We start from the raw sequence: 230,686 nt of genomic DNA, 5'->3' as shown, positions 1-230,686 counted from the left end.
CCAAACGACCGGCTGCCTGATGACGCATGGCGGAGAGAATATGCGCGGCTTCGTGGTATTCGGCAAGATTGCGTGCGACTGTATTTTCCAAGGCTTCCAAATCGGCAGCCGCTTGCAGGTTTTGCAGGCGCTCGTCAATTTCTGCCAACTTTTGCGGCAACTCTTCCGGCTCAATGCGGTATTTGCGCGCCATGCTCATCAATTCGCCCATGCGGCTTTCTTGTGCGGCCAATTCATTAGGATCGATATCGCTGCGACCTGCCACATCGCGCATATTGGCACTGATTTCACCTAATTCTGCTTCAATACTTGCCAACATATTCAGGCTCTCGGCAAAGCGCGGCTCAATATTTTGCAGATTGCCCAGCAGTTTTTGGCATTGGTAGATTTGACGTTGGATGCCGTTGTCCCCGTCTATGCTGTCGCCCACCTGCTCGGCGGTTTGCAGCAACTCGGCCGAATGCGCCAGGCTGTCGTGGCTTTGGCTTAAGGTTTCCCATTCATTGGGTTTGAGCTCCAATTGGTTTAATTCATTAAACTGCCATTCCAAACGCTCGCGTTCGATGGCCATGGTTTCTGCCTGCTCTTGCGCCTCTTGCAGTGCCTTTTTCGCATTAACCCAATTTTGATAAAGCTGCTTGACTGTTTCTGCCTGCTCTTTGCTGCCGGCAAACGCATCTAACAACTCGCGTTGTGCAGACTCTTGATTTAGCGAATGATGGGCATTTTGGCCGTGAATATCGATTAACTGCTCACCGATGGCTTTCAGCTGCGCCAATGTTGCAGCCTGATTATTGATATAACTGCGGCTTTTACCCTTGGCATCGATAATACGGCGGATACTGAGCTCTTCGGCATCTTCTTCCAAAAGGCCTTGTTCCTGCAGCTGCGCTTTCAGCTCAGGCAAACCGCTGATGTCGAACAAAGCCGACAACTGCGCTTCTTTGGCGCCACTGCGCACTTGGCTGTAATCGGCTTTATCGCCCAACAACAGGCCAATCGCATCCAGAGTAATCGATTTGCCTGCGCCGGTTTCACCCGTTAAAACGGTAAAGCCGTTTTGAAAATCAAGATTCAGGTTTTCAACAATGACAAAATCACGCAAAGAAAGTGCCAACAGCATTGTAGTATTCCTTAGTAAATCACCCGCACCTATGCGGAATAGCTTTAGATAAGCTGATTATAACTAAGATTTTTTATAGTTTAAATCAGATTTTTCTTATAATTTATCTAAGATATTTATTTTAAACAAATTATTTTTTAAACAGGCAATAAAAAGGCCGTCTGAATATTGCTACATGTTCAGACGGCCTAAATTTATTTTACTCTGCCAGTTCTACTTGTTCATGCCCCATTAATTCCTGCCCCACTCCGGCAAGCAGGTTCAGATAACGCTCATACTGCTTGAGCATATCGGCAATCAATTCTTTTTGCGTCATATATTGCACATCGTATCCATCGCGCCCATCCGAGAAATACGTCAACGGTATGAACGTTGCCGCATATTTGAGATGAGGCAGGCTGTCTTCGCGAATCAACTGATCGGTAATTTCCCGCTTTACGGATTTAATCCCATAGACAAAATCCCTTACCGTCCCTTTATGTACCACCAGTTCCACCGATGGCTCATCCTGTTGCAACAGGCAACGGATTTCTACGTCCATATTGTATTTTTGGGTCAATTCGTTTTTCAATTCCTGCATTGCCGGAAGCGCCATATTTTTCATAAATTTGATGATATCGGCTTCCTGCGTCTGATTCATCATTTGGCCAAGGCGTTCCCTCCAATGATCGCCCGACCAGAAAATACTGCTCGGATTGACGGCGGTTGCAAAATATTTGGCATCGTTGTTCAGGGCTTTCCACAAAGAAACCATCATAAAAATCATCAACACTGCAAACGGCAGAGACGCAATCAGGGTCATGGTTTGCAAGATAGGCAAACCGCCGGCACCCAGCAACACAATAGCCACAGCCGAAATCAACACGCCCCACATAACCGATTGCCACTTAGGCGAAGCCAGCCCTTTATCGCGCGAAGCAATATTGTTCAGCACATAAATGCCCGAGTCGGCAGAAGTGATAAAAAACAGCGAAATCACCAGCAATGCCACCAAGCTGCTGACAACCGGCCACGGCAAATAATTCAAAAAGGCAAACAACAATTTTTCAGGCTCGTTGGTCAAGGCAGACAAGGCGCCGTTTGCCACATGCGTGTCCAGCCACAAGGCTGAATTGCCAAATACGGTAAACCACAAAATACTCATCAGGCTAGGCACTGCCAATACGCCAAAAATAAATTCGCGGATGGTTCTGCCTCGCGAAATTCGGGCAATGAACAAACCAACAAAAGGTGACCACGAACACCACCAAGCCCAATACAACACCGTCCAGCCGGTAAACCATTTTGTATGCTCAGGCTCGTAGGTATATGACTTAAAGCTGAACGAAACGAAGTTGCTCAAATAAGTGCCCAAATTGTCGCTGAATGCGAAAATCAAATACGTCGTCGGCATACTCAACAAGACAAACAGCATCAAAGCCAGTGCCAATACCAAGTTGGTTTCACTCAAAATTTTGACGCCTTTGCCCACGCCCGAAGTTGCGGAAAATATGGCAATCGCCATCACAACAACAATAATGCCGACCTGCAAGACATAGCTGTTGTCCTGCACCCAGCCCATCTTCAACAAACCGGAACCCATTTGTGCCGCGCCAAATCCCAAGGTTGTGATAATACCGAACAAAGTTGCAATCAAAGCCATCACATCGATGGCATCACCCATTTTGCCGTTGATTTTGTCTTTTAAAATCGGATAAAAGCAGGAGCGCAACGCCAACGGCAATTTATAGCGGAAACCGAAATACGCCAAGGCAAGCGCAATGATTCCGTAGATTGCCCAGGCATGAATCCCCCAGTGGAACACCGTATGCAGAATCGCCTCTTGCGCATTGCCTTTGGCAATCGGGGAAGAGAAATGTGATAACGGCTCAGCCACACCGAAAAACATCAAGCCCACGCCCATGCCGGCCGCAAACAGCATGGCCAGCCATGATAAAAACGAAAACTCAGGTTCATCCTCGTTTGTACCCAGCCTGATACTGCCGAAGCTGCTGATGGGAAGCGCCAATAAGAAAATAAGGAATACAGAGAAAGTCAGAATGTAAAACCAACTGACATTTTGAAAAATAAACTGCTTCATGGCATTTAACAAAGCCTCAGTATTTTGAGGCCAAACCAAAGCAGCTGACAAAAGCAAAAGGACGAAGAAAAGCGTAATACCGACCACGCTTGGGTTGAAAGAAGATTTGTTTTGAATGAATTGTTTGAATTTCATATCGGTTCCGTAGTTGATACAGCGCATATTTGAAGAACAAACGGGCTGCCGATTGATAAAGAAAGAAACGTTTCCGTATACCTTCTCAAACTATTCTAGAACGAGAGATATTTATTCTAATAATTTTTAAATTATATCACAAAATCAATAAGTTACCAAAATTAATAAAATTTATATTTAAAATCATGATGTTACATAACAATAAAGGCCGTCTGAAACACGATTGTTTCAGACGGCCTTTACATTCAAATCAGTTAATCAGTCTGCTTCCTGATTCAACTGCTTCTTCAGCCTCCTCATCGCCTGTCGGTGGCGTTTCCATCAAATCAGGCAACACCAGCTCGCCCAATTCAGTCAGCGGCGGCAATTCTTCCAAACTTTCCAAACGCAAATCGCTTAAGAATGTTGCCGTTGTCGCCCACAAAGCCGGACGGCCGATAGAATCACGGTGGCCAATGACTTCAATCCAGCCTCTATCCTGCAAGGTTTGCATTACATTTTGCGACACCGCCACGCCGCGTATGCCTTCGATATCACCACGCGTTACCGGTTGCTGATAGGCAATAATCGCCAGCGTTTCCATCACGGCGCGGGAATAACGCGGCGCGCGCTGCTCTTGCAGGCTGCCCAGTCGTTCAAATGCGGCTTGGGCGATTTGGAAGCGCCAACCCTCATGAGTATGCACCAGTTGCAAAGCCCTGCCCTGCCAACGGGTCTTCAGTTGCGCCAATACGTCAATCAGCTTGTCTTGCGACAACGGCGGCACGCACAATTCGCGCATGGCTTTTTCGTTTAAGGGTTCGACTTGCGTCAACAGCGCCGCTTCAATCAGCGCATCGGGAGAAAGTTTTTCAGTCATAATAAAATTAATGTTCAGACGGCATAAACAGCCAAAGGCCGTCTGAAAGATAATATGGTCAATGATTTGTTACGCGCTCAAATGCGCTTTCAGTTTTTCTTCGTCCAAAAACCAATGGCAGATTTCGGTATCGCCATCCAGTAAAACAGGCACCAGCTCATTGTACTTTTCTTCTAAAACCGGATCGGCATCAACATCAACAATATCCAGCTCAAATCCAAACTGCTCCTGATAAGGCTTTAATTGTTCACGCATTTTGTGGCACAGGCTGCAATATTCCCGAAACATCAAGGTCAGTTTCATGGCGGTTACTCTCGGAGGGACAAAAGCGGCCATTGTATAGCAAAATGCTTCCAAACCATACAGGCATGACAAAGGCCGTCTGAACAGGCGTGAAACAACACCTTCAGACGGCCTTTGTGTGTATTCTGAAATTAAGACTGAACGTTGATACCGGCAGTCACAGTATTTTGGGCACTGCTTGCAGTCAAAAACGATGCAGCCAATTCGCCGCAGCAACCGCAACAAGTCGCCACGCCTAATTGAGCCTGCAAATCGCTCATGGTGGTTGCACCGGCGGCGATGGTCTCTTTGATGTCGTGGTCGGTAATGGCATTGCAGATGCATACGAACATGATGTGCTCCAATTATTTTGTTACTCTCTGTAATTGAGAGTAGGATTTATTCTTGAACGTAAATATAAATAAAAACGGTTTGCATTGCAATATTGGTACAGCCCTTTTGCTTTGAAATTTTTCTATGGAAATTTATATTTTGATTGATATTTTATAATTTTAAATTTTGATAACTGTTCAGACGGCCTCAATAAAAAAGCGACACCTTCGAGATGCCGCCTTTATTTATGAACGGGAATGGTGTTCATCGACCATGTTTTTCAAACGGATATTGGCAACATGGGTATAAATCTGCGTGGTATTAATATCGGAATGTCCCAACATCATCTGGACTGAGCGCAAATCGACGCCGTGATTGACCAAATGCGTGGCAAAAGCATGACGCAAGCCGTGTGGGCTGAGCGAAGCAATACCGGCCGCTTCGGCATATTCTTTGACTATCATCCATGCAAGCTGACGGCTGATGCCGCTGCGTTTCTGACTGACAAACACTTCGTCGCAGATTTTGTTTTTTAGCAACAACTGGCGCGATTCGTTGCAATAGCGTTCCACCCAATATGCCGCTTCCTGTCCCAGCGGAACCAAACGCAATTTGTCGCCCTTGCCTATGGTGCGGATACTGCCGCGATGTAAATCGATATCGCTGAGCGTCAATTTGACGGCTTCGGTCACGCGCAAGCCTGTTGCATACATGACTTCAAGCAAGGCTTTGTCGCGCAGTCCGTGCGGCGTTTCCACATCCGGTGCAGCCAGCAGCGCGTCGATTTGGGCTTCGGTAATCAGCGTGGGCAGTTTGCGTTCCGATTTCGGCGCTTTGAGAAAACGGGTGGGATTGTCTGCTCTTTGGCCTGTTTCTTCCAACCAGCCGTACATACGCTTGCAAGCCGACAATGCCCGCGCTTGGGACGTGTTTTTTTCCCCCTCTGCATACACGGCATCAGACAGGGCAAATTCATCGGCACTCAACCAATCCTGCCCGCCCTCGGCCAAACGCGCGGCGACTTTGACCAAATCACGGCGGTAACTTTGCAGCGTATTGTGACTGAGCCTGTCTTGCAGCCAAAGGGATTCAAGCAGTTTGTCTATTAAATCGTCCATATTCATCAAACTGTATTGAAAGGCCGTCTGAACGGCATGACTTTACATCCGTTCAGACGGCCTTAGGTTTTCAAAGCCCTATTAAGAGGCTTGAGAAATTGTATCCAACACTTCCTGCGCGTGTCCGGCCACTTTGACTTTGCGCCATTCATGGGCGATTTCGCCGTTTTCGTCCAACACAAATGTGCTGCGCTCGATGCCGAGGGATTCTTTGCCGTAAAGCTTTTTCAGCTTGATCACGTCAAACAGTTTGCAGACGGTTTCTTCTTCGTCGCTCAACAATTCAAACTGGAAGCCTTGTTTGGCGCAGAAGTTCTGATGCGATTTGACACCGTCGCGCGAAATACCGACAACGGTATAGCCCAATGCTTTGAATTGTTCCAATCGGGCATTGAAATCCAAGCCTTCGGTGGTACAGCCGGGCGTGCTGTCTTTAGGATAAAAATAGACAACCAACGGCAAATGTTCGGCGGAGTTAAAATCGCTGCCGGAAGAAGATGGGAGTGTGAATTGATATTTTGACATATTATTCCTTTCAGACGGCCTAAACCTAGCCTGCGTTTATTTTTCGCTTAAATTCAAATAACTGCGCGTACCTTGAAAATCCTCCAATGCGCGTAACAAAAGCTGGAAGTGGTCGTCATTGCCGGCCAAATCCAACTCATCGGCATTGACGGTCAGCAAAGGCGCGCTTTGATACAAATGGAAGAAATGGCTGTATTCGTCATGCACCCGTCCCAAATAGCCTTCGGGAAACAAGCTGATGATGCCTTCGTGACGTTTTTGTAGGCGTTTGCGGTTGTTTTCGACGGCGGTTTGCAGATAAATCACCACATCGGGCTCTGCGTATTGCGGCAGAATGCGTTGCTTCATATCGGCAAAAAGCTGCTGCTCGTCATCATTCAAAACGATAGGCGTAAAAATACGGTCTTTTTCCGGCAGAAAATCAGCCACAACCATTCCGCCTTGCGCGCATTGATCTTCAATAATATTCACGCTTTCAGCGCGGCGCGTCAGGAAGAAAAGCTCGGCAGCCAAGCCATTATTGGAAACATTGCTGTAAAACTTCATGAGAAACGGATTGTGATCCGGATTCTCCGACAACAGCAACGCGCTGAAATGCTCTGCCAAGCGGCGGCTCAAAGCGGTCTTGCCACTACCGATGGCGCCTTCGACAACAATATAACGAGGATTCATAGTAACTCTTTGTAATGTGTTTCCCAACAATATTTTATAGCAAAAAAGGCGTGTCCAACACGCCCTTTCTTGTTTTAGTCCGTTTTTCAGACGGCCCTTATTCTTTTAACAGGCGAATACCCTGCCCGCCCAAAGCCTGAGCCAAATCAGCCGCACGTCCATGCTCGCCCAACTCGAAATCCGGAAGGATTTCGGCCAACGGCAACATCACGAAACTACGCTCATGCGCGCGCGGATGCGGCAAGGTCAGATGAGGGTCATCGCTGCGGATACCGTCAAAATCGATAATGTCCAAATCCAAAGTGCGCGGCGCATTACGGAAGGTACGTTCGCGCCCAAATTCGGCCTCGATGCGGTTTAACTCTGCCAACAGCGCCACGCCGTCCAATGAAGTTTTCACGGTACAAACGGAGTTCACAAAATCGGGCTGATCGTCATAGCCGACCGGCGCAGTCAGATACAGGGAAGAAGTCTTTTCAAGCCGGATATGCGGATGCGCGGCCAATTCGGCCAAAGCGGCGCGAACCTGTTCGGCAGGATTGGCAAGATTGCTGCCCAAAGCGATAACGGCAAAATGCGGATACATTTCAGACGGCCTCTTTTAAAACGGCAGCGTTTTGGTTTTGGCAAGGAAAACAATCGTGGCAACACACGACATGGCCAAAACGTAGACGATATAGAACTTCGGCGAACGCGGAAGAGAACGCATCATAATCATGCCCAACACAATATAAACCAGCAACAGCAAGATTTTCATGCCGAGCCACGGCGCATTGAACGGCGAAAAATGGGTAATCTTCATCAGCCACAAGCCGGTAAACAGCAACATGGTGTCGTTCAAATGCGGCATGGCTTTCCAAATGCCTGCCAACGGCTTCTCAGGATGACGCCAGAGTAGGAAAAAACGGATGTTGAACAACAGGATGGTAATGGCAACGAAAATCTGATGGCTGTATTTTACAAACAGATATTGCATGGCAGTTTCTTATGTTAAAGGTTGAAAAACAAAGCAGCTATTTTACCGCAAACATCTATTTTTGACGCAACTTTTCAATCGCCAGCAGATAGGGAGGCGCATTGCGGCGGTTGACAAAGCCATAGCGTAACACGGCGAATGCTTCCTGCGGCAAAGTTTCCGCCCATTGCACAATCGCTTCAGCCTCTATTCGGCCGGCTTCATGCCCCGGATACAATACAGCCACGGCAAGCCCGCCCTCTTTCAGCAAACCCAAAGTATCCGTCAGCGCACGGATGCTGCTTTCCGCTTCAGTCGTGCAGCTTTTATCGCCACCCGGCAGCCAACCGAAATTAAATACTGCAGCATCTAAAGGCTCGTCGATATAAGACAAAAGGTTTTCATGGCCGTCATGTATCAGGGCAACCCGGCCATCTACACCGTTTTCTTTCAGACGGCCTTGAGTCTGCGCCAGTGCTTTGGGTTGCACATCAAACGCCCACACCCTACCCGTCTCACCAACCAACTGTGCCAACAGCAAAGTATCATGCCCGTTTCCGGCCGTCGCATCCAAAGCGCGGCCGCCTGCTTTTAAGGCTTGTCGTAACAAGGAGTGGGCAAAGGGAAGAATGTTTTCAAGCAGCATGATAAAGGTCGTCTGAAAATAAAAATACCCTACCGCAAAAGCGGTAAGGTATTGAAAAACAGGAATGCGTTACATCATTTATTCGGCAGGTTGTTGCACAGTCTCAACTTGAACCGGAGCAGCTGCGGCAGCGGCTTGAGGTTGCTTGTTTTCGTGTTGCAGGCTGACTGCGCGTGCAGGAACGATTGTTGAGATAGCGTGTTTGTAAACCATTTGAGTGACGGAAGTATTACGCAGCAGAACAACGTACTGGTCGAATGATTCCACTTGGCCTTGCAGCTTGATGCCGTTTACCAAGTAGATTGAAACCGGAACGTGCTCTTTACGCAACGCATTCAAAAAAGGATCTTGTAACATTTGTCCTTTAGCTGTCATATTCTTGAGCTCCATTATTATGATTGTAAAGACGCCAAAATCGGCGTTTGATGGGATTGTAGCCCGAATAGGATAAATTACCAACTATTTTTTTCTATCACACCGTTTAGGAATCCAGCAATAAGGGAACTTTCCAGTTAAACCGACTGTTTCATTTCCATATTCACAACAATCCCAAATCCAAATTTGATGTTTTTTAAATTCGGCAAACCCTATCGAAAATATGCCATAAGATTCCAATAAACTGTTTTTCATTATAAAAAGGCCGTCTGAAATTGTTCAGACGGCCTTTATGTTTATTTGCTGAATTGTTTTTTCACGCTGACTTTGGTTTTCTTCTTGAAGCGGTTTTTCTCTTCCTTGCGGCCTTCGCGTTTCTCAATACGGTTGCTCAAGCTGACACGGCGCAACGGTTTTTTCTTCGGTTTGTCTTCCGCATTTTCATACGGGTTTTCCGAAACATTGTATTGAATTCTGAGCGGCGTACCTTGCAGATTGAAGGCTTTACGGAACGTTTGGGTCAAATAGCGCGTGTAGCTGTCAGAAATGGCGTGTAGCGAATTGCCGTGTACCACAATCACCGGCGGATTCATGCCGCCTTGGTGGGCATAACGCATTTTCGGACGCACCAAGCCAGCACGCGGCGGCTGTTGACGCTCGATCGCGCTTTGCAAGACACGCGTGATTTTCGGCGTCGGCATCTTAATCATTGCCGCATTATAGGCAGCCTGAATGCTTTCAAACAAACCGTCTATACCGCGCTCTTTCAACGCAGAAATAAAGTGGAACTTAGCAAAATCAAGGAAATACAGTTTGCGGTTGATATCGCGTTTCACTTGCTCGCGGCGCTCTTCGCTGATACCGTCCCATTTATTGACCGCCACCACCAAAGCACGGCCTGCTTCCAAAGCAAAACCTGCAATCGTCGCATCTTGGTCTGCGATATCTTGTTGCGCGTCCAATACCAAAACAGCAACATTTGCCGCTTCAACTGCCTGCATGGCTTTGATAACGGAGAACTTTTCCACCGCTTCATCCACTTTGCCGCGACGGCGCACACCTGCGGTATCGATGATGGTAAACGGTTTGCCTTCACGTTCAAAATCAATATGGATACTGTCGCGCGTCGTGCCTGCCATATCGAAAGCAATCACACGCTCTTCGCCGAGAATGGCGTTTACCAAGGTTGATTTACCGACATTTGGACGACCGATTACAGCAAAAACAGGATGTTTGGCTTCTTCCTCTTCCTTTTCAGGCTCAGGGAAGGTTTCCAAAATATCTTCAATCAGATAATACACGCCATCGCCGTGCGCACCTGAAATAACATAAGGGTCGCCCAAGGCAAGTTCGTAGAACTCGGCGGCAAGCACGGCTCTATTGCCGCCTTCGCCCTTATTCACGGCCAAATAAACGGGACGCGGACTTTGGCGCAAACGGTCGGCAATGATTTTGTCTTGTGGCGTCAAACCGGTGCGGCCGTCCACCAAAAACACAACTGCATCGGCTTCATCGACAGCCTGCAAGGTTTGTTTTGCCATTTCGTGCAAAATGCCGCTGTCCACAACCGGCTCAAAACCGCCGGTATCGATGACCAAATAAGGTTTGCTGCCGACTTTGCCATGACCGTAATGGCGGTCACGCGTCAGGCCGGGCAAGTCATGCACGAGCGCGTCTTTGGTGCGCGTCAAACGGTTGAATAAAGTAGATTTGCCGACGTTAGGGCGGCCGACAAGCGCAATGGTTGGTTTCATGATTGAGTCTTTCTGTGTCAAGTGCCGCCTAAAAACGGGAGCGGAACACAAGCAGGTGTTTTAAAAACACGGTTGATAAGGATAAGTGTAGGCCGTCTGAAAAGTCATTGCAACTTCAGACGGCCTTGATTTCAAACAAACTTATTTCAAGCTGTCGATTTTCATTTGCAGCAATTCGCGGCCTACTGCGGTTTGCGGCATTTTGCTCAAAGCAGCTTCGTAACTTTGTACGGCTTCTTTGGTTTTATTTTGGGCAACGTAAACATCGCCTTTGGTTTCCAGCATCAAGGGCTCGAAATCAGCCTCAACCTGAGTATTCAGGGCATTGATGGCGGCATCGTATTTTTTCTGCTGCAACAGGACAACGCCCAAACGCTGTGCTGCCAAAGCTTGAACCAGCGGTGCGTTTTGGTTTTTCAGCACCCAATTCAAATGACCTTCCGCCACATCATAACGGCCGGCATCAAACTCGGTCGCCGCCACCATCAAAGTGGCTTGGGCTGTCGAAATAGAATCAGGATAGTTTTTTTGCAATTCGGCCAAATCGGCGTTGATGGCTTTTGGGTCGGTTTTTTGCTGCGCTTTTTCCACCATTTGCGCCAATACGGCGGCAGCTTCCTGATCTTTTGAAGCTTTTTGACCTTGGTAAATGGTGTAACCCAAATACCCCAAAGCCGCCACGATCAGCAAGGCAAAGATCCAACGGCCGATGCTTTTCCAAAAATATTTAAAGTTGTCTAACTCTTGTTGTTCTTCCAAATGGGCTGCCATTTATGCGTTCTTCCATTGTTGTAAAGTGTCTGTCAAATCAGCGGCAGCAACGGTTTGTTGTTCGTGTTCGCCCTGCATATCTTTCAGGGTAACCGTACCGTTTGCCAGCTCATCCTGAGCCACAATCAGGGCAAAGCGTACGCCACTGTTGTCTGCTTTTTTCATTTGCGCTTTCAGGCTCTGATAGCCGGAATGCTGCATCACATTGAAACCTTGAGCGCGCAAGGCTTGCGCGTATTTCATCACCTGCAAGTCCGCACCTTCGCCTTGGTGCATTGCATAGACATCAGGCGCAGCGTTCACTTCCAGCGAGCCGTATTCGCTCACCAAAAGCAGCAGGCGCTCAATACCCATCGCAAAGCCGATAGACGGCGCAGGTTTGCCGCCAAGTTCTTCAATCAAACCATCGTAACGACCGCCACCGCACACAGTCGCCTGCGCACCGAGTTTGTCGGTCGTCCACTCAAAAACCGTCTGATTGTAGTAATCCAAACCACGGACCAAGCGCGGATTTTCAATATATTGAATACCCAAACCGTCCAACATCGCCTTGAAGCGTGCATAGTGGTTTTGCGAAGCCTCGCCCAAGTAATCCACCAAACGCGGCGCCGCGTTGCAGATTTCCTGCAAATCAGGGTTTTTCGTATCCAAAACGCGCAAAGGATTGGTTTTCAGACGGCGTTTGCTGTCTTCGTCCAGTTGCGCCTCATAGCGGGTCAGATATTCAACCAATGCCGCACGGTGTGCCGCACGTTCCTCACGGTTGCCCAAGCTGTTGATTTCCAAAGTCAGGTATTCGCGAATACCCAATTTTTCCCATAAGTCGGCAGACATCGCGATGATTTCCGCATCGATATCCGGCCCTTCAAAACCCAAAGCCTCGATACCGACCTGATGGAACTGACGATAACGGCCTTTTTGCGGACGCTCGCGGCGGAACATCGGCCCCATATACCACAGCTTTTGCGGGCTGTTGTACAGAAGGTTGTGTTCGACCACCGCACGCAGACAAGAAGCCGTACCTTCAGGGCGCAGGCTCAAACTCAAAGAATCGTTTGAATCGGAGAAGGTGTACATTTCCTTGCCAACCACATCGGTTTCCTCGCCGATGGAGCGGACAAACAAACCGGTTTGCTCGACAATCGGGGTACGGATTTGCTGATAGCCGTAAGCGCGTGTCCAACGGCCAACCGTATCTTCAAACGCCTGCCAAAACGCAGCCGTCAGTTTGAAATCTTTTTGTTCGACAGGTAAAAGGTCGTTCATACCTTTTACAGATTGAATTTTTTGTACCATTTCAATATGGGATAAGCGAAAATCAAATAGTTGGGCATTATAGCTGATTTTTAAGGGTTTGTGAGGTTGGGAACAAATCAAAAGGCCGTCTGAAACAGTTTTCAGACGGCCTTTGATCGATTAACGTACTTATCCAACCTACTAACCGCGGCCCATCCGCATCACAGGCGCATCAACCTGCTGCATCTGCTCCTCCGCCAAGCGCGCCATTTCCTGCTCGCGTTCCTGCGTAGCATAAACTTTGTCTACGTTTTGCCGCAAACCGCGTCCGACATTAGAATCCAGCATGCTATCCAAAGCGGCATACATTTTGTTATCGTCATCTGACAGCAAGGCTGCAAAACCGTATTCACGAAATTCGTTGGCAGAAGCGTTTTTAGCCAAGGGTTTGCTGATGTCAGCATTCGTAGCGAAATCGTACTGCGTATCTCGTTTGTTTTCGGAAAAAATCACTTTGTGATACCACTCCTGTTTTGGCATAGGATGCGTCCGCTTTCCAGGAGGTGTGTTTAACGGGCTGTTGGTTATTTGATTCGGAATGCTGTCAAATGCTTTTATATTATTTAAAACTTTAACACTTCCTTCATCATTGATTAGTCCAAAGATTTTTTTGTCGTAGATTTTAGCATGGCGTAAAGCGCCATAAGTAAAATCGACACAACTGTTATTAAACGCATCATACCAATCTTTATTAAATCCATACCGTTCCGGATTTTTTCCAAATGCCTTTAGTGCATCGTACTGTTCTTTCGTAATTTCCATCGTGCGCTTATAGTGAGGATTTTGATAAATATTAAATTCATCTTTTTCAACTATACCTGGAGCAGAAACATAGGGGAATCTAGTAGGTGCAAACCCCCAACCTTCAGACTCTCTCCCGTCGCTAATTGAATAATAGACATGGCCTGAAATAGAAGGAGCACCTTTTGTCTTAGGAGTGCCAGGAGCGGCTATATAAAGTGTTACGGTGTATTTTTGCATAACTAATCCTGATTGACTAAAAATGGAAAAACTGCTGGAACAATTAATTTTTCATTCGTTTTTTACGTTGATTTTCGTTTTTTACGTTGGTTTATGTACCATAGCACAAGAGCCCATAATATCAGTATGCCTACATATATCGGCCAAAAAATTACCAAAATCATCCATGTATAATCAGAGCCGTGTATTTCTTTAAGTCCTAATGGTGCATCTGCTTGAATTTCCACCACTTCACCAGCTAATACAGGACTTACCGAAACTACCTTAGCCTGCCAGTGGTTATTGCCTGATTTTTCGGCCAATTCAGCGCATGACCAAACTGGAGACAAATTCCTCCATTTCATATTTGTACTTGATGATGATTCATTCATAGCCTCCATACGGCAGGTTTTACCATTATTTAAAACAATATCAATTATTACCGGTTCGCCTTGACAGATACGTTTTTCGGTTTTAACGAAATAATCACAATCTCCCAAATCCCTACTGCGTTTTTCCCATTTTTCAGTTCCATAACTGGAATCATCAACTCGAAATCCTAATTTCAAGGGAATTTCATCAGTATCAAAAGGCCGCCAAACCTGCCATTGCACTTCCTGCCCGGGAGTCAGTTTTAATTGTGTACCCGATAAAGAAGAAGACAGCACACTCAAACACATAAATACGGCAAACAGCAATGCCACCAAACACCAAATCTTCCAGCCTAAAGTCATTTTGAATTTCACATTTATTTCCTTTATTATCAAATCAAATTAACTACATGGACTTATATGATAATATTTTTCAGACGACCCTTTGTCAATGAACAAGCAAGCATTTTGTAAACTTACACAAAAACTTTGATTTTGAGAAATTTTAGGATATTTCCCTCCGTTAAACCGTTTTTCCTGTACTTTTCCGTCAGTCGAAAACAACCACCAAATTTCCTGTCCATCCTGTGTCAGCATGGAAAACTCTTTTTCGGGAATATGTGGCAGATGGTTTGAAGAAATAAAATCCTCATAAGGTTGGTATGAACTTTGGATACATATGTAGTGTGCATTAGGTGCAATAGTAAGAAAACGGCAGGGGAGTGTTTTCAGCTTTTTTCCAATCCTCATCACTGATTACGGAAGAAGGGGTGCAACTGGAAAGCACAAATAATGAGAAAAAAGATAACAACTTTTTAGTTGACAGATTTTTAAAATAATTCATAACTGTTCTTGACAATATAGACATTGTTTTTTCGATTCAGCAGCCTGATAGTTGACACTGTTGGAGACCATCGCCCAATCGATATAGGCATCGAGCCAATCGTCTAAAATGGGTTCTGCTCCCTATGGGCAACGATCATGTTATTGATTCGGACATCTTGGTACACCGTTCCTTGATAACCTGTTACAGGGTTGTTGCGGACGGCTAGAACTTTATATTCATTGTTTCCAATAGTGATGGTTTTATTTCCTTTGGTTACTGTACGGGTGTTGTAGGCATCTGCGGCAAGATCGGCCTGCTGTTGTCTAGTAATATTACTCATGATTGAATTTCCTCAAGGGTTACAGTTATAGTAAACATTTCTTTATGTTCTTCGGCACTATACAATTCAGGAGAGGTAATACCAAAATTGACAAAATCCGGAGAAATGGAACCATCTTCCCGTGTAAAATAAGGATATGACCATTTCCAATAATATTTGGTTAATGTTTTTTTCTCTATCAAATCATTGAAAATATTTCCAAAACTAAATCTAGTCTCTGATGGCTCTCCTGTTGCTTTAAAACCCAAGCCGAATCCCTCTATCTGCCAATGGCAGACACCTTCATTAGAGTAATTTTCATCCTGCATTGCATCAGTATAGACAATGGCTTCGTATTCAAACTCCCCTAGCTGGCGAACTTCAATTTCCAAATCTTTTTCCGGATTGGCAGCCACTCCTTCAATGCGATTAATAATATACGAGCAATTCCTTGCTCCATAACCTACACTCATACTCCCCATCAACTTCAACGGTCCGGGTGCATCGTTAATTTTGATTTTAAGGCGGTATGCCTGCTTGGGATTGGGGTTCAATTGAAATCTTGCTTCGGTCTGCTCTTGGATACTCATGCTTTTCTCCGAACCGCCACAGGCATTCAGGCTTAAGGCTGAAAATACGGCGGCGGTTATTAATACGGTCATCGGCTTCATCGGGTTTCCCTTCTTGGGACGGTAAAAGGCCGTCTAAAAAACAGATTTCAGACGGCCTTAATTATAGCGGAAGTGATGTATAGGCAGACTTACTGACATACAAACGGCAACTTTCCACGCTGTACAAGCGCTTATGCTCAATAAACCATATAAACATCAGACATAAATGACAACCTGCGCATCTTCTTCATCCGGAACACCATCTGAAAAAATCCTAAAAACCGAGTACAATCCGCCGCATGAAAAAACGTACCAATCCCCTCCCCTTTTAGACGGTGTTAAACCCAGCTACTTGGTTTTGCCGCATGAAAAGCAGTTTTACGGCTTGCCGCTGCTGCATTTTTTATGCGCTCATTTTCCCTTTGTCGGCGAAGAAAACTGGCGGCGGCGGCTGAACAGCGGTTTTGTGGTGGGCGCGGATGGCGTGCCGTTTGATGAGAATACTTTGTTCGAGCCCGGCAAGACGATGTTTTATTACCGTGAAACCAGCCGTGAGAGCGAGCCGCGTATTCCGTTTGAAGAAAAGATTTTGCATATTGACGAGCATTTGATTGTGGTGGACAAACCGCATTTTCTGCCCGTCATCCCCAGCGGCAGGTTTTTGCGGGAAACCTTGCTCACGCGCCTGCGTTTGCGGCCTGAATTGCAGCATTTGAATGTTGAAGACATTACGCCGATTCATCGCTTGGACAAAGATACGGCAGGCGTTATGTTACTCTCGCTCAACCCTGCCACGCGTCGTGATTATCAGACCATGTTCCAAGAAAAAACCGTCCAAAAAACCTATGAAGCGGTAGCGCCGACGCGGACGGATTTGGACTATCCGCTGCATATTTCATCACGAATGGAACGCGGCGAAAAATTCTTTCTCACGCGTGAAACGGAAGGCGAACCCAACGCCCACACGACCATCGAGCTTATCGAAAACCGCGGCGCATTCAGCCTCTACCGCCTCACGCCGCACACCGGAAAGAAACACCAGCTCCGCGTGCATATGATGAGTTTGAATATGCCGCTGATGAACGATGCGCTTTACCCTACCCCATTGGCGGCCGGTGATGAAGACTACGACAAACCTTTAAAACTTCTGGCCAAAAAAATAGAGTTTACCGATCCTGTCAGCGGAAAAATACGCGTATTTGAAAGCGGTTTTGCGCTTTAAGTTATCCAATCCAATAAAAAAGGCCGTCTGAAATTGTTCAGACGGCCTTTTTGTCACAGAATCATTTGATTAGTGATGAATGCAGCTGCACTCTTTGTTCATATCAATCACCATACGGCCGGTAATTTTACCTTCGCGCATTTCTTGGAAGATGGCAGGTGCTTCATCCAAAGCACGCAATTCGACTTTAGGCACAACCAAGCCTTCTGCACCAAATTGGAATGCTTCTTCCAAATCTTTGCGGGTACCGACCAGAGAGCCGACCACTTCGATGCCGTCCAATACCAAACGTGGGATAGACAAGTCCATAGACTCAGGCGGCAAACCAACCGCAACGACACGGCCGCCTGCGCGGACGCAATTAACGCCTGAGTTGAAGGCAGCAGCGGATACGGCTGTTACAACGGCTGCGTGTGCGCCGCCGGTTTTCTCTTGGATGACTTGAGCTGCATCTTCTTTGGCGGCATTGATTACCAAATCCGCACCGGTTTCTTTGGCAAAAGCCAGTTTGTCGTCGTTGACGTCAATGGCAACAACGTGCGCGCCAAATACTTTTTTCGCATATTGAACCGCCAAATTGCCCAAACCACCTGCGCCGTAAATCGCAATCCATTGGCCCGGACGAACGCCGGAAACTTTAATCGCTTTATAAGTGGTCACGCCGGCACAAGTAATGCTCGAAGCTTGCGCAGGATCCAAGCCTTCAGGGACTTTGACCGCGTAATCGGCACTCACGATACAGTGGGTCGCCATACCGCCGTCGGCAGTATAGCCTGCGTTCAATACAGAGCGGCACAAGGTTTCGCGGCCGGTATTGCAGTATTCGCAAGACCCGCAACTTTGGAACAGCCATGCAATGCTGACACGGTCGCCAACTTTCAGATTTTTCACACCGTCGGCAACTTCTTTAACCAAACCGATGCCTTCGTGTCCCAACACGCGACCCGGTTTGTCGCCGTAATCGCCTGCCGCAACGTGCAAGTCGGTGTGGCACACGCCGCAATACTCGACTTCCACCAACGCCTCGCCGTATTCCAACGGACGCAGTTCGCGTTCAACAACTTCTACATCGCCTGCTACATCTTTATTTACTACCACAGCATGCATTTTCATGAGAGAGTCTCCTAGGGTGTTGAAAAACTGTTTAGCTATAAATGAGAATACTCCCCATACCCTACGCCGTCAACCCATAATCTTTTTTAAAACAATGGATTATAATGTTATACCATAACAAAATCTATTTAAGCCCTATAAATATTTAAATATATTAACAAATGAACTTTTATTTCAATCAAACCCTTTATTTTTCAGACGGCCTGCTACATGAAACAACATTGCAAATGTAAATTTTGAGAACATTCTCATTTTTAGTACTTGAACCTAAAAAGAAAAAAGCATAAGCTGTTTTCATGGTGTTGAAACACCTATTCCCATTCATTAAGGAGACAGCATTATGGCAAAAGATTTAAATGTGTTTGATAAAGAATACGGCCTTTTGATCAACGGCGAATGGACAAAAGGTAGCGAAGGCAAACTTTTATCCTCTTACAACCCTGCCAATGGCGATGAGTTGGCCAAATTCACAGACGCAACCGATGCCGATGTCGATGCTGCCGTGGCCGCTGCGCAAGAAGCGTTTAAAACATGGCGTAAAACCACGACTGCCGAACGCGCGGCCATTTTGAACAAAATCGCCGACGTAATTGATGAAAACGCCGAATTGTTTGCCCTGCAAGAAACCTTGGACAACGGCAAACCCATCCGCGAAACCCGCGCCGCTGACATCCCGCTGGCTTCCGACCATTTCCGCTATTTCGCCAGCGTGATCCGCGGCGAAGAAGGCACTGCAACCCAGCTTGACGCCGAAGACTTGTCCATCGTTTTGCGCGAACCGATCGGCGTTGTCGGCCAAATCATTCCTTGGAACTTCCCATTCTTGATGGCCGCATGGAAAATCGCTCCGGCATTGGCCGCAGGTTGCACCATCGTCATCCACCCTTCTTCCAGCACTTCATTGAGCCTGTTGTCCCTCGCTCAAAAAATCAACCACTTGCTGCCTAAAGGCGTGTTGAACGTGATTACTGGCCGCGGTTCCAAATCCGGCGAATACATGTTGCACCACAAAGGCTTCAACAAACTGGCCTTTACCGGTTCAACCGAAGTCGGCCGCCGCGTCGGCATCGCTGCCGCCGAATTGCTGATTCCATCCACTTTGGAATTGGGCGGCAAATCTGCCAACATCTTCTTCGACGATATGCCTTTCGACAAAGCCCTCGAAGGCGCGCAAAAAGGTATTTTGTTCAACCAAGGCCAAGTGTGCTGCGCCGGTTCGCGTATCTTCGTTCAGGAAGGCATTTACGACAAATTCGTCAATGCTTTGGCGGAAGAATTCAAAAAAATCAAAGTCGGCCTACCTTGGGAAGACGACACCCAAATGGGTTCGCAAGTCAATGCCGGTCAACTCGAGACCATTTTGAAATACGTCAAAATCGGCGAACAGGAAGGCTGCCGCATCATTACCGGCGGTAAAAAAATCGAAGGCGCATTGGGCAAAGGCGAATTTGTCGAGCCTACTTTGATTGAAGCCAGCAGCAACGAAGCCCGTGTTGCCCAAGAAGAAATCTTCGGCCCGGTTGCCACCGTGATTAAATTCAAAACCGAAGAAGAAGTCATCAAAATGGCCAACGACAGCGAATACGGCTTGGGCGGCGCAGTGTGGAGTACCGACATCAACCGCTGCCTGCGTGTTTCCAATGCATTGGAAACCGGCCGCGTTTGGGTAAACTGCTACAACCGCCTGCCTGCCGGCGCGCCGTTTGGCGGCTACAAAACTTCAGGTATCGGCCGCGAAACCCACAAAATGATGCTCGCCGCCTACACCCAAGTGAAAAACATCTACATCAGCACCCGTGAAGAACGCGAAGGCTTCTATTGATTCTGTGATTCACAGTAATCTGATTTAGAACATAAAAGGCCGTCTGAAACCTGTTTCAGACGGCCTTATCAATTACACAATAACTTTTTTAGAAGATAAATTATGTCGAAACATAAAACACGTTACATTCTGCCGCTGCTGGCCGTGATGGCATCCGCCGCCTGTGTCGGTGCGGCGGGGTCGTCTGATAAAACTAACGAAAAAGCTGCAAAGCAACAGAACAGGGCTATTTGTCCAGAGCCTGTCAATCTGATGAGTGATGATTGCTTGAGTATTACTTTAGGGGAATTCGAGGACAAGCTGAAGAAGAAGTATGAAGAATTATTTCGACGTGCAGTAACCAAAGACCGAAAATTGCACGGATTGTCCAAACAGTATTTTGCAAGCGTCCGCTCGAAATGGGAGGCTTACAAAGAAGAACTTTGCGACGACCCGACGGTAACGACCGATTTGAAAACACCTGCGGACAGGATTTATTCTCTTTGCGCCATCGAACAGACGCAGCTTCATTTGAAAGCATTGGAACGTTTTTAATTTTTTTAGGAGACTGATATGTCGAAACACAAAATCCGTTACATTCTGCCGTTGCTGGCAATAATGACATCCGCCGCCTGTGTCGGTGCAACAGGGTCATCTGATAAAGCTGCAAATGCCGTTAAACCGAAACAGGAAAAGAATCTTTGTCCCGAACCTGTTGACCAAATGGATGAAGATTGTTTAGAAATTACTCTGCTGAAACTTGAAAACAAACTGGACATGAAGTACAAAGATTTATTTCGACGTGCCGCTGCCAAAGACCGAAAACTTCATGGCATGACAAAACAGTATTTTACAAGCATCCGCTCAAAATGGAAGGCTTATCAGGACGAACTATGTTACGACCCGACGGTAACGACCGATTTGAAAACACCGGCGGATCGGATTCACACTCTTTGCGCTATCGAACAGACGCAGCTTCATTTGAAGGCATTGGAACGTTTTTGATTTTTTAGGAGACTAATATGTCGAAACACAAAATCCGTTACATTCTGCCGTTGCTGGCAATAATGATATCTACCGCCTGTATCGGTGCGGCAGGGTCGTCTGATAAAGCTGCAGATGCCGTTAAACCAAAACAGGAAAAGAATCTTTGTCCCGAACCTGTTGACCAAATGGATGAAGATTGTTTGAGGCTTACCCTATTAGATTTTGAAATTGCATTAAATAAGAAGTACGAAGATTTATTTCGACGTGCCGCTGCCAAAGACCGAAAACTTCATGGCATGACAAAACAGTATTTTGCAAGCATCCGCTCAAAATGGGAGGCTTATCAGGACGAACTATGTTACGACCCGACGGTAACGACCGATTTGAAAACACCGGCGGATCGGATTCACACTCTTTGCGCTATCGAACAGACGCAGCTTCATTTGAAAGCATTGGAACGTTTTTAATTTTTTTAGGAGACTGATATGTCGAAACACAAAATCCGTTACATTCTGCCGTTGCTGGCAATAATGACATCCGCCGCCTGTGTCGGTGCGGCGGGGCCGTCTGAAAAGGCTATTCCAAAGGTAACAAGGCAAAAACAGGACAGTAAGGACATTTGTCCTCAGAGCATGATGAAAGACATAGACGGACAAGGCTATGAATGTGTAGATATTTTCAGTATGAGGTTGGAAAAGCAACTGAATAAGAAATACGAAAATCTGCTGCACCGTATCGATTCAAAAGACCCCAAATTGAATGGAGTATCCAAAGAATATTTTTTGACTATCCGTAAGAATTGGGAAAGTTATACGGAAATGCTGTGTTCAGACCCATCCGTTACGACGAAAGTTCGTCCTCTTGCAGGACGCTACATCCGTATTTGCAGGTTCGAGCAGAACTTAAACCATTTCAAAGCGTTGGAACGCTTTGAAAATTCTTTATAAAACTGATAGATAGTTAGGAGGCTGATATGAGTCGTTTTACAGGCGGAGACCATCTGAAACCGGAAGACGGTTTGAAATACTATATACATCAAGCCATGATGGTAAACGAATTGTCGGGTGGACGCGGCGCGTACAAAATATCAAATGCGGAGAAGGCTGCCAGCGGTCCGAGTTTCGGTCCTATCCAGTACGACATAGGCGGCAATAATGAAGGGAGGAATTTGTTGGAACGGATTGCGCGAGAGGCAACAGACTCAAAAGGCAATCGTTTTATTTCCGATAATGAAATAAAGCAGATGCAAATCCATCTATACAAGCCGTTCAATAAAATGTCTGCCGAAGACAAACAGGTGTATCAAAATCTGAAACCGAAATTGAATCAGGCTTTGGCTTCCGAAACCGGTATCTCATTAATTAATCGGGATTATGATAAGGCACTTGATGACAAAGTTAACAAGGTAAATAACGTTATCTCTAAAATTACAAATCCTGACAATAAAAAATTCCTGCAATCCAATATGCAGGCACAAGTCTTTATTGCCGATATACGCAACCAATATGGCGATAAAGTAAACGATGCTTTGAAGGAGTTCCTCAGCCAGAGTAAAGAAGATAACGGAGTAAGGCTGCCGGGAGGACGACAGGTCAAAGTCGAAGGCAAACTGGATATGGAAGATTTAAAAAACTTCCGTATGAATACGGCTTACGGCGTCAAACATCCCTCCGATGCCCGTCGCAGAGATAACAATATTGAGGAAATTACCGCCCCTACTCGTACAAAATCGTTATCCCAAACAGATAAATTCCATACCTTGGTTCAAGGCTTACTCAACGATAAGGACGGCTCTTTCGCCAAACAGGTTTTGGCGGAGAACCGCGAAGTTGTTGATGCTTTCAATGCCAAAGTGCAGGAAAGAATGGAACAGGAACGGCAACAAACGGCAGCGAGGGAAATTTCTGTGCAGCAGAATCCTGCGGAAAGGGAATTGGGAGGACGGTCTTTCGGCTGACCGTTCCACATGAGGCCGTCTGAAACCTGTTTCAGACGGCCTTGTTTTATTCTGTTTTGCAATAAATGCTTCATATCTTTCTCAAAAAAAGCCCCATTACTTTCTCTCCGGCCACAGCCAGCAAGGCTCCGGCCACAACCACCATAGCACCCACATAGCTGACGATATTCATATCCGAAGCGGCAAAATAATCGGGGGCGAGATGATGGCCAATGGTAGAAAATATCATGGTGAACACAGGAATCAGCGTGGTGACGATACTGACTTTTGAAGCGTCCCAATGATTGAGCGCTTCGCCGAATGAACCATAGCCGATCAGCGTGTTCAGGCAACAATAGATAAAGCAGCTCCATAAAAACGGATTGCCGATATGGGCGATTTGCAATGGTTCGGCAAATGGCAGGAAAACAAAGCTGCTGCAAAAATAAATCATGAGCAGGATTTGTTGTGAATTGAAATGTTTGGACAAAAGTTTTTGCGCAACGCCGTAGCACACCCAAATCATGCTGCCCGAAGCCGCCATCATCACGCCGACCGCGTAGCTGCCCAAGCTGAAAAGTTCGCCGAATTTGTCGTTGAAAAACATGGCCAAACCCGTCAGCAAAAGCATCAAGCCGATTTTTTGCCAGTGCGTAAAGGCTTCTTTAAACACGCCTACGCCGACCAAAATCATAGTAAAGGGCGAGAGCTGCCACAACACCTGCGTGGTTGTCGGCGAAATATAGTGCAAACCCAGGGCAACAAGCACGAAGTTGGCGGAAATGCCGATAATGCCCAGCACCAATAAAAATAAGGTTTGCTTAGAAAATTCAGATGGCCTCGGCAGCTTGCCGGTCAGCCCCAACAGCACAAACAACACCAGCGAAGCCACTAAAAAGCGTATCCACACCAGCGTGGGCGCATCGACGGCTTTTAAGGCCTGTTGCGCGATAACCGGCAGCGAGCCCCAAGTCATGGTGGCAAGCAGCGCCAATGAAAAGCCGAGCCAAGGTTTTTGTTTCTTCATTTTTCAGACGGCCTTTGCTTACGCGGCTTCCCAGTAGTCGATATAAAGCTGCAATTCGAGATTGTTCCGCCATTCGTTGGCAACGGGGCGGTACACCGTGCGGATGTATTCGGGAATGTCTTCGCTGCAACGCCAAAACATGGCTTCAAATTCGTAGCCGTCTTTTTGCAGCCAGACTTTTTTATGTTTACCTTCCGCGCCCAAAGGCTGCTGGCGGATGACGTGAAATTCGTCGGTAAAACTCGGCGGCGCGAAGCCCTGCCCCAAACGTGTCGGGCAAGGTTCTGCGCCTGTTCCAGCGTAATATCGCGGGCAGGCAGGCTGCCGTCGGTGATGAAGGTTTGCGACAAATCGTCTTCGCACACCATCTCGCGCACGGCTTCTTCAAAGGCCGTCTGAAACGCGGGAATATTGTGTTCAAGTATGCTCAAACCCGCCGCCATCGCGTGTCCGCCGAATTTCAAAATCAAATCGGGATGGCGTTTGGACACCAAGTCCAAAGCATCGCGTAGGTGTAAATTGGGAATGGAGCGTCCCGAACCACGCACTTCGCCGTTGTCGGCAGGCGCAAACACGATGGTCGGACGATAAAAACGGTCTTTGAGGCGGCTGGCAACAATGCCGACCACGCCTTGATGGAAGTCGTCGCGATACGCCACCAAAGTTGTCTGCCCTGGAGGCAGGGTTTCCGGAAAATCATTCAGTGCGTCTTGCAGCATAGACTGCTCGATTTCACGGCGCTCGATATTGAGGTTGTTTAACTGAGCCGCCAGTTCCTGCGCCTCGGCATCATCTCGTGCCAACAGACAGGCAATGCCGACCGACATATCGTCCAGCCGTCCAGCCGCATTGATGCGCGGTCCCAACGCAAAGCCCATATCAAACGGCTGAGCCTTGCGCCAATCGCGCCGCGCCACTTCAAATAAGGCGCGGATACCGGGGCGCATTTTGCCCAAACGCATCCGTTTCAAACCTTGCGACACGAGGATACGGTTGTTGTGGTCTAGAGTGACGACATCGGCGACGGTACCGAGTGCGACCAAATCCAAAAGGTCGCCCAGATTCGGCTCTTTCATGCCGTCTGAAAAATAATTGCGGCGGCGCAGTTCGGCACGCAACGCCATCAATACATAAAAAATCACACCCACGCCCGCCAAGCTTTTGCTTTGGAAACCGCAGCCTTTTTGGTTCGGATTGACGATGATGCAGTCGGGTACGGTCTCGGCAGGCAGATGGTGGTCGGTCACAATCACATCCAAACCCAACTCCTGCGCACGTGCCACGCCTGCAATGCTGGCAATACCGTTATCCACCGTCACCAATAAATCCACACCTTGCTCGGCAGCGATTTCAGCCAGCTCGGGCGTTAAGCCGTAGCCGTGTTCAAAGCGGTTGGGCACAAGGAAATCCACTTTCGCCCCCATCGCCGCCAAACCGCTCATACCGACGGAACACGCTGTCGCACCGTCGGCATCGTAGTCGGCGACAATCAGGATTTTTTCCTGACGCTCAATCGCATCCGCCAGACGGCCGGCGGCGGCTTCGCAGTTTGTCAGCGTTTGATACGGCAAAAGCGCAGCAAGCTTGTCGTCCAACTCGGCCGGACTTTGCACATCACGCGCAGCACACAGCCGTGCAATCAAAGGATCGGTACCGGCAGTGAGCAAGTCGTTAAAAACAGTCGGATTAATGGAACGTGTTTGGATTTTGACGGACATGGTGTGTGGGTTTAAATAGAGAGAAAATTAATATTTTTGAAGCGTTTATTTTAAGGAGGAGGCCGTCTGAAACCTGCAATCCGTTTTCAGACGGCCTTGGATATTATTTGCGTGAAGCATCGATAATTTCACCGATCACGACATATGAGCCTGCTATCACTACGCCGACTGCGTCCAAAGCCAACGTAAATGGCGTTTTCAGGATATTCCCCGTCAACTTCCGCACGTCGGTACTTTTTTTGGTTTCCACATAATAAATTCTGACCGGGACGGCAGTGTCAAAACGGCGGTCTTCGGCAACATTTTTGGGCGTTGCATAATAATGACCTTCGGTAGAAATACACCGTGTGTAGACAGTTTTACCGTCAAGTTTGACCGGCTTGAACGCCAGCTGTTTTAACTTGGCAATCTCGGCAGCTTTTTGAGTATCGTAACGCAGGCAGAAATTCGAGCGGAAAGTTTGCGCTTCAGGGGATTTCAATTCGACCGGCAAAGCCTCATACACCTGTTTTGGATTTTGCCGAACCATTTGAAATCGTTTGCTCAGCTTAGCATCCAAAACCGCCTTCAACTTGGCCGAATCTTTAGGATTAACGACAAACCAATATTTTCCACCCATCATGACCAAGCTGCCTGTTTCCAGTTGCGTATTGTCTTTGGCAACCACGCCAAATGCGTGAATATTGTCTTTGGCAACGGTTTTTTCGGTTGTGATTTGCTGGAACGGGCTATTTCTTTCCCAAAGATCGTTAGTACATCCATTGAGGGTCAATACACCAATCAGCAAGGCAGTTACAGAGTGGCGAAATTTCATGGTCATCCTCCTTCGGTATTACGATACAGGCCGTCTGAAAACCGCAATCCGTTTTCAGACGGCCTTAAGGTTTATTCTTCCCAATCCTGCCCTTCTTCTGAAGCGTCGGATTGACCGGCCTCCATCATTGCTTTAATTTCTTGGAACAGCGCGCGGAAGTTTTTCGGCGGTTTGTTTTGTTCCTGCTCTTTTTTGGTGTTGCGGATCAAGGTGCGCAATTTGCCGGCGTCAGTTTGCGGAAAATCAGCCATAAATTGGGTAATCGCGCCATCGTCTGCCAACAGTCGGGTACGCGCCTGCTCGACACGTTGCAAAAAGGCATTGTGCGCCGTATTGTCGCCGCGCAGTTTGGCCAAATAGGCTTCGATGGGCGCAGGGTCGGTATCGCGCATCAGGCGGCCGATAAATTGTGCTTGGCGTTTGAGCGCGCTGTTGGACGTAATTTTTTTATAGGTGGCAATCGCCTCGAACAAGTCTTCGTCCAAGCCGATTTTTTTCAGCGTATCGCTGGAAAGCTTGGTCAATTCCATACCCAAAGCCTGCAAATCGTTCATCTGCTTTTTCATTTGGGTTTTGCTGACCCACTCGTCTTCTTGTTCAAACATTGTGTTTCCCTGATTTTCTGAATCTGCCTATTTTATCAGTTTTCAGACGGCCTTTCCGTGCGATTTTTGCAGAGGTCGTCTGAAACGGTTAAAATGCCGCAAAACCCTGTCAGGAAACCTTTTTATGCTGTTTAACCACACACCGGACGAGCTGTTGCGCTTGTGCGGACACACGCTGGATTTGGCCAAACAATCCGGCGCCACCTCGGCCGAAGCCGATTTCAGCGAATCGCTCGGCCAAAGCGTCAGCGTGCGCTTGGGCGAAATCGAACAAATCGAGTTCCAACAAGACAAATCTTTAGACATTACGGTCTATGTCGGCCAACGCAAAGGCCGAGCCAGCACTGCCGACTTCTCCGAACGCGCCCTGCAAGATACGGTCAAAGCCGCCATCGATATTGCACGCTATACCGCCGAAGACGATTGCGCCGGACTTGCCGACGCTGCCTTGATGGCAACCCATATCGGCGACCTCGACCGCTACCACGAATGGGATTTGAGTACCGAGTCCGCCATCGATTTGGCCAAGCAATGCGAACAGGCCGCGCTGTCAACGGACAAACGCATTGAAAATTCCGAAGGCGCATCGGTTCATACCGGCCATTACCAATACGTCTACGGCAACACCCACGGCTTTGCCGCACACCAGCAAAGCACGCACCACAGCATTTCTTGCAGCGTGGTCGCCAGCGACGAACACGGCATGCAGCGCGACTATTGGTATGATTCTTCCTGCCGTCACGAAGACATGGACGCGCCCGAACTCATCGGCGAAACCGCAGCCGAACGGACTTTACGCCGTCTGAACAGCCGCAGCGTTCCAACCGGCAGCTATCCCGTACTGTTCGACACCACTGTCGCCGTCGGCTTAATCAGCCACCTTATCGGCGCACTCAGCGGCGGCGCGCTTTACCGTCAAAGCAGCTTCCTGATTGACAGTATCGGCAAACAGGTGCTGCCCGAGTTTCTCAGCCTGCGCGAAGAACCGCATATCCTACGCTCGTTCCGCAGCACTTATTTCGATGCCGAAGGCGTGGCCACGCAGCCGCGTTTTGTGGTGAAAGACGGCATAGTCGAAGGCTATTTCCTCAGCAGTTACAGCGCGAAAAAACTTGGTATGCAGACAACAGGCAACGCCGGCGGCGCGCACAATCTGTATCTGAACCACACCCACGCCACGCAGGCAGACCTGTTGAAAGAAATGGGGACAGGTTTGCTGGTTACCGAATTGATGGGACAAGGCGTCAACGGCATTACCGGCGACTACTCGCGCGGTGCGGCCGGTTTTTGGGTGGAAAACGGCGTCATTGCCTATCCGGTTCAGGAAATCACCATTGCCGGACGTTTGCAAGATATGTACCGCGACATCACCGGCGTGGCAGACGACGCATTACGCCGTTCGTCCAACCAAATCGGCTCCATCTTGGTTTCTAAAATGACGGTTGCCGGCAACTGATTGAACTAAATATACAAAAGGCCGTCTGAAAGATATCTTTTCTTTTCAGACGGCCTCGCCGTTATCTACTTCCATAAAAAACACATCATGCATATTGTCGTTATCCCCTCTTGGTATCCTTCTTCCGAAACCGACGTGGACGGAATCTTTTTCCGCCTCCAAGCCCAAGCCCTGCAACGCGAAGGCATGAAAATCGGCATGGTCGTGCCCATGTTCCGCTACTTAAGAAGCCAGCCGAAAACCATCTTCTCGCGCTTCTACGGCCTGCGCCGCCATCAGCAAGGCGGACTCAACACTTACGCCTATGACAGCATGTATTTCTTCCCGCGCTGCCCGGTTGTCGATATCGACCGCATCCGCTGGGTCAACGCAGGCATGAAAGCTTTTGAAGCCTATATCGCCGACAACGGCAAACCCGACGTAATTCATGCCCATTGCGTCAACTACGCCGCCATTTTGGCCTGCGCCATCTTCAAAAAATACGGCATTCCCTATGTGATTACCGAACACAGCAGCGCCATTTCACGCGGCCTTGTCCGCAAAAACCAATGGCCGTCCATGCACGAAGCCGTGCGCCACAGCGCGGCCCGGTTCGCCGTCAGCCGTGATTTCTGCCGCATTCTCGAAAAAACCTACGCCGGTACAGACTGGCAATACCTGCCCAATATGCTGGGTGGCAATTTTGAACAGGATTTCGAGCTCCCCGAAAAAAACAATCAAGACTTTACCTTCTGCAGCGTCTCCCACCTGCGCCACCTCAAAGGCCACGACCTGCTCCTGCCTGCTTTTGCAGAAGCACTCAAAACCTATCCGCAGCTCAAACTCAAAATCGGCGGCGGCGGCGCAGAAGAAGGCCGTCTGAAACAACTGGCAAGCGACTTGGGCATCAATCACGCCGTTACCTTTACCGGCGCATTAACCACCGACCAAACCTTAGATCTCATGCGCCACAGCAACGCATTCGTCCTCGCCAGCCGTACCGAGACCTTCGGCGTCGTCTATATCGAAGCACTGTCACAAGGTTTGCCCGTTATCGCCACACGTTGCGGCGGCCCCGAATCCATCGTCACATCCGACAACGGCCTGCTGGTGCCAATCGAAAACATACCGGAACTGACCAAAGCATTGCTCACCCTCTACGAAAACCATGCACAATACGATTCCGTCCGTTTGCGCCAAGATTGCCTGCAACAATTTGGCAGCCGTGCCATTGCGCAACACCTGATCGACACCTTCCAAAAAGTGCTTAATAAGTAGGCATAAACCATACAGGCCGTCTGAAATCCTTCAGACGGCCTGCCTGCTTCCAACAAGACAAATCTAGTGTAAAATTAAGACAATAACTAAACTTTTTGATTTAAAATCAGTCCAAAGAAAAACTGTTACCTATAATAATATCCCCACATACATTATGCGCTATTACGGAACGATTACTCGCTGGAACAACAAGCGCGGCTTCGGCGCCGCTACCATAGAAGACACAGGCCAAGAAATCTTTCTTGCCCTTGCCGCCTTCACCACCCTTACCCGCCTTCCGGCCGAAGGGCAACACATCTCCTTCAACATCACAGAAGGCCGACGCGGCCGCAAAGAAGCCGAAAACGTCTGCTTCGCCCTCGATTGCGCCGACTGCTTCGATGTCCTCGTCCCTCCCCCCGAAAAACCCCTTGCCGGCAAACAAGCCATCATCGGCCTGATTGCCGTTATCTTCGTCTGCAGCATTTTCGCCGTCTTGTGGTACGGCCTCCACTTTTCCGACAACACACCCAAAGAGCCAGCCGTTAAAAAACAAGAAACCATGGTTCACGAAGTAGCCGCCAAAATCGAAGCCGAACGCAAAGCATGGCGCGATGCCGTCAACCGCAGCAACCAACGCTCGGTACAGCCTCAACGCGCCAAAGATAATACTTCAAAACAATAACGCTTTATCCAATACAAAAAGGCCGTCTGAAAAAATGGGAAGATGAAATTATAGATTTCTTCCTCATTCTTTCAGACGGCCTTTGTTCTTATCTCAATTCGGCTCAGCCATTTCCAATGCCTGCTTGATGTCTACGGCAACAACCCGCGATACGCCTTTTTCCTGCATGGTTACGCCGACGAGCTGCTCTGCCATTTCCATGGTCAGGCGGTTGTGGGAGATGTAGAGGAACTGGGTTTGCGCCGACATTTCTTTGACCAGGTTGCAGAAACGCGAGGTGTTGGCATCGTCCAGCGGGGCGTCGACTTCGTCCAGGAGGCAGAAGGGGGCAGGGTTGAGGCTGAACAGGGCGAACACGAGGCTCATGGCAGTGAGGGCTTTTTCGCCGCCGGAGAGGAGGTGGATGGTGCTGTTTTTCTTGCCGGGCGGGCGCGCCATGATGGACACGCCGGCGGTCAGGAGGTCGTCGCCTATCATTTTGAGGGTGGCTTCGCCGCCGCCGAACAGGGTCGGGAAGAAGGTTTGGACTTTGCCGTTGACGGCGTCGAAGGTTTCTTTGAAACGCGCTTTGGTTTTGTCGTCGATTTGGGCGATGGCTTCTTCCAAAAGGGTGATGGCGGCCTGCACGTCTTCGCTCTGGCTGCGGTAGTAGCCGTCGCGTTCGCGCGCTTCTTCGAGTTCTTGCAGGGCGGCGAGGTTGACGGCGCCGAGGGCTTCGATTTGTTGGGTGAGGCTGCCGATGCTGCTGTTCAATACTTTCGGCGATTCTTGCGCCAACGCTTCGAGCGCGTCCAAATCAGCAGCGCGTTCGGTCAGGTTTTGATGGTAGCGTTTGGCGTTAATCAGGGCTTCCTGCTGCTGCAACAGGGCGGTTTGGGTAGCGGCCTGAAGCTGTGGCAACTGGGTTTGCAGGGTTTGCACTTTAGCGTATTGCTCCCTACCCTTCTCTTGTATCTGAGCCAGTTTCTCTTGTACAACAATATATTCTTCGTCCAAGGTTTGTACGGCTTCGGTCAACTCGTCGAGCTTGATGTGCTGCTCGTCGTTTTGGAACTCGGTTTCATAGGCGAGGGCAAGCTCTTGCTGGCGTTCCTGCCAGTCGAAGGTTTGCTGTTCAAGCTGGGCAATTTGCTGTTGGTAGTTTTGTTTTTGCTGGTTTAGCTTGTGGACAGCGACTTCGGCCAGTCCGTATTGGCGGTTGGCTTCCAATAGGGCAAGCTGCGCCTGTTTCAGACGACCTTGCTGCTCTTGGCGACTGTGTGCGGTGGTTTGCTGCTGGTGTTCGAGTTCGGCGGCGGCTTCCTGCAAAGTAGCGATGTCGTCTGAAAGCCCGTCGGACGTGTGTTGCAACACGGTCTGTTCTTCCGCCAACTGCGCCAGTTCGCGCTCGATGTGTTCGCGGCGGATTTGCCCTTGGTTGGTACGCGCCAGAAGTTCGGCGGCGCGTTGCTGCGCTTGGCTGTATTGGCGCGTGTGTTGCTGTTGCTGCTGCATCAGGTTTTTGTGCTGCGTTTCGGACGAGCGCACGGCAACCTCTGCCTGTTTAAACGCGACTTCGGCGGCGGAAAGTTCGGGGGCGAGGTTTTCCAGTTCGGACGCGATGCCGTCGAGGCGCGCTTTTTGGGTAATCAGGCTTTCCTGCGCGGGTTTGGCATAGAGCAGGACGCTGACTTTATCGACCTGATGGCCTTCGGGCGTGAGCCAGATTTGGTGTGCGCCCAAATCGCTTTGATGCGCGAGGGCGTAATTCAAATCGGGCGCGCACAATACGCCGTCAAGCCAGTGGTGCAATGCCGTCTGAAACGGCGGCTGCGCTTGGATTTGGTTCAGCAATGCCTGTACGGGCAGGGATTTTTTGATGCCGCCGGAGAGGTCGTCTGAAAGCCATGCCGCCTGCCCTTGCGGCAAAGGCGTGGGCGGAACGAAGCCTTGCGGCACGCTGCGGGCGTGCAGGCGTTCGGCAAGGATGACGGACAGGGCGTGCTGCCACTCGGCGGGCGCGGTGATGTGTTGCCACAGTTGCGGCGCGGCGGCGTGGTCGGTTGCCTGCCAGAAGTCGGCGGCTTCCTGCTGTTGCGACAGGATTTGCGACAACGCCTGCTGCTGCGCCTGTAAAGTGATGTATTGCTGCTTCAGGCTTTGGAAGCGGTTTGAGGCCGTCTGAAACGCCTCGCGGGCGGCGTGTAAGACTTCTTCGGCGGCAATGATTTGTTCTTCGTAATGCTCTTGCTGGCTTTGCAACAAGGCGGCGGCTTCCTGCGCGGCGGCGGTTTCGGCTTCGTCGGGCAGGTTCAAGGCTTGGTTTTCCTGCTTCAGACGGCCTTTACGCTCTTCATGCTTGGCAATCGTTTGTTCGGCATGGGCAAGCTGTTGCTGCTTCAACGCCAGTTCGCGGCGGATGCGGTTTGCCTCGTCCTGCTGGGTTTGGAAGGCGGCGTTGAGCGTGGCTTGGGCTTCTTCCAATTCGGGCAGACGCTCTTCGTGTTCGGCAACCTGCATCGCCCATTCCGCCAACTCAGTTTGCTTTTCTTCGGCCTGCAACTCGTTTTCTTCAAGCTGCACGCGGATTTGCTGCTGCTCCTGATGGATGCGTTGCAACTGCGCCTGCGCCGCCTGCTTGTCGCGTTCGATGCGTTGGTGCAGGTTTTGCTGATGGCGGATTTGTTCTTCCAAACGGGCAATCTGCTCGCGCAACACGCCGCGTTTGTTGCTCAATTCATGCACCGCCTGCTGCTGCGACTGTTCGGCAGTCTGCAAGGCGTGTACTTCGTCATTTAACGCCTGAACCTGCGCGGCGGTTTCGTCCTGCTGCGCCTGCAAAGACTGATGCTGCGCTGTCGCCTTGTCGGCGACAGCAAGCGATTGCTGCCATTGGGCGTAATCAAGCAAATCCTGTTGTTGGTTCAACTGCGCGGTCAGGGATTTGTAGCGTTCGGCGGTTTCCGCCTGTTTCTCCAGCTTTTCCACCTGACGCGCCAACTCGTTCTGCAAATCGCCCAAACGCTGCAAATGCTCGCGCGTGTCTTTCAGACGGCCTTCCGTCTCCTTGCGGCGTTCCTTATATTTGGACACGCCCGCAGCCTCCTCGATATAGGCGCGCAACTCCTCCGGCCGCGCTTCGATGATGCGCGAAATCATCCCCTGCTCGATAACGGCATAACCGCGCGCGCCCACGCCCGTACCCAAAAACAAATCGGTAATGTCGCGGCGGCGTACGGTCTGATTGTTGATAAAATAAGTCGATTCACCCTGCCGCGTCAGCTGCCGCTTGATGCTCACCTCGGCATACTGCCCCCACGCCCCTTGCAAACTGTGGTCGCTGTTGTCAAACACCAGTTCCACCGAAGCCCTCGGCGCAGGACGGCGCGTCGCCGCACCGTTAAAAATCACGTCCTGCATACTCTCGCCGCGAAGCTGCTTCGCCGAAGCCTCGCCCAACACCCAGCGCACCGCGTCAATTACATTCGACTTGCCGCAGCCGTTCGGCCCGATAACCGCAACAAGCTGCCCCGGCACATGAATCGTGGTCGGGTCGGTAAAAGATTTGAAGCCGGAGAGTTTGATGTGGGTCAGGCGCATGACAATGTTTCGAATCGGAAAAGAAGGCGTATTTTAACGGAAATACGCTTATCCGTTGAGAGAAAAGCATCCATAAAGTCCGACTGCTTTTTTATCTTCCAAAGGCCGTCTGAAAAGTTTGTTAAAAAGAAACAGCCCAGCTATCGAACTCACTAAAATATTTAAAATAAATTCATATAAAACAATTAACTAAAAAACATCTACCCAACCACCTGCCCTTTGATTAATTTTTGTACAGAAATGCAAACAAACTGTTTATTTTTTTATGATTTATGGTTATTATCGGAAATTAAAGGTTTAAAAATCAGATAAACGATCTCTCCAACCTTTTCATCAAGCGAATAACCATACAGGGAATACCATGTCAAACATTCAAACCAAACTTAAAACCATCGTTTTCACGGCCGTCAGCACAGCCATTTTGTCCGCATGCGGTGGTGGCGGAGGCGGCGGTTCATCTGCTTTAAGCACCGGCGCGACTCCTACCAATAATACCGGCAATTCTGCTGGCAAAAATGGCAATTCTGCCAATAACAACAGCAATGCCAACACTCAGAAAGCGCCGTCTACTACGCTTACCAACCGTGCCGACAAGCTTGCCGAACTGACCGATGAAGCTCCAATCGATCCGGCCAACGTTAGCCAGCCTTTGCACACACATTTCATATCCTCCAAAGGTGCGCAGCAATCCAATCCTAACGTACAAATCCGCAAAGATGCCACAGGCAAAATGTTCCAAACAGACAATCAAGACCGTAACCAAAATGGCCTGATCAGTTCTATTGACTTTAACAGCAATGATGAAGTCAAAATGGACGGCGTTGTATTGTTTAACAAAACCAGCAATGGCAGCGCAACCCAACCTACATGGACAAGTTATGCTTCTGTTATTGCCAAAGTATATTCAAAAGGAAATACTGAAACAGATATCAGCGAACAAACAGGCAAAGAGAAAAATACCGAATTTGCATACGGTAAATCAACTTTGGATGAACGTATTGTTGAACTTTATAAGAAATTAGAAGCTGAAAAAGAAAATCTAAAAAAAGAACAAAACACAGAGTCTGGTCAAGTTGACCATGACAAAATAAAGGAAATTAAAGCTAAAATTGAAGAATTAGACTCTTTATACCAAAAAAATCTGCAACATCGCACTGGTCTGGCAACCTTTAATAAAATTGACAGTGATAAGTTAGCCTACTTCCGCACCGATACAAACGGCTTAGTTTTTGACAAACAATTCGACGGTGTCTATGTCATCAATTTTGATGACGGTACCAAAATTGTTTTGCATGATCCTTCTGCGGCCGGCTGGACATATCAAACCTTCGCGCATTACACCGACCCTAAAGGACATGTATACCAAGGCTACCAAAGCCTAGGCGATGAAACTGTCTTCACTACCCTGCCTGCAAAAGGTACAGCCACCTACAAAGGTATTTCCACTGCCTATGTGGTTACCGACAAGAACAATCGTCAGTTGACTTCCAATGTCATGGCTATCGTTGATTTCGGCCTCAAAGGTGTCCGTTTTGAAACGTCAAACTCACACTTCCATACTTTGGAAAATGGTAAGCGCGTATCTAAAGCAGATAAAAACTACGATTTCAAAGGTACGGCAAGCTGGAAAGACGGCAACCTCTTCTCCGGTAAAGTCAGCACGGCCGATGACAAGTTAAGCGGTAATCTGAACGGCAAATTCTACGGCCCAAATGCTGCAGAAATTGGTGGCACTTACGGCTTGAAAAACAAAGATGCAACCGAACACTTAATCGGTGGCTATGGCGCGAAACGTCAATAACCCTGCCTAAACAAAAGGCCGTCTGAAGTTTCAGACGGCCTTTTGTTTTTTAACTTGGATTACACCGATACGGCTGCTTTGATGTGCGGATGCGGATCGTAGCCTTCCAGCTCAAAGTCTTCAAATTTGAAGGCAAACAAGTCTTTGACTTCAGGGTTGATTTTCATGGTTGGCAGGTTTCGGAAATCGCGGCTTAATTGCAGCTGGGCCTGCTCGATATGGTTGCTGTACAAATGCGCATCGCCAAACGTATGGATAAACTCACCGGCTTCCAGGCCGCACACTTGCGCCATCATCATGGTCAACAATGCGTAGCTGGCTATGTTGAACGGTACGCCAAGGAAAATATCGGCGCTGCGTTGGTAAAGCTGGCAGGACAGTTTGCCGTTGGCAACGTAAAACTGAAACAGTGCGTGGCAAGGCGGCAAGGCCATTTCGTCGACCAAAGCCGGATTCCATGCCGATACAATCAGACGGCGTGAGTCGGGATTTTTCTTGATTTGTTCCACCACATTGGCAATTTGGTCGATATGGCGGCCGTCGGGTGCAGGCCAGCTGCGCCATTGGTAGCCGTAAACCGGGCCCAAATCGCCGTTTTCATCCGCCCATTCGTCCCAAATGGAAACGTTGTTGTCTTTCAGGTATTTGATATTGGTATCGCCTTTGAGAAACCAAAGCAGTTCATGAATAATCGAGCGCAGATGCAGTTTTTTGGTGGTCAACAGCGGAAAGCCTTCGCTCAAATCAAAACGCATTTGGTAACCGAACACAGACCGCGTTCCGGTGCCGGTACGGTCGGATTTGTCGATACCATTGTCGAGAACATGGCGCATAAGGTCGTGATAGGCTTTCATGTGTTTCCTTAGTGTATGTGTTGTGGGAATTTCGTGTGTATTGTACCGAATTTTCAGACGGCCTGCCTCTCTGTCTTCAATGGGGCAACCTTCCCTATATTTGCGTAGTACACTCATTAACAATGTTGACAATTTAGCGCTAATTTACACAAATTTTGAGCTGAATTAAATTTTTACAAAAAATTTTTCAACATTTTCTAGTTTAATTACTTAGCACTTTATTTTTATTAAAACATATTTTATAAAATATTTTTAGATATTTTTAATTATATTTAAAATATAATTCTATTTTTACAAGTTGGTAAAAAAATAATGTCAACAATCTAGGCAAAATTTTTCTTGGCAAGTAAAATTTTTACGGCTATATTTCAAAACATAAATATTGAAATATCTCACTCAATAGGAGTAGAAAAATGACCGACCTGAACACTCTATTTACCAATCTCAAACAACGCAACCCCAACCAAGAACCCTTCCATCAAGCTGTTGAAGAAGTGTTCATGAGTTTGGATCCGTTTTTGGCGAAAAACCCGAAATACACCCAACAAAGCCTGCTTGAGCGTATTGTTGAACCGGAGCGTGTGATTATGTTCCGCGTCACTTGGATGGACGACAAAGGCCAAGTCCAAGTCAACCGTGGCTACCGCATCCAAATGAATTCCGCCATTGGTCCTTACAAAGGCGGCTTGCGTTTCCACCCTACCGTCGATTTAGGCGTGTTGAAATTCCTCGCTTTTGAACAAGTCTTCAAAAACGCGCTGACCACCCTGCCTATGGGCGGCGGCAAAGGCGGTTCCGACTTTGATCCTAAAGGCAAATCCGATGCCGAAGTAATGCGCTTCTGCCAAGCCTTTATGACCGAACTCTACCGCCACATCGGCTCCGATACCGACGTCCCTGCCGGCGACATCGGCGTAGGCGGCCGCGAAATCGGCTATCTGTTCGGCCAATACAAAAAAATCCGCAACGAATTTGCTTCCGTCCTGACCGGCAAAGGCCTCGAATGGGGCGGCAGTCTGATTCGCCCCGAAGCTACCGGCTACGGCTGCGTGTATTTTGCCCAAGCCATGTTGGAAACCCGCAACGACAGCATCGAAGGCAAACGCGTGTTGATTTCCGGCTCCGGCAACGTGGCGCAATATGCTGCCGAAAAAGCCATCCAACTGGGTGCAAAAGTATTGACCGTTTCCGACTCCAACGGCTTTGTCCTCTTCCCTGACAGCGGTATGACCGAAGCGCAACTGGCCGCTTTGATCGAGCTGAAAGAAGTACGCCGCGAACGCGTGGCCACTTATGCCAAAGAACAAGGCCTGCAATACTTTGAAAACCAAAAACCGTGGAACATCGCGGCTGAAGTCGCTCTGCCTTGCGCCACCCAAAACGAATTGGATGCAGACGCTGCCAAAATCCTGCTGGCCAACGGTTGCTATGTGGTTGCCGAAGGTGCCAACATGCCATCAACTTTGGGCGCAGTCGAACAATTTATCAAAGCCGGCATCCTCTACGCTCCGGGCAAAGCCTCCAACGCCGGCGGCGTAGCGACTTCAGGTTTGGAAATGAGTCAAAACGCCATCCGCCTGTCTTGGACACGCGAAGAAGTGGACAGCCGCCTGTTTGACATTATGCACAACATCCACGAATCCTGCCTGAAATACGGCAAAGTCGGCGACAAAGTGAACTACGTCAATGGTGCGAACATTGCCGGTTTCGTCAAAGTAGCCGACGCCATGTTGGCGCAAGGTTTCTAAACCCCTATCCAGCCAAATCAAAGGCCGTCTGAAATATTTCAGACGGCCTTTTTCTTTTAAAGCAAACCTTATACGCCCAAATAACCTTCCCTGCTGGAAAGCCATCTTGCCAAATGCGCTTCGACGATTTCAGGGTTTTGTTCAATCAGCATCGGGGCAATTTCGCGCGCTTGTTCTAAAAGGTGCAGGTCTTCTTCGAGGTTGGCGAAGCGCAGCATGGGGACACCGCTTTGCCGCGCGCCAAGAAATTCGCCGGGGCCGCGGATGTTGAGGTCTTGGCGGGCGATTTCAAAGCCGTCGGTGTGTTCGTAGATGACTTTCAACCGCGCTTTGGCGAGTTCGCTCAAGGGTTCGGCAAACAGGAGGACGCACATACTTTCTGCCGCGCCGCGCCCTACCCGTCCGCGTAATTGGTGCAGCTGCGCCAAGCCCATGCGCTCGGCATGTTCGATGACCATCAGGGCGGCGTTGGGCACATCTACACCGACTTCGATAACGGTGGTGGCGACCAATACATTCAGACGACCTGCAGCAAATTCCGCCATGACTTTGGCTTTTTCGGCAGCTTTCATGCGCCCGTGCACCAAGCCGATGCTGAGTTCGGGCAATGCCGCCTGAAGCTGCTCGAGGGTTTCGGTGGCGGTTTGCAGTTGCAGGGTTTCGCTTTCTTCAATCAGCGGGCAGACCCAGTATGCCTGCTGCCCTTTGCGACAAATATTAAGGACGAAGCCTTCGACTTCGGCGCGGCGGACGTTGTTGACGAGGCGGGTTTTAATCGGCGTACGTCCGGGCGGCAACTCGTCAATAACAGACACGTCCAAGTCGGCGAAGAAACTCATGGCGAGCGTGCGCGGGATGGGCGTGGCGGACATCATCAGCTGGTGGACGTCGCGCCCTTTGTTTTTGAGGGCGAGGCGTTGGGTGACACCGAAGCGGTGTTGCTCGTCCACAATCACCAAGCCCAGATTTTGGAACTCGACGTCGTCTGAAAACAGGGCGTGTGTGCCGACGGCGATTTTGACAGTGCCGTCGGCAAGTTTGGCTTTGGCTTCGTCTTTGGCTTTTTTGCGCTGGCTGCCGGAAAGCCAGACGACTTCGAGTCCTAAAGGTTCAAGCCATTGTTTGAACTTGATGAAATGTTGTTCGGCAAGGATTTCAGTCGGCGCCATTACAGCTACCTGCGCGCCGGATTCGATAGCCGTCAAAGCAGACAAGGCGGCCACAATGGTTTTGCCGCTGCCGACATCGCCTTGCAGCAGGCGGTGCATGGGATGGGTTTGCACCATATCGTGGCAGATTTCGGAAACAACTCTTTCTTGCGCATCAGTCAGGGCAAACGGCAAAGCGTGGCGCAGGGCTTGAGTCAATGTGCCGTCGCCACCCAATGCCGTGGCCGAGCCGCTGACGCGCTTCTGCCGTGCCAAGCGCATAGAAAGCTGTTGCGCCAAAAGTTCGTCAAATTTGAGCCGTTGCCATGCAGGCAGCGTGCCGTCTGAAAGTTGATGAATGGTGAAGCTTGGCGGCGGCGAATGCAAAAGGCGCAGGCTTTCGGCAAGGTGCGGCAATTTCAGACGGCCTAATAAAGCATCAGGCAAGGTGTCGTGCAACGGCGTAACGTCCAAGGCCGTCTGAATAATACGGCGCAAAGTGGGTTGATTTAAACCGTTTACGGTCGGATAAATCGGCGTAAGGCTTTCTGCCAAACCGCTGCTCTCGGCATCGCGGATTTTAGGATGAATCATCTCGTCGCCGTGAAACCCGTGCTTGATTTCGCCCACGGCGCGGATGCGCTTGCCGACCGCCATCTGTTTCTGGTTGCTGGCATAAAAGTGGATAAAGCGCAGAAAAAGGACGCTGCCGGAACCGTCGGCGATTTGGACAATCAGCTGCTTGCGCGGTTTAAATGTCACTTCCTGATGGATGACTTCGCCCTCGACCTGACACGGCACGCCGATCGGTGCATCCTTAATCGGCATGATGTGCGTCTCGTCCTCGTAACGCAACGGCAGGTGCAACACCAAATCCCATGCAGTATGGAGGTTAAGTTTATCGAGCTTCTTGGCGGAAACATCGGTGATTTTGAGCTGTTTTTGGGTTTCGGGCGTCATCTTAAAAGGCAGCTGATTGAAAGTTTGCTGTATTTTATCCGAAAACAAAAAGGCCGTCTGAACGCAATGTTTCAGACGGCCTTAATTTAGGTATAACGCGATTAAGCGTTAGCTTCCTGTTGTTGTTGGTAGATTGCTTCGAAGTTGATCGGAGCAAGCAGTACAGGTGGGAAGCCAGCGCGGGTTACGCTGTTGGAAATGGCTTCGCGTGCGTAAGGGAACAGGATGTTCGGACAAGCAACGCCCAACAGCAGTTGTACGTCTTCTTCAGGAATGTTTTCCAGACGGAAGATGCCGCTTTGGGTAACTTCGTTCAAGAACATGGTGCGCTCTTCGTTCAGTTTGGCAGTTACGGTCACGGTAACGTCAACGCTGTAGAAACCGTCTTCCAGTTTGGTGTTGCCGGTAGAAACGCGCATATCCACTTCAGGCTCGCCTTGTTCCAAGAAGATTTGTGGTGCGTGAGGCACTTCCAAAGACAAGTCTTTTACATACAGACGCTCAACGCTGAATACGGGTTGCAATTCTTCGCTCATTTTATTTTCCTAAGTTAAGGGTTAAGGATTCAGTAATTCGTCCAACTTGCCTTCCTGCTGCAAGCGGTACAAATCGGTAAAGCCACCGACATGGGTGTCGCCGATAAAAATCTGCGGCACGCTGCGCTGGCCGGAAAGCTGCTGCATTTCGGCAAAAACTTCCGGGTTGCCATCGATGCGGATTTCGTTGATTTCTTTCACACCCACCGCCTGCAACAGCCTTTTCGCCATGGTGCAGTACGGGCAATATGGACCGGTATAAACAGTAACGGTTTGCATGATTTCTTCCAAAATACCAATGTTCATGACTATATGGGCATAGGTGTTATTTTACAAGTATTCCCGCCGTACGGTTGTAAAAAACATTCAGACGGCCTCTTGGCCATAAACATTTGTGCAGATGCGGAAAAACCATAATTAAAGTATGATAAGCGCTTTCGCAGAATGACTTTTGCCATTTGTTTTTTGGAGAAGAACACATCGCAAAATTTTTTCTATTCAAAATCAGGTATCCCCATGCTTTCAGGAATTCCCATCCCTAAGGACGCCGTGCGTCCGTCCGAAACCGTCCTCGTCAACATTACGCCGCAAGAAACGCGTGTGGCCGTTTTGGAAGAGAACAATATCTGCGAGCTGCACATCGAGCGCAACAGCGGCCACAGCTTGGTTGGCAATATTTATTTGGGCGTTGTCAAACGCGTTCTCCCCGGTATGCAAAGCGCGTTTATCGATATCGGTTTGGAACGCGCCGCATTTTTGCACATCGTCGATGTCCTCGAACAACGCCGCAATCCGGACGAAACCCAACGCATCGAACACATGCTCTTTGAAGGTCAGTCCGTTTTGGTTCAGGTCATCAAAGACCCCATCAACACCAAAGGCGCGCGCCTGTCCACCCAAATCTCACTGGCCGGCCGTTTCCTCGTCCATCTTCCGCAAGAAGACCACATCGGCATTTCACAACGCATTGAAGACGATGCCGAACGCAGCAATTTAAGGGAGCGCCTCAACAACCTTCTGCCCGAAAACGCCTGCCACGGCTACATTATCCGCACCAACGCCGAAAACGCTTCCGATGCCCAACTGCAATCAGACATCAACTATCTGACCAAAGTGTGGGAACACATTCAAAAACAGGCAAAAATTCAGCCGCCCGAAACCCTGCTCTATCAAGATTTGCCTTTGAGCCTGCGCGTATTGCGCGATATGTTCAGCCTCGATACGCACAAAATCCTGGTCGACTCGACAGAAAACCACCGCCGCATGACCCAGTTTGCCGAACAATACGTTCAAGGCGCATTGGGCAGAATCGAGCTGTTCAAAGGCGAACGCCCCCTATTTGAAACCCACAACATCGAACAGGAAATCGCCCGCGCTCTGCAACCGCGCGTCAACCTCAACTTCGGCAGCTACCTCATCATCGAGTCCACCGAAGCCATGACCACCATCGATGTCAATACCGGCGGCTTTGTCGGCGCGCGCAATTTTGATGAAACCATCTTCCGCACCAACCTCGAAGCCTGCCACACCATCGCCCGAGAGCTTCGCCTGCGCAATCTCGGCGGCATCATCATCATCGACTTCATCGACATGGCGCAAGAGATCCACCGCGAAGCCGTCCTGCAAGAACTTGCCAAAGCCCTCAGTTTCGACCGTACCCGCGTTACCCTCAACGGCTTTACCAGTCTAGGCCTTGTTGAACTGACTCGCAAACGCTCGCGTGAAAACTTAAGCCAAATTCTCTGCGAACCCTGCCCTTCCTGCCAAGGCAGGGGCCGTCTGAAAACGCCGCAAACCGTGTGCTACGAAATCCAACGCGAAATCGTCCGCGAAGCGCGCCGCTACGATGTCCAAGCCTTCCGCATTTTGGCCGCTCCGAATGTCATCGACTTGTTCCTAGACGAAGAATCGCAATCACTGGCGATGTTGATAGACTTTATCGGCAAGCCAATTTCGCTGGCAGTCGAAACCGCCTACACGCAGGAACAATACGATATTGTGTTGCTGTAAAGATAAAAGGCCGTCTGAAAACTTTTCAGACGGCCTTCTTGTTTGAGCAAATAAAGATTACGGTTTCACTACTTTACCGTTGATTTTGACGGAAGTCAGTTTCAAGTTGTAGGTTTTGCCGTCATCGGTATAGCTGATTTGCGCAGGGATATTGTCGATATCGGAAGCAAAAGAGTAAGTAACGGTATCGTCGCCACGGCGGACGCGATATTTGCTCACAGGCGTTGTACCGCCGTTCAGTTTATAGCTTTCGCTACCGATTTTGTTCATGCTGCCGACGGTGTACAGTTTTTTACCGTTGGTAATTTTCAAACCCGACGGCAGGCGTACGTCATTGGCGGCCAGTTGCCATGCCAAAGTAAACAAGTCCATGGCCGGGCCGGATTTTTCGGTTTTCAAATCACCTGCTTTGCCGTAAGTGATGTTGCCGCCGGAGAATTTGGCCTCGGCATACAATTTACCGCCGCGTACATCTTTGTAGTAAGACGGATGCAGGGTCGTGCCGTTGATGCTGCCGCCGGATTCAAAGCGGATATTGTAAAGCGGTACTTTGATGGTAGAGACGATTTTGTATTGGTTGCCGCTGCGTGTAAAGGTCATGGTCGCAGGAATACCGTAGCTGCCTGAGTATTGTAAAACGGCAGATTGCGGCAATTCAGCGGCTTGCGCGCCGACGGAGGCTGTGAGCAGGGAAAGTGTCAGCAAGGTTGTTTTAATCGGATTCATGATGTTTTCCTTGTGTGTATGGTGTTTCAATCAAGCCAGCAGGCTTTGACCGGCGGCATTGTGTTGTGCATTCAAAACGCGGTTGCCTTCGATTTTCAGACGGCCTTCAACAAAATCGGCAACGGCTTGCGGAAACAGCTGGTGTTCAACCGTCAGCACGCGTGCGGCAACATCGTCAGCGGTATCGCCGTCCAAAATAGGAACAATGCCTTGCGAAATAATCGGGCCGCAATCCAGCTCGGGCGTCACGAAATGGATGGTGCAGCCTGCCACTCGGCAACCTGCTTCCAATGCGCGTTCGTGGGTGTGCAGACCGGTGAAAGAAGGCAGAATGGACGGATGGATATTGATCAGGCGGTTTTCATAATGTGCGCAGAACTCCGGAGTCAAAATACGCATAAAGCCCGCCAATACAACCAAATCTGGCTGATAGGCATCGATTTTCTCCATCATGGCCTGATCAAATGCCAGACGCGAGTCGAAGTTTTTATGGTTCAAACTGTCAGTGACAATACCGCGTTCTGCCGCCCATGCCAATCCGGCTGCGGTCTCGCTGTTGCTCAATACGGCTGCAATGTTGGCATCGGGAATATTGGCATTCACAATCGCCTGCATATTGCTGCCGCGTCCGGAAATAAGGATGACGATATTTTTCATCATAATTCCTTGTTTGTTTGGAACAAAGGCCGTCTGAAACGGAATTTTTCAGACGGCCTTTTATCCGTTGTTTAAGGGCGTAAGCCTTGATTCGGATTATTGAACTTTTTGTACGTCAACTTGTACAGGTTGTTGCGCAGCAGCATCAGGCGCGCCGACTTTAACCAGTTTCACGTCGAATACCAAAGTAGCGTTCGGGCCGATTTTATCGCCGGCGCCAACTTCGCGGTAAGCCAATTTAGCAGGGATGTAGAATGTTGCTTCGCCACCTTCTTTCAAGAGCTGGATACCTTCAGTCCAACCTGGAATTACTTGGCTTACAGGGAAGCTTACTGGGCCGCCGTTGGCTTTGCTGCTGTCAAACACGGTACCATCAATCAGACGGCCTTCGTATTCAACGGTAACCACGTCGTCTTTAGTCGGTTTTTTGCCTTCGCCTTCTTTGGTGATTTTGTATTGCAGACCGGAAGCGCTGGTTTTCACGCCTTCTTTAGTCGCGTTTTCTTTCAAGAACGCTTCGCCTTTTTCCAAGTTTACTTTGGCATCTTCAGCACGTTTGGCAGTAGCTTTTTCTTGTTGCTCTTGCAGGAATTTCATCATCACTTCCTGAGCTTGAGCTTCAGTCATTTTAACTTCTTTACCTTCAAACATGGCTTCCATGGCTTCAGTGAAGACTTTCAAATCGATTTCCGTACCTTGGTCTTTCATTTGTTTCAATGAACGGCCGATGTCCACACCCATTGCGTAGCTGGCTTGTTGGGCAGTAGAACCGATGGCAGAAGCATCTGCAGTCGCATTTGAAGCTGCGGAAGCAGCAGGAGCGTCTTTAGCGGCAGTATCTTTTTGGTTGCAAGCAGTCAGTGCCAACAAAGCAGACAAAGCCAATGCGCTGAATTTGAAAGTTTTGTTCATGATTATGTCTTTTCCGGAAAGGTCAAAAAAGGGGATTATAGCTGAGTTTGAATGAAATGGAATCAAGGTGGATTAAAATTTGTAAAGGCGCTTATCAAAAACATTAAGGCCGTCTGAAAACAGGTTTCAGACGGCCTACTCTTAGCTATCGGTCAAACGATTAATACCAGCCGCGCAGTTTCATTGCTTTTTCAACACGACGGATACTCATCATGTAAGAAGCGGTACGCAGGTCGACATCGTATTCTTGAGCCAAGTTCCAAATATCGCGGAACGCACGGCGCAAGACAACGGTTTCTTTCTCTTGAACTTCGTCAAACTCCCAGTAGTAGCCTTGCAGGTTTTGTACCCATTCGAAATAGGATACCACCACGCCGCCGCAGTTTGCCAAAATATCAGGAACAACCAATACGCCGTTTTGACGCAGGATAACGTCTGCTTCTGGAGTAGTCGGGCCGTTTGCGCCTTCAACCACGATTTTCGCGCGGACTTTACCGGCGTTTTCAGAAGTCAGTTGGTTTTCCAGCGCGCAAGGGGCGAGTACGTCCACATCCAAAGCCAAAAGTTCGGCATTGCTGATTTCTTTGCCGTAGCCGGCTTCGTTGGTGATGAAACCTTTGGTTTGGAATTCTTTGATGATTGCTTCCATATCCAAGCCGTTTTCGTTGTAGATGGCAACGTCAACTGTAGATACGGCAACGATTTTCGCACCGGCTTTGTGTGCATAGTAACCGGTGTGGTAGCCCACATTACCGAAACCTTGAATGGCGTAAGTGGCACCCTTCACGTCTTTGCCCAGTTTTTCCAAAGCTTGGACAGCGGCGAAGTTTACGCCGTAACCGGTGGCTTCGGTACGCGCCAAGGAACCGCCAAACTCAACCGGTTTGCCGGTGAACACGCCCGGTGCAGAATGTTTCACCACGTTTTCATAGGCATCAACCATCCAAGACATGATTTTGCCGTTGGTATTCACATCAGGTGCAGGAATATCGATTTTCTCGCCGATTAGCGGAGAAATAGCTTCGGAATAAGCGCGGGCGATGCGTTCCAATTCCGCTTCGGAATAGTTACGCGGATCCAAAGTAATACCGCCTTTACCGCCGCCGTAAGGAATACCGGCCACGCAGCATTTGATGGTCATCCAGATAGACAGGGCTTTAACCTCGTCCATATTCACATTAGGATGGAAACGCACGCCGCCTTTGTAAGGGCCGACGGCATTATTGTGTTGTGAACGGTAGCCGGTGAAGTTTTCTACTGTACCGTTGTCGAGTTTGACAGGGAAGTTGACTTCCAAAACACGTTGCGGCTTTTTCAAGATTTCAAATACTGCTGGATCGGCATTCAGACGGTCGCAGGCAGTTTTCACTTGTTTTTGCGCAATTTCAAACGGATTCAGCGTTTCTTTTACAGCAGATGCGGACATGTATTTTTCCTTTTCATACATATGATTAGACGAGAGCCATACACGTTACTATATACAAAAACGGACAAAAATGTAATAGCGTGTAGTCGATAAAAAGCGAATCTATTCATTTATATATGAATTTAGTTTGAGGTCGTCTGAAAATATCGGCACACCAACCAAAAAATTTTCAGACGGCCTAGTATAAATGCTCATCAAACCATTCAAAAAAACACACAAACCCTTTGTTTTTTAATACCTACCAAACCACCCTTTTTGTTGACAAAATCCCTTTCACATTCCCAATAGGCTGACAGTCTTACACCATCAAAAATTGTTAACAATTTAAACAAACATCTTTTTAAAGAATCGGCAAAACATCGGCAAATCAGGCAAACAATGTTAAAATAACCGCTTAAATAATATGACAGAAAGTTACTCAATGACCACTGCTGCTTTAGAACACGTCCAAGCCGTTGCCTTTGATTTGGACGGTACCTTATGTGATTCCGTTCCCGATTTGGCCGCAGCAGCCCAAGCCATGTGTGCGCACTTGGGTTTACCTGTTTTACCTACCCAAACGGTTGAAAGTTATGTCGGTGACGGCATCAGCAAGTTGGTTCATCGCGTCATTACCAATGATCGTGAAAAAGAAACCGCTCCCGAAATCTGGGAAAAAGGCTTTGTGTTCTTTATGAAATATTATCGCGAGCATTTGAGCGACTTTACCCGCCCCTACCCTGAAACCGAAGCCGGCCTCGGCCTGCTCAAGTCCTTGGGTATTCCTCTAGTTGTCATTACCAACAAAAATGAAATTCTGGCTGCTGAGTTGCTGAAACAGCTTAATCTCGATGGCTACTTCAGCTTGGTTCTCGGCGGCGACAGCCTGACCGAGAAAAAACCCAGCCCATTGCCGCTTCAACATGCGGCCGAAGTTTTGGGCATCGACGTTGCCAATATGCTGATGGTGGGCGACTCTAAAAATGACATTCTTGCTGCCAAAGCAGCCGGTTGTTTCAGCGTCGGCGTAACATTCGGCTACGGCGACATGACCTTGCTCTCCCAAGACAAAGCGACCAAACCTGATTTGTTGATTCGCGCCCTGCCTGAAATCTACGAAAATCTGCAACCGCAAAAAAACAAAGACGAAGAATAATTCGGCTTTATTTTCAGACGGCCTTTTCGGTGTTTTTACCCAATCAGGCCGTCTGAAATGTAATTCAATGTAGTTAAAATCCCTCTCCTTCCATATCCCCATGAAACTTCCCAAAACCTTACGCGCCCGCGCCTTGGATATTCTTTCCCGTCAGGAAGTCAGCCGTGTCGGCTTGAAACGCAAACTGGCTCCCCACGCTGAAAGCGAAGAAGAATTGGAAAAGGTTTTGGACGAATTCGCCGAACGGAATTGGCAATCCGACCAGCGTTATGCAGAAGCCTATATTCACAGCAAGAGCAACCGTTACGGCACGCTCCGCCTCAAGCAAGCCTTGGCGCAACAAGGTATCGATGCAGACGACTGTCGGGAATTCTTACCCGACAGGGAGGACGAGCTGCAAACCGCCATTTCCGTCTTGCGTAAAAAATTCAAGCAAGAAGCTCAAGATTTGAAAGAAAAACAAAAACAAGCGCGTTTCCTTGCCTATCGCGGCTTTGGCGCCGACACCATTCAGACGGCCTTAAAAACCGCGTGGAATGAAGACGAAGACTTCTATCAATAATCATTCCCACTTGAATCTTTGCTTCTATCGGCGTACCCTTACGCTTTTATTCAATAATTCAATCAGAGCTTCATCATGTCCGACAAACCGCACGATACACCTAATCCCCTACTCGAAGACGAACGCAAAAATTCTGTTTACCGCTTGGGTCAGGCAGTAGCCGGATTTATGTTACTGGTTTGGGCCGGCGTTTTGGCCTTAGTTTTCTTTTTGGTTTTCCGTTTTTGGTTGAGTTAAACCCAATCCAATTACAAAAAAGCCAACAGCTTTTATTTGTAAACATCAAAAAGGCCGTCTGAAAATGCTTTCAGACGGCCTTTGCTTATAACAAGATTATCCTCGAATCACTTTGCGGATATTCGGATTGGCATGCATTTCATGAATAATCTGATTAACCTGATCCAAGTCTTTAACTTTAATTGTGAATTTAAATTCTACAAAACCTTCTGTTCCTGCTTGCGCTTTGGTCGGCGTATCGACAGATTCGATGTCCGCACCGGAATTGGAAATCGCTTGCGCCATTGAGGCAAGCAAACCATGCGCATCTTCGGATTTGACATTGAGGATGGTGCGGTACGTTTGATTGCGCAAACTGTCCCAGCCCGCATCGAGTTGCTCTTCCGGATCGGCTTTGACCAAAGTTTGGCAGGTATCACGGTGGATAATCATACCCTTGTCTTTGACCAATAAGGCGCGGATCGCATCGCCGGGAATCGGATGGCAACATTCGGCAAAATGAATCCGGCCGGTTTCCTGATCGTTGACTTTGATCGGACTGAGCTTGACCGTGCTGCCAAAATGTTGGCCTGCCAACTCGGCAATGTGCATGGCAACGTGTACCGGCAAAGTATGCCCCATACCGACATTGTAAAGAACCTCTTCAAACGAGGTTTGTTTGGTATTCAGATCGGCAAGGTATTTTTCTTTGAGGTCGTCTGAAAGCAGGATGTCTTTAGGCAACAGACTGGATAAAGCTTTTTGCAGCAGGTTTTCACCTAAAACAACGGCATCGTGACGATTCAGATTTTTAATGTATTGGCGGATGGCGCTGCGCGCACGGCTGGAAACGGCAAAGTTCAGCCATGCTACATTAGGCTTGGCATGCTCGGAAGTAATGATTTCTACCGTATCGCCGGTTTTCAGCTTGGTGCGCAGCGGCATCATGACGTTATTGATACGCGCGGCAACGGTTTTATGACCGATATTGGTGTGTACGGCATAGGCAAAGTCAATCGGCGTCGCACCTTTCGGCAAGGTAAGGATATCGCCTTTCGGGGTAACGATATAGACTTCGTTAGGGAACAAATCGACTTTGACATGCTCCAGAAACTCGATGGCATTTGAGCTACTGGCTTGCAGGTCAAGAATATTTTTCATCCATCGGTTCATATGGAGGACGGCTTGGTCCGGAGTGTTTTCACCAGATTTGTAAATCCAATGGCCGGCAATACCGCCCTCAGCCACAGCGTCCATTTCACGCGTACGGATTTGCACTTCGATCGGCAAACCATAAGGGCCGACCAAGGTTGTGTGCAGGCTTTGGTAGCCGTTGCTTTTCGGAATGGCGATATAGTCTTTGAAACGGCCGGGCTTGGGGTGGTATAAATTATGCAATGCGCCCAACGCGGCGTAACAGGCAGGAATGTTGTTTACGATGACCCGAAAGCCATAGATATCCATCACTTCTGCAAAACGCAGCTTTTTAGCCAGCATTTTTTGATGGATGCTGTATAAGTTTTTCTCGCGGCCTTTGATTTTGGCTTCAATATTGACACCAACCAAACGCTGACTGAATGCACGCAACACTTTACCGACAACATCGCGGCGATTTTTGCGGCTGTTGTCCATGGCTTTTTTCAGGGTTTCGTAGCGTCTTGGGTGGAGGTTTTGGAACGATAAGTCTTGAAGCTCTTGATACGCATTGTTCAGGCCAATGCGATTGGCGATTTGAGCATAGATTTCGAGGGTTTCTTTGGCGATGCGGCGGCGTTTTTCCGGACGCATAGAGCCAAGGGTGCGCATATTGTGCAATCGGTCGGCAAGTTTGACGACGATGACGCGCACGTCTTTAGTCATGGCGAGGATAAGCTTGCGGAAACTTTCCGCCTGATGCTCGGCATGATCTTCAAATTTGAGTTTTTCCAGCTTGGAGAGACCGTCTACCATTTCAGCAATGGTATCGCCGAATTCTGCCGCCATTTCGACTTTGGTTACACCCGTATCTTCCAATACATCGTGCATAACGCCTGCGCAGAGACCTTGAACATCCATGTGCCAAATCGCAAGCTGCGTGGCAACGGCAAGGGGATGGGTGATGTAGGGTTCGCCGCTTTTACGGGTTTGTCCGTCATGGGCGTGGAAAGCGTAGGCAACGGCTCTTTCAAGCTCGGCCTGCTCGTTGGTATTGAGATAGGATGCGGTGCGAAACAGAAGCTCGCGCGCTTCTGCTGTCAACGGATCATAGAGGGCGGTAGGCAGTGGGGCTGGCATTTTCAGACGGCCTTTTATGGCTATTTTTAAGCCGTCAGACTGTATCGGTTGTGATATCGCACCGATACAGTCCGCGCGGCGGTTTTATCGGTTTGCCGGTTGGTTTATTTGTTGCGGGTCAGCAGCTCGGTTCCGATTTGTCCGGCTGCGATTTCGCGCAGGGCGGTAACGGTTGGTTTGTTGTTGCGGATGTCGTCAACCAAAGGCGTATTGCCGTTTTCTAATTGGCGTGCGCGACGGGCGGCAACGAGGGTAAGGTCGAAGTGGTTAGGGATTTTACCTGTACAGTCTTCAGTAGTAATACGGGCCATGTTTGCTTGCTTTCTTTCTATGTTTCAAATAAACGGTTATTTTCGCTGTTTTTTAGGAATTTTCCAACAGGTTTGAGATAAATCCCTGTTGAGAGGATTTTTTCAGACGGCCTGCTTTAATAATGTGGAACAAATCGGCTTCGGCACGATCCAAATCGTCATTCACGACAACGTAATCGAACAAAACGGATTGCTCAATCTCATGACGGGCTTTTGAAAGGCGCGTTTGAATAACTTCTTCACTGTCTGTACCACGGCCGATCAAACGTTGCGCTAAAACTTCAAAGGAAGGCGGCAGGATAAAAATGCTGCTGGCTTCAGGCAACGATTTACGCACTTGCGCCGCACCTTGCACATCGATTTCCAAAATTACATCATAGCCCTCTTCGCTCAACGAATTTACGCCGGCGATGCTGGTGCCGTAATAATTGCCGAACACATTGGCGTGTTCCAAAAAGGCTCTTTGCTCAATCAGTGATTCAAATTCTTCTTTGGGAACAAAGTGGTAATGCACACCATGTGTCTCACCCTCACGCGGCTGGCGTGTGGTATGAGAAATGGAAACACGGATGTCGTCATGATTTTTCAACAGGCGCGACACCAAGGTCGTTTTACCTGTGCCGGAAGCGGCAGAAATGATGTAAATATTGCCTTTTTTATGATTTTGCATGGTGGTTCAGCCGATGGTATGTACCTGTAAATTATAACACAACACAATGTTTCTCGGAATTTCAGACGGCATGTTGCAAAATTTGGCTATTGTATCGATTAATTTGGCAAGTCCGCATATGACCGCTACAATATCGTGTTAAAAACTTTTTGATTTCGGAATGTCGAAATGTTGATTCATCCTGAAGTAATGGGCGTAGAAGCTTTGGCGGACAAAATCCGTAAAATTGAAAATTGGCCGCAAAAAGGGATTTTGTTTCATGACATTACTCCCGTTTTGCAAAGCGCAGAATATTTCCGCCTGCTGGTCGATTTACTGGTTTACCGCTATATGGGGCAGAAAGTTGATGTCGTGGCGGGCTTGGATGCGCGCGGCTTCATCATTGGTGCGGCTTTGGCCTATCAGCTGAATGTCGGCTTTATCCCCATCCGCAAAAAAGGCAAACTGCCGTTTGATACGGTTTCTCAAAGTTACGCTTTGGAATATGGTGAAGCAACGGTAGAAATCCATACCGACGCCATCAAGCCGGGCGCACGCGTTTTGTTGGTAGATGATTTGGTGGCAACCGGCGGCACAATGCTGGCAGGTGTCGAGTTGATCCGAAAACTGGGCGGCGAAGTAATCGAAGCGGCTGCCATTTTGGAATTTACCGACTTGGACGGTGGCAAAAAAATCCGTGAAAGCGGCGCGCCGTTATTTACCCTATGCCAAAACAAAGGCTGTATGTAATAAAAAAACCGCAAGCTAATCAGCCTGCGGTTTTTTATTGTCAAAATTATTCGAGAACGTATCCGTCCGTATCCCAGAAAGTTTTTTTCACCAACTGGTCGTCTTTATAAACCAGCTCGGATTTCTTCGCACCATCATCATACCAATCCAAAATAATGCCGCTGCGTTTACCGTTGCGAATACTCAATTCAGACACGATGCGGCCATTTTCATCCCAACTGATAATCTCCGTCGGTTTATCATTGCTCATCATCATTTCGGTTTTCGGGCTGCCGTCTGAATACCATTGTTTCCAATGACCATTGGCTTTATCGTGCTTAAATTGGATTTCGCTTTCTTTCACACCATTTCGATAATAGCGGGAACCCACGCCTTCACTCAGTCCATTTTGATAAGGCATCACCGCAGATTTTTTACCGTTTGGATACCAGTTGACCCATTCACCATGCGGTTTACCGTTGCGATAGCTGCCGACCATCTTTTTCTGACCGTTGAAATGCCACAGGGTCAGCGTACCGTTATCCAACGCCGGCACAAAAACCTTAATCTGACCGGCAGGTACTTCATAAGGATCAGAATATTTCTTCATCGATGGATAGTAAAAATCCTGCACCTGCGCCTTGCCTGCCTCAATCTTGTATTGGCGAACATAAGCAACCGAAGGCATGGTCGCCGTCAGTTTACCGTTTTGATTGAAATAAACGGTATGTTGCTGGGCAAAGGCGACAACGGGCATACTGAACAAAGCAGCAGCCAACAGGCCTGATTTTAAATAATTATTCATAATATGGAGTTTGGCAGTATATGTTCTACAAAAAATCAGTAATAAAAATTCACTGACGTTAGAAACTATGATGAATATTATAAGCCATAGTTTCAAAGCCTGCTTGGATTTCATATTCAGCATACCATAGACATTTGTATTTTCTTTAAATATTAAAGATTATACAAAACAAATGCCGTCTGAAACTTTTTCAGACGGCATTTGTTTTATTTATATCAAAATAAACTATTCTTCACCCAGTAATTGCTCGCGGGTCAACAGGAATACAAACCCATCACCACCGCTGGTTTCCAACCAAGTAAACGGTAATTCGGGATAAGCCGCTTCCAATACTTCACGGTTGTGACCGATTTCAACCAACAATACACCTCTCGGATTCAAATATTTCGCCGCTTGCAGAATGATTTGACGTGTAGCGTCCAAACCATCTTCGCCACTGCCCAAAGCCAATTCCGGCTCATGCAGGTATTCATCAGGCAACGCCTCCACAGATTTCGCGTCAACATAAGGCGGATTGGAAACAATTAAGTCGTAGGTATCATCCAAACCTTCAAACAAATCGGTATGCACCAAGCTGATGCGATCTTCCAAGCCATAATCTTCAATATTGATCGCGGCCACTTCCAGCGCATCCAAGCTCAAATCGACAGCATCGATTTGTGCGTCGGGATAGTGGTGCGCCATTTGAATGGCCAAACAGCCGCTACCGGTACACAAATCCAAAGCTCGATGCACCAACTCATCGTGCTCAATCCAAGGACGGATACCGTCGCCAAGCAATTCGTAAATAAAAGAACGAGGCACAATAACGCGCTCATCGACATAAAAATCAAACTCACCCTGCCATGCCTGATGCGTCAGATACGCGGCAGGAATATGCTCAACTGCGCGGCGTTCGATAATGGACAACACTTCCTCCTTCTCACTTTGCAACAATTTGGCATCCAAATAAGGCTCCAACGTATCCAAAGGCAGGTTCAAAGTGTGCAAAATCAGATAGGCTGCCTCGTCATGGGCATTATCACTTCCGTGTCCGAAAAACAGTCCGGCATCATTAAAACGGCTGACGGCGAAACGCAATAAATCGCGAACAGTAGTCAGCTCTTGAGCAGCTTGGTTGAACATAATGTTTTGTCTTGTCAATTTAAGAATATTGAAATTATAACAGAAAGGCCGTCTGAAAACTTTTCAGACGGCCTTCGATTTAATTCAGCTTAAGATTATTTATCGCGGCTGAATACGATTTTGGTAGCTTGGATGGCAACGCAGACAGCACCACCGATGAAGATCAAGTCAGCAGCGGTACGAACCCAACGCAGGGTATCCAGGATTTCCATTTGCAGGAATTCTTCGCTACGTGCATACCACAGACCGTGAGTGATAGAAGCGTAAGCTTGAATCACGCCGACCGGCAACAGGCTGATGGCAATCATACCCACCAGACCGCCGTTCAGCAGCCAGAAGCCCCAAGTCATCAGTTTGTCGTCAAATTGAACATTAGGTTTCAGGTAGCGTGCAACCAGCAATACGAAGCCCAGAGCCAAGAAACCATACACACCGAACAGAGCCGCGTGAGCGTGAACTGCAGTAGTGTTCAGACCTTGGATGTAGAACAGGGAAATCGGCGGGTTAATCAGGAAGCCGAATACGCCGGCACCGATCATGTTCCAGAAGGCAACTGCTACGAAGCACATCAAAGGCCAACGCAGACGTTTCGCCCAGTCGGAATGGTGTTGGTAAGACCAGTGTTCGTAAGCTTCACGACCCAGCAGAACCAAAGGCACAACTTCCAAAGCGGAGAAACATGCACCGATTGCCATAGAAGCAGAGGTAGAGCCGGAGAAGTACAAGTGGTGCAATGTACCTGGAATACCACCCAACATGAAGATTGCAGCAGCTGCCAGAGTAGAAGCAGTAGCAGTACTACGGCGGACAAAGCCCATGTTGTAGAAGATGAATGCGAAGGCGGCAGTAGCGAACACTTCGAAGAAGCCTTCTACCCACAGGTGAACCACCCACCAACGCCAGTATTCCATCACAGCGATTGGAGATTTCTCACCGTAGAACAGGCCAGGAGCGTAGAACACACCCACACCGACCATAGAAGCTACGAAGATAGCCAACAGGTTTTTGTCTGTACCTTTTTCTTTAAAGGCAGAGATAGTACAACGCAACATCAGGAACAGCCACAGCAGCAAGCCGACCATCAGCAGAAGTTGCCAGAAGCGACCCAAATCCAAGTATTCGTAACCTTGGTGACCGAACCAGAAGTTCAGCTCAGGTGGGATGATGTGAGTCAAAGCAAAGAAGTTACCTGCGTAAGAACCGCCGACTACGATGAACAGGGCAATGTACAGGAAGTTCACACCGGCACGTTGGAATTTAGGATCTTTACCGCCGTTCACAATCGGAGCCAAGAACAGACCTGCTGTCAGGAAGCCGGTTGCAATCCAGAAAATAGCGGATTGGATGTGCCAAGTACGGGTCAGCGCATATGGGAACCAGTCGGCCATTTCAAAGCCCAATGCAGTATCGATACCGTAGAAGCCTTGACCTTCGACAGTATAGTGAGCGGTCAAACCACCCAACAGTACTTGTACGACAAACAGCGCAACAGTCAGGAATACATATTTGCCCAACGCTTTTTGAGAAGGAGTCAGTTGTACTTTAGAGATAGGATCTTCAGTAGGTACTTCAACCTCTTCATGTTTGGTCAAGAAAGAGTAACCCCACATCAGCAAGCCGATACCCATCAGCAACAATACCACGCTGGTGAAAGACCACATGTAGTTTTCAGTAGTCGGTACGTTGTTGATCAAAGGCTCGTGCGGCCAGTTGTTGGTGTAAGTGAAGTTCTCGTCAGGACGGTTGGTCGAAGCAGACCAAGAAGTCCAGAAGAAGAAGTTGAACAGTTTTTCACGCGCTTCTTGGCTTGGCAATGTATTGTTTTTCATTGCAAAGTGTTCACGAGTGGTTTGGAACTTAGGATCGTCGCTGTACACACCGTGGTAGTAAGGCAGGATGCTTTCAATCGCTTTCACGCGGGTATCGCTGACAACGACAGAGCCATCTTCCTTAATACGGCTTTGGTTGCGGTATTCGTCAGCCAAACGGGTTTTCAGAACAGCTTGTTCTTCAGGAGAAACTTCGTCAAATTTTTTGCCGTAAGTTTCTTGCGCAGTCAGATCCAACCATGCAACCAGCTCGCGGTGCAGCCAGTCGGCAGTCCAGTCCGGAGCTTGGTATGCACCGTGACCCAATACAGAGCCGACTTCCATACCGCCGATAGTTTGCCATGCAGATTGACCTGCCAAAATATCGTCTTTGGTCATCAAGACTTTGCCGGATGCAGAAACGACTTGTTCAGGGTATGGCGGAGCCTTTTTATAGACTTCGCTACCCATATAACCAAGAATGGTAAAGCATACTGCCAGCACGGCAAACAGCAAGTACCAAAGCTTCTTGTACTGTCCCATTTTAAGTACTCCTTAATTTTGGTAAAAAGTGGTTGGGTGGTATTAAATTCATCAAATATGAATGTTAAAGATTGTATCACGATTTAATAAGTAAAGAAATATTTTGTCAATAATATTCCTTTAAAACCATTAACTTATATGATATTGATTCCCATTTGCCTATACAAATCCTCCTTTATCGTATTTTGTGTTAAGTTTTCGCTAACATTTTCACACAAAAATAAACTTTTCGATGTATTTTTTTATACTTCTAAAGGAGTATTTAGGGATTAAAAGATTCATATTCCCTGAACAATTTGATTTACATCAAAATATGACCAAACAAGCGCCTACATAATCATACAAAATTTCAAACCATCCTATCAGGATCTTACTTTTCTTACTATAAGGAAACTTTAAACATGAAACGCCAAACCTTAGCCGCACTTATCGCTTCTGTATTTGCACTGGCCGCATGCGGCGAGCAAGCTGCTAAACCTGCTGAAACTCCAGCTGCTACCGCTTCTGCTGAAGCTCCTGCTGCTTCCGACTCACAAGCTGCTGCCGAGACTCCTTCTTCAGAACTGCCTGTAATCGATGCTATCATGACTCACGCTCCGGAAGTTCCACCTCCAACTGATCGCGATCATCCGGCTAAAGTACGCGTTAAAATGGAAACCGTTGAAAAAACCATGACCATGGAAGACGGTGTTGAGTACCACTACTGGACATTCAACGGCGACGTTCCAGGTCAAATGATCCGTGTACGTGAAGGCGATACTGTTGAAGTTGAATTCTCTAACAATCCTTCTTCTACCGTTCCTCATAACGTTGACTTCCACGCTGCAACCGGTCAAGGCGGTGGTGCAGAAGCTACCTTTACTGCTCCTGGCCACACTTCTACCTTCAGCTTTAAAGCACTGCAAGCTGGTTTGTACATCTACCACTGTGCCGTTGCTCCTGTAGGTATGCACATCGCCAACGGTATGTACGGTTTGATCTTGGTTGAACCTAAAGAAGGTCTGCCTAAAGTGGACAAAGAGTTCTACATCGTACAAGGTGACTTCTATACCAAAGGTAAAAAAGGTGCTCAAGGCCTGCAACCTTTCGATATGGATAAAGCGATCGCCGAACAACCTGAATACGTTGTATTCAACGGTCACGTAGGCTCTATCGCCGGCGACAACGCTCTGAAAGCTAAAGCTGGTGAAACCGTTCGTATGTACGTTGGTAACGGTGGTCCTAACTTGGTATCTTCTTTCCACGTTATCGGCGAAATCTTCGACAAAGTATATGTTGAAGGTGGTAAACTGATTAACGAAAACGTACAAAGCACAGTTATTCCTGCCGGTGGTGCCGTTATCGTTGAATTTAAAGCCGACATCCCGGGCAGCTACACTTTGGTTGACCACTCTATCTTCCGTGCATTCAACAAAGGTGCTTTGGGTCAATTGAAAGTTGAGGGTGATGAAAACCCTGAAATCATGACCAAAAAACTGAGCGACACCGTTTACCAACCTGCCGGTGCTGCCGCTTCTGCTCCAGCAGCTGCGTCTGCTGCTTCTGAAGCCGCTAAATAATCTCTCGGTTTAATACGCCAAGCCACTGCTGCCCTACTCTTTAGAGCCGCAGTGGCTTCCATCACGATTAATCTTCCTGTTCAATCAGACAGATTGATTTTTCAGACGGCCTTGTTATGATTAGGCTATCTAAAAAATAAATTTCCTGTTTCAATCGATAATAAGGGCGTACCATGAAACTCATTCGACTCCTCCTCTTAGGCAGTGCCTTAATCTGCGGCAATACATTTGCCGCCGAAATGGTAAAAATCGAAGGAGGCAGCTACCGTCCTCTCTATCTCAAAAAAGACACTTCCCTTATTAAAGTTAAACCCTTCCAGCTTGACAAATATCCGGTAACCAATGCCGAATTTGCCGAATTTGTAAAAACACATCCACAATGGCAAAAAGACAAAATCAGTTCCAAACACGCTGAAAAAGCTTACCTGAAACATTGGGTGAAAAACGGCAGCAACAGTTTTGCGCCTAAAGCCAGCGAACTCAAACATCCGGTAACCAATGTCTCATGGTTCGCTGCGAATGCCTACTGCGTTTCCAAAGGCAAACGCCTGCCGACTATTGACGAATGGGAATTTGCAGGCTTGGCTTCTGCCACTCAAAAAGACGGCTCTTCCGAGCCTGGCTACAACCGCACTATCTTGGATTGGTATGCAGACGGCGGCCGCAACGGTCTGCACGACATCGGTAAAAACAAACCCAACTACTGGGGCGTATACGATATGCACGGCCTGATTTGGGAATGGACTGAAGACTTCAACAGCAGCCAACTCTCTGCCGGCTCGTCCAACACACAAATGTTCTGTAGCGGCGCATCCGTGGGTTCAAGCGACCCGTCCAACTATGCGGCATTCTTACGCTACGGCATCCGCACCAGCCTGCAGTCCAAATATGTTTTAAATAACTTGGGCTTCCGTTGCGCGAGCAAATAAAGTTTAGTTTTTATCACCAAAGCAGCTTTGGCGGTACTGAAAGGTATCGCCGCTTTTTTTGGCCGTCTGAAAAGATGTGGCATACCAAGACAAATTGTGGCATAATCCGCCCGTCTTTATAAAAAGGCACTTAGGAGTTTGCTTAGGTCGTTCGGCTTGGCAAACTTGTCCGAACCTGAAAAGGTTCTTTTATTTTCGGAGTTATCCATCATGGCATTGACCGTAGAACAAAAAGCACAAATTGTTAAAGATTTCCAACGCAAAGAAGGCGATACCGGCTCTTCTGAAGTACAAGTCGCTCTGTTGACTTTCCGTATCAACGACCTGACTCCTCACTTCAAAGCCAACCCTAAAGACCACCACAGCCGTCGCGGCCTGTTGAAAATGGTTAGCCAACGTCGTCGCCTGTTGTCTTACCTGCGTCGTACTCAGCCTGATACTTACCGTACACTGATTACCCGCCTGGGTCTGCGTAAATAATTTATGCTTAAATCAACACCGCCTTCGGGCGGTGTTTTTTATTGACATACCGATGCCGTCTGAAACACAGGCCCACGCTCTGTGTTATACTTCCACACGCTTAAGCAGCAAGGCTTAAACTTCCAATCACTCCTTAAAGCTCCCATCAAAGCGAGAATCTGAATTGTCTGTTCATTCCATGTTGCACTCAGGAAAATTTTGGCTGAAAACCCTGGTTTTCAGCATTGCCGTGCTTTTATGCCTCGCGGCGGTATTGAGTGCCTTAATATTCCGCATATTCAATACAGAAAACATCGACGCATTCATACAAAAAAACTTTTCTACCCATGGCTGCCAAGTCAAATACAATGCCAATATCAGCAGAAAATGGCTGCCGCGCCCTACGCTTATTTTAAAAGACCTAAGCCTTTCATCTTCCGAACCAGACACGCCGACGCTGAACATTGCCGAATCCAAAATGGGTTTTGGCTGGAGCAGCCTATGGTCAGACGCCCCCATTCTTGAAAAATGGATTCTTTCCAATCCGTCGCTGACGCTGGTCCCCAAAAACCACCTGCCTGCCTGCCTGCAACAAAACCATGCATCAAAAGAAAGCTTCCAGCTTAACCGCATCATCATCAATAGCGGCAGCATCCGCTATCACAATAAAGAGCAAGATATTGCCTTAAACGATCTGCAATTTTCCCTGCGAAGAGCCGATTCAGACGGCCGTCCATTCGATATCAGCGGTACACTGCAAAACATAGGCAACCCCATCAGTTGGCAAGGCGCTGGCCATCTTGTACAAGATGATGCCGGCTGGAGCGTTCCCGCCCTCAAATTAAACCTACAAACCGTATTGCTCAAAAACAAGCTGGATGCCCAAATCGCAGGAAGCCTTAATTGGCAAAACCAAACCGCCCTTTTCCGCGACTTCAATCTGCAAGCCGAAAGCGACTATCAAAACTTGCATATCAACGCACGTTCGCCCCTCTTGCAATTCAAAAACGGTTATTTGCACCTCAACACACTCAACGGCGCATTAACTGCCGGCAGTGAAAACAACCAATGGGACGGTTCATTCAAACTGGACAAAGCCAACCTCTATCCAACCGTTTTGACCGCCGCCAATTTTGAACTCAAAGGCAGCCATAAAAACGACCGTCTCCAAACCAACTTTACCTTTTCCAGCCCATTGGTTTGGCAAAAAGGCAAAGGCATCGATGCGCCAAAACTGCACCTCAGCACCCTGCAAGACACCATCAACCGCCTTCCCCGCCCCCGATTTATCAGCACCCTTGAAGGACAGGCCAATTTCAGCCTCAATACATGGGAAGGCCGTCTGAAAGGCGCATTTGACAGACAAGCCCTTGCCTTGGTCTTTAAATACCAACGCGATGCCCAACCTCGTCCGCACCTTGACGCCGGTATCGCCTTACAAAAACTCAATCTGACCCCTTATTTGGAAGATCTGAAAACCCAGCCATCACTGAATCTTCCTTCCCTGCTGGCCAAATCCTGGTTGCCCGACATTGAGGCCAACCTCCGAATCGGCAGCATTCAAACTGCCGGACTGCAATTAGAAAACATCGAATCCCTGCTCACCGCCGATAAAGAACATATCGCCCTGCACCGTTTCAAAGCCGGACTTTATGGTGGCAAAACCGAGGGCGGCCTGAGTATTGCGGCGACCCAACCTGCTTCCTACCACCTTCAGCAAAACGCAAAAGGCATACAGATTCAGCCACTGCTGCAAGACCTGTTCGGTTTCCACAGCTTCAGCGGCAGCGGCGACGCCGTTATCGACATTAAAACCACCGGTAACGACCGCGCCCAAATGATACAAGCCCTAAACGGCAGCCTGCTCCTTGATATTACCAACGGCGCATGGCACGGCATCGATATGGACAGCATTCTGAAAAACGGCATCTCTTCGGAAAAAATCGACAACAGCAACCTCAAAACCCCTTTCCATCATTTCACCCTCAATAGCGAAATCGAAAAAGGCATCAGCCATCATATCAACACCGAACTGTTTTCCGACAGCCTGCACGTTGTCAGCAGCGGCTATACCGATTTGAATACCCAAAAGCTATCGGAAAACCTGCTTATCAGCAACGTGCTGCAACCTAAAAACAAACCGATTCCCCTAAAAATCGGCGGAACCGTACAAAACCCTTCCATTACCCTCGACTACAGCCGCTTGACCAATGGCATGAACACGCCTGCAGAAAAACAAAAAGCCCTGCAAGAAACCATACAAGAACAATGGAAGTGGCTCAAACCACGATAAGTTTTCAAGTCAAAGGCCGTCTGAAACCCAAAAAGTTTCAGACGGCCTTTTAATAGATACATTGTCAGATAAAGATGTTTACTGAGGAATGACCATATACACAATCAGTGCAACAATGATGGCAAACCATATCACCAACATTATCAAGCCTGTTTTGGGAGAGTTTTCCTTTTCTCTAATCGAGCCTCAATATTTCTACCGTACCCTCAAACATAGACCCAATTATTTCCATCAATATTTGAAGTAGAAATTCCAATAAATCCGACATCTACAAACCCAAATTCTCCCAAATCTCATCGATTTTGGCCGTAACGGCAGGGTCTTTTTTGATCACACGTCCCCATTCACGGTCGGTTTCTCCCGGCCATTTGTTGGTTGCGTCCAGCCCCATTTTGCCGCCGAGTCCGCTGACGGGGCTGGCGAAGTCGAGGTAGTCGATGGGTGTATTTTCCACTAACACGGTGTCGCGTACGGGGTCCATGCGCGTGGTGACTGCCCAGATGACTTCTTTCCAGTCGCGCACGTTCACATCGTCATCGACCACGATGATGAATTTGGTGTACATAAACTGGCGCAGGAACGACCAGCAACCCATCATCACGCGCTTGGCATGTCCGGCGTACTGTTTTTCATGCTGACCACCGCCATGCGGTAGGAGCAGCCTTCGGGCGGCAGGTAGAAATCGGTGATTTCGGGGAACTGCTTTTGCAAAAGCGGTACGAACACTTCGTTCAACGCCACGCCCAAAACGGCAGGCTCATCGGGTGGTTTGCCTGTGTAGGTGGAATGGTAAATCGGGTTTTCACGCATGGTGATGCGCTCGACCGTAAACACAGGGAAATGATCCTGCTCGTTGTAATAGCCGGTATGGTCGCCGTATGGGCCTTCCAACGCGGTTTCGTTTGGATGAATCACACCTTCCAACACGATTTCTGCGCGAGCAGGCACTTGCAAATCATTGCCGATACATTTCACCAGCTCCGTCCGCGAACCGCGCAGCAATCCGGCAAATTGGTATTCGCTCAAAGTATCGGGAACAGGCGTTACCGCGCCCAAAATGGTGGCGGGGTCGCAGCCGAGCACGACGGCGACGGGATACGGCGTATCGGGATTAAGTTTGCGGAACTCCTGATAATCCAACGCGCCACCGCGATGCGACAGCCAGCGCATAATCAGCTTATTTTTGCCAATTAATTGTTGGCGGTAAATGCCGAGATTTTGGCGTTTTTTGTGCGGACCACGCGTTACAGTCAAGCCCCATGTTACCAGCGGCGCAACGTCTTCCGGCCAGCAATGCTGAATCGGAAGTTTATACAAATCTACGTCTTCGCCTTCCCACACAATTTCCTGACATGGCGCGTTTTTCACCACGTTCGGCGCCATGCTCCAAATATCTTTCAGCAACGGCAGTTTGGACAATGCGTCTTTGATACCTTTGGGCGGTTCGGGTTCTTTCAGATACGCCAGCGTCTGCCCGATTTCGCGCAACTTGGACACACTGTCCGCACCCATGCCCAACGCCACGCGTTCGGGCGTGCCAAACAGATTCGCCAAGACAGGATAATCATAACGCGTACCGTCAGGCTTAATCGGGTTTTCAAACAACAACGCAGGCCCCTCAGCACGCAGCACGCGGTCGGCGATTTCGGTTATTTCCAAATGCGGCGACACCGGATGCTGGATGCGCTTGAGTTTGCCATCAGCTTCCAATCCGGCGATAAATTCTCGCAAATCTCTGTATTTCATGATTTCATTTTCCTGAACAGGCCGTCTGAAAACAGACTGCCATTTCGGGTTTGAAAGATAAACCAGCGGCTATTGTACCTGCCAAATCTGTTCAAATCCCAACTTTCCACGTCCGAATTTCGAGATTTTTTGCAAACTACCGTCAAATTTAAACAATATCTGCTTGTGATTGCTTTCAGACGGCCTTATCTTTGGTAAAATTCCAACTTAATCCAGTCATCAATCAATATCTATCGTGGGACAGCGGCCATGTTTGCATTTTTAGAATCTTTTTTCGTTGAATACGGCTATGCGGCCGTGTTTTTCGTTTTGGTTATTTGCGGCTTCGGCGTGCCGATTCCTGAAGATTTGACACTGGTTACAGGCGGCGTGATTTCCGGATTGGGTTATACCAATTCGCATTGGATGGTTGTCGTCGGTATGCTCGGCGTATTGGCGGGTGATGGATTTATGTTTGTTGCCGGACGCGTGTGGGGGCAGAAAATCCTTAAATTCAAACCCATTGCGCGCGTGATGACGCCCAAACGCTACGCCCAAGTACAGGAAAAATTCGACAAATACGGCAACTGGGTTTTATTCGTCGCCCGATTCCTGCCCGGCCTGCGTACCGCTGTTTTCGTGACCGCAGGCATCAGTCGCAAGGTTTCCTACCTGCGCTTTATCCTGATGGACGGCTTGGCCGCGCTGATTTCCGTTCCTGTTTGGATTTATCTGGGCGAATACGGCGCACGCAATACCGACTGGCTGATGGAAAAAATGCACAGCCTGCAATCCGGTATCTTTGCGGTACTGGGCATCGGCGCAGTCATTGTCGGCTGGATTTGGTGGAAAAAACACCGCCGCTATACCTTCTTCCGTGAAAAATTACACGAAAAACGCGCCGCAAAAGCCAAAAAACAAGCCAATCAATAAACCATTCCAGGCCGTCTGAAACACTTCTCCACTTTCAGACGGCCTCTATCATTCATCAGAAACACCATGAAACAAAAAATCTTCGTCCTCTACACCGGCGGCACCATCGGCATGACCCAAAGCAGCGCCGGCCTGCGTCCTGACACCGCTCTCGTCGATAAAGCCCTTACCCCCTTTTCAGACGGCCTTGATTTCGAATGGCACGTTTGCCAGCCGCTCATCGATTCTTCCGCAGTAACGCTGCAAAACCAACGCGACTGGTTGGAGCTTATTATCGCCAAGCTGCCTGACTATGAAGGCATTTTGGTGCTGCACGGCACGGATACCATGGCATACACTGCCAACCTCTTCGCCCTTTCGCTGCAAGGCTTGGACAAACCCGTTATCCTGACCGGCTCGCAATGGCCTTACGATGCCGCCAACAGCGATGCGCCGCGCAACCTTGCCACCGCCGTTTCCGCTTTCTCGCTCAAACTCAAACAAGTGGTGATTGCCTTTGACGGCAAGCTCTTCCCATCCGTCGGCAGCAGCAAGGTCAGCACCGAGACCGCCGCAGGTTTTGACAACCTGCATTTTGGCACGCTCGCCGAATGGGAGGAAAACAAAGGTTGGCACAATATCCGTACCGCCCCGACCGAACATTCAGACGGTCTCAAACCGCATCTTCCAAATCCTGAAGCAAAAGTTTCCGTCCGCACGCTGATTCCCGGTTATGCCGCGCAAGAACTTTCAGACGTCCTGCCCCATCTTTCCACTCAAGCCCTAATCCTACAAAGCTACGGCCACGGCAATGCGCCGAGCAACGATGCGTTTGTCCGAGCCGTCCAAGCCTTTACGCAACAAGGTAAGTTGCTGCTCAACATCAGCCAAGTGCCGCAAGGTTGTGCCGCCGCCGTCTATGCCCAAGGCGATGCTTTGCGTCAGGCAGGTATCATCAACGGCGGCAAATGCAATCTCGAAACCGCCACTGCGCTGATGACCCTCGCCGTATCTCATGACTGGAATGCAGATAAGGTGCAACAAGAATTACGACAATTAAATCTGCTGTAAACCGCCATTAAACATGACTTTCACCGACACCCACTGCCATCTTGCCGACCCCAAACTTGCCGATACGCTGCCTGCAGTGCTTGCCGAAGCGCAAGCCGCCGGCGTAGCTCGTTTTATCGTACCGGCTACATCCCCCAAGGATTGGCATTCCGTTGCGCAGTTGGAAAGGCCGTCTGAAAACATCCATATCGCTTTGGGTATTCATCCGTGGTTTTCAGACGGCCTCAACGAAGCGGCATTCCAAGAGTTAGAGTCCGAACTGATCCAACATCCACAAGCATGGATTGGCGAAATCGGCTTGGATTTTTATGGCAAAGAGCAAACCCAAGCCCAACGCGGCACGCAGACCGACGTCTTTATCCGCCAACTCATCCTCGCCCAAAACCTCAATCGCCGCGTCATTATCCATAATCTGAAAGCTACCGCCGCCATTGCTGCCGCCGTTAAAACCGCCGGTTTCACACGAGGCGGTATCGTTCATGCCTTCTCCGGCAGCGTAGAAGAAGCACGGATTTTGGTGAAACTCGGCTTCAAAATCGGCATAGGCTCGCTGTTGCTCAATCCGAATGCAAAAAAAGTCCGTGCCGCCTTACAAGCTTTAAACGACACGGATTTCGTTCTCGAAACCGACAGCCCTTTTATGCTCGGCCATGAAACCAATACACCAGCCAATATCCGCCGTATCGCCGAAATTGCCGCCGAACTGCGCGGCATACCGCTGGCACAACTGGCTGAAATCACCGAGCAAAACGTGGATTCCCTGCTCCATACTTCCCCTTAATATGCCGACCTCAAGGCATCAAAAAGCCTTGCCCTGCCATTTCGTTTCCAAACCGACACACTCTGCCTCCCCTACCCCATATTCATGAATAAAAAGCGATACAAGGCCGTCTGAAAAAATGTTTTTGGCACAAAATATCGTTCATTACACCATTTCAGCTTTTTAAAACCGTATTTTCCCGTTGATTGATAAAAAGTATTACGCATATTATTGGGCAAACTTTTTATTTACGTTAAAATATGCTTCTTTTTGATAATAAGGCCGTCTGAAACAGGCGGAAAATACTTATGGCAGAACAACATACACACTCCTCTACCTGGCAGAGCAAAATTAATGCCCTCGGCCCTGGCATCATGATGGCTTCGGCAGCAGTCGGCGGCTCGCACCTGATTGCCTCCACGCAGGCAGGTGCGCTTTACGGCTGGCAGCTTGCGCTGATTATTATTTTGACCAACCTGTTCAAATACCCGTTTTTCCGCTTCAGCGCACATTACACATTGGATACGGGCAAAAGCCTGATTGAAGGCTATGCCGAAAAAAGCCGCGTTTATTTGTGGGTATTTTTGATTTTGTGTATTGCATCGGCAACGATTAATGCCGGCGCGGTCGCCATCGTTACCGCCGCCATCGTCAAAATGGCAATCCCATCACTGACTCTCGATACCGGTATAGTGTCCACCCTGATCATGGCTTCCTGCCTGCTGATTTTGGCAAGCGGCCGCTATAAAGCGTTGGACAACGTTTCCAAAATCATCATCGTCAGCCTGACCATTGCCACCGTCGCCGCGGCAGCCGTGGCCATGTCTCGCGGTATGCAGATGAAACCTGACTTTATCGAGCCCACCCCATGGACGCTGGCCGGCTTGGGTTTCTTAATCGCACTGATGGGCTGGATGCCTGCGCCGATTGAAATTTCCGCCATCAACTCTTTGTGGGTAACGGAAAAACAACGCATCAACCCTTCCAACTACCGCGACGGTATTTTCGACTTCAACGTCGGCTACATCACCAGCGCAGTGTTGGCCGTCGTCTTCTTGGCCTTGGGTGCATATGTCCAATATGGCAACGGCGAAGCCGTACAAATGGCCGGTGGCAAATATGTCGGCCAACTAATTAATATGTACGCCGTTACTATCGGCGACTGGTCGCGTCCGCTGGTGGCATTTATCGCCTTTGCCTGTATGTACGGCACCACCATTACCGTAGTGGACGGCTACGCCCGCGCGATTGCCGAACCGGTACGCCTGCTGCGCGGCAAAGACAAAACCGGCAATGTCGAATTGTTTGCCTGGAACGTCTGGGTAGCAGGCTCAGGCTTGGTTGTGATTTTCTGGTTCAACAGCGCGATGGCCGAGCTGCTCAAATTCGCCATGATCACCGCCTTCGTTTCAGCCCCTGTGTTCGCTTGGCTGAACTACCGCCTCGTCAAAGGCGACAAACGCCACAAACTGACCATGGGCATGAACTTCCTCGCTATCCTCGGCTTGATTTACCTGACCGGGTTTACCGTTTTGTTCCTACTGAACCAAACAGGCATCTTGGCTGCGCCTAAATAAGCCCACACTAAAAAAGGCCGTCTGAAACTCAAAAATAGGTTTCAGACGGCCTTTCCAATCAATCATATCTTTTTGAATTTTCATTCAAACCCATTATAATGACTCCTTATTTCGCCGTTGCAGACCACTCGACGGCATCCGTATTTTGGAAAATTTATGAAGCCGTCTATCTTAGAAAAACTACAACAACTCAGCGACCGACTGGAAGAAGTCACGCACCTACTCGGTCAGCCTGAAGCCACGTCCGACATGGACAATTACCGCAAACTCACACGCGAACACGCCGAACTGACCCCCGTCGTCGAAGTGTTCAAAAACTATCAGCTGGCTCAAAGCGACTTGGCAGATGCCGAAGAAATGCTGTCCGACCCTGAAATGAAAGACTTTGCCGCCGAAGAAATCGAAGCGGCAAAAGCCAAAATCGACGAACTCGATACCGAACTGCAAAAACTACTGCTGCCCAAAGATGCCGACGACGATAAAAATATCTTTATCGAGGTACGCGCCGGAACGGGCGGCGACGAAGCCGCGCTGTTTGCAGGCGATTTGCTGCGTATGTACAGCCGCTACGCCGAGCGCAACCGTTGGCAGGTCGAAATCGTTTCTGCCAATGAAAGCGAATTGGGCGGCTATAAAGAAGTCATCGCTCGCATTATCGGCTTGGGCGCATACAGCCGTCTGAAATTTGAATCGGGCGGCCATCGTGTGCAACGCGTCCCCGCCACCGAAAGCCAAGGCCGAATCCATACCTCCGCCTGCACCGTCGCCGTCATGCCTGAAGCGGACGAACTCGAAGACATCGAGTTGAACCCCGCCGACCTGCGCATCGACACCTTCCGCGCATCCGGCGCGGGCGGTCAGCACATCAACAAAACCGACTCCGCCGTCCGCATCACCCACCTGCCCACAGGCATGGTGGTTGAATGCCAAGATGGCCGCAGCCAACACGCCAACAAGGCGCAGGCAATGAAAGTCCTCGCAGCCCGCCTGAACGACGCGCAAAAACGTGAAGCCCAAGCCAAAGAAGCCGCCGAACGCAAATCCCTAATTGGCAGCGGCGACCGCAGCGAGCGCATCCGCACCTACAACTACCCACAAGGCCGCGTGACCGACCATCGCATCAACCTTACCCTGCACAAACTGGATTTTGTGATGGACGGCGATTTAGAAGAAATCACCAATGCCCTGATTGCCGAGCATCAAGCCGAGCTTTTGGCAGCAATGGGGGATTGATGAATTTGGTCCATTGCGTTTATACTTTTCAGACGGCCTGATGACATATGTCAATATGACCGTGAATACATTAAAGAAACTTCAATCCTGAAGTATTAAAATGCAGCACCAGCTGCGCCACAGCAACACCCTTCTACAATTAACGAAAGAGAGGACACAAAATGGCAAAAATCCTGATCGCACCGGTATCTACCGGCCTGAGCGCCGATGCAGCGGCAAAAGCATTTGCAGCGACATTGAATGCGCAAGTTTTCCAAGCCGTTGACTCCACTACAGAAGCCCTGTTGGCTCAAGGCAAGAGCGACGACTGGTTTGACGCGCTTGTCGGTAAAGTTGCAGCATTGAATGCAGATAACCTTGTTATCGAAGGCATCACTCCTGATGCAGACAAATTGTTCTTGGCAGGCAAAAACGTCGAATTGGCGCTGTCTTTAGACGCTGGCGTTGTATTGGCGCTGAAATCCGACAACACCGATGCAGCCGCCGTCGCCCAACAATTAAACCTTGCTAAACAGCTCTACACCAACTCTCCAGGCTTATTGGAAGGTTTCATCATTGACGGCGCAGCCGCAGCTTTAGGCGCACAAGTTGCCGAGCAAACCGGCCTGACTTTCTTCGGCTCCAGCGACAAACTGCAAGACGTATCCGCTTTGGCCAAACGCGAAGCCAAACGCCTGTCTCCAGCCCAATTCCGTTACAACCTGATCGATTTTGCCCGCAAAGCCGATATGCGCATCGTTCTGCCTGAAGGCGCAGAACCGCGCACCGTCGCCGCTGCCGCTATCTGTCACGAAAAAGGCATCGCCCGTTGCGTACTGTTGGCTACCCGCGAAGAAGTTGAGGCCGTAGCTAAAGAACGCGGCATCAACCTGCCTGATTCTTTGGAAATCATCGATCCTGCTTCTTTGGTTGAGCAATACGTCGAGCCGATGTGCGAATTGCGCAAATCCAAAGGCCTGACTCCTGAAGACGCACGCAAACAGCTGCAAGACACTGTCGTACTGGGTACCATGATGATGGCTCAAAACGACGTAGACGGTTTGGTTTCCGGTGCAGTCCACACCACTGCCAACACCATCCGCCCTGCCCTGCAACTGATTAAAACCGCTCCGGGTGCAAGCCTTGTATCCAGCGTATTCTTCATGTTGCTGCCTAACCAAGTTTTGGCGTTCGGCGACTGCGCGGTTAACCCGAATCCAACGCCTGAACAACTGGCCGACATCGCTATCCAATCTGCCGACAGCGCCAAAGCCTTCGGTATCGATCCAAAAGTGGCCATGATTTCCTACTCTACCATCAACTCAGGCAGCGGCCCTGATGTCGATGCAGTGATCGAAGCTACCAAACTGGCTAATGAAAAACGCCCTGATTTGGCCATCGAAGGTCCGTTGCAATACGATGCGGCTACCGTTCCATCTATCGGCCAATCCAAAGCTCCGGGCAGCGCTGTTGCCGGTCAAGCAACCGTTTTGGTTTTCCCAGACCTCAACACCGGCAACTGTACTTACAAAGCCGTACAACGCAGCGCCAACGTCCTGAGCGTAGGTCCGTTGTTGCAAGGTTTGCGTAAACCGGTTAACGATTTGTCCCGCGGCGCATTGATTGAAGACATCGTCTTCACCATCGCCCTGACTGCCGTTCAAGCCAAACAAATGCAAGGCTGATTGACAAGCTGATGCGTTAAAATCAAAGGCCGTCTGAAACCGATGTTTCAGACGGCCTTTCGTATCTTTGCGCCAACTATATTATAATTCGCCATTATTTTCCGAAAGATTGCCCCAATGACTGCCTACCAGCAACAACTAGCCGACAAAAAGCAATATCTTCAGCAACTTTTCCAAGGACTGGATTTCCCCGAAATCGAAGTCTTTGAATCTCCGGAACAGCATTACAGAATGCGCGCCGAGTTCCGTATCTGGCATGAGGGCGGCGAAATGTTTTACGCCATGTTTGAGCGCGGGCAAAAGGCAAGCGGGGCAAGCCTGATCCGTTGCGACCAATTTCCTGCCGCGTCCGAATCCATCAATGCCTTGATGCCGAAATTGATTGAAGCCGCATCCAATCATCCCGAGCTGAAAAACCGCTGGTACGCCGTCGAATTTTTGTCCACTTTAAGCGGCGAAATGCTGGTTACCATGATTTACCACAAAAAGCTGAATGAAGCATGGCAACAAGTCGCGCAAGAGATGGCGCACACTTTGGGCATCCACATCATCGGCCGCAGCCGCGGACAAAAAATCGTATTGAGCAAAGATTTTGTAACCGAAGCGTTGGAAGTCAACGGCAAGACCTTCCGCTATCGTCAAATCGAGGGTAGCTTTACCCAACCCAATGCCCAAGTTTGCCAAAAAATGCTGACGTGGGCGTGTAATGCAGCACAAAACTTAGGCAAAGACATGCTTGAGCTGTACTGCGGCAACGGCAATTTCACCCTGCCGCTTTCGCAACATTTCAATCAAGTGTTGGCGACCGAAGTCTCCAAAACTTCCGTCAACGCCGCCCAATGGAATATTGAAGCCAACCAAATTACCAATCTCAAAATCGCCCGCCTGTCTGCGGAAGAATTTACCGAGGCCTACACGCAAAACCGTGAGTTCCGCCGCCTGCAAGAACAAGGCATCGACTTGAAAAACTATGATTTTTCAACCATTTTCGTTGATCCTCCACGCGCCGGTGTTGATGATGAGACGCTCAAATTGGTTGCCCGATTCGACAACGTCCTCTATATTTCCTGCAATCCTGAGACCCTGCGTGCCAACCTCGATACGCTCTGCCAAACCCATACCATTGAACGCGCCGCCCTGTTCGACCAATTCCCATTTACCCACCATATCGAAAGCGGCGTTTGGTTGAAGAAAAAATAAAACCATACAAAAAGGCCGTCTGAATGTTCAGACGGCCTTTAATTAACGGCATATTAAACGATTTTCAAATCAATCCGCTTCCAAAACCACTTTCATGGCTTGGTTTTCAGCAGCATGCTTGAATACATCGTAAGCTTTTTCCAATTCGCTGAATTTGAAATGGTGGGTCATCATTTTAGTGTAATCCACTGAGCTGCTGGAAATGGCTTTCATCAGCATTTCGGTGGTATTGGCGTTAACCAGGCCGGTAGTAATGGCAAGGTTTTTAATCCACAGTTTTTCCAGTTTGAAATCAACGGATTGACCATGTACGCCGACCACAGCAATATGACCGCCGGGTTTCACGATGTCTTGGCACATATTCCAAGTTGCAGGGATACCGACCGCTTCGATGGCGCAATCTACGCCATCTTCGCCAACGATATCGGCAACTTGCTTGCTCACATCGCCGGAAGCAGGGTTAATAGTATGGGTCGCACCCAATTCTTTCGCTAGTTTCAAGCGGTTTTCGTCCATATCGCAAACGATGATGGCGGCAGGACTATACAGTTGCGCGGTCAGCAACGCAGACATACCGACAGGGCCGGCACCTGCAATGAACACGGTATCGCCAGGTTTCACATCGCCATATTGCACGCCGATTTCGTGGGCGGTCGGCAAAGCATCGCTCAACAGCAGGGCAACTTCTTCGTTGACGTTGTCAGGCAGCGGAACCAAGCTGTTGTCGGCATAAGGCGTACGGACGTATTCGGCCTGAGTACCGTCAATCATGTAGCCCAAGATCCAACCGCCGTTGCGGCAGTGTGAATAAAGTTGGATTTTACAGTTGTCGCAAGTACAGCATTTGCTGACACATGAAATAATGACTTTATCACCGACTTTGATGTTTTTTACAGCATTGCCGACTTCTTCTACAATACCGATGCCCTCATGACCGAGAATACGACCGTCGGCAACTTCAGGGTTTTTACCCTTCCAAATACCCAGGTCAGTACCGCAAATCGTGGTTTTAACGATTTTGACGACTGCATCGGTCGGATCGATAATTTGAGGGCGGGGTTTTTCTTCGAAACGGATGTCGTTTGCGCCATGATAAACCATTGCTTTCATGTGAATCTCCTTGAGCAGTTAATAAACTTTAACAATACAGCGTAAATCCACGTTAACTGTATTTATATACCCCTCCACCAGATAAGTCAATTCTGATTATTATTTCATATGTTATATTGTAACATATTGTTTTAAAAATAAATAATTAAAAAGCAAATGTTAATGAACACACCCACATCCTTCGCTCGACGACTCATCGATTGGCAGCGCCAACACGGCCGCCACAACCTGCCTTGGCAGGTCAAAGACCCGTATTCCGTCTGGCTTTCAGAAATCATGCTCCAACAAACGCAAGTAGCTACCGTATTGGACTACTATCCGCGTTTCTTAGCCACATTCCCAACCGTGCAATCGCTTGCCGCCGCGCCGCAAGACGAGGTTTTATCCTTGTGGGCAGGCTTGGGCTATTACAGCCGAGCACGCAACCTGCACAAAGCAGCGCAACAAGTCGTCGGACAATTCGGCGGTATCTTTCCATCCGATCGCAAAGACTTGGAAACGCTCTGCGGCGTAGGCAGAAGTACCGCCGCCGCCATTTCCGCCTTTGCTTTCAACCGACGCGAAACCATCTTGGACGGCAACGTCAAACGCGTTCTCTGCCGTGTCTTTGCCCAAGATGGCAATCCGCAAGACAAAAAATTTGAAAACTCGCTTTGGACGCTTGCCGAAAGCCTGATGCCGTCTGAAAACACTGATATGCCTGCCTATACACAAGGACTGATGGATTTGGGCGCAACCGTCTGTAAACGGACAAAACCTTTGTGCCATCAATGCCCGATGGCAGACATCTGCGAAGCAAAAAAACAAAATCGCATTGACGAGCTGCCCCGTAAAAAAGCTGCTCCCGAAGTGCAAACCCTACCGCTTTATTGGCTGATTATTCATAACGCTGACGGCGCATTATTGCTTGAGAAACGCCCTGCCAAAGGCATTTGGGGCGGTCTGTATTGCGTACCCTGTTTTGAAAAATTAGACGATTTGTATGCTTACGCCAAACGCTTCGGCATTGTTTCAGACGGCCTTGAAGAACAAACCACGTTTACCCACCGCCTGACCCACCGCTTATTGATGATTACCCCTTTTCAGACGCAACAAAGGCCGTCTGAACATCTTTCAGACGGCCTTTGGGTATCATCGGAACATTTGACAGATTATGGTTTGCCCAAACCTTTAATCAAATATTTGGCTAAAGGCTAAACCGCCCTATTCCACAATCTCTTTAAATACAACTTCTTTTCCGCCGCGAATCAGCACGGCAAACCCGTCGCCAATTTGCCAACGCGAGCTTGGATTGGTGTACTCGACACCCTGACTGCGCAAGCGGACTTGCACCAGTTTCTCAACCGTATTGCCTTCACGCAGCTCAACCATCATCGGACTGTGGCTGTTGATATAAATTGCAGTAATCGTCCGACCTTGTGCGGATTGATAACGGACAGAATACGTCTGCGCCTGTGCAATGACCGGTAACGGTGCATCAGGGCGCACGGCCTTATACGAGCCGCACGCAGCGCACAAACTCACGCACAAAGCGCAGATGATTTTGTTCAACATAGGCATAGATTAGTAATGGTGATGCGGAATCTCGCCATCAAGACGGTAATAAGTGCCGCAATACGGGCATTCAATCTCACTGTTGGACTGAATCGGCAAGAACACACGCGGATGGCCGTTCCATGTTTCATGATTAGGGCCGGAGCAATGTAGCGGCAAATCCTGCGGCTTGATGACTACAACGTTTTTTTCAGACTGTGTACTCATGGTTTGGTTCCTCACTATGTTTTCTTATCTTCCGATATTGTAAAGCAAAATGGCCGCTAGGTTCAGACTGAAAACATTATATAATCACTTTTTTCAGACGGCCTTTGATGATTATGACCACCCTGCTCCGCCTTCAAGATTTCGATACTTCCGATTCCGCTTCATTTCTTTATACACTCAGCGCAGCCTATTTGGACCACACCGAACAGGCAGGCGACGAGGAAATGTCCGGCCTCAACGACGAACAGCATACATTGACCGCCCTTTGCTATCTCGACAGCCAAGTTCAAGAAGGCGGCTTTGTACAGCTTATCGCTTCAGGATACGGAGAATACATCTTCGGCAATCCGGTTGCCGACAGCCTGCGCCGCTGGCGCATCAAGCCGATACCGAAAATCTTAGACAAAGCCAAAGCCCTGTACGAAAAACACGGCGAAGCCATTGAAAAAATGGCAGACGAGCAAAGGGATTTCGACGAAATCCGCAAAGCTTTTCCCGATTTTGAAGAGCTTGACGGCGATTATTATGACGTTGCCGACGAAGACTTGGAAACTGCGGCAGCGTATGTTCAGGCAAATTGGGATAAATTTGCCAAACTGTCAGACTGAAACCATAAAACTTTGCCGGTTTGAATCATCTGTTCAAACCGGCAAAATTATAAGTACATCAAATTAACGTTTGTTTTTCTGATAAATCGGCATCACTTCAGGCAACATCTTGCGGATTGCATTGATACGCGCTTGATTGGTCGGATGGGTCGACAAAATAGACAATGAGCTGCCGCCCTGTACTTTGTTCATTTTTTCCCACACGCTTACCGCAGCCTCAGGGTTGTAGCCTGCTTCAGCCATCAAACGTACACCGCCGGCGTCCGCTTCGCTTTCCTGATGACGTGAGAACGGTTTGGTCGCCAACAAATCTGCACCCAAGCCGACCAAATCGCCATCCACACCGGTTGAGCTGGCCAAAATCGAACCGCCCAAGCCGGTCAATACTTGTCCGCCCAAAGCTTTTTTGCTGTGTTCCAACAGAGCATGGGTCATTTCATGGCCGACAACGGCGGCAATTTCATCATCAGTCAGCTTCAATTTCTCTACTATGCCGGTGTACACGGCCATTTTACCGCCTGGCATTGCCCATGCGTTCATTTCATCACTGCGGATAACGTTCATCTGCCAGTTGAAAGGCACGCCGGTTTTGTTGGCGCGCTCAGCATGAGGACGCAGACGTGCAAACACGCGTTGAACGCGTTGAGCAGTTGGAGATGAAACATCCAAAGCTTTTTGACCACGCGCGTTTTGAATGACTTGTGAGTAACTTTTGGCAGCATCTTCATTCAAAGTCGCAGTATCGTAGCCAACCATATCCGCTACAGAAGTACAGCCGGTCAACGCCAAAATCACACCCATGCCGGCCCAATATTTTTTATTCCATTTTTTCAACATGTTTTCTCTCTGTGTTTTAAAATTAATGTAACGACATTGTACCCAAATTTAATACCCTTTACACAAAAGGCCGTCTGAACGGTTTCAGACGGCCTTTAAGCGTAATATTTAAGAACGGCGCTGCAGCATCCAAGACTCAATCTTACGCGCATCGTTCACGCGGGTTGTGGAAGACGGAGAGTTGAGCAATACAATGGTAATCGGCTGATTCTGTACATTGGCCTTAACCACCATAGAACGTCCTGCTTCACGAATATAGCCGGTTTTCTGCAATTCGATATTCCAGCTGCCCTCACGCACCAAGGCATTGGAGTTTTTGTAGTTTTGACGACCATTTGCCGTCCAAACCGAGCCGTAATTTGAAGTCGAATTTTTGCGAATCAGCGGATACTTACTGGCTGCCGCAACCATGCGGTTCAAATCGCGTGCAGTGGAAACGTTTTGGAAATTCAAACCGGTAGGCTCATAGAAACGACTGCTGGTCATACCCAGGCTTTGCGCTTTGGCATTCATAGCCGCAACAAATGCGCTCATACCGCCCGGATACGTACGGCCCAATGCATGAGTAGCACGGTTTTCACTGCTCATCAGGCTCAGGTGCAACAGTTCGCCGCGTGTCAGCGTTGTGCCGATGCTCAAACGGCTGCCCGTACCTTTCAAACGGTCGATTTCAGCCTCGGTAATCGTAATCGGCTCGTTCATATCCAGATGTGCATCCAACACCACCATCGCGCTCATCAATTTGGAAATAGAGGCAATCGGCATGACACGATCAGGGTTTTTCTGATACAGCACTTCACCGGTTTTATTATTGAAAATCAGAGCAGATTGCGAAGACAGCAGAGGACCTGCCAAAGCGGCTTGAGCTTCGACTTGGTCGGCATGACTCAATGCAAAAGCTTCCAGCGGGTCATTTTGCACTGGGAAATTTTGCTCCAAAAATTGTCCCAATACATCCATATCATCGGCAACGGCAGGCGCAGAAGCAAAGGCCAATGCCACACCTGTCCATACCATTCCTAAAGTTTTATAGATTTTCATATCTGCCAATTCAAAAAAATACATTTAATTCAACATTCTGTTAAATTTTTCAACAATTGTAAAGCGAGTTGAGAAAACTTTGCGTTTGTTTGCGAGATATTCAAATCCAACGTCCGTATCTGTTTCTTAGACGATACGGCGCAATGCCTGCTCTGATTTGAAAAAACACAAGATAGTCATTATACTTAGGCTCCTTTGTCAGAGGCATTCCCTCAATCCGGCAATACGCCCGAAATATCTGTTCCCCCTTTACAACACAGCCTCCATACAACCATACGAAGAAATTATTATGTCTGAAGAAAAACGCACCTGTTCATTCTGCGGGAAGTCCGAAAACGACGTTAAAAACCTGATCGAAGGCGAACACGCCTTCATCTGCAACGAATGTGTAGAAACTTGCGGCATAATGCTGCAAGACAACGAGTTCGGCGAAATTGAAAACGAGCTTGTCAAAGCGAAAGAAGAAAACGCCGAGAAAAAACTGCCTACCCCGGCCGAAATCGTTGCCAACCTCAACGACCACGTTATCGGTCAGGAACACGCAAAAAAAGCGTTGGCAGTATCGGTTTACAACCACTACAAACGCCTGCGCCACCCGAAAGCGGAGGGCAAAGTCGAGTTGTCCAAATCCAATATCCTGCTCATCGGCCCTACCGGCTCAGGTAAAACCCTGTTGGCGCAATCTTTGGCGCGCAAACTGGATGTACCTTTTGTCATGGCGGATGCCACAACTTTGACCGAAGCCGGTTATGTCGGTGAAGACGTCGAACAAATCATCACCAAACTTTTGGGCAAATGTGATTTTGACGTTGAAAAAGCCCAGCGCGGCATCGTTTATATCGATGAAATCGATAAAATTTCACGCAAAAGCGACAATCCGTCCATCACACGCGACGTATCCGGCGAAGGCGTGCAACAAGCCTTACTGAAACTGATTGAAGGCACGGTAGCCAGCGTTCCCCCTCAAGGCGGACGCAAACATCCAAACCAAGAATTCATCAACGTTGATACCACCAACATCCTCTTTATCTGCGGCGGCGCATTTGCCGGCTTGGAAAAAGTCATCCGACAACGTACTGAAAGAGGCGGTATCGGCTTTGGTGCAGCGGTACACAGCAAAGATGAAAACGCCGATATTTCAGCCCTGTTTGAAACAGTCGAGCCTGAAGACTTGATTAAATTCGGTCTGATTCCCGAGCTTATCGGCCGTCTACCCGTGATTGCCACATTGGCAGAATTGGACGAAGATGCTTTGGTCAACATTTTGACCGAACCGAAAAACGCCTTGGTCAAACAATATCAAACCTTGTTTGCAATGGAAGATGTCGGCCTTGAGTTTGAAGAAGATGCTTTGCGCAGCATCGCCAAACTGGCGATGGAACGTAAAACCGGTGCGCGTGGCCTGCGCTCTATCGTCGAACGTTGCCTCTTGGACACCATGTACACCCTACCAGATTTGAAAGACGTAGCAAAAGTCGTCATCAATAAAGAGGTCGTGGAAAAAGGCGAACAGCCAAAACTTTTCCGCGAAGACGGCAGCGAATATAAGCAATAAGGCCATTCCCTAAAAAAGACGTGTACCCGTTATACGTCTTTTTTATTTTTTAATAAAACCAAAAGCATATCTTTTAATAATGGTCTTATACATAAAAAAACAAAAGCCATCTGAAACATATTCAGACGGCCTTTATTTTCAAGTTGCTCTAAGTCTACCTTCATCCGGAGTATTGATGAGAGTGACTTCCTTGAATTTTATGACACTTATTTTTTTGCTTTCTTAGCAGCTTTTTTAGCAGGAGCAGCTTTGGCGGCAGGCTCAGAAGCCGCAGCTTCAGGAGCAGCAGTTTCAGGAGCAGCTACAGGCTCAGATGCAGCAGGTTCGGAGGCAGCGGATTCAGCGGTACGTTGATAGCCTTTGTCTTTCATGCAGGCATCAAATATAGCGCGATCAGCATTTTCACCAGATGCTTGTTGACATTGAGTCATTGCTTCTTCAACAGTGATGCGTGGCGCTGCCGCTTCTTCAGGTTTGGAAGAAGAACAAGCTGCCAACATCAGGCTACCGGTTGCAAGAGCGATTAATAAAGTTTTCATAATTGTATATTCCTAAATTTTGATTTTATGGTTTACCGTTAAACGGGAGATACAGGCTACAAAACAAGCTCTGTACCCCAATATTGAGTACATGAGTACAATTTAGTTTCATTTCAGCCTGTAAGTTTTTGATAAATTAATTCTATTGACGTTAAGACAAATGCTTAATTCCCAATAAACTCAAAATCTTGCAGGCCAGTAATTTTTTCTGTTTTTTTCACTGTAAAAATATCAAAACTTGGTCAATCCTAGCCGCAACCATCATTTGGGGAGTCCCTCTTTTTATGGCATAATGGACTACTTGACGGATTATTCCGCTCCCCATTTTTTTCAAACCGCAGAATCAACATCATACTGCGGTTTGTCCATTTCAGAATCAGATTTTTCAGACGGCCTATCATTCAAAAGGCCGTCTGAACAGAAAGCCACCATCATGAATCCTTTCTCTTCACTCGGTTTAGGCAGCGAATTAGTCTCTGCCCTGACCGATCAGGGTTATGAAAACCCGACGCCTATCCAAGCAGCAGCAATTCCCAAAGCCTTGGCAGGACACGACCTTTTGGCCGCGGCACAAACCGGTACAGGTAAAACCGCCGCCTTTATGCTGCCCAGCCTCGAACGCCTGAAACGCTACGCCACATCCAGCACCTCCCCTGCCATGCACCCTGTCCGCATGTTGGTATTAACCCCGACCCGCGAACTGGCCGATCAAATCGATCAAAACGTGCAGGCATACATTAAAAATCTTCCTTTGCGCCACACCGTCCTCTTCGGAGGCGTCAATATGGACAAACAAACTGCCGACTTGCGCGCTGGTTGTGAAATCGTTGTTGCCACGGTTGGCCGACTGCTCGACCACATCAAGCAAAAAAACATCAATTTAAACAAAGTTGAAATCGTCGTACTCGACGAAGCCGACCGTATGCTTGATATGGGTTTCATCGACGATATCCGCAAAATCATGCAGATGCTGCCCAAACAGCGACAAACCCTGCTTTTCTCCGCCACTTTCTCACCGCCTATCCGAAAGCTCGCGCAAGATTTTATGCACACGCCTGAAATGGTTGAAGTAGCTGCGCAAAACACCACCAACGCCAATGTCGAGCAACACATCATTGCCGTTGATGCACTCAAAAAACGCAACCTGCTCGAACGTCTGATTGTTGATTTGCATATGAATCAAGTCATTGTATTCTGCAAAACCAAACAAAGCGTCGATCAAGTTACCCGCGACCTCGTCCGTCGCAATATTGCCGCGCAATCCATCCACGGCGACAAATCCCAACAAAGCCGACTAGAAACCCTCAACGCCTTTAAAGAAGGTACATTACGCGTTTTGGTTGCCACTGACGTTGCCGCACGCGGCCTGGATATTGCCGAGTTGCCTTTCGTCATCAACTACGAGCTGCCAACCCAACCTGAAGACTACGTCCACCGCATCGGACGTACCGGCCGGGCCGGTGCCGACGGCGTTGCCATTTCCTTGATGGATAAAACCGAACAGAAAATGTTTGAAGCCATTAAAGAGCTGACCGGCAGCGATTTGAATGTGGAACGCATCGAAGGTTTTGAGCCGCATTGGTGGGGTAACGACAATCAAGATGAAGCCGAAGCGCAACCAGTTCAGCACAACGACAGCCGCTCTCGCCGCGATGATAGAAACAAACGCAGCGAATACGCGAATAAATCAGACAAAAACTCGAAAAAAGCAGAAGAGAAAAACGATCCGGGTATTGTCTGCGGTAAAATTGCCGGCAGAACACGCCGCAGCCGTCACGAGCGTCAACCTTGTGCCCTACTCCAACCTAGCTTTGGCGTAAAGTAAACAACGCTGATTAATCGGTTTTCTGATTATTTATCCTAAACAAAGGCCGTCTGAAACTTATCTTTCAGACGGCCTTTTATTAAACTAAAAATAAAAAGGACATGATGAACACATCCTTTATTTTTCCGTTTCAGACGGCCTTTGTTACTTAAGGCCGTCTGAAAATCGGTTTACCTTGCTATATATTAAACATTCACTTTCTCGGCTACTTCGTTGTAGCTGTCGATTTCGTTGAAGTTCATGTAGCGGTAGATTTGGTCGCCCTGCTCGTTGATGATACCGATATTGGCTTGGTATTCTTCAACAGTCGGGATTTTACCCAGTTTGGAGCAGATTGCCGCCAACTCAGCCGAGCCGAGGTAAACAAAGGTGTTTTTACCCAAGCGGTTCGGGAAGTTACGGGTAGAAGTGGACATTACAGTCGCGCCTTCGTGTACTTGTGCTTGGTTACCCATACACAATGAGCAACCCGGCATTTCCATACGCGCGCCTGCACGGCCGAGTACACCGTAGTGACCTTCGTCAGACAACTCTTTCGCATCCATTTTGGTCGGCGGTGCCATCCACAGACGTACTGGGATGTCGCTCTTGCCTTCCAAGAGTTTGGAGGCGGCACGGAAGTGACCGATATTGGTCATACAAGAACCGATGAACACTTCGTCGATTTTGGTGCCGGAGCGTTCAGACATGAAGCACACGTCGTCAGGGTCGTTCGGGCAAGCAATAATTGGCTCTTTAATGTCGTCCATGTTGATTTCAATCACGGCGGCGTATTCGGCATCTTTATCCGCTTCGAGCAATTCAGGATTTGCCAACCATGCTTCCATGGCTTTGATACGGCGTTCCAAAGTGCGTGAATCTTGATAGCCGTCGGCAATCATGTTTTTCATCAACACAATATTGGATTTCATGTACTCGATAATCGGCTCTTTGTTGAGCTTCACAGTACAGCCTGCGGCGGAGCGTTCGGCAGATGCGTCAGTCAATTCAAAGGCTTGTTCCACTTTCAAATCAGGCAGGCCTTCGATTTCGAGGATGCGGCCGGAGAAGATGTTTTTCTTACCGGCTTTGGCAACAGTAAGCAGGCCTTGTTTAATCGCGTACAGCGGAATGGCGTTCACCAAATCACGCAGGGTTACGCCCGGTTGCAGTTTGCCGCTGAAGCGTACCAATACAGACTCAGGCATATCGAGCGGCATTACACCAGTAGCTGCTGCGAAAGCAACCAAGCCGGAGCCGGCAGGGAAAGAAATACCGATAGGGAAACGGGTGTGGCTGTCGCCACCGGTACCAACTGTATCAGGCAACAACAGACGGTTGAGCCATGAGTGAATCACGCCGTCGCCCGGACGCAGGGATACGCCGCCACGGGTGGAAATAAAGGCTGGCAATTCTTTATGGGTTCTCACATCGACAGGTTTTGGATAAGCCGCGGTGTGACAGAAAGACTGCATCACCATATCTGCTGAGAAGCCCAAGCAAGCCAAGTCTTTCAATTCGTCGCGAGTCATCGGACCGGTAGTATCTTGCGAGCCGACAGTAGTCATGCGTGGTTCGCAGTAAGTACCCGGACGCACGCCTTTACCTTCCGGCAAACCGCAGGCACGACCAACCATTTTTTGAGCTAATGTGAAACCGGCTTTGCTTTCGGCAGGCGCTTGAGGCAGACGGAACTCGGTAGAAGCAGGCAATTTCAGTGCTTCGCGCGCTTTGGCAGTCAGGCCACGACCGATAATTAGGTTGATACGGCCACCGGCTTGTACTTCATCCAGCAATACTTGTGATTTCAATTCAAAATCGGCAACAGTTTCGCCGTTTTTCACGATCTTGCCTTCATAAGGCAGGATATCGACGACATCACCCATTTTCAGCGCGGAAACATCGACTTCAATCGGCAGTGCGCCGGAGTCTTCTTGAGTATTGAAGAAAATAGGAGCAATTTTGCCACCCAGGCATACGCCGCCGAAACGTTTGTTCGGTACGAACGGAATATCTTCGCCGGTATGCCAAATTACGGAGTTGGTAGCAGATTTACGTGAAGAACCGGTACCGACCACGTCACCAACGTAAGCAACTGGATGGCCTTTGGCTTTGAGTTCTTCCAGCAATTTAATCGGACCAACTTCGCCAGGTTTGTCAGGATTGATGCCGTCGCGCGGGTTTTTCAACATCGCCAGCGCATGCAGAGGAATATCAGGACGGCTCCATGCATCAGGTGCAGGAGAGAGGTCGTCTGTATTGGTTTCGCCGTCGACTTTGAAGACGGTAACAGTGATTTTTTCTGGAACTTTGGCACGAGAGGTGAACCATTCGGCATCTGCCCAAGATTGCAATACTTCTTGCGCGTATTTGTTGCCTTTTTCGGCTTTTTCTTGAACATCGTGGAAAGAGTCAAACATCAACAGAGTGTGTTTCAGACCATTTGCAGCGATAGGCGCAAGTTTGTCGTTGTCCAAGAGTTCGATGAGTGCATGAATGTTGTAACCGCCAAGCATGGTACCCAACAGCTCGGTAGCATACTCAGGGGAAATCAGCGGACTGGATGCGCTGCCTTCGGCAACGGCAGCCAAAAATGAGGCTTTAACTTTGGCGGCATCGTCCACACCGGGCGGTACGCGGTGAGCCAACAGCTCAACCAAGAATTCATCTTCACCGGCAGGTGGATTTTTCAGCAGCTCAACCAAATCAGCAGTCTGCTGAGCAGTCAGAGGAAGGGGGGAATACCAAGGGCGGCGCGCTCGGCGGCGGCTTTACGATAGGCTTCTAACATCTCTTTGTTCCTTTTTCTGTTTTTTCTTCTGGGCAATTGCAAATGATTTGCAATTAAAGATTGTAAACAATCCTTTTAAGCATCATAGACCAGTTTTCAAAAAATGGGAACAGTTATGTTACTGAATGTAATAAATTTAAACTATTTTATTTAATGTGTTAATAGTCTAATTATCTAAAGCTACCCTATTCTAGGCGTTTTAGCCAAACAGACGGGAAACTTCCGCTGATTTTTTACGGTACGGCAATATGATTTCAACGCGGAACAGGCCGTCTGATTGGATGTTTCTGATTTTCGCGTCGGTGTCATACATCAAAGTCAAGCGCTCTTTCAGATTGCGCAAGGCCATAGAATTGCCTTTATGCGGCTTGGTATTTTCATTAGGTTCCGTTCCGCACGGATTTTCGATACTGATGAAAATAGATGATTTTTCCAATTTTGTTAATACCGTAATTATCCCTGGACGGTGGATAGATTCGACACCATGGAATACGGCATTTTCCAAAAGCGGTTGCAGCAGCAGATGCGGCGTTTCCGCATCATCGGGCGCATGGTGTTGCCACATAACCTGTACACGCATATGTCCCATGCGGATTTGTTCGATGGCAATATACTCCTGCGCCCACTCGATTTCCTGCCCCAAGGTGCTGTTTTGACTACCGTCGCGCAGTTGTGCGCGGAACAAATTGGCCAGATTTTCCAGCAAAGTTTCCGCATCATACGGACGCAGACGGATTAAGCTGATGGCGGCATTCAGGCTGTTAAACAAGAAATGCGGACGGATACGCGCTGTCAACGCGCTCAATCTGGCTTCGGAAATGGAAGGTGCAAGGCTGTTTCGGCGTGCCGCTTCGATGTACATGAAACTGAAACAAAAAAAGGTCAGCAAGAAGAAGTGTTGGATCAACGGCCAAATCTCCGTCTTCAAAATCACTAAATCGACAAACAAGAAAATCAGCAGGTTGGAGACGTAGGAAACCACGACGCTATACTGTGAGCGAAGCAGGGACGGCGCAAATGCCTGTAAGAAATAGACCTTGAGTAAAATTAAGAGGATGACGGGGCAAGCCCATGAAAAATGTTGGAAAATCTGTTCCGGATAAGGCACACCCGATACCGTCATCAACGGAAAGATAAACAAACTGATTAACAAAACAATGAGCAGGCGCACCAGAGTTGCGGAATTGCGCAAATCCGGCACTGCGAAATTCTGGTTTATTTGACGTATAATAGACATGATTTCAACCGTTTTCTTTCATAATGTATAGACGGGTCTGCTATATTGAAGACGTAGACCCTGTTTTTTTATTTATATTTTAAGGATGCTGATATGAGCAAGGACAAAACCTGGTCAGGCCGTTTTAACGAACCTGTTTCCGAGCTGGTCAAAAAATATACCGGCTCGATTGATTTTGACAAACGACTGGCAGAATGGGACATCCAAGGCTCGCTGGCACACGCGCAAATGCTGACACAGTCGGGCGTTTTGAGCGAAGACGACCTCTCCGCCATCCGTCAGGGCATGGCCGAGATTATAGCAGAAATCAAAGAAGGAACGATTTCCTGGTCGCTGGATTTGGAAGATGTCCACATGAACATCGAACGCCGCCTCACCGACAAAATCGGCGATGCCGGCAAACGCCTGCACACCGGCCGCAGCCGCAACGACCAAGTTGCTACCGACATCCGCCTGTGGCTCCGCGATCAAATTACCGTTATTCAAAGCCTGATTCAAAACCTTCAGACGGCCTTGGTTGATTTGGCGGAACAAAACGCCGAAACCGTTATGCCAGGCTTTACCCACCTGCAAGTTGCCCAACCGGTCAGCTTCGGGCATCACATGCTCGCCTATGTTGAAATGCTCGGCCGCGATTTCGAGCGCATGGCCGACTGCCGCAAACGCGTCAACCGTATGCCGCTCGGCGCTGCAGCCCTTGCCGGTACCACCTACCCGATTCAACGCGAAATTACCGCCGAACTGTTGGGCTTTGAGCAAATCTGCCAAAACTCGCTCGATGCCGTATCTGACCGCGATTTTGCCATTGAGTTCACGGCTGCCGCTTCTCTGATTATGGTTCACCTGAGCCGTCTTTCCGAAGAATTGATTTTGTGGATGAGCCCGCGTTTCGGCTTTATCGATATTGCCGACCGTTTCTGCACCGGCTCTTCCATCATGCCGCAAAAGAAAAACCCCGACGTACCCGAACTTGTGCGCGGCAAATCCGGTCGCGTGATTGGCCACCTGATCGGCCTGGTTACCCTGATGAAATCGCAACCTTTGGCATACAACAAAGACAATCAGGAAGACAAAGAGCCTTTGTTTGACACTGCCGATACACTTATCGACACCCTGCGCATTTACGCAGACATGATGCGCGGCGTGACCGTCAAACCTGACAATATGCGCGCCGCCGTAATGCAGGGTTTTGCAACGGCTACCGACTTGGCGGATTACTTGGTGAAAAAAGGCATGCCTTTCCGCGACAGCCACGAAGTTGTTGCCCAAGCCGTGCGCCATGCTGATGAAGCTGGCGTCGATTTGAGCGAATTGCCGCTTGAAGTCCTGCAAGGCTTCAGCGGTTTGATCGCCGACGATGTTTACAGCGTGCTGACACCCGAAGGCAGCTTAAACGCGCGCAACCACTTGGGCGGTACTGCGCCTGAACAAGTCCGTTTCCAAGTCAAACGCTGGCGTGAATTGTTGGCTTAAACCCATCTAAACACACAATAAAAGGCCGTCTGAAAACTGGAAACAGGATTTCAGACGGCTTTTTTATGGTTTTTAAAATATTACAAAGATTTTTAAAAGGTAATTAAGGATTGAATTTATTTTGAGATTTTTTTCAAAACAAAAGTAGCAAGCGCCGCTAGTCCGGCTAATCCTCCTCCTATTATGGCTATTGCAATATTATTTTCTGTTTGCTCTCTACTTTTTCGTTTTTTTCTTTCATCAATATTTTCTTTTTTGCTATCTTCTTTGTTATAGAAAAATACAAATTCACTCTCAATATCATCTAAGTAGTTTATTTGGATAGAAGAACTTAATGGGCCATTTTTAAATTCGCTATTGAGATTTTCTTTCCATGTCCATAAGACAACTTTCCATTTGTTAAATAAAGCTTCTTCAATTAAAGGTTTCATATCCAGATCTCCACTCATCAGATGCATTACTCCTGCTTCTGTTCTGTATTTGAGTATGGCTTTGACACCAAGAGCAACAATTTTTCCATCTACTCCCTTTTCACCATTTGAAGTTCGCTCGTAAGTATGTACTTCAAATCCTTTATTTTTCATGTAATTCCAAAAAGAATCTTGTTGTGTTGCATTTTCCTTTTGTTGCTGAGTTGAACCGACGATGATTTTTTTAATTTTTTTGCTACAAATCAGTTTATTTGCAAAGTTAGGATAATTAAATCGTGCTTCATAATCATATCGGTTTTTTAAACCAATGAATATATTTGAGTTATCAATAAGTAGTAAGTCCATCGATGCTTTGTTCCAATAATTGGTTAAAAATTGGTTCTCAATTTAATATAAGAAAACTCATACAGAACGAGTTTGAACTGATACATATTCTGTATCTTAGGTGTTCGGCTGTATGAGTTTTATTTGTATATATTTTAAGACCTGATAAACATTGAAGAAGGTATTTTTCTCTTCTAGGCCATCTTTTATGTCTATTTAGTTAACAATGGAATATTCTCAGTGGAGTCTACTTCACTTGAGGGTTGGGTTTCATTGTTCTTATTCTTATTCAATGCCTTATAGGCCAAAAATCCTAAAAGGGAAATAGTTGATATCACAGCTAATGCTTTAATATTGCCAGCTGAACGAGTAGCTGCTTTGGCTGCTAAATGTTCTGTGTATTTTTTAGTGCCGTATGCTGTAGCAGCAGTGATGGTTACAGGGACTGCAGCGACCACTCCAATACCAGCGCCCATCCCTCCTCCAACTATTCCACCTATTGTTGCTAATGTCCCAGTTATTTCTGCTGCACTCATTGTAGAAGCGACAGCCCCGATTCCCCCCACAGTTCCTACTCCACTCAGAATTCCTGTTTTATACTCTATACTCATGATATAACACTCCAATATGCTGTTAAAACTTAATAAACTAAATTTTTATTCTAAATTAATAAAATAAAAAAATCAACTATTTTGAATAGTACCACTTTTAAGTTCTCTATTAATTTTACTCAAAATTTCCAATAGTTTTTTTGGAGGTCTTACAAATAAAACTAGAGACCTTTACCCTATTCGAAAAAAGACAACCGCAGCATAAAAACATGCCGTCTAAAAACATTTTCAGACGGCATGTTTCATTATTAAAGCTTAACGCGGATGAACCATATCGGCAGGAACAACCAATTCGTCAAACTCTTCGCCTGTCAGCAAGCCCAATTCGATGGCGGTTTCGCGCAACGATTTGTCGTTTTTATAGGCGGTTTTGGCGACTTTGGCGGCGTTTTCATAGCCGATTTTACGGTTTAACGCAGTAACCAACATCAGGGAATGGTGCAGGAAATAGTCGATTTTTTCCGGCACGGGTTCGATGCCGACGGCGCAGTTTTCGTTGAAGCTGTTGCACGCGTCGCCCAAGAGGCGGATAGATTGCAAGAGGTTGTAGGCGATAACGGGCATATAGACGTTCAGCTCGAAATTGCCCGACGCGCCCGCCATGCCGATGGTAACGTCGTTGCCGAACACTTGGCAGCACACCATCGTCATCGCTTCGCATTGGGTCGGGTTGACTTTGCCCGGCATGATGGACGAACCCGGCTCGTTTTCGGGGATTTTGATTTCGCCCAAACCGCAGCGCGGGCCACTTGCCAGCCAGCGGATGTCGTTGGCGATTTTGTTCAGGCTTGCCGCCAGCGTTTTCAATGCACCCGAAGCAGCAACGGCGGCATCTCGCCCGCCCAAAGCTTCAAACTTGTTCGGCGCGCTGACAAACGGCAGGCCGGACAATTCGGCGAGTTTGGCGGCGGCTTTTTCGGCGTATTCGGGATGACTGTTCAAACCCGTGCCGACCGCCGTGCCGCCCAAAGCGAGTTCATACAAATCTTTAAGCGCATCGTTCAGACGGCCTAAACCGTGATCGAGCTGGGAAACGTAGCCGGAAAACTCTTGTCCCAAAGTCAGCGGCGTCGCGTCCTGTAAGTGGGTGCGGCCGATTTTGACGATGGGGGAGAAAGCTTGGGCTTTTTTGTCCAATGTATCGCGCAAGGCTTTTACTGCCGGAATAAGGTGGCGGTTGATTTCAATCGCGGCGGCGACGTGGATGGCGGTCGGGAACGCGTCGTTGGTCGATTGCGCGTGGTTCACATGGTCGTTGGGATGGACGGGCTGATATGCCGCCAAACCCGTACCGGCGATTTCGTTGGCGCGGTTTGCCAGCACTTCGTTCATGTTCATATTGGACTGCGTGCCGGAACCGGTCTGCCACACTACCAATGGGAACTGCCCATCAAGCTTGCCGTTCAACACATCATCCGCCGCCTGCGTAATCAAATCCGCCTGTTCAGGCTTAATCCTGCCAAGGGAAACATTGGTGGCGGCTGCGGCTTTTTTCACCAGAGCCAAAGCGTAAATCAACGGCTGCGGCAGGGTTTCGCCGCCGATTTTGAAATTGTTGCGGCTGCGCTGGGTCTGCGCGCCCCAATAGGCTTCGGATGGGACTTCGACATTGCCCATGGTGTCGTGTTCGGTACGGGTACTCATGCGTTTCTCCTATATTTAAATATAAATAATAATGATTCGTAAAATTATTATAACCAGCAATAGGCCGTCTGAAAAGAGAGATATTTTTTCAGACGGCCTATGCTGCTCTATAAACGGAAAACACAAACGCAAAATAAAACCCAGATACAAACCTCGCTAACACTCTTCTCTTCTAAAAGTTTTTAGCCCGTATCGGCTTGTGTTCAAGGCTAAAGCTTTCCTTACCGACAATAAAGTTTTGTCGGCTTCAGACACTTTATCATTTCTTTACTTTGCCTCTCTCTAAGAGCATAATAAATAAAAATGATTATCAGGATATAAGCCATGAAACAAAACCATTTGATTTGCTTGTTAATGAGCAGCTTTGCCGCTGCAAACGGCTTTGCCGAAACCTTGGCAGACCCGGATGAAATCCAGCCTGTCAAAACCTTCTCCCCGCCCAAACCGATTGCACCGACCGCCGCGCAAGGCTATTTCCCCGAAAACCAGTTCGACCGCACCGACCGCAGCGATCATTACTTTGTTACCGAAAACATAGACCAAGCCTTCCGTCCGCTGAAGGCAAACAGTGGCTTTTACGGCAAAAGCTTTTACAATTCTATTACCGCGCAAGCGCGCGGGGCAAAGGTGTACGGCGTGGCCAACCTCAATCACACCAAGGCCAACGGCTATAAAGACGGCGACGGTAATCAGACCGATTGGAAATACAGCCGTTTTAATCAAGCTTTGGTACTCGGTTTCGTGCCGTCTGAAAATCAGGAATACCGCCTCACCTACCTACACGACGACATCAATAACGACCGCCAGCCGCAGTTCGTCAACGACGCATTGGATACCGAACGCCACATCGCCAAACTCAACGCTCGTTGGGGCAATGCCGATTTGAGCAATACGGTCAGCGCGGAAGCAGGCGTCATCAAACTCAAACGCCATGCCGACAATTACTCCCTGCGCCAAAACAACACACCGCAGCAAGTGTTCGTAGAGCTTGACCGCAAAGTGTACGACTTCTCGCTCAAACACGATGCGGACTTCGGCAAATTCCACAACACGGCCGCCGTCAGCTACCGCAATGACAGCCAAAACGGCGAGCGTAACGCCCACACTCCCATGCGCGATTTCCTCAACGGCTACCGTTTCGCCGATGTGCACATCGACCGCTGGCGCATTGCCGATACCCTGTCTTACAAGTTTGACGACCAACACAAACTGAGCTTGGGCTTAAGCTACGAAATCAACGAAGCGGACGTTCGCAAAAATACAGCGCAACCCGCCCACCCGATGAACCGTAATCTCGCCTTCGCCTCATCACAACAAATCTGGAAAACCCATTACGGCTACGACTTCGACGGCAAAGTGCGCCGCCATGCCTTTTCAGGCGAACTCAAATACGATTTCACGCCGTCTGAAACGCAAAAATACAGCGTCTTCCTTGCTCACTTAGAACGAATCGGCGACAACACCGAACGCTTCAACTCGCTTGCCGCCATCGTGCAAAACCGCATGAACGGCGCGTTGATGAACCAAAATCCAGCCGCCGCCATCGCAGGCAACCCCCTGCTGAAAACCGAAAAACACAACCGCATCAAGCTCACCGCCGACAGCCGCAACGACTACTACAACGGCTACATGAACTCGTTGGCAGGCGCAGGCTGGAACGTGGGCGGCACACTTGTGGCGGACAAAGTCAAAGACCTGATTATTTTTGACCGCGCACACGGACAAAGCGGCACGGCTTCCAAAGGCGGCGGCATCATCACACGCAACGTGGACGCACGATTGTTTACCGCGCAGGCCTACGCGCGTTACAACTTCAATCCGCATTGGGCGGCAGGCATCAAAGCCACCTACAACTACGGACACAACGAAACCGACGGCAGACCGCTCTATCAAATCCGTCCGTTTGAAGCCGCCGTCCAAGCCGACTACAAAAACTACTTTGCCCACGGCAGCTACAACATCGGCGCGGCAGCACGCTTTGTCGCCAAACAAACGCGCGGCGATTTTGACGCGGCAAGCGGTCTGGGCATAGACAAACGTGAAGCTGCCAAAGGCTTTACCGTTGCCGACGTGTACGCCGGCGTAAACATCAAAGACAAATACGGCTTGCGCCTGGGTGTGAACAACGTGTTCAACAAAAAATACGCCGAACACATCAGCGGCGACCACGTCCTCGCCTTGTCGCCCAGTGTAGTGTATGCACCGGGCAGGACATATTGGTTGAGTTTGCATGCGGCTTTTTAAAACCAGGCCGTCTGAAAGAATGCCTACACTGGCTTATTAAGAATTAGGAGATAAAAAATGGATATGAAAAGACGTGATTTCTTAAAAATGACCGCCGCGCTGGCAGCAGCAGGCGTTTCGCCTTCGCTGTTGGCTGCCGGTAAAGAACAATTTACCGTGTACGGCGCACCGGCAATGCCCAGCGTTACCATTGCCGTAGCGGCGTTGCAAGGCAAGCTGGCGAAGCAGGCGGATGTGTCGCTGAAAATCTGGCGCTCGCCCGACCAACTGCGCGCGGGCGTAGCGAGCGGACAATTTAAAGTGATGATGAGTCCGAGCAATGTCGGCGTAAACCTGCGCAACCAAGGTCAGAAAGTCGGCATGGTCAATATTTTGACCAACGGCATCACGCAGCTGATGTGCAAAGACAGCACGATTGCCTCGCCGCAGGATTTGGTCGGCAAAAAAATCCTCGTGCCGTTTAAAAACGACATGCCCGACATCGTGCTGCAAGCCTTGTTGAAAAAACTGAAAATCGACACACACAAAGTCGGCATCACCTACACCGCCACGCCACCCGAAGCAGTCGGACTGTTTTTAAGCAAAGACTACCACGCCGCCATCCTGCCCGAACCGATGGCAACCGCCAGCATGCTCAAAGGCAAAACCATGGGCGTAAACGTCGTGCGCGGTTTTGACTTGGTAAAAGCATGGGGACAGGCGTTTGATACCAAACCGCTGATTCCGATGGCAGGCATCATCGCCAACGAAGAATATTTCCACACACACAAGGCGCAGTTCGACATCTTCCATCAGGATTTGAAAAACGCGCTCAACTGGATACTTGCCAACCGCCAAAGCGCGGCGAAAATCGGCAAAAACTACCTCCCCGCCCCGAACCCGCCCTAGTCATGGGCTTGGACGGCGCACGGCTGACGGTAACCAAAGGCAGCGAAGTGAAGAACGAGATTTTGAAGTTTTACGAAATCCTGATGCAGTTCAACCCGAAACTCTTAGGAGGCAAGCTGCCGGATAACGGGTTCTTCTTGGCTTAAAAGGAGAAGAGGTCGTCTGAAAATAGTGGAATAGCCATAAATATCTGATTTGTCATTTTCAGATGGCTTGTCAGATAATAATTAGAACAGTACACAAAAAGCCGTCATTCCCGCATAGGCGGGAATCCAGTCCTTGATATTGCAGGAATGTTTTAAAATTGTAGCAACGTCAAAACTCTGGATTCCCGCCTACGCGGGAATGACGATAGGTGGTAACAGCGGATTGGGTTGCCAAAACTAGAAACCGTTGAATTACCTGAAATGTCAGGACATAACCCAACTTACGTTTACTACAATTTTTGTAAATAAACCCCAAATTTTCTGATTATAATTTAGGCTATAAAACTTCGACTTTTACAGCAGATGATAAGGAATAGTTGATGAAATATTTTACCGCAAAAAAAGCATATGCAACCTTATGCTTGTTACCCTTCCTTGCAGCCTGTAATCCGCAGTTGCAGGCTAATGCCCAAGAGAAACTGCCGAAAGAGCGGTTTACGGCGGATGATGCAGTAGGCAGTTTGGCCGGGATACCGTTGCGTATGTCTAGCTATATTTTCTTATCGTTTCCTGAATATGAAGATACTCCACATGGTCTTTCAAAAGAATGGGAAACTTATAATCCTCCCACCCGTACATTGAAATCTCCTCTTCGTGTATTTTCGATCGGATGGAATATAAAAACGAACGAACTTTACGATTTACGTAATCAGACGATGTACGACTACTCCGACAGTGCAGCGAAGCCGGAAAACCCTTGGATAGATTTCGCATTTAGGGCAGGTAAAATACCTTCGTCAGATTTTTTGGATGAGATGCTGAAAATAAAGTTGCAGTATAAACCCAATCTTCCCGAGCATAGCTTTAAGTCAACAGGAGAAGAACTGTATGGATTGGAGGTGTACAAACAGCTTGAACCTGACACCAATACGAAAACGACTGATACGCTTTTTATCGGCAGGGATAAGGACGGGAACGTAACAACTTATATTTCCTGCTTCGATAATAATAAAAATGAGGCGATTAATCCGCCCTGTAGTCATGATTTTCTATCAGGCAGTAATCCGTATATCAAGTTTACTGCCTCATACAGCAGGTTCTATTTGAAAGACTGGAGAAAAATCGAACATAAATCTAAAGAAATATTGGAGGAATTTAAGGATAATGCCAAGCACTCAGAACGTAAACTTTAACTTTTACAGCAGATAATAAGGAATAGTTGATGAAATATTTTACCGTAAAAAAATTATATGCCGCCTTCTGCCTGTTGCCGTTTTTAATCGCTTGCAATCCGCCGCAAAAAAACGATGCACAGGCTGTATTTGATCAAAAAGAGAGTCGTTATCCCTATCCGCATCATGATACGGTCGGCAATTTCGGCGGTATCCCCATCCGTTTTTCTTCATATATTACTCCCGGCCCTGTTGTCAGTTACGAAGACACGCCGAGTGGTTTGTCGAAGGAATGGGAAACCTATAATCCTCCACCTCGAACCTTAGAATCCCCTCTAACCGGATTTTTAGTTATATGGAACCTGAAAACGGACGAGATTTTCGATTTGCGAAATCAGACGGGATTTGATTATTATGATGCCATGGATTATCCGGAAAACCCTTGGGTGGAGTTCAGCTATCATGCGGATAAAACGCCTTGGTCATTGGACTTTTTGACCAAGAAACTGGAGAGGGATTTAAGGTATAAACCTACTCTTCCAGAATATAGTTTTAAGTCTACGGGTGAAAAACTATACGGATTGGAGGTATATAAACAACTTGAACCCGACACCAATACAAAAACAACTGATACGCTTTTTATAGGCAGGGATAAGAATGGGAACGTAACAACTTATATTTCCTGTTTCGATAACAACAAAAATGAGTCAATTAATCCTCCATGCAGCCACAATTTTCTGTCAGGCAATAATCCGTATATCACATTTGATGCCTCATACAGCAGGTTTTATTTGAAAGACTGGAGGAAAATCGAAAGTCAGTCCAAAAAAATATTGGAAGAATTTAAGGATAATGCCAAGCATCCAGAACGTAAACTTTAACTTTTACAATAGAAAAGAAAGGAATTGAAAATGCCTGCAACCATTAGATTAAACGATATTGAGCGCTATCAGAATATGATTAAAACGCAAGGCGTACAAGGTGCTATCCGTGTTTACGAAGAACTTTTGTCCAAGGGTTACGACTATGCGGGTTGGGCAAAAGGCGTTGCCAAAGGCGATACTGTAACGGGCGAAGCCGCCATTCTGTTTATGGAGGAAACCTCGGGACGGAAATTCAGTGAAAGTAAGCTGAATGAAATCCGTGTCGATATGGCTAAGGGGTATCTTGATGCATTAACAGTTCAAATGAGCAAAACGGGTCAAACCGATACCGATGTTAAATTTGAAAAAATCCGCGATTTCCATGAGAAAGCGTTCATTAAGCACAAATTGAGCTTGAAGAACTGGACACTTGAAGAGCCTATGCGCCTGCTGGGTAAATACGGACACGGTAAAGCGACGCAGGAAAGAATATGGCGGGATCTTGCCAAGACTCAGGGAGACGGACCGGATGCGGTGGCGGCAAGCGTCACGCTATACCTGACCGTTGCTGATTTTGCCAACGGTGCGATTGATGTCGATAAAAACGGCAAGTACTCCCCCAGACCGCAGGCAGTTACGCCTTATTCCCTGCCGATTTACGGATATGAGCACAGCGTCCGTCGCGTTGACGCAGACGACCAAAAGCAAGCATTGGACTGGCTGAAACATGCGGCACAATGGCGTTCGCTCTCTAAAATAGTTGCCAATGATGCCCAAGATATTACAGATCAAAAAATCGGTTTGGCAATGGGAAGCCCTACATTTCAAGGAATTCAGACAGAAGCAGACAATATCGCAATGTCTGCTTCGGCAAGCCGAGCCCAAACAGCGGAGGATAGGCTTAAGCACCTGATTGACGGACTTAAGAATGATACAGACAGTTCGTTTGCCTTACAGATGAGGGAAGAGAACAAAGACGTAATTGAAGCATTTAAAAAGGAGCTAGATGAAAGACTTGAAGTAGTCCGACAATCAGAGAAATCTTCTGAATTTCAACAGGAATTGGTGCAACAGGCACAGCAAGAACGCTCTCGCGGAATCAGTTTGTCTTAGAAATATCGGATAGGTCGTCTGAGAAATAGGCAAATATTTTTCAGACGACCCATCATCTCCAAACCATCCCCATCAACCAACACCCAAACCATGATTAAAACCGACAAAATCCGTAAACCGCAGCCTGCGGTGTTTTACATCATCGACTACCTTTGGAGCGGCTTTGCCGGTTTGAGCGTGGCAATGGTGGTGGTGGCGTTGTGGGCGTGGGGCAGCGCCGTGTTCGGTGAGTTTATGCTGCCTGCGCCGGTGGAGGTGTTTCAAAAGTCATTTGATTTATTGAAACATTTTCAGGACAACGAAATCGGGATTTCGCTGTGGCGGTCGGTGGTGGGGATTTCGGTTGCTTTGGTAGCGGGATTGGCGGCAGGGCTGGTGGCGGGCAGTTTTAAGACGGCGATGGCGTTGCTCAAGCCTGTGATTACGATTTTGTTGGCGATGCCGCCGATTATTTGGGTGGTGATGGCTCTGTTTTGGTTTGGTTTCGACAATCCGAGCGTGTTGTTTACCATCATTGTGTTGGTTGCGCCGCTGACATTTGCGAGTGCGGCGGTCGGGATGGCGAGCGTGAACAAGCAGCATGAGGAATTGTTTGACGCTTATAAATTAGGCCGTCTGAAAAAAATCCGTTATCTGTATATCCCGCATCTGACGGGTTATGTGATTTCCAGCATCGGCGTGGCGGTGGCGATGGGGGTGAAGGTGGTGATTATGGCGGAACTCTTGGGCGCGAGCGAAGGCGTGGGCGCGCGGATTGCGGACGCAAGGGCGATGCTGGAGACTTCGACGGTGATGGCTTATGTGGTGCTGGTTATCGTGTTTGTGTCGCTGTTTGAATACCTGATTACCAAACCTTTGGAAATTTTGTTTATGCCGTGGAGAAGATGATGCTCTGTCTTGAAAACGTGCGTTTTGAAATTCTCCGCGACCCCATCGTGCGCGATTTCAGTTTGAACTTGCAACATGGTGAAGTGAAAGCCTTGTTCGGGCCGAGCGGCTGCGGCAAGACGACGGTTTTGCGGCTGATTGCGGGCTTGGAAACGCCAAAATCGGGCACGATACGCAATACTTTCCGCAAAACGGGTTTTCTGTTTCAGGAAAACCGCCTGCCGGGAAACTTGACCGCGATGCAGAATATCGCTATTTTTATGGACAAACCCGATGAAGGCGAAATCATCGCGCTGGCGGCGAAAGTCGGACTGACTGCGGGCGATTTGAACAAATATCCGACCGAATTGTCCGGCGGCATGGCGAAACGGGTAGCATTTTTGCGCCTGCTGCTGTGCGGCTGCGACCTTGCCTTGCTGGACGAGCCGTTCGTCGGTTTGGACCGCGATTTGCGCGATATTTTGGTCGCCATGCTGGTGGAAAAAATCGAGCGGCAGGGCATGGCGTGTATGCTGGTAACGCACGACCGCTTCGAAGCCGCGCGCCTGAGCCATGAAATCATGCTGCTTTCCACTAAGGGCATGAACGTACAAAACGTGATGACCCTGCCCACGCCGCTGTCCGAACGCGATTCGGCTTTTGAGGAGGCCGTGGTGGCAAGGGAGTTTCAGGGGATTCATTATTATGAGTGATGAGGGGATTTGATTATCTGACGAACCTTGCGGTTCGTTGCCCTCTCCCTAACCCTCTCCCACGGAGAAAGGGGATCAGGTTTCTCAAAATCAGAGAGCCGTAGAATTGGGAATCAGATGTCAGGTAAACCTGAAAATGTTCAGGCTCGACAGCCCAATTCCCTCTCCCCGTGGGAGATGGCTAGGGAGAGGGTAAGCAAGCCGCAGGCTTGCCTCTTTAGCGAAAGATACGAATCTGTTATCCGAACGCGATTCGGTTTTTGAAAAAGCCGTGGTGCCAAGGGGGCAGGGGATTCATTATGAGGTGCTTTATGTTTTCGACTGTGATTACTGCTGCTGTTTTATATATTGCTACAGCAGTAGATTTGTTGGTAATACTATTAATATTTTTTGCTAGAGCAAATACTAGAAAAGAATATCGAGATATTTATATCGGACAATATTTAGGTTCTGTAATTTTAATATTAGTTAGTTTATTTCTAGCTTTTGTTTTGCATTATGTTCCGGAAAAATGGGTGTTGGGTTTATTAGGTTTAATACCGATTTACTTAGGTATTAAAGTTGCTATTTACGACGATTGTGAGGGCGAAAAAAGAGCTAAAAAAGAATTGGATGAAAAAGGGTTGTCAAAATTAGTCGGTATTGTTGCTTTGGTTACAGTTGCTAGTTGTGGTGCAGATAATATTGGACTTTTTGTTCCTTACTTTGTGACTTTAGATCTTATCGACTTATTAGTTACTCTTCTTGTATTTTTAATATTGATTTTTGTTTTAGTATATACAGCACAAAGATTGGCTAATATTTCAGGTGTTGGTGAAATTGTAGAGAAGTTTAGTCGTTGGATAATGGCTGCTATTTATATTGGTTTAGGGTTATTTATTATTATTGAAAATAATACAATTCAAACAATAATATCAATGATATGAATGATACGGGCATTTGAGTATCTGACGAACCTTGCGGTTCGTTGCCCTCTCCCTAACCCTCTCCCACGGGGAGAGGGAATCAGGTTGCTGAAAATTAGAGGGCGCAGGATTGGGAATTAGATGGCAGGTAAACCTGAAAATGTTCGGGTTTGGCAGCTTAATCCCCTCTCCCCGTGGGAGAGAGCTAGGGAGAGGGCAAGCAAGCCGCAGGCTTGCCTCTTTGGCAAAAGATACGACCCTGTCCACCCAATAAATCCATATCCGAAAGCATCTTCATGCAGAATCAAGCCAAGCCATGAATAAATTTTTCACCCACCCCATGCGGCCGTTTTTCGTCGGCGCGGCGGTGCTTGCCATACTCGGCGCGTTGGTGTTTTTCATCAGCCCTAGTGCCGTCATTTTGCACCGCCAAATCTTCTTAGAACTCATGCTGCCTACGGCATATGGCGGCTTCCTGACTGCCGCCATGCTTGAATGGACGGGCTATCAAGGCCGTCTGAAACCTGTCGCTACTTTGATGGCGGCATTATTGCTCGCCGCATCCGCCCTACTGCCCTTTTCGCCGCAAACTGCCTCGTTTTTCGTTGCCGCCTATTGGCTGGTGTTGCTGCTGTTCTGCGCCTGGCTGATTTGGCTCGACCGCAATACCGACAATTTCGCCCTGCTAATGTTGCTTACCGCGTTTACCGTTTTTCAGACGGCCTATGCCGTTAGCGGCGATTTGAACCTGTTGCGCGCGCAAGTGCATTTGAACATGGCGGCGGTCATGTTCGTATCCGTGCGCGTCAGCGTCCTTCTAGGCGCGGAAGCCCTCAAAGAATGCCGTCTGAAAGACCCCGTATTCATCCCCAACGTCGTCTATAAAAATATCGCCATTACCTTCCTGCTCCTGCACGCCGCCGCCGAACTTTGGCTGCCCGCGCAAACCGCCGGTTTTACCGCGCTCGCCGTCGGCTTCATCCTGCTCGCCAAGCTGCGTGAGCTTCACCATCACGAACTCCTGCGCAAACACTACGTCCGCACTTATTACCTGCTCCAGCTCTTTGCCGCCACAGGCTATCTGTGGACAGGCGCGGCGAAACTGCAAAATCTGCCCGCCTCCGCTCCCCTGCACCTGATTACCCTCGGCGGCATGATGGGCGGCGTGATGATGGTATGGCTGACTGCCGGACTGTGGCACAGCGGCTTTACCAAACTCGATTATCCCAAACTCTGCCACATTGCCGTCCCCCTACTCTTTATGGCTGCCGTCTCGCGCGCTTTCTTGATGAACGTGAACCCGATATTTTTCATTACCGTTCCTGCGCTTCTGACCATCGCCGTGTTTGTACTGTATCTTTTCACGTTTGTACCGATATTTCGGGAAAATTCGTTTACGGATGATCCGGAATAAAACAAAAGGCCGTCTGAAACTTTCAGACGGCCTTGGCTTTAAATAAACGCTTTATTTGTTGGCATTCAAATAAAGATTAATCAGACGTGTAGTGGAGCTGTCGTGTTTTTGCACTTCGGTCTCGCCGGTCAATTCGGCAAGAATGGTTTTGGCCAACTGTTTGCCGAGCTCTACGCCCCATTGGTCAAAGCTGTTGATGCCCCAAATAATGCCTTGAACGAAGGTTTTGTGTTCGTACATGGCAATCAGGCTACCCATATTGCGCGGGTTGATTTTGTCCATGAGGATGAGGTTGGTCGGACGGTTGCCGGAGAAGGTTTTGTGCGGAACCAGCTCTTCGATACGTGCTTCTTCCATGCCTTGGGCTTGAAGCTCGGCGCGTACTTCGTCAGGCGTTTTGCCGCGCATAAAGGCTTCGGCTTGGGCAAAGACGTTCGCCAACAGGATTTCGTGGTGGCCGCGCAGGTTGCTGCGTTTTTCAAGGGAGGCAATCAGGTCAATCGGCGTGATGTGCGTACCTTGGTGCAGCAGTTGGAAGAATGCGTGCTGGCCGTTGATACCGGTTTCGCCCCAAATAATCGGGGAAGTTTCGTAACCGACCGGTTTACCGTCAAGGGTAACTTGTTTGCCGTTACTCTCCATGTCGAGCTGCTGGATGAATTTGGGCAGGCGGTGGAGATGTTGGTCGTAAGGCGCGATAACGTGGCTGCCGCCGCCGTAGTAGTTGATGTACCAGATGCCGATGAGAGCGAGGATGACGGGCATGTTGCGCTCCAGCGGCGTATTGATGAAGTGTTGGTCCATCAGGTGTGCGCCGTTGAGCATTTCGATGAAGTTTTCTTCGCCGAGGTACAACATAATCGGCAGGCCGATGGCCGACCACAGGCTGTATCGTCCGCCGACCCAGTCCCAAAATTCAAACATATTGGCGGTATCGATACCGAATTCGGCAACGGCTTTTTGGTTGGTCGATACGGCAACGAAGTGTTTGGCCACGGCGCTTTCATCGCCTGCATGATCCAAGAACCATTTACGCGCGGTCAGGGCGTTGGTCAGGGTTTCTTGGGTGGTAAAGGTTTTGGAAGCAATGATGAACAGCGTGGTTTCGGGGTGGACTTTAGACAATACGTCGCTCAGTTGGGAGCCGTCCACGTTGGAGACGAAGTGCATGTTCAAACGCGGATGGCCGAATTGTTTGAGCGCGGTACACATCATCAGCGGACCGAGGTCGGAGCCGCCGATACCGATGTTGACGACGTCGGTGATGACTTGGTTGGTATAGCCCAACCAGCTGCCGCTGCGGACTTCGTGTGCAAATTCGCCCATGCGTTGCAGGACATGGTTGACTTTAGGCATCACATCTTCGCCGTCTACGACGATGGGGGCGTTGGTGCGGTTACGCAGGGCGACATGGAGAACGGCGCGGTTTTCTGTCGTATTGATTTTTTCACCGTGGAACATTTGCTGCATCCGTTCCGGTACGCCTGCTTCACGCGCCAGCTCGAACAACAGTGCCATGGTTTCGTCGTTGATGCGGTTTTTGGAATAATCCAAAGTCAGGCCGCCGACTTGCAGCCAGTAACGCTCGGCACGTTCGGAATCTTGCTCGAACATTTCGCGCATATGTTGTTCTTTGGTTTCGTCAAAATGTATCCATAATTTTGACCAAGCTGGTAAATCGTGAAGGTGTTTCATCGGATGCTCTCCTGGATAGTGGACAGTTTTGTTGAGAAAACGGCCGTGAGGTCGTCTGAAACGGGAACGGGGTGGTTTCCGTTTTTTGAGGTTTCAGACGGCCTTGATGTGGGTTGGGGCCGTCTGAATATATCAGTGAAGAATCAATCTTTATCGTATTCGATGTGTTTGTTATGTATGCTTTTTTTACTTTTTTGCAGTTGTGTGCTGGCAGTGTCGCCCAAGCGCAAGGCCAAGCCGATTGCAAGAATGTCGATAACGGCCAACTGAAGAAGACGGGACACCATAGGCGTATAAAGCTCTGCATTTTCCTGAGTGGCAATGCTCAATACGCAGTCGGCCATTTGAGCCAACGGCGAATCATTGCGGGTCAACGCAATAACGGCTGCGCCGTTTTCTTTGGCGATACTGGCCGCGTCCAACAATTCGATAGATGAGCCGGTATTGGAAATCGCCACCAACACATCCTGCTCGGTCAATACGGAAGCCGCCATCAACTGGGTATGCGTATCGACATAGGCGACGGTGGACATACCGAAACGGAAGAATTTGTGCTGCGCATCTTGGGCAACGATGCCTGAGTTGCCGACACCATAAAACTCAACGCGTCGCGCGTGCATCAAAATGGCAATCGCGTTTTCCAGCTCGGATTCTTTCAAGAAGCGGCGCTCGCCCAAGAGGGAGGCTGCGGCATTGCCCAATACTTTTTCAACCACGCTGCTCATGTTGTCATCGGCGTTCAATTCTTCATGAACGTAAGGCATACCTTCATGACCGATGCTGGCAGACAAAGCGAGTTTGAACTCAGGCAAGCCTTTGTAACCCAAACTGCGGCAGAAACGGATTACAGTCGGCTGACTGACGGATGCACGCTCGGCGATTTCCGCCACAGCGGCATGAACGAACCATTTCGGCTCGGCCAGCGCAGATTCGGCAACTTTGCGTTCTGCGCCGGAGAGATTGGACAATGATTCGCTGATTTTGCTTAACATATGCTCTACCCTTTGATTCTTTGACGTTCAGGACAAGGCACATTTTCGTACCTTGCCCTGCACCGCCGTTTGTGTGTTTAAACGTTATTTAAATGATTGTCTAATGCCACCGCCGCGCCGACGATGCCCGGAAATTCGCTCAATACGACATACACGGGAATGGCGGCAAGATAAGCTTCAAAGCGGCCTTTGTTTTCAAAGCGGCTGCGGAATGGAGACGTTTTAAAGTAATCCAACACGCGCGGGATAATCCCGCCGCACAAATATACGCCACCGCGCGCGCCCAAAGTCAAAGCCAAATTGGAAGCGACCGTACCCAACATGGCGCAGAAAATATCTAAAGTCTGACGGCAAATCGGCGATGTTCCGCTCAATGCCTTATCGGTGATTTCAGAAGGCTTCAGACGGTATTGTTTGATGTTGTCGCGTTTGGCCAATGCTTCGTAAATCAGGCTCAAACCTGCGCCGCTCAAAAAACGCTCGGCAGAAACATGACCGTATTTGTTTTTAGCGTATTGCCAAATCAACACTTCCATATCGTCAAACGGAGGGAAGCTGGTATGGCCGCCCTCGCCTGCCAACGCCACCCAGCCGGCAGCGCTGTGCACCAAACCGCTGACACCCAAACCGGTACCCGGGCCGATAACGGCTTTAGGTGCAAACTCGATTGGTTTTTGACCGCCGATTTGTATCAAGTCTTTCTTATCGGTTTGTGTTACCGCCAAAGCTTGGGCGGTAAAGTCGTTCAACAGAATCAACGTTTCCAAACCCAAAGCCTGGCGGGTGGTTTCGATGGAGAATGCCCAGTGGTGGTTGGTCATCTGCACCCAGTCGCCCAAAATCGGATTGGCAATCGCAAAGGCGGCATGCAAAACTTTCGGGCTGCCTGCACGTTCCAAATAAGTTTTGGCGGCATCGACGATGGTGTCGTAATCCTTGCAAGGCAAGACTTCAGCTTTTTCAATAACCTGTGGTGCAGTTTCAAGTGCAAAACGGGCATTCGTACCGCCGATATCGGCGACCAAACGAGGATAAGCTTCAGTGTGCATAGTAGACATGGCAGTTAATTCCTTGGTGATTGAGAATCAGACTGGTCGGATATTCGGTATCGGCCTTTGCAGCAGCCTTATCGAATACCGCTTTTTTCTCTGCGCCTTGAATGGCCAAAAATACATTCGGCGTTTTGGCAATCGCACCCAAAGTCATGCTCACACGCTCATGTGGCGCGGTAACCGGCGTAGTATGAATCAATGTCGGGTCATCATCTTCATTGATTGCGGCCTGTAATTGAGGCGCTTGAGGGAACAACGACGCCGTATGCCCGTCTCCGCCCATGCCCAACACCAGCACGTCAGGTTGCTTGTAATGTTTCAATGCGTAAGCAACGACAACTTCAGGTTGTAATTCAGTTTCAGACTTTCCGTCTTCAACAACGGGAATCCATGTGGCAACGGCCGCGTTATTTTTGAGCAGATATTCGCGTACCAAGCCTGTATTGCTGTCGGCATGCGTGGTCGGAACGATACGCTCGTCCACCAAAGTGATGCCGACATTTTGCCAATTTAAATCTTTTTGCGACAAAGCTTCGAAAAACGCAATCGGCGAACGACCGCCGGAAACGGCCAAAACCGCATGGCCTTTCTCATTCAACGCGGCTTGCAATGCAGCGGCAACGGCATCGGCGAGAGCTTGCGCGGCAGTTGCAGCGTTTTCTTGTTCGTGCCAAACAAACATGTTTCGTCCTTTCATGGTTTCAGACGGCCTTTTGTTGGAAAACAAGGCCGTCTGAAAGAAAAATTATTGCTCTTCGTGCCACTTGTTGCCGTCACGGGCCAACAGCGCGCGTGCAGCTTCAGGACCCCAAGAATGGGCTTCGTAAGCATGTGGAGGCGTTGTATTGTTCGCCCAGTTTTCCAGGATAGGCATCACATATTCCCAAGCGGCTTCGAGTTCGTCACGACGGTTGAACAAAGCAAGTTTGCCGTTAATCACGTCCAGCAGCAGGCGCTCATAAGCCTCGGCGCGGCTGCCCTCTACGGCTGTACCCAAGTCCACGCCAATCGGCGTAACTTCAACTTTGTTGCCTGCACCCGGGGTTTTCACTTGAGTGTAAAGGCGGACGGATTCGGTCGGTTGTAGTTCAATAACCAAACGATTCGGCGCAGGTTGGCTGTTGTCAAAAATATGGTTTTGCAGCGGACGGAAGTTCAACACGATTTCCGCCACTTTGCCTGCCATGCGTTTGCCGGTACGCAGATAGAAAGGTACGCCTTTCCAACGCTCGTTTTCGATTTCGGCTTTGATGGCGACATAGGTTTCAGTAAAGCTGTCTTGCGGAACGTTGACTTCTTCCAGATAGCCGTTCATGCCGTTTGCTGCAACATATTGGCCGCGAATAACATTTTCGTTAACGGATTCGATGGTCAGCGGTTTCAGAGATTTGATGACTTTCACTTTCTCGTCGCGCACGGCATCGGCATCCAAGCTCGCCGGAGCTTCCATCGCAGTCATACAAAGCATTTGCATCAAGTGGTTTTGCACCATATCGCGTAATGCGCCAGTAATGTCGTAAAACTCGCCGCGCTCTTCCACGCCCAACTGTTCGGCGATGGTCAGCTGTACGCTTTCAATATATTTGTTGTTCCACAAAGGCTCGAACATCACATTGGCAAAACGCAAGGCCAGCAAGTTTTGCAGGCTTTCTTTACCTAAATAATGGTCGATACGGTAGATTTGTTCTTCTTTGAAATAACGGGCCACATCTGTATTGATTTGCTGGGAAGAGGCCAAGTCCGTACCCAACGGTTTTTCCAAAACCACGCGCACGTTATCGGCATTCAAACCAATTTCGGCAAGGTTTTCACAGGCTTGTGCAAAGAATTTCGGCGCAGTTGAGAGATAGATCACGACATTTTCAGTATTCTTGCGCGCTTTTACCAAGTCGCCCAAGGCAATGAAATCGCCTTTCTCTGTAACATCGACTTTTAAATACTCGATACGTTGGATAAACGACGCCCACGCTTCATCTGAGAAGTTTTGTTTGACATGGATTTTAGAATTCGTTTCCACTTTGGCCAAAAAGCCGGCGGTATCCAATTCGCTGCGGCTTACGCCCAAAATACGACCTTCGGGATGAAGCAAACCGGCTACATGCGCCTGATACAGGCAAGGCAAAAGTTTACGCATTGCCAAATCGCCGGTCGCGCCAAACAACACCAAATCAAAATTTGTCTGTGTACTCATCGTTTCATCTCTCGTTGAGGAAGCTTGCTTCAAAACTTTTGGACTGTCGTCATCCATAAAAATCAATTAAAATCAAAAGCCTTTAAGCAATAAGCAATAAAAAACCAATCGCCTGCACCAAAATTTCAAACAAGCGGGCTAATGAGTAGTAATACTACACATGGCTACAGATTTTGTCCATTCTCATTTTTACAAATTGTTTGATTTAACATAAAAGTTTGATGAGTTTTGCAGCCCAACATTTTACGAATTGACCATACCTCGATTTAAATCAAATTTCTTCCACTTAGCGAATTATTTTGTAACAAAATTACAGAATTTGTACTATAATACGCAGACGCTTCGAAGAGAAATCTTCAACATTTCAGACGGCACTCATTATTTATTCCCACAGCTCCAGGTCGTCTGAAAAAACACCCAATACAAAAATCAGAAACGCGCAAACAAAATCCCTATCACATCGTTTTGCCAGGAGACAGCACATGAACCCCACTCCTATTCACCCTAAACTCGCCGAGATTACCGAGTGCATCATCGAGCGCAGCCGCCCGACGCGTGAAAAATATCTGGCGAAAATCCGCAGTGCCAAACAGATGGGACGCTTAGAGCGCAACCAACTCGGCTGCAGCAATTTGGCGCACGGCTACGCCTCCATGCCTAAAAGCATCAAAATCGAAATGCTTCAGGATACCGTTCCCAACTTAGGCATCATCACTGCCTACAACGACATGGTTTCCGCACACCAGCCGTTTAAAGACTTCCCCGACCAAATTAAAGACGAAGCGCAGAAAAACGGCGCGACTGCACAAGTCGCCGGCGGTACGCCTGCCATGTGCGACGGCATCACGCAAGGCTATGCCGGCATGGAATTGTCGCTGTTCTCCCGCGACGTGATTGCCATGAGCACCGCTATCGGTCTGTCTCATCAAATGTTTGACGGCAGCCTGTTTATGGGCGTGTGCGACAAAATTGTTCCCGGCCTGATGATCGGTGCGTTGTCTTTCGGCCATATTCCAGGCATCTTCGTTCCGGCAGGCCCGATGTCCAGCGGTATCGGCAATAAAGAAAAAGCCCGTACCCGCCAACTTTTCGCCGAAGGCAAAGTTGGCCGTGATGCCTTGCTTGAAAGCGAAATGGGTTCTTACCACAGCCCGGGTACTTGTACCTTCTACGGTACAGCCAACTCCAACCAAATGATGATGGAAATGATGGGCGTGCACCTGCCCGCCGCCGCCTTTGTCCACCCTTATACCGACCTGCGCGAAGCCCTGACCCGCTACGCTGCCGGACACCTCGCACGCGGCATTAAAAACGGCACCATTAAACCATTGGGCGAAATGTTGACCGAAAAATCCTTTATCAACGCCCTGATCGGCCTGATGGCGACCGGCGGTTCGACCAACCACACCATGCACCTCGTCGCCATGGCGCGTGCCGCAGGCGTAATTTTGAACTGGGACGACTTCGACAAAATTTCCTCCATCATCCCATTGCTGATTCGTGTGTATCCAAACGGCAAAGCCGACGTGAACCACTTTACCGCAGCCGGCGGCCTGCCTTTCGTCATCCGCGAATTGTTGGACGCAGGCCTGTTGCACGACGATGTCGATACCGTTGTCGGACACGGTATGCGCCACTACACCAAAGAGCCTTTCCTCATCGACGGCAAACTCGAATGGCGCGAAGCCCCTGAAACCAGCGGCAACGACGACATCCTGCGCAAAGCCGACAACCCGTTCTCCCCAGACGGCGGTCTGCGCCTAATGAAAGGCAACATCGGTCGCGGAGTGATTAAAGTATCTGCCGTGCGCGAAGGCTGTCGCATCATCGAAGCGCCTGCCATCGTGTTCAACGACCAACGCGAAGTGTTGGCGGCATTTGAACGCGGCGAGCTGGAACGCGATTTTGTCTGCGTCGTCCGCTACCAAGGCCCGCGCGCCAACGGTATGCCCGAGTTGCACAAACTGACCCCGCCTTTGGGCATCCTGCAAGACCGCGGCTTTAAAGTGGCGCTGCTGACCGACGGCCGTATGTCTGGTGCGTCCGGCAAAGTTCCGGCCTCCATCCACATGACGCCTGAAGCCCTGATGGGCGGCAACATCGCCAAAATCCGTACCGGCGACCTGATCCGCTTCGACTCCGTTACCGGCGAACTCAACGTCCTGATTAACGAAGCCGAATGGAACGCCCGCGAAGTTGAACGTATCGATTTGAGCGCGAACCAACAAGGTTGCGGCCGCGAACTTTTCGCCAACTTCCGCAGCATGACCAGCAGCGCAGAAACCGGTGCCATGAGCTTCGGCGGCGAATTTGCCTAAACCCTTTTCAGACGGCCTTTTAAAACAAACAGGCCGTCTGAAACCATGTTAACGACCCTATCACGATACAGTCCCCAACGGAGACCTAAAATGTCTAAACTGACCCCACGCGAAATCCTGACCGCCGGCGCAGTTGTGCCGGTAATGGCGATTGACGACTTGAGCACTGCCGTCGATTTATCCCATGCCCTTGTCGAAGGCGGCATTCCCACCCTCGAAATCACCCTGCGCACCCCTGTCGGCCTCGACGCCATCCGCCTGATTGCTAAAGAAGTACCCAACGCCATCGTCGGTGCGGGTACGGTAACCAATCCCGAACAGCTCAAAGCCGTCGAAAACGCAGGCGCAGTTTTCGCTATCAGCCCGGGTTTGCATGAATCCCTCGCCAAAGCCAGCCACAACAGCGGCATCCCCCTGATTCCCGGCGTTGCTACTCCGGGCGAAGTCCAACTGGCTTTGGAACACGGCATCGACACCCTCAAGCTCTTCCCTGCCGAAGTCGTTGGCGGCAAAGCCATGCTCAAAGCCCTGTACGGCCCTTATGCCGATGTTCGCTTCTGCCCGACCGGCGGCATCAGCCTGGCAACTGCCCCCGAGTACTTGGCACTGCCTAATGTCTTGTGCGTCGGCGGCTCATGGCTGACTCCGAAAGAAGCCATCAAAAACAAAGACTGGGATACCATCACCCGTCTGGCTCGCGAAGCTGCCGCTTTGAAACCAAAAGCCTAATCAGGTTATAAGGTTAAAGAAAGGCCGTCTGAATATGATTTCAGACGGCCTTTCTTTACTGCAGGCATACCGAATCAAGCATTATTCGGCTTAATATTTATCCTAACCGGCAGCATTAACACACAAAGATTCAATCTTACCCGCGTGCGGGAAGCGAATGGTGTAACGTCCTTTTTGATTGATTTCGGCAAAACTGAAGCGGTTTTCAGGTGCATCACCATCAGCCCCTACTTCCAAAGCAATCCGTTTGCCTTTCGGGTCTTTCACAACGACACCAGGACTGACAGGCGAGAATGAAAGCACTAAACCGGCATCTGCCGAACTATTAAAACCAAACACTTGGCCACGTTTAACCTGTAAAGGTTGGTCAATGCAGCCTGTTTCATTCAGAGGCAGCATTTTTTCAGCTGAGGCAAATGCCGCGCTCCCTAACCCTAAGGCAACAATCAGAGAAAAGCTCAAATATTTCATATAGTTTCCTTTTAGAATTGAAATTTGAATACAAACAGATATTTAGCCCAGTATCTGCTCCATTCAATTATCCCTGCCCCAACACTTTCCGTGCCGCTTCCACACCCCAATACAAAGCCTCTTCAAATACCGAATAGCTGCTTAAATCACTGTGTGCAAATAATAATCCAGAATTTCGGTTTCTGATTTTTAATAAAGCCTCATCGCTTAAATAGCCGGGTTTCGGCACGCTCATGCCATGCCCGCGAACGGTAATGTCAACATGGGAAACGTGCCGCCAAAAGCCTTCGCCGTAAGCGGTAAGCAGATCTTGGGCGGCAAGCTGGAGCAGTTCTTCATCGCTTGATTCAAGCAGCTGGCGGCGGACAGCTTGTGGCGTATCGTAGTTGAGCGCGGCATAGGCGGTAAAAATCGTGCGTTCGGGACGGGCAACCCGGATAAGCTGGTTGGTCGCAACAACATAGCCCAGCCTTTGGCTGCCATAAACCACATTGTCCCACGCAAGTTCGCTGTTGTTTTTTTCTTTCGGGAAACTGTGCAGTTCAAAATTAGAAACCAGCCATGGCGCGTATTCGGGAATGTCCAGACCAAATTGTTCGGGAGATTCAATAATGCGGGCGGCAACCATCAGCGGCATGGCGGAGATAACGTGTTGCGCGGTGACGGCAACGGTTTCCCCTTTTGCATTATCACGCAGCCACACTTCAATCCGGCCGTCTGAAAGCGGTTTGATTTTAACGGCGGAAACATTAACCGAAGCAGGTTTCTCCAAACGGATATGGTTTTTAGACGGCCATTGCCAGCCTTCCTGCAAACCGACATGACGGCGCAGGTTTTCAGAAAGATGCGCCAAACCTTCGGGCCAAGTGAGGACGGTTTCTGCATTATTGCGGGCGGCAAAATAATGCAATCCGGCAAAGGCAGACACTTGCCCAATACCTTGCCCGTAATCGTCGCGGCAACAATAATCGAGATACCATAAAAGCTCGGGCGAGGTGTAGCCCTCTTGCTCAAGCCATTGTTTGAACGTCAGATTATCGAGTTTGCGCCATGTCTCATCTGCCGATGACAGCGCAATCGGAATGGCAAAAATTTTCTTACCGTCATTGCCGTAAGCCTGTTTCAGACGGCCTATCAAATCAAAAAACCGTTTGGAATCCGCATCTTCTTTCGGCAATAAATGTTCCACCCATTTATCCTGATACAAGAGGCGAGATTCGGGCGCATAGACCAAATCGGTTTCCCTGAAGCTGCCGTCCGACTGCAAAATACCGAAATCCGCCAACATCTCGCGCACATACACGCTTTCTTTCGACGGCAAAGCCAAATAATGCGCACCGCTCGGCGCTTTCAGGCCGTCTGAAGACGTATAGGCGGCATTGTTGCCATTGCGTTCAAACCCTTCTGCCAATAATACATCGCAGTGATGATGCTTCGCCAAATACCACAACGCTCCCAAACCCGCCGCACCGCCGCCGAGTATCAACGTATTGCATTCATAACGGTGGCTCGGCGGGCTGAGCAATTCCCCGTCGCGCAACAAATGCCCCAACGGCAAGCCAACACGGTTAATAGAAACCGGCGGTTTGCGGTTGAGGTATTTATAAGTCTGCCAAGAAAAAGCAGAGGCAGCACTAAGCGCGGCGGTATAGCTGAGAAATTGACGGCGGGTTAGCATGTTTTATAAAAGGGTCGTCTGAAAAAATAAAAGTAAAACGGTACAACGAGGTTAAGCAGGTCTCACGTTATTTATGCCCTGCCGAATAACCATGATAGGAGCCGCCGGAACCGGAATGCGATGAATCACTGTCTTCCGCTTGGACATAGTTGAACAAAACGGTAAGGAAAATGATGAAAGCAAAGAAAATTATCGTCCCTACCCGTTCTTCTTCGTAATCACGATCGTTTTTATATCTGTCGGAAACCCATATCCATACCAACGCACACAGACTGACCACTATGCCGACAGGGCTACGTAGGTGCGGTGACAGCCAGGCCGGAAGGTTGACGATGATAAGAATCAGCATGGCAATGATACGGGCTACATTATCTCGACTCCCGACATTTCTATTGTCGCCCTTCAGCCAATAAGAGAGCATCTCCTTAGTATCAAAAGACAGGCCGAATGCCTTTCTCATTTGACGGTAAGACACAGGACTGCTTTTACTCCAGACTATTTCATCCTTGCTTTGCTCAGAACACAGAATGACATTCCGGCCATAACTTTTCTTGCCGCTATATTCCTTGTAATGAAGCAAATCGCCTTGTTTGACTTTCCAATAAAAAGCACCAGCAGCTGCCTCGACCTGCCCACGGTAATGATCAATCAACATTTCACCGGCAGGATTGCCACTTGAATCAAAGTCCGGCCATGTGTGTAAGGTTTCTGACAACCGCCAGCGTTTTCCAGACTCAATCAGCCAGGCAAACCCTTGCTGCGTGTTATAAAGCAGATATTCCGTCCAGTATTCAGACTGATTTTGGTTATAAGACGGTATTTCGGCAAATCTTACAGCTCCGATAATCAGATATTCTGTATCGTTCAGACGGCCTTTCGTACCAATGGAAAGCGTAAACAGGTTTTCTTGTTCTTTCCTTTGGGCATTTGCCTCCATCAACGCAACAGTATCTTTTGTCGTGTTCAAACTACTGCCGCAAGACTGACACAAAAGGAAAGAAGTAACACCACTTGGCCAATGGACAGGAGTGCCGCAATGTGGGCAGTTTTCAGAAAGAATCTCTCCTTTCAGACGGCCTGCACTTTCACGGATTTCATCATCACTGCGCTTATTTTCCAGCTTCAAACTGTCCAAACTGACTATGCGTCCGAAGTAGGAGTTCATTGGAAAAGTCGAATAATCCAAGGTCAAAAACAAATTGCCCCGTCGCCAGTCGCAAACCTCGCCTGTCGCTTGATTCCCAGATAGGTTGAACGGCAACTCGCCTTGCGCATCGGTATTACGGTAATGTATGGTGCGAACGTCTGACGCAATAAAGGTTTGGCCATTAAAGATCAACGAACTGGAACCTGCTTTCACCGACTTAAAATTTTTCGGCCCCCGTCTCCTCTTCTGAGTAAGCAAACATGTCATCGCATATAAATCGCCAACCTCGGAAAGCCAGCCGGTCTGCCCGTCATCAAACAAGACATACCATTCATTCCATACGCCGACATCGTAATGCACCTGCAATCGGCCAATCAGCGTAAATTTTCGATCATCAAAAACGCCTCGCGTTCCAATCTGCAACGGACTGAAATCTTCCAGCAACACTGAATCACGCCCTGAATTGGCAACAAAATATCCACTCCTCCCCTTACCGCTTCTAGCAACCAGCATACTGCGGCAATGGCCACACACCAATGTCACGGCAGTAGCGGAATACGCCTCCACAGGCGCACCACAGCTTGGGCAATCGGTTTTAAAAAAAGGCGTTTTTTCCATATAGCGTCAATATTTCAGTTTAATCAGCACAAGGTTTAAGGCCGTCTGAAAACGGATTAAATATGCGTTCAGACGGCCTGACAGATTTTATTATTCAACCAAGAGCTGTATATCGTCCAGTATACCTTCGCCACGTTGCACAACCGTCCAAACAGCCCTTTCAGCCCCCAACTCCCTGCACAAGATTTCCTTCACTTTTTCCAATTTCATATCACCGCAAATAAATGCGTCAATGGCGGCGAAGCGGTGTTCCGGCCAAGTGTGGATACTGATATGGGACTCGGTGAGCAGTAAAACACCGGTTACGCCGCCTGCTCCGCCGAAGGTGTGGAAGTGTTCGGTCAATATGGTGGCTTCTGCAGCCTGTGCGGCAGCTGCCAAAGCGGTTTTCAGACGGCCTTCATCTTTTAAGATGGCTTCATCGCAGCCGTATAAGTCCAATAGACCATGATTACCGGGGGCATGGGTCATTTATGACCTCCGGAATAACCACTGCCGCCATAATAGCCGCCGGAGTGCATACGCGAGCTATCGGAGTCGGAAGAGCCGTAGCTGATGATCATGGAGATGACGATGATGATGGTGCTGAAAATGATGTAAGTGATTCTCGACATGTTAATCCTCGTCCTCGTCTTTTTTACCCATGGTCCACAACAACCAGCATCCTATAAAGATAACGGTAAGTGCGGCAGAGCTGTCACCGGTCAGAAGCGCAGGGAGGTTAACGACAACCAAGATGGCGGTCATTATGATTCTTAATGATTTATCAATACCGTCTGCCGCCATGTTTGCAGTGTAATGCGGAGCGCGGCTGGTCAAATTAAACGCATCTGCAATTTCCCGATAAGCAATGGGGGTACTTCTACTCCATGCCATTTCGTGACTGTTTAGTTCTGCGCCAAGCTTACGGCTTTGTCCGTCTCGGTAATCACTGTAATAGTTCAAATCACCGCTTCGGACACGCCAATAGAAGGCGCCGGCAGCGACTTCTACCCTGCCTCCATAGTCATAAAGTTTGCCATAGCCTTGCGGTTGGCGGTTGCGGTCGAGGCGCGGCCAATCGTTCAAGGTTTCGGAAATATTCCAACCTTCATCAGCTTCAACCAGCCATAAGAAACCCTGAGTTGGGTTGTAAAGCAGATATTCCGACCATTGGCCTTCGGGTGTGAGCACGCGGTTGGCGCCGTTGAACAGGTTGTCGAATGTTTCCTGCGCATCTGTTTCTAAATATCGGATTGCGCCGATAACATGAAACTCTTTATTTTTCAGACGGCCTGTCGAGCCGATAGGCAGAGTAAACAGCGTATTCTGCGACAAACGCAGATTATTGGCGGTAATAAGCTCCGCTTTATCTTTGCCGACTGCCAATTCGCTGCCGCAACTTTGACAGTTCAGATGGGAAGTCAGACCGTTTACCCAATGAATGGATGAGCCGCAGTTAGGACAGTTTTCTGAAGTAATACTGCCTTTCAGACGGCCTGCGCTTTCTTTAATTTCATCTTCATGGCGCGTGTTTTCCAGCTTCAAATCATCTAGGTTTACCATCCGTCCGAAGAAGGCTTCGGGTGTTTTATTGTTGTAATCGAGCGTAATGAAAAGGTTTTCGCAACGCCAGTCGGAAACCCGATTTTCTGTATCCTCTTTCAAAACAAACGGCAATTCACCCTGCGCGGCGACGCGTTTCAAGCTGATTTTGCGGACATCGGAGGCAATATAGTGCTTATCTTGAAAAGTCAGCTCGCTAAATCCGGCTCGCGTGTCTTCAAATTTCGGCGGATTATCGATTTCGACCGGCATGGTCATCACATACAAATCGCCCGCCTCAGAAAGCCAACCTACCCTGCCGTCGTCAAACAGCGCATACCATTCATTCCACGCACCATCGTCGTATTGCACCTGAAGCCGTCCGACCAAGGTAAAGCGTTGCGCGACAAATGTGCCGCTGGTTCCGATTTGCAGCGGACTAAAATCTTCCAGCAATGCGGAATCGCGGCCGGAGTCGACAACGCCGTTATCTTGCCGCACCAGCATGCTGTTGCAATAACCGCACACCAGCGTCACGGCAGAAGCAGAATGCGCTTCGACAGGTGCGCCGCAGCTTGGGCAGTCGGTTTTGAAGAAAGGAGTTTGAGACATGGATTTGCTTTTTCAGAATGGGTTGGAATGTTTCAGACGGTCTTAACGTTTATATCAACTGGTTTTATCAATGATTTCAGATTAGAAACACACCAAATCGCCGAACGGACTCAATCAAATGATTCGAAAGGCCGTCTGAAACCTTTTCACAGAAGCAGCTCAACGCTTCTTTGAATGATATTTTTCAGACGGCCTTCAATTGATTAACCAATCAACTGTTTCAACACTTCAGCCTTAGCTTTATCAAAATCTTCTTGCGAAATCAAACCGCCATCCAGCAAAGACTTGAGTTTCACCAATTTTGCCTGCGGATCTTCGGCAGCCGGCTGAACATTTTGCTGAGCCTGTTGCGCATTCGGCTGCATCATGCCAGACATGGCACCCGCCATTGCCTGACCAATACCGGCACCTACGCCCAAACCTGCACCGATTCCGGCAAGTCCGCCTTCATTTTGTGCCGCAAGCGGAATGGATTCGGCGGTTTGATATTGGGTGTAACGTCCCAAATCGCCGATAACGCCCATCGAAATTTTCTTATCCAACGCAGCCTGAATAGACGCGGGCAAGGTAATGCTTTCAACAGTGAAGTTTTCCAGCGCCAAACCCAGCTTGGCAAATTCCGCGCCAAGCAATTCGCCGATTTTTTGCGACAGCAAAACTTGGTTCGCCGCCATATCCAAGAATGGGATACCGGAGCTGCCAAACGCGGCCGCTAACTGGGTGACTGCAATATTGCGCAGTTGGTTTTCCAAGTCTACACCGCTGTATTGCGCCGCCACACCGCTGACTTCTTTGAAGAATTTTGCCGGATCGCTGATGCGGTAAGAATACATACCGAACGAACGCAGTTGCACCGCGCCAAACTCGGCATCGCGCACGGTAACAGGTTGGGATGTACCCCATTTCCGTGCGAGCTGTTGTTTGGTATTGAAAAAGTAAACATCCGATTTAAATGGAGATTCAAAGAGTTTGTCCCAGTTTTTCAAGTTGGTCAACACAGGCAACGTTTGCGTATTGAGCGTGTAACGCCCCGGCCCGAACACGTCGGCAGTTACGCCTTCATCGACAAACATCGCCATCTGCGCCTCGCGCACAGTCAGACTCGCGCCGTTTTGAATTTCCTCATCGGCAATCGGAAAACGCCACATCAGCAGGCTGTCATCAGGATTCGGCCATTGAATGACATCGATAAACTGTTTCTTGATAAAGTTGAACATCGCAGTTCCTTATTTGAAGAAGAAGGGATGACTTATGGGCAGTCAGGTCAATTTACCTGGCCGGTTATATCGCTTATTTTATATAAATAGAATGTCATATAATATGAACATTCAAAATGTCTTTATGTATGAAAATAGAGTAAGCAGCCGTATGTGCTTTTACTGTTAAACCAACTAGCCTACCTAGAAACATTAACATACCAACAGGCTTCAAAATTAGACTTTATATTGCCTTAGTTTTACACTATTTCCAGACTTTTTATCTGCACTGTCTCATAAAAAAGACAAATACTTGCGGTAAATCATTAAATAACACACCAAACAGTCAACATATTACCCCAACGGCATTGTTAATATTCATTAAATACTATAAAATCCACCATGCTATATCACTAAATTATCACACTGATTTTCACAAAGTAAAAGGAATTTACATGAAAAATTCTGCTCATTTCTGTCTTGCTGTATTGGCACTGTCTGCTGCAGTAGGCGCACAGGCTGCCCGCCCTGTTGAATTTACCGTTGGCAGCGAATATTACAACGAAACCTATCGCGAATATGAACAAGATGGTAGCCGAATAATGCAACAAAAAGGCAACCTGTGGTCTATTAATGCGGGGGTTAAATACCGTTTCAACGATCGCCATGCAGCGAAATTGGAAGGCCGTTATTCCCGCGGTAAATCAGATTACACAGGAAGTTTCCAAAATGGATTTGGTGAATCCACAGGTTATGGTTCTGCCACACTCAAAGATGCCCCACGCCGTGCATACGATATCCGTGCCTTATATGAATATACACATCCGATTAACGATCGCTTTAGCCTGACTGCCGGTGCAGGCTTGGGACACCGTGTTCTGAGAGATTTGAGCCGACGCGTCGATCCTGATGATTATGACCGCAAAAACCGAACCACATATGCGCAAATCAATGCCGGTGTAAATGTTGCCCTTCCTGCAAACTTTGAGATTGCTCCTCGTATTGCTTACAATCGTGCCGTGAAAGGCCGCCAGTATTCTTACGAACCAAATCGAGAAGAAACCAGAATGAAACAAGGTGGTGGACAAGGTATCGAGGTGGAAGTACCTGTATCTAAAAAATTCGCTAACGGTTCTAAAATCACCCTGACCCCGTTCTATCGTGGCTGGAAAGTTAAAGATTCAAACTTCACCGTTACAGAAGACTATGGCTTCATTCAATTGGGCGCGATCGAACCTAAAAACCGCACTCGTGAAACAGGCATAAGATTGCAATACTCGTTCTAATTTAGCGAACTTACGCAGTTAAAACATTTCAGACGGCCTTGTATATAACAGGCCGTCTGAATTTTTTGATACTTACCAAATCTCACCATTACGCTAATAACGTCAGACATAAGACCTTATCAGTCAAAAAAATCTACCGATAATTTTTCCAGGTAAGAATTAGGATAAGCACATCTTTTGCTATCCAACCGACCATCAAAATCAAGTTAAGCAAGCAGCGTTCAAAATGCCAATCGAGATAGACACTGCGCCAAACAACGCACCGACGGCGACATTATTACCAATGAGTTCTGCGGTAGCGCCTTTAATCATCATTGTTGCAGCGAAATAGACAAAAATCTGAATCACTGCTGCGGCAAATCCCCATAGGATAAAATCGATGAAGCTGACACTGTGGGCAATACTTGAGGCAAGCGTCAGACAGAAACCGACTAACGCGCCACCAAACGATAAGGCGCAGGCAAGGTTGCCGTTTTTAATCAGGCGCAATTCTTCGACGGGGGTAATCCGCAAATATACGGCACCGAAAACTACAGTCATTGCGATACCTGCCAACATATATTGCAGGTAAAGCAGATATTGGGACAGAGAAAGACTCACGATAAGATTCCTTGGTTTGCAATAAAGTGATTATGCCATATTTTTGAAGATAAACCCTTCGGAAAATATGGTATTTTTAGAAGCGCTTCAGGCCGTCTGAAACGGTCTGATTTTTAATTTATGTTTTATTGTGATAATTGTTGACGATTTTTGTATATTTATGTAACTATTGCGCACCGCTATTTATTAGAGCAAAGAGAAGAATATGAGCATACTCGCAGCCATCCGCCCTAAAGAGCCTTTGCGCTATCTGCGCTGGTTTGACATGTTGATTGTGACCGCCATCCTGTTCGGTCAATTTGCCTACCGTTCTACCCAACTTTATATCGCCAGCCTGATGCCGCAAGTAGAAACAGCCTCTGCTACCGAAGAAGTGCGCGATACTGCGGTAACCGGCGTGGCTTATTCTGAAAACATGAGCCTGCAGTTGACGCTGCTTGCTATTGCTCTGATTTACCTCGTTATCCGCCGTTTCGACTTTAAACAGTTGCCGATTCGCTTTAATTTAGGCGTATTGTTTTGGACGCCTGTGATTTTTATCCTGATGGGTCTGACCGCCGATGCGGTAACTTCGTTAAGCGGCGGCTACAATTACTTCACCACTGAAATCTTTCAATACATCAAACCATTATCCATCTTCGACAAATTCGCCGCCCTTGCGCCGATGGCCATCCTCTACGGCCTTTTAAACGGCTTTTACGAAGAATTCTGTTTCCTCGGCCTTTTAACCTGCGTGGAAGACAAATACAAATGGCAGGCATTGGCCTATTCGACCTTGGTGCGCGTCTCCTTCCATACTTATCAAGGTATGCTTTGGGCGACCGTTATCGGCGTTGTTTTCGGCTTGATGTACTACTTCTTCTACAAATACAAAGTCAAAAACCTGCTGCCGTTTTTCCTGATTCACGCCTTGGCAGATATCTTCGGCTCCGGCTTCATCTATTTGATTTGCGCTTAATGGCAATAGTTGACTGAATAAACAAGGCCGTCTGAAACATCATTTTTCAGACGGCCTTTTATCATCTATCGGTTTACTTAATCAAAGTAATTGCCACATCCGCATCTTCGGTTGCAACTGCCTCAATCACTGCATCGCCGCCAAACCTCAACACCGATCCTGCGCCGACAGTATGTTTTTCAGTCTGATTTAACGTCACGTCAAAGCTTCCTTTTCCAACAGCAAAAATCAGCGTTTTAAAACCCGGATGATCGTGCGGCTTAATTTGCTCCCCTTTCTTCATGTCTTTCTTAACAACCATGTAATTTTCGCCGCTGAAAATTTTACCGTTTTCGGAAGAAACCTCTCCCAAAGGCGCGGCAGAAACGGCAATGGAAAACAAAGCAGACAGCAATACAGCAGGAATATTAGATACTTTCATGACAAGCCTTTCTTAAAACAGGGCTTCCATTCTATAAAAACCCACTTTATTATTCAATAACAATTCTCATTTCCTAATAAAAAGGCCGTCTGAAACCCAACGATATTTTTCAGACGGCCTGATTGACCTGTATAATATTTTCTTATTAATAAAATCGCTTTACATACCCATCAAATGGAAACCATCAGAAAAGATCCGCTCGGCTCAGCATGGGTGGTTATTGCCGCGCTCGGCTTTACCGTCATGAACCTCTCCGTCAAAGCCGCCTCTACACATTTCGGCTTTTCCAGCGGCGAGCTGGTCTTTTGGCGCATGCTGGTCTCCACCCTGTTCTTAGGCATCATGGCCAAAGCGCAAGGCAACACATTTTCCACGCCGCATTGGAAAACCCATCTCAACCGCAGCGTCATCGGCACGCTTGCCATGATGTGCACGCTTTATTCCGTCATACATCTGCCGCTGGCAACAGGCGTCACGCTCAACTACACCTCCTCCATCTGGCTTGCCATCTTTTCATTTTTCATTTTAAAAGAACGAATTACGCTTTATACCCAAGCCATTCTGGTTATGGGCTTTATCGGCGTTATCCTGTTGCTCAATCCATCTTTTCAAGGCGGACAGGAATTTGCCGCGCTGGTCAGTTTGGCAGGTGGCGCCATGTCGGGCTGGGCATATTTACAGGTGCGCGAACTCTCGCTTTTAGGCGAACCGGGCTGGCGCGTGGTGTTTTACCTCTCGCTTACCGGCCTGATTATGTCCGCCATTTGGAGCTGCTTTACCGGCTGGCATCCGCTGACCGCGTCTTCCCTGCCCTATCTGGCCGGCATCGGCATCTCCGCCATGATTGCCCAACTGGCCATGACCCGCGCCTATAAGGTTGGCAAGAAATTTACCGTTGCCTCGCTTTCTTACCTGACCGTCGTTTTCTCCGCCCTGTCCGGCGTACTGCTTTTCGGAGATAAAATCACTTGGCAGGAAGCCGCCGGCATGGTTATCATTGTTGCAGGCGGCGTGTTCAGCAGTTTTACTCCGGCCTCAATCAAAAAATTTCTGATGAAGCAATAATTTAACAAGGAGAACACCATGATTTCCATCCGCGAACAATCTTACGGCTTGAACGTAGCGCTGTACAATGAGTTCACTTTGGACGATTTCCGCCAATTGGAAGAAGCCTTGTTGGCCGCAAAGCAAAAAGTTCATCTGCCCGACATCCTGTTGGACTTGTCCATGCTGAAAGACTTCACCATCGATATGGCGGTCGAGCAAATCAAATTCCTCAACCAACATGAAACCGACTTCGGCCGCGTTGCCGTTATTACCGACGACATCTGGATCAAACTCGGCGCGCGCCTTTCCAGCCTCCTGACCAACCAACACCCAAAATACTTCAGCGATGCCACCGAAGCACAGGCTTGGTTGTTGGCAAGCAATTTGAAATAAAGACAAGGCCGTCTGAACGCATTACCTGAGCAAATTCAAAACCGCTTAGGCTCAAAATCAACGGCATCACAATATTTTTCAAAGCATAAAAAAGGCCGTCTGAAACCTTGCGACCCGCAAAGTTTTAGACGGCCTTTCATCGTTTTTATTCAAAAACTTACATGACATTCAATACATCAATGCCTAACAACTCCAAGCCTTGTTTCAGCGTGTCGCCGGTGAGCTTCGCCAGTTGCAGGCGGCTGTTGCGGGTTGCACCTTCTGATTTCAGGATTGGGCAGGCTTCGTAGAAGCGGCTGAACAAAGTGGCGATTTGATAGAGGTAGGCGGCGAGGTAGTGCGGATATGCCGTGTCCGCCACGCTTTGCAGCACGTCTTCGAATTTCAGCAGCTCGGCAGCCAGTTGTTTTTCCAGCGGTTCGGTCAAAACGGTTGATGCAGTTGCGTCCCATTCGCCTGCTTTACGGAACACGCTTTGCACGCGGGTATAGGCGTATTGCAGGTAGGGGGCGGTGTTGCCTTCAAATGAGAGCATGGCGTCCCAGTCAAACACATAATCGCTGGTGCGATTTTTGCTCAAATCAGCGTATTTGACCGCGCCGATGCCGACGGTTTTGCCGATTTTCGCCGCTTCGTCCGCGCCCAATTCAGGATTTTTCTCTTTTACCAAAGCAGTGGCGCGTTCAACAGCTTCGGTCAGCAAGTCAACCAGTTTTACAGTATCGCCGCTGCGTGTTTTGAACGGTTTGCCATCTTTGCCCATCATGGTGCCGAAGCCGATAAACTCGGCTTTTACATCTTCCGGCAGATAGCCTGCTTTGCGTGAAGTGGTAAAGAGTTGCTCAAAGTGCAGGGCTTGGCGGTGGTCGACGACGTACAGCAGGCGGTCGGCATGAAGCGTACCGACACGGTAGCGCAAACACGCCAAATCAGTGGAGGCATAAAGGAAGCCGCCGCCTTGTTTTTGCACGATAAACGCGGCAGGTTCGCCCTCTTTGTTTTTGAACTCGTCCAAGAACACGACTTTCGCGCCGTCGTCTTCGACTGCCAAACCTTTTTCGACCAAATCATCGACTACAGGTTGCAAATCGTCGTTGTATCTAGATTCGCCTGCCACGTCTTCAGGACGCAGTTTCAAGCCCAGCGTGTCATAAACGGCTTGGGCGTGCGAGAGCGAAATATCGACAAACTGTTTCCACAATGCCAATACGGTTTCATCGCCACCTTGCAGCTTCACAACGTATTCGCGTGCGGTGTCGGCGAAGGCAGGATCTTCGTCAAAGCGCACTTTGGCGGCGCGGTAAAATTGCTCCAAATCCGCCAGCTCAAACGCGGCATTGTCTTTTTGCTGCTCGACCAAATAAGCGACCAACATACCGAACTGCGTACCCCAGTCGCCGACGTGGTTTTGACGGATAACGGTGTTGCCCATAAATTCCAACACGCGTGAAATGCTGTCGCCGATGATGCTGGAACGCAGGTGGCCGACGTGCATTTCTTTGGCAAGATTAGGCGAAGAATAGTCGATAACGACGGTTTGCGGTTTATCGGTTTTCGCTACGCCGAAACGCGCGTCGTTCAAGGCCGTCTGAATGTTTTGGGCGAGGAAATCAGGACGCAGGCGCAGGTTGATAAAGCCGGGACCGGCTACTTCCGCGCTTTCAATCACAGTATTGTCGGCCAGCGCTTCGGCCACTTTTTGAGCCAACTCGCGCGGATTTTGTTTGGCTTTTTTCGCCGCACCCATCACGCCGTTGATTTGGAAATCGCCGAAATCGGGATTTTTCGCCGCCTGCAATACGACGGGGCTGTCGGACAAACCGGCAGCGGCAAAGGCTGCTTGGGCTTCACGTTCGACGGTTTGGTATAAATTCATGTTGTCGGTCTCTATCAATTCAAATCAGGCGGTATTTTAAAAGAATTTCGGGCTTTAAAACAGGGCAAGCTGCAATACTTTTCCAGCGGCTTGTTATATGATTGCATTCTGATTCAACGATTTTGCTGTAAAGGCCGTCTGAAAGGAAAAGCCATGAACCCCAAAAATACGCTTTGTCTGATTGTCGATATTCAAGAACGCCTGCTGCCCGCCCTTTCCGGCGCGGACGAAATGGTGGAACGCTGCCGCCTGCTGATTCAAGGTTTGACGGCTTTGGACGTACCCTTTGCCGTAACCGAACAATATCCGAAAGGTTTGGGCAACACCGTATCCGCTGTATCGTTGCTTTTGCCCGAAGGTATGCCCGTTGTCGAGAAAACCCGATTTTCGGCGTTTTTACCTGAAATTCAGGAAATTTTACGCAAAAACGACATCAAAAACGTTATTTTGGTGGGTGCGGAAGCGCATATCTGTATGCTTCAGACGGCCTTGGATTTGAAAGCGCAAGGTTACGCCGTATCCCTGCCTTTTGAATGCACCGCCTCGCGCACAACAGCCAACCGCGACAATGGTTTGGCGCAACTGAGCCGTCAGGGCATTATCATTTCCAATGTCGAAAGTATTTTGTTCCAACTGCTCGGCGATGCCAAACATCCGGCCTTTAAGACTATTTCCAAACTGATTCAATAACAGGCCGTCTGAAATGCAATACACCATCCGCCCTGCCCTGCGCCAAGACTTGTCTGCCATCGTCGATATTTACAACAGCACCGTGGCCACGCGCCAATCCACGGCCGATTTGTCGCCGACCACTGTTGCCGAACGCGAAATGTGGTTTGCCGCACACACGGACAAACGCCCGATCTACGCCCTTTACGATGCCGACGGCACCGTATTGGCCTGGGGCAGTTTCAGCGACTACCATCCGCGCTACGCCTACCACATCAGCGCGGAAGTCAGTGTTTATGTCCGCCACGATATGCGCGGCGCAGGCGTGGGCAAAATCCTGTTGCGGCATATGCTTGAACGCGCGCCGTCCTTAGGCATCCGCAACGTCATCGCGCCTGTGTTCGGCCACAACTATCCGAGCCTGAACCTGTTTCACCGTTTCGGATTTGAAGAATGGGGGCGGCTGCCGCAAGTCTGCGATTTGGAAACCATGTTGGCAGACGTGGTGATTTTGGGTAAAAGAATTGTGGATTGATGACGACAAAGGCCGTCTGAAAACTGAATTCAGACGGCCTTTTTACGGTAAAACCTTTATTCCGGTTTCTTCGCCAGCATGGTAACAAATTTAAACTGAATCGGATTGCCGAATTCGTCTTTTGCGTGCATCGAGCCCAGCTCTTCCTTGTATTCCACCAATTCCCAATCTTTATAGTATTCGCGCAGTTCACCCTCTCCAAACTTGAACGGGAACGGCATCGGACAAGGGAAATCTTCCGTATCCATCGCAGAAACGATCAGGTTGTAGCCTCCGGGGTTGGTGTGTTCCTTCATGTTGGCAATCACGTCAGGAACGTAACGCGGCATCAAGAACATAAACACCACGGTTGCCACCATATAATCGAAGTTTTCCTGAATATTGGCGGCGTTGAGGTCGTATTCAAACGCGCGGACATTCAATTCTTCAATACGCGCCAGCTCTTCCACGTTTTGAACCGCATGGGGATTATTATCGACAGCGGTAACGTCAAAACCTTTCAAACCCAGATACAGCGCATTGCGGCCCTGACCGCAGCCCATATCCAAAACCTTACCGACGGGTACGATGCCTTCGGCGGCGCGGACGGCCGAATGTGTCGCGCTCATGCCGTATTTCTTATTGAAATAGTCCGCCGCCTCGCAGTAAAACGACAGTTGAATTTCCGTGTCTTGCGTTTGCGGCGCGATAAAGTGCCATGCTTGCGGATGGATAATCCAATCATCGCTTTCAGGCGTCAGCTCGTGCGTGGCCGTAATATTGCCTGCTTCGTCCACTTCATTGAAGTTCAGACGGCCTTGGAGGACATTGAGGCAGCCCCAAGTACCGGCGGCGGTATTGTGTTTGGACAACAAGGCTTCGGGAATCTCGTCCGCCGTCCACACCGGCATCTGTTTATAACAAAACAATTCTTGCTGTTCGCTCATCATGTTTCCTTTCTATTTTGACGGTTTCAACACAGCTTCTGCCAAGGCTTTCTGAATGGCAATCACGCTCTTGTCGCTTTTAAACTGCAAGGTTTCGGTCGGCGCTTCGCCGGAAGAAACCCAAATCTTCAGCTCGGCATCCAAATCGAAATGACCCGAGGTTTCCACCGAAAAGCGCGACACGGAACGATACGGAATCGAACGGTAAGACACTTTCTTACCGGTCAACCCCTGCTTGTCCACCAACACCAGCCGATATTCGGTAAACACAATCAAATCGCGCACCAGGCTGAATGCCATTTTTACCTGTTCGCCATCAATCAGGATATTCGCCAAATCGCGTTCCACCGCATCGGCGTCTTTTTGCGAAGCATTGCCCAAAAGGCCGCTGAACAATCCCATATCTGCCTGCTTTCTATACGAGTGATAAGTCAGGGTATTTTACACGCGCAAACCGTATTTGCCGATATTTCAGACGGCCTTATGTTATGATACCGCCTTATTCGACAAAGACATGCCCATGGATAAACCCGTTTACCTCTACACAGACGGCGCATGCAAAGGCAACCCCGGCGCAGGCGGCTGGGGTGTATTTATGCGCTACGGCACACACGAAAAAGAATTGTTCGGCGGCGAAGCCGAAACCACCAACAACCGCATGGAGCTGACCGCCGTCATCGAAGGACTGAAATCCTTAAAACGCCGCTGCCAAGTCGTCATCTGCACCGACTCGCAATACGTCAAAAACGGCATGGAAAGCTGGATACACGGTTGGAAAAAAAACGGCTGGAAAACCGCCGCCAAAAAACCGGTCAAAAACGACGATTTATGGAAAGAGCTGGATAGTTTGGTTCAACAGCACGATGTCCGCTGGACTTGGGTAAAAGGCCATGCCGGACACCCTGAAAACGAAAAAGCCGACGAGCTCGCCAATCAAGGGGCGGCAAAATTTGCATAACACTTCACCCATGACTGTACTCAAATATCTCAAACCATTCTTTTGGATTGCTATCATTGCATTGATTTGTGTGACGCCAATAGCACTTATGTTCGCCTATTCGCCCTTTCATAATGTCAATGATTATTTTAACTTTGGATTGTGCGATCACATTGAGAGTGCCGAAGAATGTGACGACTTAATCACGCCCGCCTATTTATTTTGGTGGTTTATACCTAAACCGTGGTTTTTTACATTCATCACACTGACTGCTATTTACCTCATTCTAAAAATCCTGATTGAAATCATCCGATTCCTATTCAGACTGAGAAAGAAAAACCCATGACCTGCCCTATCTGCACTGCCGACAACGAAGACATTTTGCTGCAAACGCCAAACCTACGCGTTATCGCCGTCCACAACGAAGCCGGCGCACCGGCATTCTGCCGCGTTATTTGGAATGACCATGTTTCCGAGATGACCAACCTTTCCCCTGCCGAACGCAACGAAATCATGGAAATGGTGTATCAGGTTGAAGCCGCCATGCGCCAAGTCTTCCGCCCGGCCAAAATCAATCTGGCCAGCCTCGGCAATGTTGTGCCCCACCTGCATTGGCACGTTATCGCCCGCTTTGAAAACGACGCCAACTTCCCCGCGCCGATTTGGGCCGCTCCCGTCCGCGAACACGGTATGACCTTGCCCGAAAACTGGCCGCAACAAATCAAAAACTTAATCGCTTAAACTTTCAGACGGCCTGTAAGGTCCGACACGCCAAGTTCAGGCCGTCTGAACATATAACGAAAGGAAAACCTCAATGAACTCTACCACGCGCCGCCATTTTCTGCGTACCTGCTCTGCCGCGGCAGGTGCAGGGTTGTTGCAAGCCTGCGGCACAGGCACGACCACCACGCCGCAAACCAAAACCACTTCTACCACCGCGAAAGCCAAAACCGTGCAACCTAAGCAACCCCATCCGCCACGTTCCGGCGACAACCTCCTGCGCGTTGTTGCGCCGTCGGGCTTCGCCGAAGACCCCAACCGCGTAACCACCGGCCTGACCCGCCTCTACAACGCAGGCTTTACCGTAACCAACCAACAGGCAGGCAGCCGCCGTTACCAACGCTTCGCCGGCTCCGATGCCCAACGTGCCGCCGACTTCCAAGACGTTGCCAGCGGCCGCGTCGAAACGCCCAAAGTCCTCATGGGCCTGCGCGGCGGCTATGGCGCGGCACGTATCCTGCCGCAAATCGACTTCGCCTCACTCGGCGCCAGAATGCGCGAACGCGGCACATTGTTCTTCGGCTTCAGCGACGTGTGCGCCGTCCAACTCGCCCTGTTGGCCAAAGGCAATATGATGAGCTTTGCCGGCCCGATGGTGTACAGCGAATTCGGCAAAGCAGACCCCAGCGTCTTTACCATGGATTCCTTCATCCGCGGCACGACCAACAACGTCAACATCGTTGATGTTCCGACCATCCAACGCGCCGATGTTAACGTCGAAGGCACATTGTGGGGCGGCAACCTCAGCGTTCTCGCATCCCTCGCCGGCACACCTTACATGCCCGATATTCAAGGCGGCATCCTCTTTATCGAAGACGTCAGCGAGCAGCCTTACCGCATCGAGCGTATGCTCAATACGCTTTATCTGTCAGGTGTTTTGCAAAAACAACGCACCATCATCTTCGGCGATTTCCGCATGGGCACCATCCGTGACGCGTACGATTCCAGCTACGACTTCTCCGCCGTCGTCAACCACATTTCGCGCACCGCCAAGATTCCTGTGTTGACCGGTTTCCCATTCGGCCACATCACCAACAAAACCACTTTCCCGTTGGGTGCGCATGCCAAAGTCCGCAGTACCGGCAACGGCGGTTATTCCGTCACCTTCAGCGGCTACCCGACGCTGAACCCGTCCGCGCTGACGCTCAACAACCTGCTGCCGCCTCCCGTGCCGACTTACGACAGCACCATCTACCGCGACAGCATTACTGAAGAAGTGACCGAATAAGGCTTGTTCAAATCAAAAGGCCGTCTGAAACCCAGTTTCAGACGGCCTTTTTATATCTTCATCTTAACCGTAACGTCGTTGGAAATCTTTCATAAATTCGGCCAACGCGTTCACACCTTCAAGCGGCATCGCATTGTAAATGCTGGCGCGCATACCACCGACGGTTTTATAGCCCTTGAGCAGGCACAAGCCCTGCAACTCGGCCTCCAACACAAAGTGGCGGTCCAAATCCTCGCTTGCGGTTTTGAAGACCACGTTCATTTTGGAACGCGCATCAGGATAAATATCGTTGATGTAAAAACCGCCGCTGCCGTCTATCGCCTCATACAAGGTTTGCGCCTTCATTCGATTGACCGCTTCAATTTTTTTCACACCACCCTGCGTTTGCAACCAGCGGAACACCAAGCCCGACATATAAATCGCATAGGTGGAAGGCGTGTTGTACATACCGTCGCGGTTGATGTGCGAACGGTAGTTGAACACATCGGGAATATCGTTCGGACAACGCTCCAGCAAATCCTCGCGGATAATGACCACGGTCGCACCGGCAGGGCCGATATTTTTTTGCGCGCCGGCATAAATCAGGCCGTAATCGGATACATCAAACTCACGCGACAAAATCTCGCTGGACATATCGCACACCAGCGGCGGCAGGCCGTCTGAAAGTTTGGGGACGTTTTGATACTGCAAGCCGTTTACGGTTTCATTAATCGCAAAATGAACAAACGCGGAATTCGGGTTGACATCCCAATCCTCAACCGCAGGCAGGTTTTTATAGGCATATTGCTCGCCACCATGCGCGGCCAAACGGATTTCGGCATTGCTCAAACGGCTCATCTGTTCATAGGCAATACGGCTCCAGTTGCCCGTTACCACCGCGTCGGCAGTCGCAAAACCGTACGCCAAATTCATGGCCACCATATTGAATTGCGTGGTCGCACCGCCCTGTAAAAACAGGATTTTATAGTTGGACGGAATATTCAAAAGCTGGCGCAAGTCTTGTTCGGCATGATGCAGAATGCTCAAAAACATATCCGAACGGTGGCTCATCGCCATCACGGGGAAGCCCGTACCGTTGTAGTCGAGCATTTCCTGTTGCGCGGTACGCAATACCGCTTCCGGCAATACGGCAGGACCTGCGGAAAAATTGTAAATCGGGTGTGCGGACATGGCGGCCTTCTTTCTTATTCGGTGGGTATGAAGAAATTGTAGAACCGCCTTGCACATTGTGCAAGCACGAAAAATCAGAAAATCCAAGGCCGTCTGAAAACAAAGCAATACCAATTCTTTGTTTTCCAAAATAATTTCAAAAACGCCATATCAAAACTTGTCAACAATTTCCTTTTCAGACGGCCTCACTCTTCCACCTTCCATTTAAGCAATCACTTCAAAAAATCCACGCCAAATCAACACTTTTCTTTTATCTTGAAAACAGTTATAATAGGCCAATTTTTCAAATCACACGAAAAATGGCCGCGCGGCCATTTTTTTGTTTATGTACTTCTGGAGAAGCATGGATATTCAAAGCATTCTTGATAAAACCCTGCCCGGCTTGGGCTACGAGCTGGTCGATTTCGAACTGACCGCACAAGGCGATTTGCGCGTTTTCATCGATAAAGAAGGCGGTATCACCGTCGAAGACTGCGCCACTGTCAGCAACCATCTGAGCCGCGTGTTTATGGTTGAAGACATCGACTACAAACGTTTGGAAATCTCCAGCCCGGGCCTTGACCGCCCGCTGAAAAAAGCCGCCGACTTCGTGCGCTTTGCCGGCCAGAACGCCAAAATCAAAACACGCCTGCCGATTGATGGTCAGAAAAACTTCATCGGCCGCATCGAATCTTGCGAAAACGACATCGTTACCGTCTCTTTCGACGGCAAAACTGCCCAAATCGAATTGAGCAACATCGACAAAGCCCGTTTGCGCCCCGAATTTAAATTTTGAAAACCGATTACTTGGAGATTCTAGAAAATGAGTCGCGAAATGTTACAGCTGGCCGAAGCGCTGGCAAGTGAAAAAAACGTTGAAACGGAAGTCGTATTCAAAGCCCTTGAATTCGCCCTCTCTACTGCTGCCAAGAAAAAAGCCGACCGCGAGCACATGGACGTGCGCGTCGAAATTGACCGCGATACCGGCGAATACCAAACCTTCCGCCGCTGGCTGATTGTTGCCGATGAAGACTACACCTACCCCGACGTAGAAAAAACCATCGAGGAAATCCAAGAAGAAATTCCCGGCACTACCATCCAAATCGGCGAATACTACGAAGAGCAGCTGCCAAACGAAGGCTTCGGCCGCCAAGCCGCACAAACTGCCAAACAAATCATCCTGCAACGCATCCGTGATGCGGAGCGCGAGCAAAACCTGAACGAGTTCCTCGCTTCTAAAGAAGACATCGTTTCCGGTACGGTAAAACGCGTCGAGCGCCACGGCATCATCGTTGAAGTCGTTGCAGGCAAACTCGACGCACTGATTCCGCGCGAAGAAATGATTCCGCGCGAAAACTTCCGCAGCGGCGACCGCATCCGCGCCCTCTTCCTGCGTGTGGACGAAATCGGCAATACCGGCCGCAAACAAGTCATTTTGAGCCGTACCAGCGGCGACTTCTTGGCCAAACTCTACGCCAACGAAGTGCCTGAAATTGCAGACGGCCTGTTGGAAATCCGCGAAGTAGCACGCGACCCCGGCCAACGCGCCAAAGTTGCCGTTAAAGCCAACGACCAACGCATCGACCCGCAAGGTACTTGTATCGGCGTGCGCGGTTCCCGTGTTAACGCCGTAAGCAACGAATTGTCCGGCGAACGCATCGACATCGTATTATGGTCTCCTGAGCCTGCGCAATTCGTGATGAATGCGTTGTCTCCTGCCGAAGTGAGCCGCATCGTGATTGACGAAGACAAACACGCCGTTGACGTAATCGTTGATGAAAACCAACTGGCGCTGGCCATCGGCCGCGGCGGTCAAAACGTCCGTCTGGCTTCCATCCTGACCGGCTGGCAGCTGAACATCATGACCGTTGAAGAAGCCGACGAGCGCAATGCCGCCGAAGACGCGGTTATCCGCAACCTCTTCACTACCCACTTGAACATCGACGACGAAACCGCCGATATCTTGGTGGAAGAAGGCTTTGCCACTTTGGAAGAAGTTGCTTACGTTCCAGCGGCAGAATTGCTCGCCATTGACGGCTTTGACGAAGAAATCGTTGAAACCCTGCGCAACCGCGCACGCGACGCTATCCTGACCATTACCATCGCCGCAGAAGAAAAATTGGGTGAAGTATCTGAAGACATGCGCAATTTGGACGGCGTAGATTCCGATATGTTGCGCAAACTGGCCGAAGCCGGCGTAACCCAACGCGATGATCTGGCCGAATTGTCTGTTGACGAATTGATCGAAATTACCGGTGTTGACGAAGAAGAAGCCAAAAAAGTGATTTTGGCTGCACGCGAACACTGGTTTACTGAAGAAAATAACTAAGGGGGTACTGAATGAGTAATACAACCGTAGCGCAATTTGCCGCCGAACTAAACCGCCCCGTCGATGATTTGCTTAAACAATTGAAAGAAGCCGGGGTCAACAAAAACAGCGGTAATGACAGCATAACCACTGACGACAAACAACTGTTGACTGCTTACCTGCAAAAGAAAAACGGCAGCAACAGCGGCACCATCAGCATCCGCCGCAAAAAAACCGAAGTCAGCACCGTTGACGGCGTAAAAGTGGAAACACGCCGCCGCAGCCGTGCCGTTACCATTCCTTCTTCCGAAGAATTGGCAGCGGAAGCCAAAGCCAAAGTAGCAGCGGAAAACCAAAAAGCCGAAGCAGAAAAAGCAGCCGCCCAAGCTGCCGAAGAAAAAGCCAAAGCCGAAGCAGAAGCTGCCGCAAAAGCCGAAGCCCGTGCCAAAGCAGAGGCCGAAGCAGCCAGACTGAAAGCAGCCAAAACCGCACCAAAAGCAGAAGGCAAACCTGCCGAAGCCAAAAAAGAAGAAGCCAAACCGGTTGAAGCCGTAGAAGCCAAGGCCGAAGCAAAAGTTGAAGCGAAAGCAGACAACAAGCCGTCTGAAAAATCCGTTGAAGCTGAAAAACCAGCCGAAACCAAAAAACCTGTCAAAGCCAAACAAGACAAAGGCGGCAAAGGCAAAGAAGCGAAAAAGGCAGCCAAACCTGCCGCTCCTGCCGTACCGCAACCTGTCGTCAGCGAGGAAGAACAGGCTCAACGCGATGAAGAAGCCCGTCGTGCTGCCGCCCTGCGTGCGCATCAAGAAGCCTTGTTGAAAGAAAAACAAGAGCGTCAAGCACGCCGTGAAGCCATAAAACAACAGGCCGAGCAAGACTCAAAACCTACTAAAGAAGCCAAATCAGGCGAACGCAGTAAACCCGCCGAGAAAGCCAAAGCAGCATCCGGCGAAGGTAAATCCGAACACAACGCGCGCAGTAAAAAAGAAGACCGTCGTGATCGTGATGAAGAAAATCAAGGCCGTAACGCCAGAGGCAAAGGCGGCAAAGGCGGCCGTGACCGCAACAATGCGCGCAATGGTGACGACGAGCGCGTACGCGGCGGCAAAAAAGGCAAAAAACTCAAACTTGAGCCAAACCAACACGCCTTCCAAGCGCCGACTGAGCCCGTCGTACACGAAGTTTTGGTTCCCGAAACCATTACCGTTGCCGACTTGGCGCACAAAATGGCCGTTAAAGGCGTCGAAGTGGTTAAAGCCCTGATGAAAATGGGCATGATGGTAACCATCAACCAATCCATCGACCAAGACACTGCCCTGATTGTGGTGGAAGAACTCGGCCACATCGGTAAACCTGCCGCAGCCGACGACCCTGAAGCATTCTTGGATGAAGGCGTTGAAGCAGTAGAAGCCGAAGCATTGCCACGTCCGCCGGTTGTGACCGTAATGGGTCACGTTGACCACGGTAAAACTTCCCTGCTGGACTACATCCGCCGCGCCAAAGTGGTACAAGGCGAAGCGGGCGGCATTACCCAACACATCGGTGCATACCACGTTGAAACCCCTCGCGGCGTGATTACCTTCTTGGATACTCCGGGTCACGAAGCGTTTACCGCCATGCGTGCGCGCGGTGCGAAAGCAACCGATATCGTGATTCTTGTTGTAGCAGCCGACGACGGCGTAATGCCTCAAACCATCGAGGCGATTGCCCACGCTAAAGCCGCGGGCGTACCGATGGTGGTTGCCGTCAACAAAATCGATAAAGAAGCTGCCAACCCTGAGCGTATCCGCCAAGAGCTGACTGCGCACGAAGTCGTGCCTGATGAATGGGGCGGCGATGTACAGTTCATCGACGTTTCCGCTAAAAAAGGCCTGAACATCGATGCATTGCTCGAAGCGGTATTGCTCGAAGCCGAAGTTTTGGAACTGACTGCACCAGTCGATGCACCTGCCAAAGGCATCATCGTTGAGGCACGTTTGGACAAAGGCCGCGGCGCGGTTGCCACCCTTTTGGTACAAAGCGGTACACTGAAAAAAGGCGATATGCTGCTTGCCGGTACTGCATTCGGTAAAATCCGTGCGATGGTTGACGAAAACGGCAAAGCCATCAATGAAGCCGGCCCTTCTATCCCTGTCGAAATCCTCGGCTTGTCCGACGTACCGAACGCAGGCGAAGATGCAATGGTATTGGCCGACGAGAAAAAAGCACGCGAAATCGCTCTCTTCCGTCAAGGCAAATACCGCGATGTACGCTTGGCCAAACAACAGGCCGCAAAACTGGAAAACATGTTCAACAACATGGGCGAAAACCAAGCCCAATCCTTGTCTGTCATCATCAAAGCAGACGTACAAGGTTCTTACGAAGCTTTGGCGGGCAGCCTGAAAAAACTGTCCACTGACGAAGTGAAAGTAAACGTGTTACACAGCGGCGTTGGCGGCATTACCGAATCTGATGTTAACTTAGCCATCGCTTCCGGCGCATTCATCATCGGCTTTAACGTCCGTGCAGATGCTTCCGCCCGCAAACTGGCTGAGAATGAAAACGTGGAAATCCGTTACTACAACATCATTTACGATGCCATCGACGACGTGAAAGCCGCCATGAGCGGTATGCTCTCTCCGGAAGAGAAAGAGCAAGTAACCGGTACGGTCGAAATCCGTCAGGTTATCTCCGTTTCCAAAGTCGGCAACATTGCAGGCTGTATGGTTACCGACGGTGTGGTCAAACGCGATTCCCACGTCCGCCTCATCCGCAACAACGTAGTTATCCATACCGGCGAGCTGTCTTCTTTGAAACGCTACAAAGACGACGTCAAAGAAGTCCGCATGGGCTTTGAATGTGGTCTGATGCTCAAAGGCTACAACGAGATTATGGAAGGCGACCAACTCGAATGTTTCGACATCGTCGAAGTTGCCCGTACTCTGTAATCAGACAGGCCGTCTGAAAAATCAGAAGCAGGTTTTGCAATGCGAAACCTGCTTCTTTTTTCAGACGGCCTTTTTACAACCATTCATAGTTTGAAACTATTAAAATTGATGTGTGGTATATAAGAAACAAAACAGCCGCACAAGGCAAAGCCATTTAGCAAAAGAATAGACGGCAAACTAAGCCTGATAAGGCTCTCTATATATTGTCATATCTTAACGTTTTTGTTGTTTTTATCAAATTTCGGCACTAGTATATACAGCCTAAACACAATACAAATTAAGCAATACCGGCCATATGCCGGATACGTTTACTTCCTTGTTACTCTCATCAATATCTAAAGAAAATATCATGACAATAGAAAAAGCAATGCGCGCCCCCAATGCGCAATTTGAATTACGACATTTAGAGCAATTGCAGCCATCCCCCCTTGCACAAGCAACAACAGGCACATCGGGAGATGACGTTTATTATGTAACCCGTAGCGACGATAAAATCATTGAAAACCCAAATGGCGGAGATGATACGGTTTACAGCAACGTCAGCTATACCCTTCCAAACCACGTTGAGAACCTTGTTTTGACCGGTACAGCCAACATCTTCGGCGCAGGCAACAACAGTAACAATATCCTCATCGGCAATGAAGGCCGCAACCGCCTCAACAGCGGGCGCGGTGACGACGTCGTTTACGGTGGCGGTGGCAACGATTTTATTAATGGCGGCGAAGGCAACGACCATCTTTTCGGTGAAACAGGCAATGACACCCTCAACGGCGAAGCAGGCAATGATGTGCTTGAAGGTGGCGAAGGCGACGACACCTACCTTTTCTCTGCCAAAAGCGAGCAAGACATCATCATCGACAATCAAGGCCACAACAGCATCCGCTTCCATACCGACCTGAGCCTTAACGATTTAACCGTCGAAGTCCGAAACAACGAAACCGGCAGTCAAGACTGGCTGATTGCCGTGAAAAACAGCAACGCCGTGTTAACCATCAAAAACCAATACACTCAAAACGGTACAACACCGGCAATTTCCCAATTCATCATTGGCACACAAAAACTGGATGTAAACAGCTTTGCCAAATATTTCAATATTTCCCTGACTGAGCATACCGAAAGCGGCAAGACCATCAATGGCAGCGACGGCCATGACCATCTGATCGGCACATCCGGCGATGATATTATCGACGGCAAAGCCGGTGCCGACATTATGGAAGGTGGGGACGGCAATGATACTTACTACGTTGATGATGTAAAAGACGTGGTGATCGAACAGGCTGGCGGCGGCGAAGACACCGTATTCAGCAGCATTTCTCATACTGCCGCTACCCACGTCGAAAATGTTACCTTGACCGGCTCGGCCAATATTTTTGCCGCCGGCAACAACAGCAATAACATTCTGACCGGTAACGAAGGCCGCAACCGCCTCAATAGCGGACGCGGTGATGATACCGTTTACGGCATGGGTGGCAACGACAACCTCAACGGCGGCGACGGCAACGATTATCTGGATGGCGGCGACGGTAACGATGTCATCAACGGTGATGCAGGCGACGACATTTTAGTGGGTGGCAAGGGTAAAGACATTCTGAAAGGCGGCGCAGGAAACGATACCTATATCTACGGCGACAACGATACCATTATCGACAACCAAGGCATCAATACCCTCAAGTTTTCAGACGGCCTGAACAATACCAAGCTCAACCTGAAGGCCATTCATAACGATGACGGCAGCCAAAGCTGGGAAATTACTTCGGAGCAAGGTTCAGCCCTGATTCAAAACCAAATCGGCGCTGATGGCAGTATTTCCATCGACCGTTTCCAGTTCAACGACCAAACCTACACTGCCGCACAGTTCCAACAAGCCTTCCAAGCGCTGAAGGCTGAAACCATTAAATTTGTCGGCACAAACGGCGATGACATCTTGCATGGCAATGCAGGCAACAATGAAATTGACGGCGGCAACGACGGCCATGATACCCTTTATGGCCACGACGGCGATGACATCTTGCGCGAACACAGCGAAACCTATTACGGCAACGAACCTGCTTCCGACGATAAACTCTATGGCGGCAACGGCAACGACAAACTCTATGCCCATGTAGGCGCCGATTTGCTCAACGGCGGCGCAGGCAATGATTATCTGGAAGGCGGCGAACACAACGATACCTATGTTTTCGGGAAAGGTTACGGTCACGACACCATTTTCGACTACAACTTCGGTTTTGATAGCGAAGCAAGCCTGCACAGACTAAACGCCAACGTTGTGAAATTTACCGGCGGCATTACCCTTAACGACCTTGAAATTACCGTTGAAAAAGGTTACGACAAAACCAGTATTGCCGACATGCCCGACAGCAACCAATTTGTATCCAATCCCCTGCTGGATGGCGATACTTGGCATATCCGCATTAAAGGCACGGATGATGTTTTAACCATCAAAAACCAAAGCGGCATTTATGGTGCGATTTCCGAATTTCAGTTTGACGGCAATACCTCATACAGCACAGGCGAGCTAATCAACCACTTCAAACTGTCTATCCCGCACATGATCGGCAACACAAACATCGTCCAATACACCGGCCAACCCGTTGAAGAACTCAACCGTGATGTGTACAACAACTTCAACCACACCATCCATGCCGATAGCGATAACAGCGATTTAGATTTGTCGCGTTACACTTCTGTTGTCGAATACAGGGGCAACCGCAGCGATGAAACCATTACGTTAGGACGTGGTATCAACATCGTTGATACGGCCGGCGGCAACGATACCATTACCGACCCGGGTGCCGACAACACCGTTATCATGTTTGGCAGAAACAGCGGCAACGACACCTTTAATCCGTATGGTGGCAGCAATACCCAAGTCCTTTTCAAAGAAGGGCTTACACTGAAAGATTTACAGCTGAAAACCGGCGATGATTGGGTCTTAACCATCAAAGATACAGGCGACACCCTGACCATCCATGATATTGCCAACAATAATGTTGACAGCTTTGTATTCGGAAACGGTAAGAGCTACACCGCCGACGAAATCAGCAAAGCACTGATTACTGAAAATACACAAAACAACGGTATCCTGTAAAACTCAAAGGCCGTCTGAAACCTTAATTCAGACGGCCTCAGTCCTTTGCTGATTTATTTATCGTTCTGCTATATAATTATTCTCATTCGAATTCACAAGAAAGAATAAAAATGGATGCCTTAAATCTCCTCACCACGCGTCGTTCTTCCAAAAAACTGACTGCTCCGGCACCCAATGCTGAGCAACTGGAACAAATGCTGCAAGCGGCAACACAAGTACCTGATCACGGTAATATGCGCCCTTACCGCTTTACTGTAATTCAAAGCGAAGCCGGCTTACAACGTTTCCGCGAGCTGTTGAGCAAGACCGTTACCGATCTCAACTTCGGCGACGATGCCATGAAAAAGGCTGAACGCGTCGGCAACATGGCACCTATGATTATCGGCGTTACATTTACGCCAAACCGTGAAGTGGCAAAACCCAAACCTGAATGGGAGCAAATGCTGACTGCCGGCTGCGCCGCCTATGCTTTACAACTGGCTGCTTCAGCCCAAGGCTTCGACAATGTTTGGATTACGGGCATGTGGGTCAACAGCCCATTGTTGCGCGAAGCATTTGAGTGTGCCGACAAAGACAAAATCATCGGCCTGATGATGATTGGTTCGCCAACCGAAGAAGGAGGCGGCCCGAAAAATACCAACTTGGAATGTTTTACAACTTATTGGTAAAGCTTGAAAACACTCAGGCCGTCTGAAAACCTGATTTAATGGTTTTCAGACGGCCTTTTTATATCTATTATCGAAGCATCAAGCCGGATACATAAACGCTTCAATTTCTTCCAAAGAAATATTCGCCGTCGCGCCATGGCGTGAAGCTACCAATGCACCCAACGCACAAGCAAAAGCAATAGCTTCTTGAGGAGGCGCATTGTTCAGCAGTTTGTAGGTCAAGCCGCCAAGAAAGCTGTCGCCCGAGCCGACAGTATCCACCACTTTGACGCGGAAACCGCAATGACGGTATAACTCGCCGTCCTTATACAAAACCGCGCCATGGCTGCCCAAAGTCACGCAAAGAATTTTGACGCCGGTCAGCTCAACGAGGTAGCCGATATTTTGCTCGATACTGTGATAAGGAGAGCCATAAGCCGCAGCCAATTCATACAACTCATCATCATTGAGTTTGACCATATCGGACTGTTTCATGGTCTCCAGCAAGCGGTCAATATCGTAATGGGGCTTGCGCAGATTAACGTCAAAAATTTTGAATTTGGCTTCTTTCAGCAAAACTGCCAAGCTTTTACGCGAAACTTCATCACGGGTTGCCAAGCTGCCAAAAACGAAAGCATCTGATTCTGCCACACGTTTGATTGCCGCATCATCAACCGCAATCCTGTCCCACGCGCAAGGATAGACAATCTCATAAGACGCACTGCCATACTTGTCCAAGTGTACTTTCACCAAGCTGGTCGCACATTCATGGCAAACCTGCAAATAATCAGTATTGACGTTTTTACTTTGAATCTGGCATAGCAATTCTTCACCATCGGCATCATCGCCACGACGGCTGATGATGGCAGTATCGATACCCAAAGACTGCAAACGAACGGTAACATTCAGGGGTGCTCCACCCAATACCTTTCCGTTTGGAAAATCGTCCCACAGCACTTCGCCGAAACTGGTTACTTTCATTCTTGGCCTTCCTTTTTTGAGGTTGATTGGCAGGGTCTGCACACCCGACAGATTTTTTGCAAATCATGTAATTGTAGTAAAATTCCAGTATCGGGGGCAAAAGTATTATGTTTTAAAACATTGGGACTGACAAGCAATTAAGGGGACATCAGACAATAAACTTGATTCATCACAAAATTATATTGTTCCTATTTTTTTCTTTTTCTTTCACATTTATCCCCTCCTATTTCATTAAAACAAAATATTCTGAAATTTAAATACAAAAGGCCGTCTGAAAACTGATTCAATCAATTTTCAGACGGCCTTTATCGAATTATTGCAGTGTTTAGACTACAACTTCTTCTTTTTTCTTCACTTCTTTGGCAATGTTCTCACGACTCAAGCCAAACATCAGCAAGAGCGGGCTGGCAACCAATACGGAAGAGTAAATACCGAATACGATACCGATGGTCAGCGCCATAGAGAAACCGTGCAAGGCTGCACCGCCGAACACAAGCATAGAAACAACCATTGCCTCGGTCGAACCGTGGGTAATGATGGTACGGCTCATGGTTGCAGTAATCGCGTTGTCGATGACTTCCGGCACAGTATGGCCGCGCATATGCGGCTTACGGAAGTTTTCACGAATACGGTCAAATACAACCACAGATTCGTTCACGGAATAACCCAAAACTGCCAAAATACCTGCCAAAACAGTCAGAGAAAATTCCCATTGGAAGAAGGCGAAACAGCCGAGAATAATCACGATATCGTGCATATTCGCAATAATCGCAGATACTGCAAAACGCCACTCAAAACGCATGGACAAGTAAATAATAATACCTGCCACCACGAAGCCCAATGCCATCAAACCATTGGTAACCAATTCTTCACCAACCTGAGGGCCGATAAATTCAACTTGGCGCAAGGTAACGTCAGGATTGTCTTTTTTCAGCAAATCCATCACTTGGTTGGACAGCTGGGCTGACGTTACGCCTTCTTTATTCGGCAGGCGAATCATGATGTGCTTGTTCGTACCCAATGCCTGAACCTGTACATCACCCATTTTCAGCGTATCGAGGCGTTCGCGCGTTTGATTCACATCCACACCCTGCTGATATTGGACTTCCATTACCGTACCGCCGGTAAATTCGACGGAGAAATTCAGGCCTTTGGTTACCAAAAAGAACACGGCGACGATAAACGTAACCAACGAAATAAAGGTCGTCAGTTTGCCGTAGCTCATAAACGGAATATCGCGTTTGATTTTAAAGAGTTCCATGTTTTACTCCTTGCCTTCTGCCATTTCAGCTTTCGGCTTCCATACCGCACCAATGGAAATATTCCGCAATTTGCGACGGCGGCCGTACCACAGGTTGACCAAAGCACGGAACACGACCACAGACGAATACATCGAGGTCAGAATACCGATACAGTGTACAACGGCAAAACCGCGTACAGGACCGGAACCGAATACCAACAAAGCAATACCGGCAATCAGAGAGGTCAAGTTAGAGTCGACAATGGTTGCCCAAGCATGTTGGAAACCCAGATTGATTGCCTGCTGAGGTGGCATACCTCCGCGCAATTCTTCCCGGATACGTTCGTTAATCAATACGTTGGAGTCAATCGCCATACCCAATGTCAATGCCAACGCAGCAATACCCGGCAGGGTCAGCGTTGCCTGCATGGCAGACAAAATACCTACCAAGAACAAAATATTGGTACTCAAAGCGATGGTAGAGAAGAAACCCATCAGACGGTAGTAAACCACCATAAATGCGGCAACGGCGGCAAAGCCCCACAAGGTAGAATTGAAACCTTTTTCAATGTTTTCTTTACCCAAAGACGGGCCGATGGTACGTTCTTCGACAATCTGCATAGGCGCAGCCAGCGAGCCGGCACGCAGCAACAATGAAGTATCGTTGGCTTCGGCAGTTGTCATGCTGCCGGAAATTTCTACACGGCCACCGGTAATGGCGGCGCGGATGACAGGCGCGGTCACGACTTCGGATTTACCTTGATCGATCAACACCATAGCCATACGTTTACCCACATTGGCCGAAGTCAATTCGCCAAAAATGCTGCCACCTGCGCTGTCCAAGCTCAGGCTCACGGCAGGCGCACCCATTTGGTCAAAGCTAGGTTGCGCGTCGTTGATATTGTCGCCGGTCAGTTCAACTTGTTTGTTGACCAAAATAGTTTCCGGATGATCACCACCGCTTGACAGCAACTCATAACCAGTCGGTACATTACCGTTTAAGGCTTCTTGCAGTTTAATCGGATCGTCTTCCACCATGCGCACTTCCAAAGTCGCGGTACGACCGATAATGTCTTTTGCTTTGGCAGTATCTTGTACACCCGGCAGCTGTACAACAATGCGGTCAAGACCGGATTGCTGGATAACCGGTTCTGCCACACCCAATTCGTTCACACGATTGTGTAAAGTGTTGATGTTTTGCTTAACCGCATCAGAGCGTACTTTATTAATCGCCTCTTCAGACAGAGTCAGCACGATATTGTTGCCGTCTGCAACTAAAGTGGCTTCAGGGAACATTTTTTGCAACTGAGGCAAGGCCTTTTGTACATCGGCAGCATCTTGCAGAGGCACGGTCAGACCGTTTTCAGTATGATGCACCGTACCGGTACGGATTTTTTCGCGACGCAATTCGCGACGGATGTCGCCGGCGTAACGTTCAAACGTTTTCTGCATCGCAGCTTTCATGTCCACCTGCATGGTGAAATGCACACCGCCGCGCAAGTCCAGACCCAAGAACATCGGATTGGCTTTAATTTTTGCCATCCACTCAGGACTGTCCGCCAAAAGGTTGAGCGCGGTAATATAACCTTCGCCCAAAGTGTTTTCGATGACATCACGCGCTTTCAATTGCGTTTCAGTATCTTTAAAACGCACTTTCAGCGAATTATCAACAATGAACATACCGTCCGTCTGAATACCTGCGCTTTGCAACGCAGAAGACACTTTAGACTGGGTTTGCTCATTGATAACGATGGCTTGTCGGTTGGTCGATACCTGTACGGCAGGCGTTTCACCGAAAAGGTTGGGCAGCGAATACACAGCCGCAACCACAATCGTGAACGCAATCAGCAGGTATTTCCATAAAGGATAACGGTTCATGGTAAACCTTTGCTTTATTTATAAAGGCAAACAGCCGCACTCGGAAAATGAGGCGGCTTTTCGCAAAAAAACGGATTATTCGGCTTTCGCGGCAATCGCGTTGCGTTCCACTTCCACTTCGATTCTCGCACCTTGGCCGATATCGACAGTGTAGAATTGCTCGCCGACTTTGGTCACGCGGCCTTTGAAACCTGCAGCCAAAACGACTTTATCGCCTACTTTCAAAGCAGCCAGCATAGCTTGGTGTGCTTTGAATTTCTTTTGTTGAGGACGCATAATCAGGAAGTAAAACACCACCATAATCAGCAGTAAAGGGGCAAATTGAGCCACAGCTTGATTCATAATATATCCGTTCTTTTGAGTTTTAAGATAAAGTAAAAAACTGCATACAGTCCAAAACGCAGTTGGTCGGACTGTAAAATTGAGCTATTCTAAAGGCCGTCTGAAAAATTTCCAAGCATTTCCGTATTTATTAACCATATTTAGCAGTCCGTGCGACTCGTTCGATACACACTTCCCATGCTTAAAAAAATCATTTGGCGCGTGCGTACCCTACTGCGTCGATTACTTGGCAAAAATGCCCGCACCGTATGGATTTCCCATCCGATATTTCTGCAGCACCAACCGGGCACCAACCACCCCGACAAGCCAGAACGCATCAGCGCCATTCAAGCCGCCTTAAAAAAGGAAGGCATTTGGCGTCATCTGCAAACCGCTGAAGCACCCGAAATCAAAGATGCGCAACTGGCATTGGTCCACTCACGCAATTATCTGCACGAATTGGAAGCTGCCCAGCCGCTTCCCGGCAAAATCCACCGCATCGATGACGATACGGTCATCTGCCACGACTCCCTCAAAGCCGCCCGTTTTGCGGCCGGAGCCGTTGTCAAGGCAGTCGATATGGTGATGAACAAAAAGGCATGGCATGCTTTTTGCGCCATCCGCCCACCCGGCCACCATGCCCACAGCAACAGCGCCAGCGGATTCTGCCTCGTCAACAACACCGCCGCCGGCGTGATGCACGCCATTGCCCAGTACCGCCTGCAACGCATCGCCGTCATCGATTTCGACGCCCACTTCGGCGACGGTACGGCGGAGATTCTCCAAGACGATCCGCGCGTGATGTTTTTCAACCTGTTTGAAACCGACATCTTCCCCTTCCCGGAGGCGGAACAATACGCCGGCAGCAAAAATATGCTGCATACACCCCTCAAACCGGGCACAGGCAGCCGTATCTTCCGCACGACCATCCGCGAACAATGGCTGCCCAAGCTCACGGCTTTCCGTCCCGAGTTGGTGTTGCTTTCAGCCGGTTTTGACGGGCACAAACAAGACGAAACAGGCCGTCTGAACCTGCATGAAGCTGATTTTGCCTGGCTGACGCACAAAATCGTCCAAGCAACGGCAAGCTGTCAGGGACGTGTCGTTTCCGTACTGGAAGGCGGCTACACCTTGGAATCCCTGTCCAAATCCGCCGCCGCCCACATCCGCGTATTGGCGGGCTTAAGCAAGGCCGACTACGTCATCGCCTACCAAAAGCATCTGAAGCGCGGCAAAAGTAACAATCCTACACCATAACGCATTCAAACTATTGCCCCAGGCCGTCTGAAAACAGATTATCCATTTCAGACGGCCTTTTTTTTCATTTACAAACTTTAATTTGAGCAAAGACAAACCATTTCCATATTGTCAGTAGTAAAATAACAAACATAAAACATATCAATAAAAACATTTCACACGCCACACCGCTTCCCTTTCCCTAATTGACCGTCTTTTTCAGACGGCCTCCACTTAAAAAAAGGAGCGTTACAATGAAAGCAGCACGTTTTTACAACAAAGGCGACATCCGCATCGAAGACATTCCCGAGCCAACCGTAGCTCCGGGTACTGTCGGCATTAATGTTGCGTGGTGCGGTATCTGCGGTACCGACCTGCACGAATTCATGGAAGGCCCGATTTTCATTCCGCCTTGCGGCCATCCACACCCAATCTCCGGCGAGTCAGCCCCCGTAACCATGGGTCACGAGTTCTCCGGCGTAGTTTATGCCGTAGGCGAAGGTGTGGACGACATCAAAGTCGGCCAACACGTTGTCGTTGAACCCTACATCATCCGCGACGACGTACCGACCGGTGAAGGCAGCAACTACCACCTCTCCAAAGACATGAACTTCATCGGCTTGGGCGGCTGCGGTGGCGGCTTGTCTGAAAAAATTGCCGTTAAACGCCGTTGGGTACACCCTATTTCCGACAAAATCCCATTGGACCAAGCTGCTTTGATTGAGCCTCTGTCTGTCGGCCACCATGCTTATGTACGCAGTGGCGCAAAAGAAGGTGATGTTGCATTGGTTGGCGGCGCAGGCCCGATCGGTTTGCTGTTGGCTGCCGTACTGAAAGCCAAAGGCATCAAAGTCATCATCACCGAATTGAGCAAAGCGCGTAAAGACAAAGCACGCGAAGCCGGTGTGGCCGACTACATCCTCGACCCATCCGAAGTCGATGTCGTCGAAGAAGTGAAAAAACTGACCAACGGTGAAGGCGTGGACGTCGCATTCGAATGCACCAGCGTCAACAAAGTGCTGGACACCATGGTTGAAGCCTGCCGTCCGACTGCGAAAGTCGTCATCGTATCCATTTGGAGCCACCCCGCCACCATCAACGTCCACAGCGTTGTGATGAAAGAGCTGGACGTGCGCGGCACCATCGCCTACTGCAACGACCACGCAGAAACCATCAAATTGGTTGAAGAAGGCAAAATCAACCTTGAGCCTTTCATCACCCAACGCATCAAACTGGACGAATTGATTTCCGAAGGCTTCGAGCGCTTGATCCACAACAACGAATCCGCAGTAAAAATCATTGTCAATCCTAATCTTTAATCCTAAGGTTTAAAGAATAAACAGGCCGTCTGAAACTTTTCAGACGGCCTGTTTACTTGATAAATTCCCAAATGGCCCAATCCTCTGCCAACCATTCACTTATCAAGAGCAAAATTCTATGAATCCAAAATACGCCCCACTCTTTCAAACATACACCCTCAATAACGGCGTAACCATCAAAAACCGCCTTGTCGTCGCCCCTATGACCCATTTCGGCTCACAAGCCGACGGTTTAATCAGCGACCAAGAGCGTACCTTCCTCAGCAACCGCGCAGGCGATATGGGCATGTTTATCACTGCCGCCACTTTGGTTCAAAAAGACGGCAAAGCCTTTCACGGCCAACCTGAAGCCACAGGCGAACACTGCCTCGACAGCCTGAAAGAAACCGCACAAATCCTGCAACAGCAAGGCGCAAAAGCGATTTTGCAAATCCATCACGGCGGTTCCAAAGCCATTGATGAACTTTTGGACGGTCTCGACAAAATCAGTGCTTCCGCCAGCGAAGCCGAACACGCACGCGAAGCGACCGCAAAAGAAGTCGAAGCACTCATCGCCTCTTATGCGCAAGCCGCCGATTTGGCGCTTCGTGCCGGTTTTGACGGCGTGGAAATCCACGGTGCCAATACCTATCTGATCCAACAGTTTTACTCTGCCCAAAGCAACTGCCGCAACGACCAATGGGGCGGCAGCTTGGAAAACAGAATGCGCTTCCCGCTGGCCGTTATCGATGCCGTGGTTGCCGTCCGTGAAAAACACCAGCGCGACGACTTCATTATCGGCTACCGCTTCTCCCCTGAAGAGCCGGGCGATGACGGCTTAACCATGACCGAGACCGGCGCACTGATTGACGCATTGGTACAAAAACCGCTGCAATATCTGCACGTTTCCCTGTGGGAATTTGATAAAAAAATCCGTCGTGGCGGCGATACCGCGCAAACCCGTATGCAGTTCATCCACGAACGCATCAACGGCAAACTGCCGCTTATCGGCGTGGGCAACCTGTTTACCGCCGACCAAATTTTGGCCGCCTATGAAACCGGCTGGGCAGAATTTATCGCATTGGGCAAAACCGTGATGATTAATCCGCACATCGCCACGCAAATCCGTGAAGGCCGCGAAGATGAAATCGAAACGCAACTCGATCCGACGCGCGACGACCATTACGGCCTCCCCGACACCTTATGGGGATTTTCCTCCAGCGGTACGCAATCATGGCTGCCGCCGGTAAAAGGCGCGGAATGGAAACCGATAGATATTTAATCATCGATTCATAAACAAAGGCCGTCTGAAACTTTTCAGACGGCCTTTGTTTTGGTGCAAACATTGAATTATCAAGCATTTTTTTGTACAATTCCGCATCTTTCAACCTATTGCAGGGCGTGTTGCACACGCCCTTATTTTAGCCTGTTTTCCAACACCCATATCCTTCAGGCCGTCTGAAAAAGCGGCCTGAAACTTTTTGCAAAGAAAACCATGTCCCAAGAAATCCTCGACCAAGTGCGCCGCCGCCGCACGTTTGCCATCATCTCCCACCCCGACGCGGGTAAAACCACGCTGACCGAAAAACTGCTGCTGTTTTCAGGTGCGATTCAAAGCGCGGGTACGGTAAAAGGCAAGAAAACCGGCAAATTCGCCACCTCCGACTGGATGGAAATCGAGAAGCAGCGCGGCATTTCCGTGGCATCAAGCGTGATGCAGTTCGACTACAAAGACCATACCGTCAACCTCTTGGACACGCCGGGACACCAAGACTTCTCCGAAGATACCTACCGCGTATTGACCGCCGTGGACAGCGCCTTGATGGTCATCGACGCGGCAAAAGGCGTGGAAGCGCAAACCATCAAACTCTTGAACGTCTGCCGCCTGCGCAATACGCCGATTGTCACGTTCATGAACAAATACGACCGCGAAGTGCGCGATTCTCTGGAATTGCTGGACGAAGTGGAAAACATCCTGCAAATCCGCTGCGCGCCCGTAACCTGGCCGATCGGCATGGGCAAAAACTTCAAAGGCGTGTACCACATCCTGAACGACGAAATCTATCTCTTTGAAGCCGGCGGCGAACGCCTGCCGCACGAGTTCGACATCATCAAAGGCATAGACAATCCTGAATTGGAACAACGCTTTCCGTTGGAAATCCAACAGTTGCGCGACGAAATCGAATTGGTGCAGGCTGCTTCCAACGAGTTCAACCTTGACGAATTTCTTGCCGGCGAACTCACGCCCGTGTTCTTCGGTTCGGCGATTAACAACTTCGGTATTCAGGAAATCCTCAATTCATTGATTGAATGGGCGCCTGCGCCGAAACCGCGCGACGCGACCGTACGCATGGTCGAGCCGGACGAGCCGAAATTTTCCGGATTTATCTTCAAAATCCAAGCCAATATGGACCCGAAACACCGCGACCGCATCGCCTTCTTACGCGTCTGCTCCGGTAAATTCGAGCGCGGCATGAAGATGAAACACCTGCGTATTAACCGCGAAATCGCCGCCTCCAGCGTGGTAACCTTCATGTCGCACGACCGTGAGCTGGTGGAAGAAGCCTACGCGGGCGACATCATCGGTATCCCGAACCACGGCAACATCCAAATCGGCGACAGCTTCTCCGAAGGCGAACAACTGGCGTTTACCGGCATCCCCTTCTTCGCACCCGAACTGTTCCGCAGCGTCCGCATCAAAAACCCGCTGAAAATCAAACAACTGCAAAAAGGTTTGCAACAGCTTGGCGAAGAAGGCGCGGTACAGGTCTTCAAACCGATGAGCGGCGCAGATTTGATTTTGGGCGCGGTCGGCGTGTTGCAGTTTGAAGTTGTTACCTCGCGGCTGGCCAACGAATACGGCGTAGAAGCCGTGTTCGACAGCGCATCCATCTGGTCGGCGCGCTGGGTATCGTGCGAAGACAAGAAAAAGCTGGCGGAATTTGAAAAAGCTAACGCAGGCAATCTGGCGATAGACGCAGGCGGCAACCTCGCCTACCTCGCGCCTAACCGCGTCAACCTGAATCTGACACAAGAACGCTGGCCGGACATCGTGTTCCACGAAACACGCGAGCATTCGGTTAAACTGTAAAACACAAAGGCCGTCTGAAACTTTCAGACGGCCTTTTTTCATTCGATATCAACCCAATAAATCCCAAGCAAACTTCCCAATAGTCAGGCACAGCAGCAACATAAATCCGTAACGCAGCAGCTTGGTTCCGCCGCGTATTGCCAAGCGCGCACCAACCACGCCGCCGCATAAATTTGCCACCGCCAACGGTATCGCCCATGCCCACACGACATGGCCTTGCGGGATAAAAAACGCCAGCGCGGCAAGATTGGTAGTCGAATTGATGACCTTTGCCGAGGCGTTCGCCGCTAAAAAATCGTAGCCGTAAAAGCGGACGAACACAAAAGCCAGTAGGCTGCCCGTTCCCGGCCCGAACACGCCGTCGTAAAACCCGATTAACGCGCCGAAAAATAAGCCCCATAAGGTTTCGCGGCGTGTCAGCTTTTCAGTGCGCACTGTCTGCCCCAAGTCTTTTTTCAAAAAAGTGTACAGACACATGGCAATCATGATGACCAGCATCGCCGGTTTCATGTATTGCACGGGGAAATACACCACCGTTTTCGCGCCCAAATATGAAGCGGCAAATGCCAACGCCGCGGCAGGCAGCAGCATTTTCCACGGCACGGGGATTCGGCGCAGATATTGCCCTGTCGCAGTCAAAGTGCCGCAGCAGGAAGCAAATTTATTGACACCCATCACCGAGGCCACAGGCGTAGCGTTTGGCAATAGGTTGAACAATCCGGGAATCTGCAACAGCCCGCCTCCGCCAACGGCCGCATCCATCAGCCCGGCGGCAAAGCCGACCAATACCAGATAATAAAAAAACGAATCTGCAAGCATAATGTCCATCTCTAAAAAGCAAAGCGATTTTGCGCGTGTTTGCCTGTCCTGACAACCTACAAGGCCGTCTGAAAACAAGAAACCTTATTCTGTTTTCAGACGGCCTTTCTTTTTAAATTCAGCCGCTCAAATTACAGCTTGAAAATTTTTCCATTAAAATGCCGCCCCTTATCTTCCCTACACACAACACATTATATGGAACATTCCACCCCGACCAAACGCACCGCCCACGAACGAATGGGCATCTTCGCGCATTTCATTTTTGCCAGCCGCTGGCTGCAACTGCCGATTTATATAGGCTTGATTATCGCCCAAGTCATTTATGCCTGTAAGTTCCTCAAATCCCTGTGGTACTTGATCTCCAACTTCGGCATTATGGATGACAGATCGCCGTGTTGAATCTGATCGACATCGTGATGATTGCCAACCTGTTAACGATGGTCATCGTCGGCGGCTACGAGACCTTCGTTTCCCGCCTCCATGTTGACGAACATCCCAACCAACCCGAATGGCTCAGCCACGTCAATGCTTCGGTTTTGAAGGTCAAACTGTCCATATCATCAGCATCTCTTCCATCTATTTGCTGCAAACCTTCCTCAACGCCGACAATTTATCGGAAAAACAAATCATGTGGCAATGTATTACCCACATCTGCTTCCTGATTTCCGCCCTCGCCATGGCTTTAACAGACAAAATCGTGTACAGCACGACGCATAAAGCGCATTGATAAAAGGCAATCAAAAGGCCGTCTGAAATATTTCAGACGGCCTTTTGTCATTTGGCAATATTTACAGCTTATTGCTTGCGCTTGTCCCACCAGGCAAACAAATTGCCCAAAACCGTTCCCGATACAGAGTGCCAAACGCAGGCAACTGCGGCGGCAACGGCAGACTCAGCATTACCGGGGAAGAATTTAGCACTCAAACCGGTGGCAAGTCCGGCATTTTGTACGCCGACTTCGATGGCAAGGGTGCGTTTTTTAGCAGTGTTCATGCCGGTCAGCGCGCCGCTGTAATAGCCAAGAATATAGCCGCCGATGTTGTGGGCAGCGATGGCGAGTACCATAACGAAGGCGGATTCGGCGAAACGGTGGCCATGAACGGCAGCAACGCCGCCGACAATACAGGCAAACGCGACAACGGCAACGGCGGGCATAATAGCGCGCACGTCTTCAAACCAGTGTTTTTTATGCAGCAAGATATTGGCGGCAGAGCCGATAACGACAGGCAACAGGGTAACGAGCAACATAAACTTGAACATACCCCAGCCGTCCATTTCGACGGTTTGTCCGACCAAATAAGTCATCCACAATGGCGTCATCACAGGCGCGAGGACGGTGGAAACAGTGGTCATACCAACCGAAAAGGCAACATCGCCTTTAGCCAAAAAACTCATAATGTTGGACGAAACACCGCCCGGACAAGTACCGACCAAAACCAAACCCAGCGTCAATCCGGGCGACAGATCGAAGGCTCTGGCAATACCGATGGCAAGCAGCGGCATGATGGTGTATTGGGCGATGGCACCGATGAAAATATCGAGCGGACGTTGCGCCAAAATTTGATAATCTTCTTTGCCCAAAGTCATGCCCATACCGAGCATGATGATGCCGAGTACAACGACTTGCGTATCGCCTTTCACCCACGAAAAAGTGGTAGGCTCGATAAAGGCGATGATGGAGGCAAGGACGATAATCAGGGCGGTGACGCGGGTCATTTGTCGGCTGATAGCGGTCAGAAAGTTCATGTTTTTACTCCTTTGTATGTTTTTATCATGACAATAATTGCCATAATTTAACACATGTTAACTCTTGTGTGCAATTACAGTAGCGTAACAGGAAACCTACCATCCAATAATGTTTAAAAACAAACCGCACCGATTCCACCCAATATCAACACAAAGGCCGTCTGAAACTTTTCAGACGGCCTTATCCTATCCGTTAATCATCGATTTATTCGATATTTTGAACCTGTTCGCGCATTTGTTCGATTAAGACTTTCAGTTCAACAGAAGCTTGCGTACATTCGGCGGCGATGGCTTTGCTACCCAAGGTATTGGCTTCACGATTCAACTCTTGCATTAAGAAGTCCAAACGTTTACCTGCGCTGCCCTTGCCTTCGGTAACAATGCGGCGCACTTCGGCGATATGGGTACGCAAACGGCTGAATTCTTCATCCACATCGGATTTTTGAATAAACAAAGCAAATTCTTGTTGTAAGCGGTCGTTGTCGATGTTGCCGACGGCTTCTGCCAAACGGGCTTTGACTTTATCCATATGCGCCTGCAAAAGGCTTGGGAACAATTCGTTCAAAGCATCCACAATCTCTTCCATGCCGTCCAGACGTTGCAGCAAATGTTCACCCAGTTTTTTGCCCTCGCGTTTGCGGGCGGCTGTAAACTCTTTCAACGCGCCGGTCAATAAATCTTTAACACCTTTCGCCAAAGCCTCGGAGTCTTCACTCTGGCCTGCCAAAACACCGGGAAAACGCAAAACATCGGCCACGCTCAGCTTGCCGAAATTGTGTTCCTTGCGCCATTCTTTGTTTAAATGCGCCAGCTGTGCGACCAAATCCTGATTGACTTCCAAAGTCTGTCCGCCCGAAGCCGCATCTTGTAGCTGGACGCGGCATTCCAGTTTACCGCGTGCCACAGCCGCGGCAATCTGTTCGCGCAATGCACCTTCCAAATAACGCAACTCTTCCGGCATACGGAATTGGACATCCAAATAACGATGGTTGACCGCGCGGATTTCCAAATTAATCCGCTTGCCGCCGCATTCGCCTGCGGCATTGGCAAAGCCGGTCATGCTGTGGATTTGAATAGTTCGTCTTGTAGCCATGGTTTTACTCCGTTTCCAAATACGAGTGAAAGTATGGACACTATAACACACCCGACCGACGATTTTCAGACGGCCTTTGGTGCCAAATTCCTCTATAATTCAAGGCAACCTGTTTTTTATTCTCCCCAAAGGACCATCATGAGCGACTACACCCGTACCGGCCGCGCCGCCGACAGCCTGCGCAACATTAAAATCACCCCCAATTTCCTGCCACATGCCGATGGTTCCTGCCTTATCGAGTGCGGCAACACCAAAGTGATTTGCACTGCCTCCATCGACGAAAACGTTCCCCCTTTTCTGCGCGGTAAAGAACAAGGCTGGGTAACGGCTGAATACGGCATGTTGCCGGCGTCCACTGCCTCCCGTATGCGCCGTGAAGCTGCCGCGGGCAAACAATCCGGCCGCACACAAGAAATCCAACGCCTAATCGGCCGCTCGCTGCGCGCTGTCGTCGATATGGAAAAACTCGGCGAACGCCAAATCCTGATTGACTGCGACGTCATCCAAGCCGACGGCGGCACGCGTACCGCTTCCATTACCGGTGCCTACGTTGCCCTGCAAATCGCCGTAGACAAACTCCTTTCAGACGGCCTTATCAGCGAAAACCCCATCCGTGAAGCCGTTGCCGCCGTTTCTGCAGGCGTGGTGAGCGGTGTACCGCTTTTGGACTTGGACTACCCCGAAGATTCAGGCTGCGACAGCGACGTTAACATCATCATGACCGCATCCGGCAAAATCATCGAAATCCAAGGCACGGCCGAAGGCGCACCGTTCAGCATCGAAGAATTGGGCAAGCTGATTGCCCTCGCGCACAAAGGCATTGCCGAATTGGTTCAACACCAGCAGGCCGCCCTTTTGTCCCGATAAGCAGCAAGGCCGTCTGAAAGATTTCAGGCGGCCTTTTTTAACCCCGTCCATTTATGCGCATTTACTCAAAAAAGCGCGTTCTATCCTTGAATTCCATGTAAAAAATAGTAATAATAACCCTTTTTCCAGCAAACCAAGCTGCCCGACAACCCCCCACAAGAAAGCACGAAACATGGCGTTAATCGTACATAAATACGGCGGCACATCAGTAGGCTCGCCCGAACGCATCAAAAACGTAGCCAAACGTGTCGCCAAAGCCCGCGCCGAAGGACACGACATCGTAGTCGTCGTATCTGCCATGAGCGGCGAAACCAACCGACTGGTCGCCCTGGCGCACGAAATGCAAGAACATCCCGATCCGCGCGAGCTGGACGTCGTCCTTGCCACCGGCGAACAAGTGACCATCGGCCTGCTGGCCATGGCGCTGAAAGACATCGGCGTTGACGCCAAAAGCTACACCGGCTGGCAAGTCGCCCTCCAAACCGACACTTCCCACACCAAAGCCCGCATCGAAAACATCGACGACGAAAGAATGCGTGCCGATTTGGCCGCCGGTAAAGTCGTTATCGTAGCCGGTTTCCAAGGCATCAGCAGCGAAGGCAATATCTCAACCCTCGGCCGTGGCGGTTCGGATACCTCTGCCGTTGCCATCGCCGCAGCCCTCAAAGCCGACGAATGCCAAATTTACACCGACGTGGACGGCGTTTACACCACCGACCCGCGCGTCGTACCCGAAGCACGCCGCATGGACACGATCACATTCGAAGAAATGATCGAATTGGCCAGCCTCGGCTCAAAAGTTTTACAAATCCGCTCCGTAGAATTCGCCGGAAAATACAAAGTGCGCCTGCGCGTACTCAGCAGCCTGCAAGATGGCGGCAACGGCACCCTGATTACCTTTGAAGAGGACGACAACATGGAAAGAGCAGCCGTAACCGGTATCGCATTCGACAAAAACCAAGCACGCATCAACGTACGCGGCGTACCTGATAAACCCGGCGTTGCCTACCAAATCCTCGGCGCAGTGGCCGATGCCAATATCGAAGTCGACATGATCATCCAAAATGTCGGCAGCGAAGGCACAACCGACTTCTCCTTCACCGTTCCGCGCGGCGACTACAAACAAACCATCGAACTGCTGCAACAACGCCAAGACAGCATCGGCGCCGCCTACATCGACGGCGACGACACCGTATGCAAAGTCTCCGCAGTCGGCTTGGGCATGCGTTCACACGTCGGCGTAGCCGCCAAAATCTTCCGCACCCTCGCAGAAGAAGGCATCAACATCCAAATGATTTCAACTTCCGAAATCAAAGTATCCGTCCTGATTGACGAAAAATACATGGAACTGGCTACCCGCGTTCTGCATAAAGCATTTGACTTGGGCAACTGATTCCAGCCAGTCGAAAAGGCCGTCTGAAACTTTATTGTTTTAGACGGCCTTTTTATTTCCATCATATCAATCAATAATTCTATGATGCGCAATACATCCACTTCTGCTCAAAACAGTATATCCACCCCACCTTGCCGTTTAATTCCAAAAACATACCACTTAACCTAATTTGAGAAAAATAAACAAATTTGTAATAAAATAGAACAAAAGTACAAATAATTATCTACGCTCATCAATAAAAACAAATTTTCCCCAATTTTCCCCTAACTTAAGAAGGAATCCTAATATGAACGTATTAAACAAATTCGGTATGCTGATCTTGACCGCTTCCCTACTGGCAGCTTGCGGAGACTCCGGCAATAAAGGCAGCAGCGACAAACCGGCAGAACAAGTTGCCCAAAGCGAATCTAGCCCGGCCAACAAATACGAAAAAGCCCTGAGCGAATTCCCGGAAGCAGATCCTAAACTGGCCGAACCTATCGTCATTTCCGATAAAAAATCCCCAGACGGTCTTGCCGAATTGCAAAAATTCATTCACTTCACCACTGGTGAAGAAGCTCAAAAAATTACTCAGCTAGGCCTAGAATTGCAAAACTTGGCTAACCAAAATAAAGAAAAAGAAGCTTTGGAGCAGATGAACAAACTGACTGCCGCACTGGAACAATTCCATCAGAGCGCAGCTGCCCTCGACATCAAAGATCCTGAAATCAAAGCAGTTCTGGATCGTGCATTACAAGTCAGCAGTGCTGCCAACAACATGATGATTTATGCAGGCAAACATGCTTCTGAGCTGACTATCGACGGCAAAGATAAAGATTCGCTCAAATTTGCCAAAGATTTCCAGGAAAAATCTCAAAAATTGCAAGAAACCCTGCGTGCAGCCAATCAAGAAATACAAAAAGCAGCCGAAGCTTTAGGCAAAAAATACTCCCAATAAGCCTATCGTTTCCAATAAATAGTGGGTGGTATCGACAACATCGATATCACCTTTCCAAACCATAAGTCAGGTTGAATACAATGAACAATCTTAATCCTTCACTCCCCTGCCCACACTGCCATGCCCCGATCCAAGGCGGATTGGTTAAAGGATTGGCTGCAGTTAAAGAATGCCCTTCCTGCCATAAAAAAGTCAAATTCAAAAAACCGCCTGTTGGCGAATATTTTAAAGCTTTACTAAAGCCTTTCGCTATTTTTGTAGTAGTCGTCTGCATCGTAGCGGCAATACTGATCAGCCTGTTTGGTACATTTCCCCCATATATCAGTACGGCATTAGTTATAGGCTTTCTCGTCTACTACATTATCCCGATTCAAAACAAACTTTCATCTTTTGAAAAAGACGAATAAACATATACATTGCCCATCCAACCCATTTTCCCGGATGGGCAATACCTTAATACAGCCCAATAAAAAATAATGAAACCGTCCCCATTCTCTTGTCCGCATTGCTCCAATCCGATTCGAGGTAATGCATTCAAAGGATTGAAGAGCATTAAAGAATGTCCGACCTGCCACAAAAAAGTCCGCTATAAGCAACCGACTGCAAAAGAAATCCGCCAGGCGACATGGAAAAAGAGCGTTATTTTCATCGCCCTGCTGACCTTATACCTTGCCTTTCTGATTGCACTATTTCGCGCAGATATTCCTTTTACGTATCTCATCCTTCCTATCATGATCTATTTGGTTGCAGTCTTCCAGCCTGCCATTATCAAGCTTTCTTCATTTGAGAAAGACGAATAGCCTGCTTTCAGACGGCTATCGCCTTCAATAACAAGGTTTGGCCGATGCCGATTTCAATCCTTATCCCCGATATCCCTCCAAGGCTTTTATTACATGAAACGTCCAGTCCCTGTTACCATCACCGCAGTTCTCTATTTCATCCTAACTGCCCTTACTTGCTTTACTACTGTTGCTCTTGCGATTTATTCGGGCGATTTACTGATAGAGGTTGCAGCTTTAGCATTCCCTTTCCTGCCTTGGTGGCTGTCTATGCCCCTATACTTCATCCTCCTTTCCTTGCCGGTATTTATTGCCGTTGGTCTGCTTTCAGGCAACCGTACTGCCCGTTGGCTGGCTGTTGTGCTAGCGGCCGCTTCGCTGATCATGGTGTATAGCGATATGGCGAGCTATAGCTTTCAACAAATCATTATTCAATCCATTCTCCACCCTGTTTTGCTGCTCCTCATCTTCAATCCGGTATCCAACCGCTATTTCGCCAACTCGGCCTCAAAAACCGAATCCTGAACCATCGGATTTTGACTTCAAAAAGACTTAAGGCCGTCTGAAACCCTTGCTCTTACGCAAATCTTTTTCAGACGGCCTAAAATAGAATGGTCTTTTCAGACTGTCTTTTCCTAAGGCAGCCCTTCATACAAGCAGTAATGCGTTTCCCTTAACAGCTTTAAATACCAAACTGTAAGCAAACAAACCCATGAAATCTGTTTTTCCTATTTTCTTTATCCTGCTCAACTTATTCTTTATCCTCTATTTGCCACGCAAGCTGTCCATATGGGCCCGGTTGGCGCTTTACCTGTCTATCGGTGGGCTGATTTATTTATGGATGTCCAACAAACCTGCCCTAGCCTCCCTATTTACACACACCCTGTCATTACAGCCATTCGACGTATTTCATGAGGCAATCGGGTTTTCATTATTGGTTACAGTCTTCCTCAATCTGTTTGACTTGCTTGCCGTACCTTCGATTGCCCGTTTCCCCAACTTAATCCTCAAAAATCCCCAACACCACCATCAGTCTGTTCAATGGTATCTTGCCAATACCTCCCTTTTTGAACGCTTTTTCCACTATTTCTACTCTTTCTGCTGTTGCCTCATATTTTATGGCATATGGCGCGAAGCCTTCCGATAATCAATCTAAAAAATAAAGGGACATCATCAAAATGTCCCTTTGTTTATATTCAGACGGCCTTGAATATCTTCAACCCTCAATCCTTCCCTTCTCTCGAAAAATGCTCAATCTCAAATCCGCTCTGACGATAAGCTCGAAAACGGTCTCGGGCTTCGGCCAAATCTTCCAAGCTGTTGCCCACAATTTCAAGAATACGGTTTGGAATGGCCGGGGCTTGGCTCCAAAAATCGGCAGACAGGTTTAAAACCGTGCAATCCTGCGGAATATTCGGTAATGCATTTCCAAACGCAAGCAATACCGGCGTTTCAGACGGCATGGGGTCGGTAGGCAGCCAGACTTCATGCGGAATAAAGCTTTCGGGAATCTGCTGCCACAAATCAACGTCTAGTTGCTGTACTGCCGCAGCAGAATCAGACCACACCAAAATCTGCCCGCCATCGCGTATGACGCGCGCAATCAGGCGGCAGGCAAAGGCGGCCGGCTGGGCGACGTGTGTATAAAAAGTGGCTTTAGGCATGGCGTATTCTTTCGTTTGAGCAATGGATTTGCCGTTTTCAGACGGCCTTTTTGGTTTTCAACAATCTCAAGGCATTGCCCAACACCAGCAGCGAGCTGAAACTCATGCCGAGCGCGGCGATCCACGGGGTAACGTAACCAAACACGGCCATCGGAACGGCAACCAGATTGTATGCGCTCGCCCAAGTCAGGTTTTGGCAGATGATTTGATGAGTGCGGCGTGCCTGTTCCATCATCACGGGCAAAACGTTCAAATCATCATTGAGCAAAACCACATCCGCACCGTCTCGTGCCACATCGGCACTCGTAGCCACGGCAGCCGATACGTCGGCTTGGGCAAGGACGGGAGCATCGTTGATACCGTCGCCGATCATCATGACTTTACGCCCTTGTTTTTGCAAATTTTCTACATAAGCCAGCTTGTCTTCAGGCGTGGCTTCGGCACGATAGGCATCCAAACCCAGTTCTTGCGCGACTTGGGCTACGGCAGCCTGACGGTCGCCGCTTAAAAGGTGCAGACGGATGCCGTGCTGTTTCAGGTTTTGCAACATTTCAGCGGCGCTGTCTTTGATTTGGTCTTCCAATAAAAAGGCCATCTGAAAACCGCTTTGATTGCCCAAGAAAATAATGCCGCCTGTGTGGTCGATATGGGCAAAGGCTTCGGGCAGATTACCGGCGATTTCCGAAACAAACGCCGCTTTGCCCAAAGCCCAAACTTGGGTTTCGCCATCAAATTCGATTTGCGCACTGACGCCGTGTCCGATACGGTTGACCCGTTGCTGCACTTTCACATCAAGCGCGGATACAGGGCCGTCTGAAAGCGTATGGTTCAAAATGGCACGGGCGATGGGGTGTTCGGATTGCTGTTCTAATGCTTGGGCGATAGCAAGGGCTTGGGCTTCGTTCAGACGGCCTGCGTGCAACATACGGCTGACGGAAAGCTGCCCTTTGGTCAGCGTACCGGTTTTATCGAACACGACATCGTCAATTTGGGCAAGCGTTTCCAGGCTTTGTTTGCCGCTGATAAGAATACCGTCTTTGGCAAGTGCGCCAGTCGAAGCGGCCAGTGCGGTCGGAGTAGCGAGCGACAAGGCGCATGGGCAGGTAATGACCAGCAGGGCAACGGTAATCCACAAGGCGGTGTGCGCATCAGCATACCAAGCCCAACCGATAAAAACAGGAATCGCAAGCAAGAGTTCGCCAAACACGAAACTGGACGCGTATTTTTCGGCCAACTCGGCGGCACGCGGTTTTTGCGCCAGCGCGCGGTCGAGCAGTTTGACGATATGGGACAGGCGCGTGTTGCCGCCGGTATGGTCGGTGCGAATGATTAAAGGACTGCTGGTGTTGAGCGTGCCGGCGGTTACTTTTTCAGACGGCCTTTTCACAATGGGCAGGCTTTCGCCGGTCAACATGGCTTCATTAACTTCGCTCTCGCCGGATAAAACCGTACCATCCACCGGAATGACTTCGCCGGGTTTCACAACAATCGTATCGCCGATATTGAGGCGGACGACTGCGGCTTCCTCGATGGCTTCGCTTTCAGGATAAGACGGCAAACGGTGGCAAAATGCCGGAACCAATTTAACCAACCGCTCCGCCGCATCGCCTGCTTTGCGTCGGGCAATCTGTTCCATAAAACGCCCGCCCAACAGGAAAAACAGCAGCATGGCGATGGATTCAAAATACATGCCCTGCCCTGCGTTGGTAGCCAAGCTGTAAATACCGGCGATAAAAGTCATCACAATGGCAATGGCAATCGGCGTATCCATGCCGACACGGCGGTTTTTCCAGTCGCGCCATGCGCCGCGGTAAAACGGCAACGCACTGTAAAACACAACGGGCAGCACCATCAAAAAGCCGCCCCAATGCAGGATTTCTAAATAAAGCGGCTCGATGTCACCGCCGTAAAAATAAGTCGGCAGGGCAAACATCATCGTCTGCATCATACCCAGACCGGCCACGGCCAATCTGACGATAAACTGTTTGCGTTCCTTCTGCGCCTGCGCTTCGATTTTTTGCGCATCATAAGGCGCGGCGGTATAACCGGTTTGGCGGATTTTAAGCAGAATGTCCGACAATTCGATGTGGGCACTGTCCCACACCACGCGGCAACGGTGGGTGCTGTAATTCAAATCCACGCGCACCACGCCCTTCATGCGCAACAACTGCTGCTCAATCAGCCACACACACGCGGCGCAGGTAATGCCGCCCAGCATCAACACCGCCTCGCGCTCATCCCCTGCACCAACCTCAACAAAATCAGCCTGCACTTCGGGCAAGTCATATAGTTTTAATTGCGACAACACTTCCGGTGGCGGCAATTCGGATTTTTCCGCGTCTGCAGTACGCTGTTTGTAATAATTGCCCAAACCTGCATCAATAATACTCTGCGCCACCGCTTGGCAGCCGGCGCAGCAGGTTTCGTGTTCTTCGTCTTCAAAACGAACCGTCAGATGCAGATGCTCCGGGACTTCAAGTCCGCAATGGAAGCAGTTTTTTTGGGGATGTGTGGAAGATGTCATAATGTGTTCGATTTATTTTTCAGACGGCCTGAAACAATCATCTCAGGGTGTTACATTTTAGCAAAAAGCGTTTTTCCGCCTCATTTCATTTACTTTTGAATTAATAGACTGTCGAATTTTATAAAAAATATGGAAAACAAAGTATTGACCGTTTATCATATAATGAACGGTAACATATAAATACCGTTTATCTTTAAAAACTTCCAATTATTTTAATGTGAAAATGGAACTTTTTTAAAAATCCCAATACATTTTTTATTGACCTTAATCCATTTAAGCAGCATACTTTAGGCATTCCGCGAAGACGGAAATAAAAAACACACATTTACTTATAACACTAACTTATTGGGAAACCTCACCATGATTGATCGCCTTATGCCTATCTTTGCCGTTATCGGCATTTTGTCCAGCACCGTATACCTGAGCCTCGCCGCTTGGATGCTTTACGAAAGCGTGTTCAAAAAGAAAAGCCCTCTGTCGGCATAATCCTCGGATTTAAAATTTTACGGTAAGGCCGTCTGAACATTCAGACGGCCTTGTTTCATTCCATACTATCAATCACTTGGCTGTACAGCCAATTCAATCATCGCTTCGCGCAAACCGTCCAAGCCCAAACTTTCGGCAACGGAAACATTCACGCCGACGGCATGCCCGGAGTTGTCGCGCAAAATGCCTGCCTCACGCATACCCGACGGCAGCAAATCAATTTTGTTGTACACCACCAATTGCGGAATTTCATGCGCGCCGATTTCTTCCAAGACTTCGTTGACATCGTCCATCTGCCGTTCAAAATCGGGATTGGAGGCATCAACAACATGCAGTAGCACATCCGCCATTGCCGTCTCTTCCAAAGTAGCAGAAAACGCCGACACCAGCTTGTGCGGCAAATCGCGGACGAAACCGACGGTATCGGTCAAAATCACGCTCGCCTCGTGCGACAAAAAAAGCCGACGCGCAGTGGTATCCAAAGTGGCGAACAACTGGTCTTTCGCCAATACGTCCGCTTTGGTCAAACGGTTGAACAGGCTGGATTTTCCGGCATTAGTATAGCCGACAATGGCAAAGGTTTTCAGACGGCCGCTCATGCGCGATTTGCGGCGTGTGGCGCGTTGTTTGCGGACATCGGCAAGCTGCTTTTTCAATGCCGTGATTTTTTGTCCGATTAAACGGCGGTCGGTTTCCAGCTGGGTTTCACCCGGCCCTTTCAAGCCGATGCCGCCCTTCTGACTTTGCAGGTGTCCATAACCGCGTACCAGCCGTCCACTTAAATGGTTCAGCTGGGCCAACTCCACCTGCAACTTACCTTCCTGCGACTGGGCGCGTTTGGCGAAAATCGCCAAAATCAAACCTACTCTGTCGAGGACACGGCATTGAAGCTCTTTTTCCAGATTACGCTCTTGTGTCGGCGTGAGTTCGTGGTTGAACACGACCAGCCCGACATCATGCTGCTTGACCACTGCCGCCAACTCTTCCGCCTTGCCCGTACCGACAAACAAAGCCGGATGCGGTTTGTCGCGGCGTGAAGTTTCGATAGAAACCAAATCGCCACCGGCCGCGCTCACCAATTCTGCCGCTTCGGTCAAGGCCGTCTGAAAGCCGCGCTCGCGCGTTTCGTTTGCGCCGGAATAATCCGCCGTCAGCATTACGCCAACCAAGAGGACGCGTTCGGGCTGCTCCAAAGATTTATCGACGGAAAACAGATTGCGCTTGCTCAAAAAATTTCCTTTCAGACGGCCTGACGGCTGGGTCAAAGTGCCGATTAACGGTTTTTCAAAATATCGGCAAAATATTCGGTCACTTCTGCCAAACGTCCACCCTGCGCGGCATAAGGCTGCATTACGGCCACCAGCTGCTCCAACACTTCGCGCGTTTCGGTTTGCGCGTGTTCGCGGTAGAGCCACATATTTTGCATGGTTACCGTGGTCAATTCCTCGCGTACATTAAGCAAGAGCAAGTGGCGGCAAGACTCGTAGCCTTGGCGCAAATCGCCGGCCGCATAGGCGGTAACCGACAATTCATAGTCGATGTCCAACTGATAAACATTGCTTTGAACAAAAAGAATATCGTCTGTTGGGAACGGAATGCGTTTCGCCATCAGGCCGATCGCATGGGAAATACGATATTTCCCTTCCTGACGCAGCATGGTTTGCGCAAGGTAGAGACACTCAGCACGGTGCGGGTTGTAATCGTAACCTGCCAACCAAGTCGCCAAGGCTTCATCGCGTTTGCCCATTAATTTGTAGCACTCGCCCAGCTGTTGGTAAGAAACCGTCACTTCCTCAACCCAACCGCCCAACTCGATGCGTTTTTTAAACCATTCGCTCGCACGCTCGGGCATATCAGAGTCCCAATAAGAACGCGCTGCATAAAAGGCGTAACGCGGTTTCAGGTCTTCATCTTCAGGGCTGTAAAACGCTTTTTCCAAAGAAACAGCGTCAAGCAGGTATTTGTTCGCCATATTGCTGCGCGCGCCGAAACGGCCGCTGAGAACCGTATAGTCGCCATGAAGCGTGGCTTCGCTGGTATCTTGTTTGTCGGTTTCGATAAACTCGTGCAACACGCCGCGCCAGTAGAATGTACCGTCATTGCGCAACAACAGCGGACGGTAATAAACCACGCTGCCCATGGCATTTCTCATGCGGAGGCGGTAACGGTCGGCGGTCAACTCGGGCAATTCTAATTTGCCTTCAAAGCGGTCGTCCGCATCAAAAATCAACACGTAATCGGTTTTTCCTTTTGCGTGTTTCAACGCCTGATTGCGGTTGTATGCAAAATTTTGCCAACCATCATGATGAACCTCGCCCGCTATGCCCTTTGCATCGAAAAAGCGGCGGATCACGCCGACGGTATCATCGGTCGAGCCGGTGTCGCTGATGACGTAGTAGTCAAGTTTGATGTGGTCGGTGATGTTGGCCAGTGTTTCTTCGATGATTGCTGCTTCGTTTTTGACAATCATATTCAAGCAGATGGTTTGGGACATTTTCAATAGCCGCATTGGTTTGGAAAGGTATTATTTTACTTTAGCATTTTGTTTTTTGCACACAAAATACTCAGGCCGTCTGAAGATTGCCTTTCAGACGGCCTGAAGTTTATTTTGTCTTATCTTTTTTCCTGACGACGTATCAGATACACCGCCAACAGTGCAAACAAAACCGTCGGCAATGCGCCCGCCAAAAACGGCGGCACGCCGTACAATTGGCTGGTAAAGCTAAAGAGCCGTCCGGCAAAGTGGAACAGCAAACCGAGGCAGATACCACCGAAAAGTTTCAAGCCCATATTGCCGTGGCGCGTGGTTTGCGGGGTAAAGGCAAAGGCAACAAGCGCCATCACCCATGCGGCAACGGGATACACCAGCTTGCGCCACCATGCGATGGCATAGACTTGGGTATTTTGGTTGTTTTTTTCCAGATGGTCGATGTAGGTGGTCAATTCGCCGACAGACATTTGATCGGGCTTGACGAGCAATACATCCATCAGGTTGCGTTTGACGGAAATCGGCCAGTTTTCTTCGGCGGTAGTAGAAACCTCGACTTTATCTTCGCCCAATATGCTGCGGCGGATATTTTTCAGCTGCCAGCTACCGTCGGGATTCAAAACGGCTGATTCTGCTTCTGCCGCTTGGGTCAATTCGTTTTTATCGTTGCGCTCCCAAATTTTGATGCCCAAAAGCGTATGGTCGGGCAGCATTTCGCGCACGTTGATAATACTGTTTTTTTCTTTCAGCCAAAGGCCGGTATTGCCGGTACTAATTTTGCCGTTGATGGCGGCGGCTTTGATGTTTTCGGCTTTTTGGCTCAGCGTGGGGGCGACCCATTCGCCGAGCGCAACGGTGGCAATGGCGAAAATCAAACCGAACTGCGACAGAATCAACAGCAGCTTTTTGGTGCTCATGCCGCTGGCTTTGATAACGGTCAGCTCGCTGCCGGAAGCCAGTTGGCTGAGGGAAATCAGGCCGCCGATCAAAACAGCTAGCGGCATCAGTTCATATGCGCGCGCAGGCATCTGCATTAAAACATACTGCCCCAATTTTGCGCCGTTATAGCTGCCTTTTCCAAGATCGCCGACTTCGTTGATGATTTCAAAAAAGCTATACAAAGCGAGAAAGGCAAGGAGGGCGTAAACCGCCATAACCGCCATTTGACGGATGATGTAACGTGAAATCAGGTTCATTTTCCGCCTTTCAATGTCAGACTTTTGGCCACCGCCTGCCAGAAGGGTTGGCTGGGCATACTGCGCACGCGCAGCAGGACGACGGCAATCACAAACATGATGATGTGCATAGGCAGCAGTCCGAGCCAGAAATGGATTTTGCCGTCTTCCACGGCGTTGCGCAGGAAGGTCAGCCCGTTTTGGTAAACCAAAAATAGACCGATGGCAATCAGGATATTGTAGGTATGGCCGCTGCGCGGATTGAAATAGGAAAGCGGCACGGCAAGCAGGCACAACAACAAAACGCTGACTGTCAAGGAAATACGCCACATCAATTCCGCCTGGTGTTGGGGATTGCTGCTGCCAATCAGTTGGGCAGTCGGAATGGTGCGGCGGTGTGAAACAGGGTCGATGAGTTTAGGCGTGGTGCTGATAATCAGGCTGAGGTGTTGGAAAGAAACGCGGTTGTAATCGGCTTTTCCGGGCGTACCGCTGTAACGGTAGCCGTCGCGCAATTCAAGCGTGCGTTTGTTGTCGGTCAGCGAAAAATTGCCCTCTTTGGCAAAAACGATGTTGTCGTTGCCGTTTTTGTCCTGCTCGCGCAGGAACAGGTTTTTCATGATGCCGGATTCGGTATCGAAGGTTTCGACAAAATAAACCCTGCCGTTGCGCTTGCCTAAGTTATTGAACTCGCCGGCTTCCACCAAAGACAATTCCTGCTTCTGCTTCAAGATTTCGGCATATTCGCGGCTGCGCAACTCTGCCCACGGCATTACCCAAAGCTGCATGACGGCAATCAAAATGGCAAACGGCACGGCAAACTGTATGACCGGGCGTATCCATTGTTTCAATGCCAATCCGCAAGAAAGCCAGACCGACATCTCGCTGTCGCGCCAGTAGCGGGTCAATACGGTCAACGTACTGATAAATGCAGTCAACACCAACAAAAGCGGGGTCATGCCGATTACCCAGAAGCCGACCAAGGCCAACACGGCATCGATGGCGACACGCCCGTCGGCTGCGCGGCCAAGCAGGTTGATGGCCTGCGTCGACACCAATACCGCCAAGAGGACGACAAAGATGCCGACGGCGGTAAAGGAAAGTTCTTTAATAAAGTTTCTTTGGTAAATCATAAGATTGAGCGTGGTATACGGTTTATGGGAAACCTATATTTATTAATAAGGCTTCAGACGGCATGACACAAATGGAGTACAATGATTTTCATCTGTTCGGACGGTTGGTCAACATGCCGTCTGAACAACCGACAACCGTTCCAATCAGGAGAATAAACGTGAAATTTAGCACAAAAGCCGAAACTTTGCAGGCTCAACAGGCAGGTGCGCAATTATTTATCTGCGCCGAAGCATCGCAACTGAGCAACCCGACTGCCCTCGCCCTCTTCGCTTCCCTTGAAGAAGGTCAAAATTTCGCCGACACCAAAATCCCGACGGACAACGGTTTGCAAGCCATTGCCGTCGTCCGCCTCGAAAAAACCGACCGCGCCGCATTGAACAAAGCCGCAGCCGAAGCCGCCAAATGGGCGCAAAATCAAGAAACGGTCAATGTGGACGTTCATGCTTTCGATGAAGCGCAAGCAGCAACCGTTGCCGAAGCGTTTGCGATTGCGTTCGGCAATGCCGCCTACCGTTTCGACCGCTACAAAAAAGAAGCCAAACCGGCCAAATTTGTAGAAGCCGTGTTCCACAGCGCACACGAAGCCGCCATCAAAGAAGCCCTGCGCGTTGCCGAAGCGCAAGTTTACGGACAAAGCCTCTGCCGCGACTTGGGCAATGCCGCACCGAACGAATGCACGCCTGAGTTCCTCGCGCGTACCGCCAAAGCCGAAGCCGAAAAACTGGGCGCACACGCCAAAATCATTGAAAAAGACTACATCAAAGAAAACATGGGTTCGTTCTGGTCTGTCGCCAAAGGCAGCGTCGAAGACCCATATTTGGTCGAACTGAGCTATTTCGGTGCGGCCGACAAAGAAGCCGCGCCTGTAGTATTGGTCGGCAAAGGCATTACCTTCGACACCGGCGGCATTTCCCTCAAACCCGGCCTGAACATGGACGAAATGAAGTTCGACATGTGCGGCGCGGCAACCGTTATCAGCACCTTCTGCGCCGCCGTCAAACTACAACTGCCGATCAACCTCATCGCTGTCGTCGCCACTTGTGAAAACATGCCTTCCGGCGCGGCCAACAAACCGGGCGACGTCGTAAAAAGCATGAAAGGCTTGACCATCGAAGTGTTGAACACCGATGCCGAAGGCCGTCTGATTTTGTGCGACGCATTGACTTACGCCGAACAATTCAAACCTAAAGCCGTTATCGACGTCGCCACCCTGACCGGCGCGTGCATTATCGCCCTGGGTCATGACGTCAGCGGCGTGATGGGCAACAATCAAGATTTAGTCGACAGCCTGCTGGCCGCTTCCCGCAACGTGGACGACAAAGCATGGCAACTGCCGCTCTTTGAGACCTACAAAGACCAACTCAAATCCAACTTTGCCGACATTCCAAACATCGGCACGCCGGGGGCAGGCACGATTACCGCCGCAACATTCTTGTCTTACTTCACCGAAGACTATCCATGGGCACACCTCGACATCGCAGGTACCGCATGGAAATCCGGCGGTGAAAAAGGCGCGACCGGCCGCCCTGTTCCTTTATTGTTGAACTATCTGCGCAATGTGAAATAAATCTTGGGGGGAAGCCTGCGGGGTTAATCGTTTCAACCCCGCAGGCCGTCTGAAAACGGAATCCGCATTATCTGACTCAACCTGACAAACGGAGAACCACCATGAAACCACTATTTGCCGCATTATCTGTCGCCCTTCTGCTCGGCACATCCATCAGCGTTCAAGCTGCCGAACAAACTACCCCCACAGACCGCAACATCCAAGTGTACAAAAAAGCCGACTTAGCAGAATGGAACCGCGAAAATGCAGCCGGAGGCCAAGGCCCCTTGCTCGGCAGCTTTGCCTTCACTCGCCATCAAACCGCCGACCAAGACGCATTCAAAGAAATCGGCTGGCTCACCTTGCCGCCGGGCGCTTCCATCGGCCAACACAAACATACCGGCAATGAAGACGTTTACATCATCGTATCCGGCAAAGGCCTGTTTACCGACAGTGAAGGCAAACAAATCGAAGTCGGCGCCGGCGACATTACCATCGCCCGCCCCGGCCAGTCCCATGCACTCAAAAACATCGGCAAAAAGCCGTTGGTATTCTTAGATTTGATTGCAGAGACCGCTGGCGCTAAAGCCACTGAAACCAAGTAATACTTTCAATGAAAGCAAACAATCTGCCATGACTTTCTGCCTTACCCAAACCAGGAAACAGAGAGATTGTTCCATTTTCATTTAAACCTACATACAAGCTGAAGGCCGTCTGAAAACCACGCTTCGTTTTCAGACGGCCTTTTTTTCTCAAAAATCTTATTATATAAATGATGCAATGTTATATAATAACAGCCTTTTAAAATATGATGAGAAACTAAAATGACACAAACCACACTCAAGCCCATTGTTTTATCTATTCTTCTAATCAGCACCCCATCCTCTCCCAAGCGCATGAAACCGAACAGTCTGTTGACTTGGACGAGGTTACCGTCGTCGGTAAAAGCCGTCCGCGCGCTACGTCGGGGCTGCTGCACACTTCGACCGCCTCCGACAAAATCATCTCCGGCGATACCTTGCGTCAAAAAGCCGTCAACCTAGGCGATGCTTTAGACGGCGTACCGGGCATTCATGCCTCGCAATACGGTGGCGGCGCGTCCGCTCCCGTTATTCGCGGTCAAACAGGCAGACGGATTAAAGTGTTGAACCATCATGGCGAAACCGGCGATATGGCGGATTTCTCGCCCGACCATGCAATCATGGTGGACAGCGCCTTGTCGCAACAGATCGAAATCTTGCGCGGCCCGGTTACGCTCTTATACAGCTCGGGCAATGTGGCCGGTTTGGTCGATGTTGCCGATGGCAAAATTCCCGAAAAAATGCCTGAAAACGGCGTATCGGGCGAAGCCGGATTGCGTTTGAGCAGCGGCAATTTGGAAAAACTGACATCCGCAGGCATCAATATCGGTTTGGGTAACAACTTCGTGCTGCATACCGAAGGCTTGTACCGCAAATCGGGCGATTACGCCGTACCGCGCTATCAAAAAGAAGAAGGCCGTCTGAAACGACTGCCCGACAGCCATGCCGATTCAAAAACCGGCAGCATCGGCCTGTCTTGGGTTGGAGATAAGGGTTTCCTCGGCGTGGCGTACAGCGACCGTCGCGACCGCTACGGCCTGCCTGCCCACAGCCATCTCTACGACGACTGCCACGCCGACATCATCTGGCAAAAGAGCTTGATTAACAAACGCTATTTGCAGCTTTATCCGCACCTTCTGACCGAAGAAGACGTTGATTACGACAACCCGGGCTTGAGCTGCGGCTTTCACGACGACGATGATGCACACGCCCATGCCCACAACGGCAAACCGTGGATAGACCTGCGTAACAAACGCTATGAACTCCGCGCCGAATGGAAGCAGCCGCTCCCCGGTTTTGAAGCCCTGCGCATACACCTAAACCGCAACGACTACCACCACGACGAAAAAGCAGGCGATGCAGTAGAAAACTTCTTCAACAACAAAACACACAACGCCCGTATCGAGTTGCGCCACCAACCCATAGGCCGTCTGAAAGGCAGCTGGGGCGTGCAATATTTGGGACAAAAATCCAGCGCGCTTTCCGCCATTCCTGAAACCGTCCAACAACCGATGTTGATTGACAATAATGTGCGCCATTACAGCTTTTTCGGTGTAGAACAAGCAAACTGGGACAACTTCACGCTTGAAGGCGGCGTACGCGTGGAAAAACAAAAAGCCTCCATCCAGTACGACAAAGCATTGATTGATCGGGAAAACTACTACAACCAACCCCTGCCCGACCTTGGCGCGCACCGCCAAACCGCCCGCTCGTTCGCACTTTCGGGCAACTGGTATTTCACGCCACAACACAAACTCAGCCTGACTGCCTCCCATCAGGAACGCCTGCCGTCAACGCAAGAGCTGTACGCACACGGCAAACACGTCGCCACCAACACTTTTGAAGTCGGCAACAAACACCTCAACAAAGAGCGTTCCAACAATATCGAACTCGCGCTGGGCTACGAAGGCGACCGCTGGCAATACAATCTGGCGCTCTACCGCAACCGCTTCGGCAACTACATCTACGCCCAAACCTTAAATGACGGACGCGGCCCCAAATCCATTGAAGACGACAGCGAAATGAAGCTCGTGCGCTACAACCAATCCGGCGCCGACTTCTACGGCGCGGAAGGCGAAATCTACTTCAAACCGACACCGCGCTACCGCATCGGCGTTTCCGGCGACTATGTACGAGGCCGTCTGAAAAACCTGCCGTCCCTTCCCAGCAGGGAAGATGCCTACGGCAACCGTCCTTTCATCGCACAGAAAGACCAAAACGCCCCTCGCGTTCCGGCTGCGCGCCTTGGCGTCCACCTGAAAGCCTCGCTGACCGACCGCATTGATGCCAACTTGGACTACTACCGCGTGTTCGCACAAAACAAACTCGCCCGCTACGAAACGCGCACGCCCGGACACCATATGCTCAACCTCGGCGCAAACTATCGCCGCAATACGCGCTATGGTGAGTGGAATTGGTACGTCAAAGCCGACAACCTGCTCAACCAATCCGTTTACGCCCACAGCAGCTTCCTCTCTGATACGCCGCAAATGGGCCGCAGCTTTACCGGCGGTGTAAACGTGAAGTTTTAAAATCGGACAGGCAAACAAAAAAGGTTTTCAGACGGCCGTCTGAAAACCTTTTTCTTGTTTTAACCAATCATTTAAAACTGACTATTAATCTTTCAACACATCTTGCACAGCCGCTTGAATCTTAGCCGCCGCTGCTTCAATTTGCTGCTGTTCGGTAGATTGGTTTGCCACTGTTTCAACCGGAGTCGCTTGTGAAGCAGGCGCAGCTTGTGGAGCTGCGGCTTTAGGATCAGATTCAGCTTGCGGCGCAGTCAGCGGCAAACGCGCCAATACAGTGCTGACGCCGGTAACTTTATCGCCAATCGCCACTTGCGCCTGCGCATCGACAGGCAGATACATATCCACGCGCGAACCAAAGCGGATAAAGCCATAGCGTTCGCCGCGAGACAGTTTCGCACCGGCTTGGGTGTAGCACAAAATACGGCGCGCCACCAAACCGGCCACTTGAACAAAAGTAATTTCACGGCCAGAAGCCGTAGTCGCCAACACCGCATTACGTTCGTTTTCCGTGCTGGCTTTGTCCAAATCCGCATTCACGAATTTGCCTTTGTTATAGACCACTTTAGTAACCGTACAATCGGCAGGCGATTTTTGCGAATGCACGTTGAACACGTTCATAAAAATACTGATTTTCAAAGCATCGACATCACGATACGGATCGCGTGCGCGCTCGACCACCACGATACGGCCGTCAACCGGACTCAACACCGCTTCAGGATTTTGCGGAATTTCACGCGCAGGGTCGCGGAAAAACTGCAAAGCAAATACGGTAAACACCCAAAACGGCAAAGACCACCAGCCGCAGCATATCGACACCAGCAGGCTCAAAGCCAAACCGCCGCCGATAATCGGCCAGCCCTCACGGGCGATAATCGGGTGGGGATACAAACGGTTCATCACTTATCCTTCATTTAATAATTTCAAAATTGTCGCCATTATATCTGAAACTCCAAACATTGAGGCCGTCTGAAATGTTCAGACGGCCGGTGTCTTTTGTAAAAATACTCAACATAGATAAAGTTTCAGTTTCAGCAACACAATGACGCAGCGTCCTCAACCAGCGGCTCACACGGGCCAACAACTCGCCGCAAATATCATTTTGACCAAACCTCTTCCCTCGATTATCTCGACAAACCCAGTATGACCGCCAACACCAGCCAAATCCAATGCCGACGGCGTGATGTAGAGAACAAAGAGCGTTGAGACAACAAACGCGTTTGGCTCAGCTGATACGCCACATCTGCGAGCTTAATCAACTGATTGCCCTGTCGTGTTTTGCTTTCTTCCGCTTTACGCAGTTTCAAATTTTCCGCTTCAATCCGCAACCGCACCAGCTTGGCTTCCAAAAGCAGCAACTCGCGCGCTTCTTCATACTCCTGTTGCTTCATCGTCCGCATCCTTGTCTATCTCACCGCGCAAATACGCAATATCCGATCGAATATCCTGCAAGGTCTCAGCCACGCGACTACCCTGCTCCCGATAATCTGCCGATACTTTGCGGAACAATACGGTAATAATCAGCAGACTCACGAAGAAAATGCCGAAAAACACCCACAAAGCCGCAACATCCGTCAGCACGCGGTTCAATCCGAACAGCAAACCGACCAAGCCCACCATCAACAGTGCGCCGGACAATACCAGCCAAATCGCCAACCGGAACACATTTTCCGCCTGACGCGTCAAATCCAAGCTCAATACCTGCAAGCGCAGCAGCAGCAAATCCGCGCCCTGATTCAACAAAGCCTTGCCATGTTCAAAACGCTGGCGAATTCCCATCTTAACTATCCTTTTTTTCTCAGGAAACATAAGGCTAAGGCCGTCTGCACGGCGCAATGAAATCCATGATTTCATGTGCACGCCTGTTCAGACGGCCTTAACATATTCGCATTAACGGCGGTTCAACAACACACCGACAACCAAACCGGCTAATGCGGCAAAACCCATTGCATAATATGGTTTTTCATGCACCACTTCATCAGCGTGTTTGGCACCGCGTTTCAAACGCGCACCTGCATCGGCTTCAAATTCGGCAAAACGCTCTTTGCCTTCTTTCAAACGCTCCTGAGCCGCCTCTTCAAACTGCTCGTATTTTTCACGCGCACGCTCGGCATGATGGCGCAGACGCTCGCCGGCTTCTTCTTCAAAACGGCTCAAACGCTCTTTGGCCACAGCCAATTTTTCTTCCAATTTGGCTCGGGCTTTGCTGCCCTCTTCCGAACCGGCTTCAACACCATTGCGGTACAACTCTTCCACATCATCCATCACTTCTCGGATGTCTTTCAGCAAAGCCTCGCGACGTGCTTCAAAATCGTGTTTTTTCATGCTTTTCTCCTTGATATAGGTTGATATGGTTACAGACTATTTATCTGTTAATAAATTATAACCGTTTATTCCGAAATAAACGTTAATTTAAATTAAATTAAGTGCTTATTCTGAAAATGACTAAATGGAATTTAAAAAAGGCCGTCTGAAAACTTCAGACGGCCTTTTTTAATACCTTTTACACAGCCTATTCCAATATTCTTTTTTGATAAAAAAAGATATAATTTCATATCATTACAATTTCTTAACAAAGGTGTCGCAACCATGGCAGTCAATCCTACCAAACTTTTTGACGGGCTGGCCAAGCTCGTGCAGTCGGAAGACAAAGCAAACTTCATCTACGGCTTCCTACGCCTGTTCGATACCCCGAAAGCCACCATTACCAAACTGCAAAACCAAACCCCCGGCACCAACGTCGCCGATATGCCCTTGCATGGCGAAATTGCCCTCAGCCGCAAACTCTATTTCAAACCTGTCGCCCCCGATGCAGACATATACGACGTCCTGCAAGACCTGAAACAATCCGCCACAGCCGACAAAAACAAAATCCGCTTCTTTATCGTAACCGATTTTCAAAACATCGCCGCCTACGATATCCAAGCCGACGACTACCTCGAATGCGCCTATACCGATTTAGCGCAAAACTACGGCTTTTTCCTTCCTCTCGCAGGCTTGGAAAAAAGCAGCGGATTTGAAGAAAATCCTGCCGACACCAAAGCCGCCGAAAAAATGGGGCGCCTTTTCGACCAAATCCGCCGCACCAACCATCTCGAGAAACCCGAAGACATCCATGCCCTCAATGTCTTCCTGACCCGCCTGCTCTTCTGTTTTTTTGCCGAAGACACCAAAATCTTCCCCAAAGACAGCTTTACCAAACTCATTGAAAGCCATACGCATAAAACCGGCGAGAATACAGACGAAGTCCTGACCGCACTTTTCCAAACCCTCGACACGCCTCCTGAAAAACGTTCCGAAGCCCTGCCTGCCCATCTCGCAAGCTTCCCCTACGTCAACGGCGGGCTTTTCCAGGCAGACGAGCCCATCCCCGATTTCGATACACGCACCCGCCGCCTTTTGCTCGAATGCGGCAAACTCAACTGGTCTGAAATCAATCCCGACATCTTCGGCTCCATGTTTCAAAGCGTGATAGACCCGAAACAGCGCAGCCGTTTGGGACAGCACTACACCTCCGTCCCCAATATCATGAAAGCCATCAAGCCGCTCTTTCTTGACGAGCTTCAGACGGCGTTTCAAGACATCTTCAAACGCTATCCCAGCAATGAAGGCCGTCTGAAAGCCCTATACAGCCTCTCCATGCGGCTGGGCAACATCAAAATCTTCGACCCTGCCTGCGGCAGCGGCAATTTCCTGATTATCGCCTACAAAGAGCTGCGCCGCCTCGAAATCGAAATCTTCAAAGCCGTCAAAGAAATCGACAGCAACGCCATTTTCAGCAGCCAAATCCGTCTCGACCAATTTTACGGCATCGAGCTGGACGACTTCGCCCACGAAATCGCCATGCTTTCGCTTTGGCTGGCCGAACACCAAATGAACCTTGCCCACGAAAACGAGCTGGGCAACAGCCTGCCCACCCTGCCTCTCAAAAGCGGCGGCAACATCAAGGCCGCCAACAGCCTGCGCGAAGACTGGGAGGCCTTCTGCCACCGCAACAACCGCGCTGAAGACGAAGTCTATATCGTCGGCAATCCCCCGTTTGGCGGCTCAAATTCGCGCGACGAGGAACAAAACGAAGATATGGATATGGTTTTTGACGGCTGGAAAAAATACGGCGTCTTGGATTACGTTGCCTGTTGGTTTTGGAAAGGCGCGCAATATATCCGCACCAGCCGCGCCAGGCTCGCCCTTGTCGCCACCAATTCCATCAGCCAAGGCGACCAAGTTGCCACCCTCTGGCCCCCTATCTTCGCATTGGGCAACCGCATTGCCTTCGCCTACCAGACCTTCCCGTGGGCAAACAATGCCAAAGACAAAGCCGCCGTCCACGTTGTCATCATCGGCCTGGAAGCAGCATATCTTTCAGACGGCCTCAGCCCCAATAGCGCTCAGCCCAAGCTCTACAAACTTCTCGATAAAGAATGGCACAGCCAAAGCGTTGCCAACATCAGTCCCTATCTAATTGCAGGCAGCAATCTTTCTGTTGAAAAACGCTCGAATCCTATTTGCTCTGTCTCAAAAATGTACAAAGGAAACCAACCTGGAGATGGCGGCAATCTCATCCTTACCACAGAAGAAAAAGACAGCCTCATCGCCCGTGAGCCGCAGTCTGCCAAATGGATTAAAAAACTGCTCGGCTCTGACGAATTTCTCAACGGCAAACAACGCTGGTGTCTCTGGCTGACTGACCTGACCCAAGAAGAACTCGACAGTCTGCCTGAAAAACATCCCCTCGTTGCCGAAAGGGTAGAAAAAGTACGCGCTGTCCGCCTTGCCAGCAAAAAAGCTGCAACCGTTCAAAAAGCAGACATCCCCCATTTGTTTGATGAAATCCGCCATCCTACTTCCGGCAACTACATTCTCGTTCCTTGTCATTCATCTGAAAATCGGGACTATATTCCTCTAGGTTTTTTGATAGATGGAACCATCAGTAACAATGCCAACCTGATGATCCCCAATGCCACCCTCTACGAATTCGGCATCCTTACCTCTGCCATGCACAACGACTGGATGCGCACTGTCGCAGGCCGTCTGGAAAGCCGTTATCGCTATTCCGGCACGATTGTGTACAACAATTTTCCTTGGCCCGAAGCCGACGAAGCTGAAAAATCTCGCATAGCCGCGCTTGCTGAAGACATCCTGCTTATCCGCGCCGACTACCCCGACCAAACCCTCGCGCAACTCTACGATCCCGATAAAATGCCGCTGCCGCTCAAAGAAGCCCATCTCCGCCTCGATACCGCCGTTGACCGCCTCTACCGCACCAAACCCTTTTCAGACGGCATGGAGCGCGTAGAATTTTTGTTTGATTTATACGAAAAAGCCGTCAACGGCCAAAAAACGCCGTAAAACGGCATCTTTGCCCCGACATCACCGTCTTTAAAAGGAAAATATCTTGACTATCCCCCTGCTCCACGTCGAATACGGACAAACCGGTAACAGCACCAAACCAAACAATATGGGCATGCGCGAAATGCAGGCCAAAGCGTTTGCCAAGCGCGACGCGCAATATCTGCTGCTCAAAGCGCCGCCCGCTTCAGGCAAATCCCGCGCGCTGATGTTTTTGGCTTTGGACAAGCTGGCCCATCAAGGCATCAAAAAGGCGATTATCGCCGTACCCGAAATGTCCATCGGCGGCTCGTTTGCCGATACCGAATTGGCGAAACACGGCTTTTTTGCCGATTGGCGCGTCAAGCCGGAAAACAATCTCTGCACCGGCAGCGGCGACGACAAAGACCAAGGCAAAGTGGATGCCTTTATCCGCTTTATGCGCGGCAATGACCAAGTTTTGGTCTGCACCCATGCGACGTTCCGCTTTGCTTTCGACAAACTCGCAGATGTCGGGGCATTTAATGACACGCTGGTGGCGATTGACGAGTTCCATCATGTTTCTGCGGAAGAAAACAACCGTTTGGGCGCAGTCTTGGACGAAATCATGCGCAACTCCTCGGCTCATATTATCGCCATGACCGGCTCGTACTTCCGAGGCGACGCCGTACCGATTTTGAGTGAAGAAGACGAAGCCAAGTTTGAAAAAGTAACCTACACCTACTACGAACAACTCAACGGCTACCGATATTTGAAATCTCTGGGATTGGGCTACCATTTCTACCAAGGCCGCTATCTCGATGCTTTGGGTGAAGTGCTCGATCCGTCGAAAAAGACGATTATCCATATTCCCAACGTCAATTCGGGCGAAGCGGCGGTCGATAAGTATTCGGCAGTCGACCATATCATCGACACCTTGGGCGAATTTGTGGAAAAAGACCGCGAAACAGGCATCATCACGGTCAAAGCCCATGACGGCAGGCTGCTGAAACTGGCGGATTTGGTGGACGACCGTAAAACATCCGACCGTTCTTTAATTCAGGCATATTTACGCAATATCAAATCGCGCGACGATATGGATATTATTGTTGCGCTGGGTATGGCGAAGGAGGGGTTCGACTGGCCCTATTGTGAGCATGTACTGACCATAGGCTACCGCAGCTCGATGACGGAAGTCGTCCAAATCATCGGTCGCGCCACTCGAGATTGCGAGGGGAAAACCCATGCTCAATTTACCAATCTGATTGCGCAGCCTGATGCGGCAGATGAAGATGTCAAAGTGTCGGTTAATAATCTTTTGAAGGCGATTACGCTGTCGCTGCTGATGGAGCAGGTGTTGGCGCCCAATATCACTTTCCGCCGCCGCTCTGATATGAGGCCGGATGAACAGCCCAATCCGGGCGATGTGATTATCGACGATACGACGCTGCCCGCCTCTAAAAAAGTCGTCGATATTCTGAATAAGGATTCAGACGACCTTATCGCTGCGTTGGTACAGGATACGCAAAATGCCAAACGCTATATTCAGGAAGACACGCCTGCTTCTGCCATCAATGAAACCGCGCTGCCGAAGATTGTTGCCTGCCGTTATCCCGAGCTGTCGGTAGAAGAGCAAGACCAAATTGTGCAAGGGACGCTGACTAAAATGGCGGTAACCCAGGGCGGCGGTATCAAAGACGGCAAGGATTTGCCCGATAACGCGCTTATCGAAGGCGAAAAAACCTATATCAGACAAGGAGATTTTTTTGTCGATACGGTTAAGTTGCAAGAAGCCGGGCAGAGTTATTCTGTTGAAGAAACTGTCAGGGAACGAGATTTGCCTGACAACGCGAAAATCAAAAATCTGCAAACAGGCGAAGTCAAAACCGCTGACAACCGTTTTATCAAAGTCGGCGAAAAATTTATCAATGTAGATAGGTTGAATGTGGATTTAATCCGCGAAGTCAATCCTTTCAGGGACGCATATGAAGTCTTGTCCAAAAATGTGGACGCGCCGCTGTTGAAAGCGATTCAGGATTATGTGCAGGCAGACCGTATCCAAATGACGGAAGATGAGGCCGCTATGCTGTGGCCGCGTATCAATGAATTTGTCCGCACCAACAATCGGATGCCTGACAAAGATTCAGACGACCCCTTGGAAAAACGCATGGGCGAGGCCTTAATCTATATCCGCAACAAAAAAGCGGAACGCATGGCAAGGGGCTGAATATGTTGCTAAAAGGTATGCGCGTTGATTCTAAAATCACCAGCTTGGACGATATTTTCAATCATGACGATTTAGGTCTGCTTGCCGATGTCAAACCGATTACCGCCAAAGCCGATGCCGACGCAATGGTTTTACAAACATTCGGCGAAGTCGAATCGTTTTTCAGACGGCATGGACGTTTACCGAATAAAGACGGTAATTTGGATGAAAAAATTTTAGATAGGAAATGGCAAGCCTTGCTGAACAACAAACAGCATTGTGAAACCCTTCGACAATACGATACGCTCAATCTGCTAAGGCCGTCTGAAAAAACGGAATGCTGCAAAGCTGAAAATGTGGTTACGCTGGAAGACATCTTCAACAATGACGATTTAAACCTGCTCGACGTGGGCAATACGGATATTTTCAGGATAGAACACATCCAACAGCGGACGATAAATGGGGCTCCCTATACGGACGAAGACAATGCGGTACGGCAACCCTGTACGGACTTTTGGCGGTTTGAAGCTTGGTTCAAACAAATCCACCACATGCTCAAACACGGTAAAGCCCATTTTGAACGCCTCAAAACTGAAACCTTTCTTCAGCCGGGCGATGTGTTCCTATTACACGGGGCCTTGTGTTACGTCGCTGATTTTGCGGAGACGGAAGATAGGAAAAGTACAAGAGGAAACAGACGGCTGCGCGTTATTTATGAAAACGGGACGGAATCCAACATCCTGACCCGCTCGCTCGCCCGCGCTGTATATAAAGATGAAAACGGTAAAAAAGTCATGCTGGCCGATACTGAAGCCCTGCCGGATATTTTGACCGCCCATAATCAGCCGGATTTGGTAACTGGACACCTTTATATCGTCAAACTGCTTCAACCCAAACCGCAGCTTGCCGCCTATAAAAATCTCTATAAAATAGGCTTCACGACGGATACGGTGGAAAACAGAATCGCTAATGCGGAAAGCGATACTGCTTTCTTGGAAAGCAAAGTTGTCCCTGTATTGTCTTTTGAATGTCGCAATATCAATCCGCATACGTTCGAGCGTTTATTGCACGCCTTCTTTGCTGCACAAAAACTGAATATCCGTTTAATAGGGAAAGACGGGAAAAGTTACATCCCAAATGAATGGTTTGATGTCGGATTAGATGTCATTGAAAAAGCCGCTGAATATATTGTCAACGGTACAATTAACCAATACCGAATGGACAACACAACTGGGAAAATCGTTCAAAAACTGATGAAGTAAAACAGTTTAACAATTAGGGGATTCTATCCATATGCCCTTTCGGTACTGTCCTTACCAACATTGGTTTGATTTGCAAAAATGTATTCTTATCTGCCATTTATCCCTTAAATTAAAGGCCGTCTGAAAACTTCAGACGGCCTTTTCAATTCAGCCTAAAGACTTAAGTCTTATGCCAAACCTTTTGCCTTCAACACTTCCAGCATGGTAGTGCCCAACTCGGCAGGGCTGCGGGTGTAAGCGATACCGGCTTTTTCGAAAGCGGCGAATTTTTCTTCGGCAGTACCTTTACCGCCGGAAATAATCGCACCGGCGTGGCCCATACGTTTGCCTTTAGGAGCGGTAACACCAGCAATGTAACCTACAACAGGTTTGGTTACGTTGGATTGGATGTATTCGGCTGCTTCTTCTTCCGCAGTACCGCCGATTTCACCGATCATGATGATGGCGTCGGTATCCGGGTCTTCTTGGAAGAGTTTCAGTGCGTCGATTTGGTTCATACCAGGAATCGGGTCGCCGCCGATACCGATACAGGTTGATTGACCCAAGCCCAGTTTGGTGGTTTGTGCCACAGCTTCGTAAGTCAATGTACCGGAACGGGAAATAATACCGATGCGGCCTGGAGTGTGGATGTGGCCCGGCATAATACCGATTTTGCACTCACCCGGAGTAATCACGCCCGGGCAGTTAGGGCCGACTAAGCGGGTACCGTTGCCGTTGGTTTCCAAGTAACGTTTGGCTTTGAGCATGTCCAGAGTTGGTACGCCTTCGGTAATCACAACGACCAAGCCTACGCCTGAATCAACGGCTTCAACGATTGAGTCCAAAACAAACGGAGCTGGAACGTAAATTACAGATGCGTCCGCGCCGGTTTCTTTAACGGCTTCTTTCATGGTGTTGAACACGGGCAGGTTCAGGTGGGTTTGACCGCCTTTGCCTGGGGTAACGCCGCCAACAACTTTAGTGCCGTAAGCCAGAGCTTGTTCGGAGTGGAAAGTACCGTTTTTACCGGTGAAACCTTGAACCAATACTTTGGTGTCTTTATTAATCAATACGCTCATTCTTTTCTCCTTAGGCGTTTACGGCTGCAACAATTTTTTCGGCTGCGTCATTCAGGCCGTCTGCAGAAGTCAGTTTCAGACCTGATTCGTTCAGGATTTTCGCGCCGAGTTCGGCGTTGTTACCTTCCAAACGAACAACGACAGGAACGTTGACGTTGATTTCTTTAACGGCTGCCACGATGGCTTCCGCAATCATGTCGCAACGTACGATACCGCCGAAGATGTTGATCAATACGCCTTTAACGGATTTGTCTTCCAAAATCAGTTTGAACGCTTCAACCACGCGGTCTTTGGTTGCGCCGCCGCCAACGTCCAAGAAGTTGGCAGGTTGGCCACCTTTCAGTTTGATGATGTCCATAGTGGCCATCGCCAAACCGGCACCGTTCACCATACAGCCGATGTTACCTTCCAGGGCAACATAGTTCAGGTCGAATTCGGAAGCTTTCAGCTCACGTTCGTTTTCTTGAGATTTGTCGCGCAAAGCGGCAATTTTCGGCAGACGGTAGAGCGCGTTGCTGTCGATACCGATTTTGCCGTCCACACAGGCCAAGTCGCCGTTTTCACGGACTGCCAATGGGTTTACTTCAAACAGGGCGAAGTCGTTTTCGATAAACGCTTTGTACGCGCCGGTCATCAGTTTGACGAACTCGTTGATTTGTTTGTCTTTCAAGCCCAGTTGGAAGGCAACTTCACGAGCTTGGCAAGGTTGCAGGCCGACCAGCGGATCAACGGTTACTTTGAAGATTTTTTCTGGAGTTTCGGCAGCAACTTTTTCGATTTCCACGCCACCTTCGGTAGAAGCCATGAATGTAACGCGGCGGGTAGAACGGTCAACCACTGCGCCCAAGTACAGCTCGGTTTGAACAGGATACATGTCTTCGCAAACCAAAACGCTGTTGACAGGTTGGCCGTTGGCATCGGTTTGGTAAGTTACCAAGTTGGTGCCAATCAGGCTTTCAGCCACTTCTTTAGCTTCTTCGCGGCTTTTAACGACTTTTACGCCGCCCGCTTTACCGCGGCCGCCGGCGTGTACTTGTGCTTTGACAACAGCGAATTTGCCGCCCAATTTGTCGTAAGCTGCAGCGGCTTCTTCGCCGTTGTGTGCCAAAATACCGCCTTGTACGGGCAAACCGTAGCTAGCCAGCAGTTCTTTAGCCTGATACTCGTGTAAATTCATGGATTTCTCCTTAAGGTGAGTGGGTTTTAGGAATCGCCCTGCGGCCAATCCCATATTTTCAGACGGCCCTACTATTTACTGAAGGGCAACCACATCCGCGCCAGCAGATACATGGTTGCACCGCCTCCCCCGAGAATAAAAAAGACGATGCCTTTTTTACGCGAATTCGGGCAGAGCAGATAAACGGCAAGGCTGAAACTGATAAACAACAATGCCACGCGCCAAACCAATTCTTTATCTTTGAAACGGTTGAGCGTATAAGTTTCGGTCATCATCACATACATCTGCCACAATGCGGCCATACACATGCTGATGATGCCCATCGGTATAAAGAAAATACCGACTATTTCTTTGTTCATAATGAATGTAAATGCTGTTTGTTTGTCTGACGGAATTATAAATCAGAAAACGAAGCTCTCGGAACATTCAATTTGTCGAAGGCCTTAAGGCCGTCTGAAAAGTTTCAGACGGCCTTAATGTCTATCAACCGTGCAAAGCGCGTTTGTCGGCCGCCAATGCAGCTTCGTGAACCACTTCGGACAAGGTTGGGTGGGCATGGATAATGCGGGCGATGTCTTCGCTGCTGGCGAAGAATTCGAGCGCAGTCACGCCTTCGGTAACCAATTCGCTGACAACCGGGCCGATCATGTGTACGCCCAAGATGCGGTCGGTTTTGGCATCTGCCAACACTTTAACCGTACCTTTGGCTTTGCCCATGGCCAATGCGCGACCGTTTGCACCGAAACCTGAAGTACCTTTTTTGTACTCCACGCCTTCGGCTTTGAGCTGCTCTTCGGTTTTACCCACCCAAGCGATTTCAGGATCGGTGTAAATAACAAACGGTACGTTGTTGAAATCGATATGCGGTTTTTGACCGGCAATGCGCTCGGCAACGGCAACACCTTCGTCGCTGGCTTTGTGTGCCAACATCGGGCCACGAACCACGTCGCCGATTGCCCATACGTTAGGCAGGTTGGTACGGCATTCGCCATCTACTTTGATAAAGCCGCGTTCGTCTTTTTCCAAACCTACGGCTTCGGCGTTCAGGCCTTTGGTGTTTGGAATACGGCCGATGGCAACGATCAGTTTGTCGAATACTTCGGTTTTGGCTTCGCCGGCAGCTGTTTCGTAAGCAACGGAAACGCCTTTGCCTTCAGATTTGATGTCGCCGATTTTCACGCCCAATTCAATGCTCAAACCTTGCTCTTTGGTGAAGTATTTGAAGGCTTCTTTGGCGATTTGTTGGTCGGCGGCAGCCAGGAAGGTCGGCGCAGCTTCAAGAATGGTAACTTCTGCACCCACGCGGTTCCATACGGAACCCATTTCCAAACCAATCACGCCGGAACCGATCACGCCGAGTTTGGCAGGAACTTCGGTCAGGTTCAATGCGCCTTCGTTGTCCAAAACGTTCACATTGTCGATAGCGACTTGTGGCAGCGGACGCGGTACGGAACCGGTCGCTACGATGACGTGTTTGGCTTCGATAACGGTTTTCTCGCCTTTGTTATCGACTTCGATTTGGTAAGCATCGCCATTTTTACCGGCAAAGGAAGCAGTACCGAACAGGCTGGTTACTTTGTTTTTTTGGAACAGGAATTTCACGCCGCCGGTCAGCTTGGTCACGATGGCATCTTTGCGCTCAATCATTTTGGCCGCGTCGAATTTTACGTCGCCGACAGTGATACCGTGTTCGGCAAAATCGTGTTGCGCGGCGTGGAAATGTTCACTCGATTGCAACAGGGCTTTGGAAGGGATACAGCCTACATTCAAGCAAGTACCGCCCAATGCAGGGGCATTGCCTGCTTTGTTAACGCCTGCATCGACGCAAGCGGTTTTGAAACCCAGTTGCGCGGCACGGATGGCGGCAACGTATCCGCCCGGGCCTGCACCAATCACTACTACATCATATTGAGACATCGTGTCATCCTTTGCTTTTGCAGTATCTCAAAATAAAAACGATACTTTTTGTTTCTTTTTTATTTTGAATGACTGCGTTTTGATGGTTTTAAGAAAAGGCCGTCTGAAAGTCCATACCTGCCGATTCATTCGAATCAAATGTTTCAGACGGCCTCAATCGTTTGTTGAGCCTATTGTAGCACGATACTACATTACGCTACATCTAAATAAAAATTCAGACGACCTTTTCATTAACAAATAAAAGGCCGTCTGAAACGATTACAGATCCAACAACAGGCGAGCTGGGTCTTCCAACGCGTCTTTAATGGCTACCAGGGTCAATACAGCTTCGCGGCCGTCAATGATACGGTGGTCGTAAGACAGAGCCAGATACATCATTGGACGGACAACAACTTGACCGTTTTCAACCACGGCGCGCTCTTTAGTGGCGTGCATACCCAAAATCGCAGATTGAGGCGGGTTGATGATCGGGGTAGACATCATAGAACCGAAAGTACCGCCGTTGGTAATACTGAATGTACCGCCGGTCAGATCTTCGATAGCGATTTTGCCGTCTTTGGCTTTTTTCGCGTAATCAACAATTGCTTGTTCGATGTCGGCAATGCTCATTTGGTCGGCATCGCGCAGGATTGGCACAACCAAACCGCGTGGGCTGCCAATCGCGATACCGATGTCGAAGTAGCCGTGGTACACGATGTCTTTACCGTCAACAGAAGCATTCACAACCGGGTATTTTTTCAGGGCGGCAACAGCGGCTTTAACGAAGAAGGACATAAAGCCCAGTTTTACGCCGTGTTCTTTCTCGAATTTATCTTTGTACTTCGCACGCAAGTCCATGATTGGTTTCATGTTGACTTCGTTGAATGTAGTCAAAATAGCGTTTTCTTGTTGAGAAGCCAGGAGGCGTTCTGCAACACGAGCACGCAGGCGGCTCATTGGTACGCGTTCTTCAGGACGTGCGCCGGCAGGAAGTGCAACAGCAGCAGCGGCTGCGGCAGGTTTGGCAGCGGCATTTTGTACGTCTTCTTTCAATACGCGGCCGTCACGGCCGGAACCTTGCAATGCGTTCACGTCAACACCGGTCTCGGCAGCCAGTTTGGCGGCGGCAGGCATAGCGGCGTTGTTTTGTGCAGCAGCAGGAGCGGCGGCTGGGGCTGCTTCGGCAGGAGCGGCGGCAGGTGCTTCAGCAGCGGCAGTAGCAGCTGTATCGATACGTGCCAAAACTTGGTCGGCAACAACGGTTTCACCGTCTTGCGCTACGATTTCAACCAATACGCCGGCTTGTGGAGAAGGTACTTCCAAAACCACTTTGTCAGTTTCGATATCGATCAGGATTTCGTCACGGGCAACTGCTTCGCCAACTTTTTTCTTCCATTCCAAGAGCGTGCCTTCAGATACGCTTTCAGACAGCATAGGTACTTTTACATCAATAATCATTTTGTGTCTCCAATGGCCCTTTCAGACGGCCTGTTGTGTGTTTTTAATTCTGCATATGGGCATTCCGCCTGAGCAGCCTCAGACGGAATGCCACTTGGTTTACAACGCCAAAGCGTCTTCAACCAATTGTTTCAATTGAGCAATGTGTTTGCTTGAGTAGCCCACTGCAGGCGATGCGCTGCTTGGACGACCGGCATAAGACAGTTTTTGCTCTTCGCTGATAACGTCTTCGATGCGGTGGCGGATTTGGTAGAACGCGCCTTGGTTTTTCGGCTCTTCTTGTGCCCAAACCACAGATTTTGCGTTCGGATATTTCGCCAGTTCAGCTTTAACCTCGTCGTATGGGAATGGATACAGCTGCTCAACGCGGACGATAGCAACATCATCTTCCAGTTTACGCTCAGCACGACCAGCTTCCAAGTCATAGTAAACCTGACCGGCACACAATACCACGCGTTTCACGCTGTCATTGCTTGCACGTTCTACGGTATCGCCGATAACCGGACGGAAGGTCGAACCTTCGGTGAAGTTTTCCAGCGGGCTCATTGCACCTTTGAAGCGCAACAGGCGTTTGGACATGAAAATCACCAGCGGTTTACGGTATGAACCCAAGACTTGACGTTGCAAGATGTGGAACATTTGCGACGCTTCAGACGGCATGATGACTTGCATATTGTTCTCGGAACACAGTTGCAACCAACGTTCTACGCGTGCAGAAGAGTGTTCAGGACCTTGACCGTCATAGCCGTGCGGCAGGATGGTGGTCAGACCACACAAACGACCCCATTTGGTTTCGCCTGAAGACAGGAATTGGTCAATAGTCACTTGCGCACCGTTGGCGAAGTCACCGAATTGAGCTTCCCAAATGGTCAGCTTGTCAGGTGCGGAGCAGGCAAAGCCGTACTCAAACGCCATCACGGCTTCTTCGTTCAAAATGGAGTCGATAACCAGGAACTCGCCCATGCCTTCGCCCATATGGCGCAGAGGAACATAAGTACCGTCGTCCCATTTTTCACGGTTTTGATCGTGCAATACTGCATGACGGTGTGAGAATGTACCGCGGCCGGAGTCCTCACCGGAGATACGCACGCCATAACCTTTAGTCAGCAGGCTTGCATATGCCAAGGTTTCTGCCATACCCCAGTCGATGGCTTGTTTGCCGGATGCCATGGCTTTACGCGCTTCAATCACACGTTTTGCAGTCGGATGCAGGGCAAAGCCTTCCGGCACGGCGGTAAACTTCTCGGTAAGGCGCTCAATATCCGCGGCAGGCAAACCGGTTTCGATGTGTTCGCGCCAATCTTTGCCTTGGTATTTGCTCCAGTCGATTTGCGTACGTTGGAAGTTGCTCAAAGTTGTTTGTTCAACATGTTCGCCTTTGTCCAAAGCATCACGGTAGGCTTGGATGTAACCGTCAGCCTCAGCTTGAGTTACCACGCCTTCGGCAATCAGTTGCTCGGTGTACAAAGCACGCGCACCTGGGTGTTGCGATACTTTTTTGTACATCATCGGTTGGGTCAAGGTCGGATCATCGCCCTCGTTGTGACCCCATTTACGGTAGCAGACAACGTCGACCACGATGTCTTTATGGAATTTTTTGCGGTAATCCAAGGCAGCTTGGATGGCAAAGCAAACACGTTCAGGATCATCGCCGTTCACATGGATAACCGGAGCGGAAACCATTTTCGCGATATCGGTACAATGTACGGTTGAACGGGTATCGCGGGTATCGGAAGTCGTAAAGCCGATTTGGTTGTTGATCACAATGTGAACGGTACCGCCGGTGGTATAACCGCGTGTTTTAGACAGGTTGAATGTTGCTTGGTTAACACCCAAACCGATAAATGCGGAGTCACCGTGAATCAATACCGGCAAGACTTTATCGCGGCCGTTTTCGCCCAAACGTTTTTGTTTGGCGCGCGCAGAACCTTCCACTACCGGGTTAACAATTTCCAAGTGTGATGGGTTAAATGCCAAAGAAACGTGCATTGGGCCGTGTGGCGTAGCGATATCGGAGCTGAAGCCCATGTGGTATTTCACGTCGCCGCTAGGCAATTTGATTTCGGCACGGCCTTCAAACTCAGCGAACAAATCGCTGGGTTTTTTGCCCAAAATGTTCACCAAAACATTCAGACGGCCACGGTGTGCCATACCGATGATGACTTCTTCTACACCGTCTTTACCGGCGTTTTGAATCAGGTAGTTCAAACCGGCAATCGCGCTTTCGCCGCCTTCTACACCAAAGCGTTTTTGGCCGACATATTTGGTATGCAGGTAGCGTTCCAGAGTTTCGGCAGCAGTCATTTCTTTCAAGATACGGCGTTTTTGTTCAACGCTGTAGCTTGGCGTAGACAGTACGCTTTCAAAATAATTGCGAACCCAGCGACGCTCTTCGGTATTTGGAATGTAGATGTACTCTACCGCGATATGGCCGCAGTAGGTTTGTTTGAGGTTGCTGATGATTTGGGACAGAGGCAGTTTGCTCTGACCGGAAAAATCGCCCTCGCCCATATTGAACTGAAGCGCCATGTCGGCATCTGACAGACCGTGGAATTTAGGATCGAGCGCTTCGATATTTTGAGGAGGAATACGTTTGAGCGGATCAAGTTGGGCTGCACCCACGCCTTGGATACGATAGGCAGAAATCAGTCGCAAAACGCTGACTTGCTTTTTCATCATTGCCTCATCCACACCGCCTGCGACGGCCGCGGCAATTTTCTTTTTAGCCAAAGTGGCAAATGATTCACGAATCGGTGTATGGGCAACATCGACAGCGACTGCGCCCGGCTGTTTACTCAAATCGGTAAAGTACTGTTTCCATTTTTCATCGACAGATTCCGGATTATCCAGAAACTTTTCATACAACTCCTCGATGTATGGCGCATTAGAACCAAACAGATAAGAGAAATTGAGTTTTTCGTCCATCATGGCGTGAGCTCTTTTCTTTAAAATATAAACAAAGGGTAGAATTCCGTGTTCTCCGAACGGAATTCAGGCCGTCTGAAATGACACTTTATTCTACCCTATTTCAAATCAAATTACCTGCTATCAACTTAATTAATTACGACCAACCTCATTGAAAACGGCAATTCGATTTTTTCAAACGACTTTTCAACAATATATTAATGTATTGTCTATTAGCGTTTATCTACCGGAACGTAATCGCGACGCTCTGCACCGGTATAAAGTTGACGTGGGCGACCAATTTTCAGTGCCGGATCGCTAATCATTTCATGCCAATGAGAAATCCAACCTACACTGCGCGACAATGCGAAAATAACGGTAAACATTTCAGTTGGAATGCCCAATGCGGACAAGACGATACCGGAGTAGAAATCGACGTTTGGATACAGCTTGCGTTCAACAAAGAATGGATCTTTCAGTGCGATTTGTTCCAATTCCATCGCCAGCTTGAATTTAGGACTGTCTTCCAAGCCCAATTCTTTCAAGACTTCATAACAGGTTTCGCGCATGATGCTGGCTCGTGGGTCCATATTGCGGTATACGCGGTGACCGAAGCCCATCAGACGGTATTTACGTTGTTTCACACCTTCCATGTATGCGGCAACATTAGATACATCGCCGATTTCGTCCAGCATCTTCAACACAGCTTCGTTTGCACCGCCGTGTGAAGCACCCCACAGACAGGCAATACCGGCAGCGATACAGGCAAATGGATTTGCACCAGAAGAGCCGGCCAAACGTACGGTCGAAGTAGAAGCGTTTTGCTCGTGGTCGGCATGCAAAATAAAGATGCGGTCGAGCGCGCGAGCCAATACTGGATTAGGTTTGTATTCTTCACATGGTGTTGCAAACATCATGTGCAAGAAGTTTTCAGCATAGGAAAGGTTATTTTTTGGATAATTGAACGGCAGACCGTTGGAATAACGGTAACACATTGCTGCAATTGTCGGGATTTTGGAGATTAAGCGGTAAATCGCAATTTTGCGGTGTTCAGGATTGGCAATATCCAAGCTGTCTTGATAGAAAGCAGACAAAGCGCCAACCACGCCAACCATCATCGCCATCGGATGCGCATCGCGACGGAAACCGCGGAAGAACCAAGTCAGCTGCTCATGCAGCATAGTATGGCGACCGACTGTGGCATCAAATTCTTTTTTCTGTTCAGGGGTAGGCAGTTCGCCGTAAATCAACAGGTAGCAAACTTCCAAGTAATCGGATTTTTCGGCCAACTGCTCGATAGGATAACCACGGTAATACAACAGACCTTCATCGCCATCAATATAAGTGATTTTGGATTCGCAACTTGCAGTTGACACGAATCCGGGGTCGAAAGAAAACAGACCTGTATTTTTAGTCAAAGCACGAATATCAACCACATCATGGCCGATACTTGCTTCCAATACTGGCAGTTCCAAGGTCTCTTGATTTGGGGTGGTGAGCTTGACTGATTTAGACATTCTTAAACTCCTTTGTAAGTTGGGGCTTTCGTTGCCGCCTAAGCAGCACGGTCCTTTTTTTCAGACGGCCTCAGTATGGAAAGAGCTTGTTCGGATTGGCATCACAAACAAGCTCTATAACACGTCATGCCTGTCTGATTTTTTCAAGCATGGGAATCAGGTGTTTCTTGTCCGTCGCCGAATGTCCGTTAATCAAGGCAAGCAACTCTTGGTCTTGAAATTCGAGGATTTCGGAAAATTCGGACAACTCCTGATCACTCAGGTGCTCGAATTCTTTTTCCATAAACCTGCCGAAGATTAAGTCTAATTCCAACAATCCCCGGCGGGTTTGAAAACGGATTTTCCGTTTGGCAATATCATCAAAAACCATCATTTCTTAAACGGCTCGTTTCAACATAATCTCTTTAATCTTACCGATGGCTCGGGTCGGATTCAAGTGTTTAGGACATACGTCTACGCAGTTCATAATGGTGTGGCAACGGAACAAACGGTATGGGTCGTTCAAATTATCCAAACGCTCATTAGTGATGGTATCACGGCTATCCGCAATGAAACGGTAAGCATTCAGCAAGCCAGACGGGCCAACGAATTTATCAGGGTTCCACCAGAATGACGGGCAGGCAGTCGAACAGCAAGCGCACAAAATACATTCGTACAAACCGTCCAACTCTTTACGTTCTTCCTGAGTTTGCAAACGCTCTTTGTCCGCATCGATAGGATTATCGTTGACAACGTAAGGTTTGATGGAGTGATATTGTTTGAAGAATTGGGTCATATCCACAATCAGGTCGCGGATAACAGGCAGACCTGGCAGAGGACGGATTTTAACCGGCTGTTTCAGACCGCGCAGATCGGTCAGACATGCCAAGCCGTTTTTGCCGTTGATGTTCATACCGTCAGAACCGCAAATACCTTCGCGGCAAGAACGGCGGAAAGACAATGTATCATCTTGTGCTTTCAGGCGCACTAAAGCGTCCAAAAGTTTAACGTCGGTTGGTTCCAATTCTAACTCGTAACGTTGCATATAAGGTTTGGCATCAACGTCCGGGTTGTAACGGTAAATTTCAAAACTCATTTTTTCCATGAGAAGTGTTCCTTTTCTCATAAACTGCCCAATGATTTTGTATTATGAATTCAAGCAGTTCAATGTGGGTATGGTTAGGTTTCAGACGGCCTTTAAGGTAAAGGCCGTCTGAAAACTCATCAATAAACGCGTTTAGCCGGTTTGATGTATTCCACGCTCAAAGGCTTGGTATGTACCGGTTTGTAAGACAAAGTATTGGTATCTGAATGATACAGGGTATGTTTCATCCAGTTTTCGTCATCGCGCTCAGGATGGTCGTCTGAAGCGTGTGCGCCACGCGATTCTTTACGCGCTTCGGCGGATACCAAAGTCGCTTTCGCCACTTCAATCAGATTATCCAATTCCAAAGCTTCGATACGCGCGGTATTCCACACTTTGCTCTTGTCTTTGATTTCAGTACGTTTCACGCGCTCGGCAATCTCCATGATTTCTCGAACGCCTTTGCTCAGAATCTCATCGGTACGGAACACACCGGCGTGCAGTTGTACGGAGCGTTGCAGCTCGCGACGCAATGCATCAACATTTTCGCCATCGGTTTGGTTGTCCAAACGCTCGATACGTTGGCGAGTCAACTCACCTGCATTAGCAGGCAGAGGTTTCCAGTCGCTTTGTTCTTTGATGAATTTAATCATGCTGTCGCCGGCAGCTTTACCGAATACCACCAAGTCCAACAGGGAGTTAGTACCCAAGCGGTTCGCACCGTGTACGGAAGCACAAGCACACTCACCTGCCGCATACAGACCTTTTACAGGCACTTCATAATCTTCACCTTGCGGAACGACAACTTCGCCATGATAGTTGGTCGGAATACCGCCCATCATGTAGTGGGTAGTCGGCACAACAGGAATCGGGTCTTTAATCGGGTCGATACCGGCAAACTGAATGGAAATCTCGCGGATGCCCGGCAGTTTTTCCATAATTTTTTCTGCGCCGATATGGTCGATTTTCAGCAAAACGTGGTCTTTGTTTTTACCGCAGCCGCGACCTTCGTAAATTTCCATTGCCATCGCACGGGAAACCACGTCACGGGAAGCCAAGTCTTTTACAGTCGGAGCGTAACGTTCCATAAAGCGTTCGCCGTCGGCATTCAACAGAATACCGCCCTCACCGCGTACCCCCTCGGTAATCAATACACCGGCACCGGCTACACCGGTCGGGTGGAATTGCCAGAATTCCATGTCTTCCAACGGAATACCTGCACGGGCACAAATACCCAAACCATCACCGGTATTCATATAAGCATTGGTAGAAGAAGCATAAATACGGCCGCCGCCACCGGTAGCAAACATCACAGCTTTAGCGTGGAAAATATAAACTTCGCCGGTTTCCATTTCCATGGCGGTTACACCGACTACGTCGCCGTTTTCATCACGAATCAAATCTTGCGCCGTCCATTCCACAAAGAATTGTGTATTGGCACGGACGTTTTGTTGGTACAAAGTATGCAGCATCGCATGACCGGTACGGTCGGCAACCGCACATGCACGTTCTACTGCGCGTTTACCGTGTTCGGCAGTATGGCCGCCGAAAGGACGTTGGTAGATTTTGCCACTTTCCACACGGTCGAAAGGCATACCCATGTGTTCCAACTCAATTACGGCTTCAGGCGCTGCGCGACACATAAACTCAATCGCATCTTGGTCGCCCAACCAGTCGGAACCTTTCACGGTATCGTACATGTGCCAATCCCAACGGTCTTCTTGTACATTACCCAATGAAGCAGAAATACCGCCTTGAGCCGCTACAGTATGAGAACGGGTTGGGAACACTTTAGACAAAACGGCACAATTCAGGCCGGATTTAGACAATTGGAGGGCTGCGCGTAAACCTGCACCACCACCGCCAACAATCACGGCATCAAACTTGCGAACAGGAAAACCCATATTTACCCCCAAATTACTTTAACTGAATACACCAAGCAGCCTACCAACCAAACGATAGTGGCAACATGTAAAAACAAACGCAAGCCGAAAGGCTTAATGTAGTCCATCCACAAATCGCGGATACCTACCCATGCATGCAGGAATACGGCCAAAAAGCTCACTTGGGTAAACACCTTCACCCAAGTTTGATCAAAAAATTCCTGCCATGCCGAATATTCTTTAGGCAACGTAAACAAAACAACCAAAAGAACCACGGTGTACACCAGCATGATGACCGCAGTTGCACGTTGCATTGCCCAATCGCGCAAACCGTAATGCGCACCTGTCAATTTACGTTCTACCATAACAAAGCTCCCAAAACGACGGTCAGAATCAAAGCAGAAGCAAATACAACTTTAGCAGTAGCACGGGCAGTATTTAATTCCAAGCCTTTATGCACATCCAAAAACAGAAAGCGGATACCAGCCAAAAAGTGATGCAGATATGCCCACAACAGACCGATAAGAATCAACTTCACAAACGGATTGGAGATAGCAGAACGATATGCTTCAAACAACGCTTCGCGATCCAGCGTTCCGGAGAAGAAATACAAGAGAACAGGCAGCATCACAAACAAGCCGACGCCGCTGATACGGTGAAGAATAGATACAATCCCCGGTATGGGCAATCGGATATTCGGAATTTCCAAAAATACCGGGCGTGATTTGGCGGACATGGTCAGTTCCTCTAGATTTATTATCAGCTCAAAACCTATAGCTCAGCACTACAATAAGCTACATAAACCATAATTTACCTGTTTTATCTCATTTTGAACAGTGCAATTTATAAATGCTCTAATGATTTTTACCAAAAAACTAATAAAATCAAACAATCATTCTTAGATTTTTTTTGTGTGATTAGCCTTTTTGTTACTTTCCTGCAATTAAGCCATCTCCCCATCAAAGCACTTACGATAACATCATTATGATTTGAGAATTGTATCTATTGCGAGATAAATTCTCATTCTTGATACCTTATCTTTACAAAGGTATAAGCCATTTTTAACTTATTGCCACTGCATTATCACCACTACTCTTACATAGTTATACATTCAAAGACATTTCATCCATCCCTAGATGGACTAAAATACAGTGCGATACCAACAATGTTTCCATACCTTATAAGGAGGCTGCATCATGACACACTCCCCTCATCAAAACACACCCGACCCGGAAGACTACATCCCCTCCTTCCGTCGTCGAAACTTGGACACATCCGGCTTTATGAAAAAACTCGGACGCTTTGCCGGCCGTCTGGGCAAACCTGTCGTCCGTCAACTTTATGCACTTTATTACCTTTGGGAATCTGAACACACGCCCAAACGGGCTAAAATGATTATTGTCGGTGCACTGGTTTATTTCCTCAGCCCTATCGACAGCATTCCCGACCTTCTGATTCCATTTGGCTTCAGCGATGACATTGCCGTCATTGCGTTGGTTTATTCTCAGATGAAAAACTATCTGACCGAAGATATTCAAGAAAAAGCCCAACAAGCGGCTGACAAGCTGTTTGGTTCTTAATTGGATAAAGTTCGACTACACATATATAAATACAAGAAGAAGGCCGTCTGAATATTCAGACGGCCTTCTCGGTTTATAACTTTTTTATTTCAAAGGCTGCATACCCATAACTTCCATCAGGAAGTTGGTAAATGCAGGATTGCTTGGCTTGGTATCCATGTTTTTCCAACGTTGCTGCCAACCGCGCAAAGCGCCTTGGATGTACTGTTTGGATTGCTCGGTAGTAATTTCACCACGTTGGCTGTCAACGGCAGAACGCAGATAAACTTCGTACATACTGTCATCGACAGAGTTGCGTCCCACTTGTTGGATACGGAAACGGTTCAAATATTGGGCAGCCTGAACTTTGGTCAGACTACCTTGGCTCACTTGTGTACTCAAGCGACGTGCTTCATCATGAATCTTGGAAACATCTGCCCAATGCGAAGGAGCCAAATGATAACCGGTAGCTGAAACTTGTGAATCAGCCTTAGGTTTCTTGACGTTGGTTGGTCGAACTGGCACTTCTTTCAATGTTGGAACATAAATCGATTCACAACCGGCAAGTGCCGCCACAGCAAGGATAGGAAGAATGTATTTTTTCATAATGCGCATTATAAGCATGATTCGTTGAAGAAACCAACTTTTGAATAACGGTATTCAAAGCTCATTAACTGAATTACAACAGATTTCATACTATATCTCAAGCCCATACGTAAAAAAGGCCGTCTGAAAACGGCCCTTTAACAACAATCCTATATTATGCCAAATCGGCAAACAGAGGCGTAGAAAGATAGCGTTCGCCATACGATGGCAACAAGACAACAATCAGCTTGCCTTCGTTTTCAGTTTTTTTAGCCAGTTGCAATGCGCTCCATACCGCGGCACCGGAAGAAATACCTACCAAAATGCCTTCTTTTTCAGCCATAGCGCGCGCAGTTTCAAATGCTGCTTCGTTAGGTACTTTGACAATGCTGTCGTAAACAGTCGTATTCAAAACGCTAGGGATAAAGCCTGCGCCCAAACCTTGAATCGGATGCGGGCCTTTTTCACCACCACTCAATACTGGAGAAGCTTCAGGCTCAACAGCCACGATTTGAACTTCGGGTTTGTATTTTTTCAATACTTCGCCCACGCCGGTAATCGTACCACCTGTACCCACGCCGGCCACGAAAATATCAACTTGGCCGTCTGTATCACGCCAAATTTCTTCGGCAGTAGTTTTGCGGTGAACTTCAGGATTAGCCTCGTTATCAAATTGGCGTGGCATAAAGTAAGTATCTGGATGTTCGTCCACCAAAGACTGGGCTTTAGCGATAGCGCCTGCCATACCTTCGGCAGCCGGTGTCAAAATCAGCTCTGCACCGAATGCACGCAACAGCATTTTGCGTTCTTTACTCATGCTTTCAGGCATAGTAATCGCCAATTTATAACCGCGGGCCGCACACACCATTGCCAAACCGATACCGGTATTGCCGCTGGTCGCCTCAACGATAACGGTATCTTTATTGATTTTACCGGCTTGCTCCGCCGCTTCAATCATGGCTTCGGCAATACGGTCTTTCACGCTGCTGCCCGGATTGAAAAATTCAAGCTTAACGGCGATTTGCGCTTTCAAACCCTCAGTCAAACGGTTCAATTTTACCAAAGGCGTGTTGCCGATCAGCTCGGTAATATTATTTGCAATTTTCATTTCCTGCTCCAGATTTAGATGTGATATAGCCTGCATATTAAACTCAGGCCGTCTGAAAAACCAATATCGAAAATTTCTTTCATTATAACTTTTAGTTTGGATAAATTAATATCCGCCCCGTTCAAAAATCAAAGCCATGGCAACCACAGCCTGCATGACAACCGCAACCAACCAACCCATTTGCAGCTGAGTAGCACTAAACAAAGCCGCCGACTGCCTGCACACGACCACGCGGTGCAGATAAAACACCAGCATCAACACGCCCTGCAAAACAAACCAATAAATCGGTTTCAAGGCATAAATTTTCAGCAAGGCCGCCCATGCAAAAACCGCGCCTGCCAATGGCAAGATGAAATAAACCACGCCTGCCAAGAAAACAAAAGCCAAAGTCATGACAACATTGGAAACCGCAAATAAGGTCAAACCGGCATATTCGCCTGCCGACCAAAACTTTTTGTCTTCCGTTTTACTGCAGTCATCGATAAAGAAAAAAATACTGGCGATTGTCAGATAAAAATGAGGGATAAACAAAGGGCCTGTATGCGTAAAGCCCCACATTCCGGGCAACAAGCGCGCGCCTAGTGCCGAAATCCCCAGCCACAACAACACCGCAGCCCAAAGCCATTGAAACCGCTGCGCGCGAAAAATAAATGCCAACGATACCGCAGCATACGCGACGGCAAACCAAAAATCCAAAGAAACCATCATGAATACTGCAACTCGCCTTCAAAAACGGTTTCAGCAGGGCCGGTCATTTGCACATCACCACCGTCTTCCCAACTGATAAACAATTCGCCGCCAGGCAGAGTAACACGCACAGGCGCACCCGCTTTCAGCAAGCCATTACGCACGCCGGCCACCACGGCCGCACACGCTCCGGTGCCGCAAGCCTGAGTTTCCCCCACTCCGCGTTCAAACACGCGCAGGCGGACTGACAATTTATCTTCGACCTGCAAAAAGCCGACATTGACCCGTTCAGGAAACTGCTGGTGCGATTCAATAGCGCCGCCCCAATGCTCTACCGGCGCCGTCTCAACATCATCAACCAAAATCACTGCATGCGGATTACCCATATTCACGCAGCTTACCGGTACAGACTCCAAACCGACCAAGACAATATGTGTCAGCGCATCTTTATTTTCACCATGTGCAGGCACAAACGGAATTTCAGACGGCATGAAACGCGGTTTACCCATATTGACAGTAACCAAACCGTTATCCAACAGCTTCGGCACAATAATCCCTTTGGCCGTTTCGACCAAGATTTCCGTTTTATCCGTCAAACCCTTATCCGCGACAAAACGCGCAAAACAACGCGCGCCATTGCCGCACTGCTCTACTTCCCGACCATCGGCATTGAAAATGCGGTACCGAAAATCGACCGCATCAGAAGAAGGCTTCTCCACTACCAAAAACTGATCAAAACCCACGCCGCGATAACGGTCCGCCCATTGGGCAAGCGGCGCAGCCAACGGATCAAAGTCCTGGTTGATGGCATTGACCACCATAAAATCATTGCCCAAGCCGTGCATCTTCGTAAATTTCAAAGTTTTCATTATTCATTCACATTCTTATTAAATCATTATTTCGGCACATTCTACACCAGAATGATATATCCGTTTCTATCTTGTTTTTCAGACGGCATTGCGCCCTTTTACCAATACTAACACCAGCCACCCTACAAAAATACTATACTTCCCACATTACAAACATTTCTTATTACAAGGATACACATTATGAAAAAAGTTCTCTTACCTGCCCTTTTGGCCGCTTCACTCAGCGCATGTACAGTCGGTACACCCGGCGTTTCCGTCGGCTTAGGCGTCGGCACCAGCATCGGCCGCCATGTCGGCTTGGGTACATCCATCAACATCCCTGTCGGCTTGGACAAAACCAAAACCACCAAAGACACAGATTCGGACGGCATCCGCATCACAGAAGAACAAATCGTAACCTATTTTGATGCGCACGGCACACCCAGCAACAGCGCAGTCAAAGGCGGCTTCCATCGCCAACTGATCAGCAAACGCAACAACGAATATGTCGTCCAAGACTTTTACAGCGACAACAGCCAAAAACGCACAGACCCCTACGTCCTCAGCCGCAGCCAGCTGATGCAGTTCCGCGCCACGCCAAGCAACGGCTCGTTAACCACTTACGCCTACAACGGCACCGTGATGCAGCAGCAAGTGTTCCAAAACGGCAAATTGGTTAACGCCAAATACTAAAGGCCGTCTGAAACGGCTGGAAAGCATGTGAAACTTGATTACAAAATATTTTTAACATTCAAACATTTGAAATATTTTGCACCATTTTCTTAAAAATATTGATTGACACATTTTTTCCAGCCATTATAATACGCCCCATTCCCCGATAGCTCAGTCGGTAGAGCGACGGACTGTTAATCCGCAGGTCCCTGGTTCGAGCCCAGGTCGGGGAGCCAAATTTAAAAAGCCTGAACTTCTGTTCAGGCTTTTTTACATCAATAAGGAACGATTGTTCTGTCCCAAAGAAAGCCCTGAATCCTCATAAGACCTTTGCAAAAGTCTCTATCCGCCAAACTGGCACGCCTTTCGTCCTACCCACTTCGTCTGGCGAACAGGTGCAAACAGCCCGAAACCTTTTTTCAGTCAGGTTTCGGGCTGTTTCGTTTTTTGAATGAACGGCATCTTTTCAGATGGTCTTGTTCATCAAATTTGGCACATTATTTCACACACGGATTGTCTAAAACGACCGAGACATGGCGTTCGGCTTTGTTCATATACGTCATGTGGACTTTCTTGCCTTTGAATTCTGCTTCGATGACGGATTCCAACGAGACAACATCTTGGGGAAAACTGAATTTTTTGTCATTTGCAGCAATGAATTTGACGGGTTTGTCGCGAAACAGCGAGTAGAACGACACGCCTTTATTACCTGCGGTCACAGCGCATTGCGTTTTGCTGTCGGTGGCGATGACTGAGGAAAGCGTATGGGGCTTGTGGGTACGGTCGGCGAAGGTGGTGTAGGAATCATACGATCCTAAGCTAGTCCTTAATACGAAGGTATTGCCAAGCCACTCATGGCTAGTCCTGTCTTCGGGAAGATTTTTCTCGATGGCTTTTTTGCCTGCAAAGAAAGAGCATTCTTTGGTTTTGTGGTTGCAGACTTTTTTAACGCTGAACTGTTTATCCGGAGAAATAATGACGGTTTCGGCGGCAAAGCTGTTTGCGCTTGCTGCGGTAAACATACAACTTAAAAGAAGTGAGCGGATGGGAAGGGACGGTTTCATTTTGTTTGGTGTATCGGTTGGTTTTTAATATTGATTGAGCGGATTTGAATGCAATAAACACTCAATATGCCTGCGGCGGAATAACTGCCGATATGTTGATTTCAATCTGCAAAACAGATAATACGAAGGCCGTCTGAAACTGATTTTTGGCGTTTCAGACGACCTTTGTTTGCTTTGCTGCGTGGGTTTAACGGAAGAAATCGCCCATGCCTGCAGGCAGGCCTTGGGTAAACGCACCCATGGTTTTATTGGTCGTTTCTTCGGCTTTTTCAGAAGCGGCATTGATGGCGGCCAATACCAAATCTTCCAGCATTTCTTTGTCGTCAGCGGCTTCTTGAATCAAATCAGGGCTGATTTCAAGTTTGCGGACAACGTGCGAACACGTCATCACAACTTTCACCAAACCATTGCCTGCTTCGCCTTCAACTTCAGTTTCAGCCAGCTTGGCTTGTGCTTTTTTCATGTTTTCCTGCATTTGTTGAGCCTGTTTCATCAGGCCGCCTAATCCGGCTTTTCCGAACATGTTTTACTCCTATGGGTTTGAATAAATGGGTTTCACTCATGCCGTCTGAAAAACGCTATTGCCTTTCAGACGGCCTTGTATATCAGTATTTTAAGAATGTCCTGCCAACTCTAAAGAATCCGGCAGCCATTGTGCTTCAAAGGTTTGCAAGATTTTCTGCGCCGTTGTATCCGCTTCCAGCAAATCTTGCGCCTGCTGCCGCCCTTCTTCTTGAATACGTTTGCGGCGCATAACCGGCGTTTCCCAGCCTTTATCATCCTGCCAAGGCTCGGTTTGCAGCCTTAAATTGCCAAGATGGTAAGCCTCGCTCAACGTCTGGCAGATTTTATCCAAGCGCTCTTTATTGGCAGTCGCTTTGGCCTCATCCGTCAACGACAGCATGATTAACCCTGCCTCCGCATCATAACTCGTCCATGCCGCATTTTGCGCCAACATCTGCGCCGCGCCTAACTTACGGGCGAAGCGTTCGATGATGCTGTGCCAATTCTCTGTTTTAAACTCAGGCAAAGGAGCGAACTGAAGCTCTTCTTCATCCCCCTCCTCTTCTTCAGGCTCAGCAGACGCAACCGGCTGCGGCACTTCCATCACATCAGCACGGTGTGAATCTTCATATGTATATGCTTCATCAAAATACGGAGGTGGAATTTCCTCATCCATGTGCGGATATTCTTCCGGCTCAGAGGCCGTCTGAACTTTTGCAACAGGCAATGGCTCCGCAGTTTCTTGTATTTGCGCCGTTTGTGTTTGAGGCGTTTCGTCCAATACTTGGCTCGGCATTTCCTCCCAAGGCGGTACATCCGCCTGTTGTTGAACAGACTGAATAGTTTCTTCAGACGGCCTTTCAACGATATCCTGTTTGCTCGGAACGGCCTCTTTCTCAATCGCCGGTGCTGCTATCGGCTCAGATTTCGGCAGCTGAAAAGGCTTTTTTTCGGCCTCAGCTTTCTGATGGTCGGAATGCAAATCCGTGTGTTCAATTTGACTTTGCGTATCGCAACCCGAAGCAGCCAACGGCGCAAATGCAAGCATGCGCAAAAGCGTCATGACAAAACCGGCATACTCGTCCGGAGCCAGCGGCAAATCCTGTTTGCCATGAATAGCACATTGATAATAAAGCTGAATCTGCTCGCCACTCAAAGCCTGACTTAATCGCAGCAAAGTTTCACGTTCAGGGTCGTCATTCGCTAAGGCGGAAGGAATGGTTTGAATCAAAGCCAAACGTTGCAACAGCATGGCCAATTCTGCCAATGCGCTGTCAAAACCAATCGCTCTGGCGGACATTTCCTGAGCTTTTTCCAACAAGGCCTCACCATTTTGATTGATGATTCCTTCAAGCAATTCAAACAAATATCGTTTATCGACCGCTCCGATCATCTGACGGACATCTTGTTCGGCCACTTTACCCGAACCCATGGCAATCGCCTGATCCAAAAGACTCAACGCATCGCGCATCGAACCGGCGGCGGCACGTCCTAAAAGCTGCAAGGCCTGCGGCTGATAAGGTACATTTTCACGGTCCAATACATGTGCCAAATGCTCGGCAACCTGTTGGGTTGTCATGTTGCGTAAAACAAACTGCAAACAGCGGCTCAATACAGTAATGGGGACTTTGTGCGGATCGGTGGTCGCCAAAATGAATTTAACGTGTTCAGGCGGCTCTTCCAAAGTCTTCAGCATGGCATTGAACGCGCTTTTGGAAAGCATATGCACTTCGTCGATGATATAGACTTTGTATTTACCCGCAGTCGGCGCGTATTGCGCGTTTTCCAACACTTCGCGGATATTGTCGATACCGGTATTCGATGCCGCGTCGATTTCCAATAAATCCACATAACGGCCGCTGTCGATTTGCGTACAGCTTTCACACTGACCGCATGGCTCGCCATGCACGGCATTTTCGCAGTTCAAGCTCTTGGCCAAAATCCTGGCAATCGTGGTCTTGCCCACACCGCGCGTCCCTGTCAGCAGATAGGCATGGTGCAGACGGCCTTCGTCCAGCGCGTTGCGCAGGGCTTTGACGACGTGTTCCTGACCGACCAAATCGGCAAAGGTTTTCGGACGCCATTTTCGTGCAAGAACTTGATAAGCCATGTTGTTTCTCTACGGGAAATAAATCGGAAGGCCGTCTGAAAAGAATTATCCGCTCTTCAGACGGCCTCAGAAAATGGCATATATTCTAGCATTTTTTTGATTTTTATTAAGGATTTTCTATCAAACCGACAGCGACAGCATGTCATCGCAATGTTAGAATGCTACATAAATGATAAACAATTTGAAGCTTGAATCATTATGTCTGAAATCATACTACGCAACCAATCAGCCACTATGCAAGTCAATACAATGGGCGGATACATTGATTCTCTGATTTTAAAAGGACGGGAAGTCTTATTTCCGAAAACCAGCGTTCAAGTGGGCGATGACACAAAATTACGCGGCGGCATGCACGTCTGCTTACCCCAATTCGGACCTGACAGCAAAAATCATCTGGCCCAACATGGTTTCGGTAGAACTTCAGACTGGGAAATCCGCCATCAAAATGAATCGGATATCGGCTTGAAATTAATCAGTACAGAAAAAGGCTATGAACACGTCGAATGGTTGCTCGATTACAGCCTGCCTAACGAAAATGAAGCCATCGCCACCCTAACCGTCTGCAATTACGGCGAATCGCCCGTCCGCACATCCCCGGGATTCCACCCCTACTTTACCGCCGCCGGCACACAATTTGATTTCAACGGCGCGCCATACGATGCCGACTATATCTCCCATACCGAATTTGTTTCCTCCGACCAGGATGCACACGTTGCATTTGACGGCTTGAAACTGGATATCCGCACCCAAAATCTGCCTGTGTATGCCCTCTGGAGCGATCGAAACGGCCAATATACTTGTGCAGAGCCAACCGCAGAAGGCAATGCGTTTTTATCCCCTGCCCGAGGCGGACAGTTTGTTTCAGGGCATAGCAAAAAACGTTACGCCATGAAAATCAGACTGACGGCTTAAATTGTTCTGCAAAAGTCATGAATACTTAAAAACCACCCCAAAGGGTGGTTTTCTTATGGCTTACAGGCCATTGTTATTGATTGCATTCGCAATATCACGTACCGCTGTTACATACATACGGCTGTGGTTGTATTGCCATACTGTGTAGAAGTTATTCAGGCCCAAATAGTATTCAAATACACCCGGGCTGGTTTCCAAAGCATACAACACAGCCTTTTCATTATCCGCAACAGCAGCTTGAGGCACCACACCCAAAGCTTTGAAATCCGCAACTGTACGTGTCAAAGCTGTTTTCTCATCGATAATCGCCTGCAAGTGCGGAGTAATCGTCAGACTTACCGGCACAACCATCTTACCGCCTGTCTGCCAGCCATGCTGTTTCATATAATTGGCGACAGAAGCCGCCACATCGCCGACATTATTCCAAATATCGCGATGACCATCACCATCATAGTCCACCGCCCATTTACGGTAGCTTGAAGGCATAAATTGCGGCATACCCATCGCACCGGCATAGCTACCTTTGAAGTCAAAGACATTTTCTTTTTCTTCTTTTGCCATCTGCAGAAGTTCGCTCAACTCGTTTTGGAAAAACTCGGCACGGCGGGGATAATCAAAGGCCAATGTACTCAAGGCATCGGCAACGCGGAAGCTGCCCGTATTTTTGCCGTAATTAGTTTCGATACCGAGAATCGCCACAATCAATTCGGCAGGTACGCCGTATTTGCGTGCCACATCATCGATTACGGCACGGTTTGCCGCATAGAATTGTCTGCCGCCGTTAAATTTGACCGCACCAGAGTTACCGGTACGGAATTCATACCAAGGACGCGAAGTGCTTGGGCGGTACATAATGGTAATAATATTGCCTTTATACACCACGCCATTGAAGAAGTTACGCAATTCTTCCGCACTGAAACGGCGGTTTTTCACTTCATACTGGATAAACTGCTGAACATTGACGTTCTCATTGAAACCGCTGCTGGCAACAGATTCAGCCGCAGCATCAAATACAGGGCGTTTTGCAGAGGAAACAGGCTCAACCGGTTTTGCCGTATCAACAGCAGGCTTTTGCGGGGTACTACATGAAGCCAGAGCCAAAGCAGCCAGACCCATCCCAAAGATTTTGATTTTATTCATAAATAATCTCTTTATTAATATACTATGACAAATCCGAATACGAAAGAATATTCGTCCAACACATCATCTCTCTATGCCAACTGCTATACTTTTTAATCAGCCAAAAATATAGACAACTCGGCACTGATTTGCTTCGGCTCAAGCACATAGACAAGGCCGTCTGAAACCCAAGGAAACCCTTGATTTTCAGACGGCCTTAAATGAATCAATTACTCAGCAGCTGCAACAACAGCAACGGTAATTTTAGCAACAGCGTCAGTGTGCAAAGCCACTTCAACTTCGTATTCGCCAACAGCTTTCAATGGACCATTAGGCAGACGTACGTTTGCTTTAGCAGCTTGGATACCGGCAGCAACAATCGCTTCAGCGATGTCGGCATTGGTAACAGAACCGAACAGACGACCATCAACACCGGCTTTTTGAGCAACAGTAATGGTTTGGCCTTCCAGTTTTTCTTGACGTGCTTTAGCATCAGCCAAGATTTCAGCTTGTTTGGCTTCCAATTCAGCGCGGCGTGCTTCGAATTCTTTCATGTTGGCTTCGGTTGCACGTTTTGCTTTACCGGCAGGAATCAGGAAGTTGCGTGCGTAACCGTTTTTAACGGTAACGATGTCACCCAAGTTACCCAGACCGCCGATTTTTTCTAACAGAATAATTTGCATGATTTAAACTCCAAAATTATTTGTGTTGATCGGTGTAAGGCAACAGAGCCAGGAAACGGGCACGTTTTACAGCAGTAGCCAACTGACGTTGGTAGTGTGCTTTAGTACCAGTAATGCGGGCAGGGATGATTTTGCCGTTTTCAGAGATGAAGTCTTTCAACAAATCAACTTGTTTGTAATCAACTTCTTGGATTTTTTCAGCCGTAAAGCGGCAGAATTTTCTACGTTTGAATGATTGACGAGCCATTGTCGTTTAACCTTTATATTCTTTAATGTTCTGTATGCGTAGTACCGGCTTGGGGAAGCGTTGGCTGCGTTGCGCCAAAAAACCTTCCGACTCGATGATGACATCTTGCCGATACTGCCATTCCTCAGCCTGCTTACCTAAAATCCGCGCAGGAATTTCAAATTTGACCAGACATTTCTGTCCGTTTTCTTCCTGCCAAGACTCATGTTGTAACACAACATCTAAAACAGGAACCCCTGCCGGCGTATATCTCAAAGGCTGAACCTGCAAGATACGGGCGGTAAGCTTAATCAGATTGTTCAATCTTATTCGGCTGCTGCAACTTCTTCAGCTGCACCGTTCAGCAAGTTTTTTGCTTTTTCGCCGCCCAGCATTGGGGAAGCTTCAGTTACAGCGTGTTTTGTTTTGATGGTCAGGTGACGCAGTACGGCATCATTGAAGCGGAAAGCAGTTTCCAGCTCTTCAACCACTTCAGGAGTAGTTTCGATATTCATCAAAACATAGTGTGCTTTGTGGATTTTGTTGATTGGGTAAGCCAATTGACGACGGCCCCAGTCTTCCAAACGGTGGATTTTACCGCTGGCTTCAGTAATCATGGTTTTGTAACGCTCAACCATAGCAGGCACTTGCTCGCTTTGATCAGGATGAACGATAAACACGATCTCGTAATGACGCATGTTATCTCCTTATGGATGATTAAAAACAGCCTTTCACCATGCGAAGTAAAAGGCAAGGCAAAGAGGCTGAATTTTATCCGCATTTCTTAAAAAATACAAGTCCGGATTCAAAATCCACTTTCTTTTCAATTAAAAAAACAACATTAGGCCTTATGGTTATTTCCTAGCAAACCACTCAACTATCTGCCAAAAATCTGCTAAAATCTGCCCATCCTAATAAATACAGCATCAGAAGGCACACAATCATGGCTCTTTTGCAGATTTCAGAACCCGGCATGTCCGCCGCCCCCATCAACACCGCCTCGCCGTAGGCATTGATTTAGGTACAACCAACAGCTTGGTTGCCACCGTCCGCAGCGGCAGCGCAGTCTGCCTGCCCGATTCAGACGGCCGCGCCACCCTGCCTTCGGTTGTCCGTTATTTAGATGGCGAAGTTGAAGTCGGCAAAAACGCCCTTTCTGCCCAAAAAACCGATCCGCTAAATACAATCAGCTCGGCCAAACGCCTGATCGGCCGCACCCTTACCGACCTCGCACAAGAGGCGCAATACCTACCCTATCGATTTACACCCAATGAGCGCGTGGTCGAGTTAAACACCCGTCAAGGTGCGAAAACACCTATCGAAGTATCGGCAGAAATCCTCAAAGCCCTCAAATCGCGTGCCGAAGAAACATTAGGCGGAGATTTGATCGGCGCCGTCATTACCGTACCTGCTTATTTTGACGATGCCCAACGTCAAGCCACCAAAGATGCCGCACGCTTAGCAGGTTTGAATGTCTTGCGCCTTCTTAACGAACCGACCGCCGCCGCAATCGCCTACGGACTGGACAACGCTTCAGAAGGCACGTTTGTCGTTTACGATTTAGGCGGTGGCACATTCGACGTATCCGTATTGCAACTGACCAAAGGCCTGTTTGAAGTGAAAGCCACCGGCGGCAACAGCGCATTGGGTGGTGATGACTTCGACCATCGTTTGTTCTGCTACCTACTCGAACAAAACGACCTCTCCAAACTCAACGAACAAGACAGCCAGCTTCTGCTTTCCCTTGTTCGTACCGCCAAAGAAAAACTGACCACTCAAACCGAAGCCGTCATCGAAACCACACTTTCAGACGGCCATAAAGTTCATACCGTCATTACCCGCCAAGAGTTTCACAACCTGACCCAAAATCTGGTACAAAAAACCATCGAGCCCGTCAAACAGGCTTTGAAAGATGCCGGCGTGACCAAGGCGGATGTCAAGGGCGTGATTATGGTTGGCGGCTCTACCCGCATGTTGCACGTTCAACAAGCAGTTGCCACATTCTTCGGACAAACCCCACTGAACAATCTCAATCCTGACGAAGTGGTCGCACTCGGTGCCGCCATACAGGCAAACGTCCTTGCCGGCAATAAAACCGACGGCGAATGGCTGCTGCTGGACGTTACGCCTTTATCGCTCGGTCTAGAAACCTACGGTGGTCTTGCCGAGAAAATCATTCCTCGCAACTCCACCATTCCTACCGCACGCGCGCAGGACTTCACCACTTTCAAAGACGGTCAAACCGCTATGACGATACACGTCGTACAAGGCGAGCGCGAACTCGTTTCCGACTGCCGCAGCCTTGCCAAATTTACCCTGCGCGGCATTCCGCCCATGGCCGCAGGCGCAGCGCGTATCCGCGTGACCTTCCAAGTGGACGCTGACGGATTGCTGTCCGTTTCCGCACAAGAACAAAGCACCGGCGTACAGGCGCAAATCGAAGTCAAACCTTCCTACGGTTTGGACGACAGCACCATCACCCAAATGCTCAAAGACAGCATGAGCAACGCCGCCGAAGACATGGCCGCACGCGCACGCGCCGAAGCCGTAGTCGAAGCCGAAAGCCTGACCGACGCCGTCAACGCTGCTCTTGAATTGGATAGCGATTTGTTGGAAGCCGAAGAATTGCAACAGATTCAACAAGACATTGCTGCTTTACAAGGTCGTCTGAAAGACGGCAAAGCCGAAGATATCCGTGCCGCCGTTGCCAAACTCAGCCACAGCACCGACAACTTCGCCGCCAAACGCATGAACCGTAATATCCAACGCGCGCTGACAGGGCAAAGCGTTGATAATATTTGATGCCTAAACAGTTTCAGACGGCCTCGAAAGATACAAAGGTCGTCTATCTAATACCCAAAAACCGAAACGATTTCTTTTATGAGACTCTGGCACCAAACCCTCATCCCGCTACTCCCCCGCGCCCAGCTTTTGGGGCAACACCGCGAATGCGCCGCGCTTCGCGGAGCGGGTTGGGGCAGGCCGCATGCGACGGTAAATTATGTCTTCACCCATTCGCCTTACAAGCTCTATCTGTATCACGCATTGATTATGGAAGAGATGGGAAGGCGCGGTTACAAGCCTGACGTTTTATAGAAAGACCCGTTGTATCGCGGCAAAGCCGTTGCCCCATACCACACACACGCAGCTGAAACAGCCACTTCGCCGATTTATGCCGAACATGATGATGCCTACTTGGACGAATGTCTGGAAAATTTAAGAAGTAAAGGCATCATGTTATAAACCCATTTTTCAGACGGCCTGAATATTGAATACCCAAGGCCGTCTGAAGCCGCTTTAACCACAACCACTCTTAAACAACCGAGACAATAAAAATGCCAAAAATTACCGTACTCCCACACGCGACATTATGCCCCGAAGGCGCGGTTATCGAAGACGCACCGGAAGGCCAAACTGTCCTTGACGTACTGCTCGACCACGACATCGAAGTCGATCATGCCTGCGAAAAATCATGTGCCTGCACCACCTGCCACGTGATTATCCGCAAAGGTTTTGACAGCCTGGAAGAACCGACCGAATTGGAAGAAGACCTACTCGACCAAGCATGGGGTTTGGAAGCTGATTCACGTTTGAGCTGTCAGGCGGTCGTTGCCGATGAAGATTTGGTGGTGGAAATCCCCAAATACACCATCAACCACGCTCGCGAAGACCATTAAAACGAGATTTAATGAAAAAGGGCCGTCTGAAACCATGTGCGTTATGGTTTCAGACGGCCTTTTCATTACATCCCAAATTATTCGATATGAGGAAAAATAAAACGCATACGCGAAATCTGCATAGCAGCCACCTTCTGAGTAGCAGAATAATTTTCGATTTTTTCTTGAATTCTGATTTGATGCATATTGCCGTGATGCTTAGGAGCAGATTTTTGAGGCTCGCTTGTCGCCTGCAACTCTTGCTCTGTTTTCAACGCCTCCTCTGCCTCGATGGCCGAAAGTGCAGCCTCATCCCTTACCAAACCGAAACGCTCGATAATGGCATTGGCTTCATCTATATAATGAGATTTGTCCGCGCCATTTTCCAACACCACATCTTCAAGCACGACCGACAAATGCTTGCCGCAATTTTCGATACGCTCTGCGATACGCGAATAAACCATCCAACGTTTCAACCTCAATGCGCCTGCATCGTCATTGGGTGAAGCGGCATCCAGTTTAATTAAGCCATAGTGCTTACCGTAATACAGGCGGAACACAAGTTGCTTCAAACCTTCTGTTTCGTCCAGCATCCGATAAAGTTCGCGAACCAACAGTAGCAAACGGTCAAATGCGCCTGCTTTCGACAGATACTCCGGATCATCTGAAGCAAGCGCGTAAATGAGCTTGGACAATTTGGCGTTGAGTGCGTTATTCATCATTTTTCCTTTTATTTTTACGTGATGGATTTCGTATTAAGAGCCGTTCCAGATGATTTGGTTGCATTGGAATAATGTAAATTATTCATGCGCAAACCATCATTCAAAACGGAATAAAATATATAAAACGGCAAATTCAAAGCGAATGTGCCGTAGTTTTTAAGTGTCGTGCCGTATTTTAACGCAAATATGCTATTTTGTTAAAAAATACCCACATTATTTATATCCGCATCTGCAGTAAAACAATCTAGCAGTCCACCTGCTTCTTGATTAAAATAATTACCAATAGCCCAAACCCAAAAAAGGAACACATCATGAAATGGACAGATACCCAACGCATCGCCGAAGAACTCTACGACCTACACGGCGACAGCATCGATCCGAAAACCGTACGCTTTACCCAACTGCGTGATTTAATTATGGCTTTGCCTGAATTTGACGATGACCCAGCACGTTGCGGCGAGCGTATTCTCGAAGCCGTGCAACAAGCATGGATAGATGAAGCAGAATAATCTTTCTTCCATTACATCAAACAAGACCTCAGGCTGTTTTTCAGACGGCCTGAGGCCTTTATTAAATCTATTCATACAATTTCGGAAAATTTCGAAATTGACTCATACTGACCTCAAATTTATTATGCAGTCTGACAACGAATAAAAGATATGCAGAAGGTGCATAACCATGAATCACGCTCGAGAAATTAACGCATTAAATCACAGCCTTTCCGATTTAAAAGGCGATATCAACGTTTCATTCGAATTTTTCCCGCCGAAAAACGAACAAATGGAAACCATGCTGTGGGATTCCATCCATCGCCTGCAAACCCTGCACCCGAAATTTGTTTCCGTAACTTACGGTGCAAACTCAGGCGAGCGCGACCGCACTCACAGCATCGTTAAACGCATCCAACAAGAAACCGGCCTTGAAGCCGCCCCTCACTTGACCGGTATCGATGCCAGCCCTGACGAGTTGCGTCAAATTGCCAAAGACTATTGGGACAGCGGTATCCGCCGCATCGTTGCCCTACGTGGCGACGAGCCGCCCGGCTACGAGAAAAAACCTTTCTATGCCGAAGATTTGGTCAAACTGTTGCGCTCCGTTGCCGACTTTGACATTTCCGTAGCAGCCTATCCTGAGGTACACCCGGAAGCCAAATCCGCTCAAGCCGACTTGATCAATCTGAAACGCAAAATTGATGCGGGTGCAAACCACGTTATCACCCAATTCTTCTTCGACGTGGAAAGCTATCTGCGCTTCCGCGACCGTTGCGTGATGATGGGCATCGACGTTGAAATCGTTCCCGGCATCCTGCCTGTAACCAATTTCAAACAATTGACCAAAATGGCCCAAGTGACCAACGTCAAAATCCCAAGCTGGCTGTCTAAAATGTACGAAGGTTTGGATAACGACCAAGGCACGCGCAACCTTGTTGCCGCCAGCATCGCCATCGATATGGTCAAAGTCCTCTCTCGCGAAGGTGTCAAAGACTTCCACTTCTACACCCTCAACCGCAGCGAACTGACTTACGCCATCTGCCATATTTTGGGTGTGCGTCCCCGTTAATAAAACAGACGGCCTCCCCATTCTGATTTACAATATCGAACATTCAGGCCATACCGGCCTGATTAAAAATTCCAACTAGGAGAGTTAACATGACAACATTGCATTTTTCAGGCTTCCCGCGCGTCGGAGCCTTCCGCGAATTGAAATTCGCACAAGAAAAATACTGGCGCAAAGAAATCAGCGAGCAAGAATTGCTGGCTGTTGCTAAAGACTTGCGCGAGAAAAACTGGAAACACCAAGCTGCTGCCAACGCTGATTTCGTTGCTGCAGGCGATTTCACTTTCTACGACCACATCCTCGACCTGCAAGTTGCTACCGGTGCCATCCCTGCCCGTTTCGGCTTCGACAGCCAAAACCTGTCTTTGGAACAATTCTTCCAACTGGCCCGTGGTAACAAAGACCAATTCGCTATCGAAATGACCAAATGGTTCGACACCAACTACCACTACTTGGTGCCTGAATTCCACTCCGATACCGAATTCAAAGCCAATGCCAAACACTACGTTCAACAGTTGCAAGAAGCCCAAGCTTTGGGCCTGAAAGCCAAACCGACCGTTGTGGGTCCGTTGACTTTCCTGTGGGTCGGTAAAGAAAAAGGCGCCGTTGAATTCGACCGTCTGAGCCTGTTGCCTAAACTGTTGCCTGTTTACGTTGAAATCCTGACTGCTTTGGTTGAAGCAGGTGCCGAGTGGATTCAAATCGACGAACCTGCTTTGACTGTTGACCTGCCTAAAGAGTGGGTAGAAGCATACAAAGACGTTTACGCTACTTTGAGCAAAGTAAGCGCCAAAATCCTGTTGAGCACTTACTTCGGTTCTGTTGCCGAACACGCCGCATTGTTGAAATCCCTGCCTGTTGACGGCCTGCACATCGACCTGGTACGCGCCCCTGAGCAACTGGACGCATTTGCCGACTACGACAAAGTTCTGTCTGCCGGCGTTATCGACGGCCGCAACATTTGGCGCGCCAACCTAAACAAAGTTTTGGAAACTGTTGAGCCTCTGCAAGCCAAACTGGGCGACCGTTTGTGGATCTCCAGCTCTTGCTCTTTGCTGCACACTCCATTTGACTTATCAGTTGAAGAAAAACTGAAAGCCAACAAACCTGACCTGTACTCTTGGTTGGCATTCACCCTGCAAAAAACCCAAGAATTGCGCGTTCTGAAAGCCGCATTGAACGAAGGCCGTGATTCTGTTGCCGAAGAACTGGCCGCCAGCCAAGCTGCTGCCGACTCCCGTGCCAACAGCAGCGAAATCCACCGTGCAGACGTTGCCAAACGCCTGGCCGATTTGCCTGCCAACGCAGACCAACGCAAATCTCCATTTGCCGACCGTATCAAAGCGCAACAAGCATGGTTGAACCTGCCTTTGCTGCCGACTACCAACATCGGTTCCTTCCCACAAACTACCGAAATCCGCCAAGCACGCGCAGCCTTCAAAAAAGGCGAACTGTCTGCCGCCGATTACGAAGCCGCGATGAAAAAAGAAATCGCCTTGGTAGTTGAAGAGCAAGAAAAACTGGACTTGGACGTACTGGTACACGGCGAAGCCGAGCGTAACGACATGGTTGAATACTTCGGCGAACTGTTGAGCGGTTTTGCATTCACCCAATACGGCTGGGTACAAAGCTACGGTTCTCGCTGCGTGAAACCACCTATCATCTTCGGTGACGTAAGCCGTCCTGAAGCCATGACTGTCGCCTGGTCTACTTACGCACAAAGCCTGACCAAACGCCCGATGAAAGGTATGTTGACCGGTCCTGTAACCATTCTGCAATGGTCTTTCGTCCGCAACGATATTCCTCGCTCTACCGTATGCAAACAAATCGCACTGGCTCTGAACGACGAAGTATTGGACCTGGAAAAAGCAGGCATCAAAGTCATCCAAATTGACGAACCTGCCATCCGCGAAGGTCTGCCTTTGAAACGTGCCGATTGGGATGCCTACCTGAACTGGGCCGGCGAATCTTTCCGCCTGTCCTCTACCGGTTGCGAAGACAGCACCCAAATCCACACTCATATGTGCTACTCTGAGTTCAACGACATCCTGCCAGCCATCGCCGCTATGGACGCTGACGTCATCACCATCGAAACTTCTCGTTCCGACATGGAGCTCTTGACTGCGTTCGGTGAGTTCAAATACCCGAACGACATCGGCCCAGGTGTTTACGACATCCACAGCCCACGCGTACCGACTGAAGCTGAAGTTGAGCACCTGTTGCGCAAAGCCATCGAGGTTGTACCGGTTGAACGTCTGTGGGTTAACCCAGACTGCGGCCTGAAAACACGTGGCTGGAAAGAAACTTTGGAACAACTCCAAGTGATGATGAACGTAACCCACAAACTGCGTGCCGAACTGGCTAAATAATGTGAGTTAGATGAAAAGGCCGTCTGAAAATTTTCAGACGGCCTTTTTTTTATTTATCGATATTTAAACCATAAAGATTACAGCTTCAACAACTTACAAAATCCCTGTCGTTGTATGATGTTCTTCCACTCCTGATGTATACACGTTCTTAGTATGGTGATACACAGTCTCTTGAGTCGTTTCGACAATATGGTTGGCTTCTGACAAGATATCGCTCAATGCGACTTTACTGCCGGTCGTATTCACCTTTTTCAGTGCTTCGCCGTTATGGCTATTGCCTTCTGAATACGTTTTGATGTCGTTTTCAAAGCGTAGCCATGAATCATACAGTTCGCCTTTAATGTCCGTCATGATTTTATTGTTGGCTACATTTAAAGATGCCTTGCCCTTAGGGTTGGTACTGTGTACGTCTACCAAAGCATCATTCAGAGTACCACCAAGTTTCAATGTGTTATTGGTGATGTTGTACTCTTTGGCATTGCTTTTCAAATAAGCAAATTCGACATAGCCGTCCGATTTTTCACGTACGGAAATTTTGTTGTCGTGAATCGTCACCGCACCATGCATCGCGACATTGCCATGGTGTTCTTCCACATAAACCGGTACCGCGCCTTTCATAATCTTGCCAATATCGGCATCGTTGCCGCTGATGGTAATGGTACCGCTGCCAATGCCGTTTTTAGATAAAACGCGGTCGTAGGTATCGTTGATGACGGCAATCAGATATTTGGTGGATTCGCCGCTGATCTTGTTGTTTGCCATATTGAGCGTGTAATCCATTTTGCTTTCATGGTTACGGAACTCAATCGCGTAGGTCTGAATATTGTTTTGATAAACCGTCAGATTTTTAATGACATTATCGCTAATATCGAAATAACCTTTATCAGCCGAGTGCAAATCTTTGTATTGGGTATTGGTTTGCACCTGAATCCCTGAATACATGTGGTAGTACTTGCCCAAGTCATCATCAACATTCAAACGGAAGCTCGGGTCTTGGATAATGGTATTGCCGGTAATTTTGACTTTATCCATAGAAAACTGGCGGTTGTAGGCAACGATGCCATACAGCCGGTCACCCGTTAACACATTGTCTTCAATGACAATGCCTGTACCATCATGCACATCCAAGCCTTTGCGGTAGTTGTGGTCGGTTGTGTTTTTACGGTATGTGATGCCGTAATTGTAGCTACCCGCAGCCACAGCCATACCGTAACCGGTACCGCCGTCCGCTTCGTGGCCGTTCCAATCCAAACGGTTGCCCTCGCCGATAAAGTTTTGTTGGAAACCGATCAGCGCACCGGCAACGCGGTTGTGGTGCAGATACGAATCAACAATACGGTTGTTTTCACCCAAAGGCAGCGCTTCATATTTTTCATCAATTTCGCCGCTTTGTACGCGCGCTTTAAAGGTCAGCTTTTGACCCTTTTCCGTTTCCAAAGAAGCGGTCGATGTAAACATCACACCAGCGCGATTGGCACCGGAAACCTCTACTTTGCTGATTAAAGTATTGTCCGCGTCGTTCACCAAAATGCCGTTTACCTTGCCAAAATAGCTTAAGCCTTTACGGTAAAAATCAGGGTTGGTATATTGAACCGACAAGTCGGCAATGGTTTTATTGTTTTGTCCATCAACCAAAATACCGGCAAATTCGCGGATATCGTCATGGTTGGTGTCCGGATTGAATACGCCCGTCTGCGCCTTATCAAACGTTATTTTGGTTTTGCCCATGCCCGAACCGAATAAACCACGCGCGCCGGAAACGGTTTTATCCATCACAATCTGGTTGGAAATATAGTAGGTACCATCCAAGAAGACCATGGCTTTTTCTTTATGAGCCGCTTCTAAAGCCGCTTTAAATGCCTGAAGGCTGTCTTTTTTACCCTGCGCATCGGCACCAAAATCATTCACGCGAACATAATTACCGTACTCTTTAGATTGATACACGCGGTATTTTCCAGATATACCAGCCCTGCTTTCGGCATGATCGTCAATTTTGTTTTCTTTGACTGAACTGAGGTGGCTATCGTGACTCATGGCTGTTTTTTTGCCGGAAGAAACGCTCGTGATTTTGTTATGGCCGTCTGAATCGTTCAAATTCTTTTTATGCGCAATTTCGACTGTTTCTTTTCCTTCGGCAATTCTGTCTTCCGCCTCTTTCTCTTTGCGGGCGGCTTCTTGTTTGGCTTTACGCTCTGCAATCGCTTTTTCGACTGCTGCTTTATGCGCTTCTTTTGCGCGCTCAACCGCCTGCGCTTTGGCTGCTGCGGCTTCGGCTATTTTTTTTGCTTTAGCCTCTTCGTAAATTTTTTGCCTTTCAGCCAGGACTTTTTCCATCGATTTATTGACTGGTTTGGCTGCCGTTGCTTGATCGGTAGCGGCAGGTTTATTTGTTGCTTTAAGCGCAATGGTGTTTTTACTGGAAACGCTGCTTGCAGAAGCAACGCTGGCCCGTGCGACATGCATTTTTGTCCCAAGGCCGTCTGAAGATGATGAAGTGCCGCCCAATCTTACTGCCTCAGCCACATGCACTGTCTCTCTCGTTACAGTATTTTTACCGCTTAATTGCTTGGGTTCTGGAAAAACCGACGGACTATCCCCCCAATTTTGAGTGTGTATCCATTCTTTTAGAGGAGAAGATGATTCGGAAGTGGTTTCAGGAGTTGAGGAGCCGTGACGAATATGGGTACGGCCAAGAGGAGCAAGTTTATGTGACATAATCAGCGTATTTCCTTGTATCAAATATCGTCCTTTCCCATCGCACAAGCGTGCAACAAAAAAGTTCGATTGAATAAAGAGGTAAGACGGATTCTGTCGTAACAGCAATTGCCTGTATAAAGGCCAAACTGAAGCTGGCCACTTTGAGAAACTCGGCAGCGTTTCCCCTTCTGCCGGTTTTCTGATTGGAAACGGTAATGGTGTATGGACAGAACCCTTGGATGACTTTTATAGGCAATCTGTCCGCGTACCATGTATCCGGTTATTTTTGACGGAAATGTATCAGAGTCCCTTTTTAATTGATTAGTTCATCCAAAGTTAAGTTATTTTTGATTTTTATAGCAAAATAAAAATGGTTTTATCTTGTATTACTTTCCTTTTTGGCGTGACAGAGTTAACCTCGCGAAGCCAAAAAGGAGGGAAATTCTAACACAACATGCCTTTAGCATTCCCAATTTAACTAAATTTACAAAATATACAAAATAAATATCTATAAATGTTTTTAACTTCATCGAAAAATCAATAAAATTCGATATTTTCAATGTGTATTTTTACAACATAATTGCGCATTATATACCGATTATCTTAAAATACTACCGTTTATTTGCAAAATTTAGTATTTTATTATTGCTTTCTCCATCTAAAAACCAATAAAAAAAGGCCGTCTGAAAAAATATTTCAGACGGCCTTTTTTTTATTACATGCGCCCTATTTAACAGACTTCGACCAACCAGCCGTGTTTGTCTTCTGTCAAACCGTATTGAATGTCGGTAATCGCCTTACGGATTGCGTAACCGCGCTCTTGGCTCTTCACTTCGATTTCTTTGCCATCAATCACGAAAGAAGTTACCGGAGAAATGACCGCAGCCGTACCAGTCAGAATTGCCTCTGCGCCATTTTCCACAGCTGCTTTCAGCTCATCAACGGTAAAGTTGCGTTCGGTAACGGTGTAGCCCAAATCTTTAGCAACAGTTAGTACGGAATCACGGGTAACGCCATGCAGGAATTCGTCTGTCAACGGTTTGGTAATGATTTCATCGCCGTTAATCAGGATAAAGTTAGACGCGCCGGTTTCCTGAACGTCGCCATTCGGACAGAACAACACTTGGTTTGCGCCATATTCAGCTTTGGCTTTCAAAACCCAAGGCATGGCGGAGGCATAGTTGCCACCGCATTTCACACGACCCATATGTGGGGCGCAACGGATATGTTCGGTTTCAACCAAGATTTTAACGGGCGAACCGGCTTTGAAATAGTCGCCGACAGGAGAAGCCAGAATGTACAGCAAAGCAGTTTCAGAAGGAGAGCCGGCTTTACCAATCACAGGATCGGTACCGATCAAAGTCGGACGCAGGTAAAGAGCGGCTGGCGCATCAGGAATTTCTTCGGCAGAGCGTTTGACCAATTCAATCAAAGCATCCAAATAAGCCTCAGTTTCAGGGCGCGGCAGGTGCAGAATATCCGCACTTTGCTGCATGCGCGCAATATTAGCGGTCGGGCGGAACATCACGATTTTGCCACTTGCCTGACGGAATGCCTTCAAGCCCTCAAAACATTCGCTGCCGTAATGCAAGGCATGTGCGCCGGGGGCGATTGTCAGGTCTTTGGAAGATTGCCATTCTACCGGCTGCCATTTACCTTCACGATAAGCGATAACGGGCATTTCAGCGTGAAAAACGCTGCCGAATACGGCTGGAACTGGTCTGCTCATGATGATTGCCTTTCTTATTCTGATGTGCAAAATAAATTAATTAAAGACTGAACAATACGCCTTTCAATATAGGTTTGACAAGTACCCATCAGCATAAAAACACCGTCCCCCTGCCGTCTGAAACATGCCGTCCTATCCGAAATCCGGCAAATCGTTTAAACTGATACCATTTTTCAGACGGCCTGCACCAACCGCAGCCAACTCGGAGTAACCCATGAAACTCATCTCTACCATCATCAAAATCCTGATTCTTCTTGTTTTCCTCCTGCTGGCCATCACCAATACCCACACCGTATCCTTCTTCTACCTGCCCGGCCAAAACATCAATCTGCCGCTGATTGTCGTGCTTTTCGGTGCATTTATTATCGGCATCGTGTTCGGTATGTTTGCCCTCTTCGGCCGTCTGCTGTCCCTTCGCAGCGAAAACAACCGCCTGCGCGCCGAAGTGAAAAAACATGCCCACCTTTCCGAAAAAGACCTGACTCCGGTCAAAACCGAAACACCGGCAACGACTTCCGAAGCCACTCCCAAAGCGTAACGCCACCAATCGATAAAGGAATACCATGGACAACGAATTGTGGGTTATCTTACTGCCCATCGTCCTCCTCCCCGTTTTCTTCGCTATGGGCTGGTTTGCCGCGCGCGTCGATATGAAAACCGTCCTGAAACAGGCCAAAAGCATACCGGCAGGCTTTTACAAAAGCCTTGACGCCCTCGTTGACCGCAACAGCGGCCGTGCCGCGCGCGAATTGGCGGAAGTGATTGACCAGCAGCCGCAGTCATACGACTTAAACCTGACCCTAGGCAAGCTCTACCGTCAGCGCGGCGAAAACGACAAAGCCATCAATATGCACCGCGCCCTGCTTGATTCGCCCGATACAGTCAACGAAAAACGCGCGCGCGTGCTTTTTGAATTGGCGCAAAACTACCAAAGCGCAGGCTTGGTCGACCGTGCCGAACAAATCTTCCTCGGCTTGCAGGAAGGCGATATGGCACGCGAAGCCCGCCAACACCTTTTGAGCATCTACCAACAAGACCGCGACTGGGAAAAAGCCATCGAAATGGCGCAGCTCTTAAGCCATGACGAACAAACCTATCAGTTTGAAATCGCCCAGTTCTATTGCGAAATCGCCCAAGCCGCGCTGTTCAAATCCAACTTCGACACCGCCCGCTACAACATCGGCAAAGCACTCGAAGCCAACAAAAAATGTACGCGCGCCAACATCATTCTCGGCGACATTGAATACCGTCAGGGCAACTTCCCTGCCGCAGTGGAGGCGTATTCCGCCATCGAGCAGCAAAACCACGCCTATTTGAGCATGGTCGGCGAGAAACTCTATGAAGCCTATGCCGCACAAGGCAAACAGGAAGAAGGCCTCAACCGCCTCATCGGCTATATGCAAACCTTTCCCGATCTTGACCTGATCAACGTCATCTACGAGAAGGCCCTGTTGCTCAAAGGCGAAACCGAAGCGGCGCAAATCGCTGTCGAACTCGTCCGCCAAAAACCCGACCTCAACGGCGTGTACCGCCTGCTTGGCTTGAAACTCAGCAATATGAATCCAGAGTGGAAAGCCGATACCGATATGATTCGCTCCATTATCGGCCGCCAGCTGCAAAAAAGCGTCATGTACCGCTGCCGCAACTGCCACTTCAAATCCCAAGTCTTCTTCTGGCACTGCCCAGCCTGCAACAAATGGCAAACCTTTACACCGAATAAAATCGAGATTTGATAAAGCGTTAAGCATCAAAAAAGGCCGTCTGAAATCTTTTCAGACGGCCTTCTTATTACAAAGCAAAATATCAAAGCGGTTCAAAACACAGCCTTACACTCCGATAATATCTGCTCAACAACGCTGCTCTGCCCATGCCAACGCCGCTACAATCTGCGCCTCAATATCGGCATTAAATTCGCCGGCACGGTACGCATCGCGCAATTCTGTGCGACGGGTTTCATCTGCCGCAATTTGGTTCAACACCACTTGCGGAAACTCGTTAAACACAGGCCCGTCCTCTTCATGACCCATCAAAAACAGCGCAGGAATTTTTTGATTGGCGCGGACGATTTCCTGTTGGCGCGGATTCTCAAAACGGCTGCTGTCATCAAAATCGTTGCGGGCAATATAGTTGACGCGGATATTGAGGTTCAACTCCGCTATTTTTTGAATAAACGGCACAAACACGCGGCAATCAGGGCAATACGGCGCAGCGGCAAGCAGCCAGTTTTGCGGACGGCTAATCTTTTTAACCGCCGCCACCGTTTGCGCCGACAGCTTAGTCGCCTGATAGAGCTGCTGCTGTTTCAATCTGTCTTCTTCAGTATCAAAATCCAAATATTCTGCATAAGTGGCCATGCTTTACTCCTGTTCTGTTGTATCGGTTTTTCCTGCCACGCCGGTCAAAAGCGGAACAAGCAGATTGACGACGAGGTTTTCAAATAGCGGCTCATCAAGAGGCGATTCTTCCAAATGGCCAAACACCAGCTTCACTTCGGTATATTCCTTCTGCCCTTTGCTCATTTTGTTGCCGTTAAAAACATCATGGGCTTTTCTCAAGGCAGCATCCCAATCCTCTTTTTTGTTGTACTCCTCCGCCGCGGCAAGACTGGTTTTGGCAAAAAACGGCAAGGGGGTATTTTGTCCGATTCGGAAATATACCAGCCATTCTTTCAAAAGTTCTTTTGCTGTTTGTTGCTCGATGGCAGCATAGGTTTCGGTCCGTCCCAAGCTGACAATATGGGTTTGTCGGTTTGCAACGGATTGAGGGGCGACGGCGCAAAAAATCAAATGCTCCAATAAACGGGCAACACGGTTGGGCGCATTGTCTTTTTGGTTTTGGAACACAATGCGGCCGCATTCATAAAGATTGCCGATGGTGCCTTGTAAAACCAAATCGTCAAAGTGTTCTTCATAAGGTTCAGACGGCCTTTTGTCGCTGCGTATCAGCTCGGCATCTACGTTTTTCGCAGATATCTGATACTGCTTCTGCCACAAACCGCCCAATTCGCCTACCGGCATCAGGCTTTCGGCATTCAGCCGAATGGCCGTATCTTCAAAATCTTCCCCTGTGCGCCGCGCATCCAAATAGGCATCGGCAATCCGACCCTCATGTTGCGGCTCAAACGGTTCGGCAGACTCCCATGCGCCGTCCAAATACGGCTGATCCCAGCTTAAATTTCTCTTCAGCCAAACTTTGACAGGGTTGCGCCAAAAACTGATGAGCTCGCCCTGATGAATGGTTTTGCCCGGCTCTTCCTGATTTAAGGCCTCAAGGAAAAACGGTTGCGCTTCCGCTGGCGGTTGGTTCAACGCATCAGCGTAATCTTGGCGCGTACTGAAGAGGCCGTCTGAAAGCGCGTCCTTTTGGAAATAACGGCGTGAAAAAGCCTGCAAAGGATGATGTTTCACCCATTTCTCCGACAACTCGCGCCCGCTTTTCCCCGTCATGGCGGCAATAGTATCCAGCAACTCGCTGATTAACGAGGACGGCGCGAACTCGGCATCATTGCGTATATCGCGGCCGATATAAGACAAATACAGCATTTCGCGCGCGCTGATTAAGGCTTCGAGGAAGAGATAACGGTCGTCGTCGCGGCGGGCGCGGTCGCCTTTTTTCGGATGTTTGGCAATCAGGTCGAACACCGCCGCTTTGGTATTGCGCGGAAAATCGCCGTCATTCAAACCCAACAGGCAAACCATTTTAAACGGCAGGCTGCGCATCGGCACCATACTGCAAAAAGTGATGCCGCCGCTCAAAAATCCGGCTTGGCTTTCGCTGTCCAAAAAGCGGCGGATATGGCGGATAACGGTTTTACACGGCAACAATCCGTCAAATCCGGCCAACTGCACCTCTTCCTGCCATTTCGCCAAAGACTGCTCAAACTGCTGCTTGGCGTATTGGTCGTCCGTATCCGGAGCAAACAGTTTCTCCAGCAAATCACGGCAACGCTGCACCCAACTTTCCACATTGGCAGGCGCTTGCCATTGCGCCGCCATATCGGCCAAAGTACGGATAAATTCGGCAAAGCCGCTGAACACGTCCAGCTGGTTGACGTTGCTATGCCACGCGCTCACACCCTGCCACATGCCGTTGCCGCCTTCAGGCAGCATCCAGCCCAAGGCCAAACGCTCTACCGCCTGCTGCCAAGTAAAGAGGTTGTCTTTACCCTCGCGCATGGTTTGGTCCAAACCCCAATGCACATTTAATCCGGCAACAGTCTCATGCAGCAGCGGCACATCTTCCTCACTCAAACCGAAGCGTTGCAACACCAACCGGCTTTCCAGCAAAGGCAAAACCTTGTCCACTTCAAACCGGCTTTCCAGCAAGTCCAAAGTTTGCGCCAAAGCATACAGCAACGGCTGACGGCGGCTGAGTTTCACATCCGAAATCGAATACGGTAAAGCCTGGCTGCCTGCGTGCGCCTGTCCAAAAACGGCTTCGATAAACGGGCTGTACGGCTCGATGTTTGGTGTCAACACGGCAATATCGTGCGGCTGCCAATCGGGATTATTTTGCAACACCAGCGACAACTCTTCTTTCAAAATCTGCAATTCGCGCAAAGGGCTGTGTGCCGCGACGATTTTGACGGAGCCGTCATTCAACAGCTTGTCCGGCTCGACATACACTGGATTGCCGTCCGCATCATGGACTTGAACCAAACCTGCTTCACTTTCTTCCTGTTGATACAAGCGTTCAGACGGCATGATTAAGTTTTGAATATCGTTTTGCAGGCAATGCAATAAGGTATCGTCTTTTCCCTCTTCATAAACCTGAATATCCTGCTCGGTTTCCACTTCCGACAAAAAATCAAAGAAATCACGCCCCTGCTTGCCCAAAGAGGCCAACAGCGGATGCCCTGCCTGCGACAAATCCGCCTCATCGCCCCTTTTCAAAATCTGCGCTTCGTCGATAACCTCGCCCCAATATTGGCTGCTCGGGTTGAGCGCAAACACAAACACATCGCAATGCTTGGAAATTTGGTGCAAGAGTTGCAGATACATCGGCGCCATTGTCGAAATGCCGAATACAAAAAACCTTTGCGGCAAGACCGATTTATCCAACTGCACCAACAGCTTTTCCCACAAGGCCACGCGATGCGGCGCAGATTGGCTGCCATCGTCCAAATAACGCCACAGTCGCGCCTGCCAATCCTCATCATCGCCCAAACCCAGCAGCTTCCCTGCCTGCCACGCATCAATCCAATCCGGGCGGTACACTAAATATTGGTCGAAAATATCCGCCATCTGTCCGGCAAGCTGATAATCCGCCGATGCCGAGCTATGCAAATAACTTTCCAGCTTCAGGCGCACGTTTTCGTATTCCGGGGCTGTCTGAAACGCTTCGCTGCGGAACAAATCCAGCAAACGCCAGCGCATGACTTCAGGCGAAAACGGACTGAGCGGCGGCACATCGGGAACCAATTTGCGCATCAGCTGCCACGCCAAACCGGCAGGCAGGCTGAACTTCAAATTCGCCGCCACGCCGAGTTCGCGCGCAAAAAACACATTCAGATAACGCCGCATACCCTGGCTCTGTACCACCACTTCTTCCTGCGCCAATACAGAGTCCAAGGGCGAAGCCTGATGAATACGCGCGCACATTTCGGCAAGCGATTCCAAACGGTCGGATTGAAAGAGATAAAACATGACATGCCATCAAAAAAACAATTACGCGCATTATAATGCCATCAGGGCAAACGGTTCAGCAGCGTATGAAAATAAAAGGCAAAAGATTACGGTAAAGGCCGTCTGAAATCGCTTTTCAGACGGCCTTTGCCGTTTAAATATCGTGGACAGCGCAAACGCTGGGCTTTGATGTATTTCTTTTTGAACTTCGGCTTTATTCGATCTTAATTCCCACACAAAATAAAAACCTGCTTCCCTCAAAGCAGGTTTTGAATCTATCTGACTCAAGCAGGTGGCAACGGCGCGCCTTCGGGATGTTTGTAGCGGTTGTACATAAACAAATATTGTTCTGGAAAACGGCGTATCCAATATTCGGTATTTTCATTGATCACGCGCGCGTCGTTCTCCTTATCGCCGTTCAACTCACCGCGCAAAGGCTCGATGTGCAAGACAAAGCCTTTGCCGTCGGGCAGACGCTCGCCGCAGAAAAACAAAGCCTTCACGCCTTTGACTTGCGCCAGCTTGCCCGCCAACGTCATGGTGTAGGCAGGTTTGCCGAAAAAGTCCACCCAGACGCCGTCGCCGCCTTCTTCCGGAGACGGTACATGGTCCGGCAACACAATGGTCGCTTCGCCGCCGCGCAGGGCCTTGATGATTTGTTTGACTCCCTGAATACTGGTCGGCGCAGTCTTGCCTTTGCCGCGCACGCGCCCTGCCTGCATCACCACATCAAAAGCCTTGATTTTCGGCGGTTTGTACATCGCCGTCAGCGGAAACGGCAGTTGCTGGCTGATGTAGCGACCCGCCAAATCGTAGCTGCCGATGTGCGGCGTGATAAACAGCAAACCCTCGCCCGCACTCAAGGCCGTCTGAACATGCTCCCAACCATTGACGCTGACAAACAGGTTTTCAATTTCCTCAGGCCGTCTGAAAAACGCCACCGGCAATTCCAAGCCGCCTTTTGCCGTTTCACGGAAAACTTTTTTCACCGCCTCGTCCGTCGGGTTTAATCCGGCAAGTTTCATGTTTTCGAAAACACGCCGGCGATCTTTCGACAGCAAGCGGAAACCCAAACCGCCGAGCAGGTTGCCTAATTTGTGCAACCAAGCCAAAGGTAGCGCGGCCAAAAATTTAAAAACAAAGGTAACAAGCGTTTGCATAAGGTTTTACCAAAATGAAGTGGACAGATTGTAAACGAAACAGGCCGTCTGAACAAAACAGACTTCGGGCAAATATATTGCGGCACACCTGCTTTTCTGCTACTATCCGCGCTGCATTAAGAGTTGGGAATTCCATGCCAACCTGCTTTTCCGAAAGAAAGGTAAGGTGGACGGTTGAAAAACCGATGTGGCTCGCCAGAGCAATCCAAACCCGCTTAATGCGGGAATTTTTTTGCCTGTAAGAAACGTGCAACAGGATTCCGAAACAGCAGACAAGTGCGAATGTTTCTCACTTGTATAGAGAAAAAGCGGAGTTTTTGTTATGATTTCCGCTGTCCGAAATAAAAGGCCGTCTGAAAACACAGCAGCCTGTTTTTAATGAAAGAATAGCAATGAGCGAATATCTGTTTACTTCCGAATCGGTATCCGAAGGCCATCCGGATAAAGTTGCCGACCAAGTATCCGATGCGATTTTGGATGCCATCTTGGCGCAAGACCCCAAAGCGCGTGTCGCCGCAGAAACCTTGGTCAACACAGGCTTGTGCGTATTGGCAGGCGAAATCACCACCACCGCCCAAGTGGACTACATCAAAGTCGCACGCGAAACCATCAAACGCATCGGCTACAACTCCTCCGAGCTGGGCTTTGACGCCAACGGCTGCGCAGTCGGCGTGTACTACGACCAACAATCTCCGGACATCGCCCAAGGCGTGAACGAAGGCGAAGGCATCGACTTGAACCAAGGCGCGGGCGACCAAGGTTTGATGTTCGGCTATGCCTGTGACGAAACCCCTACCCTGATGCCGTTTGCCATCTATTACAGCCACCGCCTGATGCAACGCCAAAGCGAATTGCGCAAAGACGGCCGCCTGCCTTGGCTGCGCCCTGATGCCAAAGCCCAACTGACCGTGGTTTACGACAGCGAAACCGGCAAAGTAAAACGCATCGACACTGTCGTCCTGTCTACCCAACACGATCCGTCTATCGGTTACGAAGAGCTGAAAAACGCCGTGATCGAACACATCATCAAACCGGTTCTGCCGTCTGAAATGCTGACCGACGAAACCAAATACCTGATCAACCCGACCGGCCGCTTCGTTATCGGCGGCCCGCAAGGCGACTGCGGTTTGACCGGCCGTAAAATCATCGTCGATACCTACGGCGGCGCAGCTCCGCACGGCGGCGGCGCATTCTCCGGCAAAGACCCGTCCAAAGTGGACCGTTCCGCCGCTTACGCCTGCCGCTATGTTGCAAAAAACATCGTAGCCGCCGGTTTGGCAACCCAATGCCAAATCCAAGTTTCCTACGCCATCGGCGTTGCCGAACCGACTTCGATTTCCATCGATACCTTCGGCACCGGCAAAATCAGCGAAGAAAAACTGATTGCCCTGGTTCGCGAACATTTCGACCTGCGCCCCAAAGGCATCGTCCAAATGCTCGATCTGCTGCGCCCGATTTACAGCAAATCCGCTGCCTACGGTCATTTTGGCCGCGAAGAGCCCGAATTTACTTGGGAGCGCACCGACAAAGCAGCCGCATTGAAAGCAGCCGCAGGCGTATAAAAAAATAATAAAGGTCGTCTGAACGGGAGTTTCAGACGGCCTTTTTACATCTAAATATTCAAAACCTTTTTACGGACGACACATCATATTTTCATAAAAACAGTGCAACGAAATTTTGGATTGCTATGCTGTCTTTGTGAATCTACATAAATAAAATTGAAAGAATACATCATGAAAAAATGGCTGCTGGCTGTTTTGCCTGCCACCGCACTGGCTGCTCCGCCTCAAGGCTTTTATCAAAATTACAAAGACTGGGACATTGCTTGCGACAATACCGGCACCTGCCGTCTTGCCGGATATCAGGCAGATGAAACAGAACCGCCGGTTTCTATCCTGTTTACCCGACAAGCAGGGGCGAACGCCTCCGTAATTGGCGAAGTTTCCCTGCTGCCATTTAATGACGATAACGCACAACTTGCCAACATTGCGGCACACAACGAATTGGTATTGAATGGTAAATCACTGGGCAAATTGGCGTTCAATAAAAAAGGCCAAGGCAAATTGAGCAACGCGCAAACCAGCGCCTTACTCGAAGCATTGAAAAAAGAGAGCAAAATCAGCATCCGCTCTGGAAAATATGAATGGCACTTGTCCGACCAAGGTGCAGCGGCGGCGATGTTGAAAGCGGACGAATTTCAAGGCCGTCTGAATACGCCCTCCGCGCTGATCCGCAAAGGCAACAGCAGTCAGGCCGTATTAAATCCTCAGCCCAAACCCGTAATCCGTGCCGTTGCCGTACCACAAAAAGCAAGCTATATGCTGGAACAGGACACACCGCGCCACCGCGCCGTCATGAAGCTCTTGAGCGAGAGCAACCGCGTTTCCGAAAGCGACGATAATTACTGTTATGCCCTGCACAATAAAGAGCAAATGCATTGGAACCGCAGCCTAAGTATTTATCCGCTCAACAAACAACAAGTATTGGTAGAGGCCACCTGTATCGGCGGCGCTTATCAAACCAGTGGTTACTATGCCATTGCCAACAAAGAACTGACCAAGATCGAACAAGTGCTACCGCCAATGACATACGGCGGTCATGGCGGATTTGATGAAAAAACAGCCACACTCAGCGGCAGCTTCAAAGGCCGCGGCATAGGCGATTGCTGGTCTGGCAATACGGCTGTATGGGACGGAAAAACCTTTGTCCGTAATGAGGAACACACCACCGGTTCATGCAAAGGCTTTGCAGGCGGCGCGTGGCTGATGCCTATTTTTGAAACCCGTATTGAGCGTTAAAACACGTTGAATATTTACGGCAGAAAGCAAAAGCCGTCTCAAAAATTCTCGTTTTCAGACGGCCTTTTTCCTTATACAATAGCCACTTGAATTTCTATATACATTCTGAATAAAGGATACGGATTATGTTCGGCAAACAACTTTTTGAAGAAGTCAGCTCCAAAATCAGCGAAACCATCGCCAACAGCCCTGCCAAAGACATGGAAAAAAACGTTAAAGCCATGCTCGGCAGCGCGTTCAACCGCATGGATTTGGTGACCCGCGAAGAATTCGACATCCAACAACAGGTTTTGATTAAAACCCGTACCAAACTGGCCGAATTGGAAGCCCGTTTGGCCAAACTCGAAGCCGCTCAAGAGCCTGAAGAAGCTGCTTTGAAAGCTGCCGAAGCCGCTGCGGAAGAAGCTGTTGCCGAAATCAAACAACAAACTGAAGCTGCCGAATAAGGCCGTCTGAAACATGTCGCTTGCTTTGGTTTACAGCCGCGCCTTAAGCGGTATGAACGCGCCGTTGGTCGAAGTGGAAGCCCACCTTGCCAACGGCTTGCCACATTTCAATATCGTCGGTTTGCCCGATACTGAAGTCAAAGAAAGCCGCGACCGTGTGCGTGCCGCCATCATCCAAAGCGGCTTCGACTTTCCCGCCAAGAAAATTACCGTCAACCTCGCACCGGCCGACCTCCCAAAAGAATCCGGCCGTTTCGATTTGCCGATTGCCTTGGGCATTCTTGCCGCATCGGGACAAATCAATCCTGAAAAGCTCTCGCAATATGAATTTGCCGGAGAATTGGCACTGTCCGGCCTGCTGCGTCCCGTACGCGGCGCACTGGCCATGGCATGGCAGGGAATGCAGGCAGGCCGTTCGTTCGTCTTGCCGCAAGAAAATGCCGAACAGGCTGCCGTCATGCGCGGTATCGCGGTTTATGGTGCACGTTCTTTAGGCGAAGTGGCCGCGCATTTAAACGGTATCGAACCGCTGACACAAACCGAATGCAAGCTGACGCAAAGGCCATCTGAACAAAGTAAAATTCCTGATTTAGCCGATGTTAAAGGCCAACATACTGCTCGCCTCGCCTTGGAAATCGCAGCGGCAGGCGGACACAGCCTGCTGATGATGGGCCCTCCGGGTACGGGCAAATCCATGCTTTCGCAACGTTTGCCCGGTATCCTCCCGCCTTTGACCGAAGACGAATTGGTCGAAGTCTGGGCGTTGCGTTCTCTCCTGCCCAACCATCAACAGCAACTCGACAGCAACCGTCCTTTCCGCAGCCCTCATCACAGCGCCAGCTCGGCTGCCATGGTGGGTGGCGGTTCAGACCCACGTCCGGGCGAAATCTCATTGGCACACCACGGAGTGTTGTTTTTAGACGAATTGCCCGAATTTGACCGTAAAGTATTAGAAGTGTTGCGTGAACCTTTGGAAAACGGCGAAATCCATATTTCCCGCGCCGCTCGCCAAGCTGTTTATCCGGCCAAGTTCCAACTTGTCGCCGCCATGAACCCCTGCCCTTGCGGCTATCTTGGTCATCCGTCCAAACCTTGCCGTTGCACGCCTGAAAGCGTTGCCCGCTACCGCAACAAAATTTCAGGGCCATTGCTCGACCGTATTGATTTAACCATCGAAGTACCCAGCCTTTCCGCTGCCGAGCTGATGCAACAGGAAGCTGGCGAATCCAGTGCCACCGTATTGGAACGCGTTACCGCCGCACGCAAAATCCAATACAACAGACAAGGCAAAGTCAATGCAGAACTGAGTGTCGGCGAGCTCGATGGTAAAGCCTGTATTCAAAAAGAAGCGCAAGAAGCCTTAGGAACCATGCTCGAAAAACTGTCCCTTTCCGCCCGAAGTTTCCACCGCATCATGCGCGTTGCCCGTACGCTTGCCGATTTGGCAGGCGACGAAGAAGTCAGCAAAACACATGTGATGAAAGCCATCGGCTTCCGTCGCGCTCTTTAACTTTTCAGACGGCCTGAATCTTTATGTTTAAGTAAAACTAGAGTAAACAAAGCATCAGGATTTTGCCGTCTATAACGGTTATTGATAAAATATCGAATCCAAACTCAGACAGTCTCCTTTCAGGCCGTCTGAACACATTATTACAAGGTAAGTCATGAAAAAATCTACACAATATGGCAAAGGCTTAGCCGGTTTCTTTTTAGGCCTGATACTGGCAACAGGTATTATTGCCGGTATTTTGTTCTTCTTGAACCAAGGCAACCAAAACGTTTTCAAAGAACTGACTCAGCCTAAACAAAGCGAAGAACCTGAAATCCTAAAACCTCAGGACAAAGCAGAGAAACGCCCAGCTACCGACACTTCATCTACCCAAGCAGATGAAGAAAAAGCCAAAGCAGAAAAAGAAGCGGCAGAGAAAGAAGCAAAAGCAGAAAAAGAAGCGGCAGAGAAAGAAGCAAAAGCTAAAGAAGAGGCTGAAGAAAAAGCTCAAGCGGAAAAAGAAGCTCAGGAAAAAGCCGAACAAGCAGAACGTGAAGCCAAAGAAAAAGCAGAGAAAGCCGCTACCGATAAAGCCGAACGTGAAGCCAAAGAAAGAGCAGACAAAACTGCTGCCGACAAAGCCGAACGTGAAGCCAAAGAAAAAGCTGCAAAAGCTGAAGCAGAAAAAGAAGCTACTAAGAAAAAACTGACCGAGAAAAAAGCCGAGTTAGAGAAAAAACGCGCAGAAAAAGCCAAAGCGGAAAAAGAAACTGCCGATAATGCTGCCAAAAACAAAAAAGCAGCCGACCAGCTGACTGCCAAACAAAAAGAGCGTGCCGAGCGCAAACTGGCCGAGAAAAAAGCGGCCGAAGCCAAGAAACAAAACAAGCCGACACCTGAGCAAATCCTCAACAGCGGCAGCATCGAAAAAGCACGCAAAGCAGCAAATGCCTCTGCAACAAAAGAAAACAACAACGCTGCAAGTAAACAGTCAGCAGAAAAAGCCGAAGCAGCTGCCAACAGCGGTAAAAAAGCCTTTCTGCAACTTGGTTCATATGCAGACCGCTCCAGCGCAGACTCACAACGTGCAAAACTGGCTATTTTAGGTGTATCTTCCAAAGTGGTTGAATCGCAAAACGGCGACAAAACCATTTACCGAGTTCAAAGTAACACCATGCCGCAGGAAGCTGCTGTAAAACTGCAAAAAAACCTGCAAGGCCATAATATCAACAGCTTGATTCGTTCTACCAAATAATGGAATCACTGATGAAGCAGCGTATAAAACAAACCATTGCCGCACTCAGCCTGAGCCTGTTCGGACTGAGTGCGCAAGCTGCTACCGAAGGTGTGGACTATACTGTTCTTAGTCGTCCTATTCCGCAGCAACAAGCCGGCAAAATTGAAGTACTTGAGTTTTTCGGCTACTTCTGCGTTCATTGTTACCATCTCGATCCAGTTTTGTTGCAACACAGCAAAACCTTCGCTAAAGATGTTTCCTTACGGACAGAGCACGTCGTTTGGATGCCTGAAATGTTGGGTTTGGCCAAAGTTGCCGCAGCCGTCAATCTTTCAGGTTTAAAATATCAAGCCAATCCAGTCATCTTCAAAGCAGTTTACGAACAAAAAATCAACCTGGCCGATACCAATGTATTCCGATCATGGGTGGATAAACAGACAGGTTTTGACAGTAAAAAACTGCTTCAAGCCTACAACAGTCCTGCTGCCGCATTGGCTGCTGCAAAAATGCAGCAATTGACGGAAACTTATCGAATTGAAAACACACCAACTGTCATCGTCGGTGGTAAATACAAAGTCAATTTCAACAGTACCGACTGGAAAGCCGGTATGAAAACCATAGACGAGCTCATCGTCAAAGTCCGCCGCGAACAATCCTCAAAACCACTTTAACTATTCAACAAAAGAAAGACGGCCTCAAGGCCGTCTGAAAACTTATGGACATTCTGATTTTATTTAAAGCACTTATTCTCGGTATCATCGAAGGTTTAACCGAGTTTCTCCCTATTTCCAGTACCGGTCATTTGATTGTATTCGGTGACTTAATGAACTTTCAAAGCAACGGAAAAGTATTTGAAATTGCTATTCAACTCGGTGCCGTATTAGCCGTCGTATTTGAATACCGCCAACGATTTACCCATATCATAAAAGGATTGGGTAAAGAACGAACAGCCAATCGCTTTGTACTGAATTTATTTATTGCCTTCATACCGGC

The 230,686-nt window shown here is 49.0% G+C and carries 204 protein-coding genes, 1 tRNA gene, 9 pseudogenes and 1 riboswitch (2 of these 215 running past the window's edge); of the genes and pseudogenes, 98 read left to right on the top strand and 116 right to left on the bottom strand.

All coding sequences use genetic code 11. The annotated features are described in order from the left end of the window. The 19 genes from recN to KCG55_RS07340 all read right to left on the bottom strand — a co-directional run. A protein-coding gene (gene recN, locus KCG55_RS07430; RefSeq protein WP_254322622.1) for a DNA repair protein RecN crosses the window boundary here: on the bottom strand, positions 1–1,123 show its 5' portion. 539 nt of this gene lie to the left of the window's left edge; the window shows 1,123 of its 1,662 coding nt (coding positions 1–1,123); it begins with the start codon at positions 1,121–1,123; its stop codon lies beyond the left edge, outside the window. 199 nt (positions 1,124–1,322) lie between these two features. Further along, complete coding sequence (locus tag KCG55_RS07425; RefSeq protein WP_254322621.1) at positions 1,323–3,338, bottom strand: BCCT family transporter; 2,016 nt, start codon at positions 3,336–3,338, stop codon at positions 1,323–1,325. A 250-nt stretch (positions 3,339–3,588) separates the two neighbouring features. Continuing rightward, positions 3,589–4,197, bottom strand: a complete 609-nt coding sequence (gene scpB / locus KCG55_RS07420; RefSeq protein ID WP_254322620.1) for an SMC-Scp complex subunit ScpB — start codon at positions 4,195–4,197, stop codon at positions 3,589–3,591. Between the two features lie 69 nt (positions 4,198–4,266). After that, complete coding sequence (locus tag KCG55_RS07415) at positions 4,267–4,500, bottom strand: glutaredoxin family protein (RefSeq protein WP_070461515.1); 234 nt, start codon at positions 4,498–4,500, stop codon at positions 4,267–4,269. Positions 4,501–4,631: 131 nt separating this feature from the next. After that, positions 4,632–4,832: a (2Fe-2S)-binding protein gene (locus KCG55_RS07410; RefSeq protein ID WP_003681978.1), complete on the bottom strand. Its 201-nt coding sequence runs from the start codon at positions 4,830–4,832 to the stop codon at positions 4,632–4,634. A gap of 225 nt (positions 4,833–5,057) precedes the next feature. Beyond that, complete coding sequence (gene xerD, locus KCG55_RS07405; RefSeq protein WP_432761058.1) at positions 5,058–5,936, bottom strand: site-specific tyrosine recombinase XerD; 879 nt, start codon at positions 5,934–5,936, stop codon at positions 5,058–5,060. A gap of 75 nt (positions 5,937–6,011) precedes the next feature. Next, complete coding sequence (locus tag KCG55_RS07400; RefSeq protein ID WP_254322618.1) at positions 6,012–6,455, bottom strand: peroxiredoxin; 444 nt, start codon at positions 6,453–6,455, stop codon at positions 6,012–6,014. A 36-nt stretch (positions 6,456–6,491) separates the two neighbouring features. Next, on the bottom strand, positions 6,492–7,127 hold the full coding sequence (locus tag KCG55_RS07395) for a deoxynucleoside kinase (protein WP_070590983.1): 636 nt from the start codon (positions 7,125–7,127) through the stop codon (positions 6,492–6,494). Between the two features lie 97 nt (positions 7,128–7,224). Continuing rightward, entirely contained in the window at positions 7,225–7,713 is a 489-nt protein-coding gene (gene folK / locus KCG55_RS07390) for a 2-amino-4-hydroxy-6-hydroxymethyldihydropteridine diphosphokinase (protein ID WP_254322617.1), read from the bottom strand. A gap of 15 nt (positions 7,714–7,728) precedes the next feature. Further along, a complete protein-coding gene (locus KCG55_RS07385; RefSeq protein WP_254322616.1) occupies positions 7,729–8,103 on the bottom strand; it encodes a SirB2 family protein in 375 nt (124 codons plus the stop codon). A gap of 55 nt (positions 8,104–8,158) precedes the next feature. Then, positions 8,159–8,728, bottom strand: a complete 570-nt coding sequence (locus KCG55_RS07380; RefSeq protein ID WP_254322615.1) for a class I SAM-dependent methyltransferase — start codon at positions 8,726–8,728, stop codon at positions 8,159–8,161. 78 nt (positions 8,729–8,806) lie between these two features. Then, positions 8,807–9,103, bottom strand: coding sequence for an RNA chaperone Hfq (gene hfq / locus KCG55_RS07375; protein WP_036493792.1), 297 nt, complete (start codon positions 9,101–9,103; stop codon positions 8,807–8,809). A gap of 296 nt (positions 9,104–9,399) precedes the next feature. Beyond that, on the bottom strand, positions 9,400–10,857 hold the full coding sequence (gene der / locus KCG55_RS07370) for a ribosome biogenesis GTPase Der (RefSeq protein WP_049331367.1): 1,458 nt from the start codon (positions 10,855–10,857) through the stop codon (positions 9,400–9,402). Between the two features lie 141 nt (positions 10,858–10,998). After that, positions 10,999–11,628: a YfgM family protein gene (locus KCG55_RS07365; RefSeq protein WP_063076036.1), complete on the bottom strand. Its 630-nt coding sequence runs from the start codon at positions 11,626–11,628 to the stop codon at positions 10,999–11,001. Further along, positions 11,629–12,924, bottom strand: a complete 1,296-nt coding sequence (gene hisS, locus KCG55_RS07360; protein ID WP_254322609.1) for a histidine--tRNA ligase — start codon at positions 12,922–12,924, stop codon at positions 11,629–11,631. It abuts the gene before it with no gap. A 141-nt stretch (positions 12,925–13,065) separates the two neighbouring features. Continuing rightward, positions 13,066–13,905: a hypothetical protein gene (locus tag KCG55_RS07355; protein WP_254322608.1), complete on the bottom strand. Its 840-nt coding sequence runs from the start codon at positions 13,903–13,905 to the stop codon at positions 13,066–13,068. Positions 13,906–13,967: 62 nt separating this feature from the next. Further along, complete coding sequence (locus tag KCG55_RS07350) at positions 13,968–14,630, bottom strand: hypothetical protein (protein ID WP_254322606.1); 663 nt, start codon at positions 14,628–14,630, stop codon at positions 13,968–13,970. Positions 14,631–15,202: 572 nt separating this feature from the next. Then, positions 15,203–15,421 carry a hypothetical protein gene (locus tag KCG55_RS07345; RefSeq protein WP_254322604.1) on the bottom strand — a complete coding sequence of 73 codons (219 nt, stop codon included), beginning with the start codon at positions 15,419–15,421 and terminating at the stop codon, positions 15,203–15,205. Then, positions 15,418–16,071 (bottom strand): hypothetical protein, encoded by a 654-nt coding sequence (locus KCG55_RS07340; RefSeq protein WP_254322602.1) that lies wholly within the window; start codon positions 16,069–16,071, stop codon positions 15,418–15,420. The genes KCG55_RS07345 and KCG55_RS07340 overlap by 4 nt, the downstream gene beginning before the upstream one ends. Before the next feature lie 239 nt (positions 16,072–16,310). Here KCG55_RS07340 and KCG55_RS07335 point away from each other — a divergent pair. Next, a pseudogene (locus KCG55_RS07335) lies at positions 16,311–17,233 on the top strand (RluA family pseudouridine synthase). 69 nt (positions 17,234–17,302) lie between these two features. Here the strand turns inward: KCG55_RS07335 and adhP are convergent. After that, positions 17,303–18,346 carry an alcohol dehydrogenase AdhP gene (gene adhP / locus KCG55_RS07330; RefSeq protein WP_003681279.1) on the bottom strand — a complete coding sequence of 348 codons (1,044 nt, stop codon included), beginning with the start codon at positions 18,344–18,346 and terminating at the stop codon, positions 17,303–17,305. Between the two features lie 340 nt (positions 18,347–18,686). On the opposite strand from adhP, the gene KCG55_RS07325 reads away from it, so the two are divergent. From KCG55_RS07325 to KCG55_RS07300, 6 genes are all read left to right on the top strand, one after another. Then, positions 18,687–20,168 carry an aldehyde dehydrogenase family protein gene (locus KCG55_RS07325; RefSeq protein ID WP_254322601.1) on the top strand — a complete coding sequence of 494 codons (1,482 nt, stop codon included), beginning with the start codon at positions 18,687–18,689 and terminating at the stop codon, positions 20,166–20,168. Between the two features lie 102 nt (positions 20,169–20,270). Then, complete coding sequence (locus KCG55_RS07320; RefSeq protein WP_254322600.1) at positions 20,271–20,702, top strand: hypothetical protein; 432 nt, start codon at positions 20,271–20,273, stop codon at positions 20,700–20,702. An 18-nt stretch (positions 20,703–20,720) separates the two neighbouring features. Beyond that, entirely contained in the window at positions 20,721–21,152 is a 432-nt protein-coding gene (locus KCG55_RS07315; RefSeq protein ID WP_254322598.1) for a hypothetical protein, read from the top strand. A gap of 17 nt (positions 21,153–21,169) precedes the next feature. Beyond that, positions 21,170–21,601, top strand: coding sequence for a hypothetical protein (locus tag KCG55_RS07310; RefSeq protein ID WP_254322596.1), 432 nt, complete (start codon positions 21,170–21,172; stop codon positions 21,599–21,601). 18 nt (positions 21,602–21,619) lie between these two features. Next, positions 21,620–22,081, top strand: coding sequence for a hypothetical protein (locus KCG55_RS07305; protein WP_254322594.1), 462 nt, complete (start codon positions 21,620–21,622; stop codon positions 22,079–22,081). A 26-nt stretch (positions 22,082–22,107) separates the two neighbouring features. After that, on the top strand, positions 22,108–23,091 hold the full coding sequence (locus KCG55_RS07300) for a hypothetical protein (RefSeq protein WP_254322593.1): 984 nt from the start codon (positions 22,108–22,110) through the stop codon (positions 23,089–23,091). A gap of 70 nt (positions 23,092–23,161) precedes the next feature. Here KCG55_RS07300 and KCG55_RS07295 read toward each other — a convergent pair whose 3' ends face one another. The 4 genes and pseudogenes from KCG55_RS07295 to yjgA form a co-directional block, all read right to left on the bottom strand. Beyond that, positions 23,162–24,097, bottom strand: coding sequence for a DMT family transporter (locus KCG55_RS07295; protein ID WP_254322592.1), 936 nt, complete (start codon positions 24,095–24,097; stop codon positions 23,162–23,164). Between the two features lie 18 nt (positions 24,098–24,115). After that, positions 24,116–25,815: pseudogene (recJ, locus tag KCG55_RS07290) on the bottom strand (single-stranded-DNA-specific exonuclease RecJ). Positions 25,816–25,918: 103 nt separating this feature from the next. After that, positions 25,919–26,629, bottom strand: a complete 711-nt coding sequence (locus tag KCG55_RS07285) for a hypothetical protein (RefSeq protein WP_254322590.1) — start codon at positions 26,627–26,629, stop codon at positions 25,919–25,921. Positions 26,630–26,700: 71 nt separating this feature from the next. Beyond that, positions 26,701–27,234, bottom strand: a complete 534-nt coding sequence (gene yjgA, locus KCG55_RS07280; protein ID WP_254322589.1) for a ribosome biogenesis factor YjgA — start codon at positions 27,232–27,234, stop codon at positions 26,701–26,703. 124 nt (positions 27,235–27,358) lie between these two features. On the opposite strand from yjgA, the gene pmbA reads away from it, so the two are divergent. From pmbA to KCG55_RS07265, 3 genes are all read left to right on the top strand, one after another. Next, positions 27,359–28,690 carry a metalloprotease PmbA gene (gene pmbA / locus KCG55_RS07275; RefSeq protein WP_254322584.1) on the top strand — a complete coding sequence of 444 codons (1,332 nt, stop codon included), beginning with the start codon at positions 27,359–27,361 and terminating at the stop codon, positions 28,688–28,690. Positions 28,691–28,777: 87 nt separating this feature from the next. Next, positions 28,778–29,947: a glycosyltransferase gene (locus KCG55_RS07270; RefSeq protein WP_254322583.1), complete on the top strand. Its 1,170-nt coding sequence runs from the start codon at positions 28,778–28,780 to the stop codon at positions 29,945–29,947. A gap of 154 nt (positions 29,948–30,101) precedes the next feature. Then, on the top strand, positions 30,102–30,611 hold the full coding sequence (locus KCG55_RS07265; RefSeq protein WP_254322582.1) for a cold-shock protein: 510 nt from the start codon (positions 30,102–30,104) through the stop codon (positions 30,609–30,611). A gap of 93 nt (positions 30,612–30,704) precedes the next feature. Here the strand turns inward: KCG55_RS07265 and smc are convergent, their stop codons facing one another. Beyond that, positions 30,705–34,190 (bottom strand): chromosome segregation protein SMC, encoded by a 3,486-nt coding sequence (smc, locus tag KCG55_RS07260; protein WP_254322581.1) that lies wholly within the window; start codon positions 34,188–34,190, stop codon positions 30,705–30,707. 361 nt (positions 34,191–34,551) lie between these two features. Here smc and KCG55_RS07255 point away from each other — a divergent pair, with 361 nt between their 5' ends. Next, a complete protein-coding gene (locus KCG55_RS07255) occupies positions 34,552–35,991 on the top strand; it encodes a transferrin-binding protein-like solute binding protein (RefSeq protein WP_254322579.1) in 1,440 nt (479 codons plus the stop codon). A 59-nt stretch (positions 35,992–36,050) separates the two neighbouring features. Here the strand turns inward: KCG55_RS07255 and KCG55_RS07250 are convergent, their stop codons facing one another. Beyond that, positions 36,051–36,845, bottom strand: coding sequence for a thymidylate synthase (locus KCG55_RS07250; protein ID WP_070591013.1), 795 nt, complete (start codon positions 36,843–36,845; stop codon positions 36,051–36,053). 413 nt (positions 36,846–37,258) lie between these two features. On the opposite strand from KCG55_RS07250, the gene gdhA reads away from it, so the two are divergent. After that, on the top strand, positions 37,259–38,593 hold the full coding sequence (gdhA, locus tag KCG55_RS07245; RefSeq protein WP_254322578.1) for an NADP-specific glutamate dehydrogenase: 1,335 nt from the start codon (positions 37,259–37,261) through the stop codon (positions 38,591–38,593). A gap of 68 nt (positions 38,594–38,661) precedes the next feature. On the opposite strand, the gene recG is transcribed toward gdhA, so the two are convergent. From recG to grxC, 3 genes are all read right to left on the bottom strand, one after another. Continuing rightward, positions 38,662–40,701: an ATP-dependent DNA helicase RecG gene (recG, locus tag KCG55_RS07240; protein WP_254322576.1), complete on the bottom strand. Its 2,040-nt coding sequence runs from the start codon at positions 40,699–40,701 to the stop codon at positions 38,662–38,664. Between the two features lie 101 nt (positions 40,702–40,802). Beyond that, complete coding sequence (gene secB, locus KCG55_RS07235; RefSeq protein ID WP_003745844.1) at positions 40,803–41,237, bottom strand: protein-export chaperone SecB; 435 nt, start codon at positions 41,235–41,237, stop codon at positions 40,803–40,805. 21 nt (positions 41,238–41,258) lie between these two features. Then, positions 41,259–41,516, bottom strand: a complete 258-nt coding sequence (grxC, locus tag KCG55_RS07230; protein WP_003684090.1) for a glutaredoxin 3 — start codon at positions 41,514–41,516, stop codon at positions 41,259–41,261. A 237-nt stretch (positions 41,517–41,753) separates the two neighbouring features. Between grxC and KCG55_RS07225 the strand changes: the two genes are divergently transcribed. Next, positions 41,754–43,247 (top strand): Rne/Rng family ribonuclease, encoded by a 1,494-nt coding sequence (locus KCG55_RS07225; protein WP_250579204.1) that lies wholly within the window; start codon positions 41,754–41,756, stop codon positions 43,245–43,247. Positions 43,248–43,304: 57 nt separating this feature from the next. Here the strand turns inward: KCG55_RS07225 and KCG55_RS07220 are convergent, their stop codons facing one another. The 4 genes from KCG55_RS07220 to KCG55_RS07205 all read right to left on the bottom strand — a co-directional run bounded on the left by KCG55_RS07220 (position 43,305) and on the right by KCG55_RS07205 (position 46,968). Continuing rightward, positions 43,305–43,973, bottom strand: a complete 669-nt coding sequence (locus tag KCG55_RS07220) for a DUF3108 domain-containing protein (RefSeq protein ID WP_250579203.1) — start codon at positions 43,971–43,973, stop codon at positions 43,305–43,307. 30 nt (positions 43,974–44,003) lie between these two features. Beyond that, positions 44,004–44,630 carry a phosphoribosylglycinamide formyltransferase gene (purN, locus tag KCG55_RS07215; protein WP_254323651.1) on the bottom strand — a complete coding sequence of 209 codons (627 nt, stop codon included), beginning with the start codon at positions 44,628–44,630 and terminating at the stop codon, positions 44,004–44,006. Positions 44,631–44,726: 96 nt separating this feature from the next. Next, on the bottom strand, positions 44,727–45,542 hold the full coding sequence (locus KCG55_RS07210; RefSeq protein WP_070645123.1) for an FKBP-type peptidyl-prolyl cis-trans isomerase: 816 nt from the start codon (positions 45,540–45,542) through the stop codon (positions 44,727–44,729). Positions 45,543–45,702: 160 nt separating this feature from the next. After that, positions 45,703–46,968 (bottom strand): Glu/Leu/Phe/Val family dehydrogenase, encoded by a 1,266-nt coding sequence (locus KCG55_RS07205; RefSeq protein WP_003685975.1) that lies wholly within the window; start codon positions 46,966–46,968, stop codon positions 45,703–45,705. A 421-nt stretch (positions 46,969–47,389) separates the two neighbouring features. On the opposite strand from KCG55_RS07205, the gene KCG55_RS07200 reads away from it, so the two are divergent. The 3 genes from KCG55_RS07200 (at position 47,390) to KCG55_RS07190 (ending at position 48,902) form a co-directional block, all read left to right on the top strand. Then, on the top strand, positions 47,390–48,103 hold the full coding sequence (locus tag KCG55_RS07200) for a phosphoglycolate phosphatase (protein WP_254322575.1): 714 nt from the start codon (positions 47,390–47,392) through the stop codon (positions 48,101–48,103). Positions 48,104–48,203: 100 nt separating this feature from the next. Next, positions 48,204–48,665 (top strand): recombination regulator RecX, encoded by a 462-nt coding sequence (gene recX / locus KCG55_RS07195; RefSeq protein WP_254322574.1) that lies wholly within the window; start codon positions 48,204–48,206, stop codon positions 48,663–48,665. 75 nt (positions 48,666–48,740) lie between these two features. Then, a complete protein-coding gene (locus KCG55_RS07190; protein ID WP_254322572.1) occupies positions 48,741–48,902 on the top strand; it encodes a hypothetical protein in 162 nt (53 codons plus the stop codon). 96 nt (positions 48,903–48,998) lie between these two features. Here KCG55_RS07190 and KCG55_RS07185 read toward each other — a convergent pair whose 3' ends face one another. The 3 genes from KCG55_RS07185 to gmk form a co-directional block, all read right to left on the bottom strand. Further along, positions 48,999–51,155, bottom strand: a complete 2,157-nt coding sequence (locus KCG55_RS07185) for a RelA/SpoT family protein (RefSeq protein WP_254322571.1) — start codon at positions 51,153–51,155, stop codon at positions 48,999–49,001. Between the two features lie 104 nt (positions 51,156–51,259). After that, the gene (gene rpoZ, locus KCG55_RS07180; protein WP_003682294.1) at positions 51,260–51,466 is read right to left on the bottom strand and encodes a DNA-directed RNA polymerase subunit omega; all 207 of its coding nucleotides are present in this window, start codon (positions 51,464–51,466) and stop codon (positions 51,260–51,262) included. Positions 51,467–51,518: 52 nt separating this feature from the next. Next, positions 51,519–52,136 (bottom strand): guanylate kinase, encoded by a 618-nt coding sequence (gene gmk / locus KCG55_RS07175; RefSeq protein WP_107723555.1) that lies wholly within the window; start codon positions 52,134–52,136, stop codon positions 51,519–51,521. A 168-nt stretch (positions 52,137–52,304) separates the two neighbouring features. On the opposite strand from gmk, the gene KCG55_RS07170 reads away from it, so the two are divergent. Beyond that, positions 52,305–52,865 (top strand): adenine phosphoribosyltransferase, encoded by a 561-nt coding sequence (locus KCG55_RS07170; RefSeq protein WP_254322569.1) that lies wholly within the window; start codon positions 52,305–52,307, stop codon positions 52,863–52,865. A gap of 46 nt (positions 52,866–52,911) precedes the next feature. Here the strand turns inward: KCG55_RS07170 and KCG55_RS07165 are convergent, their stop codons facing one another. The 3 genes from KCG55_RS07165 to KCG55_RS07155 all read right to left on the bottom strand — a co-directional run bounded on the left by KCG55_RS07165 (position 52,912) and on the right by KCG55_RS07155 (position 57,125). Further along, the gene (locus KCG55_RS07165; RefSeq protein WP_432761071.1) at positions 52,912–53,601 is read right to left on the bottom strand and encodes a toxin-antitoxin system YwqK family antitoxin; all 690 of its coding nucleotides are present in this window, start codon (positions 53,599–53,601) and stop codon (positions 52,912–52,914) included. A gap of 273 nt (positions 53,602–53,874) precedes the next feature. After that, positions 53,875–54,774, bottom strand: coding sequence for a 50S ribosomal protein L3 N(5)-glutamine methyltransferase (gene prmB, locus KCG55_RS07160; protein WP_254322567.1), 900 nt, complete (start codon positions 54,772–54,774; stop codon positions 53,875–53,877). A gap of 95 nt (positions 54,775–54,869) precedes the next feature. Continuing rightward, the gene (locus KCG55_RS07155) at positions 54,870–57,125 is read right to left on the bottom strand and encodes a nitric-oxide reductase large subunit (protein ID WP_254322565.1); all 2,256 of its coding nucleotides are present in this window, start codon (positions 57,123–57,125) and stop codon (positions 54,870–54,872) included. A 401-nt stretch (positions 57,126–57,526) separates the two neighbouring features. Here KCG55_RS07155 and nirK point away from each other — a divergent pair, with 401 nt between their 5' ends. The 4 genes from nirK (at position 57,527) to KCG55_RS07135 (ending at position 62,365) form a co-directional block, all read left to right on the top strand. Further along, entirely contained in the window at positions 57,527–58,684 is a 1,158-nt protein-coding gene (gene nirK / locus KCG55_RS07150; protein ID WP_254322563.1) for a copper-containing nitrite reductase, read from the top strand. A 173-nt stretch (positions 58,685–58,857) separates the two neighbouring features. Further along, positions 58,858–59,613, top strand: a complete 756-nt coding sequence (locus KCG55_RS07145; RefSeq protein WP_188209178.1) for a formylglycine-generating enzyme family protein — start codon at positions 58,858–58,860, stop codon at positions 59,611–59,613. A 210-nt stretch (positions 59,614–59,823) separates the two neighbouring features. Continuing rightward, positions 59,824–60,093, top strand: coding sequence for a 30S ribosomal protein S15 (gene rpsO, locus KCG55_RS07140; RefSeq protein WP_003679932.1), 270 nt, complete (start codon positions 59,824–59,826; stop codon positions 60,091–60,093). A gap of 178 nt (positions 60,094–60,271) precedes the next feature. Continuing rightward, the gene (locus tag KCG55_RS07135) at positions 60,272–62,365 is read left to right on the top strand and encodes an AsmA family protein (protein WP_283255531.1); all 2,094 of its coding nucleotides are present in this window, start codon (positions 60,272–60,274) and stop codon (positions 62,363–62,365) included. A 268-nt stretch (positions 62,366–62,633) separates the two neighbouring features. Here the strand turns inward: KCG55_RS07135 and ubiD are convergent. Then, positions 62,634–64,111: pseudogene (ubiD, locus tag KCG55_RS07130) on the bottom strand (4-hydroxy-3-polyprenylbenzoate decarboxylase). Between the two features lie 249 nt (positions 64,112–64,360). Here ubiD and KCG55_RS07125 point away from each other — a divergent pair. The 7 genes from KCG55_RS07125 (at position 64,361) to trmA (ending at position 72,507) form a co-directional block, all read left to right on the top strand. Then, entirely contained in the window at positions 64,361–65,023 is a 663-nt protein-coding gene (locus KCG55_RS07125) for a DedA family protein (RefSeq protein ID WP_254322561.1), read from the top strand. A gap of 66 nt (positions 65,024–65,089) precedes the next feature. Further along, positions 65,090–66,073 carry an asparaginase gene (locus tag KCG55_RS07120; protein ID WP_219089549.1) on the top strand — a complete coding sequence of 328 codons (984 nt, stop codon included), beginning with the start codon at positions 65,090–65,092 and terminating at the stop codon, positions 66,071–66,073. Positions 66,074–66,086: 13 nt separating this feature from the next. Continuing rightward, positions 66,087–66,854, top strand: a complete 768-nt coding sequence (locus KCG55_RS07115) for a TatD family hydrolase (protein WP_254322559.1) — start codon at positions 66,087–66,089, stop codon at positions 66,852–66,854. 287 nt (positions 66,855–67,141) lie between these two features. After that, the gene (locus KCG55_RS07110) at positions 67,142–68,410 is read left to right on the top strand and encodes an Nramp family divalent metal transporter (RefSeq protein ID WP_254322557.1); all 1,269 of its coding nucleotides are present in this window, start codon (positions 67,142–67,144) and stop codon (positions 68,408–68,410) included. Between the two features lie 156 nt (positions 68,411–68,566). After that, positions 68,567–69,643 (top strand): peptide chain release factor 1, encoded by a 1,077-nt coding sequence (prfA, locus tag KCG55_RS07105; protein WP_254322555.1) that lies wholly within the window; start codon positions 68,567–68,569, stop codon positions 69,641–69,643. Between the two features lie 161 nt (positions 69,644–69,804). Next, the gene (gene pta, locus KCG55_RS07100) at positions 69,805–71,307 is read left to right on the top strand and encodes a phosphate acetyltransferase (RefSeq protein ID WP_254322554.1); all 1,503 of its coding nucleotides are present in this window, start codon (positions 69,805–69,807) and stop codon (positions 71,305–71,307) included. A 117-nt stretch (positions 71,308–71,424) separates the two neighbouring features. Then, the gene (trmA, locus tag KCG55_RS07095) at positions 71,425–72,507 is read left to right on the top strand and encodes a tRNA (uridine(54)-C5)-methyltransferase TrmA (protein ID WP_254322552.1); all 1,083 of its coding nucleotides are present in this window, start codon (positions 71,425–71,427) and stop codon (positions 72,505–72,507) included. A gap of 69 nt (positions 72,508–72,576) precedes the next feature. Here the strand turns inward: trmA and KCG55_RS07090 are convergent, their stop codons facing one another. Further along, on the bottom strand, positions 72,577–73,617 hold the full coding sequence (locus KCG55_RS07090) for a zinc-dependent alcohol dehydrogenase family protein (RefSeq protein ID WP_254322550.1): 1,041 nt from the start codon (positions 73,615–73,617) through the stop codon (positions 72,577–72,579). A gap of 162 nt (positions 73,618–73,779) precedes the next feature. Between KCG55_RS07090 and mutY the strand changes: the two genes are divergently transcribed. Further along, positions 73,780–74,814, top strand: a complete 1,035-nt coding sequence (mutY, locus tag KCG55_RS07085) for an A/G-specific adenine glycosylase (RefSeq protein WP_254322549.1) — start codon at positions 73,780–73,782, stop codon at positions 74,812–74,814. 6 nt (positions 74,815–74,820) lie between these two features. Here mutY and KCG55_RS07080 read toward each other — a convergent pair whose 3' ends face one another. Next, on the bottom strand, positions 74,821–75,177 hold the full coding sequence (locus tag KCG55_RS07080) for a hypothetical protein (protein ID WP_254322547.1): 357 nt from the start codon (positions 75,175–75,177) through the stop codon (positions 74,821–74,823). Between the two features lie 3 nt (positions 75,178–75,180). Beyond that, positions 75,181–75,378, bottom strand: a complete 198-nt coding sequence (locus KCG55_RS07075; RefSeq protein ID WP_003745781.1) for a zinc-finger domain-containing protein — start codon at positions 75,376–75,378, stop codon at positions 75,181–75,183. 113 nt (positions 75,379–75,491) lie between these two features. Between KCG55_RS07075 and KCG55_RS07070 the strand changes: the two genes are divergently transcribed. Further along, positions 75,492–75,986, top strand: a complete 495-nt coding sequence (locus KCG55_RS07070; RefSeq protein ID WP_254322546.1) for a DMP19 family protein — start codon at positions 75,492–75,494, stop codon at positions 75,984–75,986. 63 nt (positions 75,987–76,049) lie between these two features. Here KCG55_RS07070 and KCG55_RS07065 read toward each other — a convergent pair whose 3' ends face one another. Together KCG55_RS07065 and KCG55_RS07060 are read right to left on the bottom strand one after the other, a co-directional pair. Beyond that, positions 76,050–76,823 carry a M48 family metallopeptidase gene (locus tag KCG55_RS07065; RefSeq protein WP_003745777.1) on the bottom strand — a complete coding sequence of 258 codons (774 nt, stop codon included), beginning with the start codon at positions 76,821–76,823 and terminating at the stop codon, positions 76,050–76,052. A gap of 108 nt (positions 76,824–76,931) precedes the next feature. Further along, positions 76,932–77,840 (bottom strand): serine hydrolase, encoded by a 909-nt coding sequence (locus tag KCG55_RS07060; RefSeq protein ID WP_432757685.1) that lies wholly within the window; start codon positions 77,838–77,840, stop codon positions 76,932–76,934. Positions 77,841–78,153: 313 nt separating this feature from the next. Between KCG55_RS07060 and clpX the strand changes: the two genes are divergently transcribed. Then, positions 78,154–79,419 (top strand): ATP-dependent Clp protease ATP-binding subunit ClpX, encoded by a 1,266-nt coding sequence (gene clpX / locus KCG55_RS07055; RefSeq protein ID WP_254322544.1) that lies wholly within the window; start codon positions 78,154–78,156, stop codon positions 79,417–79,419. 206 nt (positions 79,420–79,625) lie between these two features. On the opposite strand, the gene KCG55_RS07050 is transcribed toward clpX, so the two are convergent. Next, positions 79,626–79,958, bottom strand: a complete 333-nt coding sequence (locus KCG55_RS07050; RefSeq protein ID WP_254322542.1) for a hypothetical protein — start codon at positions 79,956–79,958, stop codon at positions 79,626–79,628. 361 nt (positions 79,959–80,319) lie between these two features. On the opposite strand from KCG55_RS07050, the gene KCG55_RS07045 reads away from it, so the two are divergent. Beyond that, a complete protein-coding gene (locus tag KCG55_RS07045) occupies positions 80,320–81,783 on the top strand; it encodes a DEAD/DEAH box helicase (RefSeq protein ID WP_432761070.1) in 1,464 nt (487 codons plus the stop codon). Positions 81,784–81,968: 185 nt separating this feature from the next. On the opposite strand, the pseudogene acnB reads toward KCG55_RS07045, so the two are convergent. Both acnB and KCG55_RS07035 read right to left on the bottom strand, forming a co-directional pair. After that, positions 81,969–84,553, bottom strand: a pseudogene (gene acnB, locus KCG55_RS07040) (bifunctional aconitate hydratase 2/2-methylisocitrate dehydratase). A 199-nt stretch (positions 84,554–84,752) separates the two neighbouring features. Continuing rightward, positions 84,753–85,790, bottom strand: a complete 1,038-nt coding sequence (locus KCG55_RS07035) for a sensor histidine kinase (RefSeq protein ID WP_049331614.1) — start codon at positions 85,788–85,790, stop codon at positions 84,753–84,755. Between the two features lie 93 nt (positions 85,791–85,883). Here KCG55_RS07035 and argH point away from each other — a divergent pair, with 93 nt between their 5' ends. Further along, complete coding sequence (gene argH, locus KCG55_RS07030) at positions 85,884–87,263, top strand: argininosuccinate lyase (RefSeq protein ID WP_036491665.1); 1,380 nt, start codon at positions 85,884–85,886, stop codon at positions 87,261–87,263. Between the two features lie 116 nt (positions 87,264–87,379). Here argH and KCG55_RS07025 read toward each other — a convergent pair whose 3' ends face one another. The 3 genes from KCG55_RS07025 to fumC all read right to left on the bottom strand — a co-directional run bounded on the left by KCG55_RS07025 (position 87,380) and on the right by fumC (position 90,273). Beyond that, a complete protein-coding gene (locus KCG55_RS07025) occupies positions 87,380–88,039 on the bottom strand; it encodes an NYN domain-containing protein (RefSeq protein ID WP_254322541.1) in 660 nt (219 codons plus the stop codon). Between the two features lie 191 nt (positions 88,040–88,230). Next, complete coding sequence (locus KCG55_RS07020; RefSeq protein WP_254322539.1) at positions 88,231–88,629, bottom strand: hypothetical protein; 399 nt, start codon at positions 88,627–88,629, stop codon at positions 88,231–88,233. Between the two features lie 255 nt (positions 88,630–88,884). Further along, positions 88,885–90,273, bottom strand: a complete 1,389-nt coding sequence (fumC, locus tag KCG55_RS07015; RefSeq protein ID WP_254322537.1) for a class II fumarate hydratase — start codon at positions 90,271–90,273, stop codon at positions 88,885–88,887. A gap of 324 nt (positions 90,274–90,597) precedes the next feature. On the opposite strand from fumC, the gene KCG55_RS07010 reads away from it, so the two are divergent. The 9 genes and pseudogenes from KCG55_RS07010 to KCG55_RS06970 all read left to right on the top strand — a co-directional run bounded on the left by KCG55_RS07010 (position 90,598) and on the right by KCG55_RS06970 (position 100,598). Continuing rightward, on the top strand, positions 90,598–92,517 hold the full coding sequence (locus tag KCG55_RS07010) for a TonB-dependent receptor (protein WP_254322535.1): 1,920 nt from the start codon (positions 90,598–90,600) through the stop codon (positions 92,515–92,517). 57 nt (positions 92,518–92,574) lie between these two features. Next, a pseudogene (locus KCG55_RS07005) lies at positions 92,575–93,551 on the top strand (ABC transporter substrate-binding protein). Between the two features lie 380 nt (positions 93,552–93,931). Further along, positions 93,932–94,744 carry a hypothetical protein gene (locus KCG55_RS07000; protein WP_254322533.1) on the top strand — a complete coding sequence of 271 codons (813 nt, stop codon included), beginning with the start codon at positions 93,932–93,934 and terminating at the stop codon, positions 94,742–94,744. A 29-nt stretch (positions 94,745–94,773) separates the two neighbouring features. Then, on the top strand, positions 94,774–95,604 hold the full coding sequence (locus tag KCG55_RS06995; RefSeq protein ID WP_254322532.1) for a hypothetical protein: 831 nt from the start codon (positions 94,774–94,776) through the stop codon (positions 95,602–95,604). Positions 95,605–95,634: 30 nt separating this feature from the next. After that, on the top strand, positions 95,635–96,699 hold the full coding sequence (locus KCG55_RS06990; RefSeq protein WP_254322530.1) for a hypothetical protein: 1,065 nt from the start codon (positions 95,635–95,637) through the stop codon (positions 96,697–96,699). A 90-nt stretch (positions 96,700–96,789) separates the two neighbouring features. Then, a complete protein-coding gene (locus tag KCG55_RS06985) occupies positions 96,790–97,587 on the top strand; it encodes an ABC transporter permease (RefSeq protein WP_254322528.1) in 798 nt (265 codons plus the stop codon). Continuing rightward, positions 97,587–98,279 (top strand): ATP-binding cassette domain-containing protein, encoded by a 693-nt coding sequence (locus tag KCG55_RS06980; protein WP_254323649.1) that lies wholly within the window; start codon positions 97,587–97,589, stop codon positions 98,277–98,279. Before KCG55_RS06985 ends, KCG55_RS06980 begins: the two co-directional genes overlap by 1 nt. A 311-nt stretch (positions 98,280–98,590) precedes the next feature. Beyond that, positions 98,591–99,205: a CadD family cadmium resistance transporter gene (locus KCG55_RS06975; protein WP_254322526.1), complete on the top strand. Its 615-nt coding sequence runs from the start codon at positions 98,591–98,593 to the stop codon at positions 99,203–99,205. 295 nt (positions 99,206–99,500) lie between these two features. Then, on the top strand, positions 99,501–100,598 hold the full coding sequence (locus tag KCG55_RS06970; RefSeq protein ID WP_254322525.1) for an NnrS family protein: 1,098 nt from the start codon (positions 99,501–99,503) through the stop codon (positions 100,596–100,598). Between the two features lie 51 nt (positions 100,599–100,649). Here KCG55_RS06970 and pgi read toward each other — a convergent pair whose 3' ends face one another. From pgi to zwf, 5 genes are all read right to left on the bottom strand, one after another. Next, the gene (gene pgi / locus KCG55_RS06965) at positions 100,650–102,293 is read right to left on the bottom strand and encodes a glucose-6-phosphate isomerase (RefSeq protein WP_254322523.1); all 1,644 of its coding nucleotides are present in this window, start codon (positions 102,291–102,293) and stop codon (positions 100,650–100,652) included. Positions 102,294–102,436: 143 nt separating this feature from the next. Then, on the bottom strand, positions 102,437–103,285 hold the full coding sequence (gene hexR, locus KCG55_RS06960; RefSeq protein ID WP_049352085.1) for a DNA-binding transcriptional regulator HexR: 849 nt from the start codon (positions 103,283–103,285) through the stop codon (positions 102,437–102,439). A gap of 77 nt (positions 103,286–103,362) precedes the next feature. Then, a complete protein-coding gene (locus KCG55_RS06955; RefSeq protein WP_254322522.1) occupies positions 103,363–104,343 on the bottom strand; it encodes a glucokinase in 981 nt (326 codons plus the stop codon). After that, complete coding sequence (pgl, locus tag KCG55_RS06950; protein ID WP_254322520.1) at positions 104,324–105,019, bottom strand: 6-phosphogluconolactonase; 696 nt, start codon at positions 105,017–105,019, stop codon at positions 104,324–104,326. Before pgl ends, KCG55_RS06955 begins: the two co-directional genes overlap by 20 nt. 63 nt (positions 105,020–105,082) lie before the next feature. Continuing rightward, positions 105,083–106,528 carry a glucose-6-phosphate dehydrogenase gene (gene zwf / locus KCG55_RS06945; protein ID WP_254322519.1) on the bottom strand — a complete coding sequence of 482 codons (1,446 nt, stop codon included), beginning with the start codon at positions 106,526–106,528 and terminating at the stop codon, positions 105,083–105,085. Between the two features lie 482 nt (positions 106,529–107,010). On the opposite strand from zwf, the gene edd reads away from it, so the two are divergent. Together edd and KCG55_RS06935 are read left to right on the top strand one after the other, a co-directional pair. Further along, positions 107,011–108,846 (top strand): phosphogluconate dehydratase, encoded by a 1,836-nt coding sequence (gene edd / locus KCG55_RS06940; RefSeq protein WP_254322517.1) that lies wholly within the window; start codon positions 107,011–107,013, stop codon positions 108,844–108,846. Between the two features lie 90 nt (positions 108,847–108,936). Beyond that, positions 108,937–109,575: a bifunctional 4-hydroxy-2-oxoglutarate aldolase/2-dehydro-3-deoxy-phosphogluconate aldolase gene (locus KCG55_RS06935; RefSeq protein ID WP_254322515.1), complete on the top strand. Its 639-nt coding sequence runs from the start codon at positions 108,937–108,939 to the stop codon at positions 109,573–109,575. Between the two features lie 102 nt (positions 109,576–109,677). On the opposite strand, the gene KCG55_RS06930 is transcribed toward KCG55_RS06935, so the two are convergent. The 7 genes from KCG55_RS06930 to KCG55_RS06900 all read right to left on the bottom strand — a co-directional run bounded on the left by KCG55_RS06930 (position 109,678) and on the right by KCG55_RS06900 (position 116,842). After that, complete coding sequence (locus KCG55_RS06930) at positions 109,678–110,046, bottom strand: hypothetical protein (protein WP_254322514.1); 369 nt, start codon at positions 110,044–110,046, stop codon at positions 109,678–109,680. Positions 110,047–110,113: 67 nt separating this feature from the next. Continuing rightward, entirely contained in the window at positions 110,114–111,724 is a 1,611-nt protein-coding gene (locus KCG55_RS06925; protein WP_254322512.1) for an NAD(P)-binding protein, read from the bottom strand. Between the two features lie 67 nt (positions 111,725–111,791). Continuing rightward, entirely contained in the window at positions 111,792–113,489 is a 1,698-nt protein-coding gene (locus KCG55_RS06920; protein ID WP_254322510.1) for a DUF4178 domain-containing protein, read from the bottom strand. Between the two features lie 90 nt (positions 113,490–113,579). Further along, positions 113,580–113,960: an adenosylmethionine decarboxylase gene (gene speD, locus KCG55_RS06915; RefSeq protein ID WP_254322509.1), complete on the bottom strand. Its 381-nt coding sequence runs from the start codon at positions 113,958–113,960 to the stop codon at positions 113,580–113,582. After that, positions 113,957–114,103, bottom strand: coding sequence for a hypothetical protein (locus KCG55_RS06910; RefSeq protein ID WP_168167199.1), 147 nt, complete (start codon positions 114,101–114,103; stop codon positions 113,957–113,959). The genes speD and KCG55_RS06910 overlap by 4 nt, the downstream gene beginning before the upstream one ends. Before the next feature lies 1 nt (position 114,104). Next, positions 114,105–115,625: a DUF4178 domain-containing protein gene (locus KCG55_RS06905; RefSeq protein ID WP_254322507.1), complete on the bottom strand. Its 1,521-nt coding sequence runs from the start codon at positions 115,623–115,625 to the stop codon at positions 114,105–114,107. 203 nt (positions 115,626–115,828) lie between these two features. Further along, complete coding sequence (locus KCG55_RS06900; RefSeq protein WP_070838552.1) at positions 115,829–116,842, bottom strand: SPFH domain-containing protein; 1,014 nt, start codon at positions 116,840–116,842, stop codon at positions 115,829–115,831. Between the two features lie 434 nt (positions 116,843–117,276). On the opposite strand from KCG55_RS06900, the gene KCG55_RS06895 reads away from it, so the two are divergent. Further along, a complete protein-coding gene (locus KCG55_RS06895; protein WP_063075970.1) occupies positions 117,277–118,107 on the top strand; it encodes an outer membrane beta-barrel protein in 831 nt (276 codons plus the stop codon). A gap of 201 nt (positions 118,108–118,308) precedes the next feature. Here KCG55_RS06895 and KCG55_RS06890 read toward each other — a convergent pair whose 3' ends face one another. Further along, entirely contained in the window at positions 118,309–118,707 is a 399-nt protein-coding gene (locus KCG55_RS06890) for a DUF350 domain-containing protein (RefSeq protein ID WP_254322506.1), read from the bottom strand. 205 nt (positions 118,708–118,912) lie between these two features. On the opposite strand from KCG55_RS06890, the gene KCG55_RS06885 reads away from it, so the two are divergent. Beyond that, positions 118,913–119,665, top strand: a complete 753-nt coding sequence (locus KCG55_RS06885; RefSeq protein WP_254322504.1) for a CPBP family glutamic-type intramembrane protease — start codon at positions 118,913–118,915, stop codon at positions 119,663–119,665. A gap of 73 nt (positions 119,666–119,738) precedes the next feature. Here the strand turns inward: KCG55_RS06885 and KCG55_RS06880 are convergent, their stop codons facing one another. Continuing rightward, positions 119,739–120,086 (bottom strand): hypothetical protein, encoded by a 348-nt coding sequence (locus KCG55_RS06880; protein WP_101755303.1) that lies wholly within the window; start codon positions 120,084–120,086, stop codon positions 119,739–119,741. 174 nt (positions 120,087–120,260) lie between these two features. On the opposite strand from KCG55_RS06880, the gene KCG55_RS06875 reads away from it, so the two are divergent. Beyond that, on the top strand, positions 120,261–121,151 hold the full coding sequence (locus tag KCG55_RS06875) for a DMT family transporter (protein ID WP_070713294.1): 891 nt from the start codon (positions 120,261–120,263) through the stop codon (positions 121,149–121,151). Between the two features lie 18 nt (positions 121,152–121,169). Continuing rightward, positions 121,170–121,526 carry an STAS/SEC14 domain-containing protein gene (locus tag KCG55_RS06870; protein ID WP_003686136.1) on the top strand — a complete coding sequence of 119 codons (357 nt, stop codon included), beginning with the start codon at positions 121,170–121,172 and terminating at the stop codon, positions 121,524–121,526. Positions 121,527–121,683: 157 nt separating this feature from the next. On the opposite strand, the gene argS is transcribed toward KCG55_RS06870, so the two are convergent. Next, the gene (gene argS / locus KCG55_RS06865) at positions 121,684–123,402 is read right to left on the bottom strand and encodes an arginine--tRNA ligase (protein ID WP_188209218.1); all 1,719 of its coding nucleotides are present in this window, start codon (positions 123,400–123,402) and stop codon (positions 121,684–121,686) included. 153 nt (positions 123,403–123,555) lie between these two features. Here argS and KCG55_RS06860 point away from each other — a divergent pair, with 153 nt between their 5' ends. Next, on the top strand, positions 123,556–124,092 hold the full coding sequence (locus KCG55_RS06860; RefSeq protein WP_188209219.1) for an isochorismatase family protein: 537 nt from the start codon (positions 123,556–123,558) through the stop codon (positions 124,090–124,092). 13 nt (positions 124,093–124,105) lie between these two features. After that, positions 124,106–124,606 carry a GNAT family N-acetyltransferase gene (locus tag KCG55_RS06855; RefSeq protein ID WP_188209220.1) on the top strand — a complete coding sequence of 167 codons (501 nt, stop codon included), beginning with the start codon at positions 124,106–124,108 and terminating at the stop codon, positions 124,604–124,606. Between the two features lie 56 nt (positions 124,607–124,662). Here the strand turns inward: KCG55_RS06855 and tehB are convergent, their stop codons facing one another. Together tehB and KCG55_RS06845 are read right to left on the bottom strand one after the other, a co-directional pair. Beyond that, positions 124,663–125,532, bottom strand: a complete 870-nt coding sequence (gene tehB, locus KCG55_RS06850; RefSeq protein ID WP_188209221.1) for an SAM-dependent methyltransferase TehB — start codon at positions 125,530–125,532, stop codon at positions 124,663–124,665. A gap of 12 nt (positions 125,533–125,544) precedes the next feature. Further along, positions 125,545–125,934: a PH domain-containing protein gene (locus KCG55_RS06845; protein ID WP_003678731.1), complete on the bottom strand. Its 390-nt coding sequence runs from the start codon at positions 125,932–125,934 to the stop codon at positions 125,545–125,547. Between the two features lie 118 nt (positions 125,935–126,052). On the opposite strand from KCG55_RS06845, the gene rnhA reads away from it, so the two are divergent. The 3 genes from rnhA to KCG55_RS06830 all read left to right on the top strand — a co-directional run bounded on the left by rnhA (position 126,053) and on the right by KCG55_RS06830 (position 128,477). Continuing rightward, positions 126,053–126,490, top strand: a complete 438-nt coding sequence (gene rnhA / locus KCG55_RS06840) for a ribonuclease HI (protein ID WP_036473212.1) — start codon at positions 126,053–126,055, stop codon at positions 126,488–126,490. 321 nt (positions 126,491–126,811) lie between these two features. Further along, positions 126,812–127,210 carry an HIT family protein gene (locus KCG55_RS06835; protein ID WP_254322502.1) on the top strand — a complete coding sequence of 133 codons (399 nt, stop codon included), beginning with the start codon at positions 126,812–126,814 and terminating at the stop codon, positions 127,208–127,210. Positions 127,211–127,283: 73 nt separating this feature from the next. Further along, entirely contained in the window at positions 127,284–128,477 is a 1,194-nt protein-coding gene (locus KCG55_RS06830; RefSeq protein ID WP_254322500.1) for an LD-carboxypeptidase, read from the top strand. A gap of 63 nt (positions 128,478–128,540) precedes the next feature. Here KCG55_RS06830 and serC read toward each other — a convergent pair whose 3' ends face one another. Next, the gene (gene serC, locus KCG55_RS06825) at positions 128,541–129,647 is read right to left on the bottom strand and encodes a phosphoserine transaminase (RefSeq protein ID WP_254322499.1); all 1,107 of its coding nucleotides are present in this window, start codon (positions 129,645–129,647) and stop codon (positions 128,541–128,543) included. A 343-nt stretch (positions 129,648–129,990) separates the two neighbouring features. Between serC and rimP the strand changes: the two genes are divergently transcribed. From rimP to KCG55_RS06800, 5 genes are all read left to right on the top strand, one after another. Then, positions 129,991–130,422, top strand: coding sequence for a ribosome maturation factor RimP (gene rimP, locus KCG55_RS06820; protein ID WP_003685973.1), 432 nt, complete (start codon positions 129,991–129,993; stop codon positions 130,420–130,422). 27 nt (positions 130,423–130,449) lie between these two features. Next, entirely contained in the window at positions 130,450–131,955 is a 1,506-nt protein-coding gene (nusA, locus tag KCG55_RS06815; protein ID WP_254322497.1) for a transcription termination factor NusA, read from the top strand. 11 nt (positions 131,956–131,966) lie between these two features. After that, positions 131,967–134,861: a translation initiation factor IF-2 gene (infB, locus tag KCG55_RS06810; protein ID WP_254322496.1), complete on the top strand. Its 2,895-nt coding sequence runs from the start codon at positions 131,967–131,969 to the stop codon at positions 134,859–134,861. A 349-nt stretch (positions 134,862–135,210) separates the two neighbouring features. Continuing rightward, complete coding sequence (locus KCG55_RS06805; RefSeq protein ID WP_254322494.1) at positions 135,211–137,949, top strand: calcium-binding protein; 2,739 nt, start codon at positions 135,211–135,213, stop codon at positions 137,947–137,949. 110 nt (positions 137,950–138,059) lie between these two features. After that, positions 138,060–138,617 (top strand): nitroreductase family protein, encoded by a 558-nt coding sequence (locus KCG55_RS06800; RefSeq protein ID WP_254322493.1) that lies wholly within the window; start codon positions 138,060–138,062, stop codon positions 138,615–138,617. A 78-nt stretch (positions 138,618–138,695) separates the two neighbouring features. On the opposite strand, the gene KCG55_RS06795 is transcribed toward KCG55_RS06800, so the two are convergent. The 4 genes from KCG55_RS06795 to yajC form a co-directional block, all read right to left on the bottom strand. Further along, positions 138,696–139,577: a carbohydrate kinase family protein gene (locus tag KCG55_RS06795; protein WP_254322492.1), complete on the bottom strand. Its 882-nt coding sequence runs from the start codon at positions 139,575–139,577 to the stop codon at positions 138,696–138,698. Between the two features lie 325 nt (positions 139,578–139,902). Continuing rightward, positions 139,903–140,838 (bottom strand): protein translocase subunit SecF, encoded by a 936-nt coding sequence (gene secF, locus KCG55_RS06790; RefSeq protein ID WP_254322491.1) that lies wholly within the window; start codon positions 140,836–140,838, stop codon positions 139,903–139,905. A 3-nt stretch (positions 140,839–140,841) separates the two neighbouring features. Continuing rightward, positions 140,842–142,695 carry a protein translocase subunit SecD gene (gene secD / locus KCG55_RS06785; RefSeq protein WP_254322489.1) on the bottom strand — a complete coding sequence of 618 codons (1,854 nt, stop codon included), beginning with the start codon at positions 142,693–142,695 and terminating at the stop codon, positions 140,842–140,844. 75 nt (positions 142,696–142,770) lie between these two features. After that, on the bottom strand, positions 142,771–143,037 hold the full coding sequence (gene yajC, locus KCG55_RS06780) for a preprotein translocase subunit YajC (RefSeq protein WP_003678762.1): 267 nt from the start codon (positions 143,035–143,037) through the stop codon (positions 142,771–142,773). 177 nt (positions 143,038–143,214) lie between these two features. On the opposite strand from yajC, the gene KCG55_RS06775 reads away from it, so the two are divergent. The 4 genes from KCG55_RS06775 to KCG55_RS06760 all read left to right on the top strand — a co-directional run bounded on the left by KCG55_RS06775 (position 143,215) and on the right by KCG55_RS06760 (position 148,641). Continuing rightward, positions 143,215–144,273, top strand: a complete 1,059-nt coding sequence (locus tag KCG55_RS06775; protein WP_254322488.1) for a histone deacetylase family protein — start codon at positions 143,215–143,217, stop codon at positions 144,271–144,273. A gap of 233 nt (positions 144,274–144,506) precedes the next feature. Then, positions 144,507–145,571 carry a 2,3-butanediol dehydrogenase gene (locus tag KCG55_RS06770; protein WP_003745670.1) on the top strand — a complete coding sequence of 355 codons (1,065 nt, stop codon included), beginning with the start codon at positions 144,507–144,509 and terminating at the stop codon, positions 145,569–145,571. Positions 145,572–145,689: 118 nt separating this feature from the next. Continuing rightward, positions 145,690–146,832, top strand: coding sequence for an NADH-dependent flavin oxidoreductase (locus tag KCG55_RS06765; protein ID WP_254322487.1), 1,143 nt, complete (start codon positions 145,690–145,692; stop codon positions 146,830–146,832). Positions 146,833–147,045: 213 nt separating this feature from the next. Further along, on the top strand, positions 147,046–148,641 hold the full coding sequence (locus KCG55_RS06760; RefSeq protein WP_070588308.1) for a peptide chain release factor 3: 1,596 nt from the start codon (positions 147,046–147,048) through the stop codon (positions 148,639–148,641). Positions 148,642–148,689: 48 nt separating this feature from the next. On the opposite strand, the gene KCG55_RS06755 is transcribed toward KCG55_RS06760, so the two are convergent. Then, a complete protein-coding gene (locus tag KCG55_RS06755; protein ID WP_254322485.1) occupies positions 148,690–149,460 on the bottom strand; it encodes a sulfite exporter TauE/SafE family protein in 771 nt (256 codons plus the stop codon). Positions 149,461–149,655: 195 nt separating this feature from the next. On the opposite strand from KCG55_RS06755, the gene KCG55_RS06750 reads away from it, so the two are divergent. The 3 genes and pseudogenes from KCG55_RS06750 to KCG55_RS06740 all read left to right on the top strand — a co-directional run bounded on the left by KCG55_RS06750 (position 149,656) and on the right by KCG55_RS06740 (position 150,187). Beyond that, positions 149,656–149,859: a YqhA family protein gene (locus tag KCG55_RS06750; RefSeq protein ID WP_254322483.1), complete on the top strand. Its 204-nt coding sequence runs from the start codon at positions 149,656–149,658 to the stop codon at positions 149,857–149,859. A 17-nt stretch (positions 149,860–149,876) separates the two neighbouring features. Further along, a pseudogene (locus KCG55_RS06745) lies at positions 149,877–149,954 on the top strand (YqhA family protein); the annotation flags it as partial. A gap of 14 nt (positions 149,955–149,968) precedes the next feature. After that, complete coding sequence (locus KCG55_RS06740) at positions 149,969–150,187, top strand: hypothetical protein (RefSeq protein ID WP_254323666.1); 219 nt, start codon at positions 149,969–149,971, stop codon at positions 150,185–150,187. Positions 150,188–150,255: 68 nt separating this feature from the next. Here KCG55_RS06740 and KCG55_RS06735 read toward each other — a convergent pair whose 3' ends face one another. Further along, positions 150,256–151,206, bottom strand: a complete 951-nt coding sequence (locus KCG55_RS06735; RefSeq protein WP_254322481.1) for a bile acid:sodium symporter family protein — start codon at positions 151,204–151,206, stop codon at positions 150,256–150,258. A gap of 205 nt (positions 151,207–151,411) precedes the next feature. Next, positions 151,412–152,299 carry a YicC/YloC family endoribonuclease gene (locus tag KCG55_RS06730; protein WP_283255519.1) on the bottom strand — a complete coding sequence of 296 codons (888 nt, stop codon included), beginning with the start codon at positions 152,297–152,299 and terminating at the stop codon, positions 151,412–151,414. Between the two features lie 138 nt (positions 152,300–152,437). Between KCG55_RS06730 and rph the strand changes: the two genes are divergently transcribed. The 7 genes from rph (at position 152,438) to KCG55_RS06695 (ending at position 157,422) form a co-directional block, all read left to right on the top strand. Further along, on the top strand, positions 152,438–153,166 hold the full coding sequence (rph, locus tag KCG55_RS06725) for a ribonuclease PH (protein WP_254322479.1): 729 nt from the start codon (positions 152,438–152,440) through the stop codon (positions 153,164–153,166). A gap of 172 nt (positions 153,167–153,338) precedes the next feature. After that, positions 153,339–154,559, top strand: coding sequence for an aspartate kinase (locus tag KCG55_RS06720; protein ID WP_004519299.1), 1,221 nt, complete (start codon positions 153,339–153,341; stop codon positions 154,557–154,559). 286 nt (positions 154,560–154,845) lie between these two features. Continuing rightward, positions 154,846–155,496: a hypothetical protein gene (locus KCG55_RS06715; protein WP_254322478.1), complete on the top strand. Its 651-nt coding sequence runs from the start codon at positions 154,846–154,848 to the stop codon at positions 155,494–155,496. 80 nt (positions 155,497–155,576) lie between these two features. Continuing rightward, complete coding sequence (locus KCG55_RS06710; protein WP_223168895.1) at positions 155,577–155,903, top strand: purine permease; 327 nt, start codon at positions 155,577–155,579, stop codon at positions 155,901–155,903. Positions 155,904–155,972: 69 nt separating this feature from the next. Beyond that, entirely contained in the window at positions 155,973–156,296 is a 324-nt protein-coding gene (locus KCG55_RS06705; RefSeq protein ID WP_254322476.1) for a dimethyl sulfoxide reductase, read from the top strand. A 93-nt stretch (positions 156,297–156,389) separates the two neighbouring features. Further along, positions 156,390–156,800: a hypothetical protein gene (locus KCG55_RS06700; RefSeq protein WP_254322475.1), complete on the top strand. Its 411-nt coding sequence runs from the start codon at positions 156,390–156,392 to the stop codon at positions 156,798–156,800. 187 nt (positions 156,801–156,987) lie between these two features. Then, entirely contained in the window at positions 156,988–157,422 is a 435-nt protein-coding gene (locus tag KCG55_RS06695; RefSeq protein ID WP_254322473.1) for a hypothetical protein, read from the top strand. A 76-nt stretch (positions 157,423–157,498) separates the two neighbouring features. Here the strand turns inward: KCG55_RS06695 and KCG55_RS06690 are convergent, their stop codons facing one another. Next, complete coding sequence (locus KCG55_RS06690) at positions 157,499–157,939, bottom strand: DNA polymerase III subunit chi (protein ID WP_254322471.1); 441 nt, start codon at positions 157,937–157,939, stop codon at positions 157,499–157,501. Between the two features lie 37 nt (positions 157,940–157,976). Further along, on the bottom strand, positions 157,977–160,463 hold the full coding sequence (locus KCG55_RS06685; RefSeq protein ID WP_254322469.1) for a heavy metal translocating P-type ATPase: 2,487 nt from the start codon (positions 160,461–160,463) through the stop codon (positions 157,977–157,979). Between the two features lie 360 nt (positions 160,464–160,823). Between KCG55_RS06685 and KCG55_RS10585 the strand changes: the two genes are divergently transcribed. Beyond that, entirely contained in the window at positions 160,824–160,949 is a 126-nt protein-coding gene (locus tag KCG55_RS10585; RefSeq protein WP_003678791.1) for a hypothetical protein, read from the top strand. Positions 160,950–161,017: 68 nt separating this feature from the next. Here the strand turns inward: KCG55_RS10585 and hflX are convergent, their stop codons facing one another. The 4 genes from hflX to lptF all read right to left on the bottom strand — a co-directional run bounded on the left by hflX (position 161,018) and on the right by lptF (position 165,745). Continuing rightward, positions 161,018–162,178: a GTPase HflX gene (gene hflX, locus KCG55_RS06680; protein WP_254322468.1), complete on the bottom strand. Its 1,161-nt coding sequence runs from the start codon at positions 162,176–162,178 to the stop codon at positions 161,018–161,020. A 44-nt stretch (positions 162,179–162,222) separates the two neighbouring features. Beyond that, entirely contained in the window at positions 162,223–163,443 is a 1,221-nt protein-coding gene (locus KCG55_RS06675) for a glycosyltransferase (protein WP_254322467.1), read from the bottom strand. Between the two features lie 119 nt (positions 163,444–163,562). Then, positions 163,563–164,633 carry an LPS export ABC transporter permease LptG gene (gene lptG, locus KCG55_RS06670; protein ID WP_254322465.1) on the bottom strand — a complete coding sequence of 357 codons (1,071 nt, stop codon included), beginning with the start codon at positions 164,631–164,633 and terminating at the stop codon, positions 163,563–163,565. Next, the gene (gene lptF / locus KCG55_RS06665; protein WP_254322463.1) at positions 164,630–165,745 is read right to left on the bottom strand and encodes an LPS export ABC transporter permease LptF; all 1,116 of its coding nucleotides are present in this window, start codon (positions 165,743–165,745) and stop codon (positions 164,630–164,632) included. Before lptF ends, lptG begins: the two co-directional genes overlap by 4 nt. Before the next feature lie 158 nt (positions 165,746–165,903). Here lptF and KCG55_RS06660 point away from each other — a divergent pair, with 158 nt between their 5' ends. The 3 genes and pseudogenes from KCG55_RS06660 to znuD all read left to right on the top strand — a co-directional run bounded on the left by KCG55_RS06660 (position 165,904) and on the right by znuD (position 170,404). Then, a complete protein-coding gene (locus KCG55_RS06660; RefSeq protein WP_254322461.1) occupies positions 165,904–167,313 on the top strand; it encodes a leucyl aminopeptidase in 1,410 nt (469 codons plus the stop codon). 101 nt (positions 167,314–167,414) lie between these two features. Next, positions 167,415–167,897: a cupin domain-containing protein gene (locus tag KCG55_RS06655; protein ID WP_254322459.1), complete on the top strand. Its 483-nt coding sequence runs from the start codon at positions 167,415–167,417 to the stop codon at positions 167,895–167,897. Between the two features lie 219 nt (positions 167,898–168,116). After that, positions 168,117–170,404: pseudogene (znuD, locus tag KCG55_RS06650) on the top strand (TonB-dependent zinc receptor ZnuD). 84 nt (positions 170,405–170,488) lie between these two features. Here znuD and KCG55_RS06645 read toward each other — a convergent pair. From KCG55_RS06645 to KCG55_RS06630, 4 genes are all read right to left on the bottom strand, one after another. Next, a complete protein-coding gene (locus KCG55_RS06645) occupies positions 170,489–171,301 on the bottom strand; it encodes a phosphatidylserine decarboxylase (protein WP_254322457.1) in 813 nt (270 codons plus the stop codon). A gap of 224 nt (positions 171,302–171,525) precedes the next feature. After that, positions 171,526–171,792 carry a hypothetical protein gene (locus KCG55_RS06640; RefSeq protein ID WP_254322456.1) on the bottom strand — a complete coding sequence of 89 codons (267 nt, stop codon included), beginning with the start codon at positions 171,790–171,792 and terminating at the stop codon, positions 171,526–171,528. After that, entirely contained in the window at positions 171,773–172,180 is a 408-nt protein-coding gene (locus KCG55_RS06635) for a phage holin family protein (RefSeq protein WP_254322455.1), read from the bottom strand. Before KCG55_RS06635 ends, KCG55_RS06640 begins: the two co-directional genes overlap by 20 nt. 111 nt (positions 172,181–172,291) lie before the next feature. After that, the gene (locus KCG55_RS06630; protein ID WP_003686098.1) at positions 172,292–172,726 is read right to left on the bottom strand and encodes a DUF883 family protein; all 435 of its coding nucleotides are present in this window, start codon (positions 172,724–172,726) and stop codon (positions 172,292–172,294) included. Positions 172,727–172,990: 264 nt separating this feature from the next. Between KCG55_RS06630 and KCG55_RS06625 the strand changes: the two genes are divergently transcribed. From KCG55_RS06625 to KCG55_RS06615, 3 genes are read left to right on the top strand one after another with little or no spacing between them, the layout of a single operon-like run. Next, positions 172,991–175,750 carry a DNA methyltransferase gene (locus tag KCG55_RS06625; RefSeq protein WP_254322453.1) on the top strand — a complete coding sequence of 920 codons (2,760 nt, stop codon included), beginning with the start codon at positions 172,991–172,993 and terminating at the stop codon, positions 175,748–175,750. Positions 175,751–175,796: 46 nt separating this feature from the next. Then, the gene (locus KCG55_RS06620; protein WP_254322451.1) at positions 175,797–177,935 is read left to right on the top strand and encodes a helicase-related protein; all 2,139 of its coding nucleotides are present in this window, start codon (positions 175,797–175,799) and stop codon (positions 177,933–177,935) included. Positions 177,936–177,937: 2 nt separating this feature from the next. Continuing rightward, the gene (locus KCG55_RS06615; protein WP_254322446.1) at positions 177,938–179,176 is read left to right on the top strand and encodes a GIY-YIG nuclease family protein; all 1,239 of its coding nucleotides are present in this window, start codon (positions 177,938–177,940) and stop codon (positions 179,174–179,176) included. Between the two features lie 167 nt (positions 179,177–179,343). Here KCG55_RS06615 and sucD read toward each other — a convergent pair whose 3' ends face one another. The 12 genes from sucD to sdhC all read right to left on the bottom strand — a co-directional run bounded on the left by sucD (position 179,344) and on the right by sdhC (position 192,868). Next, positions 179,344–180,234 (bottom strand): succinate--CoA ligase subunit alpha, encoded by an 891-nt coding sequence (gene sucD, locus KCG55_RS06610; RefSeq protein WP_002221113.1) that lies wholly within the window; start codon positions 180,232–180,234, stop codon positions 179,344–179,346. Positions 180,235–180,244: 10 nt separating this feature from the next. Beyond that, the gene (sucC, locus tag KCG55_RS06605) at positions 180,245–181,411 is read right to left on the bottom strand and encodes an ADP-forming succinate--CoA ligase subunit beta (protein ID WP_049330956.1); all 1,167 of its coding nucleotides are present in this window, start codon (positions 181,409–181,411) and stop codon (positions 180,245–180,247) included. Positions 181,412–181,482: 71 nt separating this feature from the next. Further along, entirely contained in the window at positions 181,483–181,770 is a 288-nt protein-coding gene (locus KCG55_RS06600) for a hypothetical protein (RefSeq protein WP_004519272.1), read from the bottom strand. A gap of 124 nt (positions 181,771–181,894) precedes the next feature. Continuing rightward, positions 181,895–183,328 (bottom strand): dihydrolipoyl dehydrogenase, encoded by a 1,434-nt coding sequence (gene lpdA / locus KCG55_RS06595; RefSeq protein ID WP_002217382.1) that lies wholly within the window; start codon positions 183,326–183,328, stop codon positions 181,895–181,897. A gap of 258 nt (positions 183,329–183,586) precedes the next feature. Then, entirely contained in the window at positions 183,587–184,765 is a 1,179-nt protein-coding gene (odhB, locus tag KCG55_RS06590) for a 2-oxoglutarate dehydrogenase complex dihydrolipoyllysine-residue succinyltransferase (protein WP_254322444.1), read from the bottom strand. Positions 184,766–184,864: 99 nt separating this feature from the next. After that, positions 184,865–187,693: a 2-oxoglutarate dehydrogenase E1 component gene (locus KCG55_RS06585; protein WP_254322442.1), complete on the bottom strand. Its 2,829-nt coding sequence runs from the start codon at positions 187,691–187,693 to the stop codon at positions 184,865–184,867. A 209-nt stretch (positions 187,694–187,902) separates the two neighbouring features. After that, a complete protein-coding gene (gene gltA / locus KCG55_RS06580) occupies positions 187,903–189,186 on the bottom strand; it encodes a citrate synthase (RefSeq protein WP_070583645.1) in 1,284 nt (427 codons plus the stop codon). A gap of 124 nt (positions 189,187–189,310) precedes the next feature. Beyond that, positions 189,311–189,559, bottom strand: a complete 249-nt coding sequence (locus KCG55_RS06575; RefSeq protein ID WP_003678830.1) for a succinate dehydrogenase assembly factor 2 — start codon at positions 189,557–189,559, stop codon at positions 189,311–189,313. A gap of 3 nt (positions 189,560–189,562) precedes the next feature. Next, complete coding sequence (locus KCG55_RS06570) at positions 189,563–190,270, bottom strand: succinate dehydrogenase iron-sulfur subunit (protein ID WP_002241462.1); 708 nt, start codon at positions 190,268–190,270, stop codon at positions 189,563–189,565. 119 nt (positions 190,271–190,389) lie between these two features. Beyond that, entirely contained in the window at positions 190,390–192,153 is a 1,764-nt protein-coding gene (gene sdhA / locus KCG55_RS06565) for a succinate dehydrogenase flavoprotein subunit (protein ID WP_004519265.1), read from the bottom strand. Positions 192,154–192,155: 2 nt separating this feature from the next. Then, positions 192,156–192,497: a succinate dehydrogenase, hydrophobic membrane anchor protein gene (gene sdhD, locus KCG55_RS06560; RefSeq protein ID WP_254322440.1), complete on the bottom strand. Its 342-nt coding sequence runs from the start codon at positions 192,495–192,497 to the stop codon at positions 192,156–192,158. Further along, a complete protein-coding gene (gene sdhC, locus KCG55_RS06555) occupies positions 192,491–192,868 on the bottom strand; it encodes a succinate dehydrogenase, cytochrome b556 subunit (protein WP_254322439.1) in 378 nt (125 codons plus the stop codon). Before sdhC ends, sdhD begins: the two co-directional genes overlap by 7 nt. Before the next feature lie 460 nt (positions 192,869–193,328). Between sdhC and KCG55_RS06550 the strand changes: the two genes are divergently transcribed. Continuing rightward, positions 193,329–193,712: a YkvA family protein gene (locus KCG55_RS06550; protein WP_254322437.1), complete on the top strand. Its 384-nt coding sequence runs from the start codon at positions 193,329–193,331 to the stop codon at positions 193,710–193,712. Between the two features lie 84 nt (positions 193,713–193,796). Here the strand turns inward: KCG55_RS06550 and KCG55_RS06545 are convergent, their stop codons facing one another. From KCG55_RS06545 to dapF, 4 genes are all read right to left on the bottom strand, one after another. Beyond that, positions 193,797–194,297: a membrane lipoprotein lipid attachment site-containing protein gene (locus tag KCG55_RS06545; protein WP_371444493.1), complete on the bottom strand. Its 501-nt coding sequence runs from the start codon at positions 194,295–194,297 to the stop codon at positions 193,797–193,799. 154 nt (positions 194,298–194,451) lie between these two features. Continuing rightward, a complete protein-coding gene (gene cysK, locus KCG55_RS06540) occupies positions 194,452–195,384 on the bottom strand; it encodes a cysteine synthase A (RefSeq protein ID WP_137040291.1) in 933 nt (310 codons plus the stop codon). 105 nt (positions 195,385–195,489) lie between these two features. After that, on the bottom strand, positions 195,490–196,092 hold the full coding sequence (locus KCG55_RS06535; RefSeq protein ID WP_254322436.1) for a hypothetical protein: 603 nt from the start codon (positions 196,090–196,092) through the stop codon (positions 195,490–195,492). Beyond that, a complete protein-coding gene (gene dapF / locus KCG55_RS06530) occupies positions 196,089–196,940 on the bottom strand; it encodes a diaminopimelate epimerase (RefSeq protein WP_254322434.1) in 852 nt (283 codons plus the stop codon). The genes KCG55_RS06535 and dapF overlap by 4 nt, the downstream gene beginning before the upstream one ends. Positions 196,941–197,120: 180 nt before the next feature. Between dapF and KCG55_RS06525 the strand changes: the two genes are divergently transcribed. After that, the gene (locus KCG55_RS06525) at positions 197,121–197,612 is read left to right on the top strand and encodes a NemA protein (RefSeq protein WP_254322432.1); all 492 of its coding nucleotides are present in this window, start codon (positions 197,121–197,123) and stop codon (positions 197,610–197,612) included. A gap of 139 nt (positions 197,613–197,751) precedes the next feature. Beyond that, positions 197,752–197,827 (top strand) — tRNA-Asn (locus KCG55_RS06520). Positions 197,828–198,088: 261 nt separating this feature from the next. On the opposite strand, the gene KCG55_RS06515 is transcribed toward KCG55_RS06520, so the two are convergent. The 3 genes from KCG55_RS06515 to dnaX form a co-directional block, all read right to left on the bottom strand. Continuing rightward, a complete protein-coding gene (locus KCG55_RS06515; protein WP_254322431.1) occupies positions 198,089–198,613 on the bottom strand; it encodes a hypothetical protein in 525 nt (174 codons plus the stop codon). Positions 198,614–198,842: 229 nt separating this feature from the next. Next, positions 198,843–199,178 carry a YbaB/EbfC family nucleoid-associated protein gene (locus KCG55_RS06510; protein WP_003678854.1) on the bottom strand — a complete coding sequence of 112 codons (336 nt, stop codon included), beginning with the start codon at positions 199,176–199,178 and terminating at the stop codon, positions 198,843–198,845. A gap of 90 nt (positions 199,179–199,268) precedes the next feature. Further along, a complete protein-coding gene (gene dnaX, locus KCG55_RS06505; RefSeq protein WP_254322430.1) occupies positions 199,269–201,269 on the bottom strand; it encodes a DNA polymerase III subunit gamma/tau in 2,001 nt (666 codons plus the stop codon). A gap of 198 nt (positions 201,270–201,467) precedes the next feature. On the opposite strand from dnaX, the gene KCG55_RS06500 reads away from it, so the two are divergent. Then, positions 201,468–202,181: an aldose epimerase gene (locus KCG55_RS06500; protein ID WP_254322428.1), complete on the top strand. Its 714-nt coding sequence runs from the start codon at positions 201,468–201,470 to the stop codon at positions 202,179–202,181. A gap of 60 nt (positions 202,182–202,241) precedes the next feature. Here the strand turns inward: KCG55_RS06500 and mltB are convergent, their stop codons facing one another. The 5 genes from mltB to rpsF all read right to left on the bottom strand — a co-directional run bounded on the left by mltB (position 202,242) and on the right by rpsF (position 204,907). After that, on the bottom strand, positions 202,242–203,321 hold the full coding sequence (mltB, locus tag KCG55_RS06495) for a lytic murein transglycosylase B (RefSeq protein WP_254322427.1): 1,080 nt from the start codon (positions 203,319–203,321) through the stop codon (positions 202,242–202,244). 209 nt (positions 203,322–203,530) lie between these two features. After that, complete coding sequence (gene rplI / locus KCG55_RS06490) at positions 203,531–203,983, bottom strand: 50S ribosomal protein L9 (RefSeq protein ID WP_003678862.1); 453 nt, start codon at positions 203,981–203,983, stop codon at positions 203,531–203,533. 16 nt (positions 203,984–203,999) lie between these two features. Beyond that, positions 204,000–204,230 carry a 30S ribosomal protein S18 gene (gene rpsR / locus KCG55_RS06485; protein WP_003678863.1) on the bottom strand — a complete coding sequence of 77 codons (231 nt, stop codon included), beginning with the start codon at positions 204,228–204,230 and terminating at the stop codon, positions 204,000–204,002. Between the two features lie 6 nt (positions 204,231–204,236). After that, positions 204,237–204,539: a primosomal replication protein N gene (gene priB / locus KCG55_RS06480; protein WP_254323648.1), complete on the bottom strand. Its 303-nt coding sequence runs from the start codon at positions 204,537–204,539 to the stop codon at positions 204,237–204,239. After that, entirely contained in the window at positions 204,536–204,907 is a 372-nt protein-coding gene (gene rpsF / locus KCG55_RS06475; RefSeq protein WP_003686150.1) for a 30S ribosomal protein S6, read from the bottom strand. Before rpsF ends, priB begins: the two co-directional genes overlap by 4 nt. Before the next feature lie 245 nt (positions 204,908–205,152). Here rpsF and hscA point away from each other — a divergent pair. The 3 genes and pseudogenes from hscA to fdx all read left to right on the top strand — a co-directional run bounded on the left by hscA (position 205,153) and on the right by fdx (position 207,886). Next, positions 205,153–207,011: pseudogene (gene hscA / locus KCG55_RS06470) on the top strand (Fe-S protein assembly chaperone HscA). A 78-nt stretch (positions 207,012–207,089) separates the two neighbouring features. After that, a pseudogene (locus KCG55_RS06465) lies at positions 207,090–207,452 on the top strand (TIGR02328 family protein). Between the two features lie 92 nt (positions 207,453–207,544). After that, on the top strand, positions 207,545–207,886 hold the full coding sequence (gene fdx, locus KCG55_RS06460; RefSeq protein WP_003686005.1) for an ISC system 2Fe-2S type ferredoxin: 342 nt from the start codon (positions 207,545–207,547) through the stop codon (positions 207,884–207,886). Positions 207,887–207,963: 77 nt separating this feature from the next. On the opposite strand, the gene KCG55_RS06455 is transcribed toward fdx, so the two are convergent. Next, the gene (locus KCG55_RS06455) at positions 207,964–208,584 is read right to left on the bottom strand and encodes a hypothetical protein (protein WP_254323647.1); all 621 of its coding nucleotides are present in this window, start codon (positions 208,582–208,584) and stop codon (positions 207,964–207,966) included. A gap of 314 nt (positions 208,585–208,898) precedes the next feature. Here KCG55_RS06455 and iscX point away from each other — a divergent pair, with 314 nt between their 5' ends. From iscX to metE, 3 genes are all read left to right on the top strand, one after another. After that, positions 208,899–209,096 carry a Fe-S cluster assembly protein IscX gene (gene iscX, locus KCG55_RS06450; protein ID WP_003682097.1) on the top strand — a complete coding sequence of 66 codons (198 nt, stop codon included), beginning with the start codon at positions 208,899–208,901 and terminating at the stop codon, positions 209,094–209,096. Between the two features lie 169 nt (positions 209,097–209,265). Then, entirely contained in the window at positions 209,266–210,147 is an 882-nt protein-coding gene (gene metF / locus KCG55_RS06445; protein WP_254322425.1) for a methylenetetrahydrofolate reductase, read from the top strand. An 89-nt stretch (positions 210,148–210,236) separates the two neighbouring features. Then, the gene (gene metE, locus KCG55_RS06440; protein ID WP_254322423.1) at positions 210,237–212,513 is read left to right on the top strand and encodes a 5-methyltetrahydropteroyltriglutamate--homocysteine S-methyltransferase; all 2,277 of its coding nucleotides are present in this window, start codon (positions 210,237–210,239) and stop codon (positions 212,511–212,513) included. Positions 212,514–212,606: 93 nt separating this feature from the next. Here metE and KCG55_RS06435 read toward each other — a convergent pair whose 3' ends face one another. Together KCG55_RS06435 and ilvE are read right to left on the bottom strand one after the other, a co-directional pair. Then, positions 212,607–214,847, bottom strand: a complete 2,241-nt coding sequence (locus tag KCG55_RS06435; RefSeq protein ID WP_254323646.1) for a right-handed parallel beta-helix repeat-containing protein — start codon at positions 214,845–214,847, stop codon at positions 212,607–212,609. Between the two features lie 1,093 nt (positions 214,848–215,940). Further along, complete coding sequence (gene ilvE / locus KCG55_RS06430) at positions 215,941–216,939, bottom strand: branched-chain-amino-acid transaminase (RefSeq protein WP_254322422.1); 999 nt, start codon at positions 216,937–216,939, stop codon at positions 215,941–215,943. 214 nt (positions 216,940–217,153) lie between these two features. Between ilvE and KCG55_RS06425 the strand changes: the two genes are divergently transcribed. Together KCG55_RS06425 and lapB are read left to right on the top strand one after the other, a co-directional pair. Further along, complete coding sequence (locus KCG55_RS06425; protein WP_049328701.1) at positions 217,154–217,477, top strand: LapA family protein; 324 nt, start codon at positions 217,154–217,156, stop codon at positions 217,475–217,477. A gap of 25 nt (positions 217,478–217,502) precedes the next feature. Beyond that, positions 217,503–218,672, top strand: coding sequence for a lipopolysaccharide assembly protein LapB (gene lapB / locus KCG55_RS06420; RefSeq protein ID WP_188209265.1), 1,170 nt, complete (start codon positions 217,503–217,505; stop codon positions 218,670–218,672). A 114-nt stretch (positions 218,673–218,786) separates the two neighbouring features. Here the strand turns inward: lapB and KCG55_RS06415 are convergent, their stop codons facing one another. The 3 genes from KCG55_RS06415 to KCG55_RS06405 form a co-directional block, all read right to left on the bottom strand. Next, positions 218,787–219,293 (bottom strand): thioredoxin family protein, encoded by a 507-nt coding sequence (locus tag KCG55_RS06415; protein WP_254322420.1) that lies wholly within the window; start codon positions 219,291–219,293, stop codon positions 218,787–218,789. 3 nt (positions 219,294–219,296) lie between these two features. Next, positions 219,297–222,584: an exodeoxyribonuclease V subunit gamma gene (gene recC / locus KCG55_RS06410; RefSeq protein ID WP_254322419.1), complete on the bottom strand. Its 3,288-nt coding sequence runs from the start codon at positions 222,582–222,584 to the stop codon at positions 219,297–219,299. A 263-nt stretch (positions 222,585–222,847) separates the two neighbouring features. Next, entirely contained in the window at positions 222,848–223,723 is an 876-nt protein-coding gene (locus tag KCG55_RS06405) for a lysophospholipid acyltransferase family protein (protein ID WP_254322418.1), read from the bottom strand. Between the two features lie 108 nt (positions 223,724–223,831). Further along, a riboswitch (SAM-I-IV-variant riboswitch) is annotated at positions 223,832–223,942 on the top strand. A gap of 173 nt (positions 223,943–224,115) precedes the next feature. On the opposite strand from KCG55_RS06405, the gene metK reads away from it, so the two are divergent. The 7 genes from metK to KCG55_RS06370 all read left to right on the top strand — a co-directional run. Continuing rightward, positions 224,116–225,285, top strand: a complete 1,170-nt coding sequence (gene metK, locus KCG55_RS06400) for a methionine adenosyltransferase (protein WP_036490097.1) — start codon at positions 224,116–224,118, stop codon at positions 225,283–225,285. Positions 225,286–225,456: 171 nt separating this feature from the next. Then, positions 225,457–226,521, top strand: a complete 1,065-nt coding sequence (locus KCG55_RS06395) for a DUF1176 domain-containing protein (protein WP_254322416.1) — start codon at positions 225,457–225,459, stop codon at positions 226,519–226,521. Between the two features lie 125 nt (positions 226,522–226,646). After that, positions 226,647–226,967 (top strand): accessory factor UbiK family protein, encoded by a 321-nt coding sequence (locus tag KCG55_RS06390; protein ID WP_003684455.1) that lies wholly within the window; start codon positions 226,647–226,649, stop codon positions 226,965–226,967. A 13-nt stretch (positions 226,968–226,980) separates the two neighbouring features. After that, positions 226,981–228,477, top strand: coding sequence for a YifB family Mg chelatase-like AAA ATPase (locus KCG55_RS06385; RefSeq protein ID WP_254322414.1), 1,497 nt, complete (start codon positions 226,981–226,983; stop codon positions 228,475–228,477). A gap of 154 nt (positions 228,478–228,631) precedes the next feature. Next, positions 228,632–229,711 (top strand): SPOR domain-containing protein, encoded by a 1,080-nt coding sequence (locus KCG55_RS06380; protein ID WP_254322413.1) that lies wholly within the window; start codon positions 228,632–228,634, stop codon positions 229,709–229,711. Between the two features lie 11 nt (positions 229,712–229,722). Beyond that, positions 229,723–230,364, top strand: coding sequence for a thiol:disulfide interchange protein DsbA/DsbL (locus KCG55_RS06375; protein WP_254322412.1), 642 nt, complete (start codon positions 229,723–229,725; stop codon positions 230,362–230,364). Between the two features lie 44 nt (positions 230,365–230,408). Next, positions 230,409–230,686, top strand: the 5' portion of a protein-coding gene (locus KCG55_RS06370) for an undecaprenyl-diphosphate phosphatase (RefSeq protein ID WP_070713410.1). It continues 547 nt past the right edge of the window; the window shows 278 of its 825 coding nt (coding positions 1–278); it begins with the start codon at positions 230,409–230,411; the stop codon falls past the right edge of the window.

The organism is Neisseria subflava, from assembly GCF_024205745.1.
GTDB classification, from domain to species: Bacteria; Pseudomonadota; Gammaproteobacteria; order Burkholderiales; family Neisseriaceae; genus Neisseria; species Neisseria flavescens_B.
Note: the sequence above shows the minus strand (reverse complement) of the source record. Positions and strands in the feature narration are given on the sequence as shown.

Bases quoted from the DNA above. Each gene is read 5' to 3' on its own strand.
- KCG55_RS07425 (WP_254322621.1), bottom strand. From the start codon at position 3,338: ATGAAATTCAAACAATTCATTCAAAACAAATCTTCTTTCAACCCAAGC.
- scpB (WP_254322620.1), bottom strand. From the start codon at position 4,197: ATGACTGAAAAACTTTCTCCCGATGCGCTGATTGAAGCGGCGCTGTTG.
- KCG55_RS07415 (WP_070461515.1), bottom strand. From the start codon at position 4,500: ATGAAACTGACCTTGATGTTTCGGGAATATTGCAGCCTGTGCCACAAA.
- KCG55_RS07410 (WP_003681978.1), bottom strand. From the start codon at position 4,832: ATGTTCGTATGCATCTGCAATGCCATTACCGACCACGACATCAAAGAG.
- xerD (WP_432761058.1), bottom strand. From the start codon at position 5,936: ATGAATATGGACGATTTAATAGACAAACTGCTTGAATCCCTTTGGCTG.
- KCG55_RS07400 (WP_254322618.1), bottom strand. From the start codon at position 6,455: ATGTCAAAATATCAATTCACACTCCCATCTTCTTCCGGCAGCGATTTT.
- KCG55_RS07395 (WP_070590983.1), bottom strand. From the start codon at position 7,127: ATGAATCCTCGTTATATTGTTGTCGAAGGCGCCATCGGTAGTGGCAAG.
- folK (WP_254322617.1), bottom strand. From the start codon at position 7,713: ATGTATCCGCATTTTGCCGTTATCGCTTTGGGCAGCAATCTTGCCAAT.
- KCG55_RS07385 (WP_254322616.1), bottom strand. From the start codon at position 8,103: ATGCAATATCTGTTTGTAAAATACAGCCATCAGATTTTCGTTGCCATT.
- KCG55_RS07380 (WP_254322615.1), bottom strand. From the start codon at position 8,728: ATGCTGCTTGAAAACATTCTTCCCTTTGCCCACTCCTTGTTACGACAA.
- hfq (WP_036493792.1), bottom strand. From the start codon at position 9,103: ATGACAGCTAAAGGACAAATGTTACAAGATCCTTTTTTGAATGCGTTG.
- der (WP_049331367.1), bottom strand. From the start codon at position 10,857: ATGAAACCAACCATTGCGCTTGTCGGCCGCCCTAACGTCGGCAAATCT.
- KCG55_RS07365 (WP_063076036.1), bottom strand. From the start codon at position 11,628: ATGGCAGCCCATTTGGAAGAACAACAAGAGTTAGACAACTTTAAATAT.
- hisS (WP_254322609.1), bottom strand. From the start codon at position 12,924: ATGGTACAAAAAATTCAATCTGTAAAAGGTATGAACGACCTTTTACCT.
- KCG55_RS07355 (WP_254322608.1), bottom strand. From the start codon at position 13,905: ATGCAAAAATACACCGTAACACTTTATATAGCCGCTCCTGGCACTCCT.
- KCG55_RS07345 (WP_254322604.1), bottom strand. From the start codon at position 15,421: ATGAGTAATATTACTAGACAACAGCAGGCCGATCTTGCCGCAGATGCC.
- KCG55_RS07340 (WP_254322602.1), bottom strand. From the start codon at position 16,071: ATGAAGCCGATGACCGTATTAATAACCGCCGCCGTATTTTCAGCCTTA.
- adhP (WP_003681279.1), bottom strand. From the start codon at position 18,346: ATGAAAATGCATGCTGTGGTAGTAAATAAAGATGTAGCAGGCGATGTA.
- KCG55_RS07325 (WP_254322601.1), top strand. From the start codon at position 18,687: ATGGCAAAAGATTTAAATGTGTTTGATAAAGAATACGGCCTTTTGATC.
- KCG55_RS07320 (WP_254322600.1), top strand. From the start codon at position 20,271: ATGTCGAAACATAAAACACGTTACATTCTGCCGCTGCTGGCCGTGATG.
- KCG55_RS07315 (WP_254322598.1), top strand. From the start codon at position 20,721: ATGTCGAAACACAAAATCCGTTACATTCTGCCGTTGCTGGCAATAATG.
- KCG55_RS07310 (WP_254322596.1), top strand. From the start codon at position 21,170: ATGTCGAAACACAAAATCCGTTACATTCTGCCGTTGCTGGCAATAATG.
- KCG55_RS07305 (WP_254322594.1), top strand. From the start codon at position 21,620: ATGTCGAAACACAAAATCCGTTACATTCTGCCGTTGCTGGCAATAATG.
- KCG55_RS07300 (WP_254322593.1), top strand. From the start codon at position 22,108: ATGAGTCGTTTTACAGGCGGAGACCATCTGAAACCGGAAGACGGTTTG.
- KCG55_RS07295 (WP_254322592.1), bottom strand. From the start codon at position 24,097: ATGAAGAAACAAAAACCTTGGCTCGGCTTTTCATTGGCGCTGCTTGCC.
- KCG55_RS07285 (WP_254322590.1), bottom strand. From the start codon at position 26,629: ATGAAATTTCGCCACTCTGTAACTGCCTTGCTGATTGGTGTATTGACC.
- yjgA (WP_254322589.1), bottom strand. From the start codon at position 27,234: ATGTTTGAACAAGAAGACGAGTGGGTCAGCAAAACCCAAATGAAAAAG.
- pmbA (WP_254322584.1), top strand. From the start codon at position 27,359: ATGCTGTTTAACCACACACCGGACGAGCTGTTGCGCTTGTGCGGACAC.
- KCG55_RS07270 (WP_254322583.1), top strand. From the start codon at position 28,778: ATGCATATTGTCGTTATCCCCTCTTGGTATCCTTCTTCCGAAACCGAC.
- KCG55_RS07265 (WP_254322582.1), top strand. From the start codon at position 30,102: ATGCGCTATTACGGAACGATTACTCGCTGGAACAACAAGCGCGGCTTC.
- smc (WP_254322581.1), bottom strand. From the start codon at position 34,190: ATGCGCCTGACCCACATCAAACTCTCCGGCTTCAAATCTTTTACCGAC.
- KCG55_RS07255 (WP_254322579.1), top strand. From the start codon at position 34,552: ATGTCAAACATTCAAACCAAACTTAAAACCATCGTTTTCACGGCCGTC.
- KCG55_RS07250 (WP_070591013.1), bottom strand. From the start codon at position 36,845: ATGAAAGCCTATCACGACCTTATGCGCCATGTTCTCGACAATGGTATC.
- gdhA (WP_254322578.1), top strand. From the start codon at position 37,259: ATGACCGACCTGAACACTCTATTTACCAATCTCAAACAACGCAACCCC.
- recG (WP_254322576.1), bottom strand. From the start codon at position 40,701: ATGACGCCCGAAACCCAAAAACAGCTCAAAATCACCGATGTTTCCGCC.
- secB (WP_003745844.1), bottom strand. From the start codon at position 41,237: ATGAGCGAAGAATTGCAACCCGTATTCAGCGTTGAGCGTCTGTATGTA.
- grxC (WP_003684090.1), bottom strand. From the start codon at position 41,516: ATGCAAACCGTTACTGTTTATACCGGTCCATATTGCCCGTACTGCACC.
- KCG55_RS07225 (WP_250579204.1), top strand. From the start codon at position 41,754: ATGCTTTCAGGAATTCCCATCCCTAAGGACGCCGTGCGTCCGTCCGAA.
- KCG55_RS07220 (WP_250579203.1), bottom strand. From the start codon at position 43,973: ATGAATCCGATTAAAACAACCTTGCTGACACTTTCCCTGCTCACAGCC.
- purN (WP_254323651.1), bottom strand. From the start codon at position 44,630: ATGAAAAATATCGTCATCCTTATTTCCGGACGCGGCAGCAATATGCAG.
- KCG55_RS07210 (WP_070645123.1), bottom strand. From the start codon at position 45,542: ATGAACAAAACTTTCAAATTCAGCGCATTGGCTTTGTCTGCTTTGTTG.
- KCG55_RS07205 (WP_003685975.1), bottom strand. From the start codon at position 46,968: ATGTCCGCATCTGCTGTAAAAGAAACGCTGAATCCGTTTGAAATTGCG.
- KCG55_RS07200 (WP_254322575.1), top strand. From the start codon at position 47,390: ATGACCACTGCTGCTTTAGAACACGTCCAAGCCGTTGCCTTTGATTTG.
- recX (WP_254322574.1), top strand. From the start codon at position 48,204: ATGAAACTTCCCAAAACCTTACGCGCCCGCGCCTTGGATATTCTTTCC.
- KCG55_RS07190 (WP_254322572.1), top strand. From the start codon at position 48,741: ATGTCCGACAAACCGCACGATACACCTAATCCCCTACTCGAAGACGAA.
- KCG55_RS07185 (WP_254322571.1), bottom strand. From the start codon at position 51,155: ATGCCAGCCCCACTGCCTACCGCCCTCTATGATCCGTTGACAGCAGAA.
- rpoZ (WP_003682294.1), bottom strand. From the start codon at position 51,466: ATGGCCCGTATTACTACTGAAGACTGTACAGGTAAAATCCCTAACCAC.
- gmk (WP_107723555.1), bottom strand. From the start codon at position 52,136: ATGCAAAATCATAAAAAAGGCAATATTTACATCATTTCTGCCGCTTCC.
- KCG55_RS07170 (WP_254322569.1), top strand. From the start codon at position 52,305: ATGTTGATTCATCCTGAAGTAATGGGCGTAGAAGCTTTGGCGGACAAA.
- KCG55_RS07165 (WP_432761071.1), bottom strand. From the start codon at position 53,601: ATGCCCGTTGTCGCCTTTGCCCAGCAACATACCGTTTATTTCAATCAA.
- prmB (WP_254322567.1), bottom strand. From the start codon at position 54,774: ATGTTCAACCAAGCTGCTCAAGAGCTGACTACTGTTCGCGATTTATTG.
- KCG55_RS07155 (WP_254322565.1), bottom strand. From the start codon at position 57,125: ATGGGACAGTACAAGAAGCTTTGGTACTTGCTGTTTGCCGTGCTGGCA.
- nirK (WP_254322563.1), top strand. From the start codon at position 57,527: ATGAAACGCCAAACCTTAGCCGCACTTATCGCTTCTGTATTTGCACTG.
- KCG55_RS07145 (WP_188209178.1), top strand. From the start codon at position 58,858: ATGAAACTCATTCGACTCCTCCTCTTAGGCAGTGCCTTAATCTGCGGC.
- rpsO (WP_003679932.1), top strand. From the start codon at position 59,824: ATGGCATTGACCGTAGAACAAAAAGCACAAATTGTTAAAGATTTCCAA.
- KCG55_RS07135 (WP_283255531.1), top strand. From the start codon at position 60,272: ATGTTGCACTCAGGAAAATTTTGGCTGAAAACCCTGGTTTTCAGCATT.
- KCG55_RS07125 (WP_254322561.1), top strand. From the start codon at position 64,361: ATGTTTGCATTTTTAGAATCTTTTTTCGTTGAATACGGCTATGCGGCC.
- KCG55_RS07120 (WP_219089549.1), top strand. From the start codon at position 65,090: ATGAAACAAAAAATCTTCGTCCTCTACACCGGCGGCACCATCGGCATG.
- KCG55_RS07115 (WP_254322559.1), top strand. From the start codon at position 66,087: ATGACTTTCACCGACACCCACTGCCATCTTGCCGACCCCAAACTTGCC.
- KCG55_RS07110 (WP_254322557.1), top strand. From the start codon at position 67,142: ATGGCAGAACAACATACACACTCCTCTACCTGGCAGAGCAAAATTAAT.
- prfA (WP_254322555.1), top strand. From the start codon at position 68,567: ATGAAGCCGTCTATCTTAGAAAAACTACAACAACTCAGCGACCGACTG.
- pta (WP_254322554.1), top strand. From the start codon at position 69,805: ATGGCAAAAATCCTGATCGCACCGGTATCTACCGGCCTGAGCGCCGAT.
- trmA (WP_254322552.1), top strand. From the start codon at position 71,425: ATGACTGCCTACCAGCAACAACTAGCCGACAAAAAGCAATATCTTCAG.
- KCG55_RS07090 (WP_254322550.1), bottom strand. From the start codon at position 73,617: ATGAAAGCAATGGTTTATCATGGCGCAAACGACATCCGTTTCGAAGAA.
- mutY (WP_254322549.1), top strand. From the start codon at position 73,780: ATGAACACACCCACATCCTTCGCTCGACGACTCATCGATTGGCAGCGC.
- KCG55_RS07080 (WP_254322547.1), bottom strand. From the start codon at position 75,177: ATGCCTATGTTGAACAAAATCATCTGCGCTTTGTGCGTGAGTTTGTGC.
- KCG55_RS07075 (WP_003745781.1), bottom strand. From the start codon at position 75,378: ATGAGTACACAGTCTGAAAAAAACGTTGTAGTCATCAAGCCGCAGGAT.
- KCG55_RS07070 (WP_254322546.1), top strand. From the start codon at position 75,492: ATGACCACCCTGCTCCGCCTTCAAGATTTCGATACTTCCGATTCCGCT.
- KCG55_RS07065 (WP_003745777.1), bottom strand. From the start codon at position 76,823: ATGTTGAAAAAATGGAATAAAAAATATTGGGCCGGCATGGGTGTGATT.
- KCG55_RS07060 (WP_432757685.1), bottom strand. From the start codon at position 77,840: ATGGTATGGACAGGTGTGGCATTGGCCTTTGCTTCTGCGCCTGCCGTT.
- clpX (WP_254322544.1), top strand. From the start codon at position 78,154: ATGTCTGAAGAAAAACGCACCTGTTCATTCTGCGGGAAGTCCGAAAAC.
- KCG55_RS07050 (WP_254322542.1), bottom strand. From the start codon at position 79,958: ATGAAAACTTTATTAATCGCTCTTGCAACCGGTAGCCTGATGTTGGCA.
- KCG55_RS07035 (WP_049331614.1), bottom strand. From the start codon at position 85,790: ATGTCTATTATACGTCAAATAAACCAGAATTTCGCAGTGCCGGATTTG.
- argH (WP_036491665.1), top strand. From the start codon at position 85,884: ATGAGCAAGGACAAAACCTGGTCAGGCCGTTTTAACGAACCTGTTTCC.
- KCG55_RS07025 (WP_254322541.1), bottom strand. From the start codon at position 88,039: ATGGACTTACTACTTATTGATAACTCAAATATATTCATTGGTTTAAAA.
- KCG55_RS07020 (WP_254322539.1), bottom strand. From the start codon at position 88,629: ATGAGTATAGAGTATAAAACAGGAATTCTGAGTGGAGTAGGAACTGTG.
- fumC (WP_254322537.1), bottom strand. From the start codon at position 90,273: ATGAGTACCCGTACCGAACACGACACCATGGGCAATGTCGAAGTCCCA.
- KCG55_RS07010 (WP_254322535.1), top strand. From the start codon at position 90,598: ATGAAACAAAACCATTTGATTTGCTTGTTAATGAGCAGCTTTGCCGCT.
- KCG55_RS07000 (WP_254322533.1), top strand. From the start codon at position 93,932: ATGAAATATTTTACCGCAAAAAAAGCATATGCAACCTTATGCTTGTTA.
- KCG55_RS06995 (WP_254322532.1), top strand. From the start codon at position 94,774: ATGAAATATTTTACCGTAAAAAAATTATATGCCGCCTTCTGCCTGTTG.
- KCG55_RS06990 (WP_254322530.1), top strand. From the start codon at position 95,635: ATGCCTGCAACCATTAGATTAAACGATATTGAGCGCTATCAGAATATG.
- KCG55_RS06985 (WP_254322528.1), top strand. From the start codon at position 96,790: ATGATTAAAACCGACAAAATCCGTAAACCGCAGCCTGCGGTGTTTTAC.
- KCG55_RS06980 (WP_254323649.1), top strand. From the start codon at position 97,587: ATGCTCTGTCTTGAAAACGTGCGTTTTGAAATTCTCCGCGACCCCATC.
- KCG55_RS06975 (WP_254322526.1), top strand. From the start codon at position 98,591: ATGTTTTCGACTGTGATTACTGCTGCTGTTTTATATATTGCTACAGCA.
- KCG55_RS06970 (WP_254322525.1), top strand. From the start codon at position 99,501: ATGAATAAATTTTTCACCCACCCCATGCGGCCGTTTTTCGTCGGCGCG.
- pgi (WP_254322523.1), bottom strand. From the start codon at position 102,293: ATGAAACACCTTCACGATTTACCAGCTTGGTCAAAATTATGGATACAT.
- hexR (WP_049352085.1), bottom strand. From the start codon at position 103,285: ATGTTAAGCAAAATCAGCGAATCATTGTCCAATCTCTCCGGCGCAGAA.
- KCG55_RS06955 (WP_254322522.1), bottom strand. From the start codon at position 104,343: ATGTCTACTATGCACACTGAAGCTTATCCTCGTTTGGTCGCCGATATC.
- pgl (WP_254322520.1), bottom strand. From the start codon at position 105,019: ATGTTTGTTTGGCACGAACAAGAAAACGCTGCAACTGCCGCGCAAGCT.
- zwf (WP_254322519.1), bottom strand. From the start codon at position 106,528: ATGAGTACACAGACAAATTTTGATTTGGTGTTGTTTGGCGCGACCGGC.
- edd (WP_254322517.1), top strand. From the start codon at position 107,011: ATGAACCCCACTCCTATTCACCCTAAACTCGCCGAGATTACCGAGTGC.
- KCG55_RS06935 (WP_254322515.1), top strand. From the start codon at position 108,937: ATGTCTAAACTGACCCCACGCGAAATCCTGACCGCCGGCGCAGTTGTG.
- KCG55_RS06930 (WP_254322514.1), bottom strand. From the start codon at position 110,046: ATGAAATATTTGAGCTTTTCTCTGATTGTTGCCTTAGGGTTAGGGAGC.
- KCG55_RS06925 (WP_254322512.1), bottom strand. From the start codon at position 111,724: ATGCTAACCCGCCGTCAATTTCTCAGCTATACCGCCGCGCTTAGTGCT.
- KCG55_RS06920 (WP_254322510.1), bottom strand. From the start codon at position 113,489: ATGGAAAAAACGCCTTTTTTTAAAACCGATTGCCCAAGCTGTGGTGCG.
- speD (WP_254322509.1), bottom strand. From the start codon at position 113,960: ATGACCCATGCCCCCGGTAATCATGGTCTATTGGACTTATACGGCTGC.
- KCG55_RS06910 (WP_168167199.1), bottom strand. From the start codon at position 114,103: ATGTCGAGAATCACTTACATCATTTTCAGCACCATCATCATCGTCATC.
- KCG55_RS06905 (WP_254322507.1), bottom strand. From the start codon at position 115,625: ATGTCTCAAACTCCTTTCTTCAAAACCGACTGCCCAAGCTGCGGCGCA.
- KCG55_RS06900 (WP_070838552.1), bottom strand. From the start codon at position 116,842: ATGTTCAACTTTATCAAGAAACAGTTTATCGATGTCATTCAATGGCCG.
- KCG55_RS06895 (WP_063075970.1), top strand. From the start codon at position 117,277: ATGAAAAATTCTGCTCATTTCTGTCTTGCTGTATTGGCACTGTCTGCT.
- KCG55_RS06885 (WP_254322504.1), top strand. From the start codon at position 118,913: ATGAGCATACTCGCAGCCATCCGCCCTAAAGAGCCTTTGCGCTATCTG.
- KCG55_RS06880 (WP_101755303.1), bottom strand. From the start codon at position 120,086: ATGAAAGTATCTAATATTCCTGCTGTATTGCTGTCTGCTTTGTTTTCC.
- KCG55_RS06875 (WP_070713294.1), top strand. From the start codon at position 120,261: ATGGAAACCATCAGAAAAGATCCGCTCGGCTCAGCATGGGTGGTTATT.
- KCG55_RS06870 (WP_003686136.1), top strand. From the start codon at position 121,170: ATGATTTCCATCCGCGAACAATCTTACGGCTTGAACGTAGCGCTGTAC.
- argS (WP_188209218.1), bottom strand. From the start codon at position 123,402: ATGAATTTATACCAAACCGTCGAACGTGAAGCCCAAGCAGCCTTTGCC.
- KCG55_RS06860 (WP_188209219.1), top strand. From the start codon at position 123,556: ATGAACCCCAAAAATACGCTTTGTCTGATTGTCGATATTCAAGAACGC.
- KCG55_RS06855 (WP_188209220.1), top strand. From the start codon at position 124,106: ATGCAATACACCATCCGCCCTGCCCTGCGCCAAGACTTGTCTGCCATC.
- tehB (WP_188209221.1), bottom strand. From the start codon at position 125,532: ATGAGCGAACAGCAAGAATTGTTTTGTTATAAACAGATGCCGGTGTGG.
- KCG55_RS06845 (WP_003678731.1), bottom strand. From the start codon at position 125,934: ATGGGATTGTTCAGCGGCCTTTTGGGCAATGCTTCGCAAAAAGACGCC.
- rnhA (WP_036473212.1), top strand. From the start codon at position 126,053: ATGGATAAACCCGTTTACCTCTACACAGACGGCGCATGCAAAGGCAAC.
- KCG55_RS06835 (WP_254322502.1), top strand. From the start codon at position 126,812: ATGACCTGCCCTATCTGCACTGCCGACAACGAAGACATTTTGCTGCAA.
- KCG55_RS06830 (WP_254322500.1), top strand. From the start codon at position 127,284: ATGAACTCTACCACGCGCCGCCATTTTCTGCGTACCTGCTCTGCCGCG.
- serC (WP_254322499.1), bottom strand. From the start codon at position 129,647: ATGTCCGCACACCCGATTTACAATTTTTCCGCAGGTCCTGCCGTATTG.
- rimP (WP_003685973.1), top strand. From the start codon at position 129,991: ATGGATATTCAAAGCATTCTTGATAAAACCCTGCCCGGCTTGGGCTAC.
- nusA (WP_254322497.1), top strand. From the start codon at position 130,450: ATGAGTCGCGAAATGTTACAGCTGGCCGAAGCGCTGGCAAGTGAAAAA.
- infB (WP_254322496.1), top strand. From the start codon at position 131,967: ATGAGTAATACAACCGTAGCGCAATTTGCCGCCGAACTAAACCGCCCC.
- KCG55_RS06805 (WP_254322494.1), top strand. From the start codon at position 135,211: ATGACAATAGAAAAAGCAATGCGCGCCCCCAATGCGCAATTTGAATTA.
- KCG55_RS06800 (WP_254322493.1), top strand. From the start codon at position 138,060: ATGGATGCCTTAAATCTCCTCACCACGCGTCGTTCTTCCAAAAAACTG.
- KCG55_RS06795 (WP_254322492.1), bottom strand. From the start codon at position 139,577: ATGAAAGTAACCAGTTTCGGCGAAGTGCTGTGGGACGATTTTCCAAAC.
- secF (WP_254322491.1), bottom strand. From the start codon at position 140,838: ATGGAACTCTTTAAAATCAAACGCGATATTCCGTTTATGAGCTACGGC.
- secD (WP_254322489.1), bottom strand. From the start codon at position 142,695: ATGAACCGTTATCCTTTATGGAAATACCTGCTGATTGCGTTCACGATT.
- yajC (WP_003678762.1), bottom strand. From the start codon at position 143,037: ATGAATCAAGCTGTGGCTCAATTTGCCCCTTTACTGCTGATTATGGTG.
- KCG55_RS06775 (WP_254322488.1), top strand. From the start codon at position 143,215: ATGCTTAAAAAAATCATTTGGCGCGTGCGTACCCTACTGCGTCGATTA.
- KCG55_RS06770 (WP_003745670.1), top strand. From the start codon at position 144,507: ATGAAAGCAGCACGTTTTTACAACAAAGGCGACATCCGCATCGAAGAC.
- KCG55_RS06765 (WP_254322487.1), top strand. From the start codon at position 145,690: ATGAATCCAAAATACGCCCCACTCTTTCAAACATACACCCTCAATAAC.
- KCG55_RS06760 (WP_070588308.1), top strand. From the start codon at position 147,046: ATGTCCCAAGAAATCCTCGACCAAGTGCGCCGCCGCCGCACGTTTGCC.
- KCG55_RS06755 (WP_254322485.1), bottom strand. From the start codon at position 149,460: ATGCTTGCAGATTCGTTTTTTTATTATCTGGTATTGGTCGGCTTTGCC.
- KCG55_RS06750 (WP_254322483.1), top strand. From the start codon at position 149,656: ATGGAACATTCCACCCCGACCAAACGCACCGCCCACGAACGAATGGGC.
- KCG55_RS06740 (WP_254323666.1), top strand. From the start codon at position 149,969: ATGGCTCAGCCACGTCAATGCTTCGGTTTTGAAGGTCAAACTGTCCAT.
- KCG55_RS06735 (WP_254322481.1), bottom strand. From the start codon at position 151,206: ATGAACTTTCTGACCGCTATCAGCCGACAAATGACCCGCGTCACCGCC.
- KCG55_RS06730 (WP_283255519.1), bottom strand. From the start codon at position 152,299: ATGGCTACAAGACGAACTATTCAAATCCACAGCATGACCGGCTTTGCC.
- rph (WP_254322479.1), top strand. From the start codon at position 152,438: ATGAGCGACTACACCCGTACCGGCCGCGCCGCCGACAGCCTGCGCAAC.
- KCG55_RS06720 (WP_004519299.1), top strand. From the start codon at position 153,339: ATGGCGTTAATCGTACATAAATACGGCGGCACATCAGTAGGCTCGCCC.
- KCG55_RS06715 (WP_254322478.1), top strand. From the start codon at position 154,846: ATGAACGTATTAAACAAATTCGGTATGCTGATCTTGACCGCTTCCCTA.
- KCG55_RS06710 (WP_223168895.1), top strand. From the start codon at position 155,577: ATGAACAATCTTAATCCTTCACTCCCCTGCCCACACTGCCATGCCCCG.
- KCG55_RS06705 (WP_254322476.1), top strand. From the start codon at position 155,973: ATGAAACCGTCCCCATTCTCTTGTCCGCATTGCTCCAATCCGATTCGA.
- KCG55_RS06700 (WP_254322475.1), top strand. From the start codon at position 156,390: ATGAAACGTCCAGTCCCTGTTACCATCACCGCAGTTCTCTATTTCATC.
- KCG55_RS06695 (WP_254322473.1), top strand. From the start codon at position 156,988: ATGAAATCTGTTTTTCCTATTTTCTTTATCCTGCTCAACTTATTCTTT.
- KCG55_RS06690 (WP_254322471.1), bottom strand. From the start codon at position 157,939: ATGCCTAAAGCCACTTTTTATACACACGTCGCCCAGCCGGCCGCCTTT.
- KCG55_RS06685 (WP_254322469.1), bottom strand. From the start codon at position 160,463: ATGACATCTTCCACACATCCCCAAAAAAACTGCTTCCATTGCGGACTT.
- KCG55_RS10585 (WP_003678791.1), top strand. From the start codon at position 160,824: ATGATTGATCGCCTTATGCCTATCTTTGCCGTTATCGGCATTTTGTCC.
- KCG55_RS06675 (WP_254322467.1), bottom strand. From the start codon at position 163,443: ATGTCCCAAACCATCTGCTTGAATATGATTGTCAAAAACGAAGCAGCA.
- lptG (WP_254322465.1), bottom strand. From the start codon at position 164,633: ATGAACCTGATTTCACGTTACATCATCCGTCAAATGGCGGTTATGGCG.
- lptF (WP_254322463.1), bottom strand. From the start codon at position 165,745: ATGATTTACCAAAGAAACTTTATTAAAGAACTTTCCTTTACCGCCGTC.
- KCG55_RS06655 (WP_254322459.1), top strand. From the start codon at position 167,415: ATGAAACCACTATTTGCCGCATTATCTGTCGCCCTTCTGCTCGGCACA.
- KCG55_RS06645 (WP_254322457.1), bottom strand. From the start codon at position 171,301: ATGAACCGTTTGTATCCCCACCCGATTATCGCCCGTGAGGGCTGGCCG.
- KCG55_RS06640 (WP_254322456.1), bottom strand. From the start codon at position 171,792: ATGAAGCAACAGGAGTATGAAGAAGCGCGCGAGTTGCTGCTTTTGGAA.
- KCG55_RS06635 (WP_254322455.1), bottom strand. From the start codon at position 172,180: ATGGGAATTCGCCAGCGTTTTGAACATGGCAAGGCTTTGTTGAATCAG.
- KCG55_RS06630 (WP_003686098.1), bottom strand. From the start codon at position 172,726: ATGAAAAAACACGATTTTGAAGCACGTCGCGAGGCTTTGCTGAAAGAC.
- KCG55_RS06625 (WP_254322453.1), top strand. From the start codon at position 172,991: ATGGCAGTCAATCCTACCAAACTTTTTGACGGGCTGGCCAAGCTCGTG.
- KCG55_RS06615 (WP_254322446.1), top strand. From the start codon at position 177,938: ATGTTGCTAAAAGGTATGCGCGTTGATTCTAAAATCACCAGCTTGGAC.
- sucD (WP_002221113.1), bottom strand. From the start codon at position 180,234: ATGAGCGTATTGATTAATAAAGACACCAAAGTATTGGTTCAAGGTTTC.
- sucC (WP_049330956.1), bottom strand. From the start codon at position 181,411: ATGAATTTACACGAGTATCAGGCTAAAGAACTGCTGGCTAGCTACGGT.
- KCG55_RS06600 (WP_004519272.1), bottom strand. From the start codon at position 181,770: ATGAACAAAGAAATAGTCGGTATTTTCTTTATACCGATGGGCATCATC.
- lpdA (WP_002217382.1), bottom strand. From the start codon at position 183,328: ATGTCTCAATATGATGTAGTAGTGATTGGTGCAGGCCCGGGCGGATAC.
- odhB (WP_254322444.1), bottom strand. From the start codon at position 184,765: ATGATTATTGATGTAAAAGTACCTATGCTGTCTGAAAGCGTATCTGAA.
- KCG55_RS06585 (WP_254322442.1), bottom strand. From the start codon at position 187,693: ATGATGGACGAAAAACTCAATTTCTCTTATCTGTTTGGTTCTAATGCG.
- gltA (WP_070583645.1), bottom strand. From the start codon at position 189,186: ATGTCTAAATCAGTCAAGCTCACCACCCCAAATCAAGAGACCTTGGAA.
- KCG55_RS06575 (WP_003678830.1), bottom strand. From the start codon at position 189,559: ATGATGGTTTTTGATGATATTGCCAAACGGAAAATCCGTTTTCAAACC.
- KCG55_RS06570 (WP_002241462.1), bottom strand. From the start codon at position 190,270: ATGGAAAAAATGAGTTTTGAAATTTACCGTTACAACCCGGACGTTGAT.
- sdhA (WP_004519265.1), bottom strand. From the start codon at position 192,153: ATGGGTTTTCCTGTTCGCAAGTTTGATGCCGTGATTGTTGGCGGTGGT.
- sdhD (WP_254322440.1), bottom strand. From the start codon at position 192,497: ATGGTAGAACGTAAATTGACAGGTGCGCATTACGGTTTGCGCGATTGG.
- sdhC (WP_254322439.1), bottom strand. From the start codon at position 192,868: ATGTCCGCCAAATCACGCCCGGTATTTTTGGAAATTCCGAATATCCGA.
- KCG55_RS06550 (WP_254322437.1), top strand. From the start codon at position 193,329: ATGACACACTCCCCTCATCAAAACACACCCGACCCGGAAGACTACATC.
- KCG55_RS06545 (WP_371444493.1), bottom strand. From the start codon at position 194,297: ATGAAAAAATACATTCTTCCTATCCTTGCTGTGGCGGCACTTGCCGGT.
- cysK (WP_137040291.1), bottom strand. From the start codon at position 195,384: ATGAAAATTGCAAATAATATTACCGAGCTGATCGGCAACACGCCTTTG.
- KCG55_RS06535 (WP_254322436.1), bottom strand. From the start codon at position 196,092: ATGATGGTTTCTTTGGATTTTTGGTTTGCCGTCGCGTATGCTGCGGTA.
- dapF (WP_254322434.1), bottom strand. From the start codon at position 196,940: ATGAAAACTTTGAAATTTACGAAGATGCACGGCTTGGGCAATGATTTT.
- KCG55_RS06525 (WP_254322432.1), top strand. From the start codon at position 197,121: ATGAAAAAAGTTCTCTTACCTGCCCTTTTGGCCGCTTCACTCAGCGCA.
- KCG55_RS06515 (WP_254322431.1), bottom strand. From the start codon at position 198,613: ATGTTTACCGCAGCAAGCGCAAACAGCTTTGCCGCCGAAACCGTCATT.
- KCG55_RS06510 (WP_003678854.1), bottom strand. From the start codon at position 199,178: ATGTTCGGAAAAGCCGGATTAGGCGGCCTGATGAAACAGGCTCAACAA.
- dnaX (WP_254322430.1), bottom strand. From the start codon at position 201,269: ATGGCTTATCAAGTTCTTGCACGAAAATGGCGTCCGAAAACCTTTGCC.
- KCG55_RS06500 (WP_254322428.1), top strand. From the start codon at position 201,468: ATGTCTGAAATCATACTACGCAACCAATCAGCCACTATGCAAGTCAAT.
- mltB (WP_254322427.1), bottom strand. From the start codon at position 203,321: ATGAATAAAATCAAAATCTTTGGGATGGGTCTGGCTGCTTTGGCTCTG.
- rplI (WP_003678862.1), bottom strand. From the start codon at position 203,983: ATGCAAATTATTCTGTTAGAAAAAATCGGCGGTCTGGGTAACTTGGGT.
- rpsR (WP_003678863.1), bottom strand. From the start codon at position 204,230: ATGGCTCGTCAATCATTCAAACGTAGAAAATTCTGCCGCTTTACGGCT.
- rpsF (WP_003686150.1), bottom strand. From the start codon at position 204,907: ATGCGTCATTACGAGATCGTGTTTATCGTTCATCCTGATCAAAGCGAG.
- fdx (WP_003686005.1), top strand. From the start codon at position 207,545: ATGCCAAAAATTACCGTACTCCCACACGCGACATTATGCCCCGAAGGC.
- KCG55_RS06455 (WP_254323647.1), bottom strand. From the start codon at position 208,584: ATGAATAACGCACTCAACGCCAAATTGTCCAAGCTCATTTACGCGCTT.
- iscX (WP_003682097.1), top strand. From the start codon at position 208,899: ATGAAATGGACAGATACCCAACGCATCGCCGAAGAACTCTACGACCTA.
- metF (WP_254322425.1), top strand. From the start codon at position 209,266: ATGAATCACGCTCGAGAAATTAACGCATTAAATCACAGCCTTTCCGAT.
- metE (WP_254322423.1), top strand. From the start codon at position 210,237: ATGACAACATTGCATTTTTCAGGCTTCCCGCGCGTCGGAGCCTTCCGC.
- KCG55_RS06435 (WP_254323646.1), bottom strand. From the start codon at position 214,847: ATGGAAAAAGTCCTGGCTGAAAGGCAAAAAATTTACGAAGAGGCTAAA.
- ilvE (WP_254322422.1), bottom strand. From the start codon at position 216,939: ATGAGCAGACCAGTTCCAGCCGTATTCGGCAGCGTTTTTCACGCTGAA.
- KCG55_RS06425 (WP_049328701.1), top strand. From the start codon at position 217,154: ATGAAACTCATCTCTACCATCATCAAAATCCTGATTCTTCTTGTTTTC.
- lapB (WP_188209265.1), top strand. From the start codon at position 217,503: ATGGACAACGAATTGTGGGTTATCTTACTGCCCATCGTCCTCCTCCCC.
- KCG55_RS06415 (WP_254322420.1), bottom strand. From the start codon at position 219,293: ATGGCCACTTATGCAGAATATTTGGATTTTGATACTGAAGAAGACAGA.
- recC (WP_254322419.1), bottom strand. From the start codon at position 222,584: ATGTTTTATCTCTTTCAATCCGACCGTTTGGAATCGCTTGCCGAAATG.
- KCG55_RS06405 (WP_254322418.1), bottom strand. From the start codon at position 223,723: ATGCAAACGCTTGTTACCTTTGTTTTTAAATTTTTGGCCGCGCTACCT.
- metK (WP_036490097.1), top strand. From the start codon at position 224,116: ATGAGCGAATATCTGTTTACTTCCGAATCGGTATCCGAAGGCCATCCG.
- KCG55_RS06395 (WP_254322416.1), top strand. From the start codon at position 225,457: ATGAAAAAATGGCTGCTGGCTGTTTTGCCTGCCACCGCACTGGCTGCT.
- KCG55_RS06390 (WP_003684455.1), top strand. From the start codon at position 226,647: ATGTTCGGCAAACAACTTTTTGAAGAAGTCAGCTCCAAAATCAGCGAA.
- KCG55_RS06385 (WP_254322414.1), top strand. From the start codon at position 226,981: ATGTCGCTTGCTTTGGTTTACAGCCGCGCCTTAAGCGGTATGAACGCG.
- KCG55_RS06380 (WP_254322413.1), top strand. From the start codon at position 228,632: ATGAAAAAATCTACACAATATGGCAAAGGCTTAGCCGGTTTCTTTTTA.
- KCG55_RS06375 (WP_254322412.1), top strand. From the start codon at position 229,723: ATGAAGCAGCGTATAAAACAAACCATTGCCGCACTCAGCCTGAGCCTG.